The organism is Paracoccus onubensis (assembly GCF_003591515.1).
Classification (GTDB): domain Bacteria; phylum Pseudomonadota; class Alphaproteobacteria; order Rhodobacterales; family Rhodobacteraceae; genus Paracoccus; species Paracoccus onubensis.
In genome coordinates this window covers 1-229966 of record NZ_QZCG01000007.1, presented here as the reverse complement: position 1 = coordinate 229966, position 229966 = coordinate 1, and the positions used below count along the sequence as shown (strand labels likewise).

Below are 229966 nucleotides of genomic sequence, written 5' to 3'. Positions count from 1 at the left end.
TTGGGCATGACCTGCGGCGTCGTCTATCCTTTCCAGCAAGAGGCCGAGAAGCGCGTCTCTTATGCCTCCGATGTCACCTATGCCACGAATAACGAACTGGGCTTCGACTATCTGCGCGACAATATGAAGGGCAGCGTCGAGGAAATGCTTCAGCGCGGGCATTATTTTGCCATCGTGGACGAGGTCGACTCGATCCTGATCGACGAAGCGCGAACGCCGCTGATCATTTCCGGCCCGTCGCAGGACCGATCCGAGCTTTACAAAGTTCTGAACAGCTATATTCCCCAGTTGACCGAAGAACATTTCAAGCTGGATGAAAAGACCCGCAATGCCACCTTTACCGAGGAAGGCAACGAGTTTCTGGAACAGAAACTGCAGGCGGATGGTGTCTTGCCTGAAGGTCAGACCCTGTATGATCCTGAATCGACCACCATCGTGCATCACGCCAGTCAGGCCCTGCGGGCACACAGGCTGTTCATGAAGGATCAGCATTACATGATCCGCGACGGCGAGGTGGTACTGATCGATGAATTCACCGGCCGGATGATGAAGGGCCGCCGCTTGTCGGACGGGCTGCATCAGGCGATCGAGGCCAAGGAGGGTGTGGATATCCAGCCAGAGAACGTCACTCTGGCCAGCGTGACCTTCCAGAACTATTTCCGTCTTTACGAAAAACTGGCCGGCATGACCGGGACCGCCTCGACCGAGGCGGATGAATTTGCCGAAATCTACAAACTGGGTGTGGTGGAGGTTCCGACCAACCGCCCCATCGCCCGCGTGGATGAGCATGACCGGGTGTATCGTACAGCGGCCGAGAAATACGCCGCCGTGATCGAGGCCATCAAGGAGGCCCATACCAAGGGTCAGCCGATGCTTGTCGGGACCACCAGCATCGAGAAATCCGAGATGCTTTCCGAATTGCTGAAAAAAGACGGTATTCCTCACAATGTGTTGAACGCCCGTCAACACGAGGCCGAAGCGCAGATTGTCGCCGATGCGGGCAAGCCGGGAACCGTGACGATCGCCACCAACATGGCTGGCCGCGGCACCGACATCCAGCTTGGCGGCAATGTCGAGATGAAGGTCCTGGATGCGCTGCGCGCCGATCCTGAAGCGGATCCCGATGCCCTGCGCGAGAAGATCGAGGCCGATCACGAATCCGACAAGCGGAAGGTGCTGGAAGCCGGCGGGCTGTTCGTGCTTGGCACCGAACGCCATGAAAGCCGCCGTATCGACAACCAGCTTCGCGGTCGCTCGGGCCGTCAGGGCGATCCCGGCCGCTCGTTGTTCTTCCTGTCGCTCGAGGATGACCTGATGCGGATTTTCGGATCCGAGCGTCTGGACAAGGTGCTGTCCGGTCTTGGCATGAAGGACGGAGAAGCCATCATTCACCCCTGGGTCAACAAATCGCTGGAACGCGCCCAGGCCAAGGTCGAGGGGCGCAATTTCGACATCCGCAAGCAATTGTTGAAATTCGACGATGTGATGAACGATCAGCGGAAGGCGATTTTCAGCCAGCGGCGCGAAATCATGGACAGCGACGAGGTCGGCGAGATCGCCACCGATATGCGCCATCAGGTCATCGAGGATCTGATCTTCGACTATATGCCGCCCAAATCCTATGCCGATCAATGGGATGTCGACGGCCTGACGGCGGCGGTCCGCGAGCGGCTGAACATGGATCTGCCGATCGGCGAATGGGCCGAAGAGGAAGGCGTCGACCAAGAGGTCATGCAAGAGCGGATCATCGAGGAAACCGACCGTTACATGACCGAAAAGACGGAAGCATTCGGCGTCGAGAACATGCGGAAGATCGAAAAGCAGGTCTTGTTGCAGATGATCGATCAGAAATGGCGCGACCACTTGCTGACACTGGAACATCTGCGCTCGGTCGTGGGTTTCCGGGGCTATGCCCAGCGCGATCCTCTGGCGGAATACAAGACCGAAGGTTTTCAGCTTTTCGAAAGCCTGCTGGATAGTCTGCGCGGCGATGTGACCCAGCAGCTCGCCCAGATTCGCCCCCTGACCGATACCGAGCGTGAAGAAATGCTGCGCCAGATGGAAGATCAGCAGAAGGCGCGGCAGGAACATCTGACGATGGAGAGTGGGGCCGGCACCCAATCCGGCGATGGCGCAGACCGGCCGGAACCACTGCTTGCGGGCTTCGACGAGAACGATCCTTCGACATGGGGCGACCCGTCGCGCAATGATCCCTGCCCTTGCGGTTCAGGCAATAAATTCAAGCATTGCCACGGGGCGATCTGATCCCCCGGAACGCTGGCACTTTCTCTGCCGGGCCCTCGGCTTCCGCCTGAAATGCCGGGCAACCGGCTTCTACTCTGAATCATCTTGGGAAATTCTTCACCCTTCTGTTATTGATTGGCGTAAAGGATGGTCTGAAGCTTTCCTGCCGTCTTCCGGTCGGGATTACGGCATGGTTGGTCTTGGCGGCATATGAGCAAGTTGCGCGCGGGTTGATGGTGAAGTGAACATGCGAACGAGTGTTGGATCCGGCCCGCATAACGGCAGGAAAGAACTTCGCCATGCGGGATCTGCGGGGTTTTCGCTGCTGGTTTCCGTCGGGCTATTCTCGACGGTGGTGAACCTGCTGATGCTGACCGGACCGCTTTTCATGCTGCAGGTCTATGACCGTGTCCTGTCCTCGCGCTCGGTCGAAACTCTGACGGCGTTGTTCGTTCTGGTGGCATTCCTGTTCCTGTTCATGGGAGTACTCGATCTGGCGCGCAACCGCGTGATGCTTCGGATCGCGGCACGCTTTCAGAACCGGATGGAGCCACGCGTATTCGATGCCGCCCTGCGGGAAGGCGCCAGGGCCGGGGGTGATCCTTCGGCGACGGCGAGCGGATTGCGCGATCTGGATGCGGTGCAGCGTTTTGTCGGTTCTCCGGTCATGCTGGCCCTGTTCGATCTGCCATGGGCACCTATATTTCTTGCATCGGTCTATATCTTTCATCCGCTTCTGGGTGTGGTGGCCACGATCGGCGGCGTGCTGCTGGTCATGTCCACGATCGCCAATCGCATTCTCTCCAAGGCGCCTTTGCGGGATTCGGTGATCTCCGCCAATCAGGCACAGCGCATGGCTGACCTGTATTACAATGAGGGAGAGGTGATTGCGGCACTTGGCATGCGCGGGGCGACCTTCACCCGATGGCGCAAGGCACGAACGGAGGCGCAGGATCATTCTGTAAGAGGCGCCGATCTCTCTGCGGTCTTCACGGTCTTTTCCCGCAGTTTTCGCCTGTTCCTGCAAAGCGCAATTCTGGCAGCGGGGGCCTGGCTCGTCCTGCGTCAGGAACTGACCCCGGGCGCGATGATCGCCTCGTCGATCATGATGGGCCGTGCGCTAGCCCCGGTTGAACAACTGATCGGCGGCTGGTCGTTATTTCAGGCCGCGCAGGATGGGCGCGAACGGCTGTCCCTGCTGCTGAGCAAGCAGCCCCCGCTGCCACCACAGACCCCGCTGCCCCGGCCGCCTGCACGGATCGAGGCGCGGCAGGTCAGCGTCATTCCGCCCGGACAGGATTCCCCTGCCCTGCGCAGCGTCAGTTTTAGCCTTGAGCCGGGGCAGGCATTGGGTGTGATCGGCCCTTCCGGTGCGGGCAAGTCGACATTGGCGCGCGCCCTGATCGGTGCATGGCCACTTGCAGGCGGCGCGATCAGGCTGGGCGGCGCGACGCTGGATCAGTATCAACCGGATGTGCTGGGGAATCTGATCGGTTATCTGCCCCAGCAAGTGACATTGTTCGATGGAACCATTGCCGAGAATATCGCCCGTCTCTCGCCAGATCCCGATTCCGACCGGGTCGTCAGCGCGGCACAGGCCGCAGCGGCCCATCAGATGATCCTTGATCTGCCGAAAGGCTATGACACGCGGGTCAGCCAGATCGGCGGGCGCTTGTCCGGAGGTCAGGTCCAGCGGATCGGACTTGCCCGCGCACTTTATCCCGATCCTGTACTGCTGGTGCTGGATGAGCCTAACTCTAATCTCGACAATCAGGGTTCCGAGGCGCTTAATCTCGCCATCCGGCGGGTCAAGGCGCAAGGCGGATCAGTTGTGATCATGGCGCACCGGCCTGCCGCGATCACCCAATGCGAAACGCTGTTGGTCCTGGAACATGGCACCCGCAGAGCGTTGGGACCACGCGACACGGTACTGCGGGAGATGGTGCAGAACTCGGCGCAGATCATGGATGCACATAAAAGCGGCAGCCGGGGGGGCGTGGCGTGACCGACCCGGACAAATATCCCGGCCCGGGTGACAGCATTCCCTGGCCTGATCCGCGGCACTCATCGAAGGCTGCCAGCGACACGGAACAGCCATCTGCCCCCGCCCGGGGATCGCCGCCGCCGCCCGCTCCGGCGGTCGCGGCCGATCCGGCGCGTTGGTCCGTGCGCGCCCCGCTATTGCTGGGCTTCTTTGCCCTGATCCTACTATTCGGCGGTTTCGGCATCTGGGCCACGCAAAGCCGTATCGCGGGGGCAGTCGTGGCATCCGGTCAGGTCGAGGTCGAGCAACAGCGGCAGGTTGTGCAGCATCCGGATGGCGGCGTCGTGCAGGAAATTCTGGTCAGCGAAGGCGACACCGTAGATGCCGGCCAGGTTTTGCTGCGCCTTGACGGCACGTTGCTGCTGACCGAACTCGTCATCGTCGAAGGCCAGTATTTCGAAATTCTTGCGCGCCGCGGCAGGTTGGAAGCCGAACGGGCAGATGCCGAATCCCCGGAATTCCCGGAGGAGTTGCTTGCGGCGGCCAGGAACGATCCCAAACTTTCCGACCTGATCGCAGGACAGGCAAGCCTGTTTGCCGCCCGCCGCGATACGATGAAGCAATCTCTGGATCAGTTGGCCAAACAATCCGAACAGGTTAATGCCCAGATCGTCGGAATTGACGCACAGCTTGCGGCATTGGCCGAGCAACGGGATTTGATCGCCGAGGAACTGGAGGATCAGCAATCGCTTCTGGATCGCGGGCTTGCGCAGGCTTCACGTGTACTGGCCCTGCGGCGCGAGGCCGCGCGGATCGACGGGCAGATCGGTGAATTGCAGGCAAGCCGCGCGTCGTCGGAAACCCGCCAGACGGAACTGGATGTCGAACGGCTTCGCATGGCTGCCGAGCAGCGCGAAGAGGCAGAGACGCAATTGCGTGATCTGGGCTATCGGGAGTTGGAACTGGCCGAACGCCGCCGCAGCCTGTCTGAGCAGATCAGCCGGCTGGAACTGCGCGCCCCCGCCGCAGGAATCGTTTACGATCTGAAAGTAACGACGCCGCGCTCGGTCATTCGCCCGGCAGAACAACTGATGCATATCATCCCGCAGGACCGGCCGCTGGTTATCGGCGCCCGCATTGCCACGATAAATGTCGACGAAATCAGCCCGGGGCAACCAGTGATCCTGCGCTTTGCCGCATTCTCTTCGCGCACCACACCCGAGATCGACGGCCAGCTTCTGCGTGTGTCCGCGGATGCATTGATGGATGAGGTCACCCAGACGCCCTATTATCGCGCCGAAGTCACGATTCCTCCGCCAGAGCTCGAGAAACTCGGCGAGCTGGATTTGATCCCGGGCATGCCGGTCGAAATCTATATCCAGACAGGGGAACGAAGCCCCATGGCCTATCTGATGAAACCTCTGACCGATTATTTCAACCGGGCCCTCCGCGAAAGCTGACCGTATATCTGGCCGGTGACTGCGGCAGCCGGCGGCGAGGAGGGTTGCTTGTCTTTTATCATCCCTTGCCCCACGCTCCGGATATCGGTCATCAAGGAGGTTTACCATGCTCAGAATCCTGTCCAGGCCCGCAACTCGTCTGGTCGAACGCTGGCTGCCCGACCCATTCATTTTCGTGCTGATTCTGACGCTCGTTGCCGCCATCGCCGCCATCGTTTCAGAGGGCAGCTCGCCGGTCGCACTTGTCGAGATGTGGGGCAGCGGATTCTGGGAACTGCTGGAATTCTCCATGCAGATGCTTCTGGTGCTGGTCACCGGCTTCATTCTGGCCAGTTCTCCGCCGGTTCGGCGGATTCTGGCATCAATTGCCGGACTCGCCTCTGGTCCCGGTTCGGCAATCATTCTCGTGTCGCTGGTCTCACTTGCCGCAAGCTGGCTGAACTGGGGCTTCGGGCTTGTCGTCGGAGCAATCTTCGCCAAGGAACTTGCGCGTCAGATCCGGGTGGATTACCGGCTATTGGTCGCCGCGGCCTATTCGGGCTTCGTTATCTGGCACGGGGGATTGTCTGGCTCGATCCCGCTGACAATTGCGACCGAGGGTCACTTTACCTCCGATCAGATCGGCGTAATTCCGACGTCTCAGACAATCTTTTCGGTCTGGAATCTTGCGATTGTGATCGCGTTGGTCATTGCTGTCCCATTGGTCAACCGCCTGATGTTGCCACTGGAACATGAACAGGTTCTGGTCGATCCGGCGTTGCTGAAAGATGTCGGCGATACGCCGCACCCGGTTTCCGCCATGACCCCGGCCGAGCGGCTGGAGCATAGTTCCGTCCTGACCTGGTTGATCGGAATACCGGGGCTTGTCTGGCTGGGCCTGTATATCATCGGCGGCGGAGGGATTAATCTCAATGTCGTGAATTTCCTGTTCCTGTTCGCCGGGATGGTCTGCCACGGCACGCCCCGCAATCTGCTGAACGCTCTGGATGAAGGGGTTCGCGGAGGCGCAGGGATCGTTATCCAGTTTCCGTTTTACGCCGGGATCATGGCAATCATGACCCAAAGCGGTCTTGCCGCCAGTCTGTCGGAATGGTTCGTGTCCATCTCGACGACCGAGACATTGCCATTCTGGAGCTTTATCAGTGCGGGCATCGTGAATATTTTTGTTCCCTCCGGCGGCGGACAATGGGCGGTTCAGGCGCCGGTCATGCTGCCGGCAGCCGAAGCCCTGGGTGCCGATATCAGCCGCGTTGCGATGGCTGTCGCCTGGGGTGATGCCTGGACAAACCTGCTTCAGCCATTCTGGGCCTTGCCGATGCTGGGAATCGCCGGCCTCAGGGCACGGGACATCATGGGATTCTGCGTCGTGCAATTGCTGATAACCGGGATCATTATCGGGACGCTGCTATACCTGCTATGAACACATGCGGGATCGGCCTCGACATATTGTCGGGGTCATCCTCAAAGCGGATTTTCGAGGAATAAAGTCTAAATAATTGATTTTGCCTTGGTACCCGAGGCCGGACTCGAACCGGCATGGATTGCTCCGGCGGATTTTGAATCCGCTGCGTCTACCATTCCGCCACTCGGGCACTGCGTGACCGGGTAAGGCAATTCGCGTTTCAGTGCAAGTGGTTGTCCGTAGCAATCCCGATTTTTTGTTGTCTTCTGTCGCGATGCGATTCTCCAAAGTTCCCAATGCGGTTCCCACTTTGAGGATTCGTGCTTTGTTCGTTCTGCTGCCTGCTTGGACAGCGTTCTGCGGCTCGCTCGTTTGCGATAATAGGCCACCATTTCGGGCTCTGATTTGTTATGGCTTGGATTTGGGCGTCTGTGCATCCGGACTCTGCCAATCAGATGATGGCCAGCTTACGGAGCCCATGAAAGCTGTAAGGCGCGGCCTTCTCGCCGAGTTCCTTTCGCCACGCCCTGAACTTCCGTTCCACAGAATCGTAGCCAAGAGGCTGCGTCAAGTTCTTTGGGATAACGTAAGCCCCGGAAACAGGCAGTAGATCGAGATAGGTTCTAAGGGGGCGGTTCAGTCCACAGACCCCAGTAGTTTATGCTCAGCCACCTGTCTCAACTGCCAATGCAAGATTTTCAAGCGATGAGTTCAGTCCGACAGCATGTTCCTTGGGTCGAATGCCTGCTGGAACGTTCTCGCAAGCGACCGAAACAGTCGTTACATGACCAGCCTCAGAAAGTGTCCAAGTTTGCTTCATCGCGCCTGCAAAGCTTGGATCAGAGGTATTGAACACCACTCGCTGCACGACCTGCTTTCCTGGCTTAAGATCATCGAATATAACGCGAAATCTATCTTCATATTCGTTCGTTTTGCCAGCAATCACGGGCGAAGCTTCTTCGTGATAGAGGCTCATGACATAATCGCCACCCTTGATCGGGTTGATCTCGTGAACCTTTCCGGTCATCCCTGCAGGAGGCAGCCACTTCTCAAGTAACACCGGGTCAAGAAAGGCGCGATAGATCTCGGCTGCTGAAGCTGAGATTTGCCGCTCTGCGCGGTCGATACGTTCGATAGCCATATCCAATAATTATCACAAATTTCTGCGCCGCAAAAGATGCTGATATGGCCTCTGATCCGCCTTGCGGCAACGCAGCATGTGGTAAACAGCTCTAAACCGCCTCTGCCACCCTTGGAATCGGCAAGGGGCGGCCCAATGCCTGCTGCTCATCGGCAGTGCTCCCGCGACACCCGAGCCCCGAGCTGGGCGCATAGAGGCTGCTCCGAGTCAGCGCGCGCGCCGATAGTGCATCGCGACCACGCCGTTGCGGAGCGGCTTTGCCGAGACCAGCTCGAGCCGTCGCGCACTGGGCAGCCCGTCCCGGTACAGGGTCGGGCCATGGCCGGCGATCCTGGGATGGGCGAGGAACTGATATTCGTCGATCAGATCCAGCCGGTCCAGCTCGGTTGCGAGTTTGCCGCTACCGAGGAGCACGCCGGCCGGAGTCGCGTCCTTGAGCTTTTGTACGCCTGTTCGCAGGTCGTCGGCGATATGGTGGCTGTTGGTCCACGGGAAGGCCGTTCGCGTTGATGACGCCACGTATTTCGGTTTGGCGTCCAGCTTGACTGCCCATTCGCGTATCGCCGTCGGCGCCTCCACGTCGCCGCGGGCGACCGCTGGCCAGTAGCTCTCCATCATCTCGTAGGTGATGCGGCCCCACAGCATCGCTCCGCTTTCGTCCATAAGCCGAGTGAAGAACGCATGCGTCTCGTCATCAGCGATTCCCGCCTCATGATCGATGCAGCCGTCCAGGGTGACGTTTATGCTGAAGGTCAATAATCCCATGCGAGAAGCCTAAACCATCCGCTCGAGAAGACCCAGGGTTATTGCTCGCGGCTGATGTAGGGGCTCTTCGCGGCGATCTCTGCGGCACCATGATATGCTGGCGCGCCGGCATCCAGCTGACGGTGAGGCGGGCGTGGGGAATCGGAGGATTCGCCATAATCCTTGAGAACCTGTCTGCCGATAATGCGCGATTTAACAAACCGCCGGCTTGCTGGGCCATCCGCTCCTGTATCGGACCTATGAACTGTGCAAGCATAGCCGCCAAGACAATTGGAAGCACGAAGGTGCCTGATCAACGGGCTCATTGGCCGGGAGCCGGAAACGCCGGTCTTGACCTTTCCGCCTCGCCGCAATAGCCAATAACCATGATGTTCACGTCCACATTCTTCCCGCGATTCTAAGCGACCCTCGTCGCAGACGCTTCGGCGTCGATTGAATCGTAACGGCTTCGCACCGCGAAAGCTGAAATGGAGGACGTATAATGTCCATTCCCCAAGAAATGGGCCTGACTCCGCATCAGGTCGAAAGTTTCATCAAGGACGGTTTTGTCAAGGTGGAGGATGCCTTTGGTCGCGAGCTCGCCCAAGAGTGCCGCAGCGAGCTGTGGGATGACATCGGCCTGTCCCCGAACCGGCCCGAGACATGGAGCGAGCCGGTCGTTCGTATAGGCTCGAAATCATCGCCACCCTTCGTAGCTGCCGCCAATACACCGCGCCTGCATGCTGCCTATGACAGGCTCGTCGGCGAAGGACGCTGGCGGCGCCCCGCAAGCCTCGGGAGCTTCCCGATCCGCTTTCCCTCGGGCGAAAGCGTCGGAGACGATGGCTGGCATGTAGACATGAGCTACGGGACGGAATCCCCGGACTTCATGGATTGGCGCGCGAATGTCAAAAGTAGTGGACGGGCGCTGCTGATGCTCTTTCTCTTCTCCGACGTCGGCGAGAAGGACGCGCCGACCCGAATACGAAAGGGCTCACATGCCACCATCGCCCGGAAACTTTTGCCGCACGGTGAAGTGGGCATGACACTCGGGCAGCTCTCGGCTGACGGCTATGCATCGACAGCAGATTGCGAGATAGCTCTCGCGACTGGAGAGGCTGGGACGGTCTATCTCTGCCATCCCTTCGTGGTGCATGCTGCCCAGTCGCATCAGGGGACAGAGCCACGGTTCATGGCTCAGCCGCCACTGATACCAAGCATGGAGTTCGATCCGTCACTGCCGCCATCCCCGGTCCAAATCGCCATCCGCAAGGCTTGCGGACTGTCGATTTAGATCGAAGGGGCTCCGGAACCGCAGGACGGTGTCGGAGCCCCGCTATGAATGTCGTGGAAGAGCTCCTTGTGTCCGTCCAGTGCTGCGAGAAGATGCCTTGAGAAGAACAATCTGAATTCCTGTGCCGGATACGATCGCCACCTTGCCGCGGAGTTGCGCCTTGGCCGACTGCGGAACCTGGCGTATCACTTCTTCCCGTGGGTTCATCCGATTGGTTCCCACTACTCCTTCCGGATACCTGTTTGTCATGCTCGGCTGCGTATGACATCATGACGTCACGAATACAGGATCAGGACATGGCCAAGACGAAAAAATCGAAAGACGACGATGGAAAGAAGAACACCTCGTTGCGCCTCTGCGGCAAGACATTGAAGGCCCTGAAGATCCGCGCAATCGAAGAAGAGACAAGCGTGCAGAAAATTATCGAAAAACTGGTCGAGGACTATCTCGGTCAACCGCGAAAGCCTAAGGCATGACCGCCAGAGGCGAAACATTTTACATGCCGGCCGCATGTCTGACCAAGCTGGCCGAACGCAATGTGCAGAACCTGACGCCGGTCCTGGACTGGACAGAGGGAAACCGTCCCTTCGCGATCCGCGATTCTTTCGATCAGCGCCTGCGCACCACCCGACGGCTGCTTCTGGAAGACGGGAGCCTGATGGAGTTGCTGTCGACCGCCGATGGGATGTGCAGTCAGCCCGCCACACCCGGGGCCAGCTTTGTCGCTGAGTTCGCCGAAGGGCCGGTCAAGGCCGCGCTTGCCGATCTGTCCCCGCTACGGGCGCTTTTATCCATTACCTCGGGCATCGCCCGCTCGGGCAGGTTGGCGCTGGTTGATGACGAGGGCAAAACCCGGGCACGCGCCCAGTTGCGCGAACTGGAATCGTCCAGCGGCAATGCCGTGATCCTACTGACACCTCAGGGCCTGCGCGGCTATGATACAGCCCTGCACGATCTGGTCGCGCGCATACGTGACTGCGGAGGCACGCCGCTTGCGGCAGGCAATCTCTACCGGATGATCGAGCCTGCCAGTACCGGTTATGTTGCCAAACCAAGGATCGAGGTTGGACGCGAGGAAACCGCCCTTGACGCGGCAAGCGACCTAATTACCGGTTATCTGCCTGTCGCCCGCGCGAATGAGCAGGGCATCATTGCCGATCTCGACACTGAATTCCTGCATGATTACCGCATCGCGCTGCGCAAGATCCGCTCGGTTCTGAGCCTGTTCAAGGACGTCTACGACCCGGAGCAGACGGCCGAACTGAAGGCGCGTTTCTCTGCGTTGATGGCACAGACCGGGCCATTGCGCGATCTGGACGTCTATCTGCTGGGACAACAGAGCTTCCGCGATCTTGTGCCCGAGAGGATGCATTCCGGGCTGGACAGGATGTTCGCATTGCTTCGCCACCGGCGCACTGTGGAACAAGCCACGCTTGCAGCTCATCTGCGCAGCAAGGGCTATCAAAAGGACATCAAGGCGCTGGCCAGGATGTTCGCCAGGCGGCGCAAGCTGCTGCCCGGCCCGAACGCCAGCCGCGCCTCCTATGATCTGGCCTGCGAACTAATCTGGAAACGCTATCGCCGGATCCGACGCATCGCAGCAGAGCTGAATGCCCGAACACCGGACGAGGAGGTTCACGAATTGCGCATCGAATGCAAGAAGCTGCGTTATCTGATGGAGTTCTTTGGTTCGGTTTTTCCGCAAGACGATTTCGCCAATATTCTCAAGCCGCTGAAGAAGCTTCAGGATTCTTTGGGCCTGTTCAACGATTATGCGGTACAGCAGACCAAGCTCCAAGTTTTTGCCGACGATCTGGGCGATGATCCACACAAGCTCGAAATCGCCCAGAATATCGGCGCGCTGGTCATCGTGCTGCATCAGAAACAAGTTGCGGAGCGCGAGAAGATCATCGCAGCCTTCGCGCGTTTCAACAGCAACAAGATGCAGCGGACCATCCGCGAACTGTTTCACGACGGAAAGGAAGCCTGATGCAGATCATTGCCTGCTATTCCAACAAGGGCGGCGTCGGCAAGACGGCGACCGCCGTGAACCTTGCCTATGCCTTTGCGGCATCGGGGCGACGGGTCCTGCTTTGCGATCTTGATCCCCAAGGCGCCTCGGGGTTCTATTTCCGCGTGAAGCCGTCCAAGAAGCTGACCGATGCGCGCTTTTTCGAGGATGTCGAACGCTTCACCAAGGCGATCCGGGGCAGCGACTATGATAATCTCGACATCCTGCCCGCGAATATGAGCTTTCGCGAATTCGACGTCTTCCTGTCACGGATGAAAAATGGCCAGTCGCGCCTGAAAAAGGCGCTGAAGGCCGTCAAATCCGATTATGACCTGGTGTTGCTGGACTGCCCGCCGAATATTTCAATGCTGTCTGAAAATGTCTTTCACGCGGCAGATGCGGTGGTGGTGCCAGTGATCCCAACCACGCTGTCCCAGCGCACCTTCGAGCAATTGCTGGAATTCTTCGGTAATTCCGACCTGCCGGAGGACAAGATCCACGCCTTCTTTTCGATGGTACAGGGTATCAAGAGTCTGCATGGCGAAATAATCGCCACAATGACAGATGCGCATCCGAGACGTTTCACGCAGGCGACGATCCCCTTTGCATCCGAGATCGAACGCATGGGCCTGGCCCGTGCCCCGGTTCTGGCCACCGCGCCGAACAGCAGGGCCGGCAAGGCCTATCAGGCCCTGTTCGAAGAGATCGCGGGGCGGGCGAACGGATGAAGGAGATCGGGCGCAAGTTTTTGCTCGAAGGACCTGTACCGGACGGATTGCCCGCCAAGCCGATCCTCCAAGGTTATCTGACCCTCACCACGGCTTCGGCCGAGATCCGGTTGCAGTAGAAAGGCGAAGGTTATTCCCTTACGATGAGGTCCGATGGGAGGATGACTCGCGAGGAACGCGAAATTGCCATCGGGGCGGCACAGTTCCAAAGCCTCTGGCCCGCGACCGAGGGCCGCCGCGTGGAAAAGACGCGCCGCCTCGGGATCTTGCCCGGCGGGCAGGTATTCGAGTTCGATGTCTTTTCAGGTCATTTGGCACCATTGATGCTGGTCGAGCTGCAGTTTTCCTCTGAAGAAGCAGCAAGCGCCCTCGTTCCGCCGACATGGTTCGGCAAGGAGGTGACCGAGGACAAACGCTATGGGCCGCAAATGCACCGACGGAGCCGCCGTCCTATCTGGTCGCGGGGCTTGCAATGATCTTTTGGCGGGATTAAGCCGCTTGGACCACCAAGAGGCAATCAGGATATGAGCGTTACGCAGGCCAAGGGGCTTCACCCCCGCACACAAGCCGTCCATCACGGAACCCGCCGCAGCCAATATGGCGAGATGGCCGAGGCGATCTTCATGACGCAGGGATTCGTCTATGACAGCGCCGAACAGGCAGAAGCCCGGTTTGTGGAATCAGGCCCGGACGAGTTTATCTATGCGCGTTACGGCAACCCGACCAACCGCATGTTCGAAGACCGTATGGCCGCCCTCGAAGGCACCGAAGACGCTTTTGCGACTGCAAGCGGAATGGCAGCTGTGAATGGCGCGCTATTCTCGCTTTGCGCACCGGGCGATCATGTGGTCGCGGCGCGGGCGCTGTTTGGATCTTGCCTATATGTCCTGGATTTGCTTGCAAAATTCGGGGTCAAGCTATCTTACGTCGACGGAACCGACCTGAATCAGTGGAAAGAAGCCATTCGGCCCGGCACCAAGGCGGTCTTCTTCGAGTCGGTCTCGAATCCGGGGCTGGAAATCGTGGATATCGCCGGCGTCTCGAAACTTGCCCATGCCGCCGGTGCGCTTGTGGTGGTGGATAATGTCTTCGCCACCCCTGTCTTTTCGCGCGCGGTCGAACAGGGCGCCGATATCATTGTCTATTCGGCAACGAAGCATATAGATGGCGGCGGGCGCGCCCTTGGCGGAATCATTTGCGGCTCGCGGGACTATGTTCGCGGTACGGCGGAACCCTATCTGAAACATACCGGGGGCGCGATCAGCCCTTTCCATAGCTGGATCATGCTGAACGGGCTGACCACGATGGATCTGCGTGTCCGGGCACAGGCGGGCAACGCGGAAGAAATTGCCAAGGCGATGCAGGGTCACCCAAAACTGCAGCATGTGGGATATCCGGGCCTGCCCGATCACCCTCAGCATGAATTGGCGATGCAGCAGATGGGTTCGGGCGGAACCATGATCACGTTTGAAGTTCAGGGTGGCAAGGACGCCGCATTCGCCGCCTTGAACCGGCTGAAGGTCATCGCGATTTCCAACAATCTGGGAGATGCGAGATCCATCGTGACCCATCCCGCGACAACCACTCATCAACGGCTGAGCGATGAAAACAAGGCGCAGCTTGGCATTACCCCGGGGCTGCTGCGCCTTTCGGTCGGGTTGGAGGACGCTCAGGATCTGATCGACGATCTGAAACAGGCTCTGGGCAACTAGGCAGGTGGATCAGCCCGGCCGCAAGCCGGGATAAAACCGGTTCAGCAATGCGGGAAAACCGATCCCGGCACCGATAATGGTGCCGTAGCAATGAGGCATGCGCGGTTCAAGCGCTCCGATTTCCGGGCAAACCACCAGAAACCCGATTCAAGTGATGGCCCGAACGCTATTCGGGTAAATATACCAGCAATTTCTTTTTGCTGCCTTTTGTCTGATTTTTCTGCCTCAGACCTTTAGAAATGCTTAAATTAACCTCATATTGGCTGTCGCAGTCCGAAGGAGCTTGCTCGATGACCGAATCTCGCCCGCTTATCCCGGCCTATCCTGCGCTGGTACGCGATTACGATGCGGATTTCCGCGTTGACGATGCCTATAAGGCAAATCTGCCAGATCTGCAGAACGGCCCAGCCAGCCTGATCGTGGGTGCGCATGCGCCCATTCAGCATGTCGGTATCTCGAATTTCCGCTTGCCCATCCGCTATCAGACCCGCGATGGCGGAGAGATCACACTGGAAACCAGCGTCACCGGCACGGTCAGCCTTGAGGCGGATCGCAAGGGGATCAACATGAGCCGGATCATGCGCTCATTCTATGTCCATGCCGATCATCTTTTCAGCCTCAAGGTGATGGAAGCCGCGCTGGACGATTACAAGGCGGATCTCGAAGCGTTCGATGCCCGGATACAGATGCGCTTTTCTTATCCGATCCGTATGGATTCGCTGCGCTCGGGCCTGTCCGGCTGGCAATATTACGATATCGCGCAGGAAGTGTTCGAGCATCAGGGCCAGCGCCTGCGCGTGATGCATTTCGATTATGTCTATTCCTCGACCTGCCCCTGCTCGCTTGAATTGTCAGAGCATGCGCGGCAGGTGCGGGGACGTCTTGCAACCCCACATTCCCAGCGATCGATCGCGCGGATTTCTCTGGTCATGAACGGGCATGAAAAGCTGTGGTTCGAGGATATGGTCGAGCTTTGCCGCCGTGCCGTTCCGACCGAAACGCAGGTCATGGTCAAGCGCGAGGATGAGCAGGCATTTGCGGAACTGAACGCCGCGAACCCGATTTTCGTGGAGGATGCGGTTCGGGCGTTCTCGCAGGAGCTTCAATCCGATCCACGGATCGGCGATTTCCGCGTCATCGCCAGTCATCAGGAATCCCTGCATTCGCATGACGCAGTCAGCCTGTTGACCAATGGCCCGACATTCGCGCAATCATCGCTTGATCCCATGACCTTTGCAGGAAAGATGGGCTGATTTCTTTATCGGTTTGCGAAAACGCAAAACGATTTTGCCCTGATACCGCCTGACGGATGCTTGCAACACCCCTGCAAGATTCGGATAGTAAATGGGCGGTGAATTCCGCGCGTCCAGGGAGAGCATCGGCATGGATTTCGCACTTGGCGAAGAACAACAGGCCATTTTCGACATGGCCCGCGATTTCAGTCAGAGCCGCATCGCGCCAAATGCGCGTGAATGGGAAGCGGCGGGCACGATCCCCCGCGATCTCTGGACCGAAATCGCGCAGCTTGGCTTTGGCGGATTATATGTGGATGAGAAATATGGCGGCTCGGGTCTCAGCCGCCTTGACGCCACGCTTGTCTTCGAGGCGCTGGCCATGGCGGATCCCGCGGTTGGTTCCTTCCTGTCGATTCACAATATGTGCGGCGGGATGATCGACAAGTTCGGCAGCGCAGAAACAAAGGAAAAATGGCTGCCCGATCTGTGCAGCATGAAAAAAATCTTCAGCTATTGCCTGACCGAGCCGGGCAGCGGATCGGATGCCGCCGCACTTCGGACCCGTGCCGAAAAGACGAATGAGGGCTATCGGCTGAACGGCACCAAGGCCTTCATCTCGGGCGGCGGCTATTCGGACGCCTATGTCACCATGCTCCGTACCGGTGAGAACGGACCCAGGGGCATCAGCACCGTGATCGTCGAGGATGGTGCCGCCGGTCTTTCCTTTGGCGCTCTTGAAGACAAGATGGGATGGCGCGCGCAGCCCACGGCACAGGTGCAATTCGACGATTGCATGGTGCCGCATGAAAATCTGCTGGGAGAAGAAGGCAAAGGATTTTCCTATGCAATGGCCGGCCTTGACGGCGGGCGTTTGAATATCGCGGCCGGCGCGCTGGGCGGCGCGCAGACCGCGCTTGACCGGACGCTGGCCTATATGGGCGAGCGCAAGGCGTTCGGGCAATCTCTCGATCAGTTTCAGGCGCTGCAATTCCGGCTGGCCGAAATGGAAACCGCAATGCAATCGGCGCGGATTTTTCTGCGACAGGCGGCATGGAAACTTGACAGCCGCGCCCCCGATGCAACCAAATTCTGCGCGATGGCGAAGCTTTACGTAACGGACCGCGCCTTCGAGGTCGCAAATCAATGTCTGCAACTGCATGGCGGCTATGGCTATCTGGCGGATTACGGCATCGAAAAGATCGTGCGCGATCTGCGCGTGCATCAAATCCTGGAAGGCACGAATGAAATCATGCGGCTGATCGTCGGCCGCGCCATGCTGGCGGAACGGGGGTAACCTAGTTGACTGACCTGAAGATTTATAAATCCGGCCGCGCCGGACATATCACATTCAACCGGCCCAAGGCACTGAACGCGCTCAGCCATCAGATGGCGCTTGATCTGCTTGGGGCGTTGAATGATTGGCGTGACGATCCGCAGGTCGATCTGATCATCGTTACGGCCGAAGGCGAAAAGGCGTTTTGCGCGGGTGGCGACGTCGCCGAGGTCTATCGCGCCGGAATGGCGGGCAACCATCAGGTCGGACGTGACTTTTTTCGCGACGAATACCGGATGAACGCGACAATCGCCGATTATCCGAAACCGATCACCGCCTTCATGCAGGGTTTCGTGATGGGCGGGGGCGTCGGCGTCGGTGGTCATGCAAGCCATCGTATCGTCGGCGACACGACCAAAATCGCCATGCCGGAAGCCACCATCGGTCTGATCCCGGATGTCGGCGGAACATGGCTACTCGGCCGGGCTCCGGGCCGCATCGGGGAATATCTGGGCCTGACATCCGAACGTATGGGCCCGGGTGATGCCATCCAGGCCGGTTTCGCCGATTACTACCTGCCCGAAGCCGAATGGCCGGCCCTGATCGCCGATCTGGAGCAAAGCGGCGATACCGCCCGGATCAAAAGCAAGACGCCGCCCCCTGCCCCGTTATCCAGGCGCGACCTGTCCGCCTTTGGCGAGCGGCATGTGGAGGACATCGTCGCCGCACTTGAAAAAGCCGGCGATGAGGACACGCTGAAATCTGTCCGCCGGAGTTCGCCCCTGTCCATGGCGGCGGGTCTGGTAATGATCCGGGCTTCGCGCGGGGACCGGCACATACAGGAATCGCTGAGCCGCGAATACCGTTTTACCTGGCGCGCGACCGAATTCAGCGACTTTCTGGAAGGCGTGCGTGCACAAATCATCGACAAGGACCGCGAACCACAATGGTCGGCGGATGCATCGGAGGCGAATATATCGAGGATTCTCGAGTCGCTGGGCGAGTATGAACTTCGCTGGAAGGAGGAGACGGCATGAAAATCGGATTCATCGGTTTGGGGAATATGGGCGCGCCGATGGCCGCCAATCTGGCCAAAGCCGGGCATGAGATCACCGGCTTCGACACTGCCGCACCCATTCCCGCCGGGCTGACATCGGCGGGCAGCGCAGCAGATGCGGTCAGGGATGCCGATGTCGTCATCACCATGCTGCCCAATGGCGCGATCCTGAAAATGGTCGCCCAACAGATCATCCCGAACATGAAACGCGGCGCGGTCCTTTGCGATTGCTCGACCGTGGATGTGAATTCTGCCCGCACCGTCGCATCGGGGGCAAGCGCGGCGGGGCTGGGGGCGTTGGATGCGCCGGTATCGGGCGGAATCGGCGGCGCGCAGAACGGCACGTTGACCTTTATGGTCGGCGGCAGCGGCGCGGCATTCGCGACGGTCTCTCCGCTCTTCGATATCATGGGCCAGAAGGCGGTCCATTGCGGCGATTCCGGCGCCGGACAAGCCGCCAAGATCTGCAATAACATGATCCTTGGCGCGACGATGATCGTTACCTGCGAAGCCTTTGCCCTGGCCGACAAGCTTGGACTGGACCGGCAGAAGATGTTCGATGTGGTTTCAACGAGTTCGGGCTATAGCTGGTCGATGAACGCCTATTGCCCTGCCCCTGGTATCGGCCCGCAATCGCCTGCGGATAACGATTATCGACCCGGTTTCTCCGCCGATCTGATGCTGAAGGATCTTGGACTTGCCCGGGATGCTGCCCGCTCGGCCGGGGCACAGACACCTATGGGCGAGCTCGCCCTGCAATTATACGAGCAATTCGTCGAACAAGAGGACGGGCGCGGGCGCGATTTCTCGGCAATGTTGCCAAGATTCGTCAAAATGAACGGATGACCGCGCAAAGCGGGAACCGGATGGAACCCGCGCTGTTGTGGGAAGTTACCTATCTGACAAGTCATACAGCAAGTAAAAGCCAGGGACTTATATCGCAGATGGGTTATGTTCGTATTTTTGCAACGGCATGTGTTATGGCCGTACTTACAAGCGGCGGGGTGGTTTATGCGCCGCAATCATTCGCAGCCGGGGCGCCGGATGCGGAATCTTCTGGCTTCGGTGTCGGCGATGTCCTGCCCGCCGAAGAAGTTCATATTATTTCCCAGCCTGGCCTTTACGGACTGGGTCCCGAACCCGCAGACAGCAAATATGCCATCGCGCATGGCATGCTGATCAGGATCGACCCCAAAACCGGGAAAGTCCTGTCAATTCTGCGTAGCCAGAGCACGGTTCTGGATTAGGGTAATTCGCGCCAGAGCGGAAACGCCGCGTTTATGTCCATATCGGAAAATTCCGCGTCCGGAGGCAGAATCTTCGGGCGGCTTTGTCGTAAAAACACGTCAATTCGCCGCCCGCATGATGTCCCGCAAAACCGCCGAAGACAGTTCTGCGGGATTGGCTTTCATCGAAGATGAACTTGCCGCCGCCTCGGCTGCTGCTGTTTGCGCTTCTTCATCGATACCAAGGCCGGTCAGCGTCTCAAGACCATGCGCATGCGACCAATCCGCCAGCATGTTCGCCCCCCGTTCCAATCCAGCCTCGCCATTACCGAAAACTTCGTTGATCCATGCGCCGATCTCATCCAGCCGCCTCGCAGTGTCATCGCTGAAGACAGCACGGCGATTCGCCCTCAGGACATGCGGCAACAGCGCCCCACAAATCGCGCCATGCGCCGCGCCGGTCAGCCCGCCCAGTGGCCCGGCCAGGCCATGGACCGCACCAAGGCCGGCATTGGCAAGCGCCAGGCCGCCGCACAGGCTGACCCATGCCATTTCATCCCTTGCCCGGGCATCCTCGCCCTCCTCCATCAGACGGCGCAGCGCCGCCAGACCCCGCGGAATGGCATCGCGACACAGCGCATCGGTCAGCGGATTGGCGCGCGTACAGATATAAGGCTCGATCACCTGGGTGATGGCATCCAGCCCCGAGGCCAGCGTGACCGCGGGCGGACAGCCATCCGCCAATGCCGGATCGACGATGGCAAGGCGTGGCAGCATCCGTGCATCGCGCAGGCTGACCTTGCGCCGATGCTCGGGCACACCAATCACCGCATTGCGCGTGACTTCCGCACCGGTTCCGGCAGTGGTCGGCATGGCGATGAAGGGCAGCGGAGCGTGATCCAGCGGCAATCCCTGCCCCACAACCTCCAGATGGTCCAGCATGGGCCGGCTGGCGGGCACCAGCGCCGCAATCGCTTTGCCGGCATCGATCACGGCACCGCCTCCGACGGCGACAACAATCTCGGCATTGCCGGAACGGGCCGTATCTATGCCGGTTTCGATCATGGCGATATCCGGTTCGGATGCCACTGGATAGCTGGTTAACGCACAGCTCCTGGCAGACAAATCGCGCCGCAACCCATCGCTTCGGGCAGGGTTTTTTCCATGCACCAGCAGCACCCTTGATCCCAAAGCTGCGATACGATCCGCGGCAATGGCAGCCTGTCCGCGACCGAACAGGATTTCGGTTGCGGTCGCGAATGTGAAGGGGTTGGCCATGACATGGCTCCTCATGCGAAGAAAATGCTTAGGCCTTTTATACCGGAAACATATCGCCCTGAAGCCCGTGCCTGTATCACGGGCGGCAAGACCGGCATCTATTCACATGAGTACCGGGAGAATCGACGATCAGGCGACCGCCGCGCGTTCATCCCCGGCCAATTGTGCATCCAGGGACAGAATCTGCCGCACGGCTTCGGCTGCTTCACGTCCTTTCTTGACGAAATGATCGCGGAAGAACGCCGTCATCACGTCGACCTCCTGATAATTATGCGGGGTCAGCGATACCGAGAAACAGGGCACGCCGGTTTCCAGCCCGACATTCATCAAGCCGGTCACGACGGCGCCCGCGACGAAATCATGGCGATAAATTCCGCCATCCACAACGAAAGCCGCAGCAACCACGGCGTCATATCTGCCGGTCTGGGCCAGTTTCTTGGCCAGCAGAGGCATCTCGAACGCGCCGGGCACATCGAAAACGTCGATCTGCGCAGCGGGAATCAGGCGCGTGGCCTCGTCGGTGAAGCCTTCATGGGCACGATCGACGATGTCGGCATGCCAGCGGGCCTTGATGAATGCGATGCGGGGATTGGTCGTCTTGGTCATAATTCAGGAACCTACCGTTCAATTGCGTCAGGCCCCAGAGCACGAGCCATGACTGATCCATGGGAACGGATGCAGCCACGGTCCTCTTCCGTCCGGACTATACCGTCGGCCCCGGAGTTCCACCGGATCTGCTGACCTTTCCCGGATGGGAAAGCGCTCGCGGGCTATCACCGCCGGTGGGGAATTGCACCCCGCCCTGAGAACGCGAAATGATTAGCATGGTGTTTCGGGGCCGCCAAGTGAAAAGCGGCGGCTCGGCGCGACACGGCCACGGGCCGCCCGATGTCTTTCATGACTGGCCCGGGAGCTCCGACATGGTGCACGGGCCCCTGAATAACGACATGGCCGCGCGATACTGTCAGATGTCCCGACAGGTTACGGGACGTATCGATATCCGGGACATCCTTGATGCAACAGGCGAAACGCGGACCTGAATAGTCTCAGCCCTGCAATGTCTCTTCTCGCTGGTACTCGGTGATTGCAGCTCGCGTGACTTGCGCCAACGCGGTTTCGTAAACCTCGATTCCGCCCCTCGCCGCCCCTTCGGACAATGTCCGTTTCCACCCGCGCGCGCCGGGCTGTCCGTGAAACAGACCCAGCATATGGCGGGTGACCTGATGCAACCGCCCGCCACCCGCAAGATGATCGTGGATATAGGGGCGCATCGCTTCGGCCACCTGAATCGCCGATGAAAATTGCGGGGCTTCATCCCAAAACATGTCCGCCTGCCCCAACATATCCCAGGGCCGGTGATAGGCCGCGCGGCCGATCATCACACCATCCATGACCTCCAGATGCCCGCGAACCTCGTCAAGGCTGTCGATCCCGCCATTGATTGACAGATCCAGATCGGGGAAAGCGGATTTCATGGCATGGACCAGCGGATAGTCCAGTGGCGGCACCTCGCGGTTCTCGCGCGGGCTAAGACCCTGCAACCAGGCTTTCCGGGCATGAATTGCAATGCGGCGCACGCCGGTCCTGCTGATTGTCTCGATGAAATCCGGCAGGATTTCCGCAGGCACCTGATCATCGACGCCGATCCGGCATTTTACCGTCACTTCAACGGGACTCTCAGCCATCATTTCCGCCACGCAATCGGCCACCAGCCCAGGGGTTTTCATCAGCACCGCGCCGAAACATCCCGACTGGACCCGATCGCTGGGGCAGCCCACATTAAGATTGATTTCGTCATATCCCCAGTCCGCCGCGAGGCGCGTCGCCTCGCGCAGTTCAGCCGGTTCCGAACCGCCCAGTTGCAACGCGACGGGATGTTCGACAGACGCAAAATCCAGCAGTCGCGCGCGATCACCATGGATGATGGCGGGCGCAGTCACCATCTCGGTATAAAGCAATGCCCGCCGCGTCATCAGCCGGTGAAAATATCTGCAATGCCGGTCCGTCCAATCCATCATCGGGGCGACGGAAAGCATATGTGCTTGATATTTCTTCATTTCGAACATGCCGTTAATTTTCTGCGCAGTGGCGTGCGCATTCCATTCCATAATCCAATACGCGCATTTGCGCCACGTTCCAATCTTGCACTGCATATATGGGGCACAGGAAAATGGCCGCGATTTCAAAACCTTCTTCGAACACTTGGCAGGCCCGGGTCAGAGAGCCACTATGTCAGCGGAACCGTCCTTCGCCACGGCAATGTGGAGATATGGACCCGGAATGTCGAAGACAAGATTGAACCGGGGGCAACCTATACACGCCAATGGTGATGCGGCCAAGACGTTCAAGGACCTTGGCGATCTCCATAAGGAAGACCTCGCGGAGATCGGCACGACATTGGGAAGATCGAAAGCCGCGAATCTGCCCTCTCTGACCGAAGCTCTCGATGAGCAGATCCCGGCACGGGACAGGAGCAAATCCTGCCTGCAGCACCCGGTTCCCAGTCTCACGCCTGCAACATCCCCGGGTCGGGCAGTGTCAACCAGCCCGATCAACCTGCGAAGTCGTCCAGAGAGTCGGACGCCCACGAGCAGCAACGATGTTATGGTGAAGAAGGAGCTGTGTTGTCATCCGATCTCACGCCAACCTGCTACGATGCTTGAGCGGCGAGATGCCGAACCGCATGCGGAAAGCCTTGGAAAAGTGAGAAATCGAGATAAAGCCGCATGACATCGCTATCTGGGATAGCGAATCCTCGGACTGCAGAATAAGACGACGGGCGCGGTCCAGCCGCAATTCCATGCTGTAACGTTTTGGGGTCGTGTTCAGGTATTTACCAAAAAGACGCTCGAGCTGGCGGATCGAGATGCCGATTTCGCGAGCAATGATTTGCGGAGCAAGCGGTTCCTCGATGTGGTCCTGCATGATCCTGATGGCGCGGACCAGATATTCGTTCCGCATCCCATGCCGCGACTGAAGCGATACCGTTTGTGCGGCGGTTCCCTCGCGCACGGCATTGTAGACCATCTGGTCCGCGACGGTTGCGGCAAGCTCCCCTCCGTGATCACGGGCGATCAGGTGCAGCATCAGGTCGGCGGCGGCGGTGCCGCCCGATGCCGTCACATGCGGGGCATTGGCGACAAAGACGTTGCGAACCAGACGAACCTCGGGAAATTTCTCCATGAACAGATCATGGTATTCCCAATGAATTGCGGTTTCCACGCCATCCAGAAACCCGGCTTTCGCAAGGACATATGCGCCCGAACAGATCGCGCCGATGGCAACACCGCGCCGCTTTTCGCGACGAAGGAAGTTCAGCGTTTCAGCGGAGATACGATCCTGAACGTGCAAGCCAGAGATCACGTAAAGCCGGTCATGGCGATCCAGCGGCTCTAATCCGCGATCGGCCAATGTCACCGACCGGTTCGAACAGACGGCGGTCTTGCCGTCCTCGGAGATCAAAGACCAGCGGTACAATTCCTCGCCCGACACCAGATTGGCGATGCGCAGCGGCTCGAGCGCACAGGAAAAGGCCAGATGCGAGAAATTCTCGACCAGCAGGAACACGAAATGCGCCGTTTCAGGCGCAGCACTGCCTGAAACGACGCGACCATGGAGGCCGGATTGGGCACCCTTTCGGCGCCCATCCGCTTTCGTCACTTCGCGGCTCCTCGCGCTGCCTCCAGCCAGCCGTCATATTCCTCCTGATGCGAGGCGATCCAGTCATCGACATGGCGATCTATATCCTCGGAGGAGTCCTCGCCGTCGGCGATCAGCTTGTTCTCGGCCGACACGTCGTTGATGTCGATCGCCGCCAGTTCGAACAGCTTCGCGGCTGCCGGATTTTCTTCGAGAAAGTCATTCCGGGCGACGACCCGGATGCTGTCCACGACAAAGCCGAGATCCTTGCCGTCATAGACCGTTTCGCCCTCCTGTCCGTCAGGCAGGGTCGAGAACGGCACCTCCAGCCATTCGACATCCTCACCCGGCACCAGAGCGCCCGAGACCCAATACGGTGTCCAGGTGAAATACAGGATCGGATCGCCATTCTGATGCCGGGCGATGGTGTCGGCGATGATCGCCGTATATTCGCCCTGATTGTGGGTCACCGTATCGCGCAGTTCGAACTCATCGAGCTGATGCTCGATCACGCGCTCGCAGCCCCAGCCCGGCACGCAGCCCGCCAGATCGGCCTTGCCGTCGCCATCAGCGTCGAAACGTGCCGCCACCTTGGGATCCTTCAGATCGCCAAGGTTTTGGATGCCCTCGTCATAGCTGGCCTTGTCTACCAGATAGCCCTGAAGCGCACCATCGATCAACGTGCCGACCTTGCTCAGCACTTCGTCGCCGCCAGCCTCCTGATAGAAGGTATCGTGAAGCTGATTCCAGCTCGCCGGATAAAAATCCGCATCCCCTGTTCCGACGGCAAGATGCGCGGTTTGCGCCAGGACCTCCTGTGGTTCTTCGACCTCATAGCCAAGATCCTCCAACGCCCGGACCAGAACCCGCGCCTGAAGCATCTCTTCCAGCAATGGCTGGATGACCGGACGCACCGTTACCCCTTCGCCCGGCATGTCCTGAGCGAAGGCCGCGCCCGCAGCCAGCGACAGCAGCGCCGTCGTCGTCAGCATGATGTGTTTCATCTGTTTTCTCCCTTGTTGCGCCGTCATTGCGGCTTTTCGGATTTGCGTCCGGTCAGGCGCAGGATCAGCCCGACCGGACCGCTCTGCCACCAGTGACGATGCCCGCGCTCGCGGCCCGAGCGGCCCAATCCCTGGGTGATCCTGTCGAGGACGATCGCCAGCAATACGATCCCAAGGCCTCCGACGATGGCCTTGCCCGCATCCAGCCGGCCCATCGCCCGCAGGACCTCATTGCCAAGCCCCTTGACCGAGATCATCGAGGCGATGACCACCATCGACAGGGCCAGCATGATCGTCTGGTTCAGGCCGGCCAGGATCGTCGGGGTGGCCAGCGGCAACTCGACCTTGAACATGATCTGCCGCGGAGTCGCACCAAAGGCACGCGCGGCTTCGACCACGCTGGAATTCACACCGCGAATACCCAGTGAGGTCAGCCGGACCAGTGGCGCGATGGCGAAAATGATCGTCACGATCACGCCCGAGACATCGCCGATGCCGACCAGCATCACCACCGGCACCAGATAGACGAAGGCCGGGATGGTCTGCATCGTGTCCAGAACCGGGCGGATCGCCGCTTCGAAACCGTCGCTCTTGCCGGCAAGGATGCCAAGCGGCAGGCCGATCACCACGCAGAGCAGCACAGCCGAGATGACAATGGCCAGCGTCGTCATCGCCAGCTCCCATGCTCCCGGCGCCAATAGTCCCAATGCCAGCAGGCAGGCCGCGACCAGCACCGCGACCCGGCGGCCGGCGGCCTGCCAGGCCAGCAGCACGACGATGATCAGCATGATTGTCGGTGGCACCGATTGCAGGGTCGTATCGATCAGCGAGATGAGCTCGTCGAAAAACGATTTGATTGGCTGGATGGTATCGCGATTGGCAATCGCCCACTGCTTGATGCCGTCCGTTCGTCCATCGATATCGAGATCGATCGAGGCGAAGGGGCTCAACCAGTTGAAAGCTTCGTCTTCGGCCATCAGATCCGTCCTCCGGTTTCGATCCCCACGTCCTGACGGCCCTGAATGCCACGCAACAGCGCGCTTTTCGTCACCACTCCCAGATCGGCGCCATCGGCGCGCACAAGGATGGGGTTGTCGCTGGTTACCGCCAGATCGACGAGCGCGTTCAGCTTGTCATCAGGATGCGCGACCGGCCAGTTTGCCGGATCGGTCGCGCCATTCGTCTGCCGATACTGTTCCAGCGGCTGCATCACCCGCGCAGCCGTCACCAGATCCAGCTTCGAGATCCCCGCCACGAAATCCGCGACATAGTCATCGGCGGGTTCGGTCACGATCTGTTCCGGCGTACCGACCTGTACCAGAATCCCGTCCTTCATGATCGCGATCCGGTCACCGATCCGGATCGCCTCGTCCAGATCATGGGTGATGAACACCGTGGTCTTGTGCAACTCGGCCGACAATTTCATGAAGGTATCCTGCAATTGCCGCCGGATCAGCGGATCGAGCGCCGAAAACGGCTCGTCCATCAGCAGGATCGTCGGATCAGCCGCGATCGCGCGGGCCAGCCCGACACGCTGCTGCATGCCCCCCGACAACTCGTCGGGATATTTGCGTTCCCAACCGGTCAGTTCCACCGCATCGATCGCCTGCTGCGCCACCTTTCGGCGGGTCGCTTCATCGATGCCGCGCACCTCCAGCGAGAACACGACATTCTCGCTGACCGTCCGATGCGGCATCAGCGCCATGTTCTGGAACACCATACCGATTTTCTCGGCCCGCAGGGCGCGAAGCTCTTTCGCCCCCATCTCGCCGACATTCCGCCCCTCGATCACGACCGAACCCGCAGACGGTTCAATCAAGCGGTTGATGTGCCGGATAAGCGTGGATTTACCAGAACCCGACAGGCCCATGATGCAGAAGATCTCGCCCCGCCCAACCTCGAAAGAAGCGTCGCGCACACCCACAATGCAATCATAGCGCCGGCGGATTTCGTCCTTGCTCAGCCCATCCTCGACCACAGCTTTCATCGCTTGCGCCGAGCGGTCCCCGAATATCTTCCAGATGCCGTCGCAGCGAATAACAGCTTCGTTTGTGTATTGGGTCATGCAAATCCTCCCTCGTTATAAAAATCACATATTGCAATTGTAGACAACATGTATTTTTATATGTTGAAATTGAATCTGGCTTAAATGACCGGATTTTGCGGAGGAGACAGGAAGATGGGCAAATCCAGAAAGTCGCACTGCATCGAGGATCTCAAACGGCGAATCCTGACCGAATCGCTGGCTCCGGGTGCCTATCTGGATGAGACGATCCTGTCCGAGGAATACGAGATATCGCGGCCTCCGCTGCGTGAAATCCTCAGCCAGCTCGCAGGTGAAGGTTATGTCGTCCTGAACGAACGGCGAGGCACGCAAGTCGCGCCGATGACGCACCGGACGATGCGCAATTTCTTCATGGCCGCGCCGATGATCTACGCCGCCATCAGCCGTCTGGCGGCGCTGCACGCCACTCGTGCCCAGATCATGCAGCTCAAGGACACGCAGCTTCTGTTCCGGGCAGCGATTCGTGACGGGGATACGGCAGAGCGCGCAATCAAGAACGAACGCTTTCACGCGATCATCGGCGATATGGCGGCGAACGAATATCTGACGCCCAGCCTGCGGCGATTGCTGATCGATCATACGCGGATCGGCATGACCTTCTATGAATCGAATAATCCGCGAACCGCCGAACAACGACGCGTTGCGGCCGATCAGCACGACCAGTTCATCGAGTTGATAGAGGCCGGTGATGCGGACGGCGCGGCAGGATTAGCAATCGAGCATTGGGAACTGTCGCGCTCTGAAATGGAGTCCTTTGTCACGCCGCCCGGCATGGACATTCCGCTCGGCCCTGTCCGGGACGAGACTGGCAAGAAGGGAACACAATGAAGTTCGAAGGTATCTATACGCCGATCATCACCCCCTATACCGAAGGGGGCAAGATCGACCGGGACGCATTCGCGGCCATGATCGAATATCTGATCGATGCGGGCGTGCATGGCATTATCAATGGCGGCTCGACCGGCGAATATTACGCGCAATCGATCCAGGACCGGATGGACCTGGCACTGTTTGCCAAGGAGGTGATCGGCGACCGGGTGCCGCTGATCGTCGGCACCGTCGCGATCCGGCTTGAGGATTCGATCGCCATGGCAGAGACCGCCGCGCGGATCGGCGCAGATGCGGTGCTGATCGGCTCCCCTCCCTATTCGGTCCCAACCGAGCGCGAGAACGCCCTGCATACGCTCGCCATCGACCGGGCGGCCGATCTGCCCGTGATGCTGTACAACTATCCGGGCCGCATGGGCATCAACATGGGCGAAGAGTTTCTCGACCGCGTGTCCCGTAGCCGGAACATCTGCGCCATCAAGGAAAGCTCGGGCGACATCAATCGTGTGCATCTGCTGGCCCGCGACTATCCGCATATCCAGATGTCCTGCGGGATGGACGATCAGGCCCTGGAATTCTTTGCATGGGGTGCCCGCAGCTGGGTCTGCGGCGGCTCGAATTTCCTGCCTGCTGAGCATCTGGCGCTCTATCGCGCCTGTGCCGTGGATGGCAATTTTGACAAGGGCCGCCGGATCATGTCTGCACTGATGCCGTTGATGCGAGTGCTGGAACAGGGCGGCAAGTTCATCCAGTGCATCAAGCATGGCTGCGAGATGAACGGTCGGCACGCCGGATCTCCGCGCCCTCCGCTGAAGCCGCTGAACAAGGACGACAAGCGCCAGCTTGAACAGGTCGTGCGCGTCCTCAAACAGACAATAGCCAGTATCGAAGCGGAGAATTGAGATGTCGGATATTTTGACCAAAAGCGAATATCAGGCGATTGCGAAAGGGCTGAGCCTGCCCGTGAACAGCTTTGTCGATGGCAGTTTCCGCCCGGCAAAATCCGGCGCGACATTCGACACCATCAACCCGGCGACAGGCGCGGTGCTGGCCCAGATCGCGGCTTGCGACACAAAGGACGTGGATTTCGCGGTCGAAAAGGCCCGGGACGCCTTCGAGGACGGCCGCTGGTCGCGTCGGCATCCCTCCGAGCGGAAAGAGGTGCTGATCCGCCTCGCCAAACTGATCCGGCGCAATATCCACGAACTTGCGGTGATGGAAAGCCTCGACAGCGGCAAGACCATCTATGATTGCGAGACCGTCGACCTGCCCGAGACGATCAACTGCCTGATCTGGCACGCGGAGCTGATCGACAAGATTTATGATCAGGTCTCGCCCGCCTCGGACGACCATATCGCCATGATCCTGCGCGAGCCGGTCGGCGTGATCGGCCTTGTGCTGCCGTGGAATTTCCCGCTTCTGATGCTGGCATGGAAGATCGGCCCGGCGCTTGCTGCCGGCTGCTCGGTGATCGTGAAACCGGCCGAGGAAACCTCGCTGACGGCGCTCCGTGTGGCTGAACTGGCATATGAAGCGGGTGTGCCGCGCGGGGTGTTCAACGTCGTGACCGGCACAGGCCCCGAGGTGGGGGAGCCTTTGGGGCGGCATATGGATGTCGATGCCGTGTCCTTCACCGGCTCGACCGGGACCGGGCGGCGCTTCCTGTGCTATGCCGCCGAGTCCAACCTCAAGGAGATCACGCTGGAATGTGGCGGCAAGAACCCGGCGATTGTGCTGGATGATGCCGAAAATCTTGACCGCGTGGCGGCGCATATCGTCAATGGCGCGTTCTGGAACATGGGCGAGAACTGCTCGGCCTCGTCACGCCTGATCGTACAGAAAGGCGTCAAGGAAGAACTGCTGACCCGCATCCTCGCCCATGCCCGCGAATGGCCGATGGGCGACCCGCTGGACCCGGAAAACCGGGTGGGCGCACTGGTCAGCCAGGCGCATTTCGACAAGGTCCGCAGCTATCTGGAAATGGACCACAAGATCCTGATGGGTGGCGAGGCCAAAGACGGGTTTGTATCGCCGACCATTCTGGATATCACGGACCGCGACGCCGCCCCTGTACGCGAGGAAATCTTTGGCCCGGTCCTGTCCGTCCTGACCGTCGGGAACATGGAGGAAGCCATCGCGCTTGCCAATGATACCGAATACGGACTGGCCGCCTCGATCTTCACTGGCAATGTCAAACGTGCCCTGCGTGGCGCGCGCGCCATCCGCGCCGGAACCGTGACCGTGAACAGCTTCGGCGAAGGCGATATCACGACTCCTTTCGGTGGCTATCGTGCCTCGGGCTTCGGAGGGCGCGACAACGGGATACAGGCGCATGACCAATATACCCGGCTCAAGACGATCTGGGTCGATCTGACCGACGATCTGGACGAGGCCGTCATTTGAGCGCGAGACGCGCCAGAAGACTTCCCCTTCATCGCGGCCCCGCTGCATGGAGTGCGATCCTGCCGGGCCAACCTGCGCCCGAGTCTCTTGCAGGCAGGCTGACCGTGGATTTCGCCGTGATCGGCGCGGGTTTTGCAGGATTGTCGGCAGCCCGCCGCCTGCGCCAGTTGAACCCGCAGGCGCGCATTGCCGTGCTGGATGCCGGACGGCTGGCCGAGGGAGCCTCGGGACGCAATTCCGGCTTCATGATCGATTTGCCGCATGACTTGTCGTCGAAGGATTATTCCGGCAGCGGCGATGACCACACCGTGATCCGGTTGAACCGGCAAGCGATCTCCTTCGCCCGTGAGGCGATGGGGGAATATGGTATCGATCCGGCTTTCTTCGATCCCTGCGGCAAGGTGAATGGCGCGGTCAGCGCGAAAGCCGAGGCCCATAACCTCAGCTATACGGCACATCTGGAAAAGCTGGGCGAAGCTGCGCAGATGCTGGACAATAAAGAGATGTTCCGCCTGACCGGCAGCCATCACTATCGCTCGGGATTGTTCACGCCGGGAACGGTGCTGATCCAGCCCGCCGGATATATACGCGGGTTTGGCACGGGTTTGCGCCGGGAAGGCGTAAGCGTTTTCGAAAACTCGCCAGTGGTCCGGATCGGGCGGACCGGCCCGGATTGGTGTCTTCACACGCCCAAGGGCCAAATCATGGCGGCAAAGCTTATCCTGGCGAATAACGGGCATCTGGAGAGCTTTGGCTTTGCGCGCGGGCGGCTGATGCATGTCTTTCTGTTCGCCTCGATGACGCCGGATCTGGACTCCGATGCGCTGGCGCGGCTGGGCGGCGCGGCGCGGTGGGGCATCACACCCTCCGACCCGATGGGCACGACCATGCGCCGGATTGACACAAAGCAGGGAGGCAACCGGATCATCACCCGGACCTGCGCCCTGTTCGAGCCTGGGATGCAGGTCAGTGCGGCCGCTGTCAGCAGGGCCGCAGAGATCCACCGACGCAAGTTTCTGGACCGCTATCCGCAATTGCATGATATTGGCACGGAATACCAATGGGCCGGGCATCTGTGCCTTAGCAGGAACGGCGTTTCGGTCATGCGCGAACTCGAACCGGGGCTGTTTTCCGCCTGTTGTCAGAACGGCCTGGGAACGACTCGCGGCACATTGACCGGGATTGGCGCGGCGGAACTGGCATCCGGACATGAATCCGGGATAACGCGGCATTTCATCGCCGAGGCCGAGCCGACCAGACTTCCGCCCGAACCCCTCGCCCGGATCGGCGCCAATGCGTATCTGAAATGGCGCGAATGGGTTGCGGCGAAGGAATAAGCTGTCCGCTCAGGGCAGGCTCAGCTTCGCCATCCGTCCTCCATCCACGGTCCAGATCTGACCGGTCACGAACCCGGCCTGATCCGAGGCCAGCCAGGCGACAAGCGCCGCGACCTCTTCCGGGCGGCCTGTGCGTCCGATGGGATGGATATGGGCAAGACTTTCGCGGAAACCGGCTGGATCATCCATTCCGGCAATGAAATCGTTGTTGAGATCCGTGTCGATCCAGCCCGGCGCCACGGCATTGCAGCGGATCCCGTCAGCGCCGAAATCCACGGCGACAGCACGGGTCAGGCCGTGCAGCCCGGCCTTCGAGGCGCAATAAGCCGCATGGCGGGGATTGGACCCCAACCCCTCGATCGAGCCGATATTGACGATGCTGCCTTTGGTCTCCCGCAGATACCGCCGCGCCGCGCCGATCAGGAGGAAAGGCATTGTCAGATTGACCGTCAACGTCCGTTGCCAATCGTCAAGCGAGGTCTGATCAACCTCGGCTTCCTTCATCATTCCGGCATTGTTGACCAAAATGTCCAACCGCCCGCCACGCCCGACAACTTCATTCACCACCGCCGCCGCGCAAGCCGGATCGCTGAAATCCGCCCTGATGCTTTGGAAACCGGGCGCCTCGCCCCGCTGCGCGGTAAAAACCTCGGCCCCGCCGTCGCGCAGCTTGCGGGCCGTCGCAAGACCGATGCCGCTGCGCCCCCCGGTCACCAATGCGACCTTGCCGGAAAAATCAGTCATCCTACGGCTTTTCCCCCGTTCACCTCGACAAGCGAACCACACATATATGATGCCGCGTCAGAAGCCAGGAACAGCACGACCTGAACGATATCTTCGGGTTCCGCTATCCTGCCGATGGGCACGGTTTTTCCAAGCTCTGCAACCGCCGAGTCGGGGTCAAAGCCGCGCCGGGCGAAACCACTGCGCAGCATTGGCGTGTTGACCTCGTTCGGGCAGACCGCGTTGACGCGGATGCCCTGCCCCGCGTGATCCATCCCCATGCATTGCGTCAGCGAGGCAAGCGCGGCCTTGGTCATGCAGTAGACCGCATGTTTCGGGCCGGGGCGCAAACCCCAGCAAGAGGCGATATTGACGATTGCGCCCCCGCCCGTCTCCGCCATCAGCGGAATGGCAGCGCGGCAAATGCGGAAAGGTGCCTCGACATTCACGCCAAGCGACAGGGACCAGTCGTCATCCGAAGTTTCGGTGACGGTTCCGCGCGTGATGACACCCGCATTGTTGACCACGATATCCAATCCACCAAGGGCATCCCGAACGGTGGAAGGAAGGGTATCCGCATATTCCGGATCCAGAAGATCGCCGGGCAGGCACAGATCGGCCTCGACTCCATCAAGATCACGGTCGGCAGCAGCAATGCGTGCGCCCTCGTCCCGGAACGCCTTCAGCAATGTGGCACCGATACCGCCCCTCGCCCCGGTCAACAGAACAGCCTTGCCGTCAAAACGCTTCATCAATTACCGCCCCCAAAGGACATGACAGGATCACCGAATAGCGCCTCGTCCGGTGTCACACCAAGCCCTGGCCCTTCCGGCAGCATGATGTGACCGTCCCGGATGGCAATGCCGTTTTCGGGATCATAATGGGTTTCGATATAGGGTGCGGCGATCCAGACGCCTTCGTTCAGCCTTGGCAGGACCGTTGCGCCGATATGGGTGCAGGCGGCGGCGATGATGTCGCCTCCCCAGGCGTCATCGCAGCTATGCGGCAACGAGCGCGCCTCGCAGATATCGCGGAAAGCCGTCATCTGCTGCAACCCGCCGATCCGTGTCAGCTTCATGGCAAATCCGTCACAAAGCCCCTGTCCGATGACGCTCAGCACCGTTGAAAGGTCAACCCCCCGTTCGTCGATGTAAACACCGTGTTGCAACTGCCTGCGGATGGAGGCGATTTCCTCAAGGGTATTGCAAGGCTGTTCGAGGACAAAGGGAATCTCTGGACATTCCCGGCTGATCCGAAGGCAGTCGCCGGTGGTCAGCGAGCGGTTGCCATCCACCGCCAGCCGCACCTTGCAGCCGACCCGTTCCCAGACCTTGCGCACGACCTCTATGTCGGTTTCGATCGGTCGACCGCCGATCTTGATCTGCAGCCGCGGATAACCCTCGGCGGCCTTTTCCGCGGCAAGCCGCGCCACCTCGTCGGGCTCTCCGACGCCGAAGGAGTAATAAGAGGGCACATGCTCTGTCGCTGCACCGCCCAGAAGATCGGCAACAGAAACGCCATAATGTTTGCCCATCAGATCATATATGGCGATATCGATGGCTGCCTTGGCATAATTGTGACCGTTCAGCATCCCGTCCATCCGACGGCGCAACAGCAGTGGCTGCAATGCGGGCGCTCCGATCAGGCCCGGTGCGATCTCGGCGATTGCGGCGCGCGCGCCTGTGGCGTGATGGGGCTGATAGGTCGGGCCGACGGGACAGGTTTCGCCCCAGCCAACCAGACCATTATCGGCCACGCATTTCACCAGCGTCGTATCAAGGGTTTCGACGACCGAGGTGGCGATACGAAACGGGCCGCCGACAACCGGCAACTGGTGAGAATAGACGTGAATTTCTGCAATCCGCATGTCACCTCGCAATCGGGGCGGCTTGCCCCCAACGGTTTCATATGAAAACTGCTCCGCCGGTCGGGCCGCCGGAGCCATCGTCAGGCGTCGATCTCGACGCGCCCGATGGGATGCGAGCAGCAGGCGAGAATATAGCCCTCGTCGATCTCGTCATCGGTTATGCCGCCATTATGAACCATGTGAACCTTACCACTGGTTTTCAGCATCTTGCAGGTGCCGCACAACCCCATGCCACAGCCGACCGGGATCGGAAGGCCCGTCGCGCGGGCGACTGTCAGAACGGTGTCGGTCTCGGCGCAGGCTCCCGACAGTCCGGTTGCCGTAAAGCTGACCTCGGCGCTTTCGGTTTCGCTGGGCACATGATCCGGGAATTCGGTCAGTGCCTCCGGATCATTGGCGGGCGCGGCGAAGGATTCCTGATAATAGTGTTCCATGTCGTGGCCAAGCGAATGCAGGATGTCGCGCATCGCGTTCATGAACGGCTCAGGCCCGCAGCAATAAACCTCGCGGTCGAGGTAATCGGCGCACATCGCCCCAAGCATCACCTGGTTCAGGATACCGCGATAGCCGGTCCAGACATCGTAAGCATCGGATTGCTCGACCACGAAATGCAGTTGCAGCCCGGTGACACGGCTCGCCATGTTTTCGAGCCTGCGCCGGAAGATCAGATCAACGGGGCGGCGGGCGCATTGGATAAAGCAAATGTCGGGATCTTCGCCCCGTTCATACAGCGTCGTCGTCATGGACATCATCGGCGTGACGCCGGAGCCCGCAGAGATGAACAGATATTTACCGTCACCCTGATCCTTCAGATGAAACAGGCCATTCGGACCATAGGCTTTCAGACGCATCCCCGGCTGCAGATGATCCAGCATCCAACGCGTCCCGACCGAGCCGGGCTGCGCCTTGACCGTCACCGTGATATAGGAACTGGAAACCGGCGAGGACGATATCGTGTAGGTCCGCTGCACGTTGCCACCGGGAACCGGTAGATCGAGGGTGACGAACTGCCCTGCCTTGTAGCTGAACCTTGCGCCGGAGGGCGGCCGGAAGGAAAAGGTTTTCACCTCCGGCGCCTCGGGAATGACCATGACGCATTCCAGCGGCTCGCTATCGCTCCAGGGCAGCACCTGCTCGTTCGGCATCGGGATCATCGGCTCTCACTCCGCAGCAATCGCCGCCTGCCCGGTCAGACGATCACGCATCCGGTTGCAATACCAGTCGACGAACTGGTTCACGCCAAGTTCATGCACGGGGCTGTAGGGGCCGGGCCGATATCCCGGCGTGTTCACGCCGCGCTGGTTTTCCTCGACAATCCGGCGGTCCTCGTCATTGGTGGCAATCCAGACCTTTGTCAGACGCTCTACATCGTAATCCACGCCCTCGACCGCATCCTTGTGGACCAGCCAGGTCGTCGTGACCTCGGTTTCCTGCGGGCCGACCGGCATCATCCGGAAGGTGATGACCTTGTCGGACAGGAAGTGGTTCCAACTGTTCGGATAGTGGAAATACAACAATGCGCCCGCATCGTTGAAGGGCACCATTCCGACCCGCCTGGCGCAGGCCGGCTTGCCATCCATCGTATAGCTGACCGCCTCGCCCACGAAAGGCACGCGAACGAAACGCCACTGCTCCTGCGGATCGATCAGGTATTTCGAAGGCAGTCCGGCGGCCTCGCAGCGCTCGATATGCCTGGTCCCGATATTTTCAACGCCGTCATCGGCGGCGAGGATCAGATTGGGATCGTCAGGAAAGGTGACACATAATTCGGGATGGTTGCTGCTGCAGTGATAGCATTCGCGGTTATTCTCCATCACCAACTTCCAGTTGCCCTGCTCGACGATCCGGGATTGATGGGCGACCTTCAGGCTGGCGGTGTCATGCGGCGCCATGTATTCCGCCGCCTTCGCCTCCAGCAGCGATATATCCGGCGCCTGATTGGCAAGGCAGATATAGACCATCCCCTGGAACTCGCGGCACTGCACCGCACCCAGCCCGTGATCGGCGGGATTGAAATCCGGCCCCATGTCGCGCGCCCAAAGCAGCCGACCGTCCAACTCATAGGTCCATTGGTGATAGGGGCAGACGAGTTTCGGCGCCGTACCGCTATGTGCGGTGCAAATCCGGCTGCCCCGGTGACGGCAGGAATTGTGGAAGGCGCGAATGACCTTGTCGGCGCCCCGGACGATGATGACCGAATAGACGCCAAGCTGCACGGTCACGTAGCTGCCAGCCTTGGGAAGCTCGGCCGAGGCCGCGGCAAAGATCCATTCACGGTACCAGATATGCGCCAGATCGCTCTGGTAGACCTCGGGATCATTGTAGAAAGGCTGCGGCAAGGAATGCAGCGGGCGCCGGGCGTCCAGAAGAGAGAGCAAGTCGGTATTCGGCATCATGGCGCTGAACCTTCGAAAGCGTGGGTCTACCCGACGATCCTGCCTGCTCGATCGGCTCGGTGCTTGTCAGAAAACGTCGAGATCGATACCAAATTTGCCAGCAACATCGCGATATCATCGAGCCACTCCTAAAGTCGCGGGTATCACGCGCCCGTATAGCGCTCCGTGTCCGCAATCCCGGAAGATTTACGCCTGCGTCGAGGGCCTGACGCCGGGCGAGTATCGGCGGTGTTTCGGGGCGGCAACCTGAGAAGAAACGCGGATAGGCGAATATCGGTCATCCTGTCCACGCCTATCAAGTTCACCGCCCCGCTTTCGGATGACGACGCCGATATCATAATTGCCGATACACCCTTGCGGTGTCGCTCTCGAAATGCCGCAACTCCTCCTGCCGCCTTTCCTCTGACCAGCCAAGGCTGGCGGCGGCGATCCGCGACAATTCCTCGGCCCGGTCACGGCCAAGTTCCGGATTCAGCCCATCGGGCAGACGACGGCGGACCAGATCGACAAGGCGCACCACATGTTCCCGCGCGGCCATCTGGCCTATGCCCTGGCCTTCCGGACACCGATCCGGCCCGGCGATCATCCCGCGAGGAGGCGCATTCCGTTTCCCCAACCACTTTTCGACCGTTTTCGCAGCTTTACGAGCGGCATGGCGGTGCAACATGATCGTCGAGCCGGTCACCGCGATCAATCCCGGCATCTCCGGTGTTTCGGCTATGCGTACCGGCAGGCTGGGCGTCCGGCCGTCAATCGTCGAGGTCGGGCGCACCCCGCACCAGCAATGCCGCACATCCCCGCGCGTCAGGCCGAGATCGGGAAACAGCCGGTTGGCCTCGCCGAGAATATAGTCGATCTCGGAATTCTCGACGTGGATATCATCGGGATTTCCCGTGACCACGGTCTCCGTCGGCCCGATGAAATGATGTTCACCCCACGGAAAGACGTAGAAGGGTTCTCCCTTGCTGGAGAAGGCTTCCAGACCCTGCCCTTTATAGGCGTCCGGCAAGCGGATCATCACATTGACGCCCTTGATGCCGATCACATGTTTACGTCCGGTTGTCCCGCCTCCGGATACCCGGTCGATCCAGGGACCGGCGGCGTTCACGACCAGCCGGGACCTGATCCGTGCCTGTCCCTCGGCCTTGGGAGCCCGCTCCACCAGTGTGATGTGCCAGCCGTCCGAGATGCGCTCGATTTCCGTCACCTCGGTATAGTTGCGGATCGTAGCCCCGCGCCGCTCGGCATCCAATGCCGTATCGACGCAGATCCGCTCGGGCCAGGCATACATGTATTCCTCGAACATCCCGACGCCGCGCAGAGGGCCGCCCAGCCCCGCCGCAAGCGCACTTTCAGCTGCGGCCTCCTGCGGCGAAATCCTGCGATATGACAGGGGAACCTTCCAGCCGCCCAGGGCTTCGACCAGCCGGAAGCCCAGATCGACCAGCCATGGCGGGTAGCGGTCACCCTTACGGAAAGGATAGTGAAACCGGTGCCGGGTCAGATGCTGCGGCATCTCGCGAACCAGTTCGGCGCGGCACTGCATGACGGCGCGGGTATAGAGCAGGCGCCGCAGCATGTCCCCCGGGCGAAACAGCATTTGCCACAACGGATAACGCACTGCGAGATAGCCAAGCCCGGAATACAACATGCGGCTGGAACGCGACGATGTTCCAGCGCCGATATCGCCGCGGTCCACAAGGATCGTCCGGTACCCCCGCCCGGCGAGCTCGCGTGCGGTCGCGCAGCCGACGGCCCCTGCACCGATCACTGCGACGTCGTATTGCTCCCGCTGCAATTGCCCAAGTGGTGGTCCCATCGTCTTTCCTTACCCGCCTCTCTGAACCGTTTCTGGCGGTACGAAGTCGCAATATGCCGATTTACCGCGATCAAAAAGAGGCGACGGGATCCCCGAACAGGCTTTCATCGGGACGAATGCCCAGGCCCGGCCCCTGAGGCAGCCGGATATAGCCATCTTCAATATCAATCCCATTTTCAGAATCGTAATGTCCATCGATATACGGCGCAGCGACCCAGACGCCTTCGAGCAATTCGGGCGCAACCGTGGCCCCGATATGTGTGCAGGCGGCGGCGATGATATCGCCTCCCCAGGAATCGTCGCAAGTATGCGGCAGGTTTCGCGCCGCGCAAAGATCCCGAAACGTGCGCATCGGATGCAGCCCACCGATCCGGGTGATCTTCATGCCGAAACCGTCCACCAGCCCGATGCCGGCGGCGGTAATCGCCGCGTTCAGACTGGTGCCGCTCTCATCCATATAGATAGCGTGATTGACCTGCTGGCGGATCTTCTGCAGATCTTCCAGTGTGTTGCAGGGCTGCTCCATGATAAACGGGATCTCCGGACATTCTCGGCTAAGCCGCAGCGCGTCGCGGCTGGTCAGACCGCGATTGCCATCCACCGCTAGGCGCATGCCCGAGCCGCGAATGGCCTCCCAGACCTTGCGGATGGTCTCGATATCCTCCTCGACCGGCCGCCCGCCGATCTTGACCTGCAGCCGGGGATACCCTTCGGCGCGCTTTTCGGCCGCCATTCGCGCGGTTTCGTCCGGCGTTCCGACTATGGTCGCATAATAGGAGGGCACGCGATCCGTCAGCTTCCCTCCCAACAGATCGGCAACACTGACGCCAAGATGCTTACCCAGCAGATCATGTGCGGCGATATCGACCGCCGCCTTGGCATAGTTGTGGCCGTTGAGAAGCCCCTCCATCTGCCGATGCAAAGGCACCGGCAGGATTTCGGTGCCGATCAGGCCCGGCGCCATTTCATTCAGCGCCGCCAGCGCCCCGGTCACGTGGGATTCGGCATAGGTCGGCCCCAACGGACATGTCTCGCCCCAACCGCAAAGCCCATTGTCGGCCACCAGCTTGACCAGAGTCGTGGTCAGTGTCCAGACTTCCGCAAGGGCCATCCTGTAGGGGCCATTCCTGACCGGCAGATCATGCTGATAAACGTGGATTTCCGTAATCTTCATTCCAAGCTTCCCTGTGAATTCAGCAGCGTCAAGGGTTTTGCGATTGATCGCCGGCGGCCCGTCAAACGGCCCAACTCGCAACCGGATCGCCCAGCACCTCCTGTTGCACGTTGATGCCCAGACCCGGCGCCCGGGGTGGCAATACGCCACCATCCCTGACCGGAGCGTCGATATCGGCGGTCTCGACCGCAACCATATCGCGGGTATCAAGCACACAGCGAAGCAGCGATGTTGGCACAGTCGCGCCCATATGAATGATGCCCGCAAAAGCGATCGCAGAGCCGACGGTGTCCTGCACCGTCATGGTCAGGCCCGCCGCGCGGCAAATGTCGCGATGACGGCGCGCATGGGTCAGGCCGCCCGCCTTGGAAATTTTCAGCCCGATCCCATCGGCCAGATCCCCGGCGGCGATCATCGCGATATCCGCGTCCTGCTGTGCCAGTTCGTCGATCATGATCGGCACATTACACCGCGCTCGCAGGCTTTTCGTCTCGCGCCACGAGGCGCAGGGCGCTTCCAGCACGAAGTCAAGCCCTGCAGGTAACAGCCGCAGCATCCGGAGTGCCGTTTCAGGTGTCAGTCCGCCATTGGCATCGACGAGAAAGAATTCTCCCGGCTGCCGGTCTGCAAGACTGGCCGCAATACGTTCGGCGTCCAGTTGCGGGCCGCCTTCGGCCTCGCTGGCACCGATCTTGATCGAATGCCCCATATAGCCCTTGGCGCGATGCTTGGCCACGCGGGCGCGCATGTCATCGGGCGTGCCCGCATAGATCGACGAGATCGTGGGCAGAGGCTGGCCGGTGCTGCCACCGAGCAATTCGCAAACGGGCATGTCCACGGATTTCCCGAACAGGTCCCAGCAGGCGATGTCGATGGCGGCCTTGGCGTGGTTGTGGCCCACAAGCGCCTCGTCCATCGCGTCGTTGATACGGTCCACCGCACGGGGATCGCGGCCAAGCAGATGCGGGGCGATCTCGACGATCCCAGCGCGGGCCCCGGCGCCATGGGCCGCGATATAGGTCGAGCCAAAGGGCGTGGATTCGCCCCAGCCCTCCAGCCCGGTATCGCTTGTCACACAGACGATGGAGGCATCGAAGCCGGTATATGTCCGGCCCGAGGACAGCCGATAAATGCCCCCGGAATAGGGAAGCTCGACGGCATAGAGGTCTATTCTGGCGATTTTCATGTATGTCTCTTCAGGTGACCGGCATCGTGCCTTGGGAAAGTATGATCATCGCTCCACGACATCCGGCGGCACCAGCACCAGCTTCCCGGTATGTTTCTTGGCCAGGAAATCCTCCTGCGCCGTCGCGATATCCTTCAGCGGATAGGTCCGGGCCACGAGTGGCCGGATCTCGTCATTCTCGATATAGGACACCAGATCCGGGAAAACGCCCTCGTCCTGCCAGGTAGAGCCGAACAGGGTCAGATCCTTGAGATACAGCGTCCGCAGGTCGAGCTCGGCCATCGGCCCGGCAATCGCACCGGCGGTGACATAGCGGCCGCCGCGGCAGAGCACTTCCAGTAGGCCGGGCCATTGCGCTCCGCCCACGAGATCGACGACGACATCCACCGTTTCCCGTCCAAGCGCCTTCACGAGATCATCATTGCGATCAAGGACCCGATCGGCCCCAAGGGCCGCCACCTCGCCCGCCTTCGCCTTCGAGGCAACAGCCGTGACCGTGGCACCGCGCCGCCTGGCAAGCTGCACCGCGGCAGAGCCGACACCGCCCGACGCGCCGGTGATCAGCACCCGCTCGGGCCCAAGCTGAACCCGGTGCAGCATGTTCTCGGCCGTCGAGTAAGCGCAGGGCATCGAGGCCAGTTCGGCATCGGTCCAATCGCAATCGACTTTATGGGTGAATTCCGAATGCGCCACCGCGAATTGCGCGAAACCACCGTCGCATTCCGATCCGAAGGTAATGCAGTGGAACGGCCCGACCTCCCGCAAGGGCTGCATGGTCTGGACCAGCACCCGCTCACCGATCCGCGCCGGGTCAACGCCATCCCCTACCATGACGATATGGCCGCAGACATCGGCCCCCTGAATGCGCGGGAATTCAAGCGGAATCCCGGACCAACTGGCATCGTCATCGTTGACGGCCTGAAATCCGCCCGCTCCGCCTGTTTCGGTATCGGCGCGCACCGCCTTGGAGTACCAGCCGATGCGGGTATTGATATCGGTGTTGTTCATACCCGCCGCTGCGACCCGGATCAGAACCTGCCCTTCGCCCGGACGGGGCACCGGAACATCGTCACGATAAACAAGTCGATCCAGACCGCCATGGCCTGTCAGCTGCACGGCATGCATCGTTTCCGGATTCATGCAGGAATCCCCTCCTTGGTCAGAAGTATCTCCGCCGAACGCAACGCGGCCCGGGTCGCCTTGGCCGGATCCTGAGTCATGGCCGCCTCGGTCTGCCCCTCATGGATAAGGAACAAAACCTCGGCGGGATCGTCGTTTTTCCTGTCCGGCGAGATCCTGACCAGACGCCGGAGAAACTCGGTTTTGATGCAGCTCTTGTGCTCGGCAACGGTCTCGCGCACCTCCCGGCTGTTCGGATGGGCTGCAAGCGCGTTCAGGAACAGGCAGCCATTCGTGCCGCCCTGACCGAACCATTCCCCGAGCCGTTCGAAGATGTGGAGCACATGTCCCTGCCCCTCCCCGGCACCGCCCGAAATCCATTCGAGATAGAGATCATGGCGATATCTCAGGGCGCCGACAACCATGGCTTCCCGGCTGGGATAATATTTGTAAAGCGTGCGTAGCGAGACCTGCGCCGCGTTTCGCAGATCATCGACACTGGGCGCGGCAAATCCCGATTTCGCGAAAGTTCCGCTCAGGCGGCGGGCTATTTCGGTGGCTGTATCTTCAGTGGCTGTATCACTCATATCCGCACTGTAGAACGAACGTTTTACATGTCAATATCGAACATGCCTCAACCGCATAGCTTTATGGTCTTCGGCGATGAGAAAGGGGCGCTCGACAAGCGCCCCATCCTGTTGTCATTACCGTCCATCTCAGCCCCTGGCCGGTTCCATATCATCGCCACCCTCGATCCGATCGCGCCGATAGTCGCGATAAAGCGCCTTGGCGAGCGAGACGCACATCGCCACCATGACGAAGGTGAACGGCAATGCACCGATGATCATCGCGTTCTGCAGCGCCATCAGCCCACCTCCTCCGGCGATGATCAGCGCCGCGATCACCAGCGTCAGCAACACACCCCAGATGATCCGGTGCCGAACCCCGGTATCGACCGAGCCGCCCGCCATGATGGTGTTGATCACCAGCAGCCCCGAATCCGCCGAAGTGACGAGAAAGGTCAGGATCAGCACAACGCACATCACCGCGACCACACCGTAGAGCTGATCGGAGACGATGAATTGCAGCGTCGCAAACAGCTTGTTGGTCAGCGAGGCGTCGATGATCGCGTTCTGCGCCACGCCCTGCAGCTCCAGATCGACGGCCGTGCCGCCAAGGATCGTGAACCAGGCGAAGCAGACCAGCGACGGCGCGATTACCGCGCCCAGGATGAATTCACGGATCGTTCGGCCCCTGGAAATCCGCGCGAGGAACAAACCCACGAAGGGCGAGAAGGCGATCCACCAGGCCCAGTAGAAGGTCGTCCAACCCGATTGCCACTGCCCCAGCTCGGTATTCGTGGAATAGGCTTCAAAGGACAGTGCCGGGAAGTTGAGCAGGTAATCCACCAGCGCGCTGCCATAGGTCGTCATGGCGAAGAGGAACGAGCCGAACACCACGAAAATCAGCAGCAACATGCAGGACAGCACGAGATTCAGGTTCGAAAGATACTTCACCCCGCGCCCGACGCCGGACACAGCTGAAAGTGTCGACAGCCCCATCACCACCACCAGCGCCACGATCAGCCCGACCGTCGAAGGTGTCGGCGCGCCGCCATCTACGCCCGGCTGCAGCAGCCATTCCATGCCGGAAATCGAATAGACGCCCTCGACGAGCTGGCTGATGCCGAAGCCAATAGTGACGGCTACGCCCAGAATCGTAGCCACTACGCCCAGCACATCAACGACATGTCCGACCGCACCGTTCAGATGCTGGCCGAAGATCGGCGTCAGAGCCGAGCGGATCGTCAGCGGCATGCCCCGCGTATAGGAATAATAGGCCAGACACAGCCCGGTCACGACATAGATCGCCCAGGCTTGCAGCCCGTAATGCATGAAGCTGTAGCGATAGGCCGACCGGATCGCGCCTTCGGTCAGGGGCTCGACATTGCCCATGATGATTTCGGGGTTCGAACCCCACAGCCCGATCGGTTCAGCGGTTGCATAGACCATCAGCCCGACACCCAGCCCGGCCCCGAACATCATCGCGAACCAGGAGAATGTCGAGAATTCCGGCTTCTCGCCCGGCGCCCCCAACCGGCGCCGGCCGGATGACGGAATGACGGCGATGATCAGCAGGAACCACGCGAACAGCCCTACCGAAAGCACATAGAATGTATTGAAGACATCCAGAATATCGGTATTCACTGCAGATAGGATCGCATCGGCAGTACCCGGCCATAACAGCGCCCAGGCCGTCAACAGCGATATCCCGATCTTCGACGCCAGCGTGATCGGCAGCGAACAGCCCTCGTAGAACCCCTGCGGCGCCGTCCGGATATCTATATCCGTGAATGGCGGTTTGATTGCGGACATGCGTTATTCTCCTCCTCTGTAAAATTATCGGGTCTCGGATCTGCTCCTCTCCCGACCTACTGGTTACCCTCTCAGTCTTTTCCCCCGGGGATCGAATGGTGGCTCTTTCAGGATCGTGGCGCGATGCGGCCTGCCCAGCACCATGACCTCGACGGTATCTCCCGGCTCGGCCCCGGTCACATAGCCCAGCGCCAGCGACATTCCGACGGAATAACCGTAACCCCCTGAAGTCACCCGACCGACACCTTTGCCATCCCTGAAGATCGGCTCGCCCCCGGTGGCATCGGCGTTGGATGCGCTCACATCCGCCTCATGAAGATGCAGCATCACCAGATGCTCGCGGGCGGGTCTGTCCAGCACGCCGGCCACGGTGTCCCTGTTAAGGAAAGCCTTGTCCATCTTGCACAGCCGGTCGAGCCCCACCTCCTGCGGCCAGTATTCCGGGCTGTATTCACGCCCCCATGAGCCGTAGCCCTTCTCGATGCGCAGCGACATCAGCGCCCGGCTGCCCACAGGACCGGCGCCGACGCCGCGCCCCGCCTCCAGCAAAGCATCGTAAAGCCGCGCCTGATCCTCGACCCGGCAATGCAGTTCCCAGCCCAGATCGCCGGTGAAGGACACCCGCAGCGCCAGCAAATCCACCCCCGCGAGGATGATCCGCTGCGAACGCATGAAGGAAAAGTCCTCGCTCGCCAGCGAAGCATCGGTCAGGCTTTGCAACAACGCCCGCGATTCAGGTCCGGCGATATTGAAGCCGCAGACCGCCTCGGTCAGCGAGGTGAATTCCGTGCCTTCGGGCAGCGGCACCTGCTTGAAGAAACGCTTGTGATAGCGTTCAGCCATACCCGATCCGATGATCCGGAACTCGTCCCCGGCCAGCCGGGTCACGGTGAAATCGCCCGCGATCCCGCCCCGCCTGCCGATCAGCGGCGTCAGGCAGGAGCGCCCCACCGCCTTCGGCATGGTGTTGGCGAAGACCGCGTTCAGCCAATCCTCGGCCCCCGGTCCCTTGCAGCGATATTTGGCGAAATTCGAGATATCGATGATCCCCGCCCGCTCGCGCAGCATCCGGCATTCGCGACCCACCGGCTCCCACCAGTTCTGCCGCGTGAAGCCATTGGTCTCGGTGGCACCCGGCGCGTCGGCGAACCACAGCGGATGCTCCCATCCGGCGTTCAGGCCGAAGACAGCACCCATATTTCGCTGTGTCTCATAGACCGGGCGGGTGCGTGCCGGACGGCCCGCGCTGCGCTCTTCGCCGGGGAAATGGATGGCAAAGCGATGCGCATACTGGTCCCGCACCCGCGCCCGGGTGAACTCCTTCGTGGTCCAGCGGTCGAAACGCGCCATATCCCAGGCGAACATGTCGTATTCGGTCTCGCCCTCGATGATCCATTGCGCCGCCATCAGCCCCATGCCGCCGGACTGGCTGAAGCCGGGGATGATGCCGTTGCAGCAGAAATAGCCCTCCAGTTCCGGCACCGGCCCCATCAGCACATTCCCGTCCGGCGACCAGATCATTGGCCCGTTGATGCCGCGCTTGATCCCGGCTTCGCCCAGCGCCGGGACGCGGGTAATGGCGTTCATCAGGTTCTCCTCGATACGCTCCAGATCGTCGGGGAACAGGTCATGGGCGAAATCCAGTGGCGTGCCCTCCTCGGCCCAGAACCGCATGTCACGTTCATAGGCACCGACCAGCAGGCCCTTGCCCTCCTGCCGCAGGTAATATTCCCCGTCGCGATCGCTGACCGAGGGCAGCCGGCGGTCCATGCCATCGATATCCGCCATGGTCTCGGTGACGAAATACTGATGCTCGGTCGGCTGCAGGGGCAGTTCTATCCCGGCCAGAGCCGCCACCTCGCGCCCCCACAGCCCCGCCGCGTTCACCACCCATTTCGTTCGGATGTCGCCTCTGGGCGTGCGGATGATCCAGCTTCCATCCGGCTGTTGATCGGTCGCCGTCACCGGGGTGAAGCGGTGGATCCCGGCGCCCCGCTGGCGCGCACCTACCGCATAGGCATTGGTCACCCCCGAAGGATCGACATTGCCGCCCTCGGGTTCATACATGACGCAGCGGATGCCGTCGAAATTGACCAGCGGGTTCAGCTCACGGGCCTTTTCGATGCTGATCTCGTAGAAATTCATGCCGTAAAGTTTCGCCTTCGCGGCCTGCAGGCGCAGTTGATGTTCACGCGCCTCGGTCTGCGCCAAGTACAGCGAACCGGGCTGGAATACGCCACAGCTCTGCCCCGTCTCGGCCTCCAGCTCCTTGTAGAGCTTCATCGTGTAATGCTGGATGCGGCTGATATTGGTGCTGTCATGCAACCCGTGGATATTCGCCGCCGCGTGCCATGTGCTGCCGCTGGTCAATTCGTCCCGTTCCAGCAGAACGACATCCGACCAGCCCAGCTTGGTCAGATGATAAAGGATCGAACAGCCGATCACACCCCCGCCGATCACTACCGCTTGCGCTTCCGTCCGCATCAATCCCTCGCGTGTCTTGTTGTGTGACAGGACAGAGCGGTTTGCTGGCCGCCCCGGTCCCGGTTGTCTTGAAATAGATGGCCTGCGTCTCAGAATGTCAGGCGATGGGCACGGCCCCTTTCGTAAAGCCGCTTGTTCAGATTGTCCGCTTCTGGCGCCCCTGCCTCCAATGCGAAGACGAAGGCATGGGTCAGATAAAAACAGGCGGCGTCGATATCCTGCGCCCGTTCGCGCTCTTCGCCGGCCCGCGTGTAGAGATGGACAAGCGCCTCCGTATCGCCCCGGGCATGCGCCCTGAGCAGCTCCCGGTCGAGTGCAGCCAGATCCATCGTTACCCTTTCAGCGAAATCGCGATATTCTTGGTGCGGACATAATTATAAAGTGCCTCCAGCCCCTTCTCGCGGCCAAAGCCGGATTTACCGACACCGCCAAAGGGGGTGGAGATGCCGCCCGCGAACCATTCATTGACGAAGACCTGCCCGGCCCGCAGCCTGCGCGCCACCCGATGCGCCCGGACCAGATCGCGGGTGAAAATCCCGGCGACCAGCCCGAATTCGGTGCCATTCGCCATCGCGACAGCCTCGGCTTCAGTATCGAAGGGCGTCATGCAGGCGACCGGGCCGAAGATTTCCTCTTGCGCGACAGGGCTGGCCGGATCGACATCGGCGAGGATTGTCGGCGCCATGAAATATCCCTGACGCTGCAGCCGCGCCCCGCCGGTGGCCACGCGTGCTCCATGCTGGCGGGCGGTAGAGGTGATCTCTTCGACGGTCTGCAACTGCCCTGCCGAAATGACCGGCGTATGATCCGGGTTGCCCAGCCCGTGCCCGACGGACAATCCGCCCGCCATCTCCGCCGCGCGTTCGACCACCTGCTCATAGACCGAGCGATGCACCAGAACCCGCGACATGGCCGAGCAGACCTGTCCGGCATTGAAGAAGATACCACTCCGGATGCTGGCGATCAGGGTATCGAGATCGCAATCCTCGAAGACCACCGCTGCGGATTTGCCGCCCAGTTCCATCAGGCTCGGCGTGACCGGGCCGGCCGCATCCCGCAGGATCGACTGACCCGTGGAGACCGAGCCGGTGAACACGATCTGGTCGACCTGCGCCGATTGCACCAGTTTCGCGCCGATATCCCGCCCGATCCCGTTCAGGATCGACACCGCACCCGCTGGAAGATCGGCGCGTTCGAAGGCCAGGCCCAGCATGGCCAAAGCGATGGGGTCAAGTTCGGGCGATTTCACGATCACCGAGTTGCCCGCCGCCAGGGCCGGGGCCAGCGAACGGGCCGCGATCGAGACCGGGAAATTCCACGGCACGATCTGGGCCGACACGCCATAGGGCTCGTAAACCGTGTAATCGGCGTAATCCGGGCCAAGCGGGATCGACTTGCCCTCGATCTTGTCGGCCACGCCACCGTAATACTCGAAATACTGCGCGGCCTCCTCGAACTCGTCCTGTGCGGCGGCCAGCGTCTTGCCGCTTTCGCGGCAGAGGATATCCGCGCCTTCCGCAGCGATCCCGCGGATTTCACCCGCGATCCGCATCATCAGCCGGGCACGGGCGGCGGGTTTCATATCGGCCAGATCGCCCCGCTCGAACGTGGCGCGGGCAGCGTCGAGGGCGCGGGCAAGGTTTTGCTCACCGGCTTGCGCGCAATCGGCGATATGTTCCTCGCTGCCGGGATCGGCGACGGCGATCACCGCGCCGCCATCCCCTTCAGCCCATTCCCCGGCAATGAAATTCCGCGCCAGACCGTCGGCGATGAATGGGCTCATGCCGCGCGGCCCCTTTCGATCTGCATTGCCACCCAGTGATGGAAATTATGCGTCGGACCATCCATCACCGGCGAGAAGCGTCCGCCGTCGAACAATTCCCCGTGCCGACCCTTCTGCATGCCCTCAACGACGAAGATATCCTCTTCGAACACCGTTTTCCAAAGCTGCGCGTTCGAGCCGCGCAGGCTGTCAAGCTCATGCGTGGTCTCGGTGGGTTTGGAATAATAAAGTTCGATATGCTCGATCGTGTGCTCGCAATCCACCGGCTCCAGCACAATGGCAAAGGCATGGTCGCGCTGCACACCCAGCAGGACATTGGGATAGACGGCGATATATTCGGCCCCGGTATCCCATTTTTCGCTGAGACCCGCGAAATCGGGCAGCATCATGTCATTCTCGTCCCGCAGTTGACGATAGACGAGAGTGCCCTGCCCCGAATATTTGCCGGGCTCCTGGATATTGTAGTGATCTTCTAGCCGCGAATAGCTGTTCAGCCCGGGATGGACCCATGGCAGGTGATAGCTTTCGCAGTAATTCTCGACCGCCAGCTTCCAGTTCGACTTGACCTCGAGACGCAGCGACGACCACTCGCCGCCGTGATGGACCGGCTGGTCGAATTCTTTCCAGCGTTCCATCAGGTCGCCATGCATCTCCTCGAAATCGGGGGCATTCCCGTCCACGTTCACGAAGATCACGTCACGCCAGACATAAGAACGGATGCGGATCAGCCCCAGCGTGCTGACATCGATATCCTCATGCGTGTTCCGCCCCGGTCCGCCGACATGCGGCGTGGTGCGCAACTCGCCGTTCAATCCGTAGCACCAGCTGTGATAGGGGCAGCGGATCGCGCCACGGATCTTTTGCGCGGTCTCGATCAGGATCATGCCGCGATGGCGGCAGGTGTTCTGGAACACACCGATGGAGCCGTCGCGGTCGCGGACCATCAGAAGCGGCATGCCCAGAAAATCGACCGGCTTCGCATCGCCTGTTTCGGGAATGTCCTTACCGAAGCCGATACCCGACCAGTTGGCGAACAGGACCGAGCGCTTCTCCTCGGCGAAAACCGCCGGGTCGATATAATGCCCGTTCGGAAGGCCATTGGCCGTGTTGATCGAGCTCATGACAGCACTGAGAGAGCTTTGCATATTCATCCGAAAACCTCCTCGCCGGGTGATGAGGCGGAAAATGATGCGAAGCGGGGGGCTTTCTCAATAGCAGAAAACTTCAACCTGGCATTAGCTCAACTCATCCGTAGGATTTTCCAGCTCCTGCATGATCCAGCTTTTCAGACTAAGCGCGGCCTCTGACAGTTCCTCGTCCGGGCGCCCGGCAAGGTAGAAGCGGTTCGGCGCAGAGATCATATGCGGCGCAATCGAAGCCAGCTGTCCCGCAGTCATCAGTGGCCGTATGAGACGCAGCCAGCCAAGGGCGAGGCCCGCCCCATCCTGTGCCACCTGCAAGGCAACCGCATAATTGTTCACCCTGATACCCGAGGAAATCGGCCCGTCATAACCCATCCGCTGAAACCATTCATGCCATGTCGTCCAGTTCTTGTTGCTGGATTCCAGATGAATGAGGCGTTGCTGCGCCAGTTCCGCAAGCTTGCATCCGCCAAGCCTTTCGGCAGCTTCCGGACTGGTGACGGGTGCCAGATGATCGCGGAACAACTCGGTTTGCGTCATATGCGGATCCGCGCCGCGGCCATAGCGGATATAAAGATCGATTTCGGGTGTGTTCAGTGACTGTTCGTCCTGGATGCTCTGGTTGACATCGACTTCGGGATGCGCGCGCCAGAAGCGCACCAATGCTGGCGACAGCCACAGCGTCGCCACCGCAGAGGTGGAGCCGACCGTGACCCTGTTGCCGCTGCTCCGCTCCTGCAGGTTCTTGAGGCATTGCGAGATCTTGGCAAAGCTGGAGGCGAGGCTTTCATACAGGCTCTCGCCATCCTCGGTCAGCTCGACACCGCGATGCTTGCGGCGGAACAGCAAGGTGCCAAGTTCGCCTTCAAGCGCCTTGATCTGGTGACTCACAGCCCCCGGCGTGACAGACAATTCCTGCGCGGCATCCTTGAAACTAAGATGCCGCGCGGCGGTCTCGAAGGCCCCGAGCGTGGTCAACGGCGGGAGATGATAATAGCGGCGTGACATGGCTTCTACCTCGCCTTGAAGCTGGGTTTAATTCATCTCAACCTATCATGAGTTTTTTTGCCGTTGAAGGCGAGGCTTTTCCTCATCGAAAAGCATAAGATAGCGTTGGGAAACGCCATGTCACGCCGCATGCGCAAACCAGGCATTCCCTCTGCATGACATATTGCCGCGCGAGGTGCCGAAGACGGGCCGCCTGAGAAAGCAGAGAGGAGATCTGAATGGACACGCAACGCGCCCGCCTGACCTGCAAGACGCGACTGAGCCCCGATACCGTCGATTTCCGGTTCGAACTCTCCGAAGGCAGGTTCACCGGGCTGGAACCCGGGGCACATGTCGATCTTCATCTGGACCGCGACCTGATCCGGCAATATTCGATCTGGAACTGGGATCATGCCGGCAAATGGTTGAATGTCGCCGTCAAGCTCGAGGCCGATGGCCGGGGCGGATCACAAGCGATGCATGCCCTGAGCGAAGGGACCGAGATCGAGATCGGCAGCCCGCGCAACCATTTCACTCTACAGGAGACGGCAAATCACATCACCCTGATCGCCGGCGGCATCGGCGCAACGCCGATCTATGCCATGGCGCGTTACCTGCTGAACAGCCGGGCGGATTTTCGGGTCTATTACCTCGTACGTTCGCGCGATTATGCGGCGCTCGATACGCAGTTCCGCAGTCTTGGGCTAGAGGAATGGTATCACCTGCATTGCGACGACGAAGATGGATTTTTTGATTTCCCGACGGTGATGCAGTCCATCCCGGCGGGTGGCGATGTCTATACCTGCGGCCCCGAACCGATGCTGCAAGCCGTGCTGGAAGCCGGAACCGGCCTGCGCGGCGGCTCGATCCATTTCGAGCGCTTCGCCGCCAGCGCGGATATGGCGCACGCACCCAATGAGATCTTCGAGGTCGAGCTCGAATCCAGCGGTGCCGTCTATCAGGTCGCGAAGGACCAGACGATCCTTGAAGTCCTGCGCGGTCACGGCATCCATGTCGATTATGGCTGTTCCGAGGGGCTGTGCGGTTCCTGCATGATCGATGTCGTCAGCGGCGAGATCGACCATCGCGACTCCGTGCTATCCCCCGAAGAGCAGGCCACGAACGAGTTCATGTGCGTCTGCGTCTCTCGCGCACGGTCAAAACGGTTGGTGCTGCGGCTCTGATTGAACCATGTAGCAGCTGCAAGGAAACGCCCGCGCGGCAATGGGAACAGCAACCCGCCGGCAATTCCGATTTAATCGCGGCGTGGTTCGCTGAACGACATGACGGATTCACGTCCAGGGGCCCGTTCGTCCACGCTTCCCGGAAACGGGAATACGGCTGACGGAGGTGGGCGGATCAGCAGTAACCGGGGGCTGCCGGCGTTGCCCTGCCATTGCGCGCAGAGCGGCAACGCGGTTCTCGGTTGCAGGATGGGTGGCGAAGAGATTGTCGTGCTTATGCGCATGCAGCGGATTGATGATGAACATATGCGCTGTCGCCGGGTTGCGCTCTGCCGCGTGGTTGTCGATCCGGGCTGCGCCCATGGCGATCTTTTCCAGCGCCGAGGCCAGCCAGAGCGGCTGGCCGCAAATTTCGGCCCCGGCCTTGTCGGCAGCATATTCCCGCGTCCGGCTGATCGCCATCTGCACCAGCGCCGCGGCGAGCGGGGCGAGGAACATCATCATAAGCGTGCCCACCAGCCCAAGCCGTTCTCGCGATCCGCCGAAAAAGAGCGCGAAATTCGCCAGCATCGAAATTGCACCGGCGAAGGTGGCGGTAACGGTCATGATCGCGGTGTCATGGTTGCGGATATGGGCCAGCTCGTGGGCGATGACGCCGGCCAGTTCCTCGCGGGTCAGGCTGTGTATCAAGCCCGCCGTCACGGCCACTGCGGCATTGTCGGGGTTGCGCCCGGTGGCGAAAGCATTGGGCTGCGGCGTGTCGATCATATAGACCTTGGGTTCGGGCAGGCCCGCATTCCGCGCAAGTTCGGCGGTCAGGGCATGAAGCCCCATCCGGTCACCGGGTGTCACCGGCTGGGCATTATGCATGCGCAGGACCATGCGGTCCGAATTCCACCAGGTAAAAACGTTCATCGCCGCCGCGACCACGAGCGCGATGACCGCGCCTCCCGATCCGCCGATCAGGTAACCCACACCCATGAAGAGCGCGGTCATCGCCGCCATAAGCATTGCTGTCTTTACATAGCCCATAGATATCTCCGGATCTTCACCTTGAGGTAATGGAAATATGGAGAGGGTTCCGACATGTGCAAGCGTAGATGCCAAGCGCACCGGCAAACCGGACTTTCCAGGAGGCATGGTTGGACGGCTGCTTTGGTGATGGCTTCCCAGTGCGGGCCGACCGCGCCAAGCCACACCCTCATGCCGCGGCCCATATCGGGAATCCTTCACCTGAACGCTCATTCACATATAGCAATATAAATGTCTGACAGCGCGTCGGCAGATCAGCTCGTTACCGTGCAGGTTTGCGAACTGTGTGGCCGTGCCGTTCTGCGGAGCGGTCAATCTCCAGGAATAAAAACCTGCCATCCCGAATGGCTATAAGCACGGCCGAATCGTCTGGTACTGGTATAACTTTATGTGAACCAAGACATGATCGCACATACGCGCACGCATAGCCCCGTCAAGCTGCCCCCGCAACTTGGCACCCATCGATATGAATCCCCGCAAGCCTCGGAGGCCGCTTCGATTACTTGACTATAATAATCAGCATCGCTAATCCGCTTACAACCAGCAAGCGATTCATCCAGCAAGCCGACAATCAGAATGATCAGTACCATTCGGTCGTATCTTACGAATACCGGATGGAAAGGATTTTGCGCATGTTTCGCCTGTCCGTCCGCACCTTGCTTCTGGGTTCCTCGCTTCCATTCATCGTTATCGGCTCCGCAACTGCCCAGCAGATCACGACCGCGCAACCTCTGGTCCTGAACCCCATTACCCTGACCACTCTGGATACGCGGGTCGAAGGCAGCGCCATCGAGGCATTGGCCAGTGTCAGCACCGTCAGCGGTGAAGAGCTGTCGCGCCAACAACCGGCAAGCGCCGCCGAGATCCTGCGCCGCATGCCGGGCGTGGCCGCGACGCCCAGCGGGGACGACAGCTCTGTCGCGGTCAATATTCGCGGGCTGCAACAGATGGGCCGCGTCGTGGTCACCGTGGATGGCGCAAGACAGGATTTCTGGCGCGTCGGACATGGTTCGGGTTCGTTCTATATCGATCCGGATCTGCTCAAGCAGGTCACGGTCATCCGCGGACCAAGCTCGAACAGCTATGGTTCGGGCGGGATCGGCGGTGTGGTGGCATTCGAGACCAAGGACGCCTCGGATCTGCTGCTTGATGATGAACGCTGGAGCCTGACGCAGCGTCTGCGCTATGGCTCGAATGGCGAGGGTTGGGGAAGCACGACGACCGCCGCCGCGCGTCTGGGTACGGATATCGATGCGCTTGCCTCGTTCAACTATCGTGACCGCGATCCCTACAAGGACGGCAATGGCGACGAAGTGCGCTGGACGGGTGAAAGACTGAATTCGGGAATCGCCAAGCTGAGCTGGCGGCCCGTCGCCGGGCATGAACTGAAATTCACCGCGATGCGCCAGAAGAATGACGATGTCATCTCGGGATCCAGCGGGTCCACTTCATCGACGCTCAGCCGTTACGACGCCGATACCACCACCGACACGCTGAGCCTGTCCTATAATTTCGACCCCGAGGAAAATGACCTGATCGATCTGGAGATCAAAGCCTATCACGTCGGCACAGACAATCGGCAACTTCAGGTCTGGCCCGAAGACAGCCTTGGCGAGTCGCGGTTCTACAAGGTTATCAGCAATGGGCTTTCGGCGCAGAATTCGTCACGGTTCTCGGCCGGGGGCTGGGACCAAACCCTGTCGGCCGGTGTCGATTACAACCTGATCAAAGGCAGCTCCGATGCCGATCATTTCGGCGGGGGCCGTCAGGAATTATGGGGAACATGGCTGCAATGGCAGGGCAAGCGAGACATTTTCGAGGTGATCGCCTCGCTGCGCTATGACAGCTACGAACTTCAGGGGCGCAGCAAGGAAACCGAAAACGCGCCCGAACGCGACGTTTCGCTTAGCGGCAACCGCTGGTCGCCACGCCTGTCTCTGGGGGCAGAGGTCACGCCGGGGGTGCAACTGTTCGCATCCTATTCCGAGGGCTATCGCGCGCCGCATCTGCAAGAAGTCTTCCGCAAGAACGGCTCGCATGGCAGCGGCTATGAACCGAACCTGCTTCTGCGTCCCGAAACCGCCAAAAGCTGGGAAATCGGCGCGAATATCCAGCGCAACGGCCTGTTCATGGAGGGCGATTATCTGCGCGCGAAGGTTACGGCCTTCCGTTCAGATGTCGAGGATTACATCGACACCACGCTTGTGAACGATGTCACCCGCTATGAAAATGTCGGCAAGGCGAAGCTGGACGGGATCGAAATCGAGGGCAATTACGATTTCGGTCGCGGCTATGTCGATCTGGGTGCATCCTTCGTCAATGCGCGAATGGTCGATGGCGAGAACAAGGGGCTGACCCTGTCGGATACGCCGCTGGACAGCGTAACCGCGCGGCTAGGTCTGCGCGCATTCGGGGATCGGATGGAATATGGCGTCGAATATCAGCATCTTGGCGATGTGACGCGGGTCACCTCGGTCTCCGAAACCTATTATCCCAAGGTCGATCTGGTCAATCTCTTTGCCACCTGGCGCGAGACCGACGATTTCCGCATCGATTTCGGGATCGATAACCTGTTCGACAAATCCTATACCGACGCTCAGTCGGGCTGGTCCACAAGTTCGGATGTCGATCAGGGCCGGGGCCGCACCGTCCGCGTCGCCTTCACGAAACGCCTGGGCGGTTAAGAAACGGAGCGTCAATCGATGACCGAGCTGATTTGCCACGCCAGGCTGACGCTGCCCAATAATGGCGACTATATCGACGCAATCACCGACAGACTGGCCAGCTTTCAGGCACAACCCGAACCCGCCGCGCCCGGAGTGACACGGCTGCGCTATGCTTTTGGCTGGGCAGAGATCGCCGTGGATGGGCGGCAGGTCAGCTTGTGTGGCGGCGCCCCCGATCCCGACGGGTTGGCGCGGCTGAAGGATTTGATGGCCACCGCCTTCAAGCTTTATGCCAAGACCGATGTGCCGCAGATCCGGTGGCAAGGCGACGGCGCCGACGACCGGCGGCTGGATTCCTTCAGGCTGATGCGGGTGATCTCGGCGGGCAATCTGACCCCGCATATGCGCCGTATCCGTCTGAGCGGTGAAGGATTAGATCGTTTCGCCGCCTTCGGCAACATGCATGTGCGGTTACTTCTGCCATCGGATGCGGTTCCGGCTCCGGTCTGGCCAGTGGCCGGAACCGATGGGCTGGCATGCTGGCCCGATCCTGATCGCAGACCCCTGCCCCGCGTTTACACGATCCGGCGCATGGACGCTGCCGCGGGCTGGGTCGATATCGACATGCTCATGCATGACAGCGACGGGCCGGGCGCCTCATGGGCGCGGAATGCGCAGCCCGGCGAACCGGTCGGCATGATCGGTCCGCTTGGCCGGCCACTGAATTCCGATGCACAGCATTTCATCATGGGAGCAGATGAAGCCGGCCTGCCCGCACTGGCGCGGCTGCTTGAGACCCTTCCCCCGGCGGTGACTGGCACCGCGTTCATCGAAATCACCTCTGCCAATGAATGCCAGCCGATCGACAACCGTACCGGTATCCGCGTCGAATGGTTGTTGCGCGACCCGAATAGCGCGCCGGGCGAGAAACTGGCGGGCCGGATCATGACCGAAGGCTGGCCCGACCGGGCCGACAGCTTTGGCTGGTTCGCGGCGGAAGCCGGGCCTGCTCTGACGATCCGCCACTTCTGGCGGTCCGAACTTGGGCTGGGCCGCAATCAGACGCTCGCCGCCGCATATTGGAAACGGGGCCGTGCCGGGCTGATGGCCGGATAAAGCGTTTCGGATTTTACCTGAGCCAGGTCCCTGCAGTCAGCCGTTTCGCCCGGGCCAAAGGCTGTCGGCGGATCGGCCTGTGAACCGACGATATTCTGGCCTCTGCCCGTCGCATTTATGAGACCGCAGGATCGCGCAGGCTCTCCGATCCCGGGAAGTGAGGAAGACCGGACGACCATCCCAAGAAACTTCGGAAATTGGCGGGTCCGATCCTGAAAGCGATGTCACAGCCTTGGCACGGCGGCCAGCAATTGCCGTGTATATTCGTGCCGGGCCGTGCTGAAAATGTCATCGGTCGGGCCCTGCTCCACCACTTTTCCGGCTCGCATCACCAGAATATCATCCGCAATATGCCGCACGACGGACAAGTCATGAGAGATGAAGATATAAGCCAGACCAAGCTCGGATTGCAGATCCAGGAACAGGTTCAGGATCTGGGACTGGATCGAGACATCCAGCGCGGACACCGCTTCGTCACAGATGACGGCCTGCGGATCCAGTGCGAGGGCGCGGGCGATGACGATGCGCTGTTTCTGCCCACCCGAGAATTCACGCGGAAGCTTGCCCCCGGCCGAGCGCGGCAATCCCACCAGATCCAGAAGCTTCTGCACCCGGATACGACGATCGCGCGCTGTGCCAACGCCGTGGATCTGCAACGGCTCTGCAATGCTGTCGGCAGCCGACATGCGCGGGTTCAGTGCCGAGACCGGGTCCTGAAACACGATCTGCAACCGGCGCATCGTCGCCATCCGTTCGGATCGCGACATCCGGGCGCGGTCGCGGCCGTCAATCAGGATCTGCCCCTCGGTCGGCTCCTGCATGCCCATCACCGCATAACCGGTGGTGGACTTTCCGCTGCCCGATTCCCCCACGATCGCCACGGTCCTGCCCGGCATCAGGTCGAAGCTGACTCCGTCCACCGCGCGCACATGATCAGTCACCCGGCCCATGATTCCGCTGCGGATCGGGAAATGCACCTTGAGCTCGCGGACCGATACGATGGGAGTGCTCATGTCAGCTCCGTTGCGATACGGTCATGGTGCCAGCAAGCTGTCTCATGGCTGGCACCGACCGAAGCCAAAGGCGGCGCCTTTGCGCGGCAGTGATCTGTCGCCAGTGGACAGCGGGGATGAAAGCGACAGCCCCCGGGCCAGTCCCGGATATCGGGAACCGCCCCCGCAATGGCGGGCAGCGCCTGCTTGCGCGGCCCATCAAGGCGCGGAATCGTGCGCAGCAGCATTGCGGTATAGGGATGTCTTGGCCGGGCGAACACCTGCGCCACGCTGCCGGTCTCTACGATGCGGCCGGCATACATGACCGCTACCCGGTTCGCGCTTTCCGATACCACGCCCATATCGTGAGTGATCAGCAATACGGCGCTGCCGGTTTCCCTGCGCAGATCGCCCATCAGCTCAAGGATCTGCTTCTGGATCGTCACATCCAGAGCGGTGGTGGGTTCGTCCGCGATCAGCAGGATCGGCTGGCGGATCATCGCCATGGCGATCATGACACGCTGGCACATGCCCCCCGACAACTGAAACGGATATTGGCGGGCGCGTATCTCGGGGCGGTCGATGCCGACCCGGGTCAGCATGTCCAGAACGCGCGTCCTGACCTCTGCCGATGTCAGCGTATCACTTCGCGACAGCGCCTCGGCGATCTGGCGGCCAACCGGCATCAGCGGATCAAGGGACGCCACCGGCTCCTGAAAGATCATGGCCAGGCGGTTTCCGCGCAGGCGATTCATCTGCCGCTCGGAAAGCTGGTCGATCCGCTCGCCCTGCAGGCTGATCTGGCCGCCAGACAGATGCGCCGCGTCAGGCAGCAGGCGGATCAGGCCAAGCGCGGTCATGCTTTTGCCACAGCCGGATTCGCCGACAAGAGCCAGCGTCTCGCCCGCCGCGATGGATAACGAGGTGCCGTCCACCACCGGGTTGCCGCCGATCTCGATGCGCAGATCGGTGCAAGACAGCACGGGGGTCTGGGCTTGCGTTTCCCGGGGTATCGGCATCATGGCGCATCCATATCGGCGGCAACGGCGGCCGACCACGGGTGGTTGGGGTGGACCATGCCCTGAAGGCGGCCGTCGGGACGACGCTCGACCGCGCTTGGGACCGCGAACTGAACGGGGTAGAGCACGTCATCCACCACCTCGACATCGTGGTTGTGCGCGATAAGGCCGGCAGATTGCTCGGGTGCGCGGCGATCAATGCGAATGCGTGGCTCGGACGCGTCCAGCCGGGGATGCGACAGGGCCCGCCCCAGATCCATGCCGTGCCGCATGCGAAAGGCCAGAAGCTGCGCCAGCGCCGGCATGATCTGGCGACCACCTGCAGCGCCGATGGCCAGCAACCCGCCCTCTGCCGTTTCGGCCAGAACAGGACACATATTGGCCAAGGGCTGCGCACCCGGCGCCAGAGCATTCGGCGTGCCGGGCCGGGGATCGAACCACATCATGCCGTTGTTAAGCAGCATCCCGGTACGTGCAGAGGTCACCTTTGACCCAAAGCGTGACAGCAGCGTGTTGGTCAGCGATACGGCGTTGCCCTGTGCGTCAATCACTGACAGATGCGTCGTGCAGCCCGGATCGATAGCGCCCTTCGCGTGCCCCATCTGCGTCAATCGCCGGGCATAAGCGCTGCGGATCGCATCGGCAAAGGCTGCGTAATCCGCCGCTTGCGGTTCAGACCCCGCCGCTTCGTCCAATTGCGCCAGCACATCCAGCAGCGCCGGGCCCCCCGACAGACCGGGCATCGCCAGTACCGTGCCACCGGCCCAGGCCTGCCGCAGAGGCGTGCCCCATCGCGGACGATACGACGCCAGATCCTCGGCCGTCATGCTGCCGCCCAGCGCTTGCATGTCGGCGATCAGGTCCCGGGCGATCTGACCCTCGTAGAAATCCCGCGGCCCTGCTTGCGCCAGACGGCGCAGGGTCGCGGCCTTTTCGGTCAGCGGCAGGCGGCGTGGGCTGCGCCCCTCGCCAAGTGAGGGCGCATGACCGTCCGGCATGAAGATCCGGGTCGACATTGCATCGGTCAGCAGGTTCCCCGCATCGATGGCCAGGCAGAGCGCAGTGAACCAATCCACGGCCAGCCCCTTGTCGGCCTCGGCGATGGCGGGGGCCAGCGCATCGGCCCAAGAGATCGTGCCATGGGCCATCAGGGCTTCGGCCAGTCCTGCGACGGCACCCGGTACGCAGATCGAATGCACCCCGATCAGATTCTTCTGCCCCTGCACCTGCGGCCAGCTGAACCAGTCGTCGTCATGGCCGGGGACCAGCGGATAGTCTTCGGGGCGCAGCGAGCGCGGCGAGATCATCGAGAAATCCAGGCTGCGGGCCGAACCGTCCTGCCCGTCGCGCCAGATCAGAAAGCCGCCGCCGCCGATCCCGCTCAGCCAGGGCTCCACCACCGACAGGACCAGTGCCGTGGTGACCGCCGCATCCATCGCATTCCCGCCGCGCGCCAGCACATCGGCGCCCGCCCGCGCGGCGACCTGATGCTGGGCCGCAACCATGCCGCCACGACCCTCGGCCATCACCTTGCCGGGTTCCCAGGTCGAGGTCATGCGCGCGCCCCCTGATCCAGACGTGCCGCCAAAGTATCCAGCCCGGTTTCCACGACAAACCGCCCGGCATTTGCGGTCAGGTGCCACTCTGCGATCCGGGAGGCGGTGGCGAACCAGACATCGTCCTGCACCGCGATATGGGTCAGCACGCGTTCCAGCATCGCGACCCGCTGTGCCCGGCCCGAGACCCAGGGATGCACGGTGATCGTGAACAACTGGCCGAAATCGCGCCCGGCCTCGAATTCGTCGCGCCAGCCGGCCTCGACTGCGCGGGCGGGTTCGGGCGGCCAGCGATCTGCGCCACCACCCTGAAATTTGAAATAGATCGCGTCGTCGATCTGCCATTGCACCGGCACCTGCACAAGGCCGCCGATCTCATAGGGATGGTCATAGCCCATCAACGAGCTGTCATAGCGCAGCCCGCGACTCTTCAGGGCAGTAATCATTGCGGGCGTCATCTCCCAGGCGGGCGACCGGAATCCGCAGGGAACCATGCCGGTCTGCGCCTTGAAGACGTCCAGCGACCGGTCCAGCGCAAGCTGGAACTGATCATCCGTGATCTCGGCCACCAGCTCGTGCAGATGACCATGCAGCCCGATCTCGTGGCCGCGCTCGCATAGGGCGGGCAGCAGTTCGGGGTGAAGTTCGGCCACGACCGAGGGAACGTAGAAGCTGCCTTTGATCCCTACGCGATCCAGCATGTCCAGAATGCGCCAGATCCCCTCGCGCGGGCCGAAGTGGCGTTGTTCCAACTGACCCAGATGCGGCGGCAGGCCAGCGCGATGGGCCCAGAGATAGGGCGCCTCGGCATCGACATCGACGCTGAAGCAGGCTGCCGACCGTTTGCCCTCGGGCCAGATATAACGCGGACGATCCATCACAATGCCCTTTTCTTGTCCTGATGCACAAGGATTGTGCCTGCGGATCCTCCGCCATCGACCGACAGCGTCGCCCCGGTGATATAAGAAGCCGCGTCCGAGGCCAGGAACATCACCGCCGCCGGCGCGTCCTCATAGCGCGAGGCGCGGCCCAACGGGATTGCGCCGGTGACTGCGTTCACATGCGCCTGCGGCAGCGGGCTGCTGGTGCTGCCGGGGGCAAAGCCCGGCTCAACCGCGTTGCAGCGGATGCCGTATTCCGCCAGTTCCACCGCAAAGCCCTTGGTCAGGCGGTCCAGCGCCGTCTTGGAGATCGAATAAGGCGCCGCGGTTGTGCGCATCTTGCGCGATGCACCCGAAGAGATCATCACGATATTGCCCTGCACCTGTTGCCGCACCATCTGCGTGGCGATCCCCCGCGTCAGAAGGAAGGGCGCACGCAGGTTGATATCGAAGATACGGTCCCATTCGTCTGCATCCACGTCCAGCAAAAAGCCGCTTGGATAGACGGCCGCGTTATTGACCAGGATATCAGCGGCACCCCATTCACGGCCCACCATCGCTATCAGATCGTCGATCGAGGCGGCATCGGTCAGCTCCGTCACATGTGACAGCACGGGGCGCGACAGGCTGGCTGCGACATCGGCCAGTGCGGCCTGATCGCGGTCGGACAGCAAAAGCGTCGCACCGGCGGCATCGAACGCTTCGGCGATCCAGCGGCCGAAAATGCCCGCTGCCCCGGTCACAATGACGCGCTTGCCTGTGAAATCGGCGCCGGGCAAAGGCAGGGGTCGGGTCATGGGACAGGTCCTTTCAAAGGTGGCTCAGCGTCGGCCTTCGACGACATCGCGGACGTGATCGCCCAGGACATTGACCGACAGGATCAGAAGAAACAGAAACAGACCCGGGAAGACGGCGATCCACCAGGCCGTGGTGACGTAATTGCGCCCCGTTGACAGGATTGCGCCCCAGCTGGGCATGGGAGGCTGCACGCCAAGGCCCAGAAAGGACAGGCCCGCCTCGAACAGGACCATCAGGCCGAATTCCAGCGTGACAACGACCATGATCGGGCCGATGATATTGGGCAGGATATGGCGCAGCAGCACGCGGGGCGTGGATGCTCCCATGAATCGCGACAGACGCACATAGGGCAAGTTCATCAGGCCAAGCGTCTGCCCATAGGCGACGCGTGCGTAACGCGGCCAACGGGTGAATGCCAGCACTGCGATGACGTTGACAAAGCCCGGCCCCAGGATCGCGACGGTGATGATCGCCAGCAGAATGGCAGGCACCGACAGGACGATATCGACCAGACGCATGATGATCGTGCCGATCCACCCGCCCAGCCAGGCGGCGATCATGCCCAGCGCGGTGCCGATCGTGCCGCTGACCAGCACCGACAGCGCCGCCACCGTCAAAGAGACCCGCGCGCCATAGATCAGCCGCGACAGCAGATCACGGCCCAACTCGTCCGAGCCCAGCAGATAGGTGATGTCGCGCAGCTCTGTCCCCGGCGGCCTTTGTCGGCCAAGCAGGTTCTGCGCCTCGGGATTCTGCGGCGCGATCAGCGGCGCCAGCAGCGCGGCCAGCACCATCATGGCAAGAATGGCGACAAAGATCCACAGCCGGGGCGGCAGCCAGCGGCGCAGGCGCGGGGAGCCGGTCATGTGCGGCCCTCCAGCCGGATGCGTGGATCGACCGCGCTGTAGAGCAGGTCAGCCGCGAGGTTGAGAAGGATCGACACGACAGCCCCCAGCAATACGATGGCCTGCACGATCGGAAAATCGCGGGCGGCAATGGACTGGATGGTCAATTGGCCAAGGCCGGGCCACGCGAAGACTGTCTCTACGATGACAGCGCCCGACAGAAGATTCGCGATTTCCAGCGCGGCGATCGAGATCACCGGGATCGCGCTGTTGCGCAGCGCGTGGCGGCGCACCGTCTGCCCAAGCGACAGCCCCTTGGCGCGGGCGGCACGGATATAGGGTTTGGAAAGCTCGTCCAGAACGGCGGTGCGGGTCACGCGGGCAAAGGTCGCCATGCTAAGCAGGGAAAGGCAGAACGCCGGCAGGATGACACTCTCTGCCGCACGCGCGCCGGATGTGGGAAGCCAGCCCAGAGTGACGGCGAACAGCAGGATCAGGATGACCCCGCTCCAGAAAGTCGGCAGGCTTTGCCCCGCGAGCACGAAGCCCATCCCCAGCTTGCTGAGCGGATGGTTGCGCCGCATCGCCATGAACACGCCAAGCGGCGCCCCGATGCCAAGTGCCAGCAGCAATGCGGCCCCGGCCAGCCAGATTGTATAGGGCAAGCGCGATTTGATGATCTCGGCGACCGGCACTTGCTGGACAACGGATTGACCCAGGTCAAAGCGCGCCAGATCGGTCATGTAATCCGCGAACTGCACCAGCATGGGCCGATCAAATCCCAGATTGCTGCGCAAGGCGTCGATCGCCTGCTGGCTTGCGCCTTCTGACACCAGCAACAGGACCGGGTCGCCCGAAAGGCGTTGCAGGAAGAAGATCAACGCCATGACCCCGAGGATCGAGACCACGGCCTGTAGCAGACGCCGAACAAGAAATCTGCTCATGCGGCGCCCCTTGCGTGGCCGGCCTGCCCGGCGCCGTCTGTCATTCCGACCAGCCCATCCGGTTCAGGAACAGGCTTTCGTTCGGCGTCGGGGACCATTCCAGGTTATCCGAGGCACCGTAGATGATCGCGGCCTGGTAAAGCGGCACCTGCGGGACCTCTTCGGCGATCCATTCATGAATCTGGCCATACAACTCCTGCCGCCGGTCGGGATCCATCTCGGACCTTGCGCTTTCCAGCAGAACGTCCAGATCGTCATCACGGACCCGCGACCAGGAAGAACTGGAATGCAGCAGCGGATACAGCACCCCATCGGCATCCTGACAGGCGCAGGACCAGCGGCCAAAGCCAAGATCGGGCGCCTGCTCGGGCGGGCTTTGCGATTTTTGCAGATAGGTCGCCATATCGGTCATTTCGATATTCACCGTCAGCCCCACCTCGCCCAGCATCTGTTGCAGAGCCTGAACAATCCGCTGGTCGAAGACCGGTGATGTGGCAAAGCTGAATGGACGCGTGGCGGGCTCGCCCACTTCGGCAATAAGGGCGCGTGCCGCATCAGGATCGTAGGGCACGCCTTCCAGCCCTTCGATCCAGCCGACATGGGCGGGGGTCAGCATCTGGCCGACGGGATTGTCAAAGCCGCCCAGAAGCCCCTCGACCAGCAATTCGCGATCAATGGCATGGGCGATGGCCTTGCGCAGGCGCGGATCGTCCAGCCCCGGCTTGTTCCGGTTGACGCTGAGATAGGCGACGCGTTCGGTTAGCGCGGATACCGGGCTGACCCCGTCGGACGCCTCGAGCTGCGCGGCCAGATCCGGGTCCATCCCCACCACAAGATCGGACGCCCCCGATGTCAGGTTGGCCACACGGGTCGAGGCATCCGGCACGGCGCGGAACACCGCTGCCGGGAAGGGTCCGGCATCTCCCCAGTAATCGTCGTTACGAACCAGACCGACCTCGACCCCGCGCTGCCAGCTGTCGAATTTATAGGGGCCGGAACCGATCGGCGCCCGATTGAAAGCCTCGCGCCCCATCTCTTCCACAATGGCCTTGGGGACGATGGACAGCTTGACCAACTGGGCGAACAGTGCCGGATAGCCGGTCGCGGTGGTCAGCTTGACACGCCCATCCTCCAGCACCTCGGCATTGGTGATGCTTTCGAATTGCGACAGCTGCGGCGATCCGAATTCCGGATCGGTGATACGCTTTACCGAATAGACCACATCCTCGGCCGTCAGAGGGCTGCCGTCGTGAAAGGTCACGTCATCGCGGATGGTGAAAACCGTTTCAGTGTCGGAAACCTGCTCCCATTCCGTGGCGATCTGGGGGATGATCTCGCCTTCGTCGTCCCGTGTCAGAAGGTTGTCGAAGATGTTGCGGTAAACATAATAACTGTCGGGGTTCCATTGCAGATGGGGATCAAGCGATGTGGGTTCATCGACGAGGTCGATCACAAGGCGATCGGCATCCGCCAGGGCTGCCAATGGGCCGGCAAGGGTTGTCGTTGCAGCGAACAGGGCGGCAAACAACGTCCTGGTAACAAGTCTCATGCCGAATCTCCTTTTGCGGAACGGGTTCTGGTTGATTTGCCAGATCGAACTGCGGCAGCCGAGGCGGTGCCGCGATGTAAGGGCTGCCCGGGTGTCTGCGCAGTTCCCAAAGCCGTAGCACTGCGGCTGAGCGCGCGGGCAACCCGCAGGTCGAACGCATGGCGCATTTGCTCCAGGATCTGCAGCGCCGGGGGGCCATCGCCATCCGCAAGCGCGATGGCAAGCCCGGCCAGCGGCAAGGGGTCACGCGAAATGCCGAAAACCTGATCCATATGCCGATCTGCACGCAGACAGAGAGCCCAGGTGTCAATTAGCCAGCCGCGCATGCGTGGTGCCGCGATCACCTGAGCCACCAACAGCATCAATGCGCGTTCCTGATGCAACAGGGCCTGCTGGTTGGGAGCCTGCGCCTGACGCGTCGAGGTCCGGTAAATCGTGGCGCGCAACCTTAATTCGTCGCTCAGGCCAGAAGGTGGCGCGTGCTGAAGCAGAGCGGGCTCAAGACAGACCCGCGATGCGATAAGATCGCCCAAATGCGCCGCCGAGACCGGCAGGATCGTCGAGCCGCGCCGCCCGTCGGGCGCAATCCAACCCGCTGCGGACAGCCGCATGATCGCGGCACGAACAGTCGCCAACCCATAGGCGAACCGCGTACTCAGCTCTGCTTCGGACACGATCGAGCCCGGCGGCAGCTGACAGTCGATAATCGCGGCTTGCAGTGTGGCATGCGCCGCTTCGGACAGGCTGTCGCGCCGCCGAGGCCCCGAAGTTACGGCAAAGGGTGATTGCTTATCATACATGTTTTGATACTGGCAGAGGATTTCAACATGTCAACTCTGTAGTATTAACATTTCAATTTTGCCCGGCCAGAATTCGCGAATGCCTGGAAGATCAGAAATGCGCGGATCGGGATGCCGCGATATCGGGCACCCGAGTACATTTACTCGACTGGCTGAGCTTTGGACCTCGCCCGTTCGGAATGCGAAAACGCGGATGCCTGTGCCGTTCACGCGGGAACGGATCGCCGCGTCAACCGGGCAATTTCTCGATGGCCGTCTCAGGGGCGAACGGCGCAAGACCGGATGCACGGCCCCGCAGGACGTATGTGCTGTTTCGGAAAACCGCTTTCATCAATGTCCGCCGCCTCCGCCTCCCGGCGCGGGCTTCTGGACAAAAAGCAACAGTAGCGCCAACCCGGTGAAGAGTAATGTCAGGACCACGAAGATATCGGCAAGGGACATGACCATCGCCTCGCGCCTTGCAAGATTGGTCAATGTCGAAAGCGCGGCGGCCGAGGCCCCGCCGCCAAGGCTTGAATAGGCATCCCCAAGCATGATCATTGTCTGCTGCGCCGCCTCGTTCGAGCCGTTCACGCTTTCGGCGATGCGCGCATAGTGGAAATCTTCGCGATTGCTAAGTACCGTATTGATGATCGCAAGGCCCACCGCACCGCCGAGATTACGCGTCAGGTTGAACAGGCCCGAGGCATTCTTCACCTTGTCGGGCGGCAGCATCCCCAAGGCGATATTCGACACCGGCACCATGCAGAGCATCAGGGAAATGCCGCGCAATATCTGGGGCAGGAATATCTCCCAATAGTCCCAGTCCGCGGTGATCCGGGTCATCATCCAGCAACTGAAAGAGAAAATGGCGAAACCAACCCCCATCATAAGCCGCGGATCGACTGTTTGCGACAGTCTTCCCGCGATAGGTGCGGTCAGGAACATCGCAACGCCAGTGACCATCATCGTCTCGCCGATCTGCAACGCGTTGTACTCGCGTATCCCGGAAAGATAGATGGGAAAGATATAGACCAGCCCGTAAAGCCCGATCCCGAGACCGAACGAAAACAGCGAACCCATCGCAAAATTTCGGTCAGCGAACGCGTCGAGCCGGACGATGGGTTCTTTTGCCGTGAAGGCGCGCCAGAAAAACAGGAAGCCACCTGCCAGCGTCACCGCCGTCATCATCACGATTGTTTCGTCGGCAAACCAGTCGTCGCCCGAGCCTTCTTCCAGCACATATTCCAGCGCCCCCAGAAACAGGGCGAGGCCCAGAAAACCCCACCAGTCGAAGCGGTGAAAAAGGCTTAGGTCGGGTTCGTCGAAATCGATCAGAAGAAAGGCTGCGACAGTGACGATGATACCGGGGATCACATTGATGAAAAACAGCCAGTGCCAGCTGAGATACTCGGTCAGATATCCGCCCAATGTCGGGCCGATGGTTGGCGCAAGGGTCGCGACCAGGCCAATCAGTGGGGTGACGATATGCATTTTCGAGCGCGGGAAGATCGTGAAGGCACTGGCGAAGACGATCGGGATCATCGCTCCCCCGATAAAGCCCTGCAATGCGCGCCACAGGATCATCTCGCCGATGGAGCCCGACAGCCCGCACATCAGGCTCATCAGCGTGAAGCCGCCAGAGGATATGAAAAATACCCATCGGGTCGAAAGCATCCGTGAAAGATAGCCTGAAAGCGGGATCATGATGACCTCGGCAATCAGATAGGCGGTCTGGACCCACGGAATTTCATCGCCCGACGCCGAAAGACCCGCCTGAATCTCTGACAGCGAAGCCGAGACGATCTGAATATCCAGAATCGCCATGAACATGCCCAGCACCATCAGCAGGAAGGTCACAAGCCGGCGCAGATCGATGCGATCCTCGTCCGGGACAGGGACGGCCGCCGCTGCGGGCGGTATATCGGTGGTCTCGGCGGTCATGGATCAGCCGCCATGCTGCGCGACCGTGACCCCGGATTTGTCGATTGCACTTATCTCCGGGCTGTCCGGCATGTCGCCTTTTCCCGGGCTGCCGGGGTGCGGCGCAGGCAGCAGTGGTTCATCCCGGCCGGTGCGGGTATCGATTTCGGCGATGACGGACATGCCCGGACGCAACGGCAGGCGCGCGCGGTCCTGCGCATCGATCACGATCCGTACCGGAACGCGCTGCACGACCTTGGTGAAATTGCCGGTCGCATTGGAAGAAGGCAGCAGGCTGAAGACCTGCCCAGTGCCTGCGGACAGGCTTTGGACCGTCCCATGCAGGGTTTCTTCCGGCCAGGCATCGACTTGCAGCGACACCTCTGCCCCGGGACGTATACCCGCGATCTGGGTTTCCTTGAAATTCGCCTCGGCATAAATTTCACCGACGGGGACCAATGTACCGATACGGCTGCCGGCGGTGACATAGGAACCGGGCTCGATCTCGCGCGCGGTCAGGATGCCGGTGAACGGCGCGCGGATTTCGGTAAAGCTCAGATCGCGCCTGGCCTGCTTTACGCCGGTTTCCGCGGCCTTGATGTCAAGCTCTGCACCGTCATACCTGGCCTTCAGGACGACAAGCTCGGCCTTTGCCTGGGCCAGTGCGGCCTTGGCGCTTTGCACCTGAGCCGCCGCGGATTTTGCCGTGGCCTCGGCGGCATCGGTCGTGGCCTGAGTGCCCGCCCGGGTGGTTTGCAGCTCTTGCGCGCGCCGATATGCTTTCTGCGCGCCATCATTGGTTGCCCGCGCCGCTGTCAGGGCCGCCTGCGCCTGTTCGACAGCCGCATGACCCGAATCGATCTGCGCCCTGAGCTGCACCGCCGCACTTTTCGCAGAGGATAGGCTGTTTTCCGCATTCTCCAGTGCAAGCCGGTAATCATCGGGGTCAATCCGGGCGAGCACCTGATCTTTCTGGACCGGGGCGTTCGGCTCGACCGTCACTTCGGAAATATAACCGGTTTCCCGCGCTTGCAGGATGATCAGGCTGGCCTGCAGATAGGCGTCGTCCGTTTCCTCGTGAAAGCGGCCGAAACTGAACCAGTGCCAGCCCTCATATCCGATCACGGCCAATGCCATGACCGCCAATATCACAAGGATGCGTTTCGCCTTGCCGGATTTGGGCCGAGGGGCCTGCGCAGCATTCTGCGGCGCGTCATCCGGAACTTCATCGTCCGTGGTTGAAGCCATTAGATAGTTCTCTCTGCCCGGATTTTGTCTGGATGGCAGTTGGTACTGCCGGATATCCGTGGAAATGGGATGAGTAATGCGGAAATAATAGTATTGACCGAACGGTTCGGTCAATGCCAATCTGATGATCTTGTATTTACGCGCAAGGGTGAGGTCCGATCATCGGACATATATGCTGCTTTCTGACCGGATGCGTTGATCGCATTCCGGATACTGAGGTAGGAGGGAACCAGAAGCGGTGCGCTACCTTTCGTCGCAATGCCATAATCCGGGGCCGAAGACTGTCGTGAATGAAAAAACCAGCAATACGGACGTTTCTTTGCCGGCCGATAATGCCGCGGGAGAAGACAAGGACAATCCGAAGCGGCGGCAAATCCTTGATGGCGCGCGCAAGATGTTCCTGAGCAAGGGTTTTGAAGGTACGTCGATGCAGGATGTCGCCCGCGCGGCGAAGGTCTCGAAGGGCACGCTTTACGTGTATTTCGACAACAAGGAATCCATGTTCAATGCTCTGGTCCTGAAGGAATGCGGCAGGATGCACGAGACGGTACGCCGGATCGGTGTCGGGGTCGGCCCTGTCGAGGAAGAGCTGTGCCTCATCGCGCGGCGGATGATCGAGGCGCTGCTGGAGCGTGAGGTTCTGGCTGCGATGCGCATGATGATCGGTGCAGCTGAAACATTCCCCGATCTTGCGCGCAATATCTATGCGGCGGGACCGATGCGGACGATTCTGCTTCTTGGGGAATATTTCGAACTGCGCTGTTCCCAGGGGGATCTGGTGATCGATGATTGCAAGGAGGCCGGCGCGGAATTCGTTGACCTGCTGCTGGCGGGCCTGCAACGCCGGGCTCTTTTGATGGTTCCGCCATTTACAGATGCGGAAATCGATGCGCTGGTCGAGCGGCGCGTTTCGCGCTTTCTGGTCGCCTATGCGCCCCCTCATACCGGGAAAGAATGATCCGCGGACGTGTTTTGCCTTGATCGTTCAAGCTGGGAAGATGGATGTATAGCCTGCGGTTAGTCTTGAGAGATGGCGTTTTCGGGCTATCCCCCGAAATCCGGACACTCACATCAGCCAGAACTTGTAATCTGCTGGATGGTGGAACCGCCGACCGGGATCCGATGCGCACAGGCGCCGGGTCCCGGCAGCGATTATCGGGTCAGATATCGATCTCATTCGCCAAAAGCATCACCAAGCGGAGAAAGACGAAGACCCTTCCGCAGCCGTTCCCAGGGAAGCGAGGCCGGATCGACCGCCATAGGCCCCGCCGCCGCCGCCACGAGGATCGCCGAAGCGATCGGCGAAAAATCGGCGCGGAAGTGAACCGAACTCTTCACAACAATTACCCGCGCTTGCTCGGGGATCAGGCCGAGATGGCGGAACATTTCCCGTTCGGCCATTTGCGCCTTGAGGGAAATGACGCAGATCCGCACATCACCGATCCGCAGCACCGCACAGGGCCCGAGATCCATCGGCCCGACCCCATAGTAAGGCCCTTTGGCAAGGAATTTTCCGTCCGAGACCGCCTCGACGAAGAATTCCGCTTCGACAGGTGCGTCGCCTCCCGATTGGCCGCCTAAAGAAAGCCGGATCGTGGCGCCGACCCCTGCGGCATGAGCGGCAAGAGCGGCGTCCGGATCATAGATGCCGCCGATGAGTGCATTCCGCGCATCGTTCCGGATAAGTGCGTGAAGCATTCCCGTCGTATTGGCGTCACCGCCTGCCCCGGGATTGTCCTGGGTATCGGCGATGATGACCGGCATGTCGCCTGCGAGCAGCCGTGCCTTTGCAACGGCTTCATCCGGCGTGAGAACTTCCCCGACAAAGGCCGGTTCCGCAGCCATGACACGATCCATCAGTGCCTGCGCCGCCTCGCCCGCACCCGCGCCATAGGCAGTGACGCTCATTCCGCAATCGGGGAAGTCCGCAGCGGGAAAGCCCATGTTGAAGCTGACCGAAAGAAGGCTGTCGGCCAGTCGCGCGGCTTTTGCATAAAGACCTTTCGCCGGTTCTTCGTCGGTGCTTTGCCAGGAAATCGCCGTGAGAAAGGGCGCCTGAAGATAAGCCTTTTCATTTTTTTCCCCATCCATCAGCCGGCCGAGGATTTCACCGCAGCGCTTTCCCGTCGTGAACATATCCACATGCGGATAGGTGCGGTAACTGTCCAATACATCCGCCATTTCCACCATCAATGGCGTGACATTAGCGTGCAGGTCCAGGCTGACCACGATTGGCACCTCGCCCACGCGAGCACGGAGGCGCTTGAGCAATTCGCCTTCGCCATCATCCAGATGTTCACAGACCATTGCGCCATGAAGATCAAGATAAATACCATCCAGAGGAAGCGCCGACGCGATCCGTTCGATCATTTCGCCGGACACGGTTTCGAACGCTTCTTCTGTGGTATGCGCAGAGGGGCTGGCGGCACACCAGATCGTCGGCACGATGTCCCATCCTTGTGCACGGGCGTGATCGATGGCGCCCATGATGCCCTGATTGCTTTTGCCGGAACGGGTAAAGATTTCCTTCCCCCGGGCCATCGGGCCAGAGCCCCCGCCGCGCTCGAAATCTGCAAGAGCAGCCTTGGTTGGCGCGAATGTGTTCGTCTCGTGGAGGAATCCTCCCACAGCGATACGTTTGCTCATCGCGGTTTTCCCCTCTGTCGTCCGCAAGTTTACCAGATCCAGGTGATGGCCAGGCGCATGTTATGCGGCCAGATATTCGAAGGCCACGGTGAATTCCCAGCCGGGCAATCTTTGGCCATCAAGGCGGATGACGCGGCAAGCAAGCTATGAGGATTTCATTCAGGGCTGCGCATTTCCAGAGAGACGCGATCCTGTCTGCGGTATTCCTTTATTCGCCCACCGAGTGGGCCCATCCTGTGACGGCAGAGGAAGGCGGCAGGAAAAAACCGCCTTCCCGGATCTTCAACGGCCGGTCCGGGTGCGCCAATCCTGATATTTCTTCAGGTTCTCGTCCTTGGTGACAGGATAGAGTCCGATGATCGGAGAACCGGCCTGCACCTCTTCCATAACGAAATCCTCGAAGCTTTCCATTCCGGTACATTCCTCGGCGATCTCATCGGCCAGATGGGCGGGGATCACCATCACCCCGTCCTTGTCGCCCACCATCACGTCGCCCGGAAAGACCGGCGCATCACCACAGGAGATGGGGACATCGATATCCAGCGCTTCGTGGTGTGTCAGGTTGGTCGGGGCCGAAGATTTGGCGAAATAGGCGGGCATATCCAGCTTGCCGATACCTTCCGCGTCGCGCATGCCCGCATCCGTCACCACACCCGCCGCACCGCGAAGCGCCAGCCGGGTGATCAGGATCGATCCCGCCGTCGCGGCACGGGCATCCTTCCGGCCATCCATGACCAGCACATGTCCCGCCGGGCAGGTCTCGATGGCGACGCGCTGCGGATGGTCGGCATTGCGGAAGACGGTGATCGGGTTCCGATCCTCGCGCGCGGGGATATAGCGCAGCGTAAAAGCAGGCCCGACCATGTTCTCATCCTTGGGTGCGACCGGCACGACGCCCTGGATGAACTGGTTGCGCAGCCCGCGCTTGAACAGCGCCGTCGCGATCGAGGCGGTCGAGATCTTCTTCAGCTTCGCGCGGGTTTCTTCGGAAAGGATATGATTGCTCATCGGGGCCTCACTTGAGAACATGGGTTTTCAGAAAGACGTCAAGCCGTTCCTGCTGCGATGGGGTCAACGGCCAGGCCGAAGGCGGGCGGGTCGGGCCGCAATCCAGTCCCATTCCCAACAATGCGGCCTTGACGCCGGTGACGTTGGTGCCGTTCATTTCCTCGGCACGGATTTCCTCGAAGACGCGCATTTTCGCGATAAGAGCATTGGCCCCGGCATAATCGCCCGCTTCCAACGCCGCGTGAATCGCCATGGACATTTCGGGCCAGACATTGATCAACCCCGACGTGAACCCGCGCGCACCGACAGCATAAAACGCAGGTGCCCAGATTTCGGCCAACCCGCCCACCCAGGTGATCGAAGGATCGGAAGCGGCAATCGCCTCGGACAGTTTCAGCGGATTCGGAGTCGCCCATTTGACGCCGCGAACCTCGGGCAGCGAAACCAGTTCCACGATCGCCTTCGTGCCAATGGCGTCGTTGCGCAGATAGACCATCATCGGCAACCCGCCCGACGCATCGGCTACGGCCTTGAGATAATCGACGATCCCGCGAGGAGCCACGAAAGGATCGGGAGGCTGATGGATCATCAGGGCCGCCGCGCCCGCATCCGCCGAGGCCCGGGCCAGACGCTGCGCGTCCCGGATCCCCCGCCCGACGCCTGACAACAGCGGTGCGCGTCCTCCGACCAGTCCGGCCACCTCCTGCACCATCGTTACGGCTTCGTCGGTGGTCAGGGCATAGAACTCACCGGTATTGCCGTTCACGACGGGCATATGGACGCCCGCGCCAAGCGCCCGATCAAGAATGGGGGCAAGACGCGCCGGGGCAATTTCCCCGTCCTTGTCATAGGGCGTCACGAGAATGCCCGAGATACCGCCCAGCGCGTTTCCAAGAATGTCTTCTGTCATGGCGTCGCCTCAGAAAATGTCAGGTTCACCGGCAGCACGACCGAAATCATGCTGAAGGAAATCGAAATCGCAACCCGTATCGGCCTGCGTCACATGTTTCGAGAACATCCAGCCCCAGCCCCGTTCGAAACGCGGCTTCGGCGCTTTCCATTCGCGGCGGCGGCGCGTGATTTCGGCTTCATCGACCAGCATGTCGAGCCGACGCGACGGCAGATCCAGCCGAACCCTGTCGCCCGTTTCCAACAGTGCCAGCGGTCCGCCAACATAGGCTTCCGGCGCCACATGCAGCACGCAGGCCCCGTAAGAGGTGCCCGACATCCGCGCATCAGATATCCGCAGCATATCACGGTAACCCTGCCTGATAAGCGCTCTGGGAATGGGCAGCATGCCCCATTCGGGAAAGCCCGGCCCGCCCAGAGGGCCGGCATTGCGCAGCACCAGCACATGGTCGGGAGTCACTTCCAGATTCTCGTCATCGATTGCCGCCTTCATCTCGGGGTAGCTGTCGAAGACAAGTGCGGGGCCCTCGTGGACATGATATTTCGGATCGCAGGCAGCCGGTTTGATCACCGCACCATCGGGGCAAAGATTGCCGCGCAGCACCGCCAGCGAGCCTTCCTTGTAAACAGGGTTCGACAGCGGGCGGATCACGTCGTCGTTCCAGACCTTCGCCCCTTCGAGGTTTTCGCCAATCGTCTGCCCCGTCACGGTCAGGCAGGACAGGTCCAGCCTTTCGCGCAACTGCGCCATCAATGCGCGCAACCCGCCCGCATAGTGGAAATCCTCCATCAGGTAATCCGTGCCCGAAGGGCGGACATTGGCGATCAGCGGTGTCTCGCGCCCCAGTTCATCCAGCGTGTCGAGCGACAGTTCCACCCCGGCGCGCCGCGCCATCGCCACCAGATGCACCACCGCATTGGTAGAACATCCCGTCGCCATGGCGACGATGGCGGCGTTGCGCACAGAGGCTTCGGTCACGATCCGGTCGGGGGTCAGATCCTCCCAGACCATGGCGACGATGCGCCGGCCGCAATCCGCACTCATCCTCTGATGACCGGAATCCACAGCCGGAATCGATGACGCTCCCGGAAGCGTCAGGCCCATCGCGTCGGTGATCGCGGTCATGGTCGAGGCCGTGCCCATGGTCATGCACACGCCCGCCGAACGCGCGATGCCGCCCTGCAAGCCTTCCCATTCCTTTTCGTCGATATTGCCCGCGCGGCGTTCATCCCAGTATTTCCATGCGTCGGACCCCGAACCAAGATGCTGGCCGCGATAGTTTCCGCGCAGCATCGGCCCGGCAGGCAGATAGATCATCGGCACGCCCGCAGTAATCGCTCCCATCACAAGGCCCGGCGTGGTCTTGTCGCAGCCGCCCATCAGCACCACGCCATCGAAAGGATGGGCGCGGATCATCTCTTCGACCTCCATCGCAAGCATGTTGCGATAAAGCATCGAGGTGGGCTTGGTGAAGCTTTCATCCACCGACAGCGACGGCATTTCAACAGCAAAGCCTCCGGCCATCTGGATACCGCGTTTCACGTCCTTGGCGCGTTCGCGGAAATGCGAATGACAGGAATTGATCTCGGACCAGGTATTGAGAATTCCGATGAGCGGACGGTCCATGAACTCTTCGGGGGAATAGCCAAGCTGCATCAGGCGCGAGCGATGGCCGAAGCTGCGAAGATCGTCCGGCGCGAACCAGCGGGCCGAGCGCAGTTGGGAAGGTTGCTTGCGAACAGGACGTGTCATCTTGTCTCCGTTGGATCGGCCCGCCACCATGGCGGCGTGCAGGTCGGGAATCAACTGCTTGTCCGGGCAGGCCGCTTTCGCATTCCCGACCAGATCTGCCAGATGATCGAAAGAGCGGCCAGCGCGAGGAAGGCTCCGGAAATCGGGTTGGTCAGGAAGCCGGTATAATCACCCTGCGACAATTGAAGCCCGCGCCGGAAATTTGTTTCAGCCATCGGCCCAAGGATGAAGCCGATGATGAAGGGCGCGGTGGGGATACCCGCCTTGACGAAGGCATAGCCGAGGATACCGAACCCCAGCACCGTCCAGATGTCGAAGATGCGGCTGGCAAGGCCGAACGCACCTACGGCACACAGGACGAGGATCATCGGCAGCAGGATATGGCGCGGAATGGCCAGCAGCTTTACGAAGATGCGCAACCCGTAGAACTCGACAATCAGCATCACGATTGCCGAAACCGTAAGTGCGGCGAAGATCGTGTAAACCAGATCGGCCTGCGTCACGAACAGCATTGGACCCGGCTGGATACCATGCATCATCAACCCGCCCAGCAGGATCGCCGTCACGGCATCGCCGGGAATACCCAGCGTCAGCAGTGGGATCATTGCACCGCCGATCCCCGCATTGTTGGCGGCTTCGGGGGCCACGACCCCTTCAAGCGTGCCCTTGCCGAATTCCTCGGGCGTCCTGGAACGCGAGCGGGCGGCGATATAGGCAAGGATGTTCGAGGTGCCTGCACCGATCCCCGGAAGGATGCCGATGACAATACCGATGACCGCGGAACGGAAGCCATTGGGCAATTGTTCGAAGAACTCCTTCATGCTGAAGCCGAAACCCTTCACGCCTTTCATGACAGGAGCTGTGATCCTTATGTTGCTTCCTGCACGGCCAGCTTCAGCCACCTTGATCACCTCGGCGATGGCGAACATTCCGACCAGTACTGCGAGGATCGAGAACCCCGAATTCAACTCGACCATGCCGAAGGTAAAACGGCGGGTCGCATCGACGGGGGCGATTCCCACGGTCGAAACCGCAAAGCCCACCAGCCCCGAAAAGATGCCCATCGTCATCGAGCCCGAGGAAAGCGTCGCGATCAATGTCAGCGAGAAGATTGCAATCGCGAAATATTCATGTGGTCCGAATGACAGCGCCACGCGCGCAAGCGCCGGCGCGACGAAGACAAGTGCTATGATCGACAGGATCGTTCCGATGAAGGAAAAGACGATCCCTGCCCCCAGTGCCTTCACCCCCTCGCCCTTTTCCATCATCGGGCCACCATCGAAAGTGGTGGCGATGGAGGACGGCGTGCCGGGAATCTTGAGAAGAATTGCCGCGATGAGCCCGCCCGAGGTCGCGCCGACGAAAAGCGCGACCAGCAGTGACATGCCCGCAGCGGGCGCCATGCCGTAGGTCATGGGCAAACACAGCGCGATGGCCATGACGGCAGTCAGGCCCGGGATGGATCCGAAGATGATGCCCACGACGACGCCCAGAAATATCAGCAGCAGCATCTGAGGCTGAATTGCGGCGAGAAGGCCGGCGGCGAAAAGATCGACCATGGTCTACGCTCCTCAGGACAGAAATGGGGTCAGCGGTCCCGCCGGAAGCATCAGGCTGAAGCCATAGCGGAAAAGGAAGAAGATCGCGGCCGAGACCACCACAGCCATCAGTGCCAGCCGAAACCAAGGAATAGGCTTGCCCGATGGACTGAGCAGCGCGATTTGCAGGAAGAGGTAGATTGAGGCGGCGAAGATGAACCCGATGGGTCGCATCAGCAGCACGAAAAAACCGATCAGCAAAAGCGAAAGAACGACACTCAGATAATCCGGAGCCATTTCCCCGGCGAGTGCGTCCTCATCTTCAGCGGTGGCGCGGGCTTGTTCGACGATATCGTCCGACATTTCCTGCGGCATTGCCGCAACAGGCTGGCGCCAGCTTTGAAGCAGATGAATCGCTCCCAGCAGGATCATTCCGATTGAAAGCATATGAGGAAAGAAGCTGGCATCCACGCCGCCGCTGCCCGGAATGCGGGATGCGAGTAGAAAATAGAGAAGGCCCGTGACGAACATGGTGGCACCGACCACAAGGCCCTTCGTTCTGGATTTCGCCATGATTGATCCGCTTTGTCAGACAGTTCGCAGATTATGCGTCCGAACGGGCCGGACACAGGCTCATCGGTTTTCAGCGAGAAGATTGCAACGCGTCGCGATACTGCATGTAATTGTCGCGAAGCGTGCTCAGTAATTCGATCGATTCCTCGTGCCCATAGGAAAGCACGGGCTGACGGAAGCCCTGTTCCAGATCGGCTGCGTATTCCGGGATATCGGAAATCTCGGCCGAGATTTCCGCCATGCGCTCAACGATCGCCTCATCGGTTCCTTTCGGGAAAGCAATGATATACGGATTGTTCATCACGAAATCGACACCCTGCTCGGCAAAGGTGGGGATATCTCCCAGAAGCGGATTGCGTTCCGCATTGGGCTGGCCAAGCACCACCATCTGGCCGGATTCGTGATAATCCTGGACAGCCCCATAGGCGATACCGGCCACGTGAACGCGGCCACCAAGCAGCGACGCGATCTTTTCGGCAGCCGAGCCGGTATCGACAAGGCGCATATCGGCGCCTGTCTCGTTCATGAACAGAAGACCTTGCAGATGCGAATAGCCCCCGATTTCGGTGCCATAGATCACCGCATCCGGATCATCTTTCGTGCGCTTCACCAGATCCTCGACTGAAGTGATCCCGGATTGCGCACTGGTTACGAAAACGGCACCTTGATCCACTGCCGGAATGCAGCAGATTTCAAAATCATCGATGCCATAATCGGCCAGACCCGAAACCTCGGTCACGATCAGATGGCCGGTATGGCCAAACAGGATCGTGGAACCGTCAGGGGCAGCATCGCGCACGGCTGTGGTGGCAATCGTCGCGCCACCACCAGGCATGTTGGTGATGACCATGGACGTGCCTGTCACCTGCTCGAAATAGCGGGCAAAGGTGCGGGCGTTGAAATCGGTGTCACCGCCGGGACTGGCGCCGATGATCACGTTGACGGTCTGGTCCGGCCAGTCGGTCTGAGCAAAGGCCGCCCCCGCCATTGCGGTGATGGTCGCAGCCGAAAACAACAATGTCCTGAACGCACTCATTAGACTCTCCTCCCTGTTGAGTCGCATGGCTTGAAACACCAATATGTAACGCACTAATATATTTGTGCGTTACATTCAACCTTATTTACGCCGCTGGCGTTACATGCGTGAGCGGTGTATTCGGGCTGCCAAGGATATTGAGCATGCAGCACAGTCATCGACGGCGATCCCGTTCAGACGGTATCTACACCGACCTCCGCCGTCGGATTCTTTCGCTTGAGCTGCCTCCGGGAACCATTCTGAACGATCGGGAACTGACCGAGCGATATGGCACCAGCCGAACGCCGGTGCGCGATGCGGTTCAACAGCTTGCGCAGGACGGACTTGTCCATGTGGCGCCCCAGTTCGCAACTTTCGTCACCCCCTTCGATTCGGTCGCGGTGCGGCAGGCACATTTCCTGCGCATCAACCTTGAGACGCCCCTGATCAAACGGCTTTGCGCATATGAGACACTTGACCTCACATCCGCCCGACGCCTGATCTCCCGCCAGCGCCTTGCACTGGAAGCAAATGATTTTCTTGGCTTTCTGGAACTCGACGATGCGTTCCACCACGCGCTTTTCGAATTGGATGAGATGGGTGCGATCTGGATGCTGATCCAAAGCCACAAGGCACAGCTCGACAGGCTCCGCTATCTGCTGGCCATCGAACATGGGCAGGTGTTTCATCCGATAGAACAGCACAGCGCGATCGTTGACGCGATCGAGGCGCATGAATCCCGAACTGCCATCGACGTGCTGCGGGTCCATGTTTCCGGCTCGGCCCAGCGCGTTGACGGAATGGCTGCGCAGCATCCCGACCTGTTCCGATGGCCCGCCACCCGCGAGCTGGCCCGCAGCAGCGGCCGCGCCGGATTGCGCAGCGCACAGACATGACGACATTTTATCGGCCTGACCGCCAGCGAGTGAACAAAAGATGAAAAGTTCAAAGAAATTCGAGACAAGGGATGGCGAAATTCGCGCAGATCTGCGCCGCCGGATCATTGCACTTGAGCTGCCCCCCGGCACGGCGCTTTCACGCCAGCAGCTACAGGAACAATATACCCTCAGCTCGACTCCGATTCGCGACGCCCTGCTTCAGTTGCAGGAAGAAGGGCTGGTCGCGATTCAACCCCAGTCGCGCACCTGCGTCACCCTGATCGACGGCGAGCAGGCCCGGCAGGCGCATTTCCTGCGCAGCACAATCGAGCGCGAGATCGCGAGCCGTCTGGCCCGAACCGCCGGACCGGAGCTTCATACCACGCTCGACCGCCTTATCCGCCTGCAAGAGGATGTCTCCCGTCATGATCTGTATCTCTTCGCCCAGCTCGATCAGGAATTCCATGAGGAGCTTTTCATCGCGGCAGGTTTGGAGCATGTGCATGACGCGATCAGGCGGGAAAGCATCCATATAGACAGGATACGCGCCTTGCACCTGCCATTAGGAGACAAAACCGCCCGCATTCTGGACGAGCATCGCCGGATAGCCGAGGCTTTGCGTACCGGTTCGGCAGAGCAGGCAGGCACCGCCATGACACAACACCTGTCGCAATCGATCGGCATGGCAGCGGAACTTCGCAGGCTTCACCCGAATTATTTCGCCGCCTGAACGCGCCGCCGCTGCTGGTGCAGGCGGCGTGAAAAGATCCCTGATCCTTTCATTTTCCACGACAGCGGGAAGCATGGGGCCGCTGGATCACCGACCTGTTCGGCATTCGCTGCTTCGTCAGTGCGCCCATCCTGCGGATTCCGGCATTATCAAGCCCGGAAATAAGGCCGGCGCATCCGGAACAAAGCAAAACACATGCGGCATCCGCATCAAGATCAGATTTGCAGACGGTATTCCGCCCCTCCCTCAGATAAGCTGTTCGACCTCCGGCGCAGGAACGAATCTCCAGTTCCTGCGTGGCCCCGCCATGACATTGAGATAATACAGCTCAAATCCATAGGGCGCGCCGCAGGGATGGTGACCGCGCGGCACCAGCACCACATCATGATCCCGGACCGGCATCACCTCGTCGAGACTGCCGTCATCAGTGTAGACACGCTGCACGGCCCAACCATCTGCCGGACGCAGGCGGTGGTAATAGGTCTCCTCCAGGTAGGTGATGCGCGGAAAATCGTCCTCGTCATGACGATGGCTGGGATAGGAGGACCAATGCCCGGCGGGGGTGAACACCTCGGTCACCAATAAGCTATCACAGTAATCCTCGGCCTCCATGGCGATATTATTGATGAACCGGGTATTGGTTCCCTCCCCCCGCCCGGTCAGGCTGATGCCGTCCGGCCCGATGCGCCGCGCGTCATGCCCTCCTCTGCCGGGAGCGGCGCAAACCGCGATGGTGCAATCGCTCCTGGCCACGGCCCGCCATTCCGCATCGTTGGGTACATAAAGGCAATGCGGCGGGGTTTTCTCGAAGACATCCATCCGCTCGCCCAGTATTCCCCAATCGCGGCCCGCGGCATGGAAGGATGCCTTACCCTCCACCATGACCAGGATCACCTCGTTTCCGCCGGTCGCCTCCCCAGCGCTTTCACCGGGCCGCAGCCGATACAGCGAGAACCCCACATATCGCCAGCCCGCATCCGCTGGTGTGATCTGATGGATCTTGCCATGGCCGCCGAAAGGTCTGCGTAACAACCGGCTCATCCTCGTCCATTTCTTCTTTGTCCAAATACCTCGGGGTGAATTGGCCGCAGGCCAAGAGGGGCAGCGCCCCTCCCTTGTCCCGTGATCACGCGGCGGCATTCCGGTCGAGTCCCGCCGCGACGGCCATCCGGCGCAGCGCCTCATATCCCATGCGTTGATAATGCAGAGGATCGCGGACCGCGCTGTCCTGCTCGGCCTCGATCACCAGCCAGCCCTGATAGCCATGCTCTGCCGCGATCTTCAGCACCGGTTCGAACGCAACGCAGCCTTCGGGATCCCCGGGCACGGTGAAGGCGCCGCGCTTCACCCCCTCGATAAAGCTCAGCCCATCGGCACGGACCTCCTCCATCACGGGGCGGCGGATATTCTTGCAATGGATATGCCCCACCCGATCCATATATTTCCGCGCCACCGCCACCGGTTCCGCGCCACCGAACAGGCAATGCCCGGTATCCAGCAACAGCAGCGTATCCGGCCCGGCCGCCGCCATGAAACGATCGATATCGGCGCCGCTTTCCACGCAGCTTCCCATATGATGATGATAGCAGAACCGCATCCGCTGCACGCTCGCATGAGCAGCAAGCGCATTGATCCCTTCCATGAAACGGTCCCAATCCTCGTCCGACAGCACGGGCCGGTCATTCACGGGCCTGTCCGGACACCCATGCACGGTGTTCGAGCATTCACAGACGATCAGCACATCCGTCCCCGCCGCTTTCGACATGGCGATATGCGCATCCATCGCCGCCTTCTCGCTTTCCAGCGTCGCGCCCTCGGCAAGGATATTGGTCGAATGCCAGCCTCCGACAAAGCGCAACCCGTAATCGCCAAGCGCAGCTTTCAACGCCAGGCCTTCCGAGGGCATCTTGTGCCCCTTCTCGATCCCGTCAAAGCCGATTTCGCGGCAATCGGACAGGCAGTCATCAAGGCTCAGATGATCGCCGATCGAGTGGTCGTCGTCATTCGACCAGGCAATCGGGTTGGTGCCGTAGAAAATCATCGCATTTCCCTCAATTCACAAGATTTTGTCGCGCGGCATGGTCCAGATATTCGGCATAGGCCCGTTTCAGCTTCTCGCTGCCGCCCAGTTCCGGCACGGCGACATCCCACCAATGACCCGCCGCTTCCAGCCCGTCGCCCGGCCCCGGCGCGGCAGTGGTGTCGATCACGATCACGGTCGGAATGTCGCGGGTCCGCGCCGCCGCGATCTGCGCCTCCAGATCGGGGATACCCTCGGCCTTCACCGCATGCGCGCCCATGCTGGCGGCATGGGCGACAAAGTCGATCTGCGGCTGCGCCGCGACATTGCAATCCTTGTAGAGATTGTTGAACTCTTCCCCGCCGCAGCCCCGCTGCAACCTGTTGATACACCCATAACCGCGATTGTCGGTCAGGATCACGGTAAAGGGGATGCGCCGCATCACCGCCGTCGCAAGTTCGGAATTGGCCATCATGTAGCTGCCATCGCCGGTAAAGCACAGTACCTCGCGATCCGGGCGCGCCAGCTTCAGGCCCATGGCGCCCGCGATCTCATAGCCCATGCAGCTATAGCCATATTCCATGTGATAGCCGCCCTGCGCCGGCTGCCACAGCAGCTTGAGCGCCCCCGGCATGGTTCCGGCGGCACATATGGCAATGCTGGCCGGGGTCGAAGCCCGCTGTACCGCTCCGATCACCTGCGCATCCGTCGGCAGCTCGTTCCCCCCGGCGGGCGCGGCGCAATGCGCATCCACCGCCGCCAGCCAATCGGCGCGCGCCTGCGGATCGGCGGCATCGGCGCGATAATCACCCAGCTTCGCCGTCAGCTTCTCCAGCGCAACCTTCGCATCGGCGACAAGGCTCACCGCGCCATGTTTGGCGGCATCATAGGGCTGCACATTGATGCCGACCAGCTTCGCCTCCCCGAACAGGGTCCGCGATCCGGTGGTGAAATCCTGCAACCGCGTCCCGACCGCGATCACCAGATCAGTCTTTGCCGCCACCCGGTTCGCCGCCGCCGAGCCGTCAACACCCACTGCACCGTAATTCATCGCATGCGCCTGCCCGAGCGCCGATTTTCCCGCTTGTGTCTCGATCACCGGGATATTGTGACACTCGGCGAAACTGGCCAGCACCGCCTCCGCCCCGGAATAGATCACCCCGCCGCCGCAAATGATTACCGGAGCTTTCGCCGCCCGGATGGCCTCCGCAACCAGTTCCAGGTCCTGCACATCCGGTTCAGACCGACGGATACGCCAGATGCGCGGCGCAAAGAATGCTTCGGGCCAGTCATAAGCCTCGGCCTGCACATCCTGGCAGAAGGACAGGCAGACCGGCCCGCAATCGGCCGGGTCGGTCATCACCCGCAGCGCACGCGGTAACGCCGTCAACAGATGCTCGGGCCGGGTGATGCGGTCGAAATAACGGACCACAGGCCGGAAACAATCATTCGCGCTCACGGTACCGTCGTCGAAATCCTCGACCTGCTGCAAGACCGGGTCCGGCCTGCGGCTCGCGAAGACATCGCCCGCGATAAACAGCACCGGCAGCCGGTTCACATGCGCCAGTGCCGCTGCCGTCACCATATTCGTCGCGCCCGGACCGATGGAGCTCGTGACCGCCATCGCCCGCCGGCGCGCATGCCCCTTGGCATAGGCGATCGCGGCATGGGCCATGGTCTGCTCGTTCTGCCCGCGCCATGTCGGCAACGCATCCCCGATCCCGTGCAGGGCCTCGCCCAGACCTGCGACATTGCCATGCCCGAAAATCGCCCACACGCCTTCGATGAAGCGCTCCCCCTCCCCGGTCATCTGCTCTGACAACCAACGCGTCATGGCCTGAGCCGCGGTCAGCCGAACAGTTTCCCTCATCTCAAGCCCCCTTCTTCTTTGTCCAAATACCTCGGGGTGAATTGGCCAAAGGCCAAGAGGGGCAGCGCCCCTCCCCCTGCCCCACGATCACGCCGCCTGCCTCGCCTTTTCACGCGCCCTGTCCCAGATTCCGCATAACCGCCGGTAACGCTTGGCCATCCGCGCCACCGCATCCTCGTCGCTTACCCGGCCAGCCAGCCACTCCCGCGCCACCTCGCCGAAGATTGTCCGGCCCACGGCAAAGCCCCGCACCAGATCGAACCCGGCGGCCACCTCGAAGCTTGCCGCAAGTTCCGCCTCGGGCGCGTCCAGCCCCAACACCACGATGCCGCGCATGTGCCGGTCATGTGCTTCGATTGCGGCAATCGCATTCGCCCAGGCCGCGCGGGTCGTCAGCGGCTCCAGCTTCCACCAGTCGGGATAGATGCCCGCGGCGTAGAACTGCCGGATCAGCACCCCGGTGGTCTGGTCATCCACCGGACCCACCTTCGACGGAATGATCTCCAGCAGGAATTCCAGCCCGTTCCGCCGCGCCGCCGTGAACAATCGCCTGACGACCGATTCCTGATCCGCGCGGGTCGCCGCATCGTCATCGGGATGACAGAAGCACAGGACCTTCACCACGTTCTCGCGCGCCCATTCCGACAAGCCGCCGCAATCCGCGCCCAGTTCCGGTTCCAGCGTCAAAGGCCGCGAGCCGGGCCATTCACAAGGCCGCCCTATCCAGAGCCCCGTGCCAGAGGCCGCCTGCAGCGCCCGTTTCCCGATCCGGGTGTCACATAAGATGCCATAGCCTCTTTGCCCGTCCTGCACCCGCAGGGCCGCCTTCAGACATAGCTCCTTGAAGGCCCCGCCCTTCCCGGGCGTATAACCGTCCATTTCCTCAAGCTGTTTCCGGTGATCGAACGCAAAGACCCGCATGCTCGACCAGTCGCCGCTTCGATTGGTGGCCCAGTGGATCTGCTCCAGTTCCGCGTCATTGCGCAGATCGGGGCGGATCACCCCGCGCTTGAGGAAAAACTCCAGTTCGGTCAACGATGGATAGGCGGGCGTGCAACCATGCCGACTGACCGCGAAGGCCCCGCAGGCATTGGCGTATTGCAACGCGGTCGGCCAGTCGGTCTGGTCGTCGGAACCCTCCAGCCAGCCTTTCAGTAACCCCGAGAAAAAGCCGTCCCCCGCCCCCAGCACGTTGAACACCTCGATCGGAAAGCCCGGCCCGCTCTCGCCCTTATCCAGGCTGTCGGGGATCGCGCCCTCGAAGGCCACCGCCCCCGCCGCTCCGCGCTTGCAGACCAGCACAGCGTCCGAGACCCCGCGCACCACACGCAAAGCCGCCACCGTATCGGAGGTGCCGCCGGCGATGTGGAATTCTTCTTCCGTGCCGACGATCAGGTCGAACAGGTACAGCACCGATTGCAGCTTTGCCGTGACTTTTTCGCTTTCGACAAAGCGGCTTTCGCCCTCGTCATGCCCGGCCACGCCCCACAGATTCGGGCGGTAGTCGATATCCAGCGCCGTTTTCGCGCCATATTTCCGCGCCAGTTCCAGCGCCTTGAGCACCGCCGCTTCGGTTCGCGGATGGGACAGATGTGTTCCCGTCGCCAGCACCGAGCGTGCCTCGGCGATGAAACCTTCATCGATATCATCTTCGCTCAGCGCCATATCGGCGCAGTTCTCGCGATAGAAGATCAGCGGGAAACTGTCCTCGTCGCGGATGCCCAGCAGCACCAGTGCGGTCAGCCGCTCGGGATCGGTCGTCACGCCCCGCACATCCACACCCTCGCGTTGAAGCTGTTCGCGAATGAACCGGCCCATATGCTCGTCGCCGACCCTGGTAATCACAGCCGAGCGCAACCCCAGCCGAGCCGTCCCGCAGGCGATGTTGGTCGGCGACCCGCCGATATATTTGGCGAAACTTCCCATATCCTCCAGCCGCCCGCCGACCTGCTGACCGTATAAATCAACCGAGCTCCGGCCAATTGTGATAACGTCAAGCGTTTTCATGCCGCCCCCTCATCGGCCAAAGCGGCCAGAATGAAATCCATGCTCTGACGCAGCGCCGCTTCGGGATCTGCGGCGTTGTGCGCCTCTGCTGCGAAGGGTTCGAATGAAAACGGGCCGTCATATCCTCCCGCCAGAAGCGCCCTGATCTGCGAGATATTCCCAAGCCGGTCGCCCCCGTCCACCAGAACACGATGCGCATCCAGCATATCATCGACCTGAACACCCGGATCGGTCACGCCGGAAATATGCACGAGTCCGGTGCGGTTCGGGAAGAGGCCGGTTTCTTTGGCAAGATGGTGATGGAACGTGTCATGCATCAGCGTATAGGTGCCGTCCGCGCCTGCCTCGGTGATGGCAGCAACAGCTTCGGCCTTGCTGCGCAATGAACTGACCGGAAAGCCCAGAGGCTCGACCAGACCGGTCAGCTTCCGCTCATGCAGGATGCTTTTCATGGCATCCAGAGCCCGCACCACCTCGGAATGCGGCACCTTGTTTCCGTCGTTCAGCGGGCACATGACCAGTGCCCTGGCACCGCATTCCGCCGCGTAATCGGCCATTCGCTGCGCGCGGTCGGGAAGATCGCCCGCCCACAGGTTGAACGGGTATAATGCGTTGATCGACAGGATGGTAATGCCCTGTGCCGCAGCCTCGGCACGGACAGCGGCGGGGGTCATGGTTCCCGGAACATCCGGAATGTCGTTGCGGATCTCGACTTCGGAAACCCCGAGTCGGCGGCACATGGCGAAAAACCCGGCCAGTGACAGTTTCGGCGCGGAAATATGATTGATCGCGAAACGCATGGTTCAGCCCCTGTCGTAAAGCGCCGGCCGGTCCGGCAGAGAGATGGGAACGATCTGACCGGATTTCTGCTGTGCCTCGACGCAGGCATCCGACGAAATCGCCGCGACATAGCCATCCCAACTAGTCGGGCCGGCGGCTGTTCCCTTCGCGGCAGCGATGATGAAATCATGTAACTCGACATCGTAACTGTCGATGAAGCGGTCCTTCCAGTCCGTCATGATCCCGCTTTGCAGCCGTGCCTCCCTACGCAGGGTGACCGCCATCGGGTCGGGCAGATTGGCCAGCCCCTCCTCTCCGACCACTTGGCACTGGATGTCGTAGCCATAGCGGCAATTGACGAAAATCTCGACATCGATGCGGACGCCTTTTGCCGTCTCCAGAAGCACGATCTGCGGATCGGCAACCTTGTCATGAGCATGACCGGATTTGCGTGGAAAGACGACCTGCGCCGAAATGTAATCATCGTCCAGCAACCACCGGAACACATCGATCTCGTGGATCAGCGTGTCGTGAATCGCCATCGGGGTGACATATTGCTCTGGTACGGAAGGATTCCGATGGGCGGCGTGAACCATCAGCGGGGCGCCAATCTCGCTGTCGACCGCCTGCTTGAGCATGCGATACCCGGCATCATAGCGGCGCATGAAGCCAACCTGAACAAGGCGGCTGCCATGAGCAACCTCGGCATCGACGATGCGAAGCGCACCTTCGGCTGTCGTCGCCAGCGGCTTTTCGCAGAAACACGGCTTGCCCGCGGCAATCGCCGCCAGCACATATTGCTCATGCGTCGAACCGGTCGAGCAGATCAATACCGCGTCCACATCACCGGCGGCGACCAGATCCTCGCCTCTCTCATAGACCTTCGCACCGGGCGCGAGATCCGCCTGAACGGCCCGCGCCGCCTCGGGATTGTAGTCGCTCAGGGCAACCACCTCGGCCCCGGCCAGCACCTGCTGGATTCGCCGCGTGTGATCGCGGCCGATCATACCTGTTCCGATAACGCCGATTCTGACGGTCATGTCCTGTGCCTCATTTGAAATATTGATCGAGATAGCGCTGCATCTCGCCACGCATGAACCTGCCCGACTCGTCGGCCTTTTCCTCCCACGCGAAGACGCAGGCGGTCATGATCCCGTCAAAACCGATCTCTGCCAGCGTGCGATAAAAGTCGTCCCACGGCACCTCGCCCTGCCCGATATTCAGATGCTGATGCACACGGGCCGACGATCCCGGCGGATTGATGATATAACGCAGACCCGAGCTGGCCTTGTGGTTGAAGGTGTCGGCGATGTGGACATGGGCCAGAACATCGGCGCATTCGCGCAGCATCGCCACGGTATCATCGCCGAAATAGAAGGTATGCGGCGTACAATAGAGGAACCTGACGCGCGGCGAGTTCACCGTGCGGATCAGATCCACCGAGGGTTGCAGCGTCTCGACCCAATCCTCGGGATGGGGTTCGATATGCAGGTTGATGCCTTCCTTCTCGAAGATCGGCACCAGATCCTCGATCGAGCGCCACCACGCATCCTCGCAGGCCTCGATCATCGAGCCGGTATGGCAGCAATAACAGGTGCCCTTGTCGGGATGCGGGCCGCGGCCGAACTCGCTGTTCATCGTATCGACGCCCAGTTCCACGGCGATCTCGATGGCACGTCTCCAGTGACGGACGGCGGTCTTGCGCTCTTCCTCGTCATTGCTGGCCCAGCGGTACATGGGCAACAGGCTGGCGATACCGACATTGGCGTCATTCAAGGCTTTTCTGAAGGCATTGATGCGGTCAGGAAACACACGCGGCGCCTTGAACCATTCAAGGAAATCCCCGCGCGGGCTAAGTTCGATCCATTCATAGCCAAGCTCTGCCACCTTGGAGGGCAGTTTCTCCAGGCTCAGATGGCGGTGCATAAAAGGGTCGAGGGCGATTTTCATGGTCATGCCTTTTGGTGCAGCGGACAGGCCGCCGGGCATCCGCCGGCGAGTCACAAGTTCCGCATGATCGGGTTGGGCGCGGAGGATTACCCCGCGACCGGGTCAGTTATAGCTGTCAAGATTATCGGAGGTGACAGGCTCGGACGGGTTCCGAACATTGCGGTCACCGCGTTTGTCACCGTCATTGCGGAGCCCGCAGCATCACAAACGACCGGCGCGGGAAAGGCTTTCTTCAAGACCTGCATCATGCTCTCCTGCTGTTGGCGGATCTCAGGCAGCGATCTCATATTCGGGTTGCGTCTTGGCACCGGTGATATAGGCGACGACATCTTCACCATCGGTTTCCTCTTTCTGAAGATTCGCGCAGATCCGACCGCGCCGCCAGACAACGATACGGTCGCACAGATCCATCACCTGCCTCATGTTATGGCTGATCAGGATCAACGGCTCGCCCGCCTTTTTCAGAGTCCGGATGATGTTTTCCACCTGCGCGGTTTCCTGAACGCCAAGCGCCGCCGTCGGCTCGTCCATGATGGTCAGCCTGGAATGAAAGGTCGCGGTGCGGGCAATGGCCACGCATTGCCGCTGACCACCGGACATGTTCTGGATGGTATTGCGGATATTGGGGATTTTCACCCCTGTCTTCTCCAGCCCGCGCCTCGTCGCCTCTCGCATGCCCTTGTAATCCAGGATCGAGAACGGCCCCAGATTGAACAGCCGCTTTTCCCGCCCAAGGAACAGGTTGTCGGGCACGTCAAGATGATCGGCCAGCGCAAGCGTCTGGAACACCGTCTCGATCCCGGCCTCACGCGCGGCCAGCGGTCCTTCGAACTCGACGTAATCGCCGTTGAACCAGATTTTGCCCGCCGTCTTCTGCTCGACCGCGGTGATCTGGCGGACGAATGTGGATTTGCCCGCCCCGTTATCGCCCATGATCGCCACATGCTCGCCCTTGCGGATCTCGAAATTGCAGTCGATCAGGGCATGGACACCGCCATAATGCTTGGTCAGACCCTCGGTGCGCAGGATCACCTCGCCCGGATCGGCCTGCGGTTGCGGGGCCTCGGCACCCGGGATGTTGGTTTGCAGATCGCTTGACATGATATCCTCCTCAGGACCTTGCTGCCGCGCGGCTTTGACGCCACTGGTCCAGCACGACGGCGCCGACGATGATCGCGCCCTTGACCATTTCCTGATAATAGGCATCCAGCCTCAGGAAGGTGAAACCCGATATGATGACGCCAAAGATCAGTGCGCCCAGAACCGTGCCCAGTATCGTCCCGCGTCCACCGGCCAGAGAAATGCCGCCGATGACCGCCATGGCAATCGCGTCCAGTTCATACATCACCCCCATGCCGGCCTGTGCGGTCAGGTTCTTTGCGCTCAGCACGATGGCGGCGATGCCCGCCAGGAACCCGGCGATCGTGTAGACCAGAACCTTGTGACGGGCGACATTGATACCGGACATGCGTGCCGCCGCCTCGTTCGAGCCGATCGCATAGGTGTGCTTGCCGTAGACGGTGTATTTCAGGATCAGATGGAACAGGATCGCCAGAACCGCGAATATCACCACCGGCATCATGCCTTTCCCGATAGCGGCATAACCTTCGGTCGGGAAAGACACCGGCTGACCGGCCGTCCACCATTTCGCCGCTCCGCGCGCCGAAACCATCATCCCCAGCGTCGCAATGAAGGGCGGGATTCGGGTATAGGCAATCAACAACCCGTTGATGAATCCCGCCAGCAGCCCGCAGGCCAGCCCGACCAGCACCGGAACGATCACCGGCAGATTCACCCAGCCCCGGTCAAAAAAGACAGCACGGGTGTTTTCCAGGCCGTTGATCTCACCCACCTGAGCAAAGCTCATGGCGATCATCGCCGTCATGCCGACCACGGAACCTGATGACAGGTCGATGCCTCCGGTAATGATGACCTGAGTCACCCCAAGCGCGATGATCCCAATGATCGAAACCTGCAGAATGATGATCTCGAGCCGCGCCATATTGAATATCGCATCAACATTCTCGCGCGTGTTGAACAGGAAACTGTCATTCATCAATATTCGTCCGAGCAGTTCGAACACGACGACGATCAAGGCAAGTGCGATGGCGACACCTGCTTCCGCCGGAAGACCAAGTTTTGACTGCTCAAAACTCAGCCCGCCGACGCCGTGCGACGTATCTGGCATGATTGATCCTCTCTCGCGGGGTTCAGCCCGCCTGACGGTTGTCCGGCGGCACCGCCCGCGCCGCCCGGATGCGAGGCCCCGCCTCAGTTACTCTGCGTGAATTCGGACATGTTCTCGGACGTCACGAGTTGGAAAGGCACATAGACCTTCTTTTCCACCTCTTCCCCACGCGCGAGCTTCAGCGCCGCGTCCAATGCGCCCGAACCCTGCCCGGCGGCGTCCTGAAACACGGTGACATCCAACTCTCCTGCCGCCATGGCCAGCAGCGCGTCCTGCGTCGCATCGATGCCGCCAATGACGACGTCATCCATGCTGATGCCCGATGCCTTCATGGCCTGAATCGCACCAATCGCCATTTCGTCATTATTCGAGATCACCGCATCGAAAGGCTGTCCCGCGGTGAGCCAGTTGGTCATCAGATCCTGCGCCTCATCGCGCATCCAGTTGGCTGTCTGCTCGTCGATGATATTCAGCGTGACCGCGCATTTGCCCGCATCGATCACGTCATGAATATCGGCGGTACGCTGTACGGCGGCCTGGTTCGAAAGCTCGCCCATCATGACATAGACATTGGCCTCGCTCTTGCCGGCGGCGGCCAGCTGATCGCAAATCTCGATGGTTTCCAGCGTGCCGGATTCGCGCTCATCCGAAGCGACGAAAGCCTGACCGTCCGGCAGCGTATCGACATTGACCGGCTCGCGATTGACGAAGACCAGAGGCACGCCAGCCGCTTCTGCTGCATTGGTCATCGCCTGGGTGGCCGAGGTATCCACCGGATTGACGATGATCGCATCCACGCCGCTGGCGATGAAGTTGTTGATCTGGTTAAGCTGCTTGGCCACATCGTTCTGCGCATCCTCGATCTGGACATCCACCCCGTCCATATCCTTGGCGATATCCCGGATACCGTTCCGCAGCACGGTCAGGAAATTGTCGTCGAACAGCGCCATGCTGACACCGATATTCTCGGCCGATGCCGTCCCGGCCAGCCCGGCGACCAGAGCGGTCGCAAGCATAATTCTTTTCATTGTCTCCTCCAAACGCGAAACATATGCGCCGTCAACGCCACGCGGATATGCCTATCCCCCGCCAAAAGCGGTGGCAGCAGTTCGGCTCCCTTCAGATTGCAGCAGAGCCTCCCTACCCGTGCCGCTGGCGTTACGATCTCTGATTCCGTTTTGCCGGTCAATAAAATGAGTCGCCAAAAGACATCATGTGTGATGCAAAATGAAATTCAGATGATGTAATTACCTCATGAACTCGCTTTCCGGTGTCCAGACCTGCGGAGGAAAGAAGCGCTGGCCGGGCGTTTCTGCCATTCCCTTGTCCGAGGCCGCGATGATCATCCCGATCAGATCATCTGCGATCTGCTGCACCGGTGTCGACAGCACGACACTAAGCGTCTGATCCTGCAAACCCGCACGCGATTCCGGCGTCAGCTCGTTGACGATCAGCACCATATCGCCGGGTTTGCGCAACTCTCGTACAGCCTCGATGGCGCCCTCCATGCCGCCGCCCGCACAATAAAGCCCGACAAGATCGTCATGCCGGGACAACAGATTGACCGTCGCCTCATAGGTCAATTGCCGTGTCTCGAGGTTGATCTGCGTATCCAATAACTGAAAAGCCGGTGCCGACTGGCGGAAAAAGCTGCGAAAGCCCGTCTCTCGCAATTCATGGCCATGGTAGCGCGATCCGCCGATGAACAGGGCAACCTTGCCGGGCCGTTTCGACAGACCGGCGATGAACCAGCCCGCTATCCGACCGACCTTAAGATTATTTGTCCCCAGATAATTTTCACGCACACCCTGCGCAAAATCCGATAGAAGCGAATAGACTGGCACCCCGGCACCACGCAGTTCCTGCACAGCCTGAGTGACCAGATGATGATCTATCCCTGTCGCCGCAACCGCATGGACACGCCCCCTGAAACCGCGAAGTATATCCGAAATCTCTCCGGGTTGACCGGTTTCGGTGAAGCGCGTCATGATCTCGATCCGGCGCTGTGTGCAAGCGCGCGCCTGCGTTTCGAAAATCGCCTGCACATCCTGATAGAAGGCATGCCGGGGTTTTTGCAGCAAGAGCCCCAGTCGCAGCTCGGCCTTATCGGCCAGCATCCGCTGCCGGATCACATTCGCGCCGTGATACCCGATCTCTCCCGCTGCCTGATGGACACGGCGTACGGTTTCCTCGCGCACGTTCTGGCGGCCGTTCAATACGCGATCAACGGTCGCGGTGCTGACTCCGGCGGCCCTGGCCAAATCGGCAATCGTTGGTCGTCGGGACATGATGGCCTCACATCACAAAGAATGACGTAAATCATCAATCAGATGATAATGTATTGCAACAGGTCCCGCCGCGGCGAAAGCCGCACGGTTTCGCGCGTGAAGAGGATACCGGCTTGATTGGATCAAGCTTCATGGGGCACGCATATACCGATGCTTTCCGCCCCGCAGGGATGCTATACAAGGATCATCCGGCCGTGCCTCACCTCCAAAAGCCAACAGGTGCCAACGACCGGCTTGCCGCCGGCGGCACGACCGAGGCGCCCGTGTCGCGGCAGGTAAGATGTTCGGCGTCTATTGGGAAATTTCGGGCACCAAAGGAACGATCATCATGGATGGCGGGCGCTTCAACGAGCTGAAGATCGCGCAGTTCGGCGAGGACAAAGGCAACCGAGGCTTCAAGACCTTGCTTGCGGGATCGCAGGTTTCGAAATTTGCCACCTTCTTTCCGTTCGATTTTGGCGGTGGCGGGCTGGGTTATTTCGACGTGAAAGTGATAGAAATCCATGATCTGATCACCGGCATTTGCGAGCCGGACGGCTGCGCCTCCGATTTCACCTTTGGCTTGCAGAACATGCGCTTTGCGGATGCAATGAAACGCTCGCTGCTCTCGCGCATATGGGAAACCGTCTGAAGGTCATGCCTGTGGCTCGAGCCTGAACAGCGACAGGAAATCTTCGGCCGCACTGGTATCACCTTCGGTCTCGACCATACCCTGGGACATCAATGCCGGCAGAGGGGTCGTGCCATAGACCGCCGCCGCCACCGTGTTTCCATTCCCCCGAAGCACAAAGGGCGCGTCGGGCCTGCTGACCGCGGTCGTCTGCAGCCTTCCTGCGGCCAATCGCATCTCGAATGCTTCGTTTCCGAAGTCGAATCCCGCCAGCGCCTCTCGCCCTTGCGCAAGGACAGGACTCAAATTGACCCCCATTGAGATCATCAAAGCCGAGGGGCTGATGAAGCGCGACACATCATGGCCCGGCACAGTCAGCGCCCAACGGCAGAGCGCTTCAAGGACCGGAAGCAAGCCATACCCAATCCCGGTAAGCGAATAAACGCCAAGCCGTTCGTCGTGAGCAATCACTCCCGCTTGCGCAAGCTGTACCAGACGACCGGTCAATACGCTCGCCGTGATACCCGGCAGACCGGCCCGGATCATCTGGAACCGTTTCGGCCCAAACATGAGTTCACGCACGACCAGCAGCGCCCAGCGGTCACCGATCAGGTTCAGCGCATGGGCTGCCAGACAGCCTTCATCATAGCGGATGCGTGGTTCTTTCACAAATTCAGTCATATTTTAATACTTATAGTTGTTTTTTCATACTATCAGTGACACACTGAAACCGCAAGCGGGAATCGCCCGCGAAAAACCAGCGGAAAGGTGAAATGACATGACTTACTTCACAGGTATGGTCGCCGCAGTGCCGACCGCCAACAAGGACAAATACGCAGCCCATGTCGCGGCAGCCTGGAAGCTGTTCAAATCCTACGGCGCCACACGCATGGTCGAGACCTGGGGCGTGGATGTGCCCCGGGGGAAGGTTACCGATTTCTATGGCGCGGTAAATGCCGGCGAAGACGAGACCATCGCTTTCTCCTGGATCGAATGGCCGGACAAGGCGACTGCGGATGCCTCCTGGCAAAGGATGCAGGACGACCCGGCGATGAAGGATCTGCCGGAAATGCCCTTTGACGGCAGCCGCATGATCTTCGGCGGCTTTGCCCCGATCTACGACGCCGGAACACGCAACGGCGCAGGATATTATCAGGGCTTCTTGCTGGCCGTTCCGGAAAAGAACAAGACGCTCTATGCCGAAATGGCCGATAAAGGCTGGAAGATCTCCGAGAAGGGCGGCGCAATCGGCATGATCGAAAACTGGGGAGAAGACGTGCCCAGCGGCAAGGTCACGGATTTCTACCGGGCGACAAAGGCCGAAAAGGGCGAAGTGCCGATGTTCAGCTGGACGGCCTGGCCCGACCGTGCCACCTGCGACGCCGCATCGAAAACGATGGAGGCCGAGATGGATGACATGGACGACATGGACATATCCGATATACCGTTCGACGGAATGCGGATGATGTGGGCGGGATTCGAGCCGCTGTTCGATTCGGCAAAAGCAGCCTGACGGCTGTGCAATCCCTTCAGGATGAGGAGGAAGTCAGATGACCATCGCCAAGAACACGATTTGTCTCTGGTACGACACCGATGCCGAGGCCGCCGCCCGTTTTTATGCCGAAACCTTCCCCGACAGCGAAGTGACCGGCGTTCATCTTGCGCCAAGCGACTATCCCTCGGGCAAGGCAGGCGACGTCCTCACGGTCGATTTCACCGTCCTCGGCATACCCTGCCTTGGGCTGAATGGCGGCACGACGTTCAAGCATAGCGAGGCGTTTTCCTTTCAGGTATCGACCGAAGACCAGGAAGAGACCGATCGCTACTGGAACGCCATTGTCGGAAATGGTGGTGAAGAAAGCGCCTGCGGCTGGTGCCGGGACAAATGGGGCATCTCCTGGCAGATCACCCCGCGAATACTGATGGAGGCCCTTGCCGCCGGAGGCGACGGGGCGAAGCGGGCGTTCGAGGCGATGATGGAGATGAAAAAGATCGACGTCGCCGCCATTGAACGCGCGTGCCGCGTATAACGCGTTCACCGTCCGACAGCGGTTTGTCAAACCGCCCGGGAGGGTAAACGCATCAGCGACATCGCCCCGAAGATCAGCCCTCTCGGATAGCTAACGCCCCATCAACAGCCCGGCCATCGCCCGGGCCGTTTCAACCACCGGCAGTCGAGGCAAACCAGCCCATTCTCCGCAATGTGATCCCGGTTCAGTTCGCGGTTGAGCGGTTCAGGATCATATAGGCTAGCGCCGCCACCACGAAAGTAGCAGGAGCCGAATAGACCGCGATCGCATCACCCGCGAAATGCATCACAAGCCCGACAAATGCCGCGAACAGCCATGCCCCGAGCCCGGCAGGATTGACGGCAGCGGAATTCTCCAGCGAAAAGCTGCCGGGATCACTGGCTGATCGCTCTATCTGCAGGATATGGGTCAGGGCGATGGCAACCCAGGCCACCACGAAGATCCCCTGATATGCCAGTGCCTGCAGGATATAGGCGAACACATCGGCCAGCATCAGCACATATGTGATCGCACCGACCACGCAGGCCCAGACCATCTTTGGCAACTTGATGCGAAACACCGTTTCCGCAAAGCTCTCCATATTGACTGCCGCAAGATAATAATTCGCCGTATTGATGCGTGTTTGCGAAATCCACACGAAGGCCAGACCGGCAAGTCCCATCAATTGAATCAATGCCAGAACCACGGAAATCTCGGTCACGCCACCCTCGGTCGGCAGGCTTGCGGCAAGGAAGATCCCGACCAGGCCGTTCAACAGGAAGGTGACCAGATAGAACGGCGCGCCGAAATTGATGTTACCGTGATAATCCGCGTCCTCCTGCTTGCCGAACCGCGCGAAATCATAGGTGAACATCATCAGGATCCAGATGCCCATATAGGCGGTGAAGCAGTTCAGCCAACCATTTTCCGGCGACCCGCCCTCGGGGCCAAGTTTCAGCCATGCGTCGGAATAGCCATGGGTGGAAACGGCCAGAATCACGGCCGCCAGCAAACCCAGCAGATAGAAAGGAAGCAGGACGCCATTGAACTTGTCCAGCCAGTTCTGGATCGAACCGAAGATCAGCACAACCGAATAGATCACGACGATCAGTGCAGCCAGCATATAGGACATGCCCGTATAGCTGTTCAGGGCCAGCGCAATGACCGAGCCTTCGAACACCGCGTAATAGATGGCGGTGGCAAAGAAGATCAGCGTTGCGATGGCTGCCCCGGTCCGGCCCAGCAGGATTCGCGAGAACAGCGAAACCGATAGCCCCGTCCTGATGGCGTGGCGAGACAGAACCGCATTGACCGCCGCGAAGGTAATCACCGACAGCACCATTCCGATGATCGCATTGACCGATCCATAGGCAAGCGCCAGCGTCGCCGCCACGACCAGATAGAACATCGCCGAGCAGACCGACCACCATGCCATGGTCAATGGCAGGCGCGCCATACGCTGATCGGGCGGAACGGGCTGGTCGGAATATTCCAGCCCTTGCTGTTCATCTTCCGTCATTTTTATTGTTCCAGCCATTTTTTTCTCCCTGTTGCGGCGCTCAGATCCGCTATGCCCAGTGGCTGACGGTCCGGCGCTCGAAGCTTTCCCTGAATTGCGCGGTGGTTTTTTCAAGCAGTTCGCCCGTCTCCCAATCCAGGATCGTGGCGTAGCGCCGCACCGCGTCGAGACTGTCGATCTCGCCTTTCCGATAAAGCGCGGCGACCTCCTTTGCCGGCATCCGCGCCCAGTTCTTGCGTTCCGCCCGGATCTCGTCCCGCAACTTCCCGGTTGCAGGCAGATCGATCTCGAATTCGCAAAGATCCGCGTCGATTTCGGTGACGACAACACCGTAATCCTTGGCCGCCCTTTCAATGGAAACGTAATCGCTGGCCACGTCATCACAGACCGCCTGCGGATCGCGTTCCAGCGGATCGCCATACCCCCCGCCTCCGGCCGTCGGCCTGGCGAATTCGTCGCCTGTATAAACCGGGTAATCGGAAAAGACCGAGCCCAGCCATTTCGCTTCCTTCTCACCGCTCCGGCGGATCGAGAGACCGTGCGGCATCGATGGCAAACCGCCCTCGATACCCCAGACGACAGCTCTTTCGCGGTCGCAGATATAGGACATCACGGCATGCTCGCTTTCCAGCAGGATCGAGGTTTTCTGGACCCCTGCCCCTCCGCGCCATTTCCCGGGCCCGGCACTGTCGCGCAGGATCTGGAATTCGACGGTCCTCGTGGGATTGACCCGCTCATTCCCCTCGTTGGGCTGAGACATGAGGCCGGTCCCGAAACAGGCGGTTGTCACATCCGAACCGTCCTTGCCGTTCCGGCCTCCCCAGCCGCCCGGCAGCCATTCATAGAACATGAAGATCGGCTTGTCCGGGGAACGGAGGTCGCGGCCACCGGCAAGCAGATATTCAAGATTGAACGCGCAGGCGATCGATTTCTCAGGCATGATCTGCGACCACATCTCGAAGATCGCATTCATGATCTTCTCGAAGGGCATCAGGAAGCCCGTGACCGCCACCGGCCATGCGGCACTGACCACGCTGTTCTCGGGCGCCTTGATATCGATCATGCGGTAAAAACCCGAGTTCAGCGGAAGATCGGGGAAGAAGGTCTTCATTCCCGCCACAACCGCCGAAAAAGTGGCGCCGGGCGCGGAGTTGTAGATGGACGAGATGGTCGGGTGGCTGCCCTCGAAATCATACGTGATCCGGTCGCCCTTGATCGTCATCCGGATCCTGATCGGGATCATTCCCTCGCCCTTTGCCGGATCGCGATCTATGTAATCCACTGTCTCCCATTCGCCATCCGGCAGCGCGGCGATTCGACTGCGGACGGATTTCTCAACATAATCCTGCACCGCGCCCATGCCCTGAAGAACCTGATCCTTGCCGTATTTCCGGACGAGGCGCAGGATCTCGCGTTCGGCCACGGCGGTCGCGCCAGCCTGCGAGTGGATATCGCCGATGATCGAGGCCGGGTCGCGCGTGTTCTGCGCGATCATCTCGGCAACGTCATGACAGAATTCGCCCGCGCGAAACAGACGGACCGGCGTGATCCTGACCGCCTCGCGGAACATGTCCCGGGCAGAAACGTCGAATGACCCCGGCACCGAGCCACCCAGATCCGACCAATGACCGTTCGACTGCGAAAAGCCGATCAGATCGTCATCGTCGAAGATCGGGCGCACAAGCCGGACATCCGAGAAATGCGTACCGCCCGCATAGGGATCGTTGATGGCGTAGACATCGCCGGGCAGCATTTTGCCGGAAAAGACCCGGATGACATCCTTGCAGGTGAAATGCAGCGTTCCGACATGAACGGCGATATCCTGATTGCCTTGCGCAACCGAATTGCCTTCGGCGTCATGCAGTGCGTTCGAAAAATCGCGGTTATAGATCACGAAGGAATAGCAGGTGCGCAGCATCTGCTCGGCCATCAGGTCAACCGAGGTGATGAAGGAGTTTTTCAGAACCTCGAAAGTCACCGGGTCGAGGCTGCCCGTATCTTGCGTTTTCATATCCATTACTCAGCTTTGTGTATTGATGCGGATGTTGAAATACTCGTCGACCTCGGCGGACATGCCGGGTGGAATGACGGTGGTCGCATCGAATTGCTCGACGATGGCCGGACCGGCGATCATCGCTCCGGCTTTCAGGTCGTCACGTTGATAGATCGCGGTTTCATGCCCCTCGTTCTCGAACCAGACCTGACGCTTGTCGGCAGGTTCGGGCAGGTGCTGTTCCACAGGATGTTTCCGAAGTTCGGCCTTGGGGACAAGGCCGACCGCCTTCACCGCCACCCGAAACAGCGACACCTCGGCATCCGCGCGCGCATAATTGTATTCGCGTTCGTGATGGGCGTGGAACTCCTCCACCAATTGATCGATATCGGTGATTTGAGCCGGTGCCGGAACCTGAAGCGAGCGCCACTGGCCCTTATACATCATCTCGACGGTACGGCTCAGGATCATGTCGTTTTCGGCGACCCCCTCATGCCCAAGCTGGGCCATCGCCTCGTCCTCTATCCGCCGGAAGGCGGCTTCAAGCTCTTCGGGCCGCGTCTCGGCGGCCTGCTTCATGAAGCTGTCGGAAAAATCATGCTGGATATCGACCAGCAGGCAGCCAAGAGCCGAGGTCACACCGGGATTGAGCGGAACGATCACCGTTGGGATCGAAAGCTCTTTCGCCACCGCCGCACCATGCAACGCGCCCGCCCCGCCAAAGGCGCAAAGCGCGAAGTCGCGCGGATCGTAGCCGCGCGAAATGGACAACAGCCGCACGGCATTCGCCATATTGGCATTCGCCACGCGGATGATCGCCTCGGCCGCCTCGTGCAGTTCCATGCCGAACGGTTCGGCAACCGTTGCCCTGACCGCTGCTTCGGCCAGCGCGGGGTCCAGCGTCAGCTTGCCACCGGCCAGCGTCGTTCCCAGCCGGCCAAGCACCAGATTGGCATCGGTATTCGTCGCGACGTCGTTGCCGTTCCGGTAGCAGGCCGGGCCGGGATATGCGCCTGCGGATTGCGGACCGTTGCGAAGCGATCCGCCCTCATCGCGCCAGGCAAGCGAGCCGCCGCCCGCACCGATGGTCAGAACCTCGATCGAGGGAAACCGGATCGGAAAACCATATTCGATATACCAGTCCTTGGTGATCCGCGATTCCCCCTGATAACTGACGGAAACATCCGTCGAGGTTCCGCCCATGTCGAAGCCGATAGCGTTCGGATAACCGCAAAGATTGCCGATGAACCGGCTGGCGATGGCGCCCGCCGCAATTCCCGACCCGGCAAGACGCGCCGCGAAATCGCGCACAGCATGCGGGGTCATCACTCCGCCGCCGGAATGCAATAGCAGCAGATCGCGCGTGTATCCCTCGGCCGTCAGCCGGTCGCTCAGGCGTGAGACATAATCCACCACCACCGGCGATACGACCGCATTCACCATGGTCGTTGAAAACCGTTCATGCTCGAATATTTCCGGCATGATTTCAGCCGAGATGGAGATCGTCACATCCGGCATAATCTCTCTGAGGATATCCCGCATGCGCCGTTCGTTTTCGGAATTAACGTAGGAATTCATGAAGCAGATCGCGACGGATTTGATATCGCGCTTCTTTAATATTTCCCCCACGCGCCGCGCCCCGGCCTCGTCGAGCGGTTCGATGATGCGGCCCTCGGCGTCGATACGCTCGCGAACGGTCAGCCGGTCCTTGCGTGGGATATAGGGTTTGGCGACGTCCTTGTAGGTATCCCAGAGATCCTCCTTGTTGGCTCTGCGGATTTCCACCACATCCCGGAAGCCTTCTGTGCAGATCATCGCGCTTCGTGGCAGGTTGCGGGTAATCAGTGCATTGGTCGCCACCGTCGTACCATGGGAAAACATCGACACGCCGCCAAGATCGATCTGGCCGACCTCGATCCCGTCCATAACCGCGCGCATGGGATCGTCTGGCGTCGAAGCGATCTTCTCGATGCGGATCGCGCCCGTGTCCTCGTCCATGATGCAGATGTCGGTGAATGTACCGCCCACATCGACTGCTACTCGTGTATTCTTCATTCAATTCCCTCCTTGGAATCCGGACATGATTTCCCGACCGCCGGGATATGCCCCGGCGAATAGCGGACCCGTTGGGCCCCGGTCAGTTTCTGGAATCTTTCGAAGCGCCGGGTTCGGCCGGCACTAGATCTCGCGGATGGCCGTCATCGCCTCCCTGCGAGTTTCGGATGCGGTTTCGCCAAATTTCGCGCGGTAATATTTCGAGAACTGCGCCTGATCCGAGAAGCCCCAATCATAGGCGATATCCGAGATGCTTCGGCTCGACTGAAGTGAACGCAGTTCCTCGTTGCAGCGGTTCAGCCGCCTTTCACGGATATAACCCTGTATCGATTGATCGGATTCCTGGAACAGCCGTTGCAGATAACGCAGGGAAATGCCGCAACCTTCCGCCACCTTTCCCGGGCTCAGCTCCATATCCTTGAGATTCTCGCGAATAAAGTTTTCCGCACGCGACAAATGCGCCGCGCGCACGGATGACAGGCTGCTGGTCAGGACCCGCTGATCATCCATGATCGCCAGACCCAGCAATTCGGTCAGATTCGTTCCGGCCGCGCCACGCGCCACATCGTCAATCAGGTCGATATGACGGATGACCGTATGCAGGCTGGACACGAAGAAGGACGCAATGCCCGTTCGTCCGTCGAATGTCAGACCGCCCAACCGTTCCGACCTGCCCAGCCTTGCGCGCAGATGGGCGGTCGGGACCTTCAGAACCCATTGCCGGTTGCGTTTCGTATGCCAGTATTCATAAGGCGCATCGCTGCGTTCGACCAGAAACCCGCCGGGACGGCATACCGAACGCCTGTCGCATTGCTCGAAGCTGATGGTATCGTCCTCGGGAACCGCGATCAGCAACGAGCTCTCGGTTTCTTCAAGCAGGTGACGATCATGCCGCCGGTAGATCAGCCCATCGCAATGAATCCTTGAAAGTTCGACACTTCCAAGCCGCCAGCGGCTCATGCTGCCGCTGAAATGCTCCTTGTCATGCGGCTCGACATCCAGCGAGAAATAGGCTTGGGATACCGCCTGACGCCACGCGTTGCGATTTTCCGCCAGAGCATAGTTGTTGTTTGCACTCCCCATCTCAATTCATCCCTCCAGAGAAGCCATGAATCCCCCCTTCAAGAGATAGAACACTAACACGATATCTCCGAAATTCTTGTATATATGCGAACATTCTTTTGTCAGGACGCACATAAGGCCCGCTGTATTTCATCGGTTATCGATAACCATGATCTGGGTCTTATCCGGGCGTCGATTCCGGCGCGGCAACCATCATACCCAACATCGCGAGATCCTCGCCCGCGGTAAAATACATGGCGGAGCCCAGGGGACGATCGATCTCGTCAATGGCCGGATAGCCTTCGCCCAGCGAGATGAAAACATCCAGATCATGCGCCCGATGCCGCCAGAAGACGCCCACGGTGAATTCATGCAGAAGCGCGCGGTCCTATGGAGTGATCGGCCTGGCCTGTGCATCGAAATCATCGACCCGCATCAGATCCGCCTTTTCCGAACCGTCTTGTCCCGTTCCGCAGCTTACCATTACTCCGTCGCTTTGCCATAATCGTCATGAACCGCCCTGCATTCCAGGACCAATCTATTTGCATCGAGTGTCGCTTAAAAGCGCCGCATTTTTCTGCTGTATCTAACCTGTAGACGACAGCATTATGTGGTAAATCCCGCTTGTGAAGGCTTCGATTGCGTTCAGCCCGATCAACGCATTGTGGTTATTTAGACATCGCTCGATGATATCCCCTGTCAGCTGCCGTGTAAAAACTCTCGGGTGAAATCATCGCGCAGGCCGCCACCTGTACGGCAAACCGATCCGGTGGCAATATCGCGTTTCGGAAGCGCGATGCTTTGCTGACGGTACGCCCTCCAGCATCCGCTCCGGAAGGCACCAAGTGGATGCATGCCCGGAATTCCGGGATTCCACAGCAAAAATGAGGCAGTTTTCCCTGATCCGATGCGTTCTTATTATTGTGATGCTTCAATCTAGGCTGTACCATCCCTATTCACCGAACAATCCAGTTTAGCTTGGTCCGGGATTGCAAGAGGAAACGCTGATGAACGCCCCTTTTAAACAGTTCGAACGTCTTGGCCGCCTTTCCACTGAACTTGGCGAAGATGTTTTGGTTCTCCTGCGTTTTGACGGTACGGATTATCTTAACGAATTGTTCGAATATCGCGTCGAAGCGCTGGCCACGCGCGACGATCTGGATTTCGACGCATTGATCGGCACCCATGCCACCGTCGAGGTCGAGGCGCATCAATCCGTGAAACCATTCGACGGAATCGTAACCAGCGCCCGCTGGGCTGGCGTGGGTGAGAACGGGCACCGTTACGACCTGACCCTGCGGCCCTGGTTCTGGCTTGCGGGCAAGCGGCGCAACCAGCGGATCTTCCATCGCAAGACCGTGGATCAGATCCTGCAGGAATTACTGGACGATTATGCCGGCCTGGGCGATCCTCATCTTGAGATCAAGCTGAGCAATCAATATCCGGAACTTGAATACACTGTTCAATACCGCGAATCCGACCTTCAATTCGCCCGGCGTCTGCTGGAGCGTTTCGGGATCAGCTTCTATTTCCGCCACGGCAAGGGCAGCCACTCATTGGTGATCACCGATGACGAATTGAACCTCGCCGAAATCGGCGAGCGGCCCTTCAAGCGGTTCGACGGGCATCACCAATATGATCAGGAGCATTTCTGGGAATGGGCGCCCGAGCGCAATGTGACCACGGGTGCGATCCGGCAGACCGATTATAATTTCAAGATGCCCACCCAGAAGATGGAGACTGCCCATCAGGGCGACGCCGCATATGCTCAGGGTCAGATCGAAAGTTTCGACTATCCCGGAGATTATCTTGCCGAGGCTCCGGGCAAGATCCTGACGCGGATGCGCACCACGCAGGAGCGTGGCGGGGACCGCCGCAACCGGGCCGTAGGCGACTGCGTAAGTCTGGCATCGGGATTGCGGGTCAAGCTGGGCGGGGACAAGGTACCGGGTCACGGAGAGACCTATATCTGCCTGTCCGCCACGCATAGTTTCGTCAGCGAAGCCTATGGCTCGGGCGGCCGGGACAGCGACGGTTACAGCTATTCCGGTTCCTGGGTGCTGATGCCGGACACCGCGCCAATGGTGCCGCCGAAACGCACCGATATCGCGCGCGTCTACGGCCCGCAAACGGCCGAAGTCGTTGGCGAGGGCGAGATCGACTGTGACGAATTCGGGCGAATTCTGGTGAAGTTCCACTGGGATCTGGACCGGGCCTATTCGATGCGTTGCCGGGTCAGCCAGAACTGGGCAGGCAATGGCTGGGGCGGGATGGTGATCCCGCGCATCGGCATGGAGGTCGTCGTCGAATTCCTTGAGGGCGATCCCGACAAGCCGCTGGTGACGGGCTGCGTCTATAATGGCAAGAACAGGGTTCCCTATGACCTGCCCGCCAACAAGACCGTCAGCACCTTCAAATCAGATACCCATCAGGGCAGCGGTTACAACGAATTCCGGTTCGAGGACGAAAAAGACCGGGAAGAGGTCTTCATGCATGCGCAGAAGGACCATAACACGATCATCGAGAACGATGAGAGCCACTCGATCGGCCACGACCGCAGCAAGACGGTTGGCAATGACCAGTCGGAATCCATCGGACATGACAAGACGATCAGCGTCGGGAACGACCACCGCGAAAATATCGGGAACGACATGTATTATACGGTCGCCCGCAACCAGCAGGAGGATTACGGCAAGGACCATATCCACAGGGTCGGTAATGTGCACAAGCAGACGATCTATGCCGATCACCTGTATGAGGCCGGCCGCAATTTCGAGGGCGAGGTTTTCGGACGCTACACCCTGGATGTGGGCGACTCGATCACGAACAATACGAAGCGGCACACGCTGATGGCCTATCAGACGATGCAGATCAAAGGCCCCGGCGGCAAGATCACCATCGACGCCTCTGGCATCACGCTCGAGGCGCCGACGATCTGGCTGAAAGGCAATGTCATCATGGGAGGGTCGGGCGGCGCGCAGGTTCCGACCCTGCAGATGGCCGCGCGTGAGGGTTTGCCGCTCTGCGAGGAATGCGCGAAATTCGACGAGGAACAGAAATGATCGTTGCATGCGTGGGGGACCAGCATTCCTGCCCCATTCACGGACAGAACACGATCGTCGAAGGTGGCAGCAGCACCGTCAACGGCCGTCCCATCGCCCGGGTCGGGGATAAATGCGCCTGTGGCGGCGTCATCGTGGAAGGAAAATCCGGAGCATTATCCGATGGAAAGCCCGTCGCCTATCTGGGCTCGAAGACCAGCTGCGGCGGGGTCATCAGTGCCTGCAGTGGAAGCGCGCGCTTTTCGTGATGATCGATAAGAATTGTCGTGCCCTCTATACTGCGTGATTGCCCGCATCTTTCCCAGGGCGTCAGCATTATTCCGGTTTCTACGATAAAGCGCGACCCACCTGCCGCCGATCCGGGCACGAAACGGCGGCAAAGTCATTATATAAGCACAACAAACAAGCTGCTCAGCCTCGGGTTCTGGGGCGCCGCGGTGGCGCATTGCCGCCATCTGGGCGTCGGGACGGCGCATGCTTGCCTTTGGTTTTTCCGGCAGGTTTGCCAGAAGGCTTTCCGCTGGTCCGGGCTTTGGCTTTGGGCGCAGCCGGTTTGCTGTCGCGTGCCGGTTCCGTACGACCTTTCTTGCCCTTGGCTGCCTTTTGCGCAGCACTCCAGCGCGGTTTTTTACGGGGTGTCTCGACAGATATCGGTGCGACATCGGTATCCGTAGGCGACCACGCACGGGCAGGCTTGGCGGGAAGGTCCGCCGCGGGCGTCGCCGCAGCTTTTTGAGCTCTAGAAGGCTTGTCAGCGGCGGGTTTCGCAATCTTCCGGACCGGATGCCGTTCCGGCTTCTGATCAAGCGATGGTTCGCCTTTCAACCGGCGCATCATCAGACCCTGCTCAATCTCGATCATCTCCCCGAAGCGCGGAGCATCGGCAGTGGCGATCTGAACATAGGTTTCCTCGTCACGCACACGGATGGCGCCGATCGCATCGCGGGTAATGCCGCCCGCCTCGCAGATCTTGGGCAGAATCCAGCGAGCCTCGGCCCGGCCGGTATGGCCGACCGACAGCGCAAACCAGACCGAAGTGCCGAATTCGCGTGGAGCGCGGGGTGCAGCAGCCGAATGCGGGGCGCTGTCCGTCAGTTCCTCGGGTGGCGGACGTCCTTCCCGCCAAAGCTGAACAAAGGCAGCCGCGATCTGCTCGGGTCCGACACGGTCCAGCAGGTCCTGGGCAATGGTCATATCGTCCAGCCTGGCAGTCAGTGCTGGGTGATCCAGCATCCGCACGTCATCCCTTGCACTGACCTCTTCGGCGGATGGCGCCGCGCCCCATTCGGCAACAACCTTGGCGCCCTGTAACAGGCGCTGCGCCTTTTTGTAATCCGCCGGTGTGACGATCAGTGCAGACACGCCCTTGGCACCGGCACGCCCCGTACGCCCGGAGCGATGAAGCAGGGTTTCGGAATTGCTTGGCAAATCGGCATGGATGACCAGTTCCAGTCCCGGCAGGTCTATCCCCCGCGCTGCCACGTCGGTGGCGATACAGACCCGCGCCCGTCCATCCCGCAGGGCTTGCAGCGCATGGGTCCGTTCCTGTTGAGAGAGTTCACCTGACAACGCCACGACACGAAACCCACGATTACCCATTCGCGCCAGCAGATGGCTTACATTGGCCCGCGTCTTGCAGAACACGATGGCGGTCCGCGCCTCGTAGAACCGCAACAGGTTGAAAATCGCATTCTCACGATCCCGGTTCGCGATCGACAGTGCCCGATAGGCAATATCGCCATGCTGCCGCGCCTCGCCCATCGCCGTCACGCGCAGGGAATTCTGCTGGAAATCCCGCGCCAGTTTCTCGATAGCCGCGGGCACCGTGGCCGAGAACATCAAGGTTCGGCGAGTTTCAGGTGCGGCCTGCAGAATAAACTCCAGATCCTCGCGAAAACCGAGATCCAGCATTTCATCCGCCTCGTCCAGCACCGCGACGCGCAGATCCGACAAATCGAGGCCGCCGCGATCGATATGGTCGCGCAGGCGGCCCGGAGTGCCGACCACGATCTGCGCCCCGCGGGCCAGCGCCCGGCGCTCGGTCCGGTAATCCATGCCGCCGACACAAGTCGCGATACGCGCGCCGGTCGCGGCATAAAGCCAGCTCAGTTCCGCCGCCACCTGCAATGCCAGTTCGCGCGTGGGTGCAATGGCAAGCGCAAGCGGAGCCGTGCCCTCGGTAAAGCTGTCGCCGTCACACAGCAGATCCTCCGCGGCGGCAATGCCAAAGGCGACGGTCTTGCCAGAACCTGTCTGCGCGGAAACCAGAAGGTCGCGCCCCCGTGCATCCGGTTTCAGCATCGCCTGCTGCACGGCGGTCAGGGTTTCATAGCCTCGTTCGGCCAACGCTGCGGCCAATGGCGCAGCAATCTCGTTTTGGGTCATTCGTTCTGCCTAGAATGGGCTCTTGGCCCGGGTTGACGGCCCGGTCCTGCCCGCACGCGGCCCACCATCCGCGCACCATCCAGAACAGCCGATCCGTAGCCCTACAGCCCAGCCCCGGCAGAGTCAAAGGCTGTTTACTTCCCAAGGATAGGCAAATGAGTTACATCGCTTGGCCCATTTAGAGCCGTTTCGAGAAGAGCCGCCGGCGCACAGAACCCATGTGACCGGGTAATCCGCAGGATTGCTGCTGCGATCCGGACAAAATCAATGCGTCCAGGGACCACGCCTGTCAGTCGCGAAATTCTCGCCATAGCCGCGAGGGCGGATATTCTGCGCACGCTTATGAGGTTCCTGCACGACGTAATCCAACCCGCGCTCTTTAGCGTAATCTTCAGCCTGTTTACGAGTCTCGAAGCGCAGGCGGACTTGCGATTGCGTGTCGTCGCTGCTGGTCCAGCCCATCAGCGGATCGATTTCGCGCGGATCGGCGGGCGGGTATTCCAGCACCCAGTTCTTGCTGCGCGCAGTGCCGGATTGCATGGCGTTGCGGGCGGGCTGATAAATGCGGACACGCATGGCGGAATTCCTTACACTTGAACCGCCCGAGTTATCGCCAAAGCCGGGCGCGTGATCAAGCCCCTATGCGCTTCTGTCCTTCCGGGGGCAATCATCTATTCTTCCGGGGTGCTTGCAGCCCGCTTCATTTCGATCTCGATGAAGGAAAGCGGTCCCGGTCCCGCGTTCCTGACATCATGCTGCACGCCTTTCGGTCGAAGATAGCTGTCGCCAATCTTCACGGGTTTCTCGGTTACCTCGCCATCCGCCTCATAGGCCATAATGGAATCCGTCAGGATCACGACCGCGTAATCCATTTCATGTTCATGCCATCCGGTCGTCGCACCGGGCGCAAAATCCCAGCGTGTGATCTTTGTGTGATCGTCTTCGGCAAGGACGGTCGGAACGGCAGGGGCGGTGGATTCGAACGGCATTTCGGCTTCTCCTTGATCATGTGGCGCCCGGAAAGGGTAGCGCATTACCACGAATTGTCACGGCTTCACTGGATGTGCGGCATATTTCCGTCTGCGAGATCAACCGGGGCGGGAACAGCTTCGGGATTCATGCGTTCTCTCGTGATGACAGGAGGTAATCCCATGTGCGCAACCCGAATTTTCCCGCTGATCGCGGCAGGCGTCATTCTAGGCGCATGTACGCAAGAAACGGTAGAAGCCAAACCAACCTGCGACGCCGAGCTTCATCAAAGCCTGATCGGCAAGAATATCGGCGAGGTGACCTTGCCGCCCAAGCTCGTCAAGCGCGTGATGCAGGACGGCGATCCCGCAACGATGGATTTCAACCCGGAAAGGCTGAATATCATCGTGGATGACAAGGGCTGGATCGAAAAGGCTTATTGCGGCTGAGATTCAGCGAGGCCGGACGCTGGCGGGGAATAACCGCTCGGTTTGGACAGAATGCGGTCCATTGGCGAGGCAAACGCCTTGTTTGCATGACCACTCAATTAGACGGCCGAATGGATCCGCCCTATCTCCGTTTGCGCCGCTTATTCCCGCCACGCTGCCCGGCCCTGCCGCCGGTCGAACGCCCCGAGGCATTGACGGCAGCTTCCGCCGCCGCTTCGACCGCCGATTGACGGGCCAGGGGATCATCGGCCACCGCCAGATCCACGGCTTCCAATCGCTTGACCTCGTCGCGCAGCCTTGCGGCCTCCTCGAATTCCAGATTCTCTGCAGCCTCGCGCATCTGCGCACGCAGCCCGTCCAGATGCGCCTGAAGATTTGCCCCGACAAGCGGCATGTCCACCTTGGCGGTGATGCGCGATTCATCGGTATCACCCCGCCACAGCCCGGCCAGAACGTCCTCGACATTCTTGCGGACCGTTTGCGGCGTGATGCCATGTTCTTCGTTATACGCCATCTGCTTGATGCGACGACGGTCGGTTTCGGCGATGGCGCGCTCCATGCTGCCAGTGATGCGATCGGCATACATGATGACCCGGCCATCAGCGTTCCGCGCCGCCCGCCCGATGGTCTGGACCAGCGAGGTCTCGGAACGCAGGAAACCTTCCTTATCCGCATCCAGAATGGCGACAAGACCGCATTCCGGGATATCCAGCCCTTCACGCAGCAGGTTGATCCCGATCAGCACGTCGAACGCCCCAAGACGCAGGTCGCGCAGAATCTCGATCCGCTCGATCGTGTCGATATCGCTGTGCATATAGCGGACCTTGATCCCCTGTTCGTGCAGATATTCGGTCAGGTCCTCGGCCATGCGCTTGGTCAATGTAGTGCAAAGCGTGCGATAGCCCTGCGCGGTGACCTTGCGCACCTCGTCCAGCAGATCGTCGACCTGCATCTCGACCGGGCGTATTTCGATCTGCGGATCCAGCAGGCCGGTGGGGCGAATGATCTGCTCGGTGAACACGCCGCCGGTCTGGTCCAGTTCCCATCTCTGAGGCGTGGCACTGACAAAGACGGATTGGGGCCGCATCGCGTCCCATTCCTCGAATTTCAGCGGCCGGTTATCGGTGCAGGACAGCAAGCGAAAACCATGTTCAGCCAGCACCGATTTGCGACGGTAGTCACCCCGGTACATCCCGCCGATCTGCGGCACAGACACATGAGATTCATCCGCGAAAACAATGGCGTTATCCGGGATAAACTCGAAAAGCGTGGGCGGAGGCTCACCCGGCGCCCTACCTGTCAGATAGCGGCTGTAATTCTCGATCCCGTTGCAGACCCCGGTGGCCTCCAGCATCTCCAGATCGAAATTCGTCCGCTGTTCCAGCCGTTGCGCCTCCAGCAGCTTCCCTTCCTCCTGAAACTGCTGCAGACGCAGGATCAACTCCTGACGGATGCCCTTGATCGCCTGCTGCATGGTTGGCCGGGGTGTGACATAGTGGCTATTCGCATAAATCCGGATCTGGCGGAAATTATCGGTCTTGGCGCCGGTCAAAGGGTCGAATTCGGTAATCGCCTCCAGCTCGTTGCCAAAGAAATCGAAACGCCATGCGCGGTCTTCAAGGTGGGCGGGCCAGACCTCGACGATATCGCCACGCACCCGAAAACCACCGCGCTGGAAACTGCCATCAAGGCGGCGATATTGCTGCGCGACAAGCTGCCCCAGAAACTCCCGCTGATCGTAGCTGTCGCCGACGATCATATCCTGCGTCATCGCCGAATAGGTCTCGACCGAGCCGATACCGTAGATACAGGATACAGATGCCACGATGATCACATCATCCCGTTCCAGAAGCGCGCGGGTGGCCGAATGGCGCATCCGGTCGATGGCCTCGTTGATCTGCGATTCCTTCTCGATATAGGTATCGCTGCGCGCCACATAGGCTTCGGGCTGGTAGTAATCGTAATAACTTACGAAATACTCAACCGCGTTATCGGGGAAAAACCCTTTGAATTCGCCGTAAAGCTGCGCCGCCAGCGTCTTGTTCGGCGCAAGAATGATGGCCGGACGCTGAGTCTGTTCGATCACCTTCGCCATCGTATAGGTCTTGCCGGTACCCGTCGCGCCCAGAAGAACCTGATCACGCTCCCCCGTTTCGACACCCTCCGCCAGTTCCGCGATTGCAGTCGGCTGATCGCCTGCCGGTTGAAACTCGCTATTCATGACGAAGCGCTTGCCGCCTTCCAGCTTGGGGCGGGTGACTTCGGGTACGCGCGCGATTGGCGCGTTGGTGTTGTTATGGGCCATCAGCCAAGTCCTGTCCGGGTCATCCCTCAAGGTGAGAACTGACGCGCGAAAGTCAACCGCCCCTGCTGACAGAAACCGTCATCAGCAGGAATCCCTTTCTTCCTCACCCCAATATCCCGCGGTCCGGGGCCGGGCCCCGGCTTCAGGATCACCGTTTCAGACGATCCGGCTTCAATGCAGCCCAGCCCTCGCCACCATCCATCTCATCCGCAAGGATTTCAGCCGTCACCGGTCCAAGCGTGAAGCCCTGATGCCCATGCCCGAAATGCGCCCATAAATTCGGCTGTTCCGGCACACGCCCCACCACCGGCAGCATATCCGGCATACAGGGCCGCCGCCCCGTCCAGGGTTCCGCCTCGACCGGATCACCGATATCGAACAGCTCCCGCGCGCCTTCCTCGGCATGTTTCAACTGCGGAGGCACCAGTCGCGGATGGCGGGTCAATTCCGCAGCCGTAGCGATCCGCAGGCCCCGGCGCATCGGCGATGTCACCATGGAATTCGCGAAATCCGCAATCGGATGATGTGGGGGCGTCTCCATATGGTAATGCCGGTGATAACCGCGCTTGTAGACCATCGGCACTTTCAGCCCGTAACGGGCCAGCATCATCGGTGACCACGGACCAAGGGCGACCACTGCATGCTCACCTTCGGCCTCATCGGCAACCCATGCTGCCCCTTTGCGATGCAGATCGCCCGCATCGCCATTCAGGATCCGCCCGCCACGCTTCTGGAACAGCGCCGCATAAGCAGCCACGAGCCCGCCGGGATCAGAACAATTCCAGCTGTCGGACCAATGGGTTGCCCCGGTAACCTCGATCTTGACCGAAGGTTCCAGCGTGCGAAGCTGCTTGCCATCCAGCAGCACTGCCTCGACTCCGAATTCGGTCTTGAATCGTTCCGCCGCAGCCAGCGCCTTATCCATGAGGGCCGGAGTCCGGTGCAACTCGATATAACCGTTCCTGCGAATGATGTTATCCGCCCCTGCCGCCGCGACCAACGGCGCATGACGCTCGGTCGATTGCCGGATCAGCTTGCCCCAGACATGCGAGGCACGCTTATGAGCGGCAGGCAGCGAATTGCGCGCATAGGCCAGCACCGCCCATGCCTGATCCAGCAGCCCCGGAATATTCCACTTCACGTCATATCCACGGCCCAGCGCAATCTGCAAAAGCGCACCGGGAGCCAGAGGCATCGCATAAGGCTCGACCGCTTCGGTCTGGATCAGCCCGGCATTGCCATAGCTGGTCTCACGCCCCGGCGCGTTGCGGTCGATAATGGTGACCTCATGCCCACGCTCTTGCAGGGCCAGCGCGGTACTGACGCCAATCATGCCTGCGCCCAGAACCAGAATCTCCGCCATATCTGCCTCCTTGCCGACTCGCGTTCACCGTATGCCGCAACGCGGGACCGGCATAGCGATTACGAAAATGCTTGGCTTTCAGGGATGCAGAATCCTGCTGTCTGCAGCAAGAATTAACAGACAATCTTTGGCATTTACCAAAATATTTGCAAGATTCAGGCGAAAAGTTCGCGGCAAAAGGTCAAAGCTTCGATCAGAGCATCCACTTCCTCGACCGTATTATACATGCCGAAGGATGCCCGTGCGCTTGCATTGATTCCATAGAACTCCATCAGCGGCATGGCGCAATGCGTCCCCGCCCGCACAGCGATCCCGCGCTTATCGAGAATGGTCGACATGTCATGCGCATGCGCCCCGTCCATCGTCATCGAGAAGATCGCGCCCTTATCCGGCGCATCACCCTGCACATTCAGCCAGTTCAATGCCCGCAGCCGGTCGCGGGCATGGTCGCGCAGCACGCGTTCATGCGCCGAGATCGCCTCCATCCCGATATCCATCAGATATTCAAGCGCTGCGCCCAGTCCGATCTGGTTGACGATACCGGGGGTGCCCGCCTCGAACCGCAGGGGCGGATCGGCATAGGTCACCTCATCCCTCGCGACGGTACGGATCATGTCACCGCCGCCCATGAAGGGACGCATCTCCGCCTGTCGTGTATCACGAATCCAGATCGCGCCCGATCCCGAAGGGCCATAAAGCTTATGCCCGGTGATACAGTAGAAATCGACCCCAAGCGCCGAAAGATCAACCGGCAGATGCACCGCCGCCTGAGAGCCATCGACCAGCACCGGCACATCGGTCCCCCGCGCAATCGCACCGACATCGACAATGGTACCGGTCACGTTCGACATATGGGTCACAGCAATCAACCGGGTCTTCGGACCGACGGCCTCAAGCACCTTGGCAGGCGGCAGACTGCCATCCGGCTCGGGTTCGACCCATTTCAGAACCACACCCTGACGTTCGCGCAGGAAATGCCACGGCACGATATTCGCGTGATGTTCAAGCACCGACAGCACGATCTCATCGCCCGGCTGAAGACGTGGCGCAGCCCAGCCATAGCTGACCAGATTGATCCCTTCGGTGGCACCCGAGGTAAATATTATCTCATCCTCGCGCGGGGCATTCAGGAACCGGGCGATGATCGCACGCACCCGCTCGTAATTATCCGTCGCGAGGTTCGACAGGTAATGCAGCCCGCGATGGACATTCGAATATTCCGCCTCATAGGCATGGGTCACAGCCTCGATCACCTGACGCGGCTTTTGCGCGCTTGCACCATTGTCCAGATAGACCAGAGGCTTGCCATTGACCTGCCGCGACAGGATCGGGAAATCGGCGCGGATCCTTGCAAGATCGAAACTCATTGCGGTACCTCGGGCAGCAGGCCGAAACTCGCGGCGATGATCGAAAGGACGAATCCCGTTACGAAAGCGGTGCCGATCAGGCCCAGCAGGACCTTGCCCCCGCTGGTGAAGCCGTGCAGCGTCTTGGTGAACTGAACGGTCAGCCAGAAGAACAGCACGATGGCAAGCACGCCCAGTATTCCAGACAATCCGGGAAGGATCAGAGACGTGGCGACCTGCACAACCTGAACCAGCAGAAGCACGATTTCAATCCAGACAGTCAGCAGCAAGGCGTCCTCGAAGGAACCCCGTCCGCCGAATATCCGCCCCACCCCGGTCATGAGCGACGCAGCCAGCACGATCGCGAAAAGCTGGATGACGGCCAGAACCAGCGGTTGGGCCGTCAGCGACAGAACCGGCATGTCTTCAGCTTCGGGAATCGGGAATAATTGCGATGACAGCCAGGCCAGCAATGCAGATACCGAGACCGCCAGAAACAATCCCATCCAGCGAACGGAAAGCGGCCAGTTCATCGCGATCAGGGAACGCGCAGCGGTCGCCGGATCCCGGAAAGTCAGGCTCACCAGAGCTTTGAAATCGTCAAACGTCATGCTTGCCTCGCCAGTGCAGAGATTCCGGCGCCCCAGATCATCAGGAAACCGATGCCCGAAAATGCGCGTGTCAGGGTCAGCGCAGGCCCCTGCCCGATCAGCCCCGCAACAAGACCGGCCAGCAGCACCGCCGGCGCGGCCGCCAGAAGCGCCCAGAACAGTGCCAGACGAGACCTGCCCTGATCCAGCGGCCAGGGCGTGACGCGCGAGAGCAATGAGACGACACCAGCAATCGCATAGGCAATCAGCGGCATCAGGAACATGACCGCAAGCAATGAGCCGCCCATCCGGGCCTCGAACGGAACCGAAGGATCAAGTTCGGCGGCACGGGCGTGCATCGGCGCCTGTGCAACCAGAAAGATCAGCATTGCCAGCATCAATACCACCAGCTTCACCCGCTCGGGCATATCGGCCAGCCCCCGCACAACAAGGCGGGGGGACCACCAGCTTTGCAGGATGCGGGGCAGCATGCCTCCGCCTGCCCTCACCCCCCCGGTCGTCACTGATTTTCGTGCCGGGTCAGCCAAGCTTCCAACCGATCGCTGATCTGTCCGCGCAGGTCCTCATCCTCGATCTCTTCCAGTGCATCCGCCAGGAAAGACAGAACCAGGAACACGATGGCACGCTCTTTGGGAACCCCGCGCGAGCGCAGATAGAACAGGGCCGTTTCATCAATCGCCCCGGTCGTCGAACCATGCGAGCACACCACGTCATCCGCATAGATTTCGAGTTCCGGCTTGGCCAGGAACTGGCTGTGTTCATCCAGAAGCAAGGCCTGACTGATCTGATAACCATCGGTCTTCTGCGCACCGGGCTTCACGAGTATCTTGCCCTGAAACACCCCTTCCGCACCGTTCTTCAGCACCTTCTTGTAGACCTGACGGCTTTCGCAGCGCAGGCCTCCATGGGTGATGAAGATGGTGTCGTCATGGTGGAACGGCCCGTCATTGCCGTCGCCCAGCACCGCCCCGGCAACATGGGCAAGCGCATCATCGCCGACGATATCCACAATGGTTTCATGCCGCATCAAGGTTCCGTTAACCGAAAGCACGAAGGCTTTCAGTTGCGCTTCGCTCTCGACCCGGGCGAAGATATGGGACAGTTCCAGCTTCTGATGAACCGCCTGTCTCGCCCCGATATAGTTGAGCTTTGCGCCCCGGGCGAGATCGGCCTCGATCATGCCATTCGAGCGCGCGCCGACCATGCCGGTTTCCAGCAGCGTAAGCTCCGCGCCCTCTTCGGCCCGGATGACATGATGCCATGTCACATCCGCATCCTCCGAGGCGCGGCGGTGGACGATATGCACGGGTTTCGACGGTTTTCCCGTCACCCGGATCAGCATGCCGTCCCGGGACGCGACCGTGTTAAGCGCAGCAAAGGGGCGGTTGACCGGCTTCTGACCGGCTGCCTCGAGGCTGCCGTAAATCCCCTTGGCCCAGTGGTCCGCCACCTCATCCGCCTGTGCCAGCATTTCGATCTCGATCCCCTCATGCGCGAGGGAATCCGAGGCAGCCGCATCAAACTCCCCGTCCACGAAGATCAGTTTCAGCCGGTCGAGATCCTGAAACAGCGGCGAATCCTGCATTTTTTCCGGGACTGAAATCGGTGCAGGAGCAGGCGCATTGAAATCGCGCGGATTGGTGAAGCGCCAATATTCATCGCGCGGCCCCGGCAACCCCATGTCGCGCAGCCGCCTCAGGGCATCGGCACGCGCCGCCGCGGTAAAGCCGCCCGCAGGCAGGCGCATCGCGTCAAGGCGGGTCTGCAGCGCATCGGCGGCAACCGGCGCTCCGCTGACCTGCGGCGTCACTTCCTTTGTCTGAACGGCGGTATCAGACATCAGCCGGCCTCCGCCAGAAGATCGCCATAGCCTTCCTCTTCCACCTGCAACGCCAGTTCCGGCCCACCGGATTTGACGATGCGGCCATTGGACATGATATGCACAACGTCGGGTTGGATATGATTCAGCAGACGCTGATAATGGGTGATCACCAGAAAGCTGCGATCGGGCGAGCGCAGCGCATTCACACCATCGGCCACCAGACGCATCGCATCCACATCGAGGCCGGAATCGGTTTCATCCATGATGCACATGCGCGGTTCCAGCATGGCCATCTGCAGGATTTCATTGCGCTTCTTCTCACCGCCCGAAAACCCGACATTGACCGGGCGTTTCAGCATCTCTGCGTCGATCTGCAACTCAGAGGCTTTGGCACGGATCGCCTTGAGAAATTCGGCCGAAGACATCTCGGCCACGCCGCGCGCCTTGCGCTGTGCGTTCACTGCGGTGCGCAGGAAGGTCATATTGCCCACGCCGGGAATCTCGACCGGATACTGGAATGCAAGGAACAGACCTGCCGCCGCACGCTCTTCGGGCTCCATGTCCAGAAGGTCGTTGCCGTCCAGAGTCGCCTCACCCTCGGTGACCTCGTACCCATCGCGACCCGACAACACATAGGACAGCGTCGACTTCCCCGAACCGTTCGGCCCCATGACTGCATGGACCTGACCCGCCGGAACCTCAAGGCTGAGCCCCTTGAGAATCTGCTTGTCTTCTTCCTCAAGTTTCACGTGCAAATTATTGATTTTCAGCATTTCTTACCTCAGTCGATGGTGACGGCGGTGCCGGAAGCGGACACCATCAGCATATTATTGATGACCTCGTAATCGAGATCGACCCCGACGACGGCATTCGCGCCAAGACTCGTCGCATATTCCTGCATTTCCGCAAGCGCGGTCAGCCGCGCTTCGGCCAAAGCCGTCTCATAGGCCCCCGAGCGCCCGCCGACAATATCGCGGATTCCGGCGAAAACATCGCGGAAGACATTCGCACCGATGATCGTCTCTCCGGTCGCAATGCCGTGATAGGCGGTGATCTTGTGACCGTCGATGCTTTGCGTGGTGGTTACGATCATCCGACGCTGCCCTCCAGCGATATGGCAACCAGCGATTGCGCCTCCATGGCGAATTCCATGGGCAGGGCCTGCAGAACCTCGCGGCAGAAACCGTTGACGACAAGCGCGACGGCCTCTTCCTCATCCATTCCGCGCGAACGGCAATAGAAAAGCTGATCGTCATCGACCTTGCTGGTCGTCGCCTCATGCTCCACGCGGCTGCTGGTGTTCTTGACTTCGATATAGGGCACCGTATGCGCCCCGCATTTATCGCCGATTAACAGGCTGTCGCATTGGGTATAGTTGCGGCTGTTCGTCGCCCGCGGATGCATGCTGACCAGACCGCGATAGGTATTCTGCGCCTTGCCCGCCGAGATCCCCTTGGACACGATCCGCGAGCGGGTGTTCTTGCCCAGATGCACCATCTTGGTGCCGGTATCCGCCTGCTGGAAATTATTGGCGATGGCGATCGAGTAGAACTCACCCTGCGATTCGTCGCCGCGCAGGATGCAGGACGGGTATTTCCAGGTGATTGCCGAGCCGGTTTCCACCTGCGTCCACATCACCTTGGCCCGCGCCTCGCGGCAATCGGCCCGCTTGGTGACGAAATTGTAGATGCCGCCCTTACCTTCCTCGTCGCCGGGAAACCAGTTCTGCACCGTGGAATATTTGACCTCGGCATCTTCCAGAATGACAATCTCGACCACGGCCGCATGCAATTGATGCGTATCGCGCTTGGGCGCGGTGCAGCCTTCAAGATAGCTGACATAAGCGCCCTTGTCGGCAATGATCAGCGTACGCTCGAACTGGCCGGTATTTTCGGCATTGATCCGGAAATAGGTGCTGAGTTCCATCGGACAATGCACGCCGGGCGGCACATACACAAAGGAACCGTCCGAGAATACGGCACTGTTCAGCGTGGCATAGTAGTTATCCGATTGTGGAACGACCGAGCCGAGATATTTCTTCACCAGATCGGGATATTCCCGGATCGCTTCGGAAATCGAGCAGAAAATCACTCCGGCCTTGGCCAGTTCATCCTTGAAGGTCGTACCGACGCTGACCGAATCGAAAACCGCATCGACGGCAACCTTCCGGCCATCGGCAGGAGCCTCGCCCGCGCCCTCGACGCCTGCAAGAATCATCTGCTCTTTCAGTGGAATGCCCAGTTTTTCATAGGTTGCCAACAGCTTGGGATCGACCTCATCCAGGGATTTCGGCTTTTCCTGCATGCTTTTCGGGCGCGCATAGTAATACTGATCCTGGAAATCGATCTTCGGATAGTGAAGCATCGCCCATTTCGGTTCTTTCATGCTCACCCAACGCCGATAGGCCTCAAGCCGCCATTCGGTCATCCATTCCGGCTCTTCGTTCTTCTGCGAGATCAGGCGGACGATATCTTCATTCAGCCCCTTGGGGGCATAGTCCATCTCGATCTCGGTATCCCAGCCGTATTTGTAACTGCCCATGTTCTGGACAGTCTCAACCGTTTCCCGGTCAACGCCTTCCCGAACTTCAAGATCGGTGATCTCGTTCATCTCGTGTCCTTCCTCTGGGCAAACCCTTGCTCACCCGTTTCTCTCGCGCCAGCGTGAATACGCGGATTCCCACGCATCCGCAAATCGGTTCATCTGATCGTCGTCCAAATCAGGACTTATCGATATCCGTATCGCGGCCTGCGCCTGCGCATCGTCAAAACCCATCGCCTGAAGAGTCCCGCTGGCCCGGATTTTACCGGAAGAACAGGCCGATCCAGCCGACACTGCAAATCCCGCAAGATCCATCTGCATGACCTGCGTTTCACCCTTCCACCCCGATGTAAGGAGGCAAGTCGTGTTCGGCAAGCGCTTGCTGTCTTTTCCGACAATGATCGCATCGGTCGCAACTCCGGTCAGCCGGGCTTCCAACCTGTCGCGCCGGTCGGCCACATCATCCCACAACCCGGCCTCAAGATCACGCTGGGCAGCCTCTGCCGCCGCCGCGAAGCCCGCGATACCGATCAGATTTTCGGTCCCAGCGCGTCGGCCCTGTTCTTGCCCGCCACCACGAAGCCGCGCCTCGATATCGGTTCCTTTCTTCAGAATTAATGCCCCGATCCCCTTGGGACCACCCAGCTTATGTGCGGAAATAAGTCCCGAAATCGCACCCAGCCAATTGAAAGAAAATGGAATCTTGCCGAAAGCCTGTGTCAGATCACTGACCGCCAGTCCCTCGGGCAGGGTCTGGATGACGCCGGTCTCGCTATTCGCAAGCTGCACCGCCGCCCGCGCAGGATCCGGCACGGATATGATTCCGCCACTATCGACCGGCAAAGAGGGATCACACCACTCCTTCACCGCCTCATGTTCGACCGGAGCGCATTGAAGTCCCTGCCCCGCCAACATCATCGCCGCGGCTTCCGTCGTGCCCGAGGTAAAGACCACGTCTGCCCCTTCTGCCCCCAAACTGGCCGCGATACGCTCGCGCGACCGCTCCATGAGCATTTTCGCGGCCCGTCCCTCGGCATGTACCGACGAAGGATTGCCGATCACATCCATGGCCTCGATCATTGCCGCCCGCGCCTCGGGGCGCAGAGGCGTCGTGGCGTTCCAGTCAAGGTAAACGCGGCTCATCCCAGTTCCTTCGCGATTTTAGCCGCCAACTGCCGCGCAACCTCATCCTTGCCCATGCGCGGCCATTCCTCGACCCCGTCTGCGCGAATCAGAGTCACAGCATTTTCGCTGCCGCCCATGATGCCGGTGGATGGGCTGACATCATTCGCAACGATCCAGTCACAGCCCTTGCGCTGACGCTTGGCTGTCGCATTGGCGATCACGTCATCGGTTTCAGCGGCGAAGCCCACAACCAGCGAGGGCCGCTTTGCCTTCAGATTGCTGATCCATGCCAGAATGTCGGGATTTTCGGCCATTTCCAATGCCGGAGGCTGCCCGGTTCCATCCTTCTTCATCTTGCGCTGCGAAGAATTGACGACCCGCCAATCCGCCACCGCCGCCGCCATAACTGCGGCTTCGGCGGGAAGCGCCGCCTCGACCGCGTCACGCATTTGCATGGCCGTCTCGACCCGGATGACGCCGACGCCTTCAGGGGCAGGAACCACCGCCGGCCCGGTCACGAAACTGACTCGCGCACCCAGATCACGCAACGCAACCGCAATCGCCGCGCCCTGCGCGCCAGATGACCGGTTTGCGATATATCGTACCGGATCGATCGGCTCATGCGTCGGGCCGGATGTCACGATCACATGCCGCCCTTTTAGCGGCCCCAATGCATGGGTTTCCGGCGCCAGTTTCAAAGGAGCATCCAAAGCCCCCCGGATTGCCGCCATGATCGCCTCGGGCTCGGCCATCCGGCCCGGGCCGAATTCACCACAGGCCATGTCGCCCTCATCCGGACCTACCGTCAGGATCCCGTCATCCCGCAGCAACGCGAGATTGCGCTGCGTCGCCCGGTGGTTCCACATGCGCACATTCATGGCGGGCGCGATCAGGACCCGCTTGTCGGTCGCCAGAAGCAGCGTCGATGCCAGATCGTCGGCAAGCCCTTGCGCCATCTTGGCCATCATGTCAGCCGTCGCTGGCGCGACGACCACCAGATCCGCGTTGCGCGAAAGCTGGATATGCCCGATCTCGGCTTCGGTCGAAATATCGAACAACCCTTCATGCGCAGCTTCGCCGGCCAGCACCGAGATTGTCATCGCCGTGGTGAATTCCCCGCCCGCCCGCGTCAGGATCGGAGTCACCGCCATGCCCTCGGCCCGGATCAGCCGGATCAGCTGAGGAATCTTGTAGGCCGCGATACCGCCGCCGATAATCAGAAGAATGCGTTTGCTGGTCATATCAGCCCCCGAATACCTTGCCGAGGAATAGCGACCCAATCCGCGCCCCGCAAGGAAAGCCGTCCGTTAACCCTCCCTTAGCACCGCTGCATTAAACATTCAGGCGGATATCGCAGAGGATCTGATGGTCGCAACCGCCTATTCCGTCGCTTTCGCAGGAATCGAGGCTCGTCTGGTAGAGGTGCAATGCGCCGTCTCGGCAGGACTGCCGGGATTTGCCATCGTCGGCCTGCCCGACAAGGCGGTCAGTGAAGCCCGGGAACGGATCAGGGCAGCCTTCAGCGCGATTTCCATCGCCATGCCGAACAGACGGGTGACGGTAAACCTGTCTCCTGCCGATATGCCGAAAGAAGGCTCACATTTCGATCTGCCGATTGCGCTGGCTGTTCTTGCCGCGCTTGAAATCGTTCCGATCGACGAACTCGCCCGCTGCGTCTGTCTGGGCGAACTCGCATTGGACGGGCGGCTCGTCTCGGTCGCAGGCGCCCTGCCCGCCGCCATGGCCGCGGCGGAAGACGACCGGGCCCTGCTCTGCCCATATCCCTGCGGTCCCGAAGCCGCATGGGTCGATTCCGTCCCGGTTCTTGCTCCGGTGAGCCTGCGCGATGCGGTCGATCACCTGACCGACCGTCGCCCTCTGGCGCGCGCGCAACCCGGCATGGTCACCGAAATATCCGAGACGGCCTGCCTTTCCGAGGTGAAGGGACAGGAACGCGCCAAACGCGCCCTTGAGATCGCCGCGGCAGGACGGCACCATCTGCTGATGGTCGGACCGCCCGGCGCGGGTAAATCCATGCTGACCTCGCGCCTGCCGAGCCTGATGCCGCCGCTTGAGCCTGCCGAAGCTTTGGAAACCTCGATGATCCATTCGCTGGCGGGATTGCTGAAGGACGGCGGAATTGCGCGGCTCGCGCCGTTCCGCGAACCACATCACACCGCCTCGATGGCGGCGATTGTCGGGGGTGGACGCGGAGCCAAGCCGGGGGAAATCAGTCTGGCTCATAACGGCGTGCTCTTCATGGACGAATTTCCGGAATTTCCCCGCCCTGTGCTCGAAACCCTGCGTCAGCCGATCGAAACCGGAGAGGTCACGATCGCCCGCGCCAACGCCCATATCCGCTATCCCTGCCGCTTCCTGCTGGTCGCGGCAGCCAACCCCTGTCGCTGTGGATATCTGGCGGATGCGAACCGGGCCTGCTCGCGCGCACCGATCTGTGGCAGCGAATATATGAGCCGGATTTCAGGGCCGTTGATGGATCGGTTCGACCTGCGCCTCGAGGTTCCGCCGGTGCATTTCCGTGATCTCGAACTACCTTCAAGTGGCGAAAATTCCGCCCGGATAGCTGCCCGCGTCGCACGTGCCCGAACCATTCAGGCAGAGCGTTTCCGAGGCCATGATGGGTTGCGTGTCAATGCGGATGCCACGGGACAAATCCTCGATGAAATCGCCAGTCCGGACAGCGAGGGCCGCAGCCTGATCAGAACCGCATCCGAGCGTCTGGGACTGACTGCACGCGGATATCACCGGATCCTCCGAAGTGCACGAACGATTGCCGATCTGGCCGAATCCCAGGACGTTCGCGCACCGCATATCGCGGAAGCAATAAGCTACCGATTGCCGTTTGTTGCCGGGGGCTGATCGCGTGGCAGATCAATCGGGCACCGGGTCCCGCAACAGGCTGGTTATGCCACCCGGTCCGCAGCACGCTTTTCGATCGCCTCCCAGATCAAAGCGGCGACATTTATGCCGTCAAACCGCTCCAGTTCCTGAATGCCTGTCGGCGAGGTGACATTTATCTCGGTCAGCCAACCGCCGATAACATCAATCCCCGTGAAGATCAGGCCCTTTTCCCGCAGAACCGGGCCGATCCGCTTGCATATTTCACGCTCGCGATCGGTCAGCGCGATTTTTTCCGCCCGGCCACCGACATGCATGTTCGAGCGTGTCTCGCCCTGCTGCGGCACGCGATTGATCGCACCCACCGGTTCACCATCGACGAGGATGATCCGCTTGTCACCCTGGGTGACATCCGGAAGATATTTCTGGGCAATCATCGGCTCACGGTTGATCCCGGCAAACGTCTCGAGCAGGGAGGACAGGTTTGGATCGTCGTGACGAAGATGGAACACTCCCGCACCACCGTTGCCGTAAAGCGGCTTGACGATCATTTCTCCATGACGCTCCCGAAAACGCCGGAAATCGGCCGGGTTACGCGAGATCATGGTCGGAGGCGTGAGATCGGGGAAATCCAGCACCATCAGTTTCTCCGGGCAGTTCCGCACCCAGAAGGGATCATTTACGACCAGTGATCTGGGATGTACCCGATCCAGCAGATGCGTCGATGTCACATAGGCCATGTCGAAAGGCGGATCCTGCCGCAGCCAGATCACATCGAATTCGGTCAGATCCACTTCGGTCCAGTCGCCGAATGTCACATGATCGCCGGCTACACGCCGCAAATTCACCGGCCGTCCCCGGACGATGACTTTCCCTTCGTCATAGCGCATCTGATCGACGGTATATTGAAAAAGCCGGTGTCCCCGGGCCTCGGCTTCCAGTCCGATACGAAATGTGCTGTCACCATTGATGTCCACAGACTCCAACGGGTCCATCTGTAATGCGACGTAAAGGCTCATCGCGCTCTCCTGCAGCTTGTCGGTCGCTTGTCACCCGGCTTCAGGTCGGATGCAAGGCCCGGAATTCAGCCGCCAAACGCGTTCTCAATGACATCGATCCGTCCAGAGGCATCAACCAATGCCGCATCGAAGCGCATCTCGCTTAACAGGCCGGCAGATCGATCACCGCAAAATTCGCATGCGGCACGGCAAATTCGGTCCATCTGGCGACGGCTAAGACGCTCTCCGGCGCAGGCATGGCTGCGCGACGATTTCACTTCGACAAAAACCAGACAGTCGCCGATCTGGCATATCAGGTCGATTTCACCGGCCCTGCCGCGCCAGCGCCGGGCAAGAATATCGTATCCTTGGGCATTGTAGCGGCTTGCGACCCGATCCTCGGCCATCTGCCCTGAAATCGCGGCAATTCTGCCTCGTCTCGCACGTCCGGCGGCAATGCGCTTGGACTGCGGCGCCGGGCAAAATTGCACCTTGCCGATATGATCGAGTAATTCGAGTTGACAACCCATCAGCGTCCCTTTCAGCGTCACTGCGCGACGACGGCATGTCGCGCAGCATTCCACAGATACAAATCATCGGAAAATCAGGATTCCCTGTCATCCACGCCCTTCTGAGCGGTAAGATCAATGGCGGCCTGATAAACGTCCCGCCGACTCAGACCCAATTCCGCCGCCACATCACGCGCGGCATCCTTGACGGTCATGGTCCGGAGTTTCTCTTCCAATGCGGCCTGTACCGTCCCGGCATCAGCCATGACAGGCGCCGGACGATCAAGAACGACAACGACTTCCCCCTTGATGCCGTTCAGCCGCGGGTCGGAAAGCAGTTCTGCCGCCGTCCCTCGAATCACTTCTTCGAATTTTTTCGTCAGTTCTCTGGTCACGACGATAATCCGATTCGGCTCGATGTCGAACAACTCTTCCAACATGTGGTTAACGCGTCGCGGGCTTTCGAACAGGATCACCGTCGCGTCGATCATGGTCCATTGTCTCAGCCAGCTCGCCCTTGCGGATTTACCCGTGGGCGGAAATCCGGCGAAAAGAAAGCGGTCGCTGGGCAGCCCGGACAGGCTGAGCGCCGCCAAAGCCGCCGAAGGTCCCGGAACCGCATGCACGCGGCTTCCCTGCATGGCCGCATCGCGCGCAAGCCGAAATCCCGGATCGGCGACAAGCGGCGTCCCCGCGTCGGAGGCATAGGCGAGGCTCCGCCCCTGTCGCAGGGCCGCCATGATAACCGGCCGCTGACGGTCCGCGTTATGATCGTGATAGGCGATGATCCTGCGCCCGCGCAGCGGGATGCCGTGAATATCCATCAGGTGACGCATCACGCGGGTATCCTCGGCCGCCAGAAGCTCGGCGGAATTCAACACATCAAGGGCGCGCAGGGTAATATCGCGCGCGGTCCCGATCGGCGTTGCGACCAGATAGAGACCGGGCAAAAGAGCTGCCGCCTCGACATGGGCGGGAATCCGGCGCGCCGGTTCGTCCCGGCCGGTTCTCATCGCCGGTTTCACGCCGGATTTTCGTTCGCTCACGGGTCACTCCTCTGGCTGATGCGGGCCTGCGCGCGATTGCCATTCGCAGGCGATGGACATAGTTTGCGCTTAATCCGCCGTTATCCAGTCTACAGCAGGGAAATTCCACATGTCCGCAATTATCACAACCCGGAGACCGAACCTTCTCCGCCGTGCCGTCTTGCGCGCGGGTGCGATCCTGAGTGTGGTCGCAATCGCCGCATGTCAGCCCAGCGGCGGCAATGTCGGTGCGGTCGGTCCTGAGTCCGGCCAGATGATCGATCCCGGCCAGCCCGTCAAGGTCGCCCTGCTCGTACCCGGCGGCAGCGGAAATCCAAATGTCGAGGTTCTTGCCCGCAGCCTCAAAAACGCCGCACAAATGGCGGTCGCCGATGCGCAGGGGGCAACGATCGATCTGAGCATCTATGATACCGGCGGGGATACAGCGAAGGCCGTGGCGCAAGCGAATGCCGCCGCCGACGCCGGCGCGAAGATCATCGTCGGACCGCTTTATGCCGAGGCGGCAAATGCGGTCGGCAGCGCCATGGCGCCGCGCAGCATCAACGTGCTGTCATTCTCGAATAACAGCGAGATCGCCGGCGGCAATGTCTTCGTCATGGGCACGAATTTCTCGAATGTCGCCAACCGGCTGGTGAGCTATGGCGTACGGCAAGGGAAGCGCAATATCTATGTCGTGGCCGAGAACGACGTTGCCGGCCAGATCGGCGGGCGCGCCATCGAGACGGCAATCGCGCGCAATGGGGCGCGTCTTGCTGGCCGCAGCAACCATCCGGTGTCGATCACCGGGGTCGACGGGGTAACGCCGCAAATCGCGCAGGCGGCGAAATCCGGTCAGGTGGACGCCATTTTCATGACCGCCAATCATGCCGCGGTCCTGCCTTACCTGACCGAGAAACTGGCTGCAGCCGGCGTCACCTCGCAGGTCACGCAATTCATGGGGCTGACTCGCTGGGACGAGCCTCGCGCGCGTCGCGGGATGCCTCAGCTTCAGAACGGCTGGTTCGCCATTCCCGACCAGAATTTGATCCAGCAGTTCAACGCACGTTATCAGGCGGCTTATGGCGAAGCGCCGCATGATCTGGCCAGCCTGTCCTATGATGCCATCGCCGCCATCGCATCGCAGGTCCGCGCCGGAAACCGAAATGCCCTGACGACCAGCGGGCTGACCCGGTCCTCGGGCTTTGCCGGCGTGGGCGGCGTCTTCCGGCTGCGGGCCGACCGCACCGCCGAGCGCGGGCTGGCGGTGGCCACGATCCGCAACAGTCAGCTTGTCATCCTTGATCCGGCGCCGCGCGGCTTCGGCGGTTTCGGCTTCTGATCTTGACCAGAACGGCTTCTGAAAGCGGCATACAAAGCGCCCCGGCATTGCCCGGGGCGCATGCGATATTCGACCCTGAAAGCTTCCTTCCGCTGCTTGATGAGGCCCTGTCGGGAGTGAAGGAGCCGCGCGACATCCGGGCAACGACGGTGGCGCGGCTCGTCGACGCGCGGAATTCGGCAATGGATGACATCACGGCGGGATTCCAGGGTCATCCCCGCGCGGCACGCGAAACCGTGCGCGCAATCGCCATGTTGACCGATGGCGTCGTCACCGCGATCCATCACGTCGCAACCACCTATCTGCATTCACAGCACGCGTCCTCGGAAGCGGAGCGGCTGGCCATTCTGGCCGTTGGGGGTTATGGCCGGGCCGAAATGGCACCGGGATCCGACGTCGATCTGCTGTTTCTGACACCCTACAAAATTACGCCCTGGGCCGAGAGTGTGGTCGAATCCATGCTGTATATGCTCTGGGATCTGAAATTGAAGATCGGCCATTCCATCCGCACGATCGACGATTGCCTACGCCTGGGTGCAAGCGACATGACGATCCGAACCTCGCTGGTCGAGCATCGGCTGATCGCTGGTCATGCCGCGCTGGCACATGAATTGGGCGACAGGCTGTGGTCCGAGCTTTTCGAAAAGACCATTCCGCAATTCGTCGAAGCCAAGCTGGAAGAACGCTCTGCCCGCCATCAGCGTCAGGGCGGGCAGCGCTACGTCCTCGAGCCCAACGTCAAGGAGGGCAAAGGGGGGCTGCGCGACCTGCAGACACTTTACTGGATCGCCAAATACATCCACCACGTCGACCGCGCCGTCGAACTGGTGGCGATGGGCGTATTCACCCGCGACGAGCATCTGGCCTTCTGGCAGGCCGAGGATTTCCTGTGGGCGGTACGCTGTCATCTGCATCTGATTGCGGGACGCCCCGTCGATGTGCTGTCTTTCGACATGCAGGTCGAAGTCGCCAGCCGAATGGGTTATTCCGATACGCGCGCCCGGCGCGGCGTCGAGTATTTCATGCAGGATTATTTCCGTCACGCGACGCGAGTGGGTGAACTGACCCGCGTATTCCTGACCGCGCTCGAGGCGCAGCATGTCCGCTCGGCCCCGTTCCTCGGCAGATTGTTCCGCAAACGGCGCAAACTGAAGGCGGGCTTCGTCGATCATCATGGCCGGCTGGCGATCCAGAACGAAGCGGAATTCACCGCCGATCCGCTGAATATCCTGCGCCTGTTCGAGGAAGCACTGCGCACCGGGATCCTGATCCACCCGGACGCCATGCGGATTGTCGCGGCCAATCTGGACCTGATCGACGACACCATTCGCTCGGATCCCGAAGCGATTCGCATCTTCATGGATCTGCTGCTGAAACATGGCAATCCGGAACGTTCTCTGCGGCGCATGAACGAACTTGGCGTGCTGGCCGCTTTCATCCCGGAATTCGAACCCGTTGTGGCGATGATGCAGTTCAACCTGTATCATCATTACACGGTGGACGAGCATTCCATCCAATGCGTCGCCGCCCTTGCCGAGATCGAACGGGGCGAGCATCCATCGGACCTGCCGTTGTCGAGCGAGATCATGGAAGCCGGCGTCAATCGCCGCGTCCTTTACCTGGCCACGCTTCTGCATGATATCGGCAAGGGACGCCCCGAGGATCACTCGATCCTCGGAGCCCGCATCGTCCGCCGCATCGCCATCCGTTTCGGCTTCTCGGCCGAGGATGTCGAGACCGTGGAATGGCTGGTGCGAAACCATCTGTTGATGTCGGATGTCGCGCAAAAGCGCGATATTTCCGATCCGCGCACCCTGCGCGATTTCGCAAAGGCGGTAAAAACCCGCAAACGTCTGGACCTGCTGCTGGTTCTGACGACCTGCGATATCCGCGGCGTCGGACCGGGTGTCTGGAACAACTGGAAAGCGGCGCTTTTGCGCAAGCTTCATCTGGATACCGCCACCATCCTGGAAAACGGCATGGAGGACCTGAATCGCGACAGGCGCCAGAACGAGGCGAAACGCTCCTTGCGGCATCTGCTGATCGCCAAGGGATGGGAAGCGCGGGAGATCCGCGCCGAGATCGGGCGGCATTACGACAATTACTGGCCCGGCCTGCCGACCGAGACCCAGGCGGTATTTGCCGAATTGCTGCAGGAAATCGGTGCCGATGAAATCCGTATCGACCTGCATCCCGATACAGACCGGGACGCAACCCGCGCCGCCTTCGTGCTGGCCGACCATCCGGGAATATTTTCGCGGCTCTGCGGGGCATTGACCCTGATGGGCGCGAATGTCGTGGATGCCCGGACCTATACAACCCGGGACGGTTACGCGACGGCGGTCTTCTGGATACAGGACGCCGAGGGGCATCCCTTTGCCGAAGACCGCCTGCCCCGGTTGCGCCAGACAATCCTGCGCACGCTCAGCGGTGAAATCGTCGCGCGCGAGGCCTTTGCCACTCGCGACAAACCCAAGAAGCGGAATCGGGAATTCCGCTTTCCCACGCATGTCACCTTCGATGACGAGGGCAGCGACATCTACACGATCATCGAGATCGATACCCGGGACCGCCCCGGCCTGCTATATGACCTGACCCGCACGCTCGCGGCAAATCATATCCAGATCGTGAGCGCCGTGATCGCCACATATGGCGCGCAGGTGGTTGACAGTTTCTACGTCAAGGACATGTTCGGCCTGAAGCTGCACAGCGAGGCCAAGCGCAACTCGCTTGAGAAGAAACTGCGATCGGCCATCGCGGACGGTGCGAAACGGGCAGAGGACAAGAACGCATGAAATCAGGACTGATGCGCGGATTCCTGTCGGTCGGGATCTGGACCTTCGTCTCCCGCGTGTCGGGCTTTGTCCGCGACATCCTGATGGCAGCCTGGCTGGGAACCGGCCCGGTCGCGGAAGCCTTCCTGATCGCGCTGTCGCTGCCCAACATGTTCCGCCGCTTTTTCGCGGAAGGCGCGTTCAATACGGCCTTTGTCCCGATCTTCTCGAAGAAGTTGGAGAACCGCGCCGATGCCCAACGCTTTGCCGCCGAGGCATTTTCCGGGCTGTTATCGGTGGTACTGGTCCTGACCGCGATTGCGATGATCTTCATGCCGGTGCTGGTCTGGCTGATGGCTGCGGGCTTTGCCGGAGACGAACGTTTCGCGCTCGCGGTCGAATATGGTCGGATCACGTTCCCCTATATCCTGCTGATCTCGCTGGCGTCCATGATATCGGGCGTGCTGAACGCCAATGGCCGCTTCACCGCCGCGGCGGCAGCGCCGGTCCTGCTTAATCTGCTGTTCATCATTGGCATGGGCCTGGGCCGGCTGCTGGGCTGGGATCTGGGTCTGACACTGGCATGGGCGACGCCGCTGACGGGTATCTCCCAGCTTGCGCTTGTCTGGTGGGACGCGCATCGCAACGGCTGGACATTCTTTCCGCGCAAGCCGCGCCTTTCGCCCGATATGCGCCGCCTGCTGGCCGTGGCGCTGCCGGCCGCCTTCGCGGGCGGTGTAGTGCAGCTTAACCTTCTGATCGGCCGCCAGGTCGGCTCGCGCTTCGAAGGCGCGATCGGCTGGCTGTCCTATTCGGATCGCCTTTACCAGTTGCCCCTTGGTGTCGTCGGAGCTGCCGTCGCGGTGGTCCTGCTGCCCGAACTCGCCCGCCGAATCCGGGCCGAGGATCACGCGGGCGGACAATCCGCCTATTCCCGGGCCACCGAATTCGGCCTGTTCCTGACCCTTCCCGCCGCTTTCGCAATCGCCGTCATCGCCGAGCCGATGGTTGCGACCCTGTTCGAACGCGGCCAGTTCACCGCCCATGACACCAGTCAGACCGCGAAGGCGCTGGTCGTCTATGCGCTTGGCCTGCCTGCCTTCGTGCTGCAGAAAATCCTGCAACCGCTTTACTTCGCGCGCGAGGATACCCGCACACCTTTCCGCTTTGCCGTAATGTCGATGGTGGTGAACGCGGCCATCGCCTTTGGGCTGATGCCGCTGATCGGCTTTCTTGCCGCCGCAATCGGCACCACGGTCGCGGCATGGGTGATGGTAGGCCAGCTCTGGTGGGGTACCCGCGCCATGGGACAGGCTGCCCGCGCCGATGCGCGCCTGAAACGCACCGCTCCTCGCATCATTGCCGCCGCCGCATTTATGGCGGTTGCCCTGTGGTTCATGGAGTTCTGGATCGAGTCGGTCGGAATGGGGCGCGGCGCAGGACTGGCGCTTCTGGTCTTCGGCGGGGCGGCCATCTATTTCATCCTCAGCTTCGTGACCGGAGCCTATCACCTGTCAGAACTCAGGGCGGCCATCCGACGCGGCAAATAGGCCCACAGGTCCCGCCATCACATCAGATCCGCATCGCAGATGCGTATTTCATCACCTTCCGGCAATCGAAGGCTTCCGCAATGCCACCGCCAAAGCGGAAAAGCTTTCGGCGACGGAAGGGCAGGCTCCGGTAACGAAAGCATCCAGATGAGGATAGAGCCGCACAGCCTCGTCAAGCTGTGGATCCGATCCGGCGGCATATAGTCCCGAACGGATCATCAGCTCGGATTCGGCATATGTCCCCAATGCCTTGCGCGCATGCGCGATCATGGAATTTTCCGTCTCGCTCGCGGCATCGGGCAGCGCCCGCGACACCGAGCGGACAACATCCACCGCCGGAAAACGACCGCGCTCGGCGATAGCCCGGTCAAGGATCACATGCCCGTCCAGCGTTCCGCGAAGAATATCGGCGATCGGCTCCTCCATATCCGAGCCTGCCACCAGAACCGAGAAAATTCCCGTGATATCCCCGCTGCCCTCTGCCCCGGGCCCGGCCCTTTCCGCCAGCGCCATGATCAGATTGGCCACCGAAGGCGGGAAACCGCGATAGCTCGGAGGCTCTCCGGCGGCGAAGGCGATTTCGCGGTGTGCCTCTGCGAAACGGGTGATCGAATCTGCCAACAGCAGCACATGACGGCCCTGATCGCGAAAATGCTCGGCCACGGCCATGGCGGCCCATGCACATCTGCGCCGTATCAAAGGCGAGCGATCCGACGTCGCTGTCACGATCACCGCCCGCCGCATGCCCTCCGGGCCAAGCGTTTTCTCGACGAATTCCCGCAATTCGCGCCCGCGCTCGCCAATCATGGCAATGACCACGATGTCAGCCTGCACATTGCGGGCCAGCCGGGACAGCAGGCTGGATTTTCCGACGCCCGATCCCGCGAACAGCCCGATCCGCTGTCCCCGCACCAAAGGCAGCAGCGTGTCGAAGACCGCAAGACCCGTCGCCAGACGCGCGCCCAGCCGTTTGCGCGCGATTGCGGGAAGTGCCTCGCAGCGGAACGGGCGCGGCGCGGCGCCTCGCGGTAACGGCCGGCCGTCCAGCGGTTGACCAAGGGGGTCGATGATTCGTCCGATCCAGCTGTCGCAGGGCGAAATCTCGGGTGCGAACAGCAATTTCACCCGGGCACCGATGGAAAGCCCCTCGGGTTCGCCTTCGGGCAGAATCTCTGCGAACGACTGTCGCAATCCCACGATCTCGCCGCCGATACTGCCCGATTGCAGACCAATGCGTACCCGATCGCCGACCGAAGCATAGGCATTCAACCCGGAAACGCAGATTACCCCGGCCCGGATCGAACGCACGCGCCCATAATACGTCACGGGGGTCAGCCGTTTCAGTCTTTGGGTCAATGTGGCGATTTTCTGCATTCTCATATCCGATTCAACTGCGACGGCCCCGCGCATCGAAACGGTTTTTAAACCTCTGCCGGTTAAGACCGGGTTTATCGAGACAATGGAGAACGCCAATGTTCGAAAGAATCGAGTTGATGAGTCTGGCCCGCGCGTCGACCAGCCACGCGGCCTTGCGTAACGCTGTCGTGGCCCGGAATATCGCCAATGCCGACACGCCCGGCTTCACGGCACGCGATCTGCAACCTTTTGCAGAAAGCTACCGTCAGAACCACACTGCACCACTTCGCCGAACACGCGCGGGCCATATTCCGAATCCGGCATGGTCGCCCGGCCCTGCGCGTGAATTACAGCCCGAAGCCGAGGCTTCGCCCAATGGCAATACGGTCTCACTTGAAGAGGAAATGTTCAAACTGGCCGAGGTCAAGCGCCGGCACGAACTGTCGGTAGGCATCTACCAATCCGCATTGAACCTGATGCGAACCAGCATCGATCGCCGCAACTGAAGGAGCCGGACATGACCGAACTGATTTCTCCCCTTAAACTCGCCGTGTCCGGCATGCGCGCTCAGGCCGAGCGGCTTCGCTACACAGCCGAAAATATCGCGAATGAGGACACGCCCGGCTATCGCCGCAAGCTGGTTTCTTTCGAAGAAGCGACCAGCTTCGGCCAGCCGACCGGCGCGATCGAAGCATCGCGCACATGGCTGGATCAAAGCGAATTGCCGCGGAACTACGATCCCGTCCACCCGCTGGCCGACCAGCAGGGATATTACCTGGGCTCGAATGTCGATCTGATCGTCGAGATCGCCAATTCGCGCGAAGCCAGCCGCAGTTATGACGCCAATCTCCGCGTTTTCGAGCAGACGCGGCAGATGAACGCCTCGCTGCTTGAACTTCTGCGCCGCTGAAAGGACCTTTCATGATTTCCACATTGAATGCCGCCAGTGCCTATTCCTCTGCCCGCCCGGCCATCGCGCCGATGCAGGATGCCGGATCCGGAGACCGGGTCGATATCGGCACCGCCGCTCAGGAATTCGCGGAACAGATGCAGCAATTCGATCAGGCGGCAACTGGCGCCTTGACCGGATCGACAGGCACGCATGAACTGGTGCAGGCCATCGCTCAGTCGCAGCTTGCGATGGAAACAGTGGTCGCGGTCCGGAACAAGATTGTCGAATCCTATCAGGAAATCCTGCGGATGCCGGTCTGAGGCAGGACATGACAGAACACCTGCTTTTCGACATGATGCGTCAGGCTTTGCTGATCGCAGTCCGGATCTCGGCCCCGATGCTTGCGGTTGCCCTGATCGCGGGCATGGCCATTGGGCTGTTTCAGGCATTGACCTCTATTCAGGAAATGACACTGACCTTCGTGCCGAAAGTCGGGCTGATGCTGATCGTCTTCTGGGTCACGATGAGCTTCATGACCACCACGCTGTCGGATTTCTACACCATCGAGATCATTCCACTGATCGCGGGAAGCTGAACCATGGACAACGCGATTTACACGGCCCTCACCCGGCAATCCGGCCTCGTGAAAGAGATGCAGGCTATCGCCAACAACATCGCCAATGCGAATACCAGCGGATTTCGCCGCGAAGGTGTGATCTTCGCCGAACATCTCGCCTCGCTCGATCGTCAGGGGGTGACATTGTCGATGGCCCATGCACGAGGCCGCCTTGTCGATTTGCGCCAGGGGGTGCTGACCCAGACAGGCGGCCTTTTTGATCTTGCGGTTGAAGGCGAAGGATTTTTTATGATCGAGACACCCGGCGGCAACCGGCTGACGCGCGCCGGTGCCTTTCTGACCTCCCCCGAAGGAGAGCTGGTGGACCCCGACGGCCACCGCCTGCTGGACGAGGGGCAGGCGCCGATCATTGTTCCGGATGGTGCCGGAGTGATCACCGTCGGACCGGACGGCACCTTGTCCGCAAACGGACTGCCTTTCGGACGCATCGGGGTATTCGCGCCGCCCGATCCGGCGGAACTGACCCATGACGGCGGCACCGGTTTCTCCTTCCTGTCAGAGCCGGAGAGCATCGAAAACCCAAACATACGTCAGGGCTTCCTTGAAGAATCCAACGTGAACCCGGTTTCCGAGATCACCCGGATGATCGAAGTCCAGCGCGCCTATGAAATGGGTCAGACCCTGCTTGAACGCGAGGATCAGCGGATCCGCAGCGTCATCATCGCCATGAGCCGATAAGGAACCACCACGATGAGAGCACTTCAGATCGCCGCCACCGGAATGAGCGCGCAGCAAACACGGGTCGAGGTCATCTCGAACAATCTCGCGAACATGTCCACCACCGGCTACAATACCCGCCGCGCCGAATTCGCCGATCTGCATTATCAACAGGCGATACGCCCGGGCAGCGTGACCGCTTCGGATGGAACAATTGTGCCCGCCGGTGTGCAGCTTGGCCTTGGCGTGCGGCCGACCGCAGTCAGCGTCATCCTGGCTCAGGGCAGCCCAGTCGAGACCGGTGGCGACCTGGATCTGGCGATTCAGGGTGAGGGTTACCTTGAAGTCACCCTGCCCTCGGGCGCCTCGGCTTATACGCGTGACGGAGCATTGAAACGTTCGCCCGATGGGCTGATCATCACCTCTGACGGCTATCCGGTCGTGCCCGGAATCACCATTCCGGAGGATGCCAGTTCTGTCTCTATCAGCCCTGATGGCGAAATCTATGCCTTCTTCAGCGACCGGCCCGAGGAGCCCGAACTTCTGGGGCAGTTCACGCTGGCCGGTTTCACCAATCAAAAGGGCCTCGAAGCGATCGGTTCGAACCTGTTCCTTGAAACGGGCGCTTCCGGTCCTGCCCGGGTAACGACCCCCGGGCAGGACGGGCTGGGCACGGTCCTGCAAGGATATCTTGAGGAAAGCTCGGTAGATGCCGTGCGCGAAATCACTGAACTGATCAAGGCGCAGCGCGGATATGAACTTAATGCCAAGGTCATCACCGCAGCAGACCAGATGCTGGGCGCAACCGTGCAGGTCCGCTGATGCGTATTCTGGCATGGATAATGGCAGCCCTGTTTCCCCTGCCCTCTCTGGCCGCTGATTTCGTGGCGGCGCGCGACCTGCCGGCGGGTACCGTCATCATCTCGGCGGATCTGCGTCCCGCCGAGAATACCCAGAAGGCCGATGATCCTTCGCCTTTCATCGGATTGGAAACGCGCGTAACCGTCTATGAAGGCCGGCCCGTACTGAAAAAGCTGTTGCGTGTACCGACCCTGATCGAACGAAATCAGATCGTGCGCCTGCAATTTCGGCGTGGCGAGGTTTATATCGCAACCGATGGCCGTGCGCTGGAAGACGGGAGCGCCGGTGACCTGATCCGTGTGCTGAACCAGGCCTCGCGCAATACGATCACCGCACGGATTCAGCCTGACGGAACCTTGCATGTTGCCCGGTAGCCCATTTTCGCCGTGTCGTTTTCCTGCCCGCAAGGACAATCTCATGAAGAAATCGCTTTTTCTTTGTTTCCTTCTGACTCTGGTTGCATGCAATCGTGTCGGCCATATCGGCCGTCCCCCGGCTCTCAGCACCCCGCGCGAGTCCGGCGAATTCGAGGCAATGATCAATCCGCCGCTCGACATTCCGGTAGATTCGGGCCGTCCCGAAGCCTCGGCCTCATTGTGGCAAGGGGCGCGATCGTCGCTGATCCACGACCGCAGGGCATCGGCGCGGGGCGATATCCTGACCGTCGTCATCAAGATCGACGACCGTGCGGAAATCAGCAACAGCTCGGGGCAGTCCCGAAATGCATCGGAAGATCTTTCGATCCCGGATCTCGCGGGCATTCCCCAGCGCCTGGCCCCGAAACTGCCCGAAGGCGCAAGCTTCGACGAGTTCGCACAGCTCGACTCGTCGTCAAGCTATCGCGGGGCAGGAAATATCTCCCGGCGCGACAAGCTGACGCTGCGGGTCGCGGCCACCGTCATTTCGACCCTGCCCAACGGCACGCTTGAAATCGAGGGGACGCAGGAAGTCCGGGTCAATAACGAATTGCGTGAATTAACGGTGAACGGCTTTGTCCGGCCCGCCGATATCGGCCGCAACAACGAGATTGATTACGATCGCATCGCGGGCGCGCGCATCTCTTACGGCGGGCGCGGTCATATCACCGATGTGCAGCAACCGCGCTATGGTCAGCAAATAACCGACATCCTTTTACCGTTCTGAGGTCCGCGAATGCTGAAAAAGAGTCTCATGATCCTTGTGCCGCTGATCGCTTTCGCCGCGGGCGCCTTTGGCGGTTTGCAACTGAAACCCGGCAAAGAGATATCGCAAGCCGGCCATGACGGCGGCGAACATGACAGTCGCGCGGAGCCGACGAATGATCACAGCGATAACGGGCAGATATCCGGAAAGCCTGATGGTGGCCATGATGCAGATGAGCAAGCCGCCAAAGAGCCACCCGAAACCTTTACCTTTCCAAGCCAGTTCTTCGTACCATTGGTGCGACGTGGAGATTCGGACGGCATGATGATCATGACGATATCTCTGCAAACCACCCATGAGGAACTCGAACAACTGGCCCGGCAGGAACATCGGCTAAGGGATATCCTTCTGCGCCAATTGCTGATCATCGCCAATACCGGAGGTTTCGACGGTAATTTCACGACCGAAGGGCGTCAGCGATCCCTGCGCAAGACATTGCTCGAGGCGCTTCAGGGAAATTTCGGCGAGAATGTCACCGGAATCCTGATCGAGGATATCGCCAGGCAAGGCAGATAAACGGACAAGCCCGCTTGCAAGCCCGGGCAATGCGCGGCAACACTGGGATACCGACCCCAAACCGTGCTGTCATGTCCCGCTCCGAACACGTTACCCTTCTGCTGGCCAGCTATCAGGGCGAGGCCTATCTGAAGCAGCAGCTGACCAGTCTTGCGGCACAAAGCCATCCCGATTGGTCGCTGATCGTCGGGGATGACGGTTCCCGGGACCGAACTGCGGCGATCGTGCAGGAATTCGCGGCAACGCAGCCGGCCGGCCGGGTCACCATGATCAAGGGGCCGCAAGCAGGTGCAACACAGAATTTTCTGAACCTGCTCGAAGCCGCCCCCTCGGGGACCGCCATCGCTTTCTGCGATCAGGATGATGTCTGGCTGCCGCATAAGCTTGAACATGCCCTGGAGTTCCTGCGGAAAACCGAAAGGCCGGCGCATTACGCCGCCAGAACGATCATATGCGACAGCAATATGACTCCGTTGACGCACTCGCGCCGCTTCACGCGCCCGCTGGGATTTCGCAACGCATCGGTTCAGGCCTGCATGGCGGGCAATACATCGGTCTTCAATCCGGCAGCCGCTGAATTGCTGAAAGCCGCTGCCCCTGCGGCACGCGCCATGCGGATATTATCGCATGACTGGTGGGCTTACCAGATCACGTCCGGCGCGGGCGCGGCCCTTTACCACGATCCCCGTCCCGCTCTGTATTACCGGCAGCACGGCAGAAGCGAGGTCGGCCGCAACGATACGCTCCGCGCCATGGCAGCGCGTGCGGTAACGCTTTTTGCCGGTGATTTCGGCGAATGGCTGGCACGCAATCATCAGGCGCTTCGGGATGCCCCCATACCGTTTACCAGTGAAAACCGCCATCTGCTGGACCGTTTCGAAGACGTTCTGATCATGCCGGGGCCAAAGGCCGCGAGACAAATCGGCAGGCTCGGCCTTTACCGGCAAACCCGAGCGGGAACGGTTGCCTTGATTGGTGCCGCACTGGCCGGACGGTTACGCGCAGGCAGTTCGGAAGATCATGAAAAGCATTGTCATGATTGACTTTTCTTAGACATTTGATCAGGAATAAGATGGCCGGCTATCCGCAAAGGCGGCCCGGCCAGCCAACAGGAGAGTTCAAGATGAAAACCACCTTTGTCGCCGCCTCGCTGGCTTGCTCGGTTGCATTGCCGTCCTTCGCCGGAGAACCCGAAGTCGTCGCGACTTATATCGATATCGCTCATGCGGCCTATGAAGACAGTCTGATCAAGGCGAAGGAACTGCAATCCGCCGTGGACGCCCTGCTGGCCGAGCCATCCGAGGACGCTCTGAACGCCGCCCAGGATGCATGGATCGCCGCCCGGGTGCCTTATATGCAGACCGAGGCTTACCGGTTCGGAAATCCGATCGTCGACGATTGGGAGGGCAAGGTGAATGCGTGGCCACTGGATGAGGGCCTGATCGATTATGTCGACGCATCCTATGGGGGCGCGACTGATGAAAACGAATATGCTGCCCTGAACGTCATCGCCTCGCCCAGCTTTACCCTGTCGGGCGAAGAGGTGGACGCGGCCGAAATCACCCCGGAACTTCTGTCAGAGACGCTTCAGGAGGCAGACGGGATCGAAGCGAATGTCGCCACCGGTTATCATGCGGTGGAGTTCCTGCTGTGGGGACAGGATCTGCACGGGACCGAAGCCGGCGCTGGCGAACGGCCATGGACGGATTACGCCACGGATGACCAATGCACAGGCGAGAATTGCGACCGCCGCGGCGCTTATCTGAAAGCCGCCACCGATCTGCTGGTCAGCGATCTGGAATGGATGGTCGCGCAATGGGCAGAGGGCGGAGAAGCCGCCGAGGGGTTGAAAGCCGATCCGAAGGCTGCGATCTCGGCCATGCTGACCGGCATGGGCAGCCTGTCCTATGGAGAATTGGCGGGCGAGCGGATGAAACTGGGCCTGATGCTGAACGATCCCGAGGAAGAGCATGACTGTTTCTCGGACAATACCCATGAAAGCCATTTCTACGACGCGATCGGCATCCAGAATGTCTGGCTGGGCAAATATACCCGCGTCGACGGAAGCGAGGTCAGCGGCGAATCCCTGCATGATCTGGTCGCCGAAGCCGATCCTGGGGTCGCCGAGGCAGTCACGGACGGTATCTCGTCTTCCGTGAACAAGCTTCAGGCAATCTGGGATGTGGTCGATACAGGCCAAGCCTATGATCAGATGCTGGCCCGCGACAATGCGGAGGGCGAAGCGCTGATCATGGCGGCCGTCGATTCACTGGTCGCACAGACCCGGGAAATCGAACGCGCCGTCAATTCACTGGGATTGCAGGAGATCGGGTTCGAAGGCTCGGACAGCCTCGACGATCCTGATGCCGTGTTCCAGTAAGTATCTGGCGGCGATGGCGATGCTGATCGGCATCGCCGCTCCTGTCGCGGCTGATGCCCCTGTCCTGACCGATCTGCATCTGTCGGTTGTCCCACGCAGCCAAGGCGAGGCGAAGCGAATCTCTGCCGTAACCCGGCTGACCGACGATTTCTCGGCTCCCGAGAAATTCGAAGCGAAACCGGCAGGCGCGGCAACCGTGCGTCTGCGCGATGACGCGGATGCGTTTTCGCTGCCGTCAGAGAATATCTCCTTCGAGCGAGAGCTTGATTTCAAGGTCGGAAACGGGCTGTTCCGCAAATTATGGGTGTCCTCGCCCTCTTCCACGCTGGCATCTGACGGGCTTGGTCCGCTTTACAATTCGCGTGGTTGCCAGAATTGCCATCTCAAGGACGGTCGCGGCCATCCGCCCGGACCGGATGAGCGTGGCGGCTCGATGTTCCTGCGATTGTCGGTTCCGGCGGATGATGCCGCAACAACCGAAATCGAGGAATATCTGGCCGGTCTCGGGCGTGATATGACGCGCACCCGCCCCGATCCGGTCTATGGCGACCAGTTGCAGGAACTATCGGTGCAGGGAATCTCTGCCGAAGGACGAATGCGGATCGACTATACCGAAACCACGGTCGAACTTTCGGGTGGCGAGAAGGTGAAACTGCGCAAGCCCATCTATGCTATCGATGATCCCGCCTATGGTCCGCTGCGCGACGATCTGATGATCAGCCCGCGCGTCGCGCCCCAGATGATCGGGTTGGGATTGCTGGAGGCCGTGCCCAGCGATGATATTCTGGCGCTTGCCGATCCCGACGACGCGGATGGCGACGGGATTTCCGGACAGGCGCAGATTGCGTGGTCGTCACGGTTTGACGCTCCGATGCTGGGCCGTTTCGGCTGGAAGGCCGGAATGCCGACGATTGAAGAACAATCGGCAAGCGCCTTTTCGGGCGATCTTGGCATCTCGAATCCCTTGCATCCCGCAGCCTGGGGCGATTGCAGCGAAACTCAGACCACCTGCCGCAGGGCGCCGCATGGCGACGGCGACGCGCGGGGGACCGAGATCGACACAGAGGGGCTTGATCTCGTCACCTTCTACAGCCGCAATCTGGGTGTCCCGCCCCGTCGCGATCCGGGTAACCGTCAGGTCCTGCGCGGCAAGCAGGTCTTCTACCAGACCGGTTGCGCCAATTGCCATCATCCGAAATTCGTCACCGCCCGGCTGACGGACCGACCTGAACAAAGCTTTCAACTGATCTGGCCCTATACCGACATGCTGCTGCACGATATGGGCGAGGGGCTGGCCGATAACCGGCCCGAAGGTCTGGCGAATGGCCGTGAATGGCGGACTGCCCCACTTTGGGGCATAGGCTTGACGAAACAGGTGAACGGGCACAGCCTGTTCCTGCATGACGGCCGCGCCCGTTCCCTGCTGGAAGCTATCCTGTGGCATGGCGGCGAGGCCCGGACCGCGCGCGACAAGGTCCTCAGAATGCCACCCGAAGACCGTGCCGCCCTGATCCGATTTGTGGAAAGCCTGTGATGCGCAAACTCGCCCTTCTTCTCGCCCTGCTGCCGCTGCCTGCCGCTGCGGGAATTCAGGAAACCATCGACACGCATATCATGCCCGCAGCCGAAACCTTTTCCGCAGCCACGAAAGCGCTGGCCGATGCTGCGGCGAAGGATTGCACCTCCAAAGCATTGCATCAGCCTTATCAGCACGCGTTCGACGCATGGATGGGCCTGTCGCATCTGAGTTTCGGGCCGCTTGAGACCGACGGTCGCGCGCTGGCGATCGAATTCTGGCCCGATCCACGGGGCATGGTGGCCCGCACCGTCGGCGGAATGATTGCCGATGCCGATCCGGCCGTCGACGATCCTGCGCAATTCGCCGCTGTCTCGGTCGCCGGGCGTGGCTTCATGGCTCTTGAGCAGCTGCTTTATGACGATGATCTGTCGAGTTACGGACCGGATGATTACGCCTGCCGCTATGTTCAGGCGATCGGCGGCGATCTGAATCGCATGGCCGGTGATATCCTGGCCGACTGGTCCGATCATACCAGGCTGATGACCGACGCCGGCGCAGACGGGAACACACATTACCTGTCGGAAAGCGAAGTCACGCAGACATTCTACACCGCCCTACTGACAACGCTTGAATTCAACACGGATCAGCGGCTTGGCCGCCCGCTGGGAACGTTCGAACGCCCCCGCCCGACCCGCGCGGAAGCCTATCGATCCGGGCGTTCGCTCAGGAACCTCACCCTGTCGCTTTCCGCATTGCATGATCTTGCCGGAACCATGTTCGGGGCCGACATGCCGGTGACCGGTCGCAGCTTCGAAACCGCGCTGGAAACTGCCGGCTCGCTTGACGATCCGATATTCGCAGGGGTCAAGGAACCGCAATCCCGGCTCAGGATCGAGATCCTGCAACAACAGGTTCATGCGATCCGCGATGCCGTCAGTGCCGAGATCGGTGGAGAACTGGGGCTTTCGGCAGGATTCAATTCGCGGGATGGAGACTAGGATGCGCCGCCGAAATTTCCTTGCCGCACTTCTTGCAGGTTCCGCCGTTCCGCGCCTGTCATGGGCCGATGCGGGCAGTCCCGCCATCCTGGGCGCGGCACGCGAAGCGGATGGCGGCTATGCCCTGTTCGGCATCGCTGCGAATGGGGGCGACTGTTTCCGCATCCCGCTGCCTGCTCGCGGCCATGCCGCCGCCGCCCATCCAACCGCACCCGAAGCCGTGGCCTTCGCCCGCTCGCCGGGCAATTTCGCCGTGGTGCTGAACTGCGCCACCGGTGAGGTGCTGGCGCGGCTAACCGCGCCCGAGGGACGGCATTTCTACGGGCATGGCACCTTTATCGCGGATGGCGACATCCTGTGCACCTCCGAAAACCACTTCGAGACCGGACAGGGGCGTATCGGCCTGTGGTCGCGCAGCGAGGATTGGCGGCGCGTGGGAGAAATCCCGACCCACGGCATCGGACCGCATGAGATCAAGCATCTGCCCGGGGATATCCTGGTCGCCGCGAATGGCGGCTATCGCAACCATCCCGACCGCCCAGGCGTCAAGCTGGACGTGCCGGACATGCGTCCCAATCTCGCCTATCTCCGCCCCGATGGCGAATTGCTTGAGAAAGTGGAACTCGGCGATGATCTGCGGCTGAACTCGATCCGCCATATCGCACTTGGCCGCGACGGGCTTGTGGCTTTCGCAATGCAATGGCAGGGGGATCCGGCGCTTGGAATGCCGCTGATGGGCTTGCATCGCCGTGGCGAACCCGCCGTTCTGGACCGGATGCCGGTCTTCGAGGCCATGGCGATGAAGGGCTATGTCGGCTCGATCGCCTTCAACGCCCAACGGACCCATGTCGCAATCAGTTCCCCGCGCGGCGGCCGGGTGCAGATATTCGACGATACCGGCCACCATCTGCGCAGCATCACGCGCGAAGATGTCTGCGGGATCGCCCCGGCGGCGCAGGGGTTCTTTCTGTCGGACGGGCTGGGCGGGCTGATAGAGACGGGCGAAACCATGCGGCCACTGGCAAAATATCCGGGCCGCTCATGGGATCATCATCTGGTGCCGGTGATGGCCTGACCGGCATCGGGCAGGCGCCCGAGCCCCGCGCGTCATTGTTCTGTGTCAATGGCCTGTGGCAATAGCGGCAGGCGGCCCTCATCCGTCAACAGATTGACACCGCCTTCCTCGATCACGACAGCGCAAAGCGGCCTGCCATAGGCGGCCCCGCCGTCGATATTCAGGCGGTTACCGTAATGCGTGGCAGCCCGGATTGCCGTATGGCCGTGAACGATCAGCGGCCCGTGATCAGCCGTGCTTTCAAGAAAGCCCTTGCGGATCCAGACCAGATCCAGCTCGATCTGATCCTGCAGATCGACCCCCGGTCGAATCCCTGCATGAACTACCAGTGCCCGGGGATGCAGATACCAAAGCGGCAGGGAAGACAGGAATTCGGCATGCGCGGCCGGCACCGCCCGCACCGCCTCGGCGTGCAGCCGGTCACGCGGCAAATCGGTATCGACACCGTATGAGGCAAGCGTCGCATCCGCCCCCAGTCCCGGATGGTCGATCCAGTGCTGGAACGAGCTCAGCCCCGGGTCGATCCAGTTCGGCCTGTGCAGGAAATTGGGCAGGAAGCGATCATGGTTGCCGCGCATGACGATCCAGGGCCGCCCGGCCTTCCGTCCCAGGGACAGATATTCCACGACGCCCCGCGAATCCGGCCCCCGGTCGATCAGATCGCCGACATGCGCAATTACCGCATCCCGCCCGCCATCGCGAAAAATGCGCTCATGCGCATCTTTCAGCAGATCCAGCTGACCATGAATATCACCGATAGCGTATAAGCGCATGTTACCCCGCCGGATGGATTCCGCATGGCGATGCAATGCCACCATGCGGAAAATTGCTCAGATTTCGAATTTCAGCCGACGGGCCTGAAGGAACTTGCCGGTATTCTGCAACGCAGCCAAAGCCTCGTCGCTGATCGCCTCGTCCAGATAAAGGATCGCGATGGCATCCTCGCCCGTGGACGCGCGGCCAAGAGTGAAGTTGGCGATATTCACGCCCAGATCACCCAGCGTCCCGCCAAGCGCACCGATCACGCCCGGCACGTCCCTGTTGCGGGTGTAAAGCATATGCTCGCCCACCTCGGCATCGATATTGATCCCGCGGATCTGGATGAAGCGCGGCTTGCCGTCACTGAATACCGTGCCCGCGATGGAACGCTCGCGCTCGGCGGTCACGACGGTCAGCTTGATATAGCCCTCGAACACCCCGGCCTGATCCTGCCGCGTCGTGGCAACCTGAATGCCGCGGTCCTTGGCGATGACCGGAGCGGAAACCGTGTTCACATCCGGATTGGTCGCCTTCATCACACCGGCAATGACCGAGGCGTTAAGCGCGTTCAGATTCATCTCGGACACGACACCGTCATACAGCACATTGATCGCACGGATCGGCTCATCGGTCATCTGGCCGACAAAGGCGCCCAGATGACCGGCCAGCCTGATCCACGGCCCCATGACAGCCGCTTCTTCGGCGGTGACCGAAGGCATGTTCAACGCGTTCTGAACCGCGCCCGTCAGCAGATAATCCGACATCTGCTCGGCCACCTGCAAAGCGACATTTTCCTGCGCTTCCGTGGTCGAGGCGCCCAGATGCGGCGTCACCACGACATTGGGCAGATTGAACAGCGGGCTTTCCGTGGCGGGCTCCACCGCGAAGACATCGAACGCCGCCCCTGCGACATGCCCGGATTTCAGGGCCTCTGCCAGAGCCTCTTCATCGACCAGACCGCCACGGGCGCAGTTGATGATCCGCACACCCGGCTTCAGCTTGGTGATGGCCTCGCGCGACAGGATGTTGCGGGTCTTGTCCGTCAGCGGCACATGGAAGGTGATGAAATCCGATTTGCCCAGCAATTCGTCCAGTTCGACCTTCGTCACACCAATCTCGGCAGCGCGCTCTTCCGACAGGAAGGGATCATAGGCCAGCACCCGCATATGCAGCCCAAGCGCCCGGTCGATCACGATCGCACCGATATTTCCGGCACCGATCACGCCAAGGGTCTTGTTGAACAGCTCGACCCCCATGAACCGGCTTTTCTCCCATTTCCCGGCATGGGTCGAAACGCTTGCCTCCGGCAATTGCCGGGCCACCGCGAACATCATCGCAACGGCATGCTCGGCGGTGGTGATGCTGTTGCCGAAAGGCGTGTTCATCACGATCACGCCTTTTTTCGAGGCCGCCGGAATATCGACATTATCGACCCCGATCCCGGCGCGCCCCACAACCTTCAGATTATCCGCCCGCGCCAGCAATTTCTCCGTCACCTTGGTGGCCGACCGGATCGCCAGTCCGTCATATTGCCCGATCACCTCGGCCAGCTTTTCCTTGTCCTTGCCCAGATCGGGCAGGTAATCCACCTCGACCCCGCGATCGCGGAAGATCTGAACGGCGGTTTCCGACAATTTGTCGGACACAAGAACCTTCGGCATGTCTGTCATCCTCTCACAACTTATAATGATGCGCAGCGCCTTCACAGCACAGGCTGCATCTTCTTCTTTGTCCAAATACCTTCGGGAGGGGTCCGGGGAGGGCAGACAGCCCTCCCCGGCTCACAGGTCAACCCTGCGCGGACAGTTCCGCGCGATAGGCCCACTCGATCCACGGCATCAGCGCCGCCACGTCACTGGCTTCCACCGTAGAGCCGCACCAGATCCGCAACCCCGGAGGCGCGTCGCGATATGCCCCCGCATCAAGCGCCACGCCCTCTTTCTCCAGCCGCTTGGCAACGGCTTTGGCGAAAGCGGCGCCATCGGCAATGGCGGGATCGGTGAATTTCAGGCAGACGCTCGTGGTCGAAGCCGTCGCCGAATCCTCGGCCAGATCGGCGATCCAGTCCTTGCCGGTAATAAAATCCCTTACGGCTTTCGCATTCGCATCGGCCCGCGCGATCAGGCCCTGCAGGCCACCGATCGACTGCGCCCATTTCAAAGCGACAAGATAATCCTCGACCGCCAGCATCGAGGGCGTATTGATCGTTTCACCCCGGAAGATACCTTCATTCAGCTTTCCACCCTTGGTCAGCCGGAAAATCTTCGGCAGGGGCCGGTCCGGCGTATAGCTTTCCAGCCGCGCGACGGCACGGGGCGACAGGATCAGCATGCCATGCGCCGCCTCGCCGCCCAGCACCTTTTGCCAGCTGAAGGTCACCACATCCAGCTTGTCGAACGGCAAATCCATCGCGAAAGCGGCACTGGTGGCGTCGCAGATCGTCAGCCCGTCACGATCCGCGGGAATGGCCTCGCCATTGGGAACCCGCACGCCGCTGGTGGTGCCGTTCCAGGTGAAAACCACATCCTTGCCGAAATCCACCTGTGTGAAATCGACAATCTTGCCATAATCGGCCTTATGCACGGTGGCGTCCAGCTTCAGCTGCTTGACCGCGTCGGTCACCCAGCCCTCACCGAAGCTTTCCCAGGCCAGCATCTCGACCGGACGCTCACCCAGCATCGACCACATCGCCATCTCGACGGCACCGGTATCCGAGGCGGGCACGATGCCGATGCGGTAATCGGCCGGCACGCCCAATATCTCGCGCGTCAGGTCGATCGCCTCGGCCAGCTTGCCTTTTCCGATAGCAGCGCGATGCGAGCGCCCAAGCGGCGCGTCCGACAGCATATCCAGATTATATTCGGGGATTTTGGCACAGGGGCCAGAGGAAAAACGCGGATTAGCCGGCCGCGTGGCCGGGATCGGATGATCAGTCATATCTTTCAGCCTTCCAGCTAATTGCCCTTCGTTGGGGAAGGGTTGCCCAAGGCCGCACCTACAGAACCACGGCAGAGAGTGCAACTGAAAAACGCCTTCTCTTCCCCCGCGCAACTGGCACGCCACGGTTTTTGCAAATAGTGCAAATCCGGCATTCCCTATTCCCGCCGGCCGGGCTAGCTTGCGCGCATGTTCGGCGTCGAAATCTGGCAATTCTGGGCGGCAATCGTGATCACGGCCTTCGCCGGTCTGGTGAAAGGCGCGATCGGCTTCGCCATGCCGATGATCATGCTGTCCGCATTCGGGTCGATCATGCCTGCGACCACGGCGCTGGCATCCCTGATCCTGCCCGTCCTGCTGACGAATATCTATCAGGCCTTCCGTCAGGGCCCGGGCGAGGCATTGAGATCGATCAGCCGGTTTCGACTGCATATCGCGATGGTCGTCATATTCATGTGCGTCTCCGCGGCCTTCGCGCAACGCATCCCGCAACCTGTCATGTATGTCACGCTGGGGCTTCCCATTGTCGGCTTCGCGATATGGCAATTGTCGGGACGATCCCTGGCGCTGCCGGTGCAGCACGACAAGCCGTTCGAGGCGATCACCGGCATCATCGGCGGTCTTTACGGCGGCATCTCCGGCATCTGGGGGCCGCCGCTGATCGTTTACCTGCTGTCGGCCGGGGTCGGAAAGCGCGAGCAGATCCGGGTGCAGGGCGTGGTATTCCTGATCGGCGCGGTCGTTCTGACCGGGGCGCATCTGACCTCGGGCCTGCTGAATTCCCGGACCCTGCCGCTGTCGCTTGTTCTTTGCCTGCCTGCCTTTGCCGGGATGTTCGCGGGCTTTGCCTTGCAGGACCGGCTTGATGTGGTGCAGTTTCGGCGCTGGACGCTGGTGCTTCTGATCCTGACCGGACTGAACCTTGTGCGTCGTGCCATTGAAATCTGGATGTAACCAAATGACCGATGCCGCCGACCTGACCGCCCGCCTGATCCGCTGCCCCTCCGTCACGCCCGAGGAAGGCGGGGCGCTTGTTCTGCTTGCCGAAATGCTGGGCAAGGCGGGGTTCGATGTGCATCGCGTGGATCGCAACGGCACGCCGAATCTGTTTGCGCGCTGGGGTGCGAAAGGCGTCAGGACATTCGGCTTCAACGGACATACCGATGTGGTGCCGCCGGGCGATTTGGGTTCATGGAGCCATCCGCCCTTCGGCGGACATGTCGAGGACGGGATCATCTGGGGCCGGGGCGCGACCGACATGAAATCCGGCGTCGCGGCATTTACCGCCGCCGCGATCGATTTCGTGACCCTGACCCCGCCGGATGGCGCGGTGATCCTGACCATCACCGGCGACGAAGAGGGCGCGTCGAAGGATGGCACCCCTGCCCTGCTGGACTGGATGACCGAACAGGGCGAGCGGATGGATGTCTGCGTCGTCGGGGAACCAAGCAATCCCGACCAGATGGGCGAGATGATGAAGATCGGCCGGCGCGGCTCGGTCACCTTCCATATCACCGCTACCGGGATTCAGGGTCATGCCGCCTATCCGCACCGTGCGAATAATCCGCTGCATGCCCTGACCCGTTATCTGAACGAATTGATTGCCGCGCCATTGGATCAGGGGACGGATCATTTCGATCCTACGGGATTGCAGATCACCACGATCGATTGCGGCAACCCGGCCTCGAATGTCATTCCTGAAACCGCGACTGCGGTGGTCAATATCCGTTTCAACGATCTGCATAGCGGCGCTTCGCTGATCCACGACCTGACCGCGCGCGCCGACAAGCTAAGCGCCGAGACCGGTGTTGCACTGAAGATCGCTGCGGATATATCCGGCGAAGCCTTTCTGACCGAACCCGGCCCCTTCGTCGATCTGGTCCGCGATGTCGTCACAGCCGAATGCGGTCGGCAACCGGTCCTGTCCACATCGGGCGGCACCTCTGACGCCCGCTATATCAAAGACCATTGCCCGGTGGTCGAGTTCGGATTGGTCGGGCATTTCATGCATCAGGTCGATGAGCGTGTGCCCGAAAACCAGGTCCGGCAGCTCAAGGATATCTATCAACGCATTCTTGAGAGATATTTTGCATGAAAATCGAGGAAACCACTGATATCGACATCTGCCGCACCCTGCGTCGCATGGTGTTCATCAATGAACAGGGCATAGCGGAAGCCGATGAATGGGACGATCTGGATATTCAGGCGGTCCATCTGCTGGCATGGCAGGGGAGCCGGCCTGTCGGCACCGCGCGGATCCTGTTATCCGGCGATATCGGCAAGATCGGTCGGGTCTGTGTGCTGCAGGATGCGCGAGGCACCGGGCTTGGTGTCGGACTCATCCGGGTGGCGGTAGACAAGCTGCGCGATTGCCCCGGCATAACCCAGGCCAAACTGAGTTCGCAGGTGCATGCGATCGGTTTCTATGAAAAGCTGGGTTTTACAGTCATCGGTCAGGAATATGACGATGCCGGAATCCCGCATCGCGACATGATCCTCGAATTGTAACACCAGCCCGCGACGATATCGCAGAAACCCCCGGCATGTAATGGCAGGGAAACTGGCCGGCCGGGATTGGTCGGGCGTGGCTGTGAAGAATGTTAAGTGCGTGTAAAATATCAGGTAAGAGTAAATGGTAAATTTAGATATCACCTACGAGAGCAATGTAGAATTTGGGCAGGTCATTCAGAAATGCGACTGTGCAGACGCTGTCATCATGGTCGAACCCAGCTACGGACGCGATGCGGCACCGGCCCCCTTTGCTGCAACGCTACGCCGGATGGGGCGTGACAGCGCGTTGGAAGACAGCGGTGGAGAAGTGGAAATCTGGCATGGTACGAGAGCGAGACCATGGCGAAACTGACCAATGACCGTCCCGCCTGGCCACAATACATCAAGGCCAGTGTCGCCCGCTTTTAGGTTCCTGAAATCCTGATCTTGTCGATTGCATGGATGGAAACCACCCACGGATGGTATGATGCAATATTTCAGCCATTTGGAGGTAACAAAACCATCCGTCCGATGAATATCAACGTACCCTACCGGTCAAAACTGTTCTCCGAGGATGACATGAACGACCCGACCAAGAATTTCGATGCAGGTGCATTAAGCAGGCTTTGGCCTCTGACGCGATCATCGAGGTGCACCATATACCCTTGGCAAGACAGATTTCATTACCGCTCTCCTGGAGTCTTAAGGTCAGCTTCGTCTGCAGATCGACGTGAAGAACCCATTGCTGCCTGTCACGAGATCGCGCATTGTCCGGAGATGGGAAAAGGCGATCTGACAATAAAGTGCGCGACAGAGAGCGATGTTCCTCGCTTGCTCACACTTTATGAGCATCTCGTCCCGGAGGACGCTCGGCCAGATGATGCGTCTGCGATCGAAGCCTTTGTGCAGTTCCACAAATATCCGGGAAGCGCGATTTTTCTTGGCGAAGTATCAGGCGCACTTGTTGTCTCGTGCGCCCTTGTCGTCGTTCCGAACCTCACCCGTAGAACAAGGCCGTATGGGCTGATTGAAAACGTGGTGACTCATCGTGATCATCGACAAAGAGGCTACGGACTACAGGTCCTTGACGCCGCCACGAATGCAGCTTGGTCTTTCGACTGCTACAAGGTCATGCTGCTTACAGGTTCGAAAGACAAAGGCACGCTGAACTTTTACGCCCGCGCGGGCTTCGAGCAGTCCAAAACTGGCTTTGAGAAGCGCCGCATTCCAGTTCGATCCTAACGCTGACAAGCGTCCGCTTCGTCCCGCTTACCGACTTACTGCTCGTTATCGATTCCACTGTTAAGGGCGGTCGATCTCGTAGTGATTGCCTCCCAAAAGTTGATCAATCACAATTCAGTCCGCCCCGGGCCGTCGCGGTGGTGACATCGATATGCTCAAGTCAGGTATGGAAGATTGCCGTTAGATCATGAATATTCAGCGTCAACAACCGGTCGCGTTTATCCGCACCCCCTGCTAGGCTTGTCCCATGACCCAGATTCCCAGCAAGCAACAGATCATGGATTGGGTTGCCGATCATCCCGACGCCAATTCCAAGCGCGATATCGCCAAGGCGTTCGGTATCAAGGGTGCGGACCGGATCGAACTCAAGCGGCTGCTCAAGGAGCTCGAAGCCGACGGGCAGCTTGAACGCCGCCGCCGCCATTATCTCGACCCCGAGAAACTGCCATCGGTGACGGTACTGGAATTGCTGGCCCCGGACGGCACGGGCGATCTGTTCGCGCGGCCGCTGCAATGGCGTGGCGATGGGCCGATGCCGCGTGTTCTTTATACGCCCCGCAAATCAGACCCGGCGCTGGGACAGGGCGACCGCATCCTTGCCCGTATGGTCGAGGCGCATGGCGAGGATTATCAATACGAGGCGCGGTTCATGCGCCGCATTCTCGCTCAACCCAACCGGATACTCGGTATATTCCGCAAGGAAACCGAAGGCGGCCGTATCGTGCCCATCGACAAGGGCGCGGACAGCGAATGGCGGGTGCGGGCGGATGATGCGCAGGGCGCGCAATCCGGTGAATTGGTGCAGGCCGAGCAAGCCGGACCCAAGGGGCGGATGGGCCTGCCGCTGGCCCGTGTGGTCGAACGGCTGGGCGATCCATCCGCGCCGCGCTCGGTCAGTCTGATCGCCATTCATCAGCATGGCATCCCCGACGAATTTCCGGGCAAGGTCACGGACGAGGCCGAAGCACAGAAACCGGCAAGCATGAAAGGCCGCGACGATCTGCGCGACCTGCATCTTGTCACAATCGATCCGGCGGATGCCCGCGATCATGACGACGCCGTTGCCGCAGAGATCGAACAGGATGGCGGTGCGGTGATATGGGTCGCCATCGCCGATGTCGCGCATTATGTTCGCCCAGGCTCTTCCCTTGACCGCGAGGCCTGGAAACGCGGCAATTCGACCTATTTCCCCGATCGCGTGGTTCCAATGCTGCCCGAGGCGCTGTCCGCCGATCTCTGCTCGCTGCACGAAGGCGAAGATCGCGCCGTGATCGCGGTCAGGATGCGGCTGGACGCAGAGGGAAACAAGGTCAGCCATAATTTCCATCGCGGCATGATGAACAGCCGCGCCAGCCTGTCCTATGAACAGGCGCAGGCCGCCGCAGATGGCAATCCCGATGACCAAACCGCGCCGCTGATCGATACTGTCATCAAGCCTCTCTGGCACGCTTACGGATTGCTGCGCGCTGCCCGAAAACGCCGCCAGCCCCTTGATCTGGACCTGCCCGAGCGCCGGATCGAACTGACCGCCGACGGGCGGGTGAAATCGGTGAATTTCCGCGAGCGTTTCGACGCGCACCGGCTGATCGAGGAATTCATGGTGCTGGCCAATGTCGCCGCCGCCGAGGAATTGTCGCGCCGTCAACGCCCGCTTCTGTTCCGCGTGCATGAAGAACCCTCGCTTGACAAGATCGATGCGCTGCGCGAGGTCGCGCAGGCGTCGGGCTTCACGCTGGCCAAGGGACAGGTGCTGCAAACCGGCCATCTGAACAAGCTGCTGGCGCAGGCCGAGGGCACGGATTTCGACGAGTTGATCAATATCACCACTCTTCGATCCATGACGCAGGCCTATTATCACCCCGAGAATTTCGGTCATTTCGGACTGGCCCTGAAAAGCTATGCGCATTTCACCTCGCCCATTCGCCGTTATTCGGACCTGATCGTGCATCGGGCCTTGATCACCGCGCATGGCTGGGGCGGCGGCCGTGACGGAAAATCCGATGGGCTGTCCCCCGAGGATATCGAGCAGCTTTCGGAAACCGCCACCCATATCAGCGAAACCGAGCGCCGCAGCATGGCGGCCGAGCGTGACACGACGGACCGCTATCTCGCCGCCTATCTGGCTGATCGTGTGGGGACCGAAATGACCGGGCGCATCAGCGGCATCCAGCGTTTCGGCGCCTTCATCAAGCTGGACGAGACCGGGGCGGATGGGCTGCTGCCACTGCGCGAGGTCGGGCATGAATATTTCCATTTCGATCCAGATACGCAGACCCTTCTCGGAGCGGATACCGGCACCGAGATCAGCGTGGGCCAGCGTGTCACCGTCCGATTGACGGAAGCGGTGCCGGTTACTGGCGGGTTGACGCTGGAACTGCTTGAACTGGAAGGCAAGGCGCTGCCGCGCGGTACCGCGAAGGGTAAGCGCGGGCGCAATCCCCGGCGCATGACCACGCAATCCCGGCTGGCCGAGGTCAAACGGGCAAGAAAACGTCGCCGCAAAGGATAGCAGCCCGAAGATCAGCGATGCTTGCGCCAATGGCACAATATTCGATGACAGGGCATGGATGAGCCGCGCGGTTGCCCCACCGCCCACACCGAAAGACGCGGGCATGGCGTATATCATCAGGACCGTTTCGCCACGCCATCAAGCGCGTCGCAACATCTTCGCCATCGCCATTGCCGATAGAAATACTCTGTTATAAGCTGCGTGTCTGAATCAGACCCGAAACAGGGAAAGACAAGCGGCGTGTCCCAATTACAAACCTTCCGCAGCACCGGTATCATCCCTCATCTTTCCGGTGCGGCGGTCGCTGCACTCAAGGCCCGGGCCTCCGCATGGGAAGTGCCGTTGATCGAGTCTCCGGATCAACTGAGCATGTTTGTCTGGGACTGCGAGCTTCGATTGAAGATCGAACCAGACTGCCTGCGCATCGACCTGAGCGGGCCTGAGGCACGATTGATTGGCATCCTGCGGGACAGCGCAACCGAACTTTTCGAGGAAGCCGGCCTGACCGCCGAATGGGATCAGCTTGATATCGGCGCACTTGCGCCGGGCCTGTCGCTGCTGCGGGTGGAAAGCGTCGCATCGCGCACGCCCGGCTTTATCCGGGTCAGGGTAACGGGACCGGAAGCAGGAAGATTCGCCGAACGTGGCCTGCATTTCCGTCTGCTGCTGCCGCCTTCCGGCCGCGATCCGGTCTGGCCCCGCATCTCGGCATCCGGGCGCACCGACTGGCCCAAGGGCGAGGACGCTTTGCACCGCCCGGTTTACACGGTCGTCGCGCAAGCCGATGACTGGCTGGATTTCGACATCTTCCGCCACGCGAACAGCCCGACCTGCGATTGGGCGCTTTCCGAACCTGTCGGGCAACCGGTCGGGATACTTGGCCCCGGCGGCGGCTGGTGCCCCAACGCAAGGCGGCTTTGGCTGTTCGGCGATGAAACCGCCCTGCCCGCAATCGCGCGTATGCTGGATCTGGCCGAAGGAGAAGTCTTCGCTTCCATCTCGGCCTCGGTCATGGATCTGGCAGAGATGGAAGCGGATCACCGCGTCACGCAGGTAGGCGATCTGTTATCCGCCCTGCGCGAACACGAACGGTTCGGCGAAGATGATTTTGTCTGGTTCGCCGGCCCTGCCGATCAGGCAAGAGAAGCACGCAAGCATCTGACATCGCTTGGACTTCCGAAGAAAAGCTTTACCGCCGCCGCCTATTGGGGATGAGACAGGCTGCGTCCTCTCGGTAGCGGCGATCCAGCCCATGACGACCGGTCACAACATGGGCTATTCCTCCATTCACAAAGAGCAGCCGGCCACTGACATGGTTCGAAAGCTCCACCATCGGCAGCAGGAAGCGGATTTCTGTTCACCGAGCGCTGCAGCGCGCATTTTTCCCGCAACCTGTTACGCGATGCGGTCATGCAGATACTGGTGCCAGGCTTGCCGGTTACCGTTCCAGGAATTACAGGTCGCTGACATGTTGCCTGCTGTCTTCTCCGCGCGGCGGGCATGATCTTTTCACAATGGGACGCGAATGCAGAACGTTACCAATCCCAGCAACCTGTGTGTTCTGGTCATGGGCCCGAGTGGAGTGGGAAAATCCACCTTCGCGCAGGCGCTTGCCAATGCATTGAACGCGAATTTCATCGAGGGTGACGATTACCACCCCCCCGAAAACCGCGCAGCCATGAGTGCGGGCCAACCGCTGACGGACGAAATGCGAATGCCCTGGCTGAACACGCTTGCCAATGCCGTCAAGACGTCAGGCATAGGGCGGGATACGGTCTTCACCTGTTCAGCCCTCAAGCTGCGCTATCGCGACCTGCTACGGATTGGTATCGGTGACTTGCAGCTTCTGTGCCTGTCCGCTCCGCGTGATCTGATCCGGGCAAGGATGAATGCTCGGCAGCATTTCATGCCGGCTGAGCTGCTGGATTCTCAGATCGAAGCGCTTGAGATCCCGACATCCGAGGAAAACCCGATCATGCTGGACATGTCACAGGATCTGGATGCGAATATCAGGATTGCGATCTCGGAATTGACGCGGCGGCAGGATTAGGCCCGAAAAACAACGGCATTCACCGCTTTGCGTTCAGCTGCGGGTCATTGTCAGGGTGACCCATTCCCCCAGATCGTCGCGCCGGTCAAGCGTGAAGCCGGCATTCCGGTAAGCATCGATCACATCGGGGCCCTGATCCGTCAGGATCCCGGACAGGATGATCTTGCCGCCCGGTTTGACAGAACGCGCCATATCGGGAGACAGATCGATCAAGGGCTGCTTGAGGATATTCGCCAGCACCAGATCGAAAGGCGCCGCCTCTTCCAGCGTGGGGTGATCGAAGCCCACCGCCTCGATACAGATCACCCGCCCGTCCAGCCCGTTTGCGATGACATTTGCGCTTGCCGTATCGACCGCGATCCGATCGATATCGCTGGCCAGCACCGTCACCGGCCAGATGCGCGCCGCGCCCATGGCCAGAACAGCAGTGCCACAACCGATATCGGCGATGCGGCTGGGCTGATACCCGTCATCAGCCAGCCGGTCGAGCGCTTCGAGGCAGCCTTTGGTCGTACCGTGATGCCCGGTGCCAAAGGCCATCGCGGCCTCGATGCACAGCGCCTCGACACCTTCGGGAATGCGATCGGAATCGTGGCTGCCGTGAACAAAGAACCGTCCGGCCTCGACCGGCGACAATTCGCGCCGGACATGCGCGACCCAGTCAACCTCGGGCAGTTCCGAGATGACGAATGGTTGCGCCTGATAGGCTGCAGCCAGCAATGCCAGAGCAATCTCGTCCGGGCGTTCAAGGAAATAGACCCCGACTTCCCATCGGTCCGATCCGTCTTCGATCTCGAACACACCCGAGCCAACCGGTTCCGGGGACAGATCCTCGCAGGCTTCGGCCAGCGCTTCGGCAGGCATACGTCCAGCGATATGGGTCAGAGCGGTGAATGTCGGCATGGTTGCAGGTTCCTGATCAGATTTTGCTGCCATAAACCGTTGGATCGCAGGACGCAATCGCCGCGACATTGCAGAACGCGCAACAATAGGTTAGCCGGAAGCATCGACGACGATCCCAGCCTGCGGGAGAGGGACCATGACAAGCGCAACAGAGATCCCTGCCCGCCCATCCTCCGAGGCGCGGCCAGTCATTGCTGCGGCATGGATGATGGGAGCGGTGGCCTCTTTCACCTTTATGGCTGTGGCCGGGCGGGCCGTTTCTGTGGAACTCGACACATTCGAGGTTCTGGGATGGCGTTCGCTCATGGGCGTGATCGTCATGGCTTTGGTGATCACCTTCAGTGGCTTGTGGAAGACGGTAAACCTGCATCGCTTCGATCTGCACCTGTCCCGCAATATCTTCCATTTCGCCGCGCAGAACCTGTGGTTCTACGCGATCTTCACGATCCCGCTTGCGCAGGTTTTCGCACTGGAATTCACCGCACCTCTCTGGGCACTGATCCTGTCGCGGGCCTTCCTCGGAGAACGGCTCAGCACCCAGCGGATCGTTGCCGCACTCTTGGGTTTCATCGGTATTCTTCTGGTCACACGGCCCGGTTCCGTGCCGATCACGCCGGGGCTGATCTCGGCGGCGGCCTGTGCCATCGGCTTCGCGATGACCTATGTCTTCACCAAGAAACTGACCATGGTGGCGCATACGGCTTCCATCCTGTTCTGGATGACTGTCCTGCAAGCCGTGTTCGGCTTTATATGCGCCGGAATCGATGGCGATATCGCGCTGCCTTCGCTTGCAGCGGCTCCATGGGTGGCCGTGATCGGCGTGACCGGCCTGACCGCGCATTTCTGCATTACCTGCGCGTTACGGGTCGCCCCCGCAACGCTGGTCATGCCTTTCGACTTCCTGCGCCTGCCGGTGATAGCTTTAGTCGGGCTGCTGCTGTTCGATGAACCCGTCAGCCTGTTCCTGATCGCCGGAGCGGCCCTGATCCTGGGCGGCAACTACGTGAACATCAGAAGCGCGGCCGCCGGTCGGCCGTCATAATAACCGCCTTCTCAGACGCCAAGACCGGGGGCACCGGGCCCCTGTCTGGCGGCGCGGTCTTCAGGGTTGAACATTTCGCAAAGCTCATGCGACAGGCAACCGCAGCGGATACAGCCGCCCAGCCGGTCGCGGACCCGTTCAAGCATCCTGATCCGACGCTCCAGATCATCGTGCCACGCTTCGGATATCCGTACCCATTCCTCACGGCCCAGCGGTCTGCCTGAAAGCGCGGGCTTCAGAGCGGAGCGGATCTCGGCCAGCGGAATCCCCGCCTGCTGACCGGCCTTGATGATCGCCAGAATGCGCAAACTGGCGCGTGAATAGCGCCGGTGATTGGCGGCATTGCGGGTCGAGCGAATCAGCCCTTCGCGTTCGTAGAAATGAATGGCAGAGATCGAAATTCCGCTGCGCTTCGACATCGCACCAACCGACATGATCGGAGCCGAGGGATCAATTTTATTGATTTTACAAGACATTTTTATCTTGTCCTAAACTATAGTTAAGGTCTTAGGGTGGCAAACCATGATTTGAATTGCAAGGAGAAAGAGATGGCGCAGGGCAATCGTATCGTGGTGATTCTGGGATCGATCCGGGAAGGCCGCATGAATGACCGGGTCGCGGCATGGGCCACAGGGCAGCTGAGGATGCACGGATTCCTGCCGGATCTTCTGGACCCCGCAGATCCGGAAATTTTACCGGTGCAGACCGGCGACAAACCTGCCATAGAGCATCTGCGGCAACGCATGGGGAATGCCGATGGCTTCGTCATCGTGACGCCGGAATACAATCATTCGGCACCGGGACCACTGAAGACCCTGATCGATTCAGTAAAGGACGGATGGATTGCCCGTCCGGTCGGATTGATCAGTTATGGCGGCATCTCCGGCGGATTGCGCGCGATCGAGGCCTTGCGCCCGGTGCTGGCGGAACTACATGCTGTCACGTTGCGGGACACGGTAAGCTTTGCCGCGCCGTGGAACAGGTTCGACGAAACCGGGCGCATTACCGAGCCCACAGATGCCAAGGCGGCAGAAACGGCCATGACGGTATTTTCCCGACGGCTGCATTGGTGGGCCGATGCCCTGAATGACGCAAGAACTGCACGACCCTTTGATCAGGAGTTTGCCTGAATGGACTATCTGCTGAAAGACCCGCGAAGCTGGGGGCTGATGTTGGCGGCAATGCTGACGATCATGTCAAACGCCACGATCACCCCTTCGCTGCCGGGACTCGAGGCGATATTCGCGGATAATCCAAGGGCGCCCCTGCTGACACGCCTTCTGATCACGGCGCCCTCGCTGCTGGTTGCCTGCGTCGCGCCCTTTGCCGGCGCAATGACTGATCGGCTGGGGCGCAAACGTCCCCTTCTGATCGGGCTGGTCATCTATGCGGTCGCGGGAACGGCGGGCCTGTATCTGGACTCTCTCGAGGCGATATTGGCCAGCCGTCTGGCGCTTGGACTGGGCGTCGCCGCGATCATGACCGCTCAGGCCGCGCTGGTCGGAGATTATTTCGACGGCCCGGCGCGTGGGCGGTTGATGGGGTACCAGATGGGGGCGACCAATGTCGGCGGGCTGGTCTTTGTAACCCTGGCCGGGGCGCTTGCCGCGACCGACGCCCGGCTGCCCTTTGCGATCTATGGCCTGGCCGCCCTGCTGCTGCCGCTGCTGGCGGTGATCCTGCCCGAGCCGGATCGTTTCTCGGGCGCGGTCGAACATGCCGGCGGCTCCGGTGATAGCGAACCGGGTTGGCGGATGACGGTCACGGTCATGACGATCGCGGCTGGTTTAACCTTCGTGATCTTTTACGCCGTGCCGACGCAGGTCCCATATCATCTGCGAGGGATCGGACTGGAAGATCCGCGCAGTGCCGGGCTGGTCATGGGAGCGATGATGTTTGCCGCCGCGATCATGTCGGTCGTGTCGGGCCTGATCCGTCCCCGGCTGGGCCGGATCGGCACACCGGTTTCCGGCTATCTTTCGCTTGCCACCGGCTTCGCAGGGCTGGCCACCGGACAATCGCTGCCGGTCGCCATGATCTCGACCGCATTGATCGGAGCCGGGCTGGGCATGTGCATGCCGACCTTTGTCACGACCGCTCTCAATGTCGCCCCGGCACGGCGGCGGGGGCTGGTCATCGGGCTGGTCACGGCGTCGATTTTTCTGGGTCAGTTCCTTTCGCCTCTGGCAAGTCAGCCTCTGGTTACCCATCTGGGGTATTCCGGTGCTTTCCGGATCGGAGCATTCGCCTTTGTCGCTCTGGCCGCAGCACTCACCGTGACCCTGCACAGACAGGCCGGGCCACGCAGCACCAATCCAATCCGCAGAATGCCGGCTGAACCCGGGCGGAAATCATAACGAGGGAGCCGGAACATGACCGGAATCATCGAAATCGACAATTTGTCGAAACAATATGACAGCGGAACCAAGGCGCTGTCCGACGTCACGATGTCCATCGAAGAAGGTGAGATCATCGCATTGCTCGGCCCCAACGGCGCCGGAAAAACCACGCTGATCTCGATCATCTGCGGGCTGGTCGTGCCCACGGGCGGCACCGTCCGCGTGGATGGGCACGATATCCGGACCGACTGGCGCGCGGCACGCAAGCTGATCGGGCTGGTTCCGCAGGAGATTGCGCTGGAGCCGTTCGAGACCGTCTTCAACTCGGTCCGCTTCACCCGCGGGCTTTATGGCGAGGGCCGTGACGATGCCCATATCGAACAGGTGCTGCGCAGCCTTGCGCTGTGGGACAAGCGCGATGCCCCGACCAAGGATCTGTCGGGCGGCATGAAACGGCGGGTTCTGATCGCCAAGGCTCTGGCGCATCGCCCCAAGGTGCTGTTTCTGGACGAGCCGACCGCGGGTGTCGACGTGACCCTGCGCCGAGAAATGTGGCAGGTGGTCGAGCAGCTTCGCCGCGAGGGGGTCACCATCATCCTGACCACGCATTACCTTGAAGAGGCCGAAGAGATGGCCGACCGGGTCGGTGTCATCAGCAAGGGCCAGCTTTTGCTGATCAGGCCCAAGGATGAGCTGATGCGCGAATTCGGGCGCAAGACATTGACCATCGAGTTGGACGAAGCCTTGCACGCAATCCCGCCCGAACTTCTTGGGCGCGGGCTGGAACTGGCCCCCGAAGGTGACAGGATCACCTATAATTACGACACAACCGCCGAACGGACCGGCATTGCCCGTCTGCTGGGCGAATTGGCCACGCTGGGCATAACCGTGCGTGACGTGTCGACACGACAATCCAGCCTTGAAGAAGTCTTCATCTCGCTGGTTCAGGAAGGAGAGGCCGCATGACCCTGCTCAACTGGCCCGGAATCTGGGCGATCTTCCATCACGAAATGATGCGGTTCTTTCGGACGATCTGGCAGTCGCTGGCTTCGCCCGTGGTGTCTACCGTTCTGTATTTCGTCGTTTTCGGCGCAGCAATCGGCGGACGCATCCAATCGGTCGAGGGCGTGCCTTACGGCGCCTTCATCGTGCCGGGGCTGATGATGCTGACCGTGTTGCAGCAGGCCGTCAGCAATGCCAGTTTCGGGATTTATTTCCCGAAATTCAGCGGCACCATCTATGAATATCTTGTTTCCCCCGTCGGCTGGGTCGAGGTCACTCTGGGTTTCGTGGGCGCAGCCGCCGCCAAGGCGATCCTGATCGCTTTGGTCATCCTTGCCACCAGTTTCTTCTTCGTAGGCGTTCATATCCTGCACCCGTTCTGGATGCTTGCCTTCCTGTTCCTGACGGCGCTTGGCTTCAGCCTGCTGGGCTTCATTCTTGGCCTGTGGGCAAAATCCTTCGAACAATTGCAGATCGTGCCGATGATGGTGATCACGCCTCTGGTTTTCCTTGGCGGAGCCTTCTATTCGGCCAGCATGCTGCCCCCCTTCTGGGAAGGTGTCGCGAAGCTGAATCCGGTGCTTTATCTGATTTCCGGTTTCCGCTGGTCGTTCTTCGGGCTGGCGGATGTGCCGGTCGGCGTGTCGCTGTTCGCGGTGGCGATCTTCATCGTGATCTGTCTTGCAATCATCCGCTGGATCTTCGCGACCGGCTGGCGGCTGAGGGAATGAAATCAACGAGGTATTCGGCCTAAAGTTTACGCTAGGTAATGAGTGTACTCCGCGAACTGAACTGTTAGTTTTCAATCGGTAACTAGTAACAGTTTAAGGAATTTATAGCATGCGCATCTTCTGGGCCATATTGGGCGGGCTTTCGATTATCGCGGGCGGACTGGCACTTGCCAACCCGCTGGCGGCAACCCTGACAGCCGAGCGACTTGCCGGCTGGAGTTTTCTGTTCATCGGTATTCTTGAAATGATCGCGATGTTCCGTCAGCAAAGCTGGCGCGGGCGGATATGGGCGATTCTGGCCGGGCTGGCCTTGGCCATTCTTGGCATCATGCTGCTGACCCGTCCCCTGGCGGGCATCCTGTCCCTGACCTTTATCGTCGCCATCCTGTTTCTGACAGTCGGCATGGTAAAGATTGCGATGGCCTTCGCGCTTGGGCGGAGCACCGCTTTCTGGATGATCCTCCTCAGCGGGGCGTTATCCGTCATCCTCGCCGTGATGATATTCGTGAATTTTCCAGCCTCGGCAGCCACGATCCTTGGTGTATTGCTGGCGGTGGAACTGATTTCGAACGGTATCTCGCTGATCGCGCTTTCGATCGCGGCAACGACGGAAAGCAAAGCCTGATTCGAAGGTCGGGGCGCGAGCAGTCAGCTGCGCCCCGCACCGTCATCTTAGCGGCAGTTTAATACTTTCGCAGATCCGCGTCTGCGGGTCGAGCTGGACATATTCGCGAGCCGTGATGACATTCATGTTCAGCGAACGATTCCAGCCGCCAAACCAGCGATCCCGGATACCTGCCCGGTAATAACTGCCCATGATCTGATCAACATAAGGCGGGATGATCGAGGTGTTCGGGATACGCGGCGCGTGAAAGCCGATCCGGGCGCGCGGCCCAAGGCAGGCATTGGGCATCGTCGTCAGAATCGTGCAGGCCGAGCGGCAATAACCCCGGATCCGCACGATCTTGCCCGAACGGGACAATTCCTCCCGCCGCTTGACCATCTCCAGCACATTTCCGCCCCGGTTGTCCGTCACATCGATGAAACGGGAATTTTTTGGGTTCTGGGCATGAAGAGGCATCGTCAAAATCATGAGCAACGCGGCCCCCAGCATGGCGAATGCAAATGATTTTCGCAGGAGGGACCAATTCCGGCAGATTGCAGCAACCAAAGGGCCCGGCCCCGTCGCCCTGGCTGCCCGGCCCCGATAATCTGGTGACGAAAGGGAAGAGGATTTCATTGCGATGTCCTGAAGATAGATGAAACGCGGATACGGGATGCTAACTCGCGGTTATGCCCCTCGGTTGCAATCCTCTTTTCAGATGCCGCAGAATCGCCTATGTGCGGCGGATGCACAGGAACCCGCCAGATTTGCGCCCCGATCTTGCCCGCGCCGCCATCCCCGATGTGCGGCGCGCGGGCCAGCCGACGATCGGCATGGTCAGCCTTGGCTGCCCCAAGGCGCTTGTCGACAGCGAGCGCATCCTGACCCGGCTGCGCGCCGAAGGCTATGCGATCAGCCCGGATTACGCAGGCGCGGATGCCGTGATCGTGAATACCTGCGGCTTTCTGGACAGCGCCAAGGCCGAGTCGCTGGAGGCCATCGGAGAAGCGCTGCACCAGAACGGGCGGGTCATCGTGACCGGCTGCCTGGGGGCAGAGCCGGAATATATCACCGGCGCACATCCCAAGGTCATGGCTGTCACCGGGCCGCATCAATATGAATCGGTGCTGGATGCCGTGCATGGCGCGGTACCGCCTGCCCCCGATCCCTTTATCGACCTGTTGCCCGCCAGCGGCGTCAGCCTGACCCCTAGGCACTACAGCTATCTAAAAATTTCAGAGGGTTGCAACCACAAGTGCAAGTTCTGCATTATCCCCGACATGCGCGGCAAACTGGTCAGCCGTCCCGCCCATGCGGTGATCCGTGAAGCCGAAAAGCTGGTACAGGCCGGTGTCAGGGAATTGCTGGTCATCTCGCAGGATACCTCTGCATATGGCGTTGACCGGAAATTCGCCGAAGAACGCGGCCACCGTGCCCATATCACCGATCTTGCCCGCGATCTGGGTAGTCTGGGCGTGTGGGTGCGGCTGCATTACGTCTATCCCTATCCACATGTGCGCGAATTGATCCCATTGATGGCTGCCCATGCCGAATCGGGCGGACAGGTGCTGCCCTATCTGGATATTCCCTTCCAGCATGCCCATCCCGATACGCTGAAACGCATGGCCCGCCCGGCCGCGGCGGCCAAAACGCTGGACGAGATCGCCGCATGGCGTGAAGTTTGCCCCGAAATCACGCTGCGTTCGACCTTTATCGTGGGATATCCGGGCGAGACCGAGGAAGAGTTCCGGACCCTGCTGGACTGGCTTGACGAGGCGCAGCTGGATCGTGTCGGCTGCTTCCAATATGAAAACGTCAGGGGCGCACGGGCGAATGATCTTCCCGACCATGTGCCGGACGAGATCAAGCAGGATCGCTTCGACCGCTTCATGCAGAAGGCGCAGGCGATCTCGGAGGCGAAGCTGGCGCGGAAGGTCGGGCAGCAGCTTGAGGTCATCGTCGACGAGGTGGACGATGAAGGCGCGACCTGCCGCACCAAGGCGGACGCGCCCGAGATCGACGGCAATCTGTTCATAGACAAGGGTTTCGAGACGTTGAAACCCGGCGATATCGTTTCGGTCACGGTGGATGAGGCGGGCGAATACGATCTTTGGGGCCGGTTGTGAAAGCCGACCGGCTGCCCGACTTCATTCGCATGCATGACGAGTTCCACGGATGGCGTCATGCCGATGCAATCCTTGCCCATGATTTTCCGAACGAGTGGCGTGATATTCCGGATGTGCTGCCCCGGTTCCGCCTGCTATTCGATTTGCGTGCACTGAGCGCTGGTGTCATCATAACGAGATCGGGCGAGCTTCAGGATATCTTCAACAATCCTGGGCGAAAATCGTCCTTCGGGGCATTGACCACGCATATGTCCAGACTGTTGTCACGGATTGAGGGTGGCGGCGGGGTCGGATGTCCTCTATGGGTGTTTGGTATAATCAAGGCGCTATATGTAGATGGAGGCGGGGATGAACAGCGTATCTGACGAGTTGCTGGCATGCGCCGGCTCCACGCGCTTCGGCACGATCCTTGCCGATCCTCCGTGGCAGTTTCAGAACCGCACCGGCAAGATGGCGCCCGAGCATCGGCGGCTGTCGCGCTATCCGACGATGAGCCTGGATGCGATTTGCGATCTGCCGGTCGAGGCGATCGCCGCGTCCCGCGCCCATCTGTATCTGTGGGTCCCGAACGCGCTTTTGCCCGAAGGGCTGCGGGTCATGGAGCATTGGGGATTTACCTATAAAAGCAACCTGATCTGGTACAAGATCCGCAAGGATGGCGGCCCCGACCGGCGCGGTGTGGGATTTTATTTCCGCAACGTGACCGAGATTCTGCTGTTCGGCATACGGGGCAAGGATGTCCGCACGCTGGATCCCGGCCGCTCGCAGGAAAACATCTTTGCCATCCGCAAGCGCGAGCATAGCCGCAAGCCCGATGAACAATATGACGTGATCGAGGCTTGCAGCTGGGGCCCCCGTCTGGAAATGTTCGCGCGCGGCAAGCGCAAGGGCTGGACGGTCTGGGGCAATCAATCCGAGGAATACGAGCCCGACTGGCCTACCTATGCGAACCATTCGCAAAGCAATATCGTCAAACTTCATTCCGAGTGATTTTTACATGATGACCGCCGGATTCCCATGCTGCGAGATTTGATCACCGTCAGTGCCAGTTTCGACCCCAAGGGCCAGCCCCGCAAGCCCGGCGCGCTGTGCATAGGGGCGCAAAAGGCCGGGACGTCCTGGCTTGCCCAGATGCTTGGCCAGCACCCGCAGATCTGGATACCTCCGTTCAAGGAGGTGCAATTTTTCAATTACGTTTACATCCCCGGGCATCAATACTGGATCAAATGGCATTACCGTAACAAGCCAAGGGAAATCCGCGAACGCCATATCAAGCGCGAAGAGCCCCTGCCGCCCGAGCTCGACTCATATCTGGACGGGCTGACCAACGGCAAGATGTTCCACAATCATTGGTACAAGCGTGTCTTCGCCCCGGCCCCCGGAAATGCGGTGCCAATGGATTTCACGCCGGAATATTCGACCCTGCCCGAAGAGGGCGTCGAATTCGTGGCCGGTTTCCTGCGCAAGGTGAAAGTGATCTACATGATCCGCCACCCGGTCGACCGGGCGATTTCACAATTGCGGATGAACCTGCGCCGGGAAAAGCGCACTCCGAAAACCGAAGCCGACTGGCTGGAAGAGGTCCGGAACCCGGTTCTATATGATCGGGGCGATTACGCGGCCTATCTTCCGCGCTGGCAAAAACATTTCCCCGACATGAAGGTCATCCCCTTCGGCCGGATCGCCAGAGAGCCCGGCGAATTGATGGACGAATTAGAGGAATATCTGGGAATCGGCCCTTATCCATATGGAAATCTTGACAAAAAAGTCTTTGCGAATCCTCCCGGCCTGAACCCGCCCCCTGCCGCGATCGAACTGCTGACAGAGTGCATGGAACCGCAGATGAAGTTCCTGAAATCGCAGCTTGGGGATAAATTCGTGAAGGATATCCGATAGCCCCGGACACGCATGGGCGGCCAGATAACGGGGGCGTCAGATAACGGACAAAGCGAAAACTCTGCCCTCAATGCCCCAGAATCTGACTCAGGAACAGCCTGGTCCGCTCTGATCGCGGGTTGTTGAAGAAATCATGCGGATTATTCTGCTCGACGATCTGGCCCTGATCCATGAAGATCACCCGGTTCGCCACCGCCTGCGCGAAGCCCATCTCATGGGTCACGCAAAGCATCGTCATCCCGTCTTCGGCCAGTTCGATCATCGTGTCCAGGACTTCCTTGATCATCTCGGGATCCAGCGCCGATGTCGGCTCGTCGAACAGCATGATCCGGGGCTGCATGCAAAGCGACCTTGCGATTGCCACCCGCTGTTGCTGACCGCCCGAAAGCTGGCCGGGATATTTGCCTGCCTGTTCCGGTATCCTGACTTTCTCAAGAAAATGCATTGCGACATCCTCGGCCTGCCGGCGTGGCGTCCGGCGGACCCAGATCGGGGCCAGTGTGCAATTTTCCAGCACCGTCAGATGCGGGAACAGGTTGAAATGCTGAAAGACCATCCCGACTTCCGATCGCACCTTGTCGATATTCTTGATATCGCTGGTCAGTTCGATCCCATCGACGACGATCCGTCCGTTCTGATGCTCTTCCAGCCGGTTGATACAGCGGATCAGCGTGGATTTTCCCGATCCCGAAGGACCGGCGATCACGATCCGTTCGCCACGATGTACGGCCAGATCGATATCGCGCAAGACGTGGAAACTTCCGAACCATTTGTTCATCCGGATGATCTCGATGGCGATCTCGTCGCTGACGGTCATCTGATCGGGATCGACGTCCCGCATCGGGGTCTGGCTCATGAAAGCCTCCTATCTGTTGTCGCGCTGCAGCCGACGCTCGAGATACATAGAGTAACGCGACATGCTGAAGCAGATGATGAAGAAGATTGCGCCCACGAATATGAATGGCTCCCAGTAGATGCCTTTCCATTCGATATTGGCGCGAACCGCGTCGGAAATATTCTTCAACGGCTCGTAAAGTCCGACGAAAGCGACCAGAGTCGTGTCCTTGAACATGCCGATGAATGTCGAAACGATCCCCGGAATACTGATCTTGAGCGCCTGCGGCAGCACGATCAGCCGCTGTGCCTTCCAGTAATCCAGCCCAAGCGCGTCCGCGGCCTCGTATTGCCCCGCAGGTAATGCGGCCAGCCCGCCCCTGATCACCTCGGCCATATAGGCGGCGGCAAAAAGCGTCACCATGATGATGACCCGCAGGACGATATCGAAGCTGGTGCCGGGCGGCAGGAAGTAATTCAGCAGAAGCTGGGCAACGAAAAGCAGCGTGATCAGCGGCACGCCCCGAATGAACTCGATGAATATCACGGCAAGCGAGCTGACAAGAAACATGTCCGAGCGCCGCGCCAGCGCCAGCACGATCCCCAGAGGCAACGACATGGTGATACCCGCAACGCCGATGGTGATCGCCAGAAGAAAACCGCCAATCGCTTCGGAATCCACACGGGTAATGGCAAGTGAATACAGATTTTCGGCGTCTTTGGCAGCGTCACCGGAAAGAAATACCCAGACCAGCAGCGTCACCACGATAGCGGAACTGCCCGCCAGCAGCGGCGATAACCGTCCGGCGATGATAAATGCCAGCCAGCCAAAGCCCATACCGGCCAGAATCATGATGATCCACCAGAAGGAACCGCCCCAGATCAGCCAGACCCCAAGAAGCGGATAAAAGGCCGAAAAGCCAAGCAGCCACATCTGATGCCGTTCAGCCACAAGCAATGCGACCGCAAAGATCGCAACCGCGACACCCAGCCAGATCGACGGAGTATTCAGGGCGACAAGCGAAAGCAGCGTCGCGATGGCTGCGGTCATCAGCACGATCCGACGGATATTGCGCGAAATCGAAAACAGGATCGGCGCAAGCGCCACAAACAGCAGCCCGAATACCAGCGTCGGGCGCCAGTAAAGTCCGGGCGGGTAGAATCCGTATATGTACTGATTCCAGCGTTCGCGGATAACGGCAAAACAGGCTCCGCCCGCGCCTTCGCCCCATGTTTCGGCGATGATTTTACGGCATTCAGGCAGGCTGGAGGCGTTCCAGACCGAATGGGCGAACCACGGATAGAAATGATCGAACAGGAACCAGACGATCAACAGACCCAATACGGTCAACCCAGCATTCACCGGCCCTGAGAACAGGTTTTCATGCAGCCATTTCACCATTCCCGTTTCGCGTGCAGGCGGTGGCATCTCGGGAAGCATTTCCTCGCGCAGATAGGCATCCGGGCCATGGTTCGGATTGCTCATGTCAACGCTCCTTCAGCCTGACGCTTCGGTTGAAAGCGTTCATACCCGCCGAGATGATCAGGCTGAGCACCAGATAGATCAGCATCATCAGCACGATCGATTCCAGTTCGCGCCCGGTCTGATTCTGCGTCGTCCCGCCCAGAGTACCCCGCAGATCCATGTAGCCCACCGCAATCGCAAGCGAGCTGTTCTTGGTCAGGTTCAGATATTGCGAAATCAGCGGTGGAATGATCACGCGCAATGCCTGGGGCAGGATCACCAGATTCATCGTCGCTTTCGGACGCAGCCCCAACGCGAAAGCGGCCTCGGTCTGCCCCTTGCTGACGGCAAGCACCCCGCCGCGGACGATCTCGGCAATGAACGCGCCGGTATAAAGGGTCAGGGCCAGCCACAGGACAACCAGCGCATTGTTCAGATTGTTCCCGCCGCTGAAATTGAAACCCTTGAGTTCCGGCGCCAGCAGATGCAGACCGAAATACCAGATCAGCAACACCGACGGCACGGTCATCACCGCCAGATTGATCCACCATGTCACCGGGCGATGCCCTGTCCGGTCCTGTATGGCCTGTGCGCGGGCGAGGATCGCCCGCCGTGCGATCCAGCCGCCGATAATGACAACCAGAAATGCGATGAGCGCCAGATTCACGGTGATGCGCGCGCCCAGGTCGATGGTGCCGGGATCGTTGCTCATGCCGAATGCCGGAACCGCAGTATAACGATTGGTCAGTGCGACCTGATCGAAAAAGATCATCGACCATTGTGGATCATCGCCCCGATAGGCATTTGGCGGGGGCAGAACATCGGTAAAGATCGCGTAGATGATCAATATCCACAAAAGCAGCGGGATATTGCGAAACACCTCGACATAGATCGCCATCAGCCGCGCGAAAAGCCAGTTATGCGACAGCCGGGCAATCCCGATGGCGACCCCAAGGATCGTCGCGGCGACGCATCCCATAAAAGAGATCAGTATCGTGTTCAGCAACCCCACAATCGTCGCGCGCAGATGCGTATCGTCCGAACTGTAGGGGATCAATCGCTGCGGAATATCGTAGCCCGCGCGCTGGAACAGGAAACCGAAATTGAAATCCTTGCCCAACGCGGCAAGATTCCTGATGGTGTTGTTGACCAACCACCAGCCCAGCGCCATGACCAGAATAAATACGATCACCTGGAACGTCATCGAGCGGTAGCGTCGGTCATAGACCAGCATGCTCAGCCGAAATGGCTGTTCCGCCCCTAGCGGCACTTCAGTCATTTATGTTCCCCTGTCGTCGGTCCGCGACTTAGCGCCGCTTGCTTGTGACCTGATCGTTATCTTCGGAATGACCAGAGGGCGCCAAAGCGCCCTCTGGTATCAAGGATCAGCGGAAAGGTTGCGCGTAAAGCAACCCGCCCTGCGTCCATTGCGCATTCAGTCCGCGCGCAAGCCCGATCGGCGTCTGTTCCCCGACATTGGCGGCGAAGATCTCTCCGTAATTTCCGCTGGCCTGAATGGCGCGCTTGGCCCATTCCTTGTCCAGCCCGATCATCGCTCCCAGATCATCGGTGACGCCCAGAATCCGCTGCACTTCAGGGTTTTCCGAAGATTTCGCCAGTTCCTCGATATTCTTCGAGGTAATGCCATATTCCTCGGCGGCAATCAGGGCGTTCAGCGTCCAGCGGACGATATCGCCCCAATTGTTATCGCCATGACGAACCGCCGGGGCCAAAGGCTCTTTCGAGATCACCTCGGGCAGGATGACATGATTTTCGGGATCGGCAAACGCCGCACGGGTCGCGGCAAGCCCCGAAATATCGGTGGTGTAGGCATCGCATGCCCCGGCCATATATTGCTGCTCACCCTCGGCATTGCTGTCGATATTGACGGGCTGATATTCCATGCCGTTGGCCTTGAAATAATCGGCAAGGTTCAATTCGGTCGTGGTGCCGGTCTGGATGCAGATCGTCGCGCCATCGAGTTCCTTCGTCGAGGTGACACCAAGATCCTTGCGGACCATGAAGCCCTGACCATCATAATAATTCACCCCCGCGAAATCGAGCTTGAGGTCGGTATCGCGTGAAAAGCTCCAGGTCGAGTTCCGCGCCAGAAGATCCACCTCACCCGAGGACAGACCGGTGAACCGCGTCTGTCCCGTCAGAGGGACATATTTGACCTTTCCCGGATCTCCCAGCACTGCGGCCGCAACCGCCTTGCACAGATCGACATCGAATCCCGCCCAATTGCCGTTCGCGTCAGGCGCAGCGAAACCGACCAGACCCGGATTGACGCCGCAATTCAATTCGCCACGATTTTTCACTTCGGAAAGAGTGTCAGCGGCGGCGGCGCCTGCCGCCATGGCAGTCATCGCCAATGCGCCCCAAAATACCGTTCGTTTCATGCTTACCTCGCTGTTGAGACTGTCGAGGCGATGTGTTCCGCCCCGTTCAGACATTCATGAACATCGTTTAGCTAATATCCTCTTACAAGAAGATGACACGAATACGATGCCTATCAAATCATCTTGCCTATCCTGCCTCACAGGTCAAGCGTGGGGCCGGTTTCCGACCGTCAGCCGTTTTGCGAAAGCCCATGGAAACGTTCCGCTGAAATCATGGCAACCAGACGGTTTTCGGCAGCTGTCATCGCCTCTTCGTCACGCCCCCAGATCCCGGCCTGATAATCTTCGTCGATACGTGAAAGACGATGCGCCTCCGTGGCGGTCAAGCGGCCCCGAACCACCGCAAGTCCAAGAATTAGTGAGCCGGGCAAGGTCACAAGGTCATGCAATGCTGTCATGGCAAAACTGTCCAATGTCCCGACCTCGGACCGCAGCCTTGCAATCGACTCGTCGGGCTGGGCAATCGGAACGACGCCTTTGGTCAGGTTCAACGGCGCGTTCAGGCTGGTCGCCGCCCAATCGATCAGCGGATCCCATCCTTCCGACTGCATCGCTGCCAGTTCCCTGGGCTGCTCTGCGCGATAACACAGCAGATCCGTCACGCCATAATCGGCAAGCATGGCCGCGACATCCGAAAATTGCGGAGCAACCTTCTCGATGGCCGAATTTGCCGCGCGGGTCAGAGGCATGGAGTTCGGATCGATCACCTCGCTTTGGGCGTCCCATTCGTCCGCAATCGCAGCGGCGAGGGCCCGGGTCGGCAAGATCAGCGCATGTTTGCCCGGCGTTCTGACCGGACGGCCATCCAGCGCGACTTCCCAACCGCCATCGGCATCCCGCGCTTCGGCCTGTTTCCAGAACCGCCTTGCCTTCCACTCGCTCATACCGCCCAATCCTCGATCGCGGCGCTGAGGGCGGAAAAGTCCTGCACCACTTGCGCCGCACCGGCATTTTGCAGTGCCTCAACCGGATGATAACCCCATGCGACGCCGATGGCGGGTATGCCGGCAGCGACAGCCATCTCGATATCGTAGGTCGTATCGCCGATCATGACCGCGCGTTCTGACTCGACCCCGGCTTCGGACATGGCCCGGTGCAGCATCGACGGGTGCGGTTTGGAAGGATGATCATCCGCCGTTTGCAGCGAAAAGAACCGTCCGTGCAGGCCATATGTGTCCAGCATAGGCAGCAATCCCCGCCGCCCCTTGCCGGTCGCGATGGCCAGAAGCAGATCGTCGCGGGCCGACAGGGCCTCGATACATTCAAGCGCCCCCGGATAAAGCGGCGCGAATTCCTTGATCCGGGCTGCCGTGAACGCGTCCTTGTAGGCCTCGACCAGAAGCCCATGGACAGAGGTATCGGCATGCGGAGCAAGCCGCGCCATGGCGACCGGCAGCGACAGGCCAACCGTGGTCAGCACCTGCTCTTTCGGCAGAACAGGCAGGCCCACGGCCTCAAAAGCCGCTGTCATGCCCAGATGGATCACCTGCTGGCTATCCACCAGCGTTCCGTCCACATCGAAGATGACCAGCCTCATTCGTCCTCCGCAAAAGGATCCGCCGGCACGTCATTTTCATGCCAGCCAAGAGTGTCCCATGTCCGGCGCATGTGATCGGGCAAGGGTGCCGTGAGGGTGACGCGCCGCTTGGTAATGGGGTGGTCGAAAGACAGGCTGCGCGCATGCAGATGCAGCTTGCGGCTGATCTCCCCACCAAGTTGCGCGCCCCAGCCATCGCCCAGATTTTCCTGTCCCGAGCCGCCATATTTCCCGTCACCGACAATCGGATGCCCCAGTTCGGCCATATGCGCCCGCAACTGATGAGTACGGCCGGTAATCGGCACCAGAGCGCACCAGCTTGCCCGCGTTCCAAGCGCGTCCAGCACAGCATAATCGGTTGTCGCACGCTTGGCGCCTTCGGTCGCGGGGATATCGCGGGGATGCACGGCGATCATCTTCTCGCCCTCGCCCCCGCGCCCATGGCCACCCGCCTTGACCAGCCCGTAACGGACCGTCCCCATCCGCGGAACCGGGACACCGGCGACCGCCGCCCAGTAAATCTTGCGCGTGCTGCGCAACCGGAATGCTTCGGACAAGGCGCGGGCGATCCGGTCGGTCCGGGCCAGCAGAAGGATGCCCGAAGTATCCTTGTCCAGCCGATGCACCAGCTTGGGCCGGTCCTTGTAGCCGAACATCAGAGTCCCGGTCAGCCCATCCACATGGCGATTGCCCTGCCCGCTTCCGCCCTGTGACGGCAAGCCCGGAGGCTTGTTCAGGGCGATGATATGCTCGTCCTTCCACAACACCGCCTGCTGGATCATCTTCTGATCAGTATCGGGGATCCGGGCGGCTGCCGGTCTGTCGGTCATCGGCTTGCCGTCGGGCAAGGGCGGCACGCGTACCTCCTGCCCGGTCTCGATCCGGGTCGAGGCCTTGACCCGTCCACCATCCACGCGCAATTGCCCGGTGCGGCACATCTTCTCGACCGCGCCCTGTGTCAGTTGTGCGAAACGCTTCTTCAGCCAGCGGTCGAGGCGCTGCCCACCCTCTTCCCGGTCCACACGGATCAATTGAACGCCGCTCATGTGATTATTCCCCGCCCCACAGCCAGACCGGCAATGACAGCTATCAGTGACAGCAGAACCGAGGCCACGACATAGATCGCCGCTCCCGGCACCTGGCCCCTTTCCCACAGCGTCAACGCATCCAGCGAAAAGGCGGAAAAGGTGGTGAAGCCTCCCAGAACGCCGGTCAGCAGAAAAGGCGCATAGGCATTGCCCCATCTATGCGCCATGCCAGCGGCAAGCAGACCCATCACGAAACTGCCCAGAACATTGACGGCGGCGGTTGCAACGGGAAAACCCGGCCCATGCCAGATCAGAGCACGATAAACGGCATAGCGCGCCGTCGCGCCAATCGCTCCGCCAAGGGCAACCTGAAGAAAGGGGTTCATCATGCGCTGGTAGTGGGTCCGGATGCAGGTAAAGTCAACCGGTCAGAACCGCAATTCCAAGGCCAGGCTGCCTGGAATTTCCCATGCCCAGCCTGCACGACCTCATCCGGATCAAGATGAAACAACCGGCACCCTTACAGGAACCGGTTGCGGTTTTGCGCCATCCCAATACAGGCAAAAGCCCGTCAGATCGGGAAGTTACATCCCGTATTGAGCGTCGGCGCTTTCCTGTTGAACCATCTGACCGGCGGTTTGCATGTCTCGCCCCGCACCCTGTACGGTTTCGCAAGCCGATACAGCCATTACAGCCAGAAGCAGTACCGTTCCGAGCATTTTATTTTGCATCTGTCTATCCTTGTCCTTCATATGAATTTCAACGTGACATTCCGAAATAGGTTCCGGCGAACCGGTTGAGTCCCTAGCGAGGTTTCGTGTCTACATAAACTTGTATGCAGATTTTTCCGACCGCAAGATCAACCGGATAGCGGTAAGCGAAATATCGCTGTCCTCTTCGGAACCCGGCAAGTTCGAGCAGTTGGGAGATTATGCTGCCGACTCTTCCATGCCTCACCCCCCGCGCTTGAGCCGCCGGGAAACGAACCAGTCCAGCCGCTTCTTCAACTCGCGCTCGAAGCCACGCTCGACGGGAGTATACAGAACCGGGCGCTTCATGCCCTCGGGGAAATAATCCTGCCCCGAGAAACCATCCTCGGCATCGTGATCATAGGCATAGCCTGCACCATAGCCCTGATCCTTCATCATCTGGGTGGGCGCGTTCAGGATATGGGCGGGCGGCATCAGGCTGCCGGTGTGTTTCGCCTCGGCCCGCGCCCCTTTATAGGCCACGTAACCGGCGTTCGATTTGGGCGACAGCGCCAGATAGATCACCGCTTGCGCCAAAGCCAGCTCGCCCTCGGGGCTGCCCAATCGCTCATACATCGCCCAGGCATCCAGGCAATGCCGCGACGCGGCCGGATCTGCCAGACCGATATCCTCGATCGCCATCCGGGTGATGCGGCGGGCAAGATAACGGGGATCCTCGCCCCCTTCCAGCATCCGGGCGAACCAGTAAAGCGCGGCATCCGGATCCGATCCCCGCACCGACTTATGCAATGCCGAGATCAGGTTGTAATGCTCGTCCCCGGATTTGTCATATTTGGCCGCCCGCCGCATCAGCCGCTGTGCCATCGCCTGCACATCCAGTGGCTGATCGGTTTTCCACGCCGCGACCTGTTCGATCAGGTTCAGCACCGCGCGCCCGTCGCCGTCCGCCATCTCCAACAGCGCTTCCCGCGCCTCGGCGGTCAGCGGCAGTTTGCGGCCCAGTTCTTTTTCAGCCCGTTGCGCGAGCCGTTCAAGATCGGCAAGGTTCAGCCGTTCCAGCACGATCACCTGCGCACGCGACATCACCGCGGCGTTCAACTCGAAAGATGGGTTCTCGGTCGTGGCGCCGACCAGAAGGATGGTGCCATCCTCCATATGCGGCAGGAAACTGTCCTGCTGCGCCTTGTTGAAACGGTGAATTTCATCAACGAAAAGCAGCGTCCCCCGCCCCGTTCCGCGCCGCAGTTTCGCGGCTTCGAACACCTTGCGCAGTTCCGGCACCCCCGAGAAAATCGCACTGATCTGCACGAAGCTTCTATCGGTCTCGTCGGCAAGCAACCGCGCGATGGTCGTCTTGCCCACACCCGGAGGTCCCCACAGGATCAGCGACGACAGGCTTCCCGCCGCCAGCATCGAGCCCAAAGGGCCATCCGGGCCAAGCACCTTGTCCTGCCCGATCACCTCATCCAGCCGTGTCGGGCGGATGCGGTCGGCAAGCGGACTCAGCGCCGGATCGGGCGGTGGATTGGCGGCAGAGGGTGTGTCGAAAAGATCGGCCATGATACCGCCATTCTAAGCCATCGCGCATCAACGTAAATACGCGGTCTCGATCCTTTTGCGAGCCTGTCAATCCGCCCCGTTCCGAAGTAACCGCGTTCTGCTGCGCCGGACATTACCCTGCCATGGCGGCGAACCGCCCGTTCGCTGCCGGGCCTTCGCTGGCCGTCTTCTGCCCTCGACATGGCCAGTAGAGAGGGTTTTACTGGCCCTGACGCGCGGCAGCGCTTTCCATCGAAACTCAGGACAGGCCGGTCAATGAATACGAACAGTCATAGCCACTCTACCCATGAAGCGGCGGAAGACATCCGCAATCGCGATATCAGGATCTATGTAAACGGCGACATCGTGCATCGGGACGAGGCAAAGGTTTCGGTCTACGACTCGGGCTTTATGCTGGGCGACGGGATGTGGGAAGGGATGCGTCTTTATAACGGAAAATGGGCCTTTTTCGACGAGCATATGGATCGTTTCTTCAACTCGTGCAAAGCGGTGTCGCTGGATGTCGGCATGACGAAAGACGAGATTCTCGACGCCCTGAACCGAACCGCCGAGGCGAATGGAATGACAACGGATGTCCATTGCCGGCTGATGTGTACGCGCGGCGTGAAGGACAAACCGTTCCAGCATCCGGGTCTCAGCCGCTCGGGGCCGACAATCGTCATGATCCTCGAACATTCGAAACCGGTAGAAAGTCTTCAGACCAAAGGGATCCGGCTGGCCACCGTACCACAGGTGCGCGGCTTGCCGACAAGTCAGGATCCGAAGTTCAACAGTCATTCGAAGCTCAACTGCATCATCGCCTGCCTGCAAGCCGAAGCGGCGGGCGCGGAAGAGGCGTTGATGCTTGATCCGCATGGGTTCGTGAATACCACAAATGCCTGCAATTTCTTCATCGTGCGCCGGGGCGAGATTTGGACCTCGACCGGGGATTACTGCATGAACGGAGTAACCCGGGCAAAGGTCATCGCGCTTTGCCAGGCAGAGGGTATCCCCGTCTTCCAGAAGAATTTCTCGCTTTACGAGGCTTACGGCGCGGATGAAGCCTTCCTGACAGGAAGTTTCGGAGCACAGACGCCGGTGGCCTCGATCGACGGTAAGCCCATTGGCACTGGCGACAGGCCGATGACACGGCGGATCAGGGAGCTTTACGCGGAACTGGTACGGGAAAATACGGGCGGGGCTTGAAACCCCGCATCCGAAGCCCGTCATCAGGGCGGGCCACATCCGACTCCGCGGGATGGCGGTACGCCTGCTGATAGCCGGGATATCTGGGTGAAGAAGAAGGGCGAGGCGTGTTTACCGATCAGGACGATCGCAGCGATAGCCGTTTCAGGGTTTCCAGCTTTCCAGTGCCGCAACGAATGCTGACAGCCAGCTATTCGTCTGGTGGCCATCCAGCACGCGATGGTCAATGGTCAGCGAGACATAGGCCATAGGCCGGATCTGGATCGAGTCACTGCCGTCCACCTGCCGCACAACCACACGCTTTTCCAGCTTGCCGACCCCAAGGATCGCCGATTGCGGCTGATTGATGATGATCGGGGCTGCCAAAAGCGAACCGGACACGCCATGATTGGAAATGGTAAAGGTGCCGCCGGACATGTCGGCGGCAGTCAGTTTCCCATCACGGGCACGCGTAGTCAGATCTTGAATCCGCGCTGCGATCCCTTTCAGCGACAGGTTCTGGGCCTGACGGATCACCGGCACGACCAGCCCCTTGTCCCCAAGCGCCGTACCGATACCGATATTCACATCGCCGAAAATCTCCAGCCCGTTATCGTGCCATCGACTGTTGACCGCAGGGACCTTCATCATGGCCGCGACACAGGCGTGAACGATATAGGCAGTGTAACTCAGGGGAATCCCTTCGGTTTCCAGCGCCTTTCGATGGGCGTCGCGATGCGCCATCAACGGACCGAAATCGGCTTCGAAAACAGCGGTGACCTGCGGGGCCGTCGTAACCGAGTGCAACATGTTCCCGGCAATGCGCAGGCGCATGCGGTCATGAGGCACGAAGGTCGAACCTCCGGAAGCGCCCTCTGCCGCTATGCCGGTATGGGCCGAGACACAGCCCGGAGCCGGTTCATGCCGGATATCTGCCCTGGCAGCGGCATGGCGGACATCCTCGCGGGTCAGGCGGCCATGCCTGCCGGTCCCCGTCAGCTTCGCCGGATCCAGACCGGTCTCGGCAAGGGCTTTGCGGACTGCGGGCGAATGACGGGTTTCGCGGGTCACGCAAGCAGCGGGAGACGGTTCCGGGACAGAGCTATCCCGGGCGGTCCTTGCCGGAATTTTCATCTTGGCGCCACCGGTATCGGATTTGGCGACAGTTTCGATCCGGGCCAGAATCCCGCCGGGCTTCGCCTCGCTTCCCGGCGCCAGCAGGATCTCCCGAAGGATGCCGGCGACAGGCGCAGGGATTTCCACCGTCACCTTATCCGTCTCGAGCTCGACCAGCGGGTCGCCCTCTGACACCCGCTGGCCGGGCTTCACGTACCAGTCCAGAACCTTGGCCTGCGTTCCCTCCTGCTCGAGCGGGACAATCACGTCATGCATGGCTCAGAACCCTTTCAACGCGTCGATCTTCGCGGCAATCGACGCGACAGAGGGCACGACATGTTCCAGCAGCACCGGATTATGGGGCGAGGGAATGTCGGGCATCGTCAGCCGTGCAACCGGCGCGTCAAGATCAAGAAAGGCTTCATCGGCAACCCGGGCTGCGATCTCGGCTCCGAAACCGGCGGTCTGCAAATCCTCATGCACGATCAAGCAGCGGCCCGTACGGCGAACCGAATCCAGCACCAGTTCGCTATCCCATGGCATCAGGGTGCGCAGATCGATCACTTCCGCATCCCGTCCCTCTGCCGCCTCTTCGCAGCGGGGAACCATGGCTCCCCATGTCACCACGGTCAAAGCCTTGCCCGGGCGGGTGATCTTCGCCTTTCCAAAGGGCAGGGCAAAGGCATCGCCGGGCCAGGGCCGGCGCGCCCAGGGCAAATCCAGCATCGCGCGATGTTCGAAGAAGATCACCGGATCATTACCGCGGAGGGCGGTTCGCAAAAGCCCCACGGCGTCCTCGGCATTCGAGGGGACCGCGAATTTCCAGCCGGGATTGTGAACAAAGGCAACCTCGTTCGTCTGGCTGTGCCACGGATCGCCGCATTTGAAAAAGCCGCCGGCCATGCGCAACACCATCGGCGCGGCGAAACGGTTGGCGCTGCGCCAGCGCATCGTGCCGCAATCATTGATCTGTTCGGTGGCAGGTTCGGCATATTTGCGGAACTGGATTTCCGGCACCGGCATCAATCCGGCCACCGCCATGCCGACAGCGCGGCCCACGATCCCCTCCTCGGACAGGCTGGTATCGAAAACCCGGTTCTCGCCGAATTTCTCCTGCAAACCAAGCGTCACGGCATGCACACCGCCTTTCGGTCCGATATCCTCGCCGAACAGGACGACACGCTCATTCAGAATCATCTCCTGCTCCAGCGTGCGGCGGATCGCCGTGACCATGTTCAGCCGCGCGCCCTGCGGATCGGGATCGGCGCAGGCCTTGGGCGGGATATAACCGTGATTGTGCAGCCCACCCATCCGCTGCATCTCGCCCTCGAAAAAGACATGTTGCGTGACGGTCTTGGGTTCCGGGATATCGCGGGCTTCCGCCGCTTCCCGCGCGGCCTCGGCACGAGCATCTGCCGCCTCGGTCACGCGGGTCCATTCCGAGGCATCGAGACGGTCAGGCACCAGATATGATTTCAGTTTGTCCCAGGGGTCGCGGGCACGTTCGGCTGCGATCACCGCGTCCGATTTATAGGTCTGCGTGTCCTGATAGCTGTGACCCTGCAAGCGCGGAACAGTCAGACGCAGCAGGGCGGGTGCGCGGGAAATCCGCACATGGGCGACGGCCTCGGCCGTCAGGCGCGCGGCCTCTTCGGGTTCGGTTCCATCGCCTGAAAAAATCGTCAGTCCCGACCACGAGGCAAGATTGGCGGCGATATCACCGCCAGGCGAATTGAAGCCGGACGGCACAGAGATCCCATAGCCGTTATCCTCGATATAAAACAGCATCGGCAATTTCCGGGTGGTCGCGATCATCAGGGCCGACCAGAAACCATTGGTCGCGACCGACCCGTCCCCACCCAAGGCAACCGCGATGGAATTCCCGTGATCCGCCGAGCCCATCTGCCGGGCATGATAATCCAGCGCCTGCGCCCATCCCGCCGTCGGCGTGAATTGCGCACCGACACCCCCGCACATCGGCAGCGCGGTCGCGCCGTCCGGGTTGGGATGGTTGAAGACCACGCCGATATCGCGGCCATCGGAATAGCCGCCCGACCGGCCCATCGCCGCGGCAAGCGCCTCTACCGGGTCGACTTCCAGCGATAGCAGGATAGGCCGCGACCGGTAATAGCCGCAAATCGCGTCATGCCGCCCGGTCAATTGAAGGCCCAGCAAGATCTGCGCCATGTCGTGGCCACGGGCGGAAAACTGGTAGAGAACCTTTTTTGCCGGGACCAGATGTTCTTCCTCCATCCGGTCAAGGGCGCGGGACAGCGCCATTGTGGACAGAACGCGCGGCCAATCATGCCCGAATCCAGCCGCATTGCTCCGGGTTTTCTGGGGTATGTCGTGGATCATCGGCGGCCTCCGGTCATTGCCTTGCCGCGCCGACGCGTCCTAGTTGGCGCGAAACCGGGTACGGGCAGACAGTTTGCTGCCGTTAGAATACATCCCCTGCCCCGATATGACTTGACCAACGTTCTTTTCGGAATGCATAAATTTGAATGAAATTCATCGATAATGGCAAAGTTATGACCGAATATTTTCATCTTGATGATCTGGATCGGAAAATTCTGACCATCCTGCAGAAGGACGCCTCACTGGGAGCCAATACCCTGGCCGAGCGGGTGAATGCATCCGCAAGCTCCTGCTGGAGGCGTATCCGCGCCTTGGAGCAGGCAGGGGTTCTTGGCCCGCATGTGCGGCTTGTCGATCCGGTCGCGCTTGGTCGGACACTGGACGTGTTCTGCCATGTGCGGATGAAATCCCAGGGGCCTCGCGCCCGCGCCAGTTTTCAGCGGGCCATGGAAGCGGAACCGACTATCCTCGCGGCCTATTCCGTTTCAGGTGAATGGGATTACCTGCTGCATCTCATCGTCGAGGATATGCAGGATTACGAGCGGATCCTGATGGGACATGTGCTTGATCACGAAAGCGTGGCAGCGACCTCCAGCAATTTCGTGCTGCGGCGCGTCAAGCATACGACCGCTTTGCCGGTCTGAGTGATCGGCCTTCTGTGGCACAGTGCAGCCGAAGGCAGCTCCTTCGGTCAGCCGTTATTGTAAGGGGTCGGCAGGGGGCGGTCCGCGAAATAGGCCGCGACATTGTCCAGCACGAGTTGCGCCATTGCACGGCGTGCCTCGGTGGTGGCCGAAGCGATATGAGGGGCCAGCACGCAATTCGGCGCGTTCAGCAGAGCGTCGGGCACATCAGGTTCATCGTCGAACACATCCAGCCCGGCTCCGGCAATCCGTCCCGATTGCAGGGCATCGGCAAGCGCGGCGGAATCGACCACAGGCCCGCGGGCGACATTGACAACGATCCCCAAGGGCCCAAGCGCCGCCAGAACATCCGCATCGACCAGCCCACGCGTATCCTGCCCTCCGGCAGCGGTGACGAAAAGCAATTCGCAATCGCGCGCCAGGGCAAGCGGGTCAGGACGATAGGCATCGGGTGAATCGGATTTTTCGGAACGTGCCGTATACAATACCTCCATCCCCATGCCCCGCAGCAGATCGGCCAGCTTGCGGCCAATGCGCCCGTAACCAAGGATACCGGCACGACGCTCCAGCACAGACCCGCCCAGGGCGATCTTGCCGCCATCCGCCCATTCCCCCGCGCGGATGAAGCGGTCCCCTTCGGCAATGCGACGACCCGCCGCCAGCGCAAGGCCAAGCGCCATTTCAGCGACGGCCAGCGAGAGAACATCAGGGGTTGTGGTCACGGTAATATCGCGGCGGCGCGCCTCGTCCAGATCTATGGCGTCAACACCGACGCCATTCACCGCGATCAGCCGCAGGGCGGGCAGCGCCGCCATCTGTTCGGTTGACAACCCAAGCCCGCCATTCGTCAGCACGACCTCGATATCCGCCGCCTGGGCAATATCGTGAATGATATCGTAATCGGCAGCCATGCGATCCGCTATATCCTGCGGATGAATGGGCGTAAGGGCGAGAATGCGCGGTCGGTTCATGCGAGTTGTCCCAGAAAGTTCTTCAGGCGTTCGTTTTTCGGCGAGTTGAAGAATGCCTCGGGGGCATTCTCTTCTACGATCAATCCCTTATCCATGAAGATTACCCGATCGGCCACGGCACGGGCGAATTCCATCTCATGGGTGACGCAAATCATCGTCATACCCTCCTGTGCGAGATCGATCATCGTGTCCAGAACCTCTTTGACCATCTCGGGATCCAGAGCCGAGGTCGGTTCGTCGAACAGCATGATCCGGGGTTTCATGCACAAGGCGCGCGCAATCGCCACGCGCTGCTGCTGTCCACCCGAAAGCTGTGCGGGATATTTCTCGGCCTGCTCGGGAATCTTCACCCGTTCCAGATAGTGACGCGCCGTTGCCTCGGCCTCGGCGCGTGGAATTTTGCGGGTCTTCATCGGTGCAAGAGTACAGTTTTCCAGCACGGTCATGTGCGGAAACAGGTTGAAACTTTGAAAAACCATACCGACATCCTGCCGCACCTTGGCCACGTTGTCACCGCCGGCCGTCAGTTCGACCCCGTCGACCAGAATGGTGCCGGACCGGATCTCTTCCAGTTGATTTATGGTCCGGATCAGCGTCGATTTACCCGAGCCGGACGGGCCGCAAATGACGATCCGTTCGCCTCGCCCGACCGTCAGGTCGATATCGACCAATGCGTGAAAGTCACCGTAGAACTTGTTCACCGCACGCATGATGATGGCACTGTCTGTCATGATCCGTGTTCCCCTGAAAAGCGCCCGGCCCATGGCCGGACGCGTGTCGTCACTCGGCTTCCTTCACGAAATCGGGCAGCGGCTCACCCAGCCATTTCTCGTGAATTTCATCCAGTGTCCCGTCCTCACGTGCATCGCTGACGAAAGCATTAACCTTTTCCAGAAGCGCATCCGAGCCCGGCGCAACCGCAATCCCCTGCACCTGGCTGGACAGGTCGAATTTCTTGTCGAAGCGGTCACCGGTGCTGTCGGCGATCTGGGACATGACGACATTGGACGCGCCGATCAGCTTGACCTGCCCGGACATCAGGGCCTGCACCGCGCTGGCATCGTCGTCAAAGCGGCGGATATCGGTGCCATCCGGCGCGACCTCACTCACGCCGGTATCCTGCGTCGAGGCCCGCGCGACGGCGATCGACTGACCTTCCAGCCCGCTTGCATCGCCGATCTCAAGCGATGAGTCGCCGTAAACCGCGATGCTGATCCCCGCATAAGGGATCGAGAAGTCAACCTTCTGGGCGCGTTCTTCGGTGATCCCGAGCGACGCGACCAGCACATCGACCTGTCCGGACAGAAGATAGGGAATCCGGTTGGGGCCGGTTACCGGCACGATCTGCGCGGTCACGCCCAGATATTCGCCCAGCGCCTTGGCGACATCGGCATCATAGCCATCCGGATTGCCCGAGGTATCCAGAATGCCGAAAGGCGGGAAATCCACCAGCATGCCGATCTTAACGGCACCTGCGGATTCGATATCCTCGAGTTCGGCAGCAAGCGCCGGCGCAACGAGGCCGGTGGCGAATGCTCCGGCCGCGAGGGTTGTGAAGATACGGCGGTTCAGTTTCATGTTTCTTTCCTCCCAGATATTGTCAGCGTGTGATTGCCCGGCGCATGCGGGTTTCCATATGCCGTGCCAGAAGAGATAGCGGCCAGCACAGCGCGAAATACAGGATTGCGACCGTCCCGAAGACGAGGAAGGGCTTGAAGGTCGCGTTATTGACGATCTGCCCCGCCCGGGTCAGCTCGGTAAAGCCGATGATCGAAGCAAGCGATGTGCCCTTGATCAGCTGCACGAGGAAACCGACCGTCGGCGCAGTCGCAACCCGCATTGCCTGCGGCAGGATGACATGCTGCATCCGATCCCTGTAAGACAGGCTAAGCGCTTTGGCTGCCTCGGTCTGTCCCGAGGGAACCGCTTCGATGGCCCCACGCCAGATCTCGCCCAGATACGCACTCGCATGAAGCGTCAAAGCGACGGCGGCGGCCAGCAGCGGATCGATCGGCAGGCCCACGACGGACAGGCCGAAATAGACGAGAAACAACTGCATCAGCAGTGGCGTTCCCTGAAAGACCTGGATGAACCACGCGGCCAGGCGGCGCAAAAGGACGCTGTGCGAACTGCGCGACAGCGCGATCAGAAGCCCGCCGATGGCCCCTCCGAAGAAGGCGATGGCCGACAGGATCAGAGTCCAGCGCGCCGCGGTCACGATGAACAGGATATCTGCCGATGAAAATTCACGGATCATGTCAGCGCCCCGCCGGATAGGTGAAGAAGGCGCGCCGAATGGCCCCGAACAGGGTCGAGAAGCCAAAGGCCAGCAGGAAATAAAGGATCGTCAGGACAAGATAAATCTCGAAACTGGCGAAGGTTTTCGCATTCAGATCCGCCCCCGCCGAGGCCAGATCATTTGCCGAGATGACCGAAACGACGCTGGAGGTCAGCATGAGATAAATGAACTGGCTGGTCAGCGAAGGATAGATATTCCGCAACGCAGGCTTCAGAATCACGTATCGCAGGATCTGAACCGGGCTGAGGCTAAGCGCGCGGCCCGCCTCGATCTGGCCTCGCGGAATGGATTCGATTCCGGCGCGAATGATCTCGGTCCCGTAGGCGCCGACATTGATGACAAGCGCGACCAGCGCCGCAACGTTCGGCGACATGCTGATCCCGGCGGCAGGAAGGCCGAAAAAGATGAAAAAGATCTGCACGAGAAAAGGCGTGTTGCGAATCACCTCGACATAGATATCGACCAGCCAGCGCAGCGGACGAATGCCAGAGGTCTTTGCAACCGCTCCGAACACCGAAACGATCAGCCCCAGACACATTGCCATGAAGGACAGCTTCACCGTCAACCATGCGCCATGAAGCAGCAGGTCGAGGTTTTCGAAAACGGGCTGGAAGTTGAACTGATACATCTGCCCTCCCCTGCGGATGTTGCGTTCTTACGGATTTAGAACGATCTAAATAATAAGTCAACACGTCAACTGACGCTTAAATTGCTGCTTTCCCGGATCATCAGGCTTGGAGCGACAACCGAGCGTTCGACCGGCGCATCGGGGGATTGAAGACGACGGGCCAGCAGCCGGGCGGCAGCCGCGCCAATCCGTTCGGGACACATCGCAACGCTTGTCATCGGCGGAAAGGTAAGCTCTGCCAGAGGCAGATCATCCAGACCCACGACCGCGATATCCCGTCCGGGTTCGCGCCCGGCGCGGCGCAGACCAAGCATCAGCCCGGCAGCCAGAACATCGTTGAAGCACAGGACCGCCGATGGTGTGCCCTGCAGCGCCAGTACCTTCGCCGCCGATTGGGCGGCGCCTTCCCAACTCAGTTCCGCCTCGACGATACCGGCATTCTGCGCTTTGGTGCCGGCAATCGCGCGGCTGAACCCTTCCAGCCTCTCTACCCGGGCCGAGGTCCGGGCGGATACCGACAGGAAGGCAATCTGCCGATGACCATGCTCGACCAGATGCCCGACCGCAAGCTGTACGCCTTTGATGTAATCCGCCCCGGCGTAATCGGTAGCATTGTCACCGACCTCGCGCAGCGATTGCACCAAAGGCAAACCCCATTGCCGCATCCGCAAGGGAAGCTGGGGATCCGTGCCCTCGGCGGGGCAAAGGATGACACCATCAACCCCGTGCCCGCGGAAACGTTGAAGGATTTGCGACTGCCGGGTCAGATCGTCATCGCTATTGGCAAGCAAGACGACACGGTCATCCTCGCTCATCATCTGCTCGACGCCGGACAGAAACTCGGTAAAGAAGGAATTGACCAGATTGGGAACGATGACACCGATGGTCCGGCTGCTGTTATTGCGCAGACGCGCAGCTCCGATATCGTGAACATAATCCAGATCCACCAGCACCTGCTCGACCTTTTGCCGGGTGTGATCGGCAACCAGCGGCGATTTACGAACAACCAGCGAAACGGTGGCCCGCGATACGCCCGCGACTTGGGCAACCTCGCCCAATGTGACTTTTCTCTGTTTCATGACCATCCGCCGATGCTTGCGAGATCGCAGGTTTAAATCGTTCTAAATCCCTGTCACCGCACCGTCAAAGGATTTGATGCAGGCGGGCGGGCTGTTCAGCGGAATTATCGCCCGTAACGCCGGATGCGATCGATCCCGTCAGCCTCTGCCACGATAGCCGGGCACATCTTGCGCAGGCAGCCACAATCCCTGTGGCATTTCACCCGTCTGCCAGAACACATCGATCGGCATCCCGCCGCGCGGATACCAATAGCCACCGATCCTCAGCCATTGTGGCGACAGGGTGGCGACCAGCCGTTTTCCGATCCCCACGGTGCAATCCTCATGGAATGCGCCATGATTGCGAAAACTGCCCAGATACAGCTTCAGGGACTTGGATTCGACCAGCCATTCGCCCGGCACGTAATCGATCACCAGATGCGCGAAATCGGGCTGGCCGGTGATCGGACACAGGCTGGTGAATTCGGGCTGGGTAAAGCGAACCGTGTAAAGCTCGTTCGGCCGCGGGTTAGGCACACGCTCCAGAACCGCGGCCTCCGGGTTTTCGGGAAGCGCCGTCCTTGCGCCAAGTTGGGTCAGTTTGTCGGTATAATGGCTCATTCATGCTCCTGTTTTGACCGGGTGGGCTGCGACCGGAAGGATTCGATAACAGCTCTTGCCGCGTTGCGTCAATCAATCAGCTTGCAACCCCGCGCGGGTCGGGCCACCAAGGCATCATGAAACTGAGAATTGCCATCATCGGAGCAGGAATAGGCGGGCTTGCCGCCGCCGCATTGCTGACGCGCGACAGACATCACGTCACGATATTCGAGCGTTTCGAAGCGCCCCGCCCGATCGGTTCGGGGCTGGTCATACAACCGGTCGGGCTGAGCGTTCTCGATGATATGGAGCTGGGTCCAGAAGCGCGACGGTTATCTTCTCCGATCAACCGCATGCTGGGGCATGACGCGCGGGCCGGCAGGCTGGCGCTGGATGTATCCTACCCTCCGGATCATCCGGGACGCGCCTTCCATCGCGCCAGCCTGTTTCACATGCTGTGGCAACTTGTGGAAAGCTTCGATATCGACCTGATCACCTCGGCCACGGTCGCCGAAGCTGCGCCGGACGGAGATAAACGCCGCGTGATCTTGCAGGACGGGCGCAATTACGGCCCCTTCGATCTGGTCATTGATGCGGCCGGCGCAGGATCGGCGATTTCGCCACTGCGCGCTCGACCCTTGGGCTATGGGGCGTTATGGGGCACTGTGCCCTGGCCCGACGCGCATGATCTGCCCATGGACCAGTTGCGGCAATGCTATCACGGCTCACGCCGCATGGCCGGAATCCTGCCGGTCGGCTGCCTGCCGGGAAGCAAGGCATCTGTCGCGACGATTTTCTGGTCCCTTCCTGCCAACGAAATTCCGGGCTGGCACGACCGGCCGCTGGATAGCTGGCGTAGGGAGGTGATCGGGTTATGGCCCGGAATCGAGCCGTTCATCGCCGCGATAACCCGGCACGACCAGATGGTTCCCGCCATATACAGCCATGGCACCCTTGCCCGTCCCTTCGCTCCGGCACTGGCACATATCGGAGATGCCGCCCACCGCGCCAGCCCGCAACTGGGACAAGGGGCGAATATGGCTTTGCTGGACGCGCTTGCGCTTTGCGCCGCCCTGCGAAGCTTGCCAGTCGAGGACGCTTTGCCGGCCTATGCCGCCATGCGCCGGTGGCATGTGCGGATCTATCAGGGAATGAGCGCGCTCTTTACGCCGATGTATCAATCCAGGATGAACGCCCTGTCACATCTGCGCGACCATATTCTTGCGCCGGTGTCGCGATGGCCCGGAATCAGACATGTCCTGACCCGGCTGGTTGCGGGTACGCTTGTTCCGCCCCTGGCGGGGGAATCCCTGCCCGCCTTACCGATCGGCATCAAGACAAGGCAAAGCCCATGATCCCGCCGCGTTTCGATCTGACCGAAGAGCAACTCGAACAGGTGATACGGGTGTTCTACGCCGCAATCCGCCGGCACGAGGTTCTGGGGCCGGTCTTCGCGCGCCATGTCACGAACTGGCCCGCTCATGAAGCGAAGATCGCCGGATTCTGGAAGAACGCAATCCTGCATCAACCGGGTTATGACGGAAATCCGATGCAGGTCCACATGGCTGCGGGTGACGTCCGTCCCGAACATTTCGCGTTGTGGCTGGCACTTTTCGACGAAACGCTGGATCGCCTTTTGCCAGCGGCAACCGCCAGAGCCTGGTCCGCTTTGGCACATCGGATCGGTAATGGAATGCGCATGGGGGTAGAGGACATACGGCGCAAACAGGACCGCCCCCCTGTGCTGCGATAAATAGTGCTGCGATAAATCCGCAATCCCGCACCGTTGGACAGGCCGGGCCGCCGCCATTTCCGGCCGGTACCGAAACAGGTTATCGCTTGCGCTCCCAGCGGCCGGATTCTTCGGACCAGTATTCTGCGGTGACGCCCGCGCCGGTCAATGTTTTCCATTGATCACGGGCATACGCGACGGCCCCCGCATCACCACCGTCGAAAATGATGCAGGCGCGTTCAAGCCGGCCGCATTCCGCGCTGTCCACCTCGGCTCCGTCAAGAACCATCAGGCAGGCCGGATCATTGCCAGCCGCCTGCCCCGGCACCGTCAGCAGCACAGGCTGCCGCGCATCATGAGCCCCCCCTGCGAGTCCATGCGGCAGAAACCCCTCACGCTGCCAAAGCTGACGGTCCAGCCAGTCCATCCGGCCCGGATCGGTTCCGCGCAACTCGACCCGCCAGCCTGCCGCAAGCGATTTGCCGATCAGAACCGGCAGTAGCGCCTCGGCGGGCGAGCGGGTCAGGTGATAGAACAGCACATTGCCCATCGGGCGATCACTTGCCCTCGAACTTGTCGCGCACCAGACGGTCAAGCGTCATGACACCCCAACCGCTTGCACCTTTCGGGGCCAGATCAGGGGCCTTCTCGGGCAGCGCAACACCGGCGATGTCGATATGCGCCCAGGGCTGATCCTTGCGAATGAATCTTTGCAGGAACTGCGCCGCCGTGATCGATCCCGCCGAACGGCCACCCGAATTTTTGATATCGGCCAGTCGCGACTTGATCAGGCTGTCATATCCCGGCCCAAGCGGCAGCCTCCACGCGCCCTCGCCTTCCGCACCCGCGGCGGCAAGCAGATTGGCAGCCAGCTTGTCATCATTCGAGAACACTCCGGCATTGTCATGCCCCAGCGCGATGATTACGGCACCGGTCAATGTCGCAAGATCGATCACCGCCTTCGGCTCGAAGCGGGTCTGCGCGTACCAGAGCACATCCGCCAGCACGAGGCGGCCTTCGGCATCGGTATTGACGATCTCGATCGTGTCGCCCTTCATCGATTTGACGATATCACCCGGGCGCTGTGCGCGACCATCGGGCATGTTCTCGACCAGACCGACCAGTCCGACGACATTTGCCCGCGCCTGACGCAGTGCCAGAGTGCGCATGACGCCTGCCACGACACCCGCGCCACCCATATCCATCGTCATGCTTTCCATACCCGCAGCAGGCTTGATCGAGATCCCGCCCGTGTCGAACACAACCCCTTTGCCCACAAGCGCCAACGGAGCCTCGTCACCGCCGCCATTCCAGCGCATGACGACCACTTTCGAAGGGCTTTCACTGCCCTGCCCCACAGCAAGAAGCGCGCGCATCCCCAGCTTCGAGAGTTCGTCCTCTTCCAGCACTTCGACCGTCAGGCCGATCTCTTCCATCGCTTTGAGCCGGTCGGCGAAATCGCTTGTGGTCAGCACATTCGCCGGTTCGTTCACCAGATCGCGGGTGAAGAATACTCCTTCGGCGACCGCCGCGCCGTCTTTCACCGATTTTGCCAGCGCCTCGGGTTCCTTGACCATGAAGGTCACCCGCGCTTTATCGGATTCGGATTCTGTATCGTCCGCATCCGGTTTGCTTTGATAAACCGAGAAATCATATCCCCTCAGCGCAATTCCAAGCGCGATTTCATTCGCCTGCCGATGAGCACCCGCGACAACCAGCGTATGCACAGTACCCAGTTTCGCGCCAATTGCAGCGCCTGCCTTCCGCGCCTCAGCGGCCGAGGCACGGGCAGGCAGGGCGATGAGTTGCAGGGCATCCGCGGCCATTCCGGCTGGAAATGCAAGCTCGATCGACGCGCCCGGCTTGAGCGCCTTTCCGGCCTTGGAATCAAGCGCCCGCCGCGCCGCAGCGCTTGCCGCACGTGGCAGACCGGCAGGCAACCGCCCACCCGGCGCAACGATCACGGCCACCCGGCCCTTGTGTCCGGCAAGCTTATCAGCGGCGATCTGGGAAAACGAAATCTCGACGGGGTGTGTCATGCATCCTCCTGAAACGGTTGGCCATCCGGCCCGAACGACTCCGGCAACATCGGCGAATTCCATCCGATGCGCTGCCGCGATTGACCCGGCCGGACCCGGCTGGCAGACAGCCCCCGGCCCGACCAAAACGCATGAACAGGTGTTGCCGTCGGTCGCCAAACCGTTCTAGCGGCGGAACTTCCCCTTGGCCAGAGCCGTCCTTGCCGCTAATCAGGGCAGAACGCCGCAGGATCAAAAGGCCCGCCCCGAATGCCCCGGATCGACCGATACATTCTCAGCCAGTTGCTGACCCTGTTCGGCTTCTTCGCATTGGTACTGGTCTCAGTCTACTGGATCAACCGCGCCGTCAGTCTGTTCGACGACCTGCTGAGCGACGGCCAGACGGCGCTGGTCGTTCTGGAATTCACCGCCCTGACATTGCCGATCGTGATCTCGGTGGTTCTGCCGGTCGCGGCCTTCGCGGCATCAGCCTATGGCACCAACCGGCTGACGGGCGAATCCGAGATGGTCGCCATGCAGGCCGCCGGCCTCTCGCCGTGGAGACTGGCGCGCCCGGTCCTGGTCTTCGGCATCTTCGTCGGGCTTCTGGTCGCCATTCTCGTTCATGGCCTTGTACCGATGGCCCGCGCGCGACTTGCCGAGCGCGAAACGGCAATCGCCGAAAATGTCACCGCGCAATTCCTGCGCCCGGGCGAGTTTCAATATCCGACGGAAGGCGTCACCCTGTTCATCCGCGAGGTCGCGAAAGACGGCCGGCTGCTGGACCTGTTCATCGAAGACGCCCGCAATCCCGACAACCAGACGATATACAGCTCGGAAGAAGCTCTGGTCGTCCGCAAGGATACCGGCCCCGTTCTGGTGCTGCTTCAGGGCATGTCGCAGAATATGCGCAAGCAGGACGGCAACAGGCGCCTGTCGGTGGTTCGATTTTCCGAGTTCAGTTATGATATCGGAGCGATGTTCCACGCCAGAGACCGGCGCGGGCAGGATTTGCGCGAATATACGACCTGGCGTCTGTTGAATCCCGATCAGGACTTGCTGAATGCCACCGGCGCAAGCGCCGGACAAGCAAAACGCGAGGCACATGAACGTATTGCGCAGCCATTCCTGTCGCCGGTTTCCGCCATGATCGGTTTCGCGGCATTGCTGGTGGGCGGATTCTCGCGTTTCGGAGTCTGGCGACAGGTTTTCTGGGCGATTCTGCTGCTGATCTTCGTGCAATTCGTCAGCAACGCCGCAGCGGATCAGGTAGGTAAGAATTTCAATCTCTGGCCGTTATTATATATGCCGGCTCTGATCGGTACCGCGATCAGTCTGATGTTGCTCTGGCTTGCAGCAAAACCACGGCCCCGGCCACGATTGAAATCACGCAAGGAGGGCACGGCGTGATTCTTGCCCGATATGTCGCCCGGCGTTTCCTGCGCAGTTTCCTGCTTATCGCCGGAGTTTTTCTGCTAATTCTGTTTCTCATCGACATGATCGAGATGATCCGCCGCTTTGCGGACCGAGACATCGGGCTGACCGGGGCGGCGCGTCTTGCGGCGCTTAATATCGCGGGCAGTTTCTATGCCATTCTGCCGTTGATTACGGTTCTGGGGGGCATTGCGCTGTTCATCAACCTCGCGCGGAGTTCCGAAATGGTGGCGATCCGGGCCTCGGGCCGTTCGGGCATCAAGGTCGTGACCGCGCCCGCCGTCACCGCGATGCTGATCGGGTTCCTGACCGTCGGGCTATTCAATCCCATCGTTGCGGCGACCGGCAAGATGTTCGACTCGGCGGTCGCGAATATCGAGCGCGACGGGAGACAGACCGTTTCCGTCGGTGACAGCGCCGTCTGGCTTCGGCAATCGGAGGCCGAGACCGGTGACGATGCCGGGCAGATCGTCATTCGCGCCGCACGCGCAAGCCCCGATGCGACCACGCTTTACGATGCCTGGTTCCTGATTTTCGAGCGCGAAAGCGGGCCGACACGCCGGATTGAGGCGCGCGAGGCGCGGCTTGCCCCCGGCGAATGGCAACTGACAGGGGTCAAGGAATATCCGCTGGATCGCCCGAATCCCGAGGCCGCCGCGACAGAAAACGAGACACTCACCCTGCCCTCCGAATTGACCGCCCAGCGGATCCGCGATGGCTTCGGGCGGCCCGATTCAGTGCCGATCTGGCAATTGCCCGGCTTTATCGCTGGACTCGAGCGGGCAGGTTTCAGCGCCGCCCGGCACCGGGTCTGGTTGCAGATGGAACTGGCGCGGCCCTTCGTCATGGCTGCCATGGTCATGATCGCCGCCGCCTTCTCGATGCAGCATGTCCGTGGCAGAAATACCGGAATCGCGGTTCTTCTGGCCTTTGCCGCCGGGATCGGCTTGTTCTTCCTGCGTAATATGGCGCAAATTCTCGGCGAGAACGGACAGCTTCCACCCCCGCTGGCGGCGGCGGCACCTCCGCTGATCGGGGCGCTGCTGGCCCTTGGCCTGATCCTGCACCGGGAGGACGGATGACCGCAAGACGACACAAGGGTTTGCTCAGGACCACTGGGCTGGCTGGCATCGCGGGGCTGGCGGTGCTGCTGCCCGGACTGGCGGCGGCACAGCAGAATACCGCCTCCGGCTCAGCAGGCCCGGAATGGCAGGCCCCCGCCGATTCCAGCATCCAGCAACGTGCAGGAGGGGCCGCGCTTGCGCCTCAGGCCACCCCGCTGGCCAATCGCCCCGTCGCCGATCGCACGCCTTCACCGCGCCTGCCGGAAACGGTAGAACCAACTGCGGATATTACCCTTGATGGAACGGTCCCCGACGCGGAATCGCCCGATGAGGCGGCGACCGTTCTGGCCGACAGTCTGGTATTGCAGGGGGACCAGACGCTTATCGCCGCGGGCGGCGTCGTGGTCTGGTATCAGGGCGCACGGCTGGTCGCCTCGCGCATGATCGTGGACGGCGAAAGCGGAGAACTGACGATCGAGGGACCGATCCATCTGTCACGGCCGGGCGCGGCGGATCCCGAAGCGGCAGCGATCCTGATCGCAGATTCTGCGCAACTGGACCGCGAATTGCAGGACGGCATCGTCCGCGGCGCAAGGCTGGTCATCGCTCATGAGTTGCAACTGGCGTCCAGACAGGCCACCCGCAGCGAGCAGGGCCGTTTCACACGACTGGAGAATGTCGTGACCTCGGCCTGCCAGATTTGTGCCGAGAATCCAGTGCCGCTATGGGAAATCCGCGCGCGCAGCATCACCCATGACGCCCGGACGAGCCTGCTTCATCTTGATCATCCACAGTTTCGCGCCTTCGGCCTGCCGCTTGCCGCTGTTCCCTTTACGGTGACCGCGCCCGATCCGACGGTCGAACGGCGCTCGGGCTTTCTCAGGCCGGAATTCCGGACCACCTCGCGGCTTGGCTTCGGGATGAAGCTTCCTTATTTCGTCACCCTCGGCGACCACGCCGATATGACGATCATTCCCTATTTCTCGACCAGCCGCACACGCACGCTGGAACTGCGCTATCGTCAGGCATTCAGAAATGGCGCGATGGAGTGGAGCGGCGCAATCAGCCGGGACGATATCGAACCGGGCGAGACGCGCGGTTATCTGTTCGGGGCCGCCGAGTTCGAGTTGCCGCGCGGATATAAGCTGGGGGTACGGATTCAGGCGGCCTCGGATCGCAGCTATCTGCTGGATTACGATGTCACCGAAGCAGACCGGCTCTGGAGCGGTGTGACTCTGGAGCGGATCAAGCGCGACAAGCTGCTGATCGCGCGGGTCGGCAATTATCATTCGCTTCGCGATTACGAAGATAATGACACATCGCCTGCGCAGGTTGCCGACGCACTTTGGCAGCGTCGCTTCACCCCGAACTATATCGGCGGAGAAGCATTGATGGAATGGTCGCTTCATGCACATCGCCGCCCCTCGGACGAGGACGTGAAGGGCCGCGACATCGCCCGGGCCTCATTCGGGTTGGACTGGCGTCGCAGCGAGATCCTTCCAGGCGGTTTCGTCGGCGCGGCGATATTGGGGCTGGACGCGGATCTTTACCGCATCGCGCAGGACAACAGATACGAGGATGCCGTCCTCCGCGCCTATCCAACGACAGGTGTCGAACTTCGCTGGCCGCTGGCCGGATATTCTGGCGGCGCCACGCATTTGGTCGAGCCGGTGGTGCAGCTTCTCTGGTCCCCTCGCGGCGGTGATGACGATATCCCGAACGAGGATAGCCGCCTGATCGAATTCGACGAAGGCAACCTGTTCTCGACCAATCGTTTCCCGGGCTGGGACGCTCGGGAAACGGGATTGCGTGCGAATCTGGGCGTCAGCTGGACGCGAATCGATCCTCAAGGCTGGTCCATCGGCCTGACCGGAGGGCGGGTCTTCCGCGACCGGGCCGTCAGCCAATTCCCCAAGGATTCACCGCTTAGCGGGCAGCACTCGGACTGGCTGCTGGCCGCGCATTACGACAGCGGAACCGGGCTGGCCATCTCGAACCGCGCATTGTTCGACGATTCCTTCAACTTCTCGCGCAATGAATTGCGACTTGGCTGGCTGCGCTCCGATCTGCAGCTTTCTGCCGGCCATCTGTGGATCGACAGCAATCAGGACGAGGGCCGCCGCACAGATATCAACGAATTCACTGCGAATATCGGCTGGCAGATCACGGATGGCTGGTGGGGCAGTGCCGAGACGCGCTATGATTTCACCGCAAATCAGGCACAGATGGCAGCTTTGGACCTCACCTACAGAAACGAATGCGTGAGCGTGGAGATGGGCCTGTCGCGCCGCTTCACCGATTCGGATAACGTGCGGCCAGAGACAAGTTTCGATCTGTCGGTCCGTCTTGGCGGGTTCGGCAGGCAAAAAGACATCCCGGGCACAGTGGCGCGGCGCAGCTGCATGCGCTAGTCTTGGGCCGAAGAAGAATTTGGGGGCAGCATATGCGGCATCTTATTTCCGGCATCGCCATCTCGGCCTGCATGGTGTTCGGGCAATTCACGCCCGCCTCGGCGCAGAATCCATTCGAGCCGGTGGTCTATGTCAATGATCGTGCCGTCACGGGCTACGAGATAGATCAGCGGATACGCTTCATGCAGCTTCTCGGTGCCGGGGACACGGACCGTAAGGCAGCGGAGGATGCGCTGATTCAGGATCGGCTGCGGATGTTCGAGGCGCAGCAGATGGGTATCCAGGTCAGCGAAGAAGAGCTGGATATCGGGCTTGAGGAATTCGCCAGTCGCGCGAATATGAGCGCGCCGGAATTCATTGCCGCGCTGGAAAATGCCGGGGTCGAATATCAGGTCTTTCGCGATTTCGTCGAGGCAGGCGTGGCATGGCGGGGCGTTATCCGTCAACGGCTCCTGCCGGCGATCAATGTCAGCGACGCCGAAGTGGATCAGGCCCTCAAACAGGTGATCGAGACTCCGATCGTGACGCGGGTCCTGCTTTCGGAACTGGTCATTCCCGCCCCGGAAGGCCAGGAAGATCAGGCAATGCAGCTTGCCAATTCCATCGTCGCAAGCAACCCGAGCGATGCCCAGTTCGCAGAGGCGGCACGCCAATATTCCGCCGCCGATTCCGGCAGACAGGGCGGCCAGTTAGAGTGGGTCGATATCGATAATCTGCCGCCGGGCCTGCGCCCCGTCATTCTTGGACTTCAGCCCGGACAGGTCTCGCAACCTCTTAATGTGACCGGTGCCGTCGTCCTGTTCCGGCTTCGTGACAGCCAAGGCACATTGCGCCCCGGCGCGCGCGAGCAATTGCTGGATTATGCGACCCTCCGGCTGACATCCGCCAGCGAGGCCGCCTCGCTTGCCGCACGCAGCCAGAGCTGTGCGGATCTTTATGTTCAGGCGGGCACGGCATCCACGCGGATCAACCGTCAGACCGCTTCGCAAAGCGCAATCCCGACGCTGATCGCCACCCGGCTTGCCTCGCTGGATGCGGATGAGGCCAGTGTCGTGGATTATGGCGGCAGCGCGGATCTGGTCATGCTTTGCTCGCGTCAATCTGCATTACTGGCGCAGGATGATTCGGATGTCGCCACCACCGCCGAAGAACCGGATGGTGTGGAGGCCGCCGTTCCCGATCAATCGGGCATTCCAGATCGCACGGCGATGCGCGAGCAATTATTCAACCGCAAGGCAAATGAAATGGCGAACGCCCTGCTGGAGGAATTGCGGGCGGACGCGGTTATCCGCCGGCCCTGACGACATGGCCGGACGCGTTCTGCTGACCTGCGGAGAGCCCGCCGGAATCGGACCGGAAATCGCCACCCGCGCGTTGGGTTGCGGGGTGGATTATGTCTGGATCGGCGACGCGCGCCACCTGCCAGATGACGTCCCCCATACCCGGATCGCCGCAGTCGACGATCCGGTTCCGGTGGGTCACCTTCCGGTGCTACAGCATGATTTCCCCGCCGCTGTCACTGCCGGTCAGCCAAATCCGGAAAATGCGCAAGCCGTCATCGATGTAATCGCCCGCGCCGTCAATCTGGCATTGCAGGATCAGGCCCGCGCGATGACAACCCTGCCGATCAACAAGCGTGTGCTGAAGGAAGGAGCGGGCTTTCCTTTCCCCGGGCATACCGAATATCTTGCCCATCTGGCCGGGGATCCTCCGGTCGCGATGATGCTGGCATCGACCTCTGTCACGCCCCCTTGCCGCGTGGTTCCGGCAACCATCCATATCGCCCTGGCCGAGGTTCCTGCCACCCTGACCCCTGCCAGGCTTGAGGAAGCGATCAGGGTGACGCATGCCGCGATGATCCGCGATTTCGGCATCCCCACGCCCCGCCTTGCCATCGCCGGTATCAACCCCCATGCGGGCGAAGGCGGCAATATGGGGCGCGAAGAGATCGATTTCATCGCGCCCCTTCTGGAACGGCTCCGCAATGAGGGTATTAACCTTACCGGACCGTTACCGGCAGATACGATGTTTCATGCCCCCGCACGCAAGAAATATGACGCGGCGATCTGTGCCTATCACGATCAGGCCCTGATCCCGATCAAGACGCTGGATTTCGCGGGCGGGGTCAATGTCACGCTGGGCCTGCCCTTCATCCGTACTTCACCCGATCACGGCACCGCCTTCGATATTGCGGGTACCGGTCGGGCAGATCCCGCATCGACAATCGCGGCGCTAAGGATGGCCAAAGACATGGCGGCACGGCGCAGATGATGGCACGTGACGGTCAAAGGGCGCGAATATGAGCAGCCTCGACGGCCTCCCCCCCTTGCGAGACGTCATCGCCCGTCATGAACTGCGCGCGAAAAAGCAGCTTGGTCAGAACTTCCTGCTTGATCTGAACCTGACGGCCAAGATCGCCCGGCAAGCAGGGGATCTGACGCAATGCGATGTTCTGGAAATCGGCCCCGGCCCCGGAGGCTTGACACGTGGGTTGCTGGCCGAAGGCGCGCGCCGGGTTCTGGCCATCGAAAAGGATGCCCGTGCACTGCCCGCGCTGGAAGAGATCGCCTCGGCTTATCCCGGCCGTTTACGCGTGCTTAATGACGATGCCCTCAAGATCGACCCGCTGGCCCATCTGACGCCACCGATCCGCATTATTGCCAATCTTCCCTATAATATCGGCACCGAATTGCTGATTCGCTGGCTGACGCCCTCGGAATGGCCGCCATTCTGGCAATCACTGACCCTCATGTTTCAGAAAGAGGTCGCCGAGCGCATCACGGCGCGGCCGGGCAGCAAGGCCTATGGCCGGCTTGCGCTGCTTGCGCAATGGCGGGCGGATGCGCGGATCGTCATGACGCTGCCGCCGGAAGCCTTTGTCCCTGCGCCGAAGGTGCATTCCGCGGTCGTTCATATCACGGCACTGCCCAAGCCGCGTTTTCCCGCCAATCCGGCGATCCTGTCGCGAATTACGGCGGCGGCGTTCAACCAGCGTCGGAAAATGCTGCGGGCATCGCTGCGGGCTGTGCATCCGGATATCGAAAGATTGCTGGAAACCGCAGGAATTGCCCCCACGTCACGCGCAGAAGAAATCGACCTTGAACAATTTTGCGCCCTCGCCCGACTGGTTGCAGAGGCGCAAGGAAATTAACGCAGATCGCAACCGACGAGACAGAGTTTCGTCACGCTTCCCGAGATTCGGAACGCCCCCATCAGCCGGGATCAACCCTCGCTGTTGTCAGTGCCGTTCTTTTCCGGTGCCGGAACGGCACTAGCTTCCGCGCTGTCGTCAGAAGCCTTCGTGCTCTTCTTGCGGCTTGTTGTCGTCCGCGAGCTGCGGGTTCGGGTCGTGCTGGGCTTGGCACGCGATTTCCGACCGCTCCCGCTTTCCGGGGTCTCGACCAGCCCGCCCTCTTCCGACGAGCCGACAACATCCGGCAATCCCAAAGCCGACGGTTCGGACTGTTCGGGTGCGGGGGAATCAACAGTTTGGGATACGGGCTTTGCACGTCCGGTCCCGGTTTCCGCAGAGCTGCTACGCGACCGGCTGGAACGACGGGGCGATCCGCCGGATTTGCTGGCGGTTTGCGGAATTTCCACCTGCGATCTTTCCGCGTCGGACGTCACGGCAGGTTCGGATTGGGATGTGAATTTTTCGTTTCCGGCCTGATTTGCATCAGCCTGCACTGAAGCAGCGCCCTCCCGGCCATGATCGCGTGACATATGGTCACGGCCACCATTGTCGCGATCATCCTCGCCATTCGGGCGATTATGCTGCTGTTGCTGGAATTGCTGCTGCCGTTCTGCCATTTCGCGCTGTGCTTCGCCCAGCAGCCGGGTGTAATGCTCGGCATGCTGAAAGAAGCTTTGCTCGGCCACACGGTCATTGGATAATTGCGCATCGCGCGCCAGCATCAGATATTTGTCGATGATCTGCTGTGGCGTGCCGCGAACCTTACCCTCCGGGCCGGAGCTGTCGAAGACGCGATTGACGATATTCCCCAGCGAGCGCTGGCGATTGGACTTGTTGCGCGAACGTGATTTCGATGATCTCATCAGTTTGTCTGTATGTGGTTCCAGTTGTCTGGACAACGTTTAAGGCGGCCACCGCGGCGAAATCCGCGCCCTGCCATTCAGCCTTGTCCTGCGTTCATGCGATGCGCTTGGCACATCAAACGGTTTCGGCATTGTCGGGCTGACATATGCGGCAGCCTTTCGGCCCCAGCATGTCGGTGACTAACCACGCCAGCAGGGTCATGACAAGGGAAAAATTTCAAGTTTTCTCCATTTCCATGCAAAATCCGCCGATCAATGGCTAAAAACGTGCCAATATGACACGATCCCGACCGTCAAGATCGGCAAAACAGCGTGTCTCTGCGCCATGGCTGCGAAAAATCGTCGCAACCGCTTCGCCCTGTTTATGGCCGATCTCAACCAGAACATGGCCGTGCGGGGTCAGATGTTCTGCCGCTCTGCCAGCGATGACACGATAGGCGGATAATCCATCCGCCCCATCGGTCAATGCCCGGCGCGGCTCCCACTTGCCCACTTCAGGAGCAAGCCCGGCCATTTCATCAAGCGCGATATAAGGCGGATTCGAGACGATCAGGTCAAAACGCCCATTCACGGTAGAAAACCAGTCCGAGACCGCCAACCGCGCTGTCACCCCAATCAGATGGGCATTCCGCCGCGCCACATCAAGCGCCGCTTCGGAAATATCGGTTCCTGTCCCCACACTGCCGGGCCGCGCAGCCAGAAGCGAAATCAGGATCGCGCCAGTTCCCGTCCCCAGGTCCAAGACGCTGCCCCAAGGCAGTTTCAGCGCTTCTTCAACCAGGGTTTCCGTCTCTGGCCGCGGATCCAGCGTGTCGCGGGTCACGATGAATTCATGTTCCCAGAAGGCGCGGCTGCCGGTGATCTGGCTGACCGGTTGCCGGGCCGCGCGGGCGTCGATCATTCGCTGATAAACGGCTTCCAATTCGGGCGAAACGACAGCCGCAAGATATTGCGCCCGATGATGATCCTTGATCGCCTCTCCCCTCATCTGGCGCAGCGCATGCATGAACAACAGCGACGCATCCCGATAACCATCCGCGATCCCCGCCGCTTCAAGCCGCCGCTGCGCGGCATGGCACAGGTCTTTGCCTGTGGGCCCGCTCATTCCTGCGCGGCCAGCCGCGCGGCCTGATCATGCGCAATCAGCGCGTCGATGATATCGCCCAGATCGCCCTGCATCACCTTGTCCAGCGCGTAGAGCGTCAGGTTGATCCGATGATCGGTCATCCGGCCCTGCGGAAAATTATAGGTCCGGATCCGCTCGCTGCGATCACCGCTGCCCACCTGGGATTTACGATCCGCCGCACGTTCGTCATCGCTGCGCTGCCGCTCGATATCGTAAAGCCGCGCGCGCAGGACCGCCATGGCGTTGGCGCGGTTCTGATGCTGGGATTTTTCCGAACTGGTCACGACGATCCCCGTTGGAATATGGGTCACCCGCACCGCCGAATCGGTAGTGTTCACATGCTGCCCCCCCGCACCCGAGGCCCGCATCGTGTCGATGCGGATGTCGCTGGCGGGAATATCGATATCGACCTCTTCCGCCTCGGGCAGCACTGCCACGGTGGCAGCACTGGTATGAATCCGCCCGCCCGATTCGGTTTCCGGCACCCGCTGCACCCGATGCACGCCCGATTCGTATTTCAGGCGGGCGAAGACGCCCTCTCCCTCGATCCGCGCCACGGCCTCCTTGATGCCGCCAAGCTCGGTTTCACTATATTCCAGCAACTGAAACGACCAGCCCTGTATCTCGGCATAGCGGCGATACATGGCCAGCAGATCACCCGCGAACAACGCCGCCTCGTCCCCGCCGGTCCCCGGCCTGATCTCGACGATCGCTGGACGGGAATCGGCAGCATCCCGGGGCAGCAGCGCGAGTCGCAATTTCTGCTCGAGCTCCGGAAGTTCCTCGCGCAACCGGGCCAGTTCATCCTCGGCCAGTTCGCGCATCTCGGGATCGGCAAGCATCGCCTGTGCCTCGGCGACCTGGGCACGCGAATCCTGCCATTGGCCAATCTGTTCGACCACCGGCTTCAACTCGGCATATTCGCGGCTGATCCCTGCGATCTGAGCCGGCGCGGCGCCGGCATTCAACTGCGCCTCGAGAAATTCGAAACGCTGGATTATCTGTTCAAGGCGGTCTTCTGGCAGCATGAAGGGGGATTACCTCTGCCGGGGCCAGCCGTAAAGCGTGATAACAGCTGTTCTCATACTGATGCCCGAATATCCGCCCCTTTCCGGCAAGGCTGCATTTCCCCAGAATCCTCTTGCATCCTCAGCCATTGCCGCTATAAGGCCCCATCTTTCCGCAAACTATTCGCAATCGGCGTAACCTCTCGTGGCGGGAGTGGAAAGACAAAGCCTGCCTTTGAAGTGCGCTTGACAAGATGAAAGGATCGCCATGCCTCTGTACGAGCATGTGCTGATCAGCCGTCAGGACCTGTCCAATACGCAGGCCGAAGGGCTGATTGAACATTTTTCGACCGTTCTCGCCGATAATGGCGGCAAGGTCGTGGATCATGAATACTGGGGTATCCGCACCCTCGCCTACAAGATCAACAAGAACCGCAAGGGCCATTACGCCTTCCTCCGCAGCGACGCGCCCTCTGATGCCGTCCACGAGATGGAACGCCTTGCCCGTCTGCATGACGACGTGATGCGCGTGATGACCATCCGTGTCGATGACCATAAAGAAGGCCCCTCGGTACAGATGCAGAAACGCGAAGAGCGTGGCGATCGTCGCGAACGCCGTGAGCGGAACTGAGAGGATCTGAACAATGGCAAGCAAACCGTTTTTCCGCCGCCGCAAGGTCTGCCCCTTCTCGGGAGAGAACGCGCCGGTCATCGACTACAAGGACACCCGTCTTCTGCAGCGCTATATCAGCGAACGCGGCAAGATCGTGCCTTCCCGTATCACAGCCGTCTCGGCCAAGAAGCAGCGTGAGCTGGCCCGCGCGATCAAGCGTGCCCGCTTCCTCGCCCTGCTTCCCTATGCCGTGAAGTAAGGAGGACATATCATGCAAGTCATCCTGCTGGAACGTGTGGCCAAGCTGGGCCAGATGGGCGAAGTCGTAAACGTAAAGCACGGCTACGCCCGCAACTTCCTGCTGCCTCAGGGCAAGGCGCTTCGTGCGTCCGAAGCGAATCTGAAGGCCTTTGAAGAGCGTAAGGTTCAACTTGAAGCCCGCAACGCCGAGACCAAGACCGACGCGCAGAAAATCGCCGACAAGCTGGACGGTCAGTCCTTCGTCGTGATCCGCTCGGCTTCCGATTCGGGCGCGCTTTACGGTTCCGTTACCACCCGTGACGCAGCCGATGCCGCGACCGAGGCGGGCTTTACGGCGGATCGCAAACAGGTCGTTCTGGGTCAGCCGATCAAGGAACTGGGCCTGCACAAGGTCCAGATCATCCTGCACCCCGAGGTCGAGGCGACAATCACCCTGAACGTCGCCCGCACCAATGAAGAGGCCGAGATTCAGGCGCAAGGCAAATCCATTCAGGATATTGCCGCCGAGGCCGATGCCGAAGCCGAGTTCGAAATCGCTGAACTGTTCGACGATATCGGAAGCGCCACATCGGACGAGGACGGCCCCGAGGACGAAGACCGCAGCTGATCCGGCATTCATGCCATCTGAAAAGGCCGTCGCAGGAAACTGTGGCGGCCTTTTTCATGAGCCGGGTCCGCTTCCAGACAGATTTCACGGCCAAAGCGTATACCGCACCGCCTGATATACAGATCAGGCGAGACCCCAGGAATTCCCGGATTTATAGACCAAGCTGATTCAGAAACCGCTTCATATTCGGATCCATCGCTGCCCGGTTGGCGAATAATGTCGCCTGCGAGCGCAAGATCGGCTCTTCCGACAGGATTTTCAGGTTATTTGCCCTCAGGGTCGCGCCGGAACTGGTGATATCCGCAATCGCCTCGGCGGTCTGGTTGGCCACGGTGCCCTCGGTCGCGCCCTGACTGTCGACCAGCTGATAATCCGCAACTTCATGCGCAGCCAGCCATGCCCGCACCAGCCGGTGATATTTGGTGGCGATTCGCAGACGAAACCCATGCACGGCGCGAAAATCGCGGGCGATCGAGGTCAGATCGTCCAGATTCTCGCAATCGCACCAGCATTCAGGCACTGCAAGGATCAGATCGGCATGACCGAATCCCATCGGTACCGCCTCGACGATATCCGACTTCCAGCCGGCCAGTTTTTCGCGGATCAGATCAGTGCCGGTCACGCCCAGCTCGATTCGTCCCGCCCGAAGTTCGCGAGGGATCTCTCCTGCCGACAGCAACACCAGTGAAACGCCCTCGGCGCCCTCGACCTGCCCTGCATATTCGCGGTCCGAACCGCTGCGCGACAGCCGCACGCCGCGATCTGCAAACCAATCGAAGGTCTGTTCCATCAGCCGCCCCTTGGACGGTACCCCCAACCGGATCATGCCGCCTCCAGTTCCGCAAGCAGGCCGGGACGAATGATGCCCCCAACCGCAGGAATCCTGCGCCCTTTGCCCAGAACCGAGGTCAGGGCGTCATAACGCCCGCCCGAAGCAATCGGTGGCCAGCCGCGATCCCCGGCCATGAAGCTGAAAGTGAAACCGTCGTAATATTCCATCGTGGTCCGGCCGTGACTGGCGTCGAAGACAACCTGTTCAGGGGCGACGCCCGCACGCGCGATCTTGTCGAAACGGATTGCGATCCGTTCGACCGCCCCCGCGATCTCTGGCCATTCCAAAGCGAGTTCCCGCAGCATGACGACAGCTTCGGATGCGGGCGCCCGGACCGCGAATAACCGCTTCAGCCGTTCAGTCCAGACCGCGGGCAATGGCGGGGATCCCGCATCCGCCTGCAGCCGGTCGATCCGGGCCTGCATCTCGGTCGCGCTGCGCAGCCCCGTCCAGGACGCCGCGCTTTGCGGAAAATCACGCGGTCTGGTCTCGGCTGAAAACCGTATCAGCAGTTGCTGAAACCGCCCTGCCCGCCAGATATGGTGCAGCAGGGCATCCCGGCGCGGCGCTGGCAGCGGCAAGCCGCGCACGGCATCCAGCAACAAGCCCATATCTCCGGTTTCAGCACGTGCGCCATAGGGCGATAACAGGCGATAAAACAGAGCAAACACTTCAGCATCCGCGCCGGTTTCATGCGAGAAAAGCTCGAACCCCGCTTGCAGATATTCGTTGTCGCGCGGCGTTTCGGGGCGGGTATCGCCCATATCCTGCTTGCGGAATACCTCGCCCAGATAGCAATAGCGGGCCGGTTCCGCGCCATTCTCCATATGCGCCTGCACAACCGGCACAGTGAAATCCGGCCGCAGCATCATCTCGCCGCGGATCGGATCACTGGTGACATAGGCGCGGGCACGGATATCCTCGCCATACAGATCCAACAGGCTTTCGGCGGGAAGCAGGATATCGGGCGCGACTTCTTCCGCGCCCGCCTCGCGGAACGCCGCGAGAAGCCTTTTCCCGACCGTCTGCTTGTCGCAACGCAAAGTCATCCGAGTATCCGCCGGACTTCAGCCACCAATCCGTTGCGCGGGACTTCCGTCTGAGCGGGCTGGGATTTCCATTCGTCAAGACTTGCCTCGGCCGCGATTTTCGCGCCAAGGACCAGATCCTTGACCTGAACCACGCCTCTTACCGCCTCATCCGCGCCCTGGATGATCGCCACCGGAGCCCCGCGCTTGTCGGCATATTTCAACTGATTGCCGAAATTCTTCGGATTGCCCAGATAAACCTCGGCCCGGATACCGGCGGCGCGCAATTCGGCGGCCATCGCCTGATAATCCGCCATCCGGTCGCGATCCATAACGGTAACGACAACCGGTCCGCTCGTCTCGGCCCCGGCCAAACCCTTGGCCCGCAAGGCGGCAAGCAGGCGATCCACGCCGATGCTGATGCCGGTAGCGGGAACCTTCTGACCGGTGAACCGCTCGACCAGTCCGTCATAGCGTCCACCACCTGCGACGCTGCCGAATTGCCGCTTGCGGCCCTTGTCGTCAAGAATTTCAAAGGTCAGTTCCGCCTCGAAAACCGGCCCGGTATAATAACCCAACCCGCGCACGACAGAGGGATCGATCACCACACGATCTTCGTCTATCCCCATCACCTTCAGCATGGCGGCAATCTGCGTGAGTTCATCCACGCCCTCGGTCCCGATCTCAGAATTGCCTACTGCCACGCGCAGGTTCTCCGTTGTTGCGGCATTGTCATCACCCTTGGCGGTCATGAAGGCAAGGATCGGTGCAGCTTGGGTTTCGCTTAGCCCCACACCGTCAATGAAGGCTCCGGATTCGTCTTTGCGCCCCGATGTCAGCAACGCCGAAACGCCGTCTCTGCCCACCTTGTCGAACTTGTCGATCTGACGCAGTACGTCATCGGACTGATCCTCTGCCACGCCAGCGGTCTCAAGCACGCCATTCAACACCTTGCGATTATTGATCCGCACGATGTAATCGCCCCGCGCGATCCCCACCGCCTCAAGCGCATTGGCCAGCATCGCGCAGATCTCGGCATCCGCCGCGACCGAGGCAGAACCCACCGTATCGGCATCGCATTGATAAAACTGCCGGAACCGCCCCGGCCCCGGCTTTTCATTCCGCCAGACCGGCCCCATGGCAAAGCGGCGATACGGCATGGGCAGATCATTGCGGAACTGCGCGGCGACACGGGCCAGCGGCGCGGTCAGGTCATAGCGCAGCGCCAGCCAGTCGCCCGAGCCTCCGCCCGGCACCGCCTCTTCCTGCCATGCGAAGACCCCGGCATTGGGCCGGTCGACATCGGGCAGGAATTTTCCCAGCGCCTCGACGGTCTCGACGGCGCTCGTTTCCAGAGGATCGAAACCGTGGCGATGATAGATTTCCGCGATACGGTCCAGCATCACCTTGCGTTCCGTCACATCCGCGCCAAAATAGTCACGAAAGCCCTTCGGCGTTTCCGCCTTGGGACGGGGCTGTTTCTTCTTATCCTTCGCCATGGTCCTGTGCCCTTCCGGCCAATCCGTGGCTGCTCTAACGGAAGGGGGCCAAATGGACAAGCAGCACGAGGCGCGAATCGAGCATCTTGAAGAGGTTCTGGCCCATCTGACACGCCTCACCGAGGATCTGAGCGAGGTCATCGCCCGGCAGGATGCCGAGATCGCCCGCCTGACGCGCCGCGTCGAAATGCTGATGCAGGCCGAAGCGACTCGCGAGGCCGAAGCGGGCAATACCGTCCCGCTGGCGGATCAGCGTCCCCCGCATTGGTAAGCCATACTGATCCAATTTCCGCAACCGGCGCCGCGCCCGCCCGGCACCAAGGCTATTGCGAGGGCTGAAATCCCGCTTTCCCCCGCATGTGTCATGCGCTAGACCGCTTGGCGGACAGTTTTCGGGTAATGGAAGGACCTGCTCATGGCCAATGTGGTGGTTGTCGGCGCTCAGTGGGGTGACGAGGGCAAGGGCAAGATCGTCGACTGGCTCAGCGAACGAGCCGATGTGATCGCGCGGTTTCAGGGCGGTCATAACGCCGGGCACACGCTGGTCATCGGCAACACGGTTTTCAAACTCTCTCTGCTGCCTTCCGGCATCGTGCGCGAAGGCAAGCTGGCGGTCATCGGCAATGGCGTCGTACTGGACCCCTGGGCATTGTTCAGCGAGATCGACAAGATTTCCGCGCAGGGCGTCTCCATCTCGACCGAAAACCTGATGATCGCCGAGAATGTTCCGCTGATCCTGCCGCTTCATCAGGATCTGGACCAGCTTCGGGAAGCGGCTGCGGGCAAGGCCAAGATCGGCACGACCGGTCGCGGTATCGGCCCCGCCTATGAGGACAAGGTGGGCCGCCGGGCCATCCGCCTTGCCGATCTGGGTGATGAAGAAACGCTGGACGCCCGGCTTGACCGCCTGCTGGCGCATCACGATGCGCTGCGGCAGGGATTGGGCGCAGAGCCGATCGATCGGGCCGAACTCAAGGCGAAACTTCAGGAGATTGCGCCAAGACTGCTAGCCTATGCACAGCCGGTCTGGAAAGTCATGGCAGAGGCCAGGAAATCCGGCAAGCGCATCCTGTTCGAGGGCGCTCAGGGTTCACTTCTGGATATCGATTTCGGCACCTACCCTTATGTCACCAGTTCCACGACCATGTCGGGCATGGCGGCTACCGGTACCGGGATGGGCCCCGGGGCCGTGGATTTCGTGCTGGGCATCGTCAAGGCCTACACGACCCGTGTCGGCGAAGGCCCCTTCCCGACCGAGCTTCATGATGAGGACGGCCAACGACTGGGCGAACGCGGCCACGAATTCGGCACCGTTACCGGACGCCAGCGCCGCTGCGGCTGGTTCGATGCGGTGCTGGTCCGCCAGACCTGCGCCATATCAGGCGTAAGCGGCATTGCCCTGACCAAGCTTGATGTGCTGGATGGTTTCAAAAAGCTGAAAATCTGCGTGGGATACGAGATCGACGGACAGCATTATGACTACCTGCCGACGGCTGCCGCGCTGCAATCCAGAGTGACGCCGGTTTACGAGGAAATGGACGGCTGGCAGGGCTCTACCTCGGGCGCGCGAAGCTGGGCGGATCTTCCGGCAGAGGCGATCAAATATGTGCGCCGCGTCGAAGAGCTGATTCAATGTCCCGTCGCCCTTCTGTCCACCAGCCCCGAGCGCGACGACACGATTCTGGTGACTGATCCTTTCTCGGATTAATAGTGGTTTCGTGGAAAGCGGTGTCACTGCCGGAATCGCGTCGACGGATCACCCGAAACATTGAACCGGGAAGCTGAGACAATGGATTTGAAGACTCGGAAACGCCTCTCGATTCTGGTGCTTGTGCTGGGTCTTCCGGCGTATATCATTGTGGCTGTCACGCTGACGAACTGGATGGATGCGACCTGGGGACGGCAGCCGATCTGGATCGAACTCCTGGTCTATGTCCTTCTGGGCATCATCTGGATCATGCCGTTCAAACGCCTGTTCACCGGCATAGGCAGGGACGAATGAACCCGCCGCTGGTCATCAGCGACAGCGGCGTGACCGTCATCGGAGGAGGAGAGGTGCGCCCGGTCGAACTGATGACCGCGCTCAGTATCGCTCCGACCATCGTGGCCGCCGATGGCGGGGCGGATCGGGCCCTGTCTCTCGGGCAGGCTCCGGATTGGGTGATCGGCGATCTGGACAGTATCAGCGATGCCGCAAGAGACATCATCCCGGCCGAACGAATCGTCCATGTCGCCGAACAGGACAGCACCGATTTCACCAAATGCCTGAAGCGGATACAGGCGCCTTTCGCACTTGCGGTCGGCTTCTCGGGCCTGAGGCTGGATCATACTTTGGCCGCGTTGACCACGCTTGTCACGTGCAACCCGCCAGTGCCGATTATGCTGACCGCCGAAGATATCGTGTTCCGGGCGCCATCACGGCTGACCCTGCCGCTGATGCCGGGCACGCGGGTTTCACTGTATCCGATGGGCCCGGCGCGCGGGGTCAGCACCGGGCTGGAATGGCCCATCGACGGAATCGAATTCACGCCGGGCCTGCGGGTCGGTACGTCGAACCGCGCGCACGGTCTGGTGACATTGAAGATCGAAGGGCCGATGCTGATCATCCTGCCGCGCGATACGCTGTCATCCGTTCTGACGGCATTGGGGTTGCCCAAAGGATAGCATCGACGGACCAAGTGCCGCAGCTCTCCCCGCCCGTTTGCCGAAATCCCGGATATGCGCCAACAAACACCGGAACATGCCCGCTTGAATCCGGGCATCCCACGGTTGACTTACTGGATCCGCACCCAGGTCTGGCTTTTGCACAACAGACCGCCGGCGACACAGCCAGACAAGCTCATCTGATCACCGGAAATCTTGGCCTTGCCCATATAAATCTTGTTATTCGCAGGACGCCAGATCCTGCCCTCGTAATTATCGCCGCCCTGCGCGGCCATATCGATCACGATCTGCCGGCCGATATTGGGCGATTGATATTCGGTCTTGTCCTTGAACGTCCGGCTGATCGTGCCGCAAAAAGCCTGACCGCAAGGTGCGATGGTGACATGGGCGAAAGCGCCCTCATCGGGCTGGGTCTGCCAGACACCTTCGATCGGGTCGGCGCTCGCGGCACCCGCGCTTAGCAGGAATGCCGCGCTAAAGAACAATTTTCTCATGATCATTCCTCCTCGGAACATAAACCGCAGTTTGTGCCTCAAAATACGCTTATGGCAAGCATGACGTCAGGTGAAACCCTTTCCCTTTCGACGGCAAGATGGCAAAGGAAAGCCAGCGAGACGAATGAGAGAGCCGAGATGATCCTTTACCCCGCCATCGATCTGAAAGACGGAAACTGCGTACGCCTGCTGCGTGGCGACATGGACGCGGCGACCGTATTCGGCACCGACCCGGCAGCGCAGGCGCGCGCCTTTCAGGATGCGGGCGCGGAATGGCTGCATCTGGTCGACCTGAACGGCGCATTCGAGGGCAAACCGGTTAACGCAGCAGCGGTCGAGGCGATTCTTGCGGCGGTCGATATTCCGGCACAGCTTGGCGGCGGGATCCGCGACATGGCCACCATCGAAAACTGGCTTGAACGCGGATTGAACCGGATCATCCTTGGAACGGTAGCGGTCGAGAACCCTGCCCTGGTGCGCGAAGCCGCCGAGGCATTCCCGGGCCGGATCGCGGTGGGAATCGATGCCCGTGCGGGCCGGGTCGCAACCCGGGGATGGGCAACCGAAACCGACGTGAAAGCCGCCGATCTCGCCCGCCAGTTCGAGGATGCGGGCGTGGCCGCGATCATCTATACCGATATTGATCGTGACGGCGCCATGCAGGGACCGAACATCCCCGCGACCGAGGCGCTTGCGCGGGCCGTACATATCCCTGTCATTGCCTCGGGCGGGGTGTCGAAGCTGGACGATCTGAAATTACTTGCCGAGACCCGGATCATCGCCGGGGCAATCTCGGGGCGGGCGCTGTATGACGGAGCGCTTGATCTGGGCGAAGCCCTGGCCGCCCTGAAAGGATAGCCGATGCTCAAGACCCGGATCATCCCCTGTCTCGATGTCGCCGACGGCCGCGTGGTGAAAGGCGTGAATTTCATCGATCTGCGGGATGCCGGAGATCCGGTCGAAGCGGCGCGCGCCTATGACGCGGCCGGAGCGGACGAGATTTGCTTTCTGGACATTCACGCCACGCATGAAAACCGCGGCACCATGTTCGATCTTGTCACCCGAACGGCAGAACAGTGCTTTGTGCCCCTGACCGTCGGCGGCGGCGTCCGCACACCGGGCGATGTGCGCGACCTGCTGTTGGCCGGCGCGGACAAGGTCAGCTTCAACTCCGCCGCCGTGGCCAACCCCGATGTCGTGGCGGAAGCCGCAGATCGTTTCGGCAGCCAATGCATCGTCACGGCCATTGACGCCAAGACCGTCGCGCCGGGCCGATGGGAGATCTTCACCCATGGCGGCCGCAAGCCCACCGGCATCGACGCCGTCGAATTCGCCCTTAAAGTCGAGGCGAAAGGCGCGGGAGAGATCCTGCTGACCAGCATGGATCGCGACGGTACCCGTTCGGGCTTCAACCTGCCCCTGACCCGGGCCATCGCGGATGCGGTGAATATCCCGGTCATCGCTTCGGGCGGGGTCGGCACGCTGGATCATCTGGTCGAGGGCGTCACCGAAGGCCATGCAAGCGCCGTTCTGGCCGCCTCGATCTTCCATTTCGGCACCTATACGATTGCCGAAGCCAAGGCACATATGGCCGCCGCAGGTATCCCGATGAGGCTGACATGACCCGTCCACTCGACCGCCTTGCCGCAACGATCGCGACCCGCAAAGCCGCCGATCCCGATAGCAGCTGGACCGCGAAACTGCTGGCCAACGGCCCCGAGAAATGCGCCGAGAAATTCGGCGAAGAAGCCGTCGAGGCGATCATTGAAGCCACCAAAGGCGACCGCGAACGGCTGACCTCGGAAGCCGCGGATGTTATCTATCACCTGATGGTGATGCTCGCTTCCCGCGACCTGACACTGGCGGATGTCGAAGCGGAACTGGAACGGCGCGAAGGACGGTCAGGGCTGGAGGAAAAGGCATCGCGGGGAACCAAATGATCCGGAACCGTTGCTATCGCGTTAAGCGTGGACCGGCCCCACAGGATTACGGAATTGGCAGATCACCTCTGCAAGGCGGCGGAAACTTGACCATTTGACGGAAACTCTTCCCCTTGGGCGGGCATGGAGGCTATAAGCGGCCCAATTCAAGCGCCCTTCGGGATGACGCAATCATATTACAGAGGACGGCATGAGCAACGATTCAAACGACGGCAAGCATCACGATGGCGACGTGGCCTTTATCCAGTCGCTGGCCGAATTGCTGAATGCACGGGATCTGGCCGAACTATCGGTCAAACGCGAATATGGCGAACATGACCGGCTTACCGTCAGCCTGTCCAAACATGGCAAGCAGGTCACGGTGCAGGCTGCGCCGGTTCATGCGGCCCCTGCTCCTTCTGCCCCTGCGCCAACCGCAGCCGTCCCGGCACAAGCCGGTGGCGACGATCCCGCCGATCTGCCCGGGGCGGTAACTTCGCCTATGGTCGGCACTGCCTATCTCGCACCGGAGCCCGGCGCAGCGGCATTCGTCCAGATCGGTCAGCAGGTCGAGGAAGGCGACACGCTTCTGATCGTCGAGGCAATGAAAACCATGAATCACATTCCCGCCCCCCGCGCCGGCACCGTGAAACGGATATTGGTCGATGATGGCAGCCCGGTCGAGTTCGGCGCGCCCCTGATGGTCGTCGAGTGAGGCAGGCATGTTCGACAAGCTCCTGATCGCCAATCGCGGCGAGATCGCCCTTCGCGTGATCCGCGCCTGCCGCGAGATGGGCATTGCCTCGGTCGCGGTCCATTCCACTGCCGATGAGGATGCCATGCATGTCCGTATGGCCGACGAATCGGTCTGTATCGGTCCGGCACCATCCTCGGCCAGCTATCTGTCGATGCCCGCCATCATTTCAGCCTGCGAGATTACCGGGGCGCAGGCGATTCATCCCGGTTACGGCTTCCTGTCCGAGAATGCCGGTTTCGTGCAGATGCTGGAGGATCACGGCATCACCTTCATTGGCCCTCGGGCCGAACATATCCGGATCATGGGCGACAAGATCACCGCCAAGGAAACGATGAAGGCGCTTGGCGTGCCCTGCGTACCGGGCAGCGAGGGCGGCGTGGCCGATGTGGATGACGCCAAGCGCGTCGCCGCCGAGATCGGCTATCCGGTCATCATCAAGGCCACGGCAGGCGGCGGCGGGCGCGGAATGAAGGTCGCGCTGGACGAGAACGGGCTGGAAGTTGCGTTCCGCACCGCAAGGACCGAAGCCAAGGCGGCTTTCGGCAATCCAGATGTCTATATCGAGAAATACCTGCAAAAACCGCGCCATATCGAAATTCAGGTCTTTGGCGACGGCAAGGGCCGCGCCGTGCATCTGGGCGAACGCGATTGTTCGCTGCAACGCCGACACCAGAAGGTTCTGGAAGAAGCCCCCGGCCCCGCCATCACCCCCGAACAACGCGCCCGGATCGGCACGACCTGCGCGGATGCAGTGGCCAAGATCGGCTATGCGGGCGCAGGCACGATCGAATTCCTGTTCGAGGATGACGAATTCTATTTCATCGAGATGAACACCCGTCTTCAGGTCGAACATCCCGTGACCGAGGCGATTTTCGGCGTCGATCTGGTTCGTCAGCAAATTCTGGTCGCAGCAGGCGAAGAGATGGAGTTTCAACAGGAAAACCTGTCGATCCGCGGCCATTCCATCGAGGTCCGCATCAATGCCGAGAAGGTGCCGGGTTTCAGCCCTTGCCCCGGCAGGATCAGCCAGTTTCACGCACCGGGCGGCCTGGGCGTCCGGATGGATTCGGCGCTGTATCAGGGCTATTCGATCCCGCCCTATTACGACAGTCTGATCGGGAAGCTGATCGTACATGGCCGTGACCGGCGCGAAGCTTTGGCACGGCTTGATCGTGCCCTTGGCGAATTGATCGTGGATGGGGTCGATACCACCGTGCCGCTGTTCCGTGCGTTACTGCAAGAGCCAGATATCCAGACAGGCAATTACTCGATTCACTGGCTGGAACGCTGGCTGGACCAGAATTTCGGCTGAGCCCCGGTGCTGACGCCCGCGCAATTGCTGTCTGGCTACGCGCGGGGCGTCTTCCCGATGGCGGAACGCGCCGATGATCCGCATCTGCATTGGTTCGACCCACCGGTCCGGGGCGTGCTGCCCGTGGGCAAGATTCACGCCTCCCGTTCACTGCTGCGCGATTTGCGACGCGGGGGATGGTCTGCGCATCTCAACACGGATTTCGACCGGATCGTAGCGGCCTGCGCGGATCGGCGTGAAACATGGATCAACGCACCACTGCGCCGACTCTATCATGATCTGCATCAGGCAGAACACGCACATGCCATTGAAATTCGTTACGAAAATCAATTTGCAGGCGGCATCTTCGGCGTCACCTTAGGCTCGGCATTCTTTGGCGAATCGATGGTTTCAGCCAGAACCAACGGATCGAAAATGGCGCTGCTCTGGACATCGCGCCATCTTGCCCGCTGCGGCTTTACATTATTCGATACGCAATTCCTGACACCGCATCTGGAGCGGATGGGCGGCCGCGACATTCCGCGCCTCGTTTATCGCCAACATCTTGCCAACGCTTTAAGAACAGATGCGAATTTTCGCGCCTGTCCCTTACCGGATTCCGGTCAAATCTGGCAGGAAATCACCCAGACATCATAGCGCGCATCATCAAGCGCCGAAAGCGCCGGGGAAGAGGCGATCATCCAGCCGCTGAACCGCGTCACATTTTCCGACTGATCGATGATGGTAAGCTGCGCATAAGCATCAGAACTCGGGTCATCGGCCGGATACCGGCATTCCCCCAACCGTATCTCCAGCCGTCCCAGCTGAACCGCCTCACCAACCCCTACCGTCAGATCGGTTGTCCGGCCCGATACCTTGTCCAGCCCGCGCAGCAGGGCGGTATTCGCACGTGCGACCTTCTCCTGTATCACCGGGGGAGGAGTATCCTGATCCGACTCCTCAATCTCCTGCGCCAGAAGCGGCAAGGCGGCAAAGCCATATACCACCAGTGCCGTAGCGGCCCGTGTCAGCCGTCTGACAGACATCTATTCCGGCTGCCAGGCATCGTAATCGCGGCGCGCCACCGGCTCGGGACGTTGAAGCGACCCTTCCGGATAATAGGCTTCCTCGGTCCCGGTCATATTCGCCAGATGCGGTTGTTCCCAGGGCTTATGCGGCAAAGGAGCCTCGGTCGGCGGCTCGGCCCAGGTATGATGCAGCCAGCCATGCCATTCGGGGCTGACCCGGCTTGCCTGGGCTTCACCGTTAAAGATCACCCAACGACGGCTGCCATCCCTGTTCTGATAGAACAGATTGCCTTCGCCATCCTCGCCCACCTTGGTTCCGTTACGCCAGGTCCAGAACTGGGTATTGATCGTCTGGCTGTTCCACCAGGTCAGGGCACGAAGCAGAAACGACATGGGCGCAGACCTCATAACTCGGGTTCGTCAATGATATGGCGGAACTCGCCACGAAGATCCAGACCCCGCAGCGTATAATCGGCGGCCCGGCCTTCATCTTCACTCAAATATCCTCGGGGAATCCGACCAAAGGTCGGGTCGGGGGCAGACAGCCCCCGATGCCCAAGCACCCCGCTCATCCGGCCGAGGCACTCTCTTTCTTGTTTTCGGCGTGAATCAGCAAAGGCTTGGCCGATGCATTCTCGACCGCGTCCTCATTCACCACGACCTCCGAAACGCTATCCATGCCAGGCAGGTCGAACATGGTATCCAGAAGAATATCTTCCATGATCGAGCGCAATCCACGCGCGCCGGTCTTGCGCTTGATCGCGCGCTTGGCGATCGCGCTCAGGGCGTCGTCGGTAAAGGTCAGTTGCACGTTTTCCAGATCGAACAGCCGTTGATACTGCTTGACCAAAGCGTTCTTGGGCTTGGTCAGGATGATGATCAGGGCTTCCTCGTCCAGATCGGTCAAGGTCGCGATCACCGGCAGACGACCGACGAATTCCGGAATAAGTCCGAATTTCAGCAAGTCTTCAGGTTCCAGATCCTTGAACAGCTCACCCACGCCGCGGTCGTCGTTTTCCTTGACCTCGGCGCCAAAGCCCATGGCGCTGCCCTTGTTGCGCTGCGAGATGATCCGATCAAGCCCGGCAAATGCGCCACCGCAGATGAACAGGATATTCGTCGTATCCACCTGCAGGAATTCCTGCTGCGGATGTTTGCGGCCACCTTGCGGCGGCACGCTGGCGACCGTGCCCTCCATGATCTTCAAAAGCGCCTGCTGCACCCCCTCGCCCGAGACATCGCGGGTAATCGAAGGATTGTCGGATTTGCGCGTGATCTTGTCGACCTCATCGATATAGACGATGCCGGACTGCGCCCGCTCAACATTGTATTCGCTGGCCTGCAACAGCTTAAGGATAATATTCTCGACATCCTCGCCGACATATCCCGCCTCGGTCAGCGTCGTCGCATCGGCCATGGTGAACGGCACGTCAAGAATGCGTGCCAGCGTCTGCGCCAGCAGCGTCTTGCCGCATCCCGTAGGACCAATCAGCAGGATATTCGACTTCGCCAGCTCGATATCGGATTTTGCGCCGTTATTCAGCCGCTTGTAATGGTTATGCACCGCGACCGACAGGACACGCTTGGCATGTTCCTGACCGATGACGTAATCGTCCAGAACCTGACAGATTTCCTTGGGCGTCGGCACGCCATTATCGGATTTCAGCCCGGTCGACTTGGTTTCCTCGCGGATGATATCCATGCAAAGCTCGACGCATTCATCGCAGATGAATACTGTCGGTCCTGCAATCAGCTTGCGAACCTCATGCTGGCTTTTACCGCAAAAGCTGCAGTAAAGCGTGTTCTTGCTGTCTGAGCCGGACTGGTTAGCCATCGTCCAATTCCTTCAATATAGCCAACGCCCTCCCGACGCGGCTGGCGACGCCGAACCAATTCCGGTCATCGCCATTCAAATCCGCCATCCCGACCCATCGGCCGGGACACAACGCTTTCCCCACATGTTAGGGGTGACGCGCTTCCGTCACAATCCCCCCAGCCTTATTTCTTCTCGGCCTCGGCTTTGCCGCGTGGTTCCAGAACTTCATCGATCAGACCCCAGTCCCGGGCCTCTTCCGGAGCCATGAAACGGTCACGTTCCAATGCTTCTTCGACGTCTTCAAGCGATTTTCCGGTATGCTTCACATAGATTTCATTCAGACGGCGCTTCAGCTTCTCGGTTTCCCGTGCGTGAATCAGGATATCGGTCGCCTGCCCCTGATAGCCGCCCGAGGGCTGATGCACCATGATCCGGCTGTTGGGCAGCGAATAGCGCAGCCCCGGCTCTCCGGCGGCCAGCAGCAGCGATCCCATCGATGCCGCCTGCCCCACGACCAGCGTCGAGACGCGGGGGCGGATATATTGCATGGTGTCGTAGATCGACAGGCCAGAGGTCACCACGCCACCGGGGCTGTTGATATACATGCTGATATCCTTGGACGGATTTTCAGCCTCAAGGAACAGAAGCTGCGCGCAGATCAGCGTGGACATTCCGTCATGCACCGGTCCGGACACGAAAATGATTCGTTCCTTCAGCAGGCGCGAAAAGATATCATAGGCCCGTTCCCCGCGGGACGTCTGCTCCACCACCATGGGAACGAGGGTGTTCATGTAGAATTCTGCCGGATCGCTCATCGTTGTTCCTTGCCTGATAGCCCCATTTCCCACGATTCGACCGGGTATTCCACCCCGTCTTAGCCGCGAAAGGTTGACAGAGTCTTAGTAACGGGCAAGGTCCGCCGCAAGGGATTGAACGAAAATCGGCCGTGACATCTTTGGACCGCACGGCAGGAGACGAGCATGAAACTGATCGTGGGCCTTGGAAATCCGGGCGCGAAATATCGGGATAACCGTCACAATATCGGCTTTATGGCCGTGGATCGCATCGCCGGGGATCACGGGCTGGGGCCGTGGAAATCGCGGTTTCAGGGGCAGACGGCCGAAGGCCGCCTTGGCGATGACAGGGTCCTGCTGCTGAAACCGCAGACCTTCATGAATCTGTCGGGCCAGTCGGTCGGCGAGGCGATGCGCTATCTGAAGCTGACACCCGAAGATATCATCGTCCTGCATGACGAGTTGGATCTTGCTCCCGGGAAATGCCGCCTGAAACAGGGCGGGGGACATGCCGGTCACAACGGCCTGCGCTCGATCCATCAGCATATCGGCCCGGAATATCATCGGGTCCGGCTGGGGATCGGACATCCGGGACACAAGGATCGGGTGGCGCAATATGTGCTGTCCGATTTCGCCAAAGCCGATCAGGACTGGCTGGACGATCTTTTACGGGGCATTTCCGAGGGCGCGGCGGCATTGGCGGCCGGCGATGGCGGCCGGTTTCAGAATGCAGTGGCCAACAGGGTCGCCCCCGCGCGGAATGGCGGAAATCCGGTCGGAACGGCACCACCCCGCGTCGCCCCCGCCAAACCCGATCCGTCCAGGAAACCTGAAGAACCGCTTGGCTTTGCCGATCGTCTGCGGGCGCTGGCGGATCGCTTCAAATGATCCTGCCCGCGGTCATGAGGCTTTGTGAACCATCGGGGCTTGGCGCTGGATAAGGTCCGGGCTAACCTGACACAGGAAAGAGAGGCGCCGATGGAGCCATCGTTGAATGTCCTGGGCGGAGCATTACAGCCCTGCTCGACCAGTCCGATGACCGGGTTTTACCGCGATGGCTGCTGCAATACCGGCGCAGAAGATCGTGGCAGCCACACGGTTTGCGTGATCGTCAATGCCGAATTTCTCGCATTGTCGAAATATCTGGGAAACGATCTCAGCACGCCGCGCCCGGAATTCCATTTTCCCGGCCTGAAGCCGGGGGATCGCTGGTGCCTTTGCGCCGCCCGGTTTCTGCAAGCGGCGCAGGAATTTGCCGCCCCGAAAGTGGTGCTGGAAGCAACCCATGCCCGAGCCACTGAAATTGTTCCCCTGGAGCTCCTGCAAAATCATGCTCTCGATACCCGGACTTAACGCGATAATCGCCACATTTCTATGCAGCCTGACCGCTCTCCCCGCCACGGCACAGGAATCTCCGGCGGATCAGCCCCATCTGGCGGATATGACCGAAATCCGCGCAGATGATGCCAGACGGCTGCAAGAACTGGATGCCAGCGCCGGGGCCGCATTGCGGCAAGCCTTTGCGGGTGGCGCGCCCGAGGATATCGCTGAACTGACCAAAGCGCTTGCGGGGGCACCACTCTCGCCGGAAGATGCCTTGGCCGCCCTGCCCGGCGAATGGTCCTGCAGAACGATCAAACTCGGAAAGAACCTGCCGCTGGTGGTTTATCAGGAATTCCGCTGCCTCGTGTCCGAGAACGGGGAATTCGAAAAACTGAGCGGATCGCAGCGCAGCCGGGGGAAACTGCATCTCGATGGCGAAAGGCTGGTATATCTGGGAACCGGCTTTGTCAGTGGCGAAACTCCTGTGCCCTATGCCGACTTGCCGGAACAGGTCGATACGCAGACGACCCCGCAACTCATGCCGGAAATCGGGGTGGTCGAAATGACCGCGCCGGATCACGCGCGAATCCTGTTTCCCGATCCTTATCTGGAATCGCGGATGGACCTGATCCTGCTGCGCCGCTAAGCCGGCAAAGGCGTGCAGGACAGGTTCTACCGATTCTGGCGGATTTACGCTTGCCGGGCCATCCACAGCCAGAGATCTGAACTTCTCACGCATCAATGCGTTGTGTCGCCGAAGCCAAGAATGGAGGCACACATGCTTAACGATACCAAATGGCTTATCACCACGGCCGGGAAGGCCGCTGTTCTGACTGTCCTGCTGGGCAGCACTACACTCGCACAGGGTTCCACGGATAACGAGGCAATCGTTCCCGAGGCCGCCAAAACCTCCGAGCCCAATGCCGGCGCGGTTCGCGACAGCGAATTCCCTATTCCAGAACAACTGGATAATAACGATGCCGTCATCGATACCCTGATCTCACAGGGGTTCACGGACATTCATATTCTGCGCAAAGCCGCGATCATGACGGTTACCGCCATGCGCGACGGACAGCCGGTGGAACTGGTTTACAACGTCTCGAACGGCACTCTGGTGTCGGTCGACGGGCAGGAACTGAATCCGACAACGGTCGATGAATCGGGAAGCGGCAGCTTGGGCACCTCGACCGCCGATGCCACGGATCCGGCTGAACCCGGCGAGGATGTCGATGACGACGGCACTCCTGATGATGACAGCCCGGATGATGGTACGCCGGATGACGGAGCATCCGATGATGGCACCGGAGACGACGGTAGTTCGGATGACGGCGCTTCTGACGATGGCTCGGCGGATACCGGCGGCGACGATGGCACAAACGACGATGGCTCTTCGGATGACGGGTCGGATTCGGGAGATTCCTCGGATGGCAGTGACAGCGATTCCGGTGATGGCTCTGATTCCGGCAACGGTTCTGATTCGGGTGATGGTTCCGATTCAGGCGGTGGATCGGGTTCAGACGGCGGATCGGATTCGGGCGACAGTTCTGGCGGCGCTTGAAAACCCCATCGATGAACAACCTTGCTCTGCGCCGGCAGGTAAAACCGCCGGCGCCGTTCATAGAGCTTTGAGGATCAGGCTCTGATAGCGCATCATCCTCAAGATCATGCGCGAACCAAATTAACTAGCTTATTTCAATATTTTGACAGGCAAATCACCGAAACAGGATCAGGTCTGGATATCAAAGCCCAGATGCTTGGCAACGGTGAAGATATCCTTGTCACCGCGCCCGCACATATTCATGACAATCAGATGATCGGCGGGCAAATCCGGAGCGATTTTCATTACATGAGCCAGCGCGTGACAGGGTTCGAGCGCCGGAATGATGCCCTCGTTTTCACAGCAGAACTGGAACGCCTCAAGCGCCTCCTTATCGGTGATGCTGACATATTCGGCTCGCCCCACATCCTTGAGCCAGGCATGTTCGGGTCCGATGCCGGGATAATCCAGCCCCGCACTGATCGAGTATCCTTCAAGGATCTGCCCGTCTTCATCCTGCAGCAGATAGGTGCGGTTGCCATGCAGCACACCGGCCCGGCCGCCCGATAACGAGGCGCAATGCTCCATCCGGTCATCGACGCCCTTGCCGCCGGCCTCGACACCGATAATGCCGACGCTTTTGTCATCGAGGAAAGGGAAGAACAATCCCATGGCGTTCGAGCCGCCTCCGATTGCGGCAATGATCGTATCGGGCAGCCTGCCCTCGCGGGACAGGATCTGTTCACGCGCTTCCTTGCCGATGATCGACTGGAAATCGCGGACCATCGCCGGATAGGGATGCGGCCCCGCCACGGTGCCGATGCAATAAAACGTGTCGCGCACATTCGTGACCCAATCGCGCAGCGCATCGTTCATGGCATCCTTGAGCGTGCCACGACCCGAGGTCACCGGCACGACCTCGGCCCCCAAAAGGCGCATGCGGAACACGTTGGGCGCTTGCCGCTCGACGTCATGGGCGCCCATATAGACCACGCATTTCAGCCCGAAACGCGCGCAGACCGTCGCCGTCGCCACGCCATGCTGACCGGCCCCGGTCTCGGCAATGATCCGGGTCTTGCCCATGCGCCGCGCCAGCAGGATCTGGCCCAACACATTGTTGATCTTATGCGCGCCGGTATGGTTCAACTCATCGCGTTTCAGGTAAATCTTTGCCCCGCCCAGACGCGCGGTCAGCCGCTCGGCGAAATAAAGCGGTGAGGGGCGGCCGACATAATGGGTCCAAAGATCGTCCATCTCGGCCCAGAATGCCGAATCCGTCTTGGCGCGCTCATATTCCGCTTCGAGATCGAAGATCAGAGGCATCAGCGTCTCGCTGACGAAACGGCCGCCATAGATACCGAAACGGCCCTGTTCATCGGGTCCGTTCCTGAAGCTGTTCACCAGATCATCGGGCATTGGGTGCGCCTTCGCGGTTGAAAAGGTATTTGGACAAAGAAGAAGCTTAGAGAGGTTTCTTATAACCGATATGGCTGGCCGTGAAGCCCATGCGGTCATAGAATCGATGTGCGTCATTGCGGTCTTTATTCGTGGTGAACTGAAGGAGCGTGCAGCCTGCGTCGCGGGCGCGCCGCCCGGCATCATCGATCATGGCCTCGCCGATCTTCCGGCCACGGCAGGAGGCGGCCACCCGCACAGCTTCGATCTGGGCGCGGCGGGCAGCCGAAAGCGACAGGCCCGAGATGAAGGTCAGCTGATAGCAGGCAACGATCAGATCATCATCTTCACCTACGATCAGATGATTGCTCCCCTCGTCCTGCATGGCGTCGAAAGCGGCAAGGTAGCTTGGAAGCCCGGCGATTTCGCGGTCGCGGCCAAGCATGTCATCCGCCAGCAGCGCAACAACTTCCGGCACATCTTCGCGCCGGGCGAGACGAAACTGGATCATGACATCAACCTTCTGCAGCGGCGATAAAATCGCGGATCAACCCGGCATCCTTCTGCCCGCGCGCCGATTCGACACCGGAGGATACATCGACGCAGGGCGCTTTGGTCAGGCGGACAGCTTCGGCAACGTTTCCGGGCGTAAGGCCGCCGGCCAGCATCCAGGGCTTCAGCCAGTGGCGACCAGCCAGCAGGCGCCAATCAAAGGCCAGCCCGTTCCCGCCCGGCAAAATCGCGTCCCCGGCCGGCTTGGCATCGACCAGCAGCATATCCGCCACCAGACCGTAATCGGTCAGCGCCGACATATCCTCGGGCGTCGCGATCCCGACTGCTTTCATCACCGGCAGACCGAATCGCGATTTGACCTCTGCCACCCGCTGCGGGGACTCGTCGCCATGAAGCTGGATCAGATCCAGCGGCGCCTCGTTCAGCACGGTCTGAAGCAATGCGTCATCGGGATCCACGAACAGGCCGACACGCGCGATCCCGGCGGGCACCTGAGAGGCCAGCTCTGCCGCTTGCACTGCCGAAACGGCGCGCGGAGATTTCGGAAAAAAGACGAATCCAAGATAACGCGCACCCGCATCAAGCGCGACAGCCACATGAGCCTGCTCGCGCAGGCCACATATCTTGACCTGAGCCATCCGGGTCTATCTTGCCGCTGGCAGGGTCGTACCGGTTGCCGGCGAGGCAGCCGGCAGGGCCGGACGGGGCGCCTGAGATGTTCCGCTTTCCTTCGGCCGGTCCACGATCGCAAGAACCTCGTCGCGCGGATTGGCGTGACGGTCACGCAAACTGTCGACTTCCCCTTCCAGCCTGCTTACCTGAGCGCTGCGGTTGCGGACCTCGCGTCGGATGCTGGCTTCGCGCAGATATTCCCACACCAGACCTGCAAGCATGCCAAAGGCCACGGCAACGAAGATCACCAGGAACAGCGGCAGTTCAATCGAGGATTTAACACCCAGGAATGTGCCCAGATTGGCAGGGAACGCGTTCAGCGTGACCATGTCCCGGTTGGCAAGGGCGACTGCCACCAGAACGATGGCGAGCAGAACGATGAACAGCAGGCGAAGAAAGCGCATCTGGAACCTCTTGTCTGGCGCAGGGCTGTCTGCGCCATTCCTTCTTCGCCTTTCTAGAACGATCAGGCGTTGTCGTTCAACCTGTCGCGCAAGAGCTTGCCGGTCTTGAAGAACGGCACATGCTTTTCTTCGACCTCGACGGATTCGCCTGTGCGCGGGTTGCGGCCGGTGCGCGCATCGCGCTTCTTGACCGAAAACGCCCCGAAACCACGCAATTCGACCCGATCGCCCCGCGCCATGGCATCAATGATCTCGTCAAAGACGGTACTGACGATTTTTTCGACATCGCGTCGAAACAAATGCGGGTTTTCGTCTGAGATCTTCTGAATCAGCTCGGACCGGATCATGTTACCTCCCAGAACAGCGGTTATGCCTCACGCGGGGACGCTTGGCAAAGGATTGCGGCCCAATTCATTGGCAGCGCAGGAAAACACATTACCTTATCACTCGATAACAGCCTCATACTAAGCTACAAGCAAAATGTTAACTAATTTTTCCACAGCGATCATCCGTTTGGCTGATTATAGCTGCCCGAAGGCCCGGGCATGCCGGATATTGCTGTGGGGGGCAATCTCGCCATGCGCTTGCAGATATGGCCCGGCATAAGGCGAATTCAGCTCTGCCGAAGCAAATCCGAAGGCTTTGTAATATTCAGGATCCCCCAGCACGACCACCGGAGTCTGACCTGCATGGGAAAGGGCGTGGTGGATCATCGCGGCACCGATCCCGCGGCGCTGCAGCTTCGGATTGACAGCTACCGGGGCAAGCGCAAGACCCGCAATATCCCCTGTCAGCGGAGAAAGCCCCAGATGGCCGACCACCGTTCCTACCGCCTCAGCGACCAGTGAGAATTGCAGATCACCCTGCCCCCGCAACTCGGCAACCAACCGGGCCTCGTCAGAACCGCCGAAAGCCTCGCGCAGCAAGCTGTCGATGCTGTCTATATCCGACGGCTGTTCTTCGCGCAGGACAGGCGAAATCTCGCGCTTTGCGAAATCACGCTCGATCTCGTGGCTTTGCAGGCCCCAGTCGCTGCTGCCGGCGCGTTGCTGATGCGCTGCGAAAGCGTCGGCATCCGCGAATAATTCGGACAGATGCCAGATCATCGGATCCTCATCCTGCCAGATATCGAAACGCAGGCAGCCCGGCTCTGCCCGGCTTAGCCGGACATGTTCCGGCAGCAGCGAAAGCGCCGTCATCATCTGCGCGGTATCATGGCAAATCAGGCGGCCGGTCAAGGCGATCATCGGCCGGGCCAGCGAAATAGCCGCGCCATCCCCGCCCCGGACCGGTTTCGGATGATGATGTCCACAGGCGCAACTCATTCGCGTCTCCAATCCTGCCTTGTCCTGAAAACCCGTCCCTTCTTCACGAGAAGCGCAGCGACGAGCAGGGCAAAGTCCCCTCACAAGGCTATCTGCGGGTCACGCCATCCGCAATCCCATTCCCTTCACGTCATTCCCATCCGCTCAGGCATTGAACAGGAAATGCAGCACATCGCCGTCCTTGACCTCGTAGCTCTTGCCTTCGACGCGCAGTTTTCCGGCTTCTCGTGCGCCAGCTTCGCCATTTCCGGAAATGTAATCATCATAGGCAATGGTTTCGGCCCGGATGAAGCCCTTCTCGAAATCGCCGTGAATGACTGCGGCGGCCTGCGGGGCCAAGGTACCCTTGCGAATCGTCCATGCCCGCGCCTCTTTCGGGCCGACCGTGAAATAGGTCTGCAATCCCAGCAGATCGTAACCGGCCCGGATCAGGCGATCCAGCCCGGCCTCATCCAACCCCATCTCACCCAGGAACATCTGGGCCTCGTCGGCATCGAGCTGGCTGATCTCTTCCTCGATACGGGCCGAGATCACCACATGCCCCGCCCCCTGCTCTGCCGCCATATGTGCGACTTTCGCGGACCATTCATTCCCTGACGCGGCTTCATCCTCGGCCACATTACAGACGTAAAGCACCGGCTTCGCTGTCAGAAGCTGCAACATGTCCCATGCCTTGCGGTCATCTTCCGTCACTTCGACGCTACGGGCGGGCTTGCCGGTTTCAAGCGCAGCAAGCGCCTGTTTCAGAAGACGCTCCTGCGCGACGGCTTCCTTGTCACCGCCCTTCAGCTTGCGAGTCAGGTTGGCCATGCGGCGTTCGATGGATTCCATATCGGCGATCATCAGCTCGGTTTCGATCACCTCGGCATCGCTGAGGGGATCGACCCGGCCCTCGACATGGGTGACGTCTCCGTCTTCGAAACAGCGCAGCACATGGGCGATCGCATCCACCTCGCGGATATTGGCAAGGAACTGGTTCCCCAGCCCCTCGCCCTTGCTGGCGCCCTTCACCAGCCCGGCGATATCAACGAATGTGATCCGCGTCGGGATGATCTGTTTGCTGCCTGCGATACCGGCCAGCTTCTCCAGCCGCGGATCGGGCACGGCGACCTCGCCCACATTCGGCTCGATCGTGCAGAAGGGGAAATTCGCGGCCTGCGCGGCAGCCGTTTTCGTCAGCGCGTTGAACAGCGTGGATTTGCCGACATTCGGCAGCCCCACGATCCCCATGCGAAAGCCCATTTGCTCACTCCTTGAATTTCGCGGATACTTAGGGCGAGGCCCGCCACAAGTCCACCCCGCGGGAGCAAAGGAGGAGTCGTGAATTTCATTCCATATCTGTCCTTTCAGGGCGAATGCCACGAGGCGTTCGAAACCTATGCCCGAGTGTTCGGAGGCGAGTTGCAGATCAACCGTTTCGACGAAATGCCCGAGGCCACCGGAATGCCGGAACTCGAACCCGATCAGGCGGGCTGGATCCTGCATGCCCAACTGACCCTGCCGGACGGCGGCAGATTGCTGGGAAGCGATACCCCCCGGCAATTCGGAGGCGAACGCATGGCCGGATCCTCGATCGCGGTCACACTGCAATCAGAAGCCGAGATCCGCCGCGTCTTCGACGAACTGGCTGAAGGCAGCACGGTCAAGATGGAACCCGGCCCGACCTTCTTCGCCAGTTTCTTTGCCATGCTGACCGATCGTTTCGGGGCAAGCTGGATGCTGGTGGTCGAGGCAGAGTGACAACAGCCCATCTGCCCGAATAGTCGGAGGCAATGCGCGTTTGCGACCAGCGGGCCTGCTGATCGGCATGCGGTTTCCGGCGAACGGAACGGCTGTCCGACGAAAGGAGCCTGCACCCTGCGCGCCCGCAGACTGACTCTCATTGCGCAGCCCGCCCATGTTGGCTAGTTCTGAGCCGAAGGATTGCAGGGACCCGAGATGACCAGAATCGACAACACATTCGCGCAGCTTCAGGCTCAAGGCAAAAAAGCCTTCGTGACCTATATCATGGCGTCGGATCCGGATGACGCGACTGCGCTTGAAATCATGCGCGGCCTGCCGGGAGCCGGTGTGGACATTATCGAACTGGGCATGCCCTTCACCGATCCAATGGCCGACGGCGCCACCATCCAGGCTGCGGGACAGCGGGCACTCGCGGCGGGTGGCAGCGTCAGTCGCACGCTGGACATGCTGCACGAGTTCCGCAAACAGGATGACAAAACGCCTGTCGTGCTGATGGGTTATTACAACCCGATCTATGCCCGTCCCGGCGGGGTGGAGCGGTTCCTGTCCGACGCGAAAGACGCCGGCGTCGATGGGCTGATCATCGTCGATCTGCCGCCCGAAGAGGATGACGAACTCTGCCTGCCTGCCACACGCGCCGGGCTGAACTTCATCCGCCTTGCCACGCCCACCACCGACGACAGGCGCCTGCCGGCCGTGATCCGCAATACCAGCGGTTTCGTCTACTATGTCAGCGTCACGGGCATCACCGGCGGTCCCGCGGCCAATGCCGCCGAAGTCGCGCCGGAAGTCGCCCGGATCAAGGCAGCGGCCAATCTGCCGGTGGTGGTGGGCTTCGGCATCTCGACTCCCGAAGCCGCCGAAAACGTCGCCTCGGTCGCCGATGGCTGCGTCGTCGGCAGCGCCATCGTCAAACTGATCGGCGAAGGCCGCCCGGTACCCGAGATCCTTGATTTCGTGCGCGATCTGGCGGCAGGGGCGCATCGCGGCTGAACGCCATGCTCGAATTCGATCATATCGCCATCGCCGCGCGCAATCTGGAAGAAGGCGCCGCATGGCTTCGGGACCGGCTTGGCGCGGTGTTGCAGGCTGGTGGCAAACATCCGCAGCTTGGCACGCATAACATGCTGCTGTCGCTTGGCACCCGCGAATATCTTGAACTGATCGCCATGGATCCGGATTCCGGCCCCATAACGGGACCCGGCTGGTTCGGGCTGAAAGATTTTGACGCCCCACCATGCATCGCCGGCTGGGTTCTGCGCCAGTCTCCGCTTGAAGCTGTGACGGCAACCACTGTCGCCGAAGTCAACCGTGGTGATCTGCGCTGGCGAATCACTCTGCCGAAATCCGGGCAGATGCCCGGCGGCGGCACAATTCCCATGCGGATCGACTGGGGCAACGGACCGCATCCCGCAGACCGCCTGCCCGATCACGGGTTTCGTCTGACCGGGCTGAAGGTGCAATGCCCCGAAAGGCTGGTCTTGCCGCTGAGCGATCCCCGCATCCGGGTTTCGGTCGGAGCACCGGGCTTCACGGCCCGCATCGCCACGCTTCGCGGCGAGGTGGTTCTGTGATCCGGTTGCGCGATGCCGGACCCGGTGACGCCCCGGCCATCGCGGCAATCTGGAACCCGATCATCCGCGACACCGCCATCACTTTCTGGCCACAGCAACGCAGCGAATCCGAAATCGCCGCCATCATCCACGACCGGCGGAAGGCAGGCCATCCCTTCCTTCTGTCATTGAGTGATGAGGGCGATGTGACCGGCTTTGCCTCTTACAGCCAGTTCCGCGCAGGGGGTGGTTATGCAAGAAGCATGGAGCATTCCATAAACCTGCATCCACAGGCCCGGGGGAGCGGCAGCGCCAAACTGCTGCTGGATGCGCTCGAGGATCATGCCCGTGCAGCAGGGCATCGGCTGATGATCGGGGGCATCACCGCCAGCAACGTGATCTCGATCCGCTTTCATGACCGGATGGGTTACAGTGAATGGGGGCGTATCCCGGCAGCGGGCTGGAAATTCGGACAATTTCACGATCTGGTTTTCATGGGCAAGGATCTGACCATCTGAAACCCTGCTGAACTGGTGCGCAATCGCTACAGTGAAAAATCATCCTCTCACGCAGCCGTGAACTCTTGAAATCCACGTCACTTTGTGACATTCGATATTTCTACCCATTGTCAGGAACGACGAAAGGAGGGGTGATCATGCCAATATACCGCTTTGCACATGCCCTTCCCGTGATGGCTGACCGGTTCATCAACCGACAAGCCTGATTCGTTCCCGCAAGGGTAGATCCCGAACTGACATGATCTGACTCACCGCGTTTTTCGCGACCATTTGTCATGTCTTTTTCTCAACAACCCTAAACAGATATGCCCTGTGCCTTCGCCTGGGCGAACAAGGAGATCGCAATGATTGCGCAACTTCCCGCGCGCGTGCTGACGCCGCGCCCGACCATTGAGCGCCTGATTCATCATTATGGTGCGATGCCGGTCTTATGGGCCACGATCCGGGCCTTGCTGATGCCACGGAGGAGACGGCCGCGGCCACCTGATACAGATCATCTCGGCCCTCATCTGCGGCGTGACATCGGGCTTCCCCCGACGCTGCCACATGCACCGAAATACTACGATCTGAGATAATGCCACAGGAAGGCGCGCGGTCCCTGCGCGCCTTACCACATGGTCTTTGCGGCACGTTCCGGCCATTCGGCATCGTACCTGTCGCCGCCAACCTCGCCCCCGGTCATGTTCGCCAGGATCTGCCCGGGTGTCGGCAGCCCCTTGCTGTCATCGCGATCTTCCCACAGGCCCGAGCGGATCACGGCCCTTGCGCATTGGAAATAGATCTCGCCGATCTGCACCACGATCACGGTGCGGGGCAATTTCCCGTTATGCGCAAAGCTCTGGCGCAGTTCGGCATCATCGGTCAGCCGCGCCGTACCGTTCACCCGGATCGCATTGCCCGAGCCGCGCACAAGGAACATCAGGCTCACCCGTCCGTCACGGGCGATATTGCGCAGCGAATCGATCCGGTCATTTCCGCGCCAGTCGGGCAAGGCCAGATATTTCTCATCCAGCGCCCGCACCACCGGCCCATCATCGCCGCGCGGGCTGCCATCCGTACCCTCTGGCCCGACCGTCCCCAGCACGCAGAAGCGCGCGGCCTCGATGAAACGCGCATATTCCGGGGTCAGCCGGTCCGCCACCTTCCGCAACGACGCCGGTCCCGGTGTACCGTAAATCGTCGCCAGATCATCTTCCTTCAGCCAGTTCATGCCCTGATCTCCGATAGCTGGAATCCCGCTTCCTGCATCAACCGGTCGGAATTCTCTTCAATCTGCTCGGACAGTTCCGACATGAAGGCCTCGGACGGCAATTGCGGATCGATCGGCGGCAGGAATTCCACCACCGCCCGCCCGGGCCGCACCCCCCAGC

At 60.6% G+C, this 229966-nt stretch carries 223 protein-coding genes, 1 tRNA gene and 1 riboswitch (1 of these 225 cut by a window edge); of the genes, 98 read left to right on the top strand and 126 right to left on the bottom strand.

All coding sequences use genetic code 11. From position 1 onward, the window contains the following. The 4 genes from secA to D3P04_RS11980 form a co-directional block, all read left to right on the top strand. Positions 1-2265, top strand: the 3' portion of a protein-coding gene (gene secA / locus D3P04_RS11995; protein WP_119749137.1) for a preprotein translocase subunit SecA. Its footprint begins 453 nt before the window's first position; the window shows 2265 of its 2718 coding nt (coding positions 454-2718); its start codon lies beyond the left edge, outside the window; it ends in the stop codon at positions 2263-2265. Between the two features lie 226 nt (positions 2266-2491). Then, positions 2492-4249 (top strand): type I secretion system permease/ATPase, encoded by a 1758-nt coding sequence (locus D3P04_RS11990; RefSeq protein ID WP_119749135.1) that lies wholly within the window; start codon positions 2492-2494, stop codon positions 4247-4249. 161 nt (positions 4250-4410) lie between these two features. Further along, complete coding sequence (locus D3P04_RS11985; RefSeq protein ID WP_232844991.1) at positions 4411-5688, top strand: HlyD family type I secretion periplasmic adaptor subunit; 1278 nt, start codon at positions 4411-4413, stop codon at positions 5686-5688. 106 nt (positions 5689-5794) lie between these two features. Beyond that, positions 5795-7108: a short-chain fatty acid transporter gene (locus D3P04_RS11980; protein ID WP_119749133.1), complete on the top strand. Its 1314-nt coding sequence runs from the start codon at positions 5795-5797 to the stop codon at positions 7106-7108. Between the two features lie 88 nt (positions 7109-7196). Here the strand turns inward: D3P04_RS11980 and D3P04_RS11975 are convergent. The 3 genes from D3P04_RS11975 to D3P04_RS11965 form a co-directional block, all read right to left on the bottom strand. Further along, positions 7197-7280: transfer RNA gene (locus tag D3P04_RS11975), tRNA-Leu, on the bottom strand. Between the two features lie 474 nt (positions 7281-7754). Beyond that, a complete protein-coding gene (locus D3P04_RS11970; RefSeq protein ID WP_119749131.1) occupies positions 7755-8231 on the bottom strand; it encodes an SRPBCC domain-containing protein in 477 nt (158 codons plus the stop codon). Between the two features lie 207 nt (positions 8232-8438). Continuing rightward, positions 8439-8996: a dihydrofolate reductase family protein gene (locus D3P04_RS11965; protein ID WP_119749129.1), complete on the bottom strand. Its 558-nt coding sequence runs from the start codon at positions 8994-8996 to the stop codon at positions 8439-8441. Between the two features lie 481 nt (positions 8997-9477). Here D3P04_RS11965 and D3P04_RS11960 point away from each other — a divergent pair, with 481 nt between their 5' ends. From D3P04_RS11960 to D3P04_RS11910, 12 genes are all read left to right on the top strand, one after another. Continuing rightward, complete coding sequence (locus D3P04_RS11960) at positions 9478-10269, top strand: phytanoyl-CoA dioxygenase family protein (RefSeq protein ID WP_119749127.1); 792 nt, start codon at positions 9478-9480, stop codon at positions 10267-10269. Positions 10270-10565: 296 nt separating this feature from the next. Then, positions 10566-10745, top strand: coding sequence for a hypothetical protein (locus D3P04_RS11955; RefSeq protein WP_119749125.1), 180 nt, complete (start codon positions 10566-10568; stop codon positions 10743-10745). Positions 10746-10768: 23 nt separating this feature from the next. Then, a complete protein-coding gene (locus D3P04_RS11950; protein WP_232844983.1) occupies positions 10769-12259 on the top strand; it encodes a CHAD domain-containing protein in 1491 nt (496 codons plus the stop codon). Next, entirely contained in the window at positions 12259-13008 is a 750-nt protein-coding gene (locus tag D3P04_RS11945) for a ParA family protein (RefSeq protein WP_119749121.1), read from the top strand. The genes D3P04_RS11950 and D3P04_RS11945 overlap by 1 nt, the downstream gene beginning before the upstream one ends. After that, positions 13005-13127, top strand: a complete 123-nt coding sequence (locus D3P04_RS23865) for a CYTH domain-containing protein (RefSeq protein WP_269902626.1) — start codon at positions 13005-13007, stop codon at positions 13125-13127. Before D3P04_RS11945 ends, D3P04_RS23865 begins: the two co-directional genes overlap by 4 nt. 42 nt (positions 13128-13169) lie before the next feature. Further along, positions 13170-13484, top strand: a complete 315-nt coding sequence (locus D3P04_RS11940; protein ID WP_232844982.1) for a CYTH domain-containing protein — start codon at positions 13170-13172, stop codon at positions 13482-13484. A 48-nt stretch (positions 13485-13532) separates the two neighbouring features. Beyond that, positions 13533-14720, top strand: coding sequence for an O-succinylhomoserine sulfhydrylase (gene metZ, locus D3P04_RS11935; RefSeq protein WP_119749119.1), 1188 nt, complete (start codon positions 13533-13535; stop codon positions 14718-14720). Positions 14721-15010: 290 nt separating this feature from the next. Then, positions 15011-15973, top strand: coding sequence for a GTP cyclohydrolase FolE2 (gene folE2, locus D3P04_RS11930; RefSeq protein WP_119749117.1), 963 nt, complete (start codon positions 15011-15013; stop codon positions 15971-15973). Between the two features lie 130 nt (positions 15974-16103). Continuing rightward, positions 16104-17249, top strand: a complete 1146-nt coding sequence (locus D3P04_RS11925) for an acyl-CoA dehydrogenase family protein (RefSeq protein WP_119749249.1) — start codon at positions 16104-16106, stop codon at positions 17247-17249. 5 nt (positions 17250-17254) lie between these two features. Continuing rightward, positions 17255-18265: an enoyl-CoA hydratase/isomerase family protein gene (locus D3P04_RS11920; protein WP_119749115.1), complete on the top strand. Its 1011-nt coding sequence runs from the start codon at positions 17255-17257 to the stop codon at positions 18263-18265. Next, positions 18262-19131 carry a 3-hydroxyisobutyrate dehydrogenase gene (gene mmsB / locus D3P04_RS11915; RefSeq protein WP_119749113.1) on the top strand — a complete coding sequence of 290 codons (870 nt, stop codon included), beginning with the start codon at positions 18262-18264 and terminating at the stop codon, positions 19129-19131. The genes D3P04_RS11920 and mmsB overlap by 4 nt, the downstream gene beginning before the upstream one ends. Continuing rightward, on the top strand, positions 19128-19532 hold the full coding sequence (locus D3P04_RS11910) for a hypothetical protein (RefSeq protein ID WP_119749111.1): 405 nt from the start codon (positions 19128-19130) through the stop codon (positions 19530-19532). The genes mmsB and D3P04_RS11910 overlap by 4 nt, the downstream gene beginning before the upstream one ends. A gap of 99 nt (positions 19533-19631) precedes the next feature. On the opposite strand, the gene D3P04_RS11905 is transcribed toward D3P04_RS11910, so the two are convergent. The 7 genes from D3P04_RS11905 to D3P04_RS11870 form a co-directional block, all read right to left on the bottom strand. After that, positions 19632-20789 carry an iron-containing alcohol dehydrogenase gene (locus D3P04_RS11905; RefSeq protein ID WP_119749109.1) on the bottom strand — a complete coding sequence of 386 codons (1158 nt, stop codon included), beginning with the start codon at positions 20787-20789 and terminating at the stop codon, positions 19632-19634. Positions 20790-20918: 129 nt separating this feature from the next. Next, a complete protein-coding gene (locus D3P04_RS11900) occupies positions 20919-21395 on the bottom strand; it encodes a 6,7-dimethyl-8-ribityllumazine synthase (protein WP_119749107.1) in 477 nt (158 codons plus the stop codon). A gap of 76 nt (positions 21396-21471) precedes the next feature. Next, a riboswitch (FMN riboswitch) is annotated at positions 21472-21603 on the bottom strand. Positions 21604-21835: 232 nt separating this feature from the next. Beyond that, positions 21836-22855, bottom strand: coding sequence for a tRNA dihydrouridine(20/20a) synthase DusA (dusA, locus tag D3P04_RS11890; protein WP_408634374.1), 1020 nt, complete (start codon positions 22853-22855; stop codon positions 21836-21838). Between the two features lie 571 nt (positions 22856-23426). Next, a complete protein-coding gene (locus D3P04_RS11885) occupies positions 23427-24356 on the bottom strand; it encodes a GlxA family transcriptional regulator (RefSeq protein ID WP_232844989.1) in 930 nt (309 codons plus the stop codon). 89 nt (positions 24357-24445) lie between these two features. Continuing rightward, positions 24446-25432 (bottom strand): glycine betaine/L-proline ABC transporter substrate-binding protein ProX, encoded by a 987-nt coding sequence (proX, locus tag D3P04_RS11880; RefSeq protein ID WP_119749101.1) that lies wholly within the window; start codon positions 25430-25432, stop codon positions 24446-24448. Between the two features lie 23 nt (positions 25433-25455). Beyond that, positions 25456-26409 (bottom strand): ABC transporter permease, encoded by a 954-nt coding sequence (locus D3P04_RS11875; protein WP_119749099.1) that lies wholly within the window; start codon positions 26407-26409, stop codon positions 25456-25458. After that, entirely contained in the window at positions 26409-27497 is a 1089-nt protein-coding gene (locus tag D3P04_RS11870) for a quaternary amine ABC transporter ATP-binding protein (protein WP_119749097.1), read from the bottom strand. The genes D3P04_RS11875 and D3P04_RS11870 overlap by 1 nt, the downstream gene beginning before the upstream one ends. Before the next feature lie 114 nt (positions 27498-27611). Here D3P04_RS11870 and D3P04_RS11865 point away from each other — a divergent pair, with 114 nt between their 5' ends. From D3P04_RS11865 to D3P04_RS11850, 4 genes are read left to right on the top strand one after another with little or no spacing between them, the layout of a single operon-like run. Further along, positions 27612-28325, top strand: coding sequence for a GntR family transcriptional regulator (locus D3P04_RS11865; protein WP_119749095.1), 714 nt, complete (start codon positions 27612-27614; stop codon positions 28323-28325). After that, the gene (locus D3P04_RS11860; protein WP_119749093.1) at positions 28322-29227 is read left to right on the top strand and encodes a dihydrodipicolinate synthase family protein; all 906 of its coding nucleotides are present in this window, start codon (positions 28322-28324) and stop codon (positions 29225-29227) included. Before D3P04_RS11865 ends, D3P04_RS11860 begins: the two co-directional genes overlap by 4 nt. 1 nt (position 29228) lies before the next feature. After that, the gene (locus tag D3P04_RS11855; RefSeq protein WP_119749091.1) at positions 29229-30728 is read left to right on the top strand and encodes an aldehyde dehydrogenase; all 1500 of its coding nucleotides are present in this window, start codon (positions 29229-29231) and stop codon (positions 30726-30728) included. Then, positions 30725-32065, top strand: a complete 1341-nt coding sequence (locus tag D3P04_RS11850) for an NAD(P)/FAD-dependent oxidoreductase (protein ID WP_119749089.1) — start codon at positions 30725-30727, stop codon at positions 32063-32065. The genes D3P04_RS11855 and D3P04_RS11850 overlap by 4 nt, the downstream gene beginning before the upstream one ends. 9 nt (positions 32066-32074) lie before the next feature. On the opposite strand, the gene D3P04_RS11845 is transcribed toward D3P04_RS11850, so the two are convergent. The 16 genes from D3P04_RS11845 to D3P04_RS11770 form a co-directional block, all read right to left on the bottom strand. Continuing rightward, complete coding sequence (locus D3P04_RS11845) at positions 32075-32809, bottom strand: SDR family NAD(P)-dependent oxidoreductase (protein WP_119749087.1); 735 nt, start codon at positions 32807-32809, stop codon at positions 32075-32077. Then, positions 32806-33540: an SDR family NAD(P)-dependent oxidoreductase gene (locus D3P04_RS11840; protein ID WP_119749085.1), complete on the bottom strand. Its 735-nt coding sequence runs from the start codon at positions 33538-33540 to the stop codon at positions 32806-32808. The genes D3P04_RS11845 and D3P04_RS11840 overlap by 4 nt, the downstream gene beginning before the upstream one ends. Next, a complete protein-coding gene (locus D3P04_RS11835; protein ID WP_119749083.1) occupies positions 33540-34655 on the bottom strand; it encodes a mandelate racemase/muconate lactonizing enzyme family protein in 1116 nt (371 codons plus the stop codon). The genes D3P04_RS11840 and D3P04_RS11835 overlap by 1 nt, the downstream gene beginning before the upstream one ends. 80 nt (positions 34656-34735) lie before the next feature. After that, complete coding sequence (locus D3P04_RS11830; protein ID WP_119749081.1) at positions 34736-35809, bottom strand: hybrid-cluster NAD(P)-dependent oxidoreductase; 1074 nt, start codon at positions 35807-35809, stop codon at positions 34736-34738. Positions 35810-35815: 6 nt separating this feature from the next. Continuing rightward, positions 35816-37051, bottom strand: coding sequence for an aromatic ring-hydroxylating oxygenase subunit alpha (locus D3P04_RS11825; protein WP_119749079.1), 1236 nt, complete (start codon positions 37049-37051; stop codon positions 35816-35818). Positions 37052-37385: 334 nt separating this feature from the next. Next, the gene (locus D3P04_RS11820) at positions 37386-38870 is read right to left on the bottom strand and encodes an FAD-dependent oxidoreductase (RefSeq protein WP_119749077.1); all 1485 of its coding nucleotides are present in this window, start codon (positions 38868-38870) and stop codon (positions 37386-37388) included. Positions 38871-38940: 70 nt separating this feature from the next. After that, entirely contained in the window at positions 38941-40044 is a 1104-nt protein-coding gene (locus tag D3P04_RS11815) for a mandelate racemase/muconate lactonizing enzyme family protein (RefSeq protein ID WP_119749075.1), read from the bottom strand. A 61-nt stretch (positions 40045-40105) separates the two neighbouring features. Continuing rightward, positions 40106-41230, bottom strand: coding sequence for a mandelate racemase/muconate lactonizing enzyme family protein (locus D3P04_RS11810; RefSeq protein WP_119749073.1), 1125 nt, complete (start codon positions 41228-41230; stop codon positions 40106-40108). A gap of 45 nt (positions 41231-41275) precedes the next feature. Further along, the gene (locus D3P04_RS11805; RefSeq protein WP_220475317.1) at positions 41276-42370 is read right to left on the bottom strand and encodes an alcohol dehydrogenase family protein; all 1095 of its coding nucleotides are present in this window, start codon (positions 42368-42370) and stop codon (positions 41276-41278) included. After that, entirely contained in the window at positions 42367-42936 is a 570-nt protein-coding gene (locus tag D3P04_RS11800) for a TetR/AcrR family transcriptional regulator (protein ID WP_119749071.1), read from the bottom strand. The genes D3P04_RS11805 and D3P04_RS11800 overlap by 4 nt, the downstream gene beginning before the upstream one ends. 129 nt (positions 42937-43065) lie before the next feature. Beyond that, complete coding sequence (locus tag D3P04_RS11795; protein WP_119749070.1) at positions 43066-44724, bottom strand: BCCT family transporter; 1659 nt, start codon at positions 44722-44724, stop codon at positions 43066-43068. Positions 44725-44787: 63 nt separating this feature from the next. Continuing rightward, positions 44788-47208: a GcvT family protein gene (locus D3P04_RS11790; RefSeq protein WP_119749068.1), complete on the bottom strand. Its 2421-nt coding sequence runs from the start codon at positions 47206-47208 to the stop codon at positions 44788-44790. 89 nt (positions 47209-47297) lie between these two features. Further along, a complete protein-coding gene (locus D3P04_RS11785; RefSeq protein WP_119749066.1) occupies positions 47298-47537 on the bottom strand; it encodes a hypothetical protein in 240 nt (79 codons plus the stop codon). Positions 47538-47539: 2 nt separating this feature from the next. Then, positions 47540-48991, bottom strand: coding sequence for an aldehyde dehydrogenase family protein (locus D3P04_RS11780; RefSeq protein WP_119749064.1), 1452 nt, complete (start codon positions 48989-48991; stop codon positions 47540-47542). Beyond that, the gene (locus D3P04_RS11775) at positions 48988-50142 is read right to left on the bottom strand and encodes an aromatic ring-hydroxylating oxygenase subunit alpha (protein WP_119749062.1); all 1155 of its coding nucleotides are present in this window, start codon (positions 50140-50142) and stop codon (positions 48988-48990) included. The genes D3P04_RS11780 and D3P04_RS11775 overlap by 4 nt, the downstream gene beginning before the upstream one ends. An 84-nt stretch (positions 50143-50226) precedes the next feature. Further along, on the bottom strand, positions 50227-51141 hold the full coding sequence (locus D3P04_RS11770; protein ID WP_119749060.1) for a LysR substrate-binding domain-containing protein: 915 nt from the start codon (positions 51139-51141) through the stop codon (positions 50227-50229). Positions 51142-51359: 218 nt separating this feature from the next. Here D3P04_RS11770 and D3P04_RS11765 point away from each other — a divergent pair, with 218 nt between their 5' ends. Next, positions 51360-52304 (top strand): PDR/VanB family oxidoreductase, encoded by a 945-nt coding sequence (locus D3P04_RS11765; protein WP_119749058.1) that lies wholly within the window; start codon positions 51360-51362, stop codon positions 52302-52304. A 108-nt stretch (positions 52305-52412) separates the two neighbouring features. Here the strand turns inward: D3P04_RS11765 and htpX are convergent, their stop codons facing one another. Beyond that, the gene (gene htpX / locus D3P04_RS11760) at positions 52413-53336 is read right to left on the bottom strand and encodes a zinc metalloprotease HtpX (RefSeq protein ID WP_119749056.1); all 924 of its coding nucleotides are present in this window, start codon (positions 53334-53336) and stop codon (positions 52413-52415) included. 632 nt (positions 53337-53968) lie between these two features. Between htpX and D3P04_RS11755 the strand changes: the two genes are divergently transcribed. Both D3P04_RS11755 and D3P04_RS11750 read left to right on the top strand, forming a co-directional pair. After that, positions 53969-56020: a TonB-dependent hemoglobin/transferrin/lactoferrin family receptor gene (locus D3P04_RS11755; protein ID WP_119749054.1), complete on the top strand. Its 2052-nt coding sequence runs from the start codon at positions 53969-53971 to the stop codon at positions 56018-56020. An 18-nt stretch (positions 56021-56038) separates the two neighbouring features. Continuing rightward, positions 56039-57118 (top strand): siderophore-interacting protein, encoded by a 1080-nt coding sequence (locus D3P04_RS11750; RefSeq protein WP_119749052.1) that lies wholly within the window; start codon positions 56039-56041, stop codon positions 57116-57118. A gap of 224 nt (positions 57119-57342) precedes the next feature. On the opposite strand, the gene D3P04_RS11745 is transcribed toward D3P04_RS11750, so the two are convergent. The 11 genes from D3P04_RS11745 to D3P04_RS11695 all read right to left on the bottom strand — a co-directional run bounded on the left by D3P04_RS11745 (position 57343) and on the right by D3P04_RS11695 (position 69652). Continuing rightward, positions 57343-58131 carry an ATP-binding cassette domain-containing protein gene (locus tag D3P04_RS11745; RefSeq protein WP_119749050.1) on the bottom strand — a complete coding sequence of 263 codons (789 nt, stop codon included), beginning with the start codon at positions 58129-58131 and terminating at the stop codon, positions 57343-57345. Further along, positions 58128-59132 carry an ABC transporter ATP-binding protein gene (locus D3P04_RS11740; RefSeq protein ID WP_220475316.1) on the bottom strand — a complete coding sequence of 335 codons (1005 nt, stop codon included), beginning with the start codon at positions 59130-59132 and terminating at the stop codon, positions 58128-58130. The genes D3P04_RS11745 and D3P04_RS11740 overlap by 4 nt, the downstream gene beginning before the upstream one ends. After that, positions 59129-60685, bottom strand: a complete 1557-nt coding sequence (locus D3P04_RS11735) for a gamma-glutamyltransferase family protein (protein WP_119749048.1) — start codon at positions 60683-60685, stop codon at positions 59129-59131. Before D3P04_RS11735 ends, D3P04_RS11740 begins: the two co-directional genes overlap by 4 nt. Beyond that, positions 60682-61563 carry a polysaccharide deacetylase family protein gene (locus tag D3P04_RS11730; protein WP_119749046.1) on the bottom strand — a complete coding sequence of 294 codons (882 nt, stop codon included), beginning with the start codon at positions 61561-61563 and terminating at the stop codon, positions 60682-60684. The genes D3P04_RS11735 and D3P04_RS11730 overlap by 4 nt, the downstream gene beginning before the upstream one ends. Next, entirely contained in the window at positions 61563-62363 is an 801-nt protein-coding gene (locus tag D3P04_RS11725; RefSeq protein WP_119749044.1) for an SDR family NAD(P)-dependent oxidoreductase, read from the bottom strand. The genes D3P04_RS11730 and D3P04_RS11725 overlap by 1 nt, the downstream gene beginning before the upstream one ends. Positions 62364-62387: 24 nt before the next feature. Beyond that, entirely contained in the window at positions 62388-63230 is an 843-nt protein-coding gene (locus D3P04_RS11720) for an ABC transporter permease (protein ID WP_119749042.1), read from the bottom strand. Next, the gene (locus D3P04_RS11715) at positions 63227-64153 is read right to left on the bottom strand and encodes an ABC transporter permease (protein WP_119749040.1); all 927 of its coding nucleotides are present in this window, start codon (positions 64151-64153) and stop codon (positions 63227-63229) included. Before D3P04_RS11715 ends, D3P04_RS11720 begins: the two co-directional genes overlap by 4 nt. A gap of 40 nt (positions 64154-64193) precedes the next feature. After that, entirely contained in the window at positions 64194-65702 is a 1509-nt protein-coding gene (locus D3P04_RS11710) for an ABC transporter substrate-binding protein (RefSeq protein ID WP_119749038.1), read from the bottom strand. After that, positions 65699-66502 (bottom strand): GntR family transcriptional regulator, encoded by an 804-nt coding sequence (locus D3P04_RS11705; protein ID WP_119749036.1) that lies wholly within the window; start codon positions 66500-66502, stop codon positions 65699-65701. The genes D3P04_RS11710 and D3P04_RS11705 overlap by 4 nt, the downstream gene beginning before the upstream one ends. 330 nt (positions 66503-66832) lie before the next feature. Next, positions 66833-68425 carry a DHA2 family efflux MFS transporter permease subunit gene (locus tag D3P04_RS11700; RefSeq protein ID WP_119749035.1) on the bottom strand — a complete coding sequence of 531 codons (1593 nt, stop codon included), beginning with the start codon at positions 68423-68425 and terminating at the stop codon, positions 66833-66835. Between the two features lie 3 nt (positions 68426-68428). Beyond that, a complete protein-coding gene (locus tag D3P04_RS11695; RefSeq protein ID WP_119749033.1) occupies positions 68429-69652 on the bottom strand; it encodes an HlyD family secretion protein in 1224 nt (407 codons plus the stop codon). Positions 69653-69890: 238 nt separating this feature from the next. On the opposite strand from D3P04_RS11695, the gene D3P04_RS11690 reads away from it, so the two are divergent. After that, a complete protein-coding gene (locus D3P04_RS11690; RefSeq protein ID WP_232844981.1) occupies positions 69891-70610 on the top strand; it encodes a TetR/AcrR family transcriptional regulator in 720 nt (239 codons plus the stop codon). A gap of 215 nt (positions 70611-70825) precedes the next feature. On the opposite strand, the gene D3P04_RS11685 is transcribed toward D3P04_RS11690, so the two are convergent. The 7 genes from D3P04_RS11685 to D3P04_RS11655 form a co-directional block, all read right to left on the bottom strand. Continuing rightward, complete coding sequence (locus tag D3P04_RS11685; RefSeq protein ID WP_119749031.1) at positions 70826-72298, bottom strand: M81 family metallopeptidase; 1473 nt, start codon at positions 72296-72298, stop codon at positions 70826-70828. A gap of 282 nt (positions 72299-72580) precedes the next feature. Further along, entirely contained in the window at positions 72581-73306 is a 726-nt protein-coding gene (locus D3P04_RS11680; protein WP_119749239.1) for a ribonuclease activity regulator RraA, read from the bottom strand. Between the two features lie 7 nt (positions 73307-73313). Then, positions 73314-74216 (bottom strand): dihydrodipicolinate synthase family protein, encoded by a 903-nt coding sequence (locus D3P04_RS11675; RefSeq protein ID WP_119749029.1) that lies wholly within the window; start codon positions 74214-74216, stop codon positions 73314-73316. A 9-nt stretch (positions 74217-74225) separates the two neighbouring features. After that, complete coding sequence (araD, locus tag D3P04_RS11670; RefSeq protein WP_119749237.1) at positions 74226-75968, bottom strand: L-arabinonate dehydratase; 1743 nt, start codon at positions 75966-75968, stop codon at positions 74226-74228. A gap of 50 nt (positions 75969-76018) precedes the next feature. Further along, a complete protein-coding gene (locus D3P04_RS11665; protein WP_119749027.1) occupies positions 76019-77527 on the bottom strand; it encodes a tripartite tricarboxylate transporter permease in 1509 nt (502 codons plus the stop codon). 12 nt (positions 77528-77539) lie between these two features. Then, positions 77540-78079 (bottom strand): tripartite tricarboxylate transporter TctB family protein, encoded by a 540-nt coding sequence (locus D3P04_RS11660; RefSeq protein ID WP_119749025.1) that lies wholly within the window; start codon positions 78077-78079, stop codon positions 77540-77542. A 70-nt stretch (positions 78080-78149) separates the two neighbouring features. Further along, positions 78150-79115, bottom strand: coding sequence for a Bug family tripartite tricarboxylate transporter substrate binding protein (locus tag D3P04_RS11655; protein ID WP_119749023.1), 966 nt, complete (start codon positions 79113-79115; stop codon positions 78150-78152). Positions 79116-79258: 143 nt separating this feature from the next. On the opposite strand from D3P04_RS11655, the gene D3P04_RS11650 reads away from it, so the two are divergent. Together D3P04_RS11650 and D3P04_RS11645 are read left to right on the top strand one after the other, a co-directional pair. Beyond that, positions 79259-79990, top strand: coding sequence for a GntR family transcriptional regulator (locus tag D3P04_RS11650; RefSeq protein ID WP_119749021.1), 732 nt, complete (start codon positions 79259-79261; stop codon positions 79988-79990). A 40-nt stretch (positions 79991-80030) separates the two neighbouring features. Then, a complete protein-coding gene (locus tag D3P04_RS11645) occupies positions 80031-80702 on the top strand; it encodes a GntR family transcriptional regulator (protein WP_119749019.1) in 672 nt (223 codons plus the stop codon). A gap of 246 nt (positions 80703-80948) precedes the next feature. Here D3P04_RS11645 and iolB read toward each other — a convergent pair whose 3' ends face one another. From iolB to D3P04_RS11585, 11 genes are all read right to left on the bottom strand, one after another. Continuing rightward, positions 80949-81743: a 5-deoxy-glucuronate isomerase gene (iolB, locus tag D3P04_RS11640; RefSeq protein ID WP_119749017.1), complete on the bottom strand. Its 795-nt coding sequence runs from the start codon at positions 81741-81743 to the stop codon at positions 80949-80951. An 85-nt stretch (positions 81744-81828) separates the two neighbouring features. Then, on the bottom strand, positions 81829-82743 hold the full coding sequence (iolE, locus tag D3P04_RS11635; protein ID WP_119749015.1) for a myo-inosose-2 dehydratase: 915 nt from the start codon (positions 82741-82743) through the stop codon (positions 81829-81831). Between the two features lie 10 nt (positions 82744-82753). Beyond that, positions 82754-84592, bottom strand: coding sequence for a 3D-(3,5/4)-trihydroxycyclohexane-1,2-dione acylhydrolase (decyclizing) (gene iolD / locus D3P04_RS11630; protein WP_119749013.1), 1839 nt, complete (start codon positions 84590-84592; stop codon positions 82754-82756). 87 nt (positions 84593-84679) lie between these two features. Continuing rightward, on the bottom strand, positions 84680-86599 hold the full coding sequence (locus tag D3P04_RS11625) for a bifunctional 5-dehydro-2-deoxygluconokinase/5-dehydro-2-deoxyphosphogluconate aldolase (RefSeq protein WP_119749011.1): 1920 nt from the start codon (positions 86597-86599) through the stop codon (positions 84680-84682). Further along, a complete protein-coding gene (locus tag D3P04_RS11620; protein WP_119749009.1) occupies positions 86596-87399 on the bottom strand; it encodes a TIM barrel protein in 804 nt (267 codons plus the stop codon). Before D3P04_RS11620 ends, D3P04_RS11625 begins: the two co-directional genes overlap by 4 nt. Before the next feature lie 3 nt (positions 87400-87402). Next, on the bottom strand, positions 87403-88419 hold the full coding sequence (locus D3P04_RS11615) for a Gfo/Idh/MocA family protein (protein WP_119749007.1): 1017 nt from the start codon (positions 88417-88419) through the stop codon (positions 87403-87405). Positions 88420-88429: 10 nt separating this feature from the next. Continuing rightward, the gene (locus tag D3P04_RS11610) at positions 88430-89329 is read right to left on the bottom strand and encodes a sugar phosphate isomerase/epimerase family protein (protein ID WP_119749235.1); all 900 of its coding nucleotides are present in this window, start codon (positions 89327-89329) and stop codon (positions 88430-88432) included. Between the two features lie 270 nt (positions 89330-89599). Continuing rightward, on the bottom strand, positions 89600-90430 hold the full coding sequence (locus tag D3P04_RS11600) for an ATP-binding cassette domain-containing protein (RefSeq protein WP_119749003.1): 831 nt from the start codon (positions 90428-90430) through the stop codon (positions 89600-89602). 10 nt (positions 90431-90440) lie between these two features. Beyond that, positions 90441-91517, bottom strand: coding sequence for an ABC transporter permease (locus D3P04_RS11595; protein WP_119749001.1), 1077 nt, complete (start codon positions 91515-91517; stop codon positions 90441-90443). Between the two features lie 83 nt (positions 91518-91600). After that, positions 91601-92545 carry a sugar ABC transporter substrate-binding protein gene (locus D3P04_RS11590; RefSeq protein WP_119748999.1) on the bottom strand — a complete coding sequence of 315 codons (945 nt, stop codon included), beginning with the start codon at positions 92543-92545 and terminating at the stop codon, positions 91601-91603. A 219-nt stretch (positions 92546-92764) separates the two neighbouring features. After that, positions 92765-93805: a LacI family DNA-binding transcriptional regulator gene (locus D3P04_RS11585; protein WP_119748997.1), complete on the bottom strand. Its 1041-nt coding sequence runs from the start codon at positions 93803-93805 to the stop codon at positions 92765-92767. Between the two features lie 280 nt (positions 93806-94085). Here D3P04_RS11585 and D3P04_RS11580 point away from each other — a divergent pair, with 280 nt between their 5' ends. After that, the gene (locus tag D3P04_RS11580; protein ID WP_119748996.1) at positions 94086-94436 is read left to right on the top strand and encodes a hypothetical protein; all 351 of its coding nucleotides are present in this window, start codon (positions 94086-94088) and stop codon (positions 94434-94436) included. A 3-nt stretch (positions 94437-94439) separates the two neighbouring features. Here D3P04_RS11580 and D3P04_RS11575 read toward each other — a convergent pair whose 3' ends face one another. Next, positions 94440-95096 (bottom strand): winged helix-turn-helix transcriptional regulator, encoded by a 657-nt coding sequence (locus D3P04_RS11575; RefSeq protein WP_119748994.1) that lies wholly within the window; start codon positions 95094-95096, stop codon positions 94440-94442. Positions 95097-95193: 97 nt separating this feature from the next. Between D3P04_RS11575 and D3P04_RS11570 the strand changes: the two genes are divergently transcribed. Both D3P04_RS11570 and D3P04_RS11565 read left to right on the top strand, forming a co-directional pair. Continuing rightward, a complete protein-coding gene (locus D3P04_RS11570) occupies positions 95194-95928 on the top strand; it encodes a DUF1428 domain-containing protein (RefSeq protein WP_119748992.1) in 735 nt (244 codons plus the stop codon). A 37-nt stretch (positions 95929-95965) separates the two neighbouring features. Beyond that, on the top strand, positions 95966-96445 hold the full coding sequence (locus D3P04_RS11565) for a VOC family protein (RefSeq protein ID WP_220475315.1): 480 nt from the start codon (positions 95966-95968) through the stop codon (positions 96443-96445). A 184-nt stretch (positions 96446-96629) separates the two neighbouring features. Here D3P04_RS11565 and D3P04_RS11560 read toward each other — a convergent pair whose 3' ends face one another. The 5 genes from D3P04_RS11560 to D3P04_RS11540 form a co-directional block, all read right to left on the bottom strand. After that, positions 96630-97961, bottom strand: coding sequence for a purine-cytosine permease family protein (locus D3P04_RS11560; protein WP_119748990.1), 1332 nt, complete (start codon positions 97959-97961; stop codon positions 96630-96632). Between the two features lie 31 nt (positions 97962-97992). Continuing rightward, a complete protein-coding gene (locus D3P04_RS11555) occupies positions 97993-99954 on the bottom strand; it encodes a hydantoinase B/oxoprolinase family protein (protein ID WP_182912821.1) in 1962 nt (653 codons plus the stop codon). Positions 99955-99963: 9 nt separating this feature from the next. After that, positions 99964-101991 carry a hydantoinase/oxoprolinase family protein gene (locus D3P04_RS11550; RefSeq protein WP_119748986.1) on the bottom strand — a complete coding sequence of 676 codons (2028 nt, stop codon included), beginning with the start codon at positions 101989-101991 and terminating at the stop codon, positions 99964-99966. A gap of 123 nt (positions 101992-102114) precedes the next feature. After that, positions 102115-103074, bottom strand: coding sequence for an AraC-like ligand-binding domain-containing protein (locus D3P04_RS11545; RefSeq protein ID WP_119748984.1), 960 nt, complete (start codon positions 103072-103074; stop codon positions 102115-102117). A 160-nt stretch (positions 103075-103234) separates the two neighbouring features. Further along, positions 103235-103414 carry a hypothetical protein gene (locus tag D3P04_RS11540; protein ID WP_119748982.1) on the bottom strand — a complete coding sequence of 60 codons (180 nt, stop codon included), beginning with the start codon at positions 103412-103414 and terminating at the stop codon, positions 103235-103237. Positions 103415-104060: 646 nt separating this feature from the next. Between D3P04_RS11540 and D3P04_RS11535 the strand changes: the two genes are divergently transcribed. After that, a complete protein-coding gene (locus D3P04_RS11535) occupies positions 104061-106115 on the top strand; it encodes a type VI secretion system Vgr family protein (protein WP_119748980.1) in 2055 nt (684 codons plus the stop codon). After that, entirely contained in the window at positions 106112-106363 is a 252-nt protein-coding gene (locus tag D3P04_RS11530; RefSeq protein ID WP_119748978.1) for a PAAR domain-containing protein, read from the top strand. The genes D3P04_RS11535 and D3P04_RS11530 overlap by 4 nt, the downstream gene beginning before the upstream one ends. A 163-nt stretch (positions 106364-106526) precedes the next feature. On the opposite strand, the gene D3P04_RS11525 is transcribed toward D3P04_RS11530, so the two are convergent. From D3P04_RS11525 to D3P04_RS11515, 3 genes are all read right to left on the bottom strand, one after another. Beyond that, entirely contained in the window at positions 106527-108500 is a 1974-nt protein-coding gene (locus tag D3P04_RS11525) for a DEAD/DEAH box helicase (protein ID WP_119748976.1), read from the bottom strand. Positions 108501-108764: 264 nt separating this feature from the next. After that, the gene (locus D3P04_RS11520; protein WP_119748974.1) at positions 108765-109076 is read right to left on the bottom strand and encodes an ETC complex I subunit; all 312 of its coding nucleotides are present in this window, start codon (positions 109074-109076) and stop codon (positions 108765-108767) included. A gap of 95 nt (positions 109077-109171) precedes the next feature. After that, positions 109172-109489, bottom strand: a complete 318-nt coding sequence (locus D3P04_RS11515; protein ID WP_119748972.1) for a cupin domain-containing protein — start codon at positions 109487-109489, stop codon at positions 109172-109174. A gap of 162 nt (positions 109490-109651) precedes the next feature. On the opposite strand from D3P04_RS11515, the gene D3P04_RS23350 reads away from it, so the two are divergent. Continuing rightward, the gene (locus D3P04_RS23350) at positions 109652-109918 is read left to right on the top strand and encodes an I78 family peptidase inhibitor (protein WP_182912820.1); all 267 of its coding nucleotides are present in this window, start codon (positions 109652-109654) and stop codon (positions 109916-109918) included. Between the two features lie 121 nt (positions 109919-110039). Here D3P04_RS23350 and uvrB read toward each other — a convergent pair whose 3' ends face one another. From uvrB to coaBC, 11 genes are all read right to left on the bottom strand, one after another. Further along, on the bottom strand, positions 110040-112223 hold the full coding sequence (gene uvrB, locus D3P04_RS11505) for an excinuclease ABC subunit UvrB (RefSeq protein ID WP_119748970.1): 2184 nt from the start codon (positions 112221-112223) through the stop codon (positions 110040-110042). 148 nt (positions 112224-112371) lie between these two features. Beyond that, positions 112372-113586, bottom strand: a complete 1215-nt coding sequence (locus D3P04_RS11500; RefSeq protein ID WP_119748968.1) for an NAD(P)/FAD-dependent oxidoreductase — start codon at positions 113584-113586, stop codon at positions 112372-112374. 155 nt (positions 113587-113741) lie between these two features. Continuing rightward, complete coding sequence (locus tag D3P04_RS11495; protein WP_119748966.1) at positions 113742-114953, bottom strand: cysteine desulfurase; 1212 nt, start codon at positions 114951-114953, stop codon at positions 113742-113744. Continuing rightward, a complete protein-coding gene (locus D3P04_RS11490) occupies positions 114950-115543 on the bottom strand; it encodes a Yip1 family protein (RefSeq protein WP_119748964.1) in 594 nt (197 codons plus the stop codon). Before D3P04_RS11490 ends, D3P04_RS11495 begins: the two co-directional genes overlap by 4 nt. Beyond that, on the bottom strand, positions 115540-116013 hold the full coding sequence (locus tag D3P04_RS11485; RefSeq protein ID WP_119748962.1) for a hypothetical protein: 474 nt from the start codon (positions 116011-116013) through the stop codon (positions 115540-115542). The genes D3P04_RS11490 and D3P04_RS11485 overlap by 4 nt, the downstream gene beginning before the upstream one ends. Positions 116014-116042: 29 nt before the next feature. Then, a complete protein-coding gene (locus D3P04_RS11480) occupies positions 116043-117383 on the bottom strand; it encodes a SufB/SufD family protein (RefSeq protein ID WP_119748960.1) in 1341 nt (446 codons plus the stop codon). Continuing rightward, positions 117383-118138, bottom strand: a complete 756-nt coding sequence (gene sufC, locus D3P04_RS11475) for a Fe-S cluster assembly ATPase SufC (protein WP_119748958.1) — start codon at positions 118136-118138, stop codon at positions 117383-117385. The genes D3P04_RS11480 and sufC overlap by 1 nt, the downstream gene beginning before the upstream one ends. A gap of 8 nt (positions 118139-118146) precedes the next feature. Continuing rightward, positions 118147-118458, bottom strand: a complete 312-nt coding sequence (locus tag D3P04_RS11470) for a heavy metal-binding domain-containing protein (RefSeq protein WP_119748956.1) — start codon at positions 118456-118458, stop codon at positions 118147-118149. Next, positions 118455-119975, bottom strand: a complete 1521-nt coding sequence (gene sufB, locus D3P04_RS11465) for a Fe-S cluster assembly protein SufB (protein ID WP_119748954.1) — start codon at positions 119973-119975, stop codon at positions 118455-118457. Before sufB ends, D3P04_RS11470 begins: the two co-directional genes overlap by 4 nt. Positions 119976-120005: 30 nt before the next feature. Then, entirely contained in the window at positions 120006-121049 is a 1044-nt protein-coding gene (locus D3P04_RS11460; protein ID WP_119748952.1) for a cysteine desulfurase family protein, read from the bottom strand. Further along, positions 121046-122272, bottom strand: a complete 1227-nt coding sequence (gene coaBC, locus D3P04_RS11455) for a bifunctional phosphopantothenoylcysteine decarboxylase/phosphopantothenate--cysteine ligase CoaBC (protein ID WP_119748950.1) — start codon at positions 122270-122272, stop codon at positions 121046-121048. Before coaBC ends, D3P04_RS11460 begins: the two co-directional genes overlap by 4 nt. Positions 122273-122396: 124 nt before the next feature. On the opposite strand from coaBC, the gene D3P04_RS11450 reads away from it, so the two are divergent. Continuing rightward, positions 122397-123911 carry a YifB family Mg chelatase-like AAA ATPase gene (locus D3P04_RS11450; protein WP_119748948.1) on the top strand — a complete coding sequence of 505 codons (1515 nt, stop codon included), beginning with the start codon at positions 122397-122399 and terminating at the stop codon, positions 123909-123911. Positions 123912-123955: 44 nt separating this feature from the next. Here the strand turns inward: D3P04_RS11450 and gshB are convergent, their stop codons facing one another. The 3 genes from gshB to rsmI all read right to left on the bottom strand — a co-directional run bounded on the left by gshB (position 123956) and on the right by rsmI (position 126410). Continuing rightward, positions 123956-124909, bottom strand: coding sequence for a glutathione synthase (gene gshB, locus D3P04_RS11445; RefSeq protein WP_119748946.1), 954 nt, complete (start codon positions 124907-124909; stop codon positions 123956-123958). Positions 124910-124974: 65 nt separating this feature from the next. Next, complete coding sequence (locus D3P04_RS11440; protein ID WP_232844988.1) at positions 124975-125295, bottom strand: YraN family protein; 321 nt, start codon at positions 125293-125295, stop codon at positions 124975-124977. A gap of 197 nt (positions 125296-125492) precedes the next feature. Continuing rightward, positions 125493-126410: a 16S rRNA (cytidine(1402)-2'-O)-methyltransferase gene (gene rsmI / locus D3P04_RS11435; protein ID WP_119749227.1), complete on the bottom strand. Its 918-nt coding sequence runs from the start codon at positions 126408-126410 to the stop codon at positions 125493-125495. 142 nt (positions 126411-126552) lie between these two features. On the opposite strand from rsmI, the gene D3P04_RS11430 reads away from it, so the two are divergent. From D3P04_RS11430 to murJ, 3 genes are read left to right on the top strand one after another with little or no spacing between them, the layout of a single operon-like run. Then, positions 126553-127761, top strand: a complete 1209-nt coding sequence (locus D3P04_RS11430; protein ID WP_119748944.1) for a penicillin-binding protein activator — start codon at positions 126553-126555, stop codon at positions 127759-127761. 2 nt (positions 127762-127763) lie between these two features. Continuing rightward, positions 127764-130556 carry a [protein-PII] uridylyltransferase gene (locus tag D3P04_RS11425; protein WP_119748942.1) on the top strand — a complete coding sequence of 931 codons (2793 nt, stop codon included), beginning with the start codon at positions 127764-127766 and terminating at the stop codon, positions 130554-130556. Then, positions 130553-132085: a murein biosynthesis integral membrane protein MurJ gene (murJ, locus tag D3P04_RS11420; protein ID WP_119748940.1), complete on the top strand. Its 1533-nt coding sequence runs from the start codon at positions 130553-130555 to the stop codon at positions 132083-132085. The genes D3P04_RS11425 and murJ overlap by 4 nt, the downstream gene beginning before the upstream one ends. Positions 132086-132136: 51 nt before the next feature. Here murJ and D3P04_RS11415 read toward each other — a convergent pair whose 3' ends face one another. Beyond that, positions 132137-133459 (bottom strand): FliI/YscN family ATPase, encoded by a 1323-nt coding sequence (locus tag D3P04_RS11415; protein WP_119749225.1) that lies wholly within the window; start codon positions 133457-133459, stop codon positions 132137-132139. Positions 133460-133557: 98 nt separating this feature from the next. Here D3P04_RS11415 and D3P04_RS11410 point away from each other — a divergent pair, with 98 nt between their 5' ends. The 14 genes from D3P04_RS11410 (at position 133558) to D3P04_RS11345 (ending at position 144158) form a co-directional block, all read left to right on the top strand. Continuing rightward, positions 133558-133947 (top strand): FlgB family protein, encoded by a 390-nt coding sequence (locus D3P04_RS11410; protein ID WP_119748938.1) that lies wholly within the window; start codon positions 133558-133560, stop codon positions 133945-133947. A gap of 11 nt (positions 133948-133958) precedes the next feature. Further along, a complete protein-coding gene (gene flgC / locus D3P04_RS11405; protein WP_119748936.1) occupies positions 133959-134351 on the top strand; it encodes a flagellar basal body rod protein FlgC in 393 nt (130 codons plus the stop codon). A gap of 11 nt (positions 134352-134362) precedes the next feature. Then, positions 134363-134653, top strand: a complete 291-nt coding sequence (gene fliE, locus D3P04_RS11400; RefSeq protein ID WP_119748934.1) for a flagellar hook-basal body complex protein FliE — start codon at positions 134363-134365, stop codon at positions 134651-134653. An 8-nt stretch (positions 134654-134661) separates the two neighbouring features. After that, a complete protein-coding gene (locus D3P04_RS11395) occupies positions 134662-134928 on the top strand; it encodes a flagellar biosynthetic protein FliQ (RefSeq protein ID WP_119748932.1) in 267 nt (88 codons plus the stop codon). A 3-nt stretch (positions 134929-134931) separates the two neighbouring features. Then, the gene (locus tag D3P04_RS11390; protein ID WP_119748930.1) at positions 134932-135648 is read left to right on the top strand and encodes a flagellar hook-basal body complex protein; all 717 of its coding nucleotides are present in this window, start codon (positions 134932-134934) and stop codon (positions 135646-135648) included. Positions 135649-135660: 12 nt separating this feature from the next. Beyond that, on the top strand, positions 135661-136449 hold the full coding sequence (gene flgG / locus D3P04_RS11385; protein WP_119748928.1) for a flagellar basal-body rod protein FlgG: 789 nt from the start codon (positions 135661-135663) through the stop codon (positions 136447-136449). A 20-nt stretch (positions 136450-136469) separates the two neighbouring features. Further along, positions 136470-136862: a flagellar basal body P-ring formation chaperone FlgA gene (gene flgA, locus D3P04_RS11380; protein ID WP_182912819.1), complete on the top strand. Its 393-nt coding sequence runs from the start codon at positions 136470-136472 to the stop codon at positions 136860-136862. Between the two features lie 43 nt (positions 136863-136905). Continuing rightward, positions 136906-137631: a flagellar basal body L-ring protein FlgH gene (gene flgH / locus D3P04_RS11375; RefSeq protein WP_119748924.1), complete on the top strand. Its 726-nt coding sequence runs from the start codon at positions 136906-136908 to the stop codon at positions 137629-137631. A gap of 9 nt (positions 137632-137640) precedes the next feature. Continuing rightward, complete coding sequence (locus D3P04_RS11370; protein WP_232844979.1) at positions 137641-138186, top strand: flagellar basal body-associated FliL family protein; 546 nt, start codon at positions 137641-137643, stop codon at positions 138184-138186. A gap of 71 nt (positions 138187-138257) precedes the next feature. Beyond that, positions 138258-139229, top strand: coding sequence for a glycosyltransferase (locus tag D3P04_RS11365; RefSeq protein WP_182912818.1), 972 nt, complete (start codon positions 138258-138260; stop codon positions 139227-139229). 80 nt (positions 139230-139309) lie between these two features. Then, positions 139310-140566: an imelysin family protein gene (locus tag D3P04_RS11360; RefSeq protein WP_119749221.1), complete on the top strand. Its 1257-nt coding sequence runs from the start codon at positions 139310-139312 to the stop codon at positions 140564-140566. Continuing rightward, the gene (locus D3P04_RS11355; RefSeq protein WP_408634372.1) at positions 140550-142100 is read left to right on the top strand and encodes a di-heme oxidoreductase family protein; all 1551 of its coding nucleotides are present in this window, start codon (positions 140550-140552) and stop codon (positions 142098-142100) included. Before D3P04_RS11360 ends, D3P04_RS11355 begins: the two co-directional genes overlap by 17 nt. After that, on the top strand, positions 142100-143083 hold the full coding sequence (locus D3P04_RS11350; protein WP_119748920.1) for an imelysin family protein: 984 nt from the start codon (positions 142100-142102) through the stop codon (positions 143081-143083). The genes D3P04_RS11355 and D3P04_RS11350 overlap by 1 nt, the downstream gene beginning before the upstream one ends. Position 143084: 1 nt before the next feature. Continuing rightward, complete coding sequence (locus tag D3P04_RS11345; protein WP_119748918.1) at positions 143085-144158, top strand: DUF1513 domain-containing protein; 1074 nt, start codon at positions 143085-143087, stop codon at positions 144156-144158. 32 nt (positions 144159-144190) lie between these two features. On the opposite strand, the gene D3P04_RS11340 is transcribed toward D3P04_RS11345, so the two are convergent. The 3 genes from D3P04_RS11340 to D3P04_RS11330 form a co-directional block, all read right to left on the bottom strand. Next, positions 144191-144931: a metallophosphoesterase gene (locus D3P04_RS11340; RefSeq protein ID WP_119749218.1), complete on the bottom strand. Its 741-nt coding sequence runs from the start codon at positions 144929-144931 to the stop codon at positions 144191-144193. Positions 144932-144988: 57 nt separating this feature from the next. Beyond that, on the bottom strand, positions 144989-146578 hold the full coding sequence (gene serA / locus D3P04_RS11335; protein ID WP_182912817.1) for a phosphoglycerate dehydrogenase: 1590 nt from the start codon (positions 146576-146578) through the stop codon (positions 144989-144991). A gap of 127 nt (positions 146579-146705) precedes the next feature. Continuing rightward, positions 146706-147854 carry a phosphoserine transaminase gene (locus D3P04_RS11330; protein ID WP_119748914.1) on the bottom strand — a complete coding sequence of 383 codons (1149 nt, stop codon included), beginning with the start codon at positions 147852-147854 and terminating at the stop codon, positions 146706-146708. A 189-nt stretch (positions 147855-148043) separates the two neighbouring features. Between D3P04_RS11330 and D3P04_RS11325 the strand changes: the two genes are divergently transcribed. The 7 genes from D3P04_RS11325 (at position 148044) to D3P04_RS11295 (ending at position 156145) form a co-directional block, all read left to right on the top strand. Continuing rightward, entirely contained in the window at positions 148044-148808 is a 765-nt protein-coding gene (locus D3P04_RS11325; RefSeq protein ID WP_119748912.1) for a sulfite exporter TauE/SafE family protein, read from the top strand. A gap of 4 nt (positions 148809-148812) precedes the next feature. After that, the gene (gene dapE, locus D3P04_RS11320; RefSeq protein WP_119748910.1) at positions 148813-149949 is read left to right on the top strand and encodes a succinyl-diaminopimelate desuccinylase; all 1137 of its coding nucleotides are present in this window, start codon (positions 148813-148815) and stop codon (positions 149947-149949) included. Then, positions 149946-150362 (top strand): GNAT family N-acetyltransferase, encoded by a 417-nt coding sequence (locus D3P04_RS11315; RefSeq protein ID WP_119748908.1) that lies wholly within the window; start codon positions 149946-149948, stop codon positions 150360-150362. Before dapE ends, D3P04_RS11315 begins: the two co-directional genes overlap by 4 nt. A gap of 444 nt (positions 150363-150806) precedes the next feature. Beyond that, positions 150807-151586, top strand: a complete 780-nt coding sequence (locus D3P04_RS23690; protein ID WP_232844978.1) for a GNAT family N-acetyltransferase — start codon at positions 150807-150809, stop codon at positions 151584-151586. Between the two features lie 247 nt (positions 151587-151833). Then, positions 151834-154095 carry a ribonuclease R gene (gene rnr, locus D3P04_RS11305; protein WP_119748904.1) on the top strand — a complete coding sequence of 754 codons (2262 nt, stop codon included), beginning with the start codon at positions 151834-151836 and terminating at the stop codon, positions 154093-154095. A 240-nt stretch (positions 154096-154335) separates the two neighbouring features. Then, on the top strand, positions 154336-155310 hold the full coding sequence (locus tag D3P04_RS11300) for a siderophore-interacting protein (protein ID WP_119748902.1): 975 nt from the start codon (positions 154336-154338) through the stop codon (positions 155308-155310). A 310-nt stretch (positions 155311-155620) separates the two neighbouring features. After that, a complete protein-coding gene (locus tag D3P04_RS11295) occupies positions 155621-156145 on the top strand; it encodes a gluconokinase (RefSeq protein ID WP_119748900.1) in 525 nt (174 codons plus the stop codon). A 33-nt stretch (positions 156146-156178) separates the two neighbouring features. Here the strand turns inward: D3P04_RS11295 and D3P04_RS11290 are convergent, their stop codons facing one another. Further along, entirely contained in the window at positions 156179-157048 is an 870-nt protein-coding gene (locus tag D3P04_RS11290) for a 50S ribosomal protein L11 methyltransferase (RefSeq protein WP_119748898.1), read from the bottom strand. Between the two features lie 136 nt (positions 157049-157184). Between D3P04_RS11290 and D3P04_RS11285 the strand changes: the two genes are divergently transcribed. Further along, positions 157185-158090: a DMT family transporter gene (locus D3P04_RS11285; protein WP_119748896.1), complete on the top strand. Its 906-nt coding sequence runs from the start codon at positions 157185-157187 to the stop codon at positions 158088-158090. 11 nt (positions 158091-158101) lie between these two features. Here D3P04_RS11285 and soxR read toward each other — a convergent pair whose 3' ends face one another. Continuing rightward, on the bottom strand, positions 158102-158566 hold the full coding sequence (soxR, locus tag D3P04_RS11280) for a redox-sensitive transcriptional activator SoxR (protein ID WP_182912816.1): 465 nt from the start codon (positions 158564-158566) through the stop codon (positions 158102-158104). A 72-nt stretch (positions 158567-158638) separates the two neighbouring features. Here soxR and D3P04_RS11275 point away from each other — a divergent pair, with 72 nt between their 5' ends. The 5 genes from D3P04_RS11275 (at position 158639) to D3P04_RS11255 (ending at position 162787) form a co-directional block, all read left to right on the top strand. Further along, a complete protein-coding gene (locus tag D3P04_RS11275; protein WP_119748892.1) occupies positions 158639-159220 on the top strand; it encodes an NADPH-dependent FMN reductase in 582 nt (193 codons plus the stop codon). After that, positions 159221-160447 carry an MFS transporter gene (locus tag D3P04_RS11270; protein ID WP_119748890.1) on the top strand — a complete coding sequence of 409 codons (1227 nt, stop codon included), beginning with the start codon at positions 159221-159223 and terminating at the stop codon, positions 160445-160447. Between the two features lie 15 nt (positions 160448-160462). After that, complete coding sequence (locus tag D3P04_RS11265; protein WP_119748888.1) at positions 160463-161395, top strand: ABC transporter ATP-binding protein; 933 nt, start codon at positions 160463-160465, stop codon at positions 161393-161395. After that, on the top strand, positions 161392-162162 hold the full coding sequence (locus D3P04_RS11260) for an ABC transporter permease (RefSeq protein WP_119748886.1): 771 nt from the start codon (positions 161392-161394) through the stop codon (positions 162160-162162). Before D3P04_RS11265 ends, D3P04_RS11260 begins: the two co-directional genes overlap by 4 nt. Before the next feature lie 109 nt (positions 162163-162271). After that, entirely contained in the window at positions 162272-162787 is a 516-nt protein-coding gene (locus D3P04_RS11255; RefSeq protein WP_119748884.1) for an HdeD family acid-resistance protein, read from the top strand. A gap of 42 nt (positions 162788-162829) precedes the next feature. Here the strand turns inward: D3P04_RS11255 and D3P04_RS11250 are convergent, their stop codons facing one another. Beyond that, entirely contained in the window at positions 162830-163243 is a 414-nt protein-coding gene (locus tag D3P04_RS11250) for a hypothetical protein (protein WP_147391923.1), read from the bottom strand. Positions 163244-163512: 269 nt separating this feature from the next. On the opposite strand from D3P04_RS11250, the gene rimO reads away from it, so the two are divergent. The 4 genes from rimO to D3P04_RS11230 are packed head-to-tail and all read left to right on the top strand — an operon-like array spanning position 163513 to position 166788. Further along, entirely contained in the window at positions 163513-164892 is a 1380-nt protein-coding gene (gene rimO, locus D3P04_RS11245; RefSeq protein ID WP_182912815.1) for a 30S ribosomal protein S12 methylthiotransferase RimO, read from the top strand. After that, positions 164889-165257: a BglII/BstYI family type II restriction endonuclease gene (locus D3P04_RS11240; RefSeq protein ID WP_220475314.1), complete on the top strand. Its 369-nt coding sequence runs from the start codon at positions 164889-164891 to the stop codon at positions 165255-165257. The genes rimO and D3P04_RS11240 overlap by 4 nt, the downstream gene beginning before the upstream one ends. Further along, a complete protein-coding gene (locus tag D3P04_RS11235; RefSeq protein WP_119749212.1) occupies positions 165241-165882 on the top strand; it encodes an MT-A70 family methyltransferase in 642 nt (213 codons plus the stop codon). Before D3P04_RS11240 ends, D3P04_RS11235 begins: the two co-directional genes overlap by 17 nt. Before the next feature lie 27 nt (positions 165883-165909). After that, positions 165910-166788 carry a sulfotransferase family protein gene (locus tag D3P04_RS11230; RefSeq protein ID WP_119748880.1) on the top strand — a complete coding sequence of 293 codons (879 nt, stop codon included), beginning with the start codon at positions 165910-165912 and terminating at the stop codon, positions 166786-166788. A gap of 67 nt (positions 166789-166855) precedes the next feature. Here D3P04_RS11230 and D3P04_RS11225 read toward each other — a convergent pair whose 3' ends face one another. The 10 genes from D3P04_RS11225 to D3P04_RS11180 all read right to left on the bottom strand — a co-directional run bounded on the left by D3P04_RS11225 (position 166856) and on the right by D3P04_RS11180 (position 176324). Further along, positions 166856-167644: an amino acid ABC transporter ATP-binding protein gene (locus D3P04_RS11225; protein WP_119748878.1), complete on the bottom strand. Its 789-nt coding sequence runs from the start codon at positions 167642-167644 to the stop codon at positions 166856-166858. A gap of 9 nt (positions 167645-167653) precedes the next feature. After that, positions 167654-169108 carry an ABC transporter permease subunit gene (locus D3P04_RS11220; RefSeq protein WP_119748876.1) on the bottom strand — a complete coding sequence of 485 codons (1455 nt, stop codon included), beginning with the start codon at positions 169106-169108 and terminating at the stop codon, positions 167654-167656. Between the two features lies 1 nt (position 169109). Continuing rightward, positions 169110-170366, bottom strand: coding sequence for an amino acid ABC transporter permease (locus D3P04_RS11215; RefSeq protein WP_182912814.1), 1257 nt, complete (start codon positions 170364-170366; stop codon positions 169110-169112). Between the two features lie 106 nt (positions 170367-170472). Next, positions 170473-171489: an amino acid ABC transporter substrate-binding protein gene (locus tag D3P04_RS11210; RefSeq protein WP_119749210.1), complete on the bottom strand. Its 1017-nt coding sequence runs from the start codon at positions 171487-171489 to the stop codon at positions 170473-170475. A gap of 170 nt (positions 171490-171659) precedes the next feature. Beyond that, complete coding sequence (locus tag D3P04_RS11205; protein WP_119748872.1) at positions 171660-172373, bottom strand: ATP12 family chaperone protein; 714 nt, start codon at positions 172371-172373, stop codon at positions 171660-171662. After that, positions 172370-173026 (bottom strand): HAD-IA family hydrolase, encoded by a 657-nt coding sequence (locus tag D3P04_RS11200; RefSeq protein ID WP_119748870.1) that lies wholly within the window; start codon positions 173024-173026, stop codon positions 172370-172372. The genes D3P04_RS11205 and D3P04_RS11200 overlap by 4 nt, the downstream gene beginning before the upstream one ends. Then, positions 173023-174072 carry an RluA family pseudouridine synthase gene (locus D3P04_RS11195; RefSeq protein ID WP_119748868.1) on the bottom strand — a complete coding sequence of 350 codons (1050 nt, stop codon included), beginning with the start codon at positions 174070-174072 and terminating at the stop codon, positions 173023-173025. The genes D3P04_RS11200 and D3P04_RS11195 overlap by 4 nt, the downstream gene beginning before the upstream one ends. After that, a complete protein-coding gene (gene crcB, locus D3P04_RS11190; RefSeq protein ID WP_119748867.1) occupies positions 174069-174443 on the bottom strand; it encodes a fluoride efflux transporter CrcB in 375 nt (124 codons plus the stop codon). The genes D3P04_RS11195 and crcB overlap by 4 nt, the downstream gene beginning before the upstream one ends. Positions 174444-174638: 195 nt before the next feature. Then, a complete protein-coding gene (locus D3P04_RS11185) occupies positions 174639-174785 on the bottom strand; it encodes an entericidin A/B family lipoprotein (protein ID WP_232844977.1) in 147 nt (48 codons plus the stop codon). Positions 174786-175007: 222 nt separating this feature from the next. Next, positions 175008-176324, bottom strand: a complete 1317-nt coding sequence (locus D3P04_RS11180) for a replication-associated recombination protein A (RefSeq protein WP_119748865.1) — start codon at positions 176322-176324, stop codon at positions 175008-175010. Between the two features lie 255 nt (positions 176325-176579). Here D3P04_RS11180 and D3P04_RS11175 point away from each other — a divergent pair, with 255 nt between their 5' ends. Continuing rightward, positions 176580-177509: an aminotransferase class IV gene (locus tag D3P04_RS11175; protein ID WP_119748863.1), complete on the top strand. Its 930-nt coding sequence runs from the start codon at positions 176580-176582 to the stop codon at positions 177507-177509. Positions 177510-177653: 144 nt separating this feature from the next. On the opposite strand, the gene D3P04_RS11170 is transcribed toward D3P04_RS11175, so the two are convergent. Together D3P04_RS11170 and D3P04_RS11165 are read right to left on the bottom strand one after the other, a co-directional pair. Beyond that, a complete protein-coding gene (locus tag D3P04_RS11170) occupies positions 177654-178880 on the bottom strand; it encodes a dihydrolipoamide acetyltransferase family protein (protein ID WP_119748861.1) in 1227 nt (408 codons plus the stop codon). 3 nt (positions 178881-178883) lie between these two features. Further along, complete coding sequence (locus tag D3P04_RS11165; protein ID WP_220475313.1) at positions 178884-180962, bottom strand: transketolase C-terminal domain-containing protein; 2079 nt, start codon at positions 180960-180962, stop codon at positions 178884-178886. A 173-nt stretch (positions 180963-181135) separates the two neighbouring features. Here D3P04_RS11165 and D3P04_RS11160 point away from each other — a divergent pair, with 173 nt between their 5' ends. Then, positions 181136-181606 carry an Lrp/AsnC family transcriptional regulator gene (locus D3P04_RS11160; protein WP_119749205.1) on the top strand — a complete coding sequence of 157 codons (471 nt, stop codon included), beginning with the start codon at positions 181136-181138 and terminating at the stop codon, positions 181604-181606. A gap of 47 nt (positions 181607-181653) precedes the next feature. Here the strand turns inward: D3P04_RS11160 and D3P04_RS11155 are convergent, their stop codons facing one another. The 7 genes from D3P04_RS11155 to queF all read right to left on the bottom strand — a co-directional run bounded on the left by D3P04_RS11155 (position 181654) and on the right by queF (position 187183). Next, positions 181654-182577 carry a 2-hydroxyacid dehydrogenase gene (locus D3P04_RS11155; RefSeq protein ID WP_119748859.1) on the bottom strand — a complete coding sequence of 308 codons (924 nt, stop codon included), beginning with the start codon at positions 182575-182577 and terminating at the stop codon, positions 181654-181656. Then, positions 182574-183308 (bottom strand): amino acid ABC transporter ATP-binding protein, encoded by a 735-nt coding sequence (locus D3P04_RS11150; protein ID WP_119749203.1) that lies wholly within the window; start codon positions 183306-183308, stop codon positions 182574-182576. The genes D3P04_RS11155 and D3P04_RS11150 overlap by 4 nt, the downstream gene beginning before the upstream one ends. 49 nt (positions 183309-183357) lie before the next feature. Continuing rightward, positions 183358-184155 (bottom strand): transporter substrate-binding domain-containing protein, encoded by a 798-nt coding sequence (locus tag D3P04_RS11145; RefSeq protein ID WP_119748857.1) that lies wholly within the window; start codon positions 184153-184155, stop codon positions 183358-183360. A gap of 22 nt (positions 184156-184177) precedes the next feature. Further along, positions 184178-184834, bottom strand: coding sequence for an amino acid ABC transporter permease (locus tag D3P04_RS11140; RefSeq protein WP_119748855.1), 657 nt, complete (start codon positions 184832-184834; stop codon positions 184178-184180). Position 184835: 1 nt separating this feature from the next. After that, positions 184836-185504, bottom strand: a complete 669-nt coding sequence (locus D3P04_RS11135; RefSeq protein ID WP_119748853.1) for an amino acid ABC transporter permease — start codon at positions 185502-185504, stop codon at positions 184836-184838. Positions 185505-185569: 65 nt separating this feature from the next. After that, positions 185570-186583, bottom strand: coding sequence for a LacI family DNA-binding transcriptional regulator (locus D3P04_RS11130; protein ID WP_119749201.1), 1014 nt, complete (start codon positions 186581-186583; stop codon positions 185570-185572). A 138-nt stretch (positions 186584-186721) separates the two neighbouring features. Further along, the gene (queF, locus tag D3P04_RS11125; RefSeq protein WP_119748851.1) at positions 186722-187183 is read right to left on the bottom strand and encodes a preQ(1) synthase; all 462 of its coding nucleotides are present in this window, start codon (positions 187181-187183) and stop codon (positions 186722-186724) included. 116 nt (positions 187184-187299) lie between these two features. Between queF and D3P04_RS11120 the strand changes: the two genes are divergently transcribed. Then, entirely contained in the window at positions 187300-188517 is a 1218-nt protein-coding gene (locus tag D3P04_RS11120; RefSeq protein ID WP_119748849.1) for an FAD-dependent oxidoreductase, read from the top strand. Then, positions 188514-188915 carry a group III truncated hemoglobin gene (locus tag D3P04_RS11115; protein ID WP_119748847.1) on the top strand — a complete coding sequence of 134 codons (402 nt, stop codon included), beginning with the start codon at positions 188514-188516 and terminating at the stop codon, positions 188913-188915. The genes D3P04_RS11120 and D3P04_RS11115 overlap by 4 nt, the downstream gene beginning before the upstream one ends. Before the next feature lie 79 nt (positions 188916-188994). On the opposite strand, the gene D3P04_RS11110 is transcribed toward D3P04_RS11115, so the two are convergent. Next, positions 188995-189444, bottom strand: a complete 450-nt coding sequence (locus D3P04_RS11110) for a DNA polymerase III subunit chi (RefSeq protein ID WP_119748845.1) — start codon at positions 189442-189444, stop codon at positions 188995-188997. 7 nt (positions 189445-189451) lie between these two features. Continuing rightward, complete coding sequence (locus tag D3P04_RS11105; protein WP_119748843.1) at positions 189452-190933, bottom strand: leucyl aminopeptidase; 1482 nt, start codon at positions 190931-190933, stop codon at positions 189452-189454. A 249-nt stretch (positions 190934-191182) separates the two neighbouring features. Between D3P04_RS11105 and lptF the strand changes: the two genes are divergently transcribed. From lptF to rsmA, 6 genes are read left to right on the top strand one after another with little or no spacing between them, the layout of a single operon-like run. Continuing rightward, the gene (lptF, locus tag D3P04_RS11100; protein WP_119748841.1) at positions 191183-192322 is read left to right on the top strand and encodes an LPS export ABC transporter permease LptF; all 1140 of its coding nucleotides are present in this window, start codon (positions 191183-191185) and stop codon (positions 192320-192322) included. Then, complete coding sequence (gene lptG / locus D3P04_RS11095; RefSeq protein WP_119748839.1) at positions 192319-193428, top strand: LPS export ABC transporter permease LptG; 1110 nt, start codon at positions 192319-192321, stop codon at positions 193426-193428. The genes lptF and lptG overlap by 4 nt, the downstream gene beginning before the upstream one ends. After that, entirely contained in the window at positions 193425-195821 is a 2397-nt protein-coding gene (locus tag D3P04_RS11090; protein WP_119748837.1) for an LPS-assembly protein LptD, read from the top strand. The genes lptG and D3P04_RS11090 overlap by 4 nt, the downstream gene beginning before the upstream one ends. Positions 195822-195853: 32 nt before the next feature. Then, positions 195854-197122 (top strand): peptidylprolyl isomerase, encoded by a 1269-nt coding sequence (locus tag D3P04_RS11085; RefSeq protein WP_119748835.1) that lies wholly within the window; start codon positions 195854-195856, stop codon positions 197120-197122. A 4-nt stretch (positions 197123-197126) separates the two neighbouring features. After that, entirely contained in the window at positions 197127-198092 is a 966-nt protein-coding gene (gene pdxA / locus D3P04_RS11080) for a 4-hydroxythreonine-4-phosphate dehydrogenase PdxA (RefSeq protein WP_119748833.1), read from the top strand. 28 nt (positions 198093-198120) lie between these two features. Next, the gene (rsmA, locus tag D3P04_RS11075) at positions 198121-198972 is read left to right on the top strand and encodes a 16S rRNA (adenine(1518)-N(6)/adenine(1519)-N(6))-dimethyltransferase RsmA (RefSeq protein WP_119748831.1); all 852 of its coding nucleotides are present in this window, start codon (positions 198121-198123) and stop codon (positions 198970-198972) included. Positions 198973-199043: 71 nt separating this feature from the next. Here the strand turns inward: rsmA and D3P04_RS23685 are convergent, their stop codons facing one another. From D3P04_RS23685 to prfA, 3 genes are all read right to left on the bottom strand, one after another. Then, complete coding sequence (locus D3P04_RS23685; RefSeq protein WP_232844976.1) at positions 199044-199877, bottom strand: DUF4167 domain-containing protein; 834 nt, start codon at positions 199875-199877, stop codon at positions 199044-199046. A gap of 259 nt (positions 199878-200136) precedes the next feature. Next, positions 200137-200982 (bottom strand): peptide chain release factor N(5)-glutamine methyltransferase, encoded by an 846-nt coding sequence (gene prmC, locus D3P04_RS11065; RefSeq protein ID WP_119748829.1) that lies wholly within the window; start codon positions 200980-200982, stop codon positions 200137-200139. Then, positions 200979-202031 carry a peptide chain release factor 1 gene (gene prfA / locus D3P04_RS11060; protein WP_119748827.1) on the bottom strand — a complete coding sequence of 351 codons (1053 nt, stop codon included), beginning with the start codon at positions 202029-202031 and terminating at the stop codon, positions 200979-200981. The genes prmC and prfA overlap by 4 nt, the downstream gene beginning before the upstream one ends. Positions 202032-202278: 247 nt before the next feature. Here prfA and rpsF point away from each other — a divergent pair, with 247 nt between their 5' ends. The 3 genes from rpsF to rplI are packed head-to-tail and all read left to right on the top strand — an operon-like array spanning position 202279 to position 203491. After that, on the top strand, positions 202279-202641 hold the full coding sequence (gene rpsF / locus D3P04_RS11055) for a 30S ribosomal protein S6 (RefSeq protein WP_119748825.1): 363 nt from the start codon (positions 202279-202281) through the stop codon (positions 202639-202641). Between the two features lie 13 nt (positions 202642-202654). Continuing rightward, complete coding sequence (rpsR, locus tag D3P04_RS11050; protein ID WP_119748823.1) at positions 202655-202882, top strand: 30S ribosomal protein S18; 228 nt, start codon at positions 202655-202657, stop codon at positions 202880-202882. 12 nt (positions 202883-202894) lie between these two features. After that, positions 202895-203491, top strand: coding sequence for a 50S ribosomal protein L9 (gene rplI, locus D3P04_RS11045; protein ID WP_119748821.1), 597 nt, complete (start codon positions 202895-202897; stop codon positions 203489-203491). A gap of 151 nt (positions 203492-203642) precedes the next feature. On the opposite strand, the gene hisG is transcribed toward rplI, so the two are convergent. Genes hisG through hisS form a run of 3 tightly spaced genes read right to left on the bottom strand, consistent with a single transcriptional unit; the run spans position 203643 to position 206850 of the window. Continuing rightward, complete coding sequence (hisG, locus tag D3P04_RS11040) at positions 203643-204317, bottom strand: ATP phosphoribosyltransferase (protein WP_119748819.1); 675 nt, start codon at positions 204315-204317, stop codon at positions 203643-203645. Further along, complete coding sequence (locus D3P04_RS11035) at positions 204314-205372, bottom strand: ATP phosphoribosyltransferase regulatory subunit (protein WP_119748817.1); 1059 nt, start codon at positions 205370-205372, stop codon at positions 204314-204316. The genes hisG and D3P04_RS11035 overlap by 4 nt, the downstream gene beginning before the upstream one ends. Continuing rightward, positions 205369-206850: a histidine--tRNA ligase gene (gene hisS, locus D3P04_RS11030; RefSeq protein WP_119748815.1), complete on the bottom strand. Its 1482-nt coding sequence runs from the start codon at positions 206848-206850 to the stop codon at positions 205369-205371. Before hisS ends, D3P04_RS11035 begins: the two co-directional genes overlap by 4 nt. Before the next feature lie 52 nt (positions 206851-206902). On the opposite strand from hisS, the gene D3P04_RS11025 reads away from it, so the two are divergent. The 4 genes from D3P04_RS11025 to D3P04_RS11010 all read left to right on the top strand — a co-directional run bounded on the left by D3P04_RS11025 (position 206903) and on the right by D3P04_RS11010 (position 209514). Beyond that, complete coding sequence (locus tag D3P04_RS11025; protein ID WP_119748813.1) at positions 206903-207121, top strand: SlyX family protein; 219 nt, start codon at positions 206903-206905, stop codon at positions 207119-207121. A gap of 144 nt (positions 207122-207265) precedes the next feature. After that, positions 207266-208558, top strand: coding sequence for an adenylosuccinate synthase (locus tag D3P04_RS11020; protein ID WP_119748811.1), 1293 nt, complete (start codon positions 207266-207268; stop codon positions 208556-208558). 81 nt (positions 208559-208639) lie between these two features. Continuing rightward, a complete protein-coding gene (locus tag D3P04_RS11015; RefSeq protein WP_119748809.1) occupies positions 208640-208852 on the top strand; it encodes a DUF2842 domain-containing protein in 213 nt (70 codons plus the stop codon). Continuing rightward, positions 208849-209514 carry a thiamine diphosphokinase gene (locus D3P04_RS11010; protein WP_119748807.1) on the top strand — a complete coding sequence of 222 codons (666 nt, stop codon included), beginning with the start codon at positions 208849-208851 and terminating at the stop codon, positions 209512-209514. The genes D3P04_RS11015 and D3P04_RS11010 overlap by 4 nt, the downstream gene beginning before the upstream one ends. Positions 209515-209624: 110 nt before the next feature. On the opposite strand, the gene D3P04_RS11005 is transcribed toward D3P04_RS11010, so the two are convergent. Next, positions 209625-210008, bottom strand: coding sequence for a DUF2147 domain-containing protein (locus D3P04_RS11005; RefSeq protein WP_119748805.1), 384 nt, complete (start codon positions 210006-210008; stop codon positions 209625-209627). Between the two features lie 138 nt (positions 210009-210146). Here D3P04_RS11005 and hisA point away from each other — a divergent pair, with 138 nt between their 5' ends. The 6 genes from hisA (at position 210147) to aat (ending at position 214632) form a co-directional block, all read left to right on the top strand. Continuing rightward, complete coding sequence (hisA, locus tag D3P04_RS11000; RefSeq protein WP_119748803.1) at positions 210147-210866, top strand: 1-(5-phosphoribosyl)-5-[(5-phosphoribosylamino)methylideneamino]imidazole-4-carboxamide isomerase; 720 nt, start codon at positions 210147-210149, stop codon at positions 210864-210866. A 3-nt stretch (positions 210867-210869) separates the two neighbouring features. Then, complete coding sequence (gene hisF, locus D3P04_RS10995) at positions 210870-211631, top strand: imidazole glycerol phosphate synthase subunit HisF (RefSeq protein ID WP_119748801.1); 762 nt, start codon at positions 210870-210872, stop codon at positions 211629-211631. Beyond that, complete coding sequence (locus D3P04_RS10990) at positions 211628-211948, top strand: phosphoribosyl-ATP diphosphatase (protein ID WP_119748799.1); 321 nt, start codon at positions 211628-211630, stop codon at positions 211946-211948. Before hisF ends, D3P04_RS10990 begins: the two co-directional genes overlap by 4 nt. Positions 211949-212138: 190 nt before the next feature. After that, the gene (accB, locus tag D3P04_RS10985; protein ID WP_119748797.1) at positions 212139-212642 is read left to right on the top strand and encodes an acetyl-CoA carboxylase biotin carboxyl carrier protein; all 504 of its coding nucleotides are present in this window, start codon (positions 212139-212141) and stop codon (positions 212640-212642) included. 7 nt (positions 212643-212649) lie between these two features. Then, a complete protein-coding gene (gene accC, locus D3P04_RS10980; protein ID WP_119748795.1) occupies positions 212650-213996 on the top strand; it encodes an acetyl-CoA carboxylase biotin carboxylase subunit in 1347 nt (448 codons plus the stop codon). 6 nt (positions 213997-214002) lie between these two features. Then, the gene (aat, locus tag D3P04_RS10975; RefSeq protein ID WP_119748794.1) at positions 214003-214632 is read left to right on the top strand and encodes a leucyl/phenylalanyl-tRNA--protein transferase; all 630 of its coding nucleotides are present in this window, start codon (positions 214003-214005) and stop codon (positions 214630-214632) included. Here the strand turns inward: aat and D3P04_RS10970 are convergent. The 4 genes from D3P04_RS10970 to D3P04_RS10955 all read right to left on the bottom strand — a co-directional run bounded on the left by D3P04_RS10970 (position 214599) and on the right by D3P04_RS10955 (position 217634). Beyond that, a complete protein-coding gene (locus D3P04_RS10970; protein WP_119748792.1) occupies positions 214599-215021 on the bottom strand; it encodes a DUF2155 domain-containing protein in 423 nt (140 codons plus the stop codon). The genes aat and D3P04_RS10970 overlap by 34 nt on opposite strands. Next, the gene (locus D3P04_RS10965) at positions 215022-215396 is read right to left on the bottom strand and encodes an NADH:ubiquinone oxidoreductase subunit NDUFA12 (RefSeq protein WP_119748790.1); all 375 of its coding nucleotides are present in this window, start codon (positions 215394-215396) and stop codon (positions 215022-215024) included. Between the two features lie 175 nt (positions 215397-215571). After that, the gene (clpX, locus tag D3P04_RS10960; RefSeq protein WP_119748788.1) at positions 215572-216837 is read right to left on the bottom strand and encodes an ATP-dependent Clp protease ATP-binding subunit ClpX; all 1266 of its coding nucleotides are present in this window, start codon (positions 216835-216837) and stop codon (positions 215572-215574) included. Positions 216838-217001: 164 nt separating this feature from the next. Beyond that, complete coding sequence (locus D3P04_RS10955; RefSeq protein WP_119748786.1) at positions 217002-217634, bottom strand: ATP-dependent Clp protease proteolytic subunit; 633 nt, start codon at positions 217632-217634, stop codon at positions 217002-217004. Positions 217635-217799: 165 nt separating this feature from the next. Between D3P04_RS10955 and pth the strand changes: the two genes are divergently transcribed. The 4 genes from pth (at position 217800) to D3P04_RS10935 (ending at position 220494) form a co-directional block, all read left to right on the top strand. Continuing rightward, complete coding sequence (pth, locus tag D3P04_RS10950) at positions 217800-218501, top strand: aminoacyl-tRNA hydrolase (protein ID WP_119748784.1); 702 nt, start codon at positions 217800-217802, stop codon at positions 218499-218501. A gap of 90 nt (positions 218502-218591) precedes the next feature. Then, a complete protein-coding gene (locus D3P04_RS10945; RefSeq protein ID WP_119748782.1) occupies positions 218592-218966 on the top strand; it encodes a DUF2237 family protein in 375 nt (124 codons plus the stop codon). Next, the gene (locus D3P04_RS10940) at positions 218944-219582 is read left to right on the top strand and encodes a DUF4893 domain-containing protein (protein ID WP_182912813.1); all 639 of its coding nucleotides are present in this window, start codon (positions 218944-218946) and stop codon (positions 219580-219582) included. Before D3P04_RS10945 ends, D3P04_RS10940 begins: the two co-directional genes overlap by 23 nt. 132 nt (positions 219583-219714) lie before the next feature. Further along, positions 219715-220494 (top strand): hypothetical protein, encoded by a 780-nt coding sequence (locus D3P04_RS10935; RefSeq protein WP_119748778.1) that lies wholly within the window; start codon positions 219715-219717, stop codon positions 220492-220494. 168 nt (positions 220495-220662) lie between these two features. Here the strand turns inward: D3P04_RS10935 and trpB are convergent, their stop codons facing one another. From trpB to ychF, 7 genes are all read right to left on the bottom strand, one after another. After that, on the bottom strand, positions 220663-221889 hold the full coding sequence (gene trpB, locus D3P04_RS10930) for a tryptophan synthase subunit beta (RefSeq protein WP_119748776.1): 1227 nt from the start codon (positions 221887-221889) through the stop codon (positions 220663-220665). A 46-nt stretch (positions 221890-221935) separates the two neighbouring features. Further along, positions 221936-222379 (bottom strand): GNAT family N-acetyltransferase, encoded by a 444-nt coding sequence (locus tag D3P04_RS10925; protein ID WP_119748774.1) that lies wholly within the window; start codon positions 222377-222379, stop codon positions 221936-221938. Between the two features lie 4 nt (positions 222380-222383). After that, on the bottom strand, positions 222384-223019 hold the full coding sequence (locus tag D3P04_RS10920; protein ID WP_119748772.1) for a phosphoribosylanthranilate isomerase: 636 nt from the start codon (positions 223017-223019) through the stop codon (positions 222384-222386). A 6-nt stretch (positions 223020-223025) separates the two neighbouring features. Further along, entirely contained in the window at positions 223026-223457 is a 432-nt protein-coding gene (locus D3P04_RS10915) for a LapA family protein (protein WP_119748770.1), read from the bottom strand. Between the two features lie 62 nt (positions 223458-223519). Then, complete coding sequence (gene ihfB, locus D3P04_RS10910) at positions 223520-223816, bottom strand: integration host factor subunit beta (protein WP_269902627.1); 297 nt, start codon at positions 223814-223816, stop codon at positions 223520-223522. 162 nt (positions 223817-223978) lie between these two features. After that, positions 223979-224782, bottom strand: coding sequence for a GNAT family N-acetyltransferase (locus D3P04_RS10905; protein ID WP_119748766.1), 804 nt, complete (start codon positions 224780-224782; stop codon positions 223979-223981). Between the two features lie 144 nt (positions 224783-224926). Continuing rightward, positions 224927-226024, bottom strand: coding sequence for a redox-regulated ATPase YchF (ychF, locus tag D3P04_RS10900; protein WP_119748764.1), 1098 nt, complete (start codon positions 226022-226024; stop codon positions 224927-224929). Between the two features lie 78 nt (positions 226025-226102). Here ychF and D3P04_RS10895 point away from each other — a divergent pair, with 78 nt between their 5' ends. The 4 genes from D3P04_RS10895 to D3P04_RS10880 all read left to right on the top strand — a co-directional run bounded on the left by D3P04_RS10895 (position 226103) and on the right by D3P04_RS10880 (position 228596). Beyond that, the gene (locus D3P04_RS10895) at positions 226103-226522 is read left to right on the top strand and encodes a VOC family protein (protein ID WP_182912812.1); all 420 of its coding nucleotides are present in this window, start codon (positions 226103-226105) and stop codon (positions 226520-226522) included. A 198-nt stretch (positions 226523-226720) separates the two neighbouring features. Beyond that, positions 226721-227518: a tryptophan synthase subunit alpha gene (gene trpA / locus D3P04_RS10890; protein WP_119748760.1), complete on the top strand. Its 798-nt coding sequence runs from the start codon at positions 226721-226723 to the stop codon at positions 227516-227518. A 5-nt stretch (positions 227519-227523) separates the two neighbouring features. Further along, on the top strand, positions 227524-228099 hold the full coding sequence (locus tag D3P04_RS10885; protein WP_119748758.1) for a VOC family protein: 576 nt from the start codon (positions 227524-227526) through the stop codon (positions 228097-228099). Then, positions 228096-228596, top strand: a complete 501-nt coding sequence (locus D3P04_RS10880; protein WP_182912811.1) for a GNAT family N-acetyltransferase — start codon at positions 228096-228098, stop codon at positions 228594-228596. Before D3P04_RS10885 ends, D3P04_RS10880 begins: the two co-directional genes overlap by 4 nt. A gap of 607 nt (positions 228597-229203) precedes the next feature. Here the strand turns inward: D3P04_RS10880 and D3P04_RS10870 are convergent. Continuing rightward, complete coding sequence (locus tag D3P04_RS10870; RefSeq protein ID WP_119748752.1) at positions 229204-229806, bottom strand: pyridoxamine 5'-phosphate oxidase family protein; 603 nt, start codon at positions 229804-229806, stop codon at positions 229204-229206. Positions 229807-229966 lie beyond the last annotated feature (160 nt).

Coding starts and splice junctions, on each gene's coding strand:
- D3P04_RS11700 (WP_119749035.1), bottom strand. CDS start 68,425: ATGACCGCCGAGACCACCGATATACCGCCCGCAGCGGCGGCCGTCCCT.
- D3P04_RS11750 (WP_119749052.1), top strand. CDS start 56,039: ATGACCGAGCTGATTTGCCACGCCAGGCTGACGCTGCCCAATAATGGC.
- D3P04_RS11560 (WP_119748990.1), bottom strand. CDS start 97,961: ATGGCTGGAACAATAAAAATGACGGAAGATGAACAGCAAGGGCTGGAA.
- D3P04_RS11855 (WP_119749091.1), top strand. CDS start 29,229: ATGTCGGATATTTTGACCAAAAGCGAATATCAGGCGATTGCGAAAGGG.
- dapE (WP_119748910.1), top strand. CDS start 148,813: ATGACCGATGCCGCCGACCTGACCGCCCGCCTGATCCGCTGCCCCTCC.
- D3P04_RS11910 (WP_119749111.1), top strand. CDS start 19,128: ATGACCGCGCAAAGCGGGAACCGGATGGAACCCGCGCTGTTGTGGGAA.
- D3P04_RS11035 (WP_119748817.1), bottom strand. CDS start 205,372: ATGACTTTGCGTTGCGACAAGCAGACGGTCGGGAAAAGGCTTCTCGCG.
- D3P04_RS11175 (WP_119748863.1), top strand. CDS start 176,580: ATGAATACGAACAGTCATAGCCACTCTACCCATGAAGCGGCGGAAGAC.
- rpsR (WP_119748823.1), top strand. CDS start 202,655: ATGGCAAGCAAACCGTTTTTCCGCCGCCGCAAGGTCTGCCCCTTCTCG.
- D3P04_RS11785 (WP_119749066.1), bottom strand. CDS start 47,537: ATGGATCTGGCTGCACTCGACCGGGAGCTGCTCAGGGCGCATGCCCGG.
- D3P04_RS11160 (WP_119749205.1), top strand. CDS start 181,136: ATGACCGAATATTTTCATCTTGATGATCTGGATCGGAAAATTCTGACC.
- mmsB (WP_119749113.1), top strand. CDS start 18,262: ATGAAAATCGGATTCATCGGTTTGGGGAATATGGGCGCGCCGATGGCC.
- rpsF (WP_119748825.1), top strand. CDS start 202,279: ATGCCTCTGTACGAGCATGTGCTGATCAGCCGTCAGGACCTGTCCAAT.
- D3P04_RS11925 (WP_119749249.1), top strand. CDS start 16,104: ATGGATTTCGCACTTGGCGAAGAACAACAGGCCATTTTCGACATGGCC.
- D3P04_RS11580 (WP_119748996.1), top strand. CDS start 94,086: ATGTTCGGCGTCTATTGGGAAATTTCGGGCACCAAAGGAACGATCATC.
- murJ (WP_119748940.1), top strand. CDS start 130,553: ATGAAATCAGGACTGATGCGCGGATTCCTGTCGGTCGGGATCTGGACC.
- D3P04_RS11500 (WP_119748968.1), bottom strand. CDS start 113,586: ATGGCGGAGATTCTGGTTCTGGGCGCAGGCATGATTGGCGTCAGTACC.
- D3P04_RS10965 (WP_119748790.1), bottom strand. CDS start 215,396: ATGTCGTTTCTGCTTCGTGCCCTGACCTGGTGGAACAGCCAGACGATC.
- lptF (WP_119748841.1), top strand. CDS start 191,183: ATGCCCCGGATCGACCGATACATTCTCAGCCAGTTGCTGACCCTGTTC.
- D3P04_RS10885 (WP_119748758.1), top strand. CDS start 227,524: ATGCTCGAATTCGATCATATCGCCATCGCCGCGCGCAATCTGGAAGAA.
- D3P04_RS11165 (WP_220475313.1), bottom strand. CDS start 180,962: ATGATCCACGACATACCCCAGAAAACCCGGAGCAATGCGGCTGGATTC.
- D3P04_RS11980 (WP_119749133.1), top strand. CDS start 5,795: ATGCTCAGAATCCTGTCCAGGCCCGCAACTCGTCTGGTCGAACGCTGG.
- D3P04_RS11970 (WP_119749131.1), bottom strand. CDS start 8,231: ATGGCTATCGAACGTATCGACCGCGCAGAGCGGCAAATCTCAGCTTCA.
- D3P04_RS11955 (WP_119749125.1), top strand. CDS start 10,566: ATGGCCAAGACGAAAAAATCGAAAGACGACGATGGAAAGAAGAACACC.
- D3P04_RS11810 (WP_119749073.1), bottom strand. CDS start 41,230: ATGAAAATCGCCAGAATAGACCTCTATGCCGTCGAGCTTCCCTATTCC.
- flgH (WP_119748924.1), top strand. CDS start 136,906: ATGAAGAAATCGCTTTTTCTTTGTTTCCTTCTGACTCTGGTTGCATGC.
- D3P04_RS10870 (WP_119748752.1), bottom strand. CDS start 229,806: ATGAACTGGCTGAAGGAAGATGATCTGGCGACGATTTACGGTACACCG.
- D3P04_RS11450 (WP_119748948.1), top strand. CDS start 122,397: ATGGTCGCAACCGCCTATTCCGTCGCTTTCGCAGGAATCGAGGCTCGT.
- D3P04_RS11215 (WP_182912814.1), bottom strand. CDS start 170,366: ATGACTGAAGTGCCGCTAGGGGCGGAACAGCCATTTCGGCTGAGCATG.
- D3P04_RS11675 (WP_119749029.1), bottom strand. CDS start 74,216: ATGACAGAAGACATTCTTGGAAACGCGCTGGGCGGTATCTCGGGCATT.
- D3P04_RS11710 (WP_119749038.1), bottom strand. CDS start 65,702: ATGAGACTTGTTACCAGGACGTTGTTTGCCGCCCTGTTCGCTGCAACG.
- flgA (WP_182912819.1), top strand. CDS start 136,470: ATGGCAGCCCTGTTTCCCCTGCCCTCTCTGGCCGCTGATTTCGTGGCG.
- D3P04_RS11625 (WP_119749011.1), bottom strand. CDS start 86,599: ATGAAAACGCTTGACGTTATCACAATTGGCCGGAGCTCGGTTGATTTA.
- flgC (WP_119748936.1), top strand. CDS start 133,959: ATGACCGAACTGATTTCTCCCCTTAAACTCGCCGTGTCCGGCATGCGC.
- D3P04_RS23865 (WP_269902626.1), top strand. CDS start 13,005: ATGAAGGAGATCGGGCGCAAGTTTTTGCTCGAAGGACCTGTACCGGAC.
- D3P04_RS11355 (WP_408634372.1), top strand. CDS start 140,550: ATGCCGTGTTCCAGTAAGTATCTGGCGGCGATGGCGATGCTGATCGGC.
- D3P04_RS11905 (WP_119749109.1), bottom strand. CDS start 20,789: ATGGCCAACCCCTTCACATTCGCGACCGCAACCGAAATCCTGTTCGGT.
- D3P04_RS11360 (WP_119749221.1), top strand. CDS start 139,310: ATGAAAACCACCTTTGTCGCCGCCTCGCTGGCTTGCTCGGTTGCATTG.
- D3P04_RS10905 (WP_119748766.1), bottom strand. CDS start 224,782: ATGAGTTGCGCCTGTGGACATCATCATCCGAAACCGGTCCGGGGCGGG.
- iolB (WP_119749017.1), bottom strand. CDS start 81,743: ATGAGCCGGTTGTTACGCAGACCTTTCGGCGGCCATGGCAAGATCCAT.
- D3P04_RS10920 (WP_119748772.1), bottom strand. CDS start 223,019: ATGGCTCAGGTCAAGATATGTGGCCTGCGCGAGCAGGCTCATGTGGCT.
- D3P04_RS10990 (WP_119748799.1), top strand. CDS start 211,628: ATGACCCGTCCACTCGACCGCCTTGCCGCAACGATCGCGACCCGCAAA.
- D3P04_RS11570 (WP_119748992.1), top strand. CDS start 95,194: ATGACTTACTTCACAGGTATGGTCGCCGCAGTGCCGACCGCCAACAAG.
- gshB (WP_119748946.1), bottom strand. CDS start 124,909: ATGAGCCTTTACGTCGCATTACAGATGGACCCGTTGGAGTCTGTGGAC.
- D3P04_RS11865 (WP_119749095.1), top strand. CDS start 27,612: ATGGGCAAATCCAGAAAGTCGCACTGCATCGAGGATCTCAAACGGCGA.
- soxR (WP_182912816.1), bottom strand. CDS start 158,566: ATGTCTTGTAAAATCAATAAAATTGATCCCTCGGCTCCGATCATGTCG.
- rsmI (WP_119749227.1), bottom strand. CDS start 126,410: ATGAGAACCGGCCGGGACGAACCGGCGCGCCGGATTCCCGCCCATGTC.
- prfA (WP_119748827.1), bottom strand. CDS start 202,031: ATGCTGCCAGAAGACCGCCTTGAACAGATAATCCAGCGTTTCGAATTT.
- D3P04_RS11735 (WP_119749048.1), bottom strand. CDS start 60,685: ATGACCTCGACCTGGGAACCCGGCAAGGTGATGGCCGAGGGTCGTGGC.
- D3P04_RS11860 (WP_119749093.1), top strand. CDS start 28,322: ATGAAGTTCGAAGGTATCTATACGCCGATCATCACCCCCTATACCGAA.
- sufC (WP_119748958.1), bottom strand. CDS start 118,138: ATGCTGAAAATCAATAATTTGCACGTGAAACTTGAGGAAGAAGACAAG.
- D3P04_RS11015 (WP_119748809.1), top strand. CDS start 208,640: ATGGATTTGAAGACTCGGAAACGCCTCTCGATTCTGGTGCTTGTGCTG.
- D3P04_RS11520 (WP_119748974.1), bottom strand. CDS start 109,076: ATGCGTGTCCGCATTTATCAGCCCGCCCGCAACGCCATGCAATCCGGC.
- D3P04_RS10970 (WP_119748792.1), bottom strand. CDS start 215,021: ATGTCTGTCAGACGGCTGACACGGGCCGCTACGGCACTGGTGGTATAT.
- D3P04_RS11150 (WP_119749203.1), bottom strand. CDS start 183,308: ATGACAGACAGTGCCATCATCATGCGTGCGGTGAACAAGTTCTACGGT.
- trpB (WP_119748776.1), bottom strand. CDS start 221,889: ATGCCCGATGATCTGGTGAACAGCTTCAGGAACGGACCCGATGAACAG.
- D3P04_RS11205 (WP_119748872.1), bottom strand. CDS start 172,373: ATGAGCGAGTGGAAGGCAAGGCGGTTCTGGAAACAGGCCGAAGCGCGG.
- sufB (WP_119748954.1), bottom strand. CDS start 119,975: ATGAACGAGATCACCGATCTTGAAGTTCGGGAAGGCGTTGACCGGGAA.
- D3P04_RS11395 (WP_119748932.1), top strand. CDS start 134,662: ATGACAGAACACCTGCTTTTCGACATGATGCGTCAGGCTTTGCTGATC.
- D3P04_RS11230 (WP_119748880.1), top strand. CDS start 165,910: ATGCTGCGAGATTTGATCACCGTCAGTGCCAGTTTCGACCCCAAGGGC.
- D3P04_RS11545 (WP_119748984.1), bottom strand. CDS start 103,074: ATGGGGAGTGCAAACAACAACTATGCTCTGGCGGAAAATCGCAACGCG.
- D3P04_RS11265 (WP_119748888.1), top strand. CDS start 160,463: ATGACCGGAATCATCGAAATCGACAATTTGTCGAAACAATATGACAGC.
- D3P04_RS11010 (WP_119748807.1), top strand. CDS start 208,849: ATGAACCCGCCGCTGGTCATCAGCGACAGCGGCGTGACCGTCATCGGA.
- D3P04_RS11290 (WP_119748898.1), bottom strand. CDS start 157,048: ATGCCGACATTCACCGCTCTGACCCATATCGCTGGACGTATGCCTGCC.
- D3P04_RS11180 (WP_119748865.1), bottom strand. CDS start 176,324: ATGGCCGATCTTTTCGACACACCCTCTGCCGCCAATCCACCGCCCGAT.
- D3P04_RS23690 (WP_232844978.1), top strand. CDS start 150,807: ATGGAAACCACCCACGGATGGTATGATGCAATATTTCAGCCATTTGGA.
- uvrB (WP_119748970.1), bottom strand. CDS start 112,223: ATGGCCCATAACAACACCAACGCGCCAATCGCGCGCGTACCCGAAGTC.
- D3P04_RS11105 (WP_119748843.1), bottom strand. CDS start 190,933: ATGACACACCCCGTCGAGATTTCGTTTTCCCAGATCGCCGCTGATAAG.
- D3P04_RS11780 (WP_119749064.1), bottom strand. CDS start 48,991: ATGAGCCCATTCATCGCCGACGGTCTGGCGCGGAATTTCATTGCCGGG.
- trpA (WP_119748760.1), top strand. CDS start 226,721: ATGACCAGAATCGACAACACATTCGCGCAGCTTCAGGCTCAAGGCAAA.
- D3P04_RS11765 (WP_119749058.1), top strand. CDS start 51,360: ATGGACACGCAACGCGCCCGCCTGACCTGCAAGACGCGACTGAGCCCC.
- D3P04_RS11020 (WP_119748811.1), top strand. CDS start 207,266: ATGGCCAATGTGGTGGTTGTCGGCGCTCAGTGGGGTGACGAGGGCAAG.
- D3P04_RS11615 (WP_119749007.1), bottom strand. CDS start 88,419: ATGACCGTCAGAATCGGCGTTATCGGAACAGGTATGATCGGCCGCGAT.
- D3P04_RS11135 (WP_119748853.1), bottom strand. CDS start 185,504: ATGTATCAGTTCAACTTCCAGCCCGTTTTCGAAAACCTCGACCTGCTG.
- D3P04_RS11595 (WP_119749001.1), bottom strand. CDS start 91,517: ATGCCAGATACGTCGCACGGCGTCGGCGGGCTGAGTTTTGAGCAGTCA.
- D3P04_RS11950 (WP_232844983.1), top strand. CDS start 10,769: ATGCCGGCCGCATGTCTGACCAAGCTGGCCGAACGCAATGTGCAGAAC.
- D3P04_RS11140 (WP_119748855.1), bottom strand. CDS start 184,834: ATGATCCGTGAATTTTCATCGGCAGATATCCTGTTCATCGTGACCGCG.
- D3P04_RS11250 (WP_147391923.1), bottom strand. CDS start 163,243: ATGCCTCTTCATGCCCAGAACCCAAAAAATTCCCGTTTCATCGATGTG.
- D3P04_RS11115 (WP_119748847.1), top strand. CDS start 188,514: ATGATCCCGCCGCGTTTCGATCTGACCGAAGAGCAACTCGAACAGGTG.
- D3P04_RS11565 (WP_220475315.1), top strand. CDS start 95,966: ATGACCATCGCCAAGAACACGATTTGTCTCTGGTACGACACCGATGCC.
- accB (WP_119748797.1), top strand. CDS start 212,139: ATGAGCAACGATTCAAACGACGGCAAGCATCACGATGGCGACGTGGCC.
- htpX (WP_119749056.1), bottom strand. CDS start 53,336: ATGGGCTATGTAAAGACAGCAATGCTTATGGCGGCGATGACCGCGCTC.
- D3P04_RS11610 (WP_119749235.1), bottom strand. CDS start 89,329: ATGAAAATCGCCCTCGACCCTTTTATGCACCGCCATCTGAGCCTGGAG.
- D3P04_RS11960 (WP_119749127.1), top strand. CDS start 9,478: ATGTCCATTCCCCAAGAAATGGGCCTGACTCCGCATCAGGTCGAAAGT.
- D3P04_RS10940 (WP_182912813.1), top strand. CDS start 218,944: ATGCTCTCGATACCCGGACTTAACGCGATAATCGCCACATTTCTATGC.
- rimO (WP_182912815.1), top strand. CDS start 163,513: ATGCACAGGAACCCGCCAGATTTGCGCCCCGATCTTGCCCGCGCCGCC.
- D3P04_RS10935 (WP_119748778.1), top strand. CDS start 219,715: ATGCTTAACGATACCAAATGGCTTATCACCACGGCCGGGAAGGCCGCT.
- flgG (WP_119748928.1), top strand. CDS start 135,661: ATGAGAGCACTTCAGATCGCCGCCACCGGAATGAGCGCGCAGCAAACA.
- D3P04_RS11515 (WP_119748972.1), bottom strand. CDS start 109,489: ATGCCGTTCGAATCCACCGCCCCTGCCGTTCCGACCGTCCTTGCCGAA.
- pdxA (WP_119748833.1), top strand. CDS start 197,127: ATGGCCGGACGCGTTCTGCTGACCTGCGGAGAGCCCGCCGGAATCGGA.
- D3P04_RS11830 (WP_119749081.1), bottom strand. CDS start 35,809: ATGATCCCGATGCCGAACGAGCAGGTGCTGCCCTGGAGCGATAGCGAG.
- D3P04_RS11720 (WP_119749042.1), bottom strand. CDS start 63,230: ATGACCGGCTCCCCGCGCCTGCGCCGCTGGCTGCCGCCCCGGCTGTGG.
- D3P04_RS11805 (WP_220475317.1), bottom strand. CDS start 42,370: ATGAATCCGGAAACGATGCATGCCGTGCAGCTGACAGGCCATGGCGGT.
- D3P04_RS11270 (WP_119748890.1), top strand. CDS start 159,221: ATGGACTATCTGCTGAAAGACCCGCGAAGCTGGGGGCTGATGTTGGCG.
- D3P04_RS11740 (WP_220475316.1), bottom strand. CDS start 59,132: ATGATGCCGATACCCCGGGAAACGCAAGCCCAGACCCCCGTGCTGTCT.
- D3P04_RS11530 (WP_119748978.1), top strand. CDS start 106,112: ATGATCGTTGCATGCGTGGGGGACCAGCATTCCTGCCCCATTCACGGA.
- D3P04_RS11390 (WP_119748930.1), top strand. CDS start 134,932: ATGGACAACGCGATTTACACGGCCCTCACCCGGCAATCCGGCCTCGTG.
- D3P04_RS11900 (WP_119749107.1), bottom strand. CDS start 21,395: ATGACCAAGACGACCAATCCCCGCATCGCATTCATCAAGGCCCGCTGG.
- D3P04_RS11870 (WP_119749097.1), bottom strand. CDS start 27,497: ATGACCCAATACACAAACGAAGCTGTTATTCGCTGCGACGGCATCTGG.
- D3P04_RS11195 (WP_119748868.1), bottom strand. CDS start 174,072: ATGAGCGGCGTTCAATTGATCCGTGTGGACCGGGAAGAGGGTGGGCAG.
- iolD (WP_119749013.1), bottom strand. CDS start 84,592: ATGAGGGAAACTGTTCGGCTGACCGCGGCTCAGGCCATGACGCGTTGG.
- D3P04_RS11275 (WP_119748892.1), top strand. CDS start 158,639: ATGGCGCAGGGCAATCGTATCGTGGTGATTCTGGGATCGATCCGGGAA.
- D3P04_RS11295 (WP_119748900.1), top strand. CDS start 155,621: ATGCAGAACGTTACCAATCCCAGCAACCTGTGTGTTCTGGTCATGGGC.
- D3P04_RS11090 (WP_119748837.1), top strand. CDS start 193,425: ATGACCGCAAGACGACACAAGGGTTTGCTCAGGACCACTGGGCTGGCT.
- D3P04_RS11600 (WP_119749003.1), bottom strand. CDS start 90,430: ATGTCAAGCGATCTGCAAACCAACATCCCGGGTGCCGAGGCCCCGCAA.
- D3P04_RS11025 (WP_119748813.1), top strand. CDS start 206,903: ATGGACAAGCAGCACGAGGCGCGAATCGAGCATCTTGAAGAGGTTCTG.
- araD (WP_119749237.1), bottom strand. CDS start 75,968: ATGACACGTCCTGTTCGCAAGCAACCTTCCCAACTGCGCTCGGCCCGC.
- D3P04_RS11340 (WP_119749218.1), bottom strand. CDS start 144,931: ATGCGCTTATACGCTATCGGTGATATTCATGGTCAGCTGGATCTGCTG.
- D3P04_RS11650 (WP_119749021.1), top strand. CDS start 79,259: ATGCAGCACAGTCATCGACGGCGATCCCGTTCAGACGGTATCTACACC.
- D3P04_RS10915 (WP_119748770.1), bottom strand. CDS start 223,457: ATGCGCTTTCTTCGCCTGCTGTTCATCGTTCTGCTCGCCATCGTTCTG.
- D3P04_RS11200 (WP_119748870.1), bottom strand. CDS start 173,026: ATGAGGCTGGTCATCTTCGATGTGGACGGAACGCTGGTGGATAGCCAG.
- fliE (WP_119748934.1), top strand. CDS start 134,363: ATGATTTCCACATTGAATGCCGCCAGTGCCTATTCCTCTGCCCGCCCG.
- proX (WP_119749101.1), bottom strand. CDS start 25,432: ATGAAACACATCATGCTGACGACGACGGCGCTGCTGTCGCTGGCTGCG.
- D3P04_RS11875 (WP_119749099.1), bottom strand. CDS start 26,409: ATGGCCGAAGACGAAGCTTTCAACTGGTTGAGCCCCTTCGCCTCGATC.
- D3P04_RS11535 (WP_119748980.1), top strand. CDS start 104,061: ATGAACGCCCCTTTTAAACAGTTCGAACGTCTTGGCCGCCTTTCCACT.
- D3P04_RS11220 (WP_119748876.1), bottom strand. CDS start 169,108: ATGAGCAATCCGAACCATGGCCCGGATGCCTATCTGCGCGAGGAAATG.
- D3P04_RS11485 (WP_119748962.1), bottom strand. CDS start 116,013: ATGCTGCCCCGCATCCTGCAAAGCTGGTGGTCCCCCCGCCTTGTTGTG.
- hisA (WP_119748803.1), top strand. CDS start 210,147: ATGATCCTTTACCCCGCCATCGATCTGAAAGACGGAAACTGCGTACGC.
- D3P04_RS11940 (WP_232844982.1), top strand. CDS start 13,170: ATGACTCGCGAGGAACGCGAAATTGCCATCGGGGCGGCACAGTTCCAA.
- accC (WP_119748795.1), top strand. CDS start 212,650: ATGTTCGACAAGCTCCTGATCGCCAATCGCGGCGAGATCGCCCTTCGC.
- rnr (WP_119748904.1), top strand. CDS start 151,834: ATGACCCAGATTCCCAGCAAGCAACAGATCATGGATTGGGTTGCCGAT.
- D3P04_RS11315 (WP_119748908.1), top strand. CDS start 149,946: ATGAAAATCGAGGAAACCACTGATATCGACATCTGCCGCACCCTGCGT.
- D3P04_RS11665 (WP_119749027.1), bottom strand. CDS start 77,527: ATGGTCGATCTTTTCGCCGCCGGCCTTCTCGCCGCAATTCAGCCTCAG.
- D3P04_RS11255 (WP_119748884.1), top strand. CDS start 162,272: ATGCGCATCTTCTGGGCCATATTGGGCGGGCTTTCGATTATCGCGGGC.
- D3P04_RS11005 (WP_119748805.1), bottom strand. CDS start 210,008: ATGAGAAAATTGTTCTTTAGCGCGGCATTCCTGCTAAGCGCGGGTGCC.
- rsmA (WP_119748831.1), top strand. CDS start 198,121: ATGAGCAGCCTCGACGGCCTCCCCCCCTTGCGAGACGTCATCGCCCGT.
- D3P04_RS11655 (WP_119749023.1), bottom strand. CDS start 79,115: ATGAGTGCGTTCAGGACATTGTTGTTTTCGGCTGCGACCATCACCGCA.
- D3P04_RS11620 (WP_119749009.1), bottom strand. CDS start 87,399: ATGCGTTTCGCGATCAATCATATTTCCGCGCCGAAACTGTCACTGGCC.
- D3P04_RS11210 (WP_119749210.1), bottom strand. CDS start 171,489: ATGAAACGAACGGTATTTTGGGGCGCATTGGCGATGACTGCCATGGCG.
- D3P04_RS11410 (WP_119748938.1), top strand. CDS start 133,558: ATGTTCGAAAGAATCGAGTTGATGAGTCTGGCCCGCGCGTCGACCAGC.
- D3P04_RS11480 (WP_119748960.1), bottom strand. CDS start 117,383: ATGTCTGATACCGCCGTTCAGACAAAGGAAGTGACGCCGCAGGTCAGC.
- D3P04_RS11285 (WP_119748896.1), top strand. CDS start 157,185: ATGACAAGCGCAACAGAGATCCCTGCCCGCCCATCCTCCGAGGCGCGG.
- queF (WP_119748851.1), bottom strand. CDS start 187,183: ATGAGCCATTATACCGACAAACTGACCCAACTTGGCGCAAGGACGGCG.
- D3P04_RS11225 (WP_119748878.1), bottom strand. CDS start 167,644: ATGAGCCAGACCCCGATGCGGGACGTCGATCCCGATCAGATGACCGTC.
- D3P04_RS11705 (WP_119749036.1), bottom strand. CDS start 66,502: ATGTATGATAAGCAATCACCCTTTGCCGTAACTTCGGGGCCTCGGCGG.
- hisS (WP_119748815.1), bottom strand. CDS start 206,850: ATGGCGAAGGATAAGAAGAAACAGCCCCGTCCCAAGGCGGAAACGCCG.
- D3P04_RS23350 (WP_182912820.1), top strand. CDS start 109,652: ATGTGCGCAACCCGAATTTTCCCGCTGATCGCGGCAGGCGTCATTCTA.
- D3P04_RS11130 (WP_119749201.1), bottom strand. CDS start 186,583: ATGAAACAGAGAAAAGTCACATTGGGCGAGGTTGCCCAAGTCGCGGGC.
- D3P04_RS11345 (WP_119748918.1), top strand. CDS start 143,085: ATGCGCCGCCGAAATTTCCTTGCCGCACTTCTTGCAGGTTCCGCCGTT.
- D3P04_RS11695 (WP_119749033.1), bottom strand. CDS start 69,652: ATGGCTTCAACCACGGACGATGAAGTTCCGGATGACGCGCCGCAGAAT.
- D3P04_RS11725 (WP_119749044.1), bottom strand. CDS start 62,363: ATGACCCGACCCCTGCCTTTGCCCGGCGCCGATTTCACAGGCAAGCGC.
- D3P04_RS11550 (WP_119748986.1), bottom strand. CDS start 101,991: ATGAAGAATACACGAGTAGCAGTCGATGTGGGCGGTACATTCACCGAC.
- D3P04_RS11645 (WP_119749019.1), top strand. CDS start 80,031: ATGAAAAGTTCAAAGAAATTCGAGACAAGGGATGGCGAAATTCGCGCA.
- D3P04_RS11965 (WP_119749129.1), bottom strand. CDS start 8,996: ATGGGATTATTGACCTTCAGCATAAACGTCACCCTGGACGGCTGCATC.
- D3P04_RS11590 (WP_119748999.1), bottom strand. CDS start 92,545: ATGAAAAGAATTATGCTTGCGACCGCTCTGGTCGCCGGGCTGGCCGGG.
- clpX (WP_119748788.1), bottom strand. CDS start 216,837: ATGGCTAACCAGTCCGGCTCAGACAGCAAGAACACGCTTTACTGCAGC.
- hisG (WP_119748819.1), bottom strand. CDS start 204,317: ATGATCCGGTTGGGGGTACCGTCCAAGGGGCGGCTGATGGAACAGACC.
- D3P04_RS11365 (WP_182912818.1), top strand. CDS start 138,258: ATGTCCCGCTCCGAACACGTTACCCTTCTGCTGGCCAGCTATCAGGGC.
- D3P04_RS11775 (WP_119749062.1), bottom strand. CDS start 50,142: ATGAATATGCAAAGCTCTCTCAGTGCTGTCATGAGCTCGATCAACACG.
- D3P04_RS10925 (WP_119748774.1), bottom strand. CDS start 222,379: ATGATCCAGTTTCGTCTCGCCCGGCGCGAAGATGTGCCGGAAGTTGTT.
- D3P04_RS11430 (WP_119748944.1), top strand. CDS start 126,553: ATGTCCGCAATTATCACAACCCGGAGACCGAACCTTCTCCGCCGTGCC.
- D3P04_RS11155 (WP_119748859.1), bottom strand. CDS start 182,577: ATGAACCGACCGCGCATTCTCGCCCTTACGCCCATTCATCCGCAGGAT.
- D3P04_RS11825 (WP_119749079.1), bottom strand. CDS start 37,051: ATGATGCCGAATACCGACTTGCTCTCTCTTCTGGACGCCCGGCGCCCG.
- dusA (WP_408634374.1), bottom strand. CDS start 22,855: ATGTTCGAAATGAAGAAATATCAAGCACATATGCTTTCCGTCGCCCCG.
- serA (WP_182912817.1), bottom strand. CDS start 146,578: ATGCCGAAGGTTCTTGTGTCCGACAAATTGTCGGAAACCGCCGTTCAG.
- D3P04_RS11525 (WP_119748976.1), bottom strand. CDS start 108,500: ATGACCCAAAACGAGATTGCTGCGCCATTGGCCGCAGCGTTGGCCGAA.
- D3P04_RS11120 (WP_119748849.1), top strand. CDS start 187,300: ATGAAACTGAGAATTGCCATCATCGGAGCAGGAATAGGCGGGCTTGCC.
- D3P04_RS11260 (WP_119748886.1), top strand. CDS start 161,392: ATGACCCTGCTCAACTGGCCCGGAATCTGGGCGATCTTCCATCACGAA.
- D3P04_RS11185 (WP_232844977.1), bottom strand. CDS start 174,785: ATGCAAAATAAAATGCTCGGAACGGTACTGCTTCTGGCTGTAATGGCT.
- D3P04_RS11460 (WP_119748952.1), bottom strand. CDS start 121,049: ATGAGCCGCGTTTACCTTGACTGGAACGCCACGACGCCTCTGCGCCCC.
- D3P04_RS11660 (WP_119749025.1), bottom strand. CDS start 78,079: ATGGCGAAATCCAGAACGAAGGGCCTTGTGGTCGGTGCCACCATGTTC.
- D3P04_RS11790 (WP_119749068.1), bottom strand. CDS start 47,208: ATGCGGACGGAAGCGCAAGCGGTAGTGATCGGCGGGGGTGTGATCGGC.
- D3P04_RS11145 (WP_119748857.1), bottom strand. CDS start 184,155: ATGAAACTGAACCGCCGTATCTTCACAACCCTCGCGGCCGGAGCATTC.
- D3P04_RS11840 (WP_119749085.1), bottom strand. CDS start 33,540: ATGAAGCGTTTTGACGGCAAGGCTGTTCTGTTGACCGGGGCGAGGGGC.
- D3P04_RS11235 (WP_119749212.1), top strand. CDS start 165,241: ATGAACAGCGTATCTGACGAGTTGCTGGCATGCGCCGGCTCCACGCGC.
- D3P04_RS11585 (WP_119748997.1), bottom strand. CDS start 93,805: ATGTCCCGACGACCAACGATTGCCGATTTGGCCAGGGCCGCCGGAGTC.
- coaBC (WP_119748950.1), bottom strand. CDS start 122,272: ATGACCAGCAAACGCATTCTTCTGATTATCGGCGGCGGTATCGCGGCC.
- D3P04_RS11555 (WP_182912821.1), bottom strand. CDS start 99,954: ATGAAAACGCAAGATACGGGCAGCCTCGACCCGGTGACTTTCGAGGTT.
- D3P04_RS11820 (WP_119749077.1), bottom strand. CDS start 38,870: ATGGGACCACCACTTGGGCAATTGCAGCGGGAGCAATACGACGTCGCA.
- D3P04_RS11945 (WP_119749121.1), top strand. CDS start 12,259: ATGCAGATCATTGCCTGCTATTCCAACAAGGGCGGCGTCGGCAAGACG.
- crcB (WP_119748867.1), bottom strand. CDS start 174,443: ATGATGAACCCCTTTCTTCAGGTTGCCCTTGGCGGAGCGATTGGCGCG.
- D3P04_RS11170 (WP_119748861.1), bottom strand. CDS start 178,880: ATGCATGACGTGATTGTCCCGCTCGAGCAGGAGGGAACGCAGGCCAAG.
- D3P04_RS23685 (WP_232844976.1), bottom strand. CDS start 199,877: ATGAGATCATCGAAATCACGTTCGCGCAACAAGTCCAATCGCCAGCGC.
- metZ (WP_119749119.1), top strand. CDS start 13,533: ATGAGCGTTACGCAGGCCAAGGGGCTTCACCCCCGCACACAAGCCGTC.
- D3P04_RS11800 (WP_119749071.1), bottom strand. CDS start 42,936: ATGAGTGATACAGCCACTGAAGATACAGCCACCGAAATAGCCCGCCGC.
- D3P04_RS11730 (WP_119749046.1), bottom strand. CDS start 61,563: ATGGATCGTCCGCGTTATATCTGGCCCGAGGGCAAACGGTCGGCAGCC.
- D3P04_RS11085 (WP_119748835.1), top strand. CDS start 195,854: ATGCGGCATCTTATTTCCGGCATCGCCATCTCGGCCTGCATGGTGTTC.
- D3P04_RS11755 (WP_119749054.1), top strand. CDS start 53,969: ATGTTTCGCCTGTCCGTCCGCACCTTGCTTCTGGGTTCCTCGCTTCCA.
- D3P04_RS10945 (WP_119748782.1), top strand. CDS start 218,592: ATGGAGCCATCGTTGAATGTCCTGGGCGGAGCATTACAGCCCTGCTCG.
- D3P04_RS11815 (WP_119749075.1), bottom strand. CDS start 40,044: ATGAAGATTACGGAAATCCACGTTTATCAGCATGATCTGCCGGTCAGG.
- D3P04_RS11845 (WP_119749087.1), bottom strand. CDS start 32,809: ATGACTGATTTTTCCGGCAAGGTCGCATTGGTGACCGGGGGGCGCAGC.
- ychF (WP_119748764.1), bottom strand. CDS start 226,024: ATGGGCTTTCGCATGGGGATCGTGGGGCTGCCGAATGTCGGCAAATCC.
- iolE (WP_119749015.1), bottom strand. CDS start 82,743: ATGATTTTCTACGGCACCAACCCGATTGCCTGGTCGAATGACGACGAC.
- pth (WP_119748784.1), top strand. CDS start 217,800: ATGAAACTGATCGTGGGCCTTGGAAATCCGGGCGCGAAATATCGGGAT.
- folE2 (WP_119749117.1), top strand. CDS start 15,011: ATGACCGAATCTCGCCCGCTTATCCCGGCCTATCCTGCGCTGGTACGC.
- D3P04_RS11745 (WP_119749050.1), bottom strand. CDS start 58,131: ATGAGCACTCCCATCGTATCGGTCCGCGAGCTCAAGGTGCATTTCCCG.
- D3P04_RS11680 (WP_119749239.1), bottom strand. CDS start 73,306: ATGAGCAATCATATCCTTTCCGAAGAAACCCGCGCGAAGCTGAAGAAG.
- D3P04_RS11370 (WP_232844979.1), top strand. CDS start 137,641: ATGCTGAAAAAGAGTCTCATGATCCTTGTGCCGCTGATCGCTTTCGCC.
- D3P04_RS11110 (WP_119748845.1), bottom strand. CDS start 189,444: ATGGGCAATGTGCTGTTCTATCACCTGACCCGCTCGCCCGCCGAGGCG.
- D3P04_RS11470 (WP_119748956.1), bottom strand. CDS start 118,458: ATGATCGTAACCACCACGCAAAGCATCGACGGTCACAAGATCACCGCC.
- D3P04_RS11490 (WP_119748964.1), bottom strand. CDS start 115,543: ATGACGTTTGACGATTTCAAAGCTCTGGTGAGCCTGACTTTCCGGGAT.
- D3P04_RS11770 (WP_119749060.1), bottom strand. CDS start 51,141: ATGTCACGCCGCTATTATCATCTCCCGCCGTTGACCACGCTCGGGGCC.
- D3P04_RS11495 (WP_119748966.1), bottom strand. CDS start 114,953: ATGAGTTTCGATCTTGCAAGGATCCGCGCCGATTTCCCGATCCTGTCG.
- D3P04_RS11685 (WP_119749031.1), bottom strand. CDS start 72,298: ATGAGCAAACGTATCGCTGTGGGAGGATTCCTCCACGAGACGAACACA.
- D3P04_RS11715 (WP_119749040.1), bottom strand. CDS start 64,153: ATGAGCAGATTTCTTGTTCGGCGTCTGCTACAGGCCGTGGTCTCGATC.
- D3P04_RS11990 (WP_119749135.1), top strand. CDS start 2,492: ATGCGAACGAGTGTTGGATCCGGCCCGCATAACGGCAGGAAAGAACTT.
- prmC (WP_119748829.1), bottom strand. CDS start 200,982: ATGAGCGGGCCCACAGGCAAAGACCTGTGCCATGCCGCGCAGCGGCGG.
- rplI (WP_119748821.1), top strand. CDS start 202,895: ATGCAAGTCATCCTGCTGGAACGTGTGGCCAAGCTGGGCCAGATGGGC.
- D3P04_RS11330 (WP_119748914.1), bottom strand. CDS start 147,854: ATGACTGATCATCCGATCCCGGCCACGCGGCCGGCTAATCCGCGTTTT.
- D3P04_RS10955 (WP_119748786.1), bottom strand. CDS start 217,634: ATGAGCGATCCGGCAGAATTCTACATGAACACCCTCGTTCCCATGGTG.
- D3P04_RS11440 (WP_232844988.1), bottom strand. CDS start 125,295: ATGGCCGAGGATCGGGTCGCAAGCCGCTACAATGCCCAAGGATACGAT.
- D3P04_RS11350 (WP_119748920.1), top strand. CDS start 142,100: ATGCGCAAACTCGCCCTTCTTCTCGCCCTGCTGCCGCTGCCTGCCGCT.
- D3P04_RS11575 (WP_119748994.1), bottom strand. CDS start 95,096: ATGACTGAATTTGTGAAAGAACCACGCATCCGCTATGATGAAGGCTGT.
- D3P04_RS11415 (WP_119749225.1), bottom strand. CDS start 133,459: ATGCAGAAAATCGCCACATTGACCCAAAGACTGAAACGGCTGACCCCC.
- D3P04_RS11325 (WP_119748912.1), top strand. CDS start 148,044: ATGTTCGGCGTCGAAATCTGGCAATTCTGGGCGGCAATCGTGATCACG.
- D3P04_RS11795 (WP_119749070.1), bottom strand. CDS start 44,724: ATGTCCGCAATCAAACCGCCATTCACGGATATAGATATCCGGACGGCG.
- D3P04_RS11835 (WP_119749083.1), bottom strand. CDS start 34,655: ATGCGGATTGCAGAAATTCACGTCTATTCTCACCAGTTGCCGGTTGTC.
- hisF (WP_119748801.1), top strand. CDS start 210,870: ATGCTCAAGACCCGGATCATCCCCTGTCTCGATGTCGCCGACGGCCGC.